At 57.8% G+C, this 230686-nt stretch carries 220 protein-coding genes, 1 tRNA gene and 4 pseudogenes (1 of these 225 only partly in view); 96 read left to right on the forward strand and 129 right to left on the reverse strand.

Annotation, left to right across the window (positions count from 1 at the left end; all coding sequences use genetic code 11):
* Positions 1–25: 25 nt before the first annotated feature.
* The 12 genes from CLH62_RS15105 to CLH62_RS15160 form a co-directional block, all read right to left on the reverse strand.
* Positions 26–1009, reverse strand: a complete 984-nt coding sequence (locus CLH62_RS15105) for a TAXI family TRAP transporter solute-binding subunit (protein WP_099619025.1) — start codon at positions 1007–1009, stop codon at positions 26–28.
* Between the two features lie 185 nt (positions 1010–1194).
* Entirely contained in the window at positions 1195–3579 is a 2385-nt protein-coding gene (locus CLH62_RS15110; protein WP_099619026.1) for an efflux RND transporter permease subunit, read from the reverse strand.
* Between the two features lie 46 nt (positions 3580–3625).
* Positions 3626–4774 carry a WD40/YVTN/BNR-like repeat-containing protein gene (locus CLH62_RS15115; RefSeq protein WP_228152869.1) on the reverse strand — a complete coding sequence of 383 codons (1149 nt, stop codon included), beginning with the start codon at positions 4772–4774 and terminating at the stop codon, positions 3626–3628.
* A 147-nt stretch (positions 4775–4921) separates the two neighbouring features.
* Positions 4922–6310 carry a DUF1329 domain-containing protein gene (locus CLH62_RS15120; RefSeq protein WP_099619028.1) on the reverse strand — a complete coding sequence of 463 codons (1389 nt, stop codon included), beginning with the start codon at positions 6308–6310 and terminating at the stop codon, positions 4922–4924.
* Between the two features lie 182 nt (positions 6311–6492).
* Positions 6493–9135 carry an aminopeptidase N gene (gene pepN, locus CLH62_RS15125; RefSeq protein ID WP_099619029.1) on the reverse strand — a complete coding sequence of 881 codons (2643 nt, stop codon included), beginning with the start codon at positions 9133–9135 and terminating at the stop codon, positions 6493–6495.
* Between the two features lie 82 nt (positions 9136–9217).
* On the reverse strand, positions 9218–10057 hold the full coding sequence (locus tag CLH62_RS15130) for a DUF2797 domain-containing protein (protein ID WP_099619030.1): 840 nt from the start codon (positions 10055–10057) through the stop codon (positions 9218–9220).
* Positions 10054–10344 (reverse strand): YeaC family protein, encoded by a 291-nt coding sequence (locus tag CLH62_RS15135; RefSeq protein WP_099619031.1) that lies wholly within the window; start codon positions 10342–10344, stop codon positions 10054–10056. Before CLH62_RS15135 ends, CLH62_RS15130 begins: the two co-directional genes overlap by 4 nt.
* A 164-nt stretch (positions 10345–10508) precedes the next feature.
* Positions 10509–11372 carry a rhomboid family intramembrane serine protease gene (locus tag CLH62_RS15140; protein WP_099619032.1) on the reverse strand — a complete coding sequence of 288 codons (864 nt, stop codon included), beginning with the start codon at positions 11370–11372 and terminating at the stop codon, positions 10509–10511.
* Between the two features lie 43 nt (positions 11373–11415).
* Positions 11416–12429 carry a metallophosphoesterase gene (locus tag CLH62_RS15145; protein ID WP_099619033.1) on the reverse strand — a complete coding sequence of 338 codons (1014 nt, stop codon included), beginning with the start codon at positions 12427–12429 and terminating at the stop codon, positions 11416–11418.
* A 2-nt stretch (positions 12430–12431) separates the two neighbouring features.
* A complete protein-coding gene (locus CLH62_RS15150) occupies positions 12432–13316 on the reverse strand; it encodes an NAD(+) kinase (protein WP_099619034.1) in 885 nt (294 codons plus the stop codon).
* A gap of 113 nt (positions 13317–13429) precedes the next feature.
* Positions 13430–14677 carry a DNA repair protein gene (locus CLH62_RS15155; protein WP_099619035.1) on the reverse strand — a complete coding sequence of 416 codons (1248 nt, stop codon included), beginning with the start codon at positions 14675–14677 and terminating at the stop codon, positions 13430–13432.
* Positions 14678–14785: 108 nt separating this feature from the next.
* Positions 14786–16855: an NADPH-dependent 2,4-dienoyl-CoA reductase gene (locus CLH62_RS15160; protein ID WP_099619036.1), complete on the reverse strand. Its 2070-nt coding sequence runs from the start codon at positions 16853–16855 to the stop codon at positions 14786–14788.
* 144 nt (positions 16856–16999) lie between these two features.
* Between CLH62_RS15160 and CLH62_RS15165 the strand changes: the two genes are divergently transcribed.
* Positions 17000–18049 carry an AraC family transcriptional regulator gene (locus tag CLH62_RS15165; RefSeq protein ID WP_099619037.1) on the forward strand — a complete coding sequence of 350 codons (1050 nt, stop codon included), beginning with the start codon at positions 17000–17002 and terminating at the stop codon, positions 18047–18049.
* A 183-nt stretch (positions 18050–18232) separates the two neighbouring features.
* On the opposite strand, the gene CLH62_RS15170 is transcribed toward CLH62_RS15165, so the two are convergent.
* Positions 18233–18309 (reverse strand) — tRNA-Asp (locus CLH62_RS15170).
* A 138-nt stretch (positions 18310–18447) separates the two neighbouring features.
* A complete protein-coding gene (locus CLH62_RS15175) occupies positions 18448–19479 on the reverse strand; it encodes an AraC family transcriptional regulator (protein WP_099619038.1) in 1032 nt (343 codons plus the stop codon).
* 275 nt (positions 19480–19754) lie between these two features.
* Between CLH62_RS15175 and CLH62_RS15180 the strand changes: the two genes are divergently transcribed.
* Positions 19755–20630: a MaoC/PaaZ C-terminal domain-containing protein gene (locus CLH62_RS15180; RefSeq protein ID WP_099619039.1), complete on the forward strand. Its 876-nt coding sequence runs from the start codon at positions 19755–19757 to the stop codon at positions 20628–20630.
* Between the two features lie 15 nt (positions 20631–20645).
* On the opposite strand, the gene CLH62_RS15185 is transcribed toward CLH62_RS15180, so the two are convergent.
* Genes CLH62_RS15185 through CLH62_RS15195 form a run of 3 tightly spaced genes read right to left on the reverse strand, consistent with a single transcriptional unit; the run spans position 20646 to position 25349 of the window.
* Entirely contained in the window at positions 20646–22229 is a 1584-nt protein-coding gene (locus tag CLH62_RS15185; protein ID WP_099619040.1) for an ATP-binding response regulator, read from the reverse strand.
* 45 nt (positions 22230–22274) lie between these two features.
* On the reverse strand, positions 22275–22901 hold the full coding sequence (fixJ, locus tag CLH62_RS15190) for a response regulator FixJ (RefSeq protein ID WP_099619041.1): 627 nt from the start codon (positions 22899–22901) through the stop codon (positions 22275–22277).
* 39 nt (positions 22902–22940) lie between these two features.
* A complete protein-coding gene (locus CLH62_RS15195) occupies positions 22941–25349 on the reverse strand; it encodes a Lon protease family protein (protein ID WP_099619042.1) in 2409 nt (802 codons plus the stop codon).
* A gap of 217 nt (positions 25350–25566) precedes the next feature.
* Here CLH62_RS15195 and CLH62_RS15200 point away from each other — a divergent pair, with 217 nt between their 5' ends.
* Complete coding sequence (locus CLH62_RS15200; RefSeq protein ID WP_099619043.1) at positions 25567–25944, forward strand: PilZ domain-containing protein; 378 nt, start codon at positions 25567–25569, stop codon at positions 25942–25944.
* Between the two features lie 15 nt (positions 25945–25959).
* Here the strand turns inward: CLH62_RS15200 and CLH62_RS15205 are convergent, their stop codons facing one another.
* Positions 25960–26430 carry a flavodoxin family protein gene (locus tag CLH62_RS15205; protein WP_099619044.1) on the reverse strand — a complete coding sequence of 157 codons (471 nt, stop codon included), beginning with the start codon at positions 26428–26430 and terminating at the stop codon, positions 25960–25962.
* Positions 26431–26711: 281 nt separating this feature from the next.
* Between CLH62_RS15205 and CLH62_RS15210 the strand changes: the two genes are divergently transcribed.
* Entirely contained in the window at positions 26712–26978 is a 267-nt protein-coding gene (locus tag CLH62_RS15210) for a hypothetical protein (RefSeq protein WP_099619045.1), read from the forward strand.
* Here the strand turns inward: CLH62_RS15210 and recA are convergent.
* Together recA and pncC are read right to left on the reverse strand one after the other, a co-directional pair.
* Positions 26975–28021 carry a recombinase RecA gene (gene recA / locus CLH62_RS15215; RefSeq protein WP_099619046.1) on the reverse strand — a complete coding sequence of 349 codons (1047 nt, stop codon included), beginning with the start codon at positions 28019–28021 and terminating at the stop codon, positions 26975–26977. The two genes, CLH62_RS15210 and recA, sit on opposite strands and share 4 nt — an antisense overlap.
* A gap of 166 nt (positions 28022–28187) precedes the next feature.
* Entirely contained in the window at positions 28188–28688 is a 501-nt protein-coding gene (pncC, locus tag CLH62_RS15220; RefSeq protein ID WP_099619047.1) for a nicotinamide-nucleotide amidase, read from the reverse strand.
* A gap of 82 nt (positions 28689–28770) precedes the next feature.
* Between pncC and mutS the strand changes: the two genes are divergently transcribed.
* Positions 28771–31401: a DNA mismatch repair protein MutS gene (mutS, locus tag CLH62_RS15225; protein WP_099619048.1), complete on the forward strand. Its 2631-nt coding sequence runs from the start codon at positions 28771–28773 to the stop codon at positions 31399–31401.
* A gap of 151 nt (positions 31402–31552) precedes the next feature.
* Entirely contained in the window at positions 31553–31876 is a 324-nt protein-coding gene (fdxA, locus tag CLH62_RS15230) for a ferredoxin FdxA (RefSeq protein WP_088828887.1), read from the forward strand.
* A gap of 64 nt (positions 31877–31940) precedes the next feature.
* Here fdxA and CLH62_RS15235 read toward each other — a convergent pair whose 3' ends face one another.
* The 5 genes from CLH62_RS15235 to CLH62_RS15255 all read right to left on the reverse strand — a co-directional run bounded on the left by CLH62_RS15235 (position 31941) and on the right by CLH62_RS15255 (position 37617).
* A complete protein-coding gene (locus CLH62_RS15235) occupies positions 31941–32579 on the reverse strand; it encodes a LysE family translocator (RefSeq protein WP_099619049.1) in 639 nt (212 codons plus the stop codon).
* A 33-nt stretch (positions 32580–32612) separates the two neighbouring features.
* On the reverse strand, positions 32613–33647 hold the full coding sequence (locus CLH62_RS15240; RefSeq protein WP_099619050.1) for a hypothetical protein: 1035 nt from the start codon (positions 33645–33647) through the stop codon (positions 32613–32615).
* Between the two features lie 140 nt (positions 33648–33787).
* Positions 33788–34738: a DegV family protein gene (locus CLH62_RS15245; protein ID WP_099619051.1), complete on the reverse strand. Its 951-nt coding sequence runs from the start codon at positions 34736–34738 to the stop codon at positions 33788–33790.
* A 109-nt stretch (positions 34739–34847) separates the two neighbouring features.
* Positions 34848–35681: a metal-dependent hydrolase gene (locus tag CLH62_RS15250; RefSeq protein WP_099619052.1), complete on the reverse strand. Its 834-nt coding sequence runs from the start codon at positions 35679–35681 to the stop codon at positions 34848–34850.
* A gap of 307 nt (positions 35682–35988) precedes the next feature.
* Positions 35989–37617, reverse strand: coding sequence for an acyl-CoA synthetase (locus CLH62_RS15255; RefSeq protein ID WP_099619053.1), 1629 nt, complete (start codon positions 37615–37617; stop codon positions 35989–35991).
* A 153-nt stretch (positions 37618–37770) separates the two neighbouring features.
* Here CLH62_RS15255 and CLH62_RS15260 point away from each other — a divergent pair, with 153 nt between their 5' ends.
* Positions 37771–39273, forward strand: coding sequence for a sensor histidine kinase (locus tag CLH62_RS15260; RefSeq protein WP_099619054.1), 1503 nt, complete (start codon positions 37771–37773; stop codon positions 39271–39273).
* Positions 39266–39922 (forward strand): response regulator transcription factor, encoded by a 657-nt coding sequence (locus CLH62_RS15265; protein WP_099619055.1) that lies wholly within the window; start codon positions 39266–39268, stop codon positions 39920–39922. Before CLH62_RS15260 ends, CLH62_RS15265 begins: the two co-directional genes overlap by 8 nt.
* A gap of 3 nt (positions 39923–39925) precedes the next feature.
* Here CLH62_RS15265 and CLH62_RS15270 read toward each other — a convergent pair whose 3' ends face one another.
* Positions 39926–41377 carry an aminotransferase-like domain-containing protein gene (locus tag CLH62_RS15270; RefSeq protein WP_228152871.1) on the reverse strand — a complete coding sequence of 484 codons (1452 nt, stop codon included), beginning with the start codon at positions 41375–41377 and terminating at the stop codon, positions 39926–39928.
* A 178-nt stretch (positions 41378–41555) separates the two neighbouring features.
* Between CLH62_RS15270 and CLH62_RS15275 the strand changes: the two genes are divergently transcribed.
* The 3 genes from CLH62_RS15275 to CLH62_RS15285 are packed head-to-tail and all read left to right on the forward strand — an operon-like array spanning position 41556 to position 43880.
* Positions 41556–41840 carry a hypothetical protein gene (locus tag CLH62_RS15275; protein WP_099619057.1) on the forward strand — a complete coding sequence of 95 codons (285 nt, stop codon included), beginning with the start codon at positions 41556–41558 and terminating at the stop codon, positions 41838–41840.
* The gene (locus tag CLH62_RS15280) at positions 41837–42643 is read left to right on the forward strand and encodes a PhzF family phenazine biosynthesis protein (protein ID WP_099619058.1); all 807 of its coding nucleotides are present in this window, start codon (positions 41837–41839) and stop codon (positions 42641–42643) included. The genes CLH62_RS15275 and CLH62_RS15280 overlap by 4 nt, the downstream gene beginning before the upstream one ends.
* 43 nt (positions 42644–42686) lie before the next feature.
* Complete coding sequence (locus CLH62_RS15285) at positions 42687–43880, forward strand: BaiN/RdsA family NAD(P)/FAD-dependent oxidoreductase (protein WP_099619059.1); 1194 nt, start codon at positions 42687–42689, stop codon at positions 43878–43880.
* 60 nt (positions 43881–43940) lie between these two features.
* On the opposite strand, the gene CLH62_RS15290 is transcribed toward CLH62_RS15285, so the two are convergent.
* From CLH62_RS15290 to dctP, 6 genes are all read right to left on the reverse strand, one after another.
* Positions 43941–44696, reverse strand: a complete 756-nt coding sequence (locus CLH62_RS15290) for a maleate cis-trans isomerase family protein (protein WP_099619060.1) — start codon at positions 44694–44696, stop codon at positions 43941–43943.
* Positions 44697–44722: 26 nt separating this feature from the next.
* Entirely contained in the window at positions 44723–46252 is a 1530-nt protein-coding gene (locus tag CLH62_RS15295; RefSeq protein WP_099619061.1) for a malonate--CoA ligase, read from the reverse strand.
* Complete coding sequence (locus CLH62_RS15300) at positions 46249–47610, reverse strand: malonyl-CoA decarboxylase (RefSeq protein WP_099619062.1); 1362 nt, start codon at positions 47608–47610, stop codon at positions 46249–46251. The genes CLH62_RS15295 and CLH62_RS15300 overlap by 4 nt, the downstream gene beginning before the upstream one ends.
* Before the next feature lie 22 nt (positions 47611–47632).
* Positions 47633–48970, reverse strand: a complete 1338-nt coding sequence (locus tag CLH62_RS15305) for a TRAP transporter large permease (RefSeq protein ID WP_099619063.1) — start codon at positions 48968–48970, stop codon at positions 47633–47635.
* Positions 48971–48972: 2 nt separating this feature from the next.
* On the reverse strand, positions 48973–49494 hold the full coding sequence (locus CLH62_RS15310) for a TRAP transporter small permease subunit (protein WP_170005818.1): 522 nt from the start codon (positions 49492–49494) through the stop codon (positions 48973–48975).
* 88 nt (positions 49495–49582) lie between these two features.
* Positions 49583–50581, reverse strand: a complete 999-nt coding sequence (gene dctP, locus CLH62_RS15315; protein ID WP_211285790.1) for a TRAP transporter substrate-binding protein DctP — start codon at positions 50579–50581, stop codon at positions 49583–49585.
* A gap of 141 nt (positions 50582–50722) precedes the next feature.
* On the opposite strand from dctP, the gene CLH62_RS15320 reads away from it, so the two are divergent.
* Entirely contained in the window at positions 50723–51397 is a 675-nt protein-coding gene (locus CLH62_RS15320; protein WP_099619489.1) for a GntR family transcriptional regulator, read from the forward strand.
* Positions 51398–51416: 19 nt separating this feature from the next.
* Here CLH62_RS15320 and CLH62_RS15325 read toward each other — a convergent pair whose 3' ends face one another.
* Together CLH62_RS15325 and CLH62_RS15330 are read right to left on the reverse strand one after the other, a co-directional pair.
* The gene (locus CLH62_RS15325; RefSeq protein WP_099619065.1) at positions 51417–52343 is read right to left on the reverse strand and encodes a universal stress protein; all 927 of its coding nucleotides are present in this window, start codon (positions 52341–52343) and stop codon (positions 51417–51419) included.
* A 1-nt stretch (position 52344) separates the two neighbouring features.
* Entirely contained in the window at positions 52345–53832 is a 1488-nt protein-coding gene (locus CLH62_RS15330; protein ID WP_099619066.1) for a SulP family inorganic anion transporter, read from the reverse strand.
* 334 nt (positions 53833–54166) lie between these two features.
* Between CLH62_RS15330 and CLH62_RS15335 the strand changes: the two genes are divergently transcribed.
* A complete protein-coding gene (locus tag CLH62_RS15335) occupies positions 54167–55447 on the forward strand; it encodes an MgtC/SapB family protein (RefSeq protein WP_099619067.1) in 1281 nt (426 codons plus the stop codon).
* A 4-nt stretch (positions 55448–55451) separates the two neighbouring features.
* Here CLH62_RS15335 and alkB read toward each other — a convergent pair whose 3' ends face one another.
* Entirely contained in the window at positions 55452–56102 is a 651-nt protein-coding gene (gene alkB / locus CLH62_RS15340) for a DNA oxidative demethylase AlkB (RefSeq protein ID WP_099619068.1), read from the reverse strand.
* Between the two features lie 121 nt (positions 56103–56223).
* On the opposite strand from alkB, the gene CLH62_RS15345 reads away from it, so the two are divergent.
* Entirely contained in the window at positions 56224–59049 is a 2826-nt protein-coding gene (locus tag CLH62_RS15345; protein ID WP_099619069.1) for an HD domain-containing phosphohydrolase, read from the forward strand.
* Between the two features lie 49 nt (positions 59050–59098).
* Positions 59099–59878, forward strand: a complete 780-nt coding sequence (djlA, locus tag CLH62_RS15350; RefSeq protein ID WP_099619070.1) for a co-chaperone DjlA — start codon at positions 59099–59101, stop codon at positions 59876–59878.
* A 27-nt stretch (positions 59879–59905) separates the two neighbouring features.
* Here djlA and CLH62_RS15355 read toward each other — a convergent pair whose 3' ends face one another.
* Positions 59906–60514: a methyltransferase family protein gene (locus tag CLH62_RS15355; protein WP_099619490.1), complete on the reverse strand. Its 609-nt coding sequence runs from the start codon at positions 60512–60514 to the stop codon at positions 59906–59908.
* 172 nt (positions 60515–60686) lie between these two features.
* Between CLH62_RS15355 and CLH62_RS15360 the strand changes: the two genes are divergently transcribed.
* Positions 60687–62192: an amidase gene (locus tag CLH62_RS15360; protein ID WP_099619071.1), complete on the forward strand. Its 1506-nt coding sequence runs from the start codon at positions 60687–60689 to the stop codon at positions 62190–62192.
* A 115-nt stretch (positions 62193–62307) separates the two neighbouring features.
* Positions 62308–64176, forward strand: a complete 1869-nt coding sequence (locus CLH62_RS15365) for a putative bifunctional diguanylate cyclase/phosphodiesterase (RefSeq protein WP_228152872.1) — start codon at positions 62308–62310, stop codon at positions 64174–64176.
* Here the strand turns inward: CLH62_RS15365 and CLH62_RS15370 are convergent.
* The 3 genes from CLH62_RS15370 to CLH62_RS15380 are packed head-to-tail and all read right to left on the reverse strand — an operon-like array spanning position 64164 to position 69081.
* The gene (locus CLH62_RS15370) at positions 64164–64910 is read right to left on the reverse strand and encodes a pseudouridine synthase (protein WP_228152873.1); all 747 of its coding nucleotides are present in this window, start codon (positions 64908–64910) and stop codon (positions 64164–64166) included. The two genes, CLH62_RS15365 and CLH62_RS15370, sit on opposite strands and share 13 nt — an antisense overlap.
* On the reverse strand, positions 64910–67993 hold the full coding sequence (locus CLH62_RS15375; protein WP_099619073.1) for an efflux RND transporter permease subunit: 3084 nt from the start codon (positions 67991–67993) through the stop codon (positions 64910–64912). Before CLH62_RS15375 ends, CLH62_RS15370 begins: the two co-directional genes overlap by 1 nt.
* A 5-nt stretch (positions 67994–67998) precedes the next feature.
* Positions 67999–69081, reverse strand: a complete 1083-nt coding sequence (locus CLH62_RS15380; protein WP_099619074.1) for an efflux RND transporter periplasmic adaptor subunit — start codon at positions 69079–69081, stop codon at positions 67999–68001.
* Between the two features lie 308 nt (positions 69082–69389).
* On the opposite strand from CLH62_RS15380, the gene ilvG reads away from it, so the two are divergent.
* Positions 69390–71090 (forward strand): acetolactate synthase 2 catalytic subunit, encoded by a 1701-nt coding sequence (gene ilvG, locus CLH62_RS15385; RefSeq protein ID WP_099619075.1) that lies wholly within the window; start codon positions 69390–69392, stop codon positions 71088–71090.
* On the forward strand, positions 71087–71365 hold the full coding sequence (locus CLH62_RS15390; RefSeq protein WP_099619076.1) for an ACT domain-containing protein: 279 nt from the start codon (positions 71087–71089) through the stop codon (positions 71363–71365). Before ilvG ends, CLH62_RS15390 begins: the two co-directional genes overlap by 4 nt.
* 160 nt (positions 71366–71525) lie before the next feature.
* Here the strand turns inward: CLH62_RS15390 and cynS are convergent, their stop codons facing one another.
* The 4 genes from cynS to CLH62_RS15410 are packed head-to-tail and all read right to left on the reverse strand — an operon-like array spanning position 71526 to position 75221.
* Entirely contained in the window at positions 71526–71969 is a 444-nt protein-coding gene (gene cynS / locus CLH62_RS15395) for a cyanase (RefSeq protein WP_099619077.1), read from the reverse strand.
* Positions 71970–71996: 27 nt separating this feature from the next.
* Positions 71997–72911, reverse strand: coding sequence for an ABC transporter ATP-binding protein (locus CLH62_RS15400; RefSeq protein ID WP_099619078.1), 915 nt, complete (start codon positions 72909–72911; stop codon positions 71997–71999).
* A 55-nt stretch (positions 72912–72966) separates the two neighbouring features.
* Entirely contained in the window at positions 72967–73794 is an 828-nt protein-coding gene (gene ntrB / locus CLH62_RS15405; protein WP_099619079.1) for a nitrate ABC transporter permease, read from the reverse strand.
* A gap of 2 nt (positions 73795–73796) precedes the next feature.
* Positions 73797–75221, reverse strand: a complete 1425-nt coding sequence (locus CLH62_RS15410; protein ID WP_099619080.1) for an ABC transporter substrate-binding protein — start codon at positions 75219–75221, stop codon at positions 73797–73799.
* A 302-nt stretch (positions 75222–75523) separates the two neighbouring features.
* On the opposite strand from CLH62_RS15410, the gene CLH62_RS15415 reads away from it, so the two are divergent.
* Complete coding sequence (locus CLH62_RS15415; protein WP_099619081.1) at positions 75524–77440, forward strand: sigma 54-interacting transcriptional regulator; 1917 nt, start codon at positions 75524–75526, stop codon at positions 77438–77440.
* Positions 77441–77487: 47 nt separating this feature from the next.
* Here the strand turns inward: CLH62_RS15415 and CLH62_RS15420 are convergent, their stop codons facing one another.
* The 3 genes from CLH62_RS15420 to CLH62_RS15430 are packed head-to-tail and all read right to left on the reverse strand — an operon-like array spanning position 77488 to position 80624.
* A complete protein-coding gene (locus CLH62_RS15420; protein WP_099619082.1) occupies positions 77488–78669 on the reverse strand; it encodes a thiolase family protein in 1182 nt (393 codons plus the stop codon).
* A gap of 16 nt (positions 78670–78685) precedes the next feature.
* Entirely contained in the window at positions 78686–79837 is a 1152-nt protein-coding gene (locus CLH62_RS15425) for an acyl-CoA dehydrogenase family protein (RefSeq protein ID WP_099619083.1), read from the reverse strand.
* A 25-nt stretch (positions 79838–79862) separates the two neighbouring features.
* The gene (locus tag CLH62_RS15430) at positions 79863–80624 is read right to left on the reverse strand and encodes an SDR family NAD(P)-dependent oxidoreductase (RefSeq protein ID WP_099619084.1); all 762 of its coding nucleotides are present in this window, start codon (positions 80622–80624) and stop codon (positions 79863–79865) included.
* Positions 80625–80728: 104 nt separating this feature from the next.
* Between CLH62_RS15430 and CLH62_RS15435 the strand changes: the two genes are divergently transcribed.
* The 8 genes from CLH62_RS15435 (at position 80729) to CLH62_RS15470 (ending at position 90285) form a co-directional block, all read left to right on the forward strand.
* Positions 80729–81175: a MerR family transcriptional regulator gene (locus CLH62_RS15435; RefSeq protein WP_099619085.1), complete on the forward strand. Its 447-nt coding sequence runs from the start codon at positions 80729–80731 to the stop codon at positions 81173–81175.
* A gap of 23 nt (positions 81176–81198) precedes the next feature.
* Positions 81199–82368, forward strand: coding sequence for an isovaleryl-CoA dehydrogenase (locus CLH62_RS15440; RefSeq protein WP_099619086.1), 1170 nt, complete (start codon positions 81199–81201; stop codon positions 82366–82368).
* Between the two features lie 205 nt (positions 82369–82573).
* On the forward strand, positions 82574–84181 hold the full coding sequence (locus tag CLH62_RS15445) for a carboxyl transferase domain-containing protein (RefSeq protein ID WP_099619492.1): 1608 nt from the start codon (positions 82574–82576) through the stop codon (positions 84179–84181).
* 14 nt (positions 84182–84195) lie between these two features.
* Complete coding sequence (locus tag CLH62_RS15450; protein ID WP_099619087.1) at positions 84196–85002, forward strand: enoyl-CoA hydratase-related protein; 807 nt, start codon at positions 84196–84198, stop codon at positions 85000–85002.
* Entirely contained in the window at positions 85002–87011 is a 2010-nt protein-coding gene (locus CLH62_RS15455; RefSeq protein WP_099619088.1) for an acetyl/propionyl/methylcrotonyl-CoA carboxylase subunit alpha, read from the forward strand. Before CLH62_RS15450 ends, CLH62_RS15455 begins: the two co-directional genes overlap by 1 nt.
* Positions 87011–87919, forward strand: coding sequence for a hydroxymethylglutaryl-CoA lyase (locus tag CLH62_RS15460; RefSeq protein WP_099619089.1), 909 nt, complete (start codon positions 87011–87013; stop codon positions 87917–87919). The genes CLH62_RS15455 and CLH62_RS15460 overlap by 1 nt, the downstream gene beginning before the upstream one ends.
* Before the next feature lie 49 nt (positions 87920–87968).
* Positions 87969–88544 carry a peroxidase-related enzyme gene (locus CLH62_RS15465; RefSeq protein ID WP_099619090.1) on the forward strand — a complete coding sequence of 192 codons (576 nt, stop codon included), beginning with the start codon at positions 87969–87971 and terminating at the stop codon, positions 88542–88544.
* A 52-nt stretch (positions 88545–88596) separates the two neighbouring features.
* Positions 88597–90285 (forward strand): AMP-binding protein, encoded by a 1689-nt coding sequence (locus CLH62_RS15470; RefSeq protein ID WP_099619091.1) that lies wholly within the window; start codon positions 88597–88599, stop codon positions 90283–90285.
* 55 nt (positions 90286–90340) lie between these two features.
* On the opposite strand, the gene CLH62_RS15475 is transcribed toward CLH62_RS15470, so the two are convergent.
* Entirely contained in the window at positions 90341–91555 is a 1215-nt protein-coding gene (locus tag CLH62_RS15475; RefSeq protein WP_099619092.1) for a serine hydrolase domain-containing protein, read from the reverse strand.
* 299 nt (positions 91556–91854) lie between these two features.
* Here CLH62_RS15475 and CLH62_RS15480 point away from each other — a divergent pair, with 299 nt between their 5' ends.
* Positions 91855–92277, forward strand: coding sequence for a cupredoxin domain-containing protein (locus CLH62_RS15480; protein ID WP_099619093.1), 423 nt, complete (start codon positions 91855–91857; stop codon positions 92275–92277).
* Positions 92274–93188, forward strand: a complete 915-nt coding sequence (locus CLH62_RS15485; RefSeq protein WP_099619094.1) for an ankyrin repeat domain-containing protein — start codon at positions 92274–92276, stop codon at positions 93186–93188. The genes CLH62_RS15480 and CLH62_RS15485 overlap by 4 nt, the downstream gene beginning before the upstream one ends.
* Positions 93189–93229: 41 nt before the next feature.
* Here the strand turns inward: CLH62_RS15485 and CLH62_RS15490 are convergent, their stop codons facing one another.
* Together CLH62_RS15490 and CLH62_RS15495 are read right to left on the reverse strand one after the other, a co-directional pair.
* On the reverse strand, positions 93230–93793 hold the full coding sequence (locus CLH62_RS15490) for a c-type cytochrome (RefSeq protein WP_099619095.1): 564 nt from the start codon (positions 93791–93793) through the stop codon (positions 93230–93232).
* Positions 93794–93860: 67 nt separating this feature from the next.
* Entirely contained in the window at positions 93861–95567 is a 1707-nt protein-coding gene (locus CLH62_RS15495) for a pyrroloquinoline quinone-dependent dehydrogenase (protein ID WP_211285792.1), read from the reverse strand.
* Positions 95568–95756: 189 nt separating this feature from the next.
* On the opposite strand from CLH62_RS15495, the gene CLH62_RS15500 reads away from it, so the two are divergent.
* Together CLH62_RS15500 and CLH62_RS15505 are read left to right on the forward strand one after the other, a co-directional pair.
* A complete protein-coding gene (locus tag CLH62_RS15500) occupies positions 95757–96728 on the forward strand; it encodes a PQQ-dependent catabolism-associated beta-propeller protein (RefSeq protein WP_099619096.1) in 972 nt (323 codons plus the stop codon).
* Complete coding sequence (locus CLH62_RS15505; protein ID WP_099619097.1) at positions 96718–97881, forward strand: type 1 periplasmic-binding domain-containing protein; 1164 nt, start codon at positions 96718–96720, stop codon at positions 97879–97881. Before CLH62_RS15500 ends, CLH62_RS15505 begins: the two co-directional genes overlap by 11 nt.
* Before the next feature lie 140 nt (positions 97882–98021).
* Here the strand turns inward: CLH62_RS15505 and CLH62_RS15515 are convergent, their stop codons facing one another.
* The 4 genes from CLH62_RS15515 to CLH62_RS15530 form a co-directional block, all read right to left on the reverse strand.
* A complete protein-coding gene (locus CLH62_RS15515; protein ID WP_099619098.1) occupies positions 98022–98399 on the reverse strand; it encodes a nuclear transport factor 2-like protein in 378 nt (125 codons plus the stop codon).
* Positions 98400–98431: 32 nt separating this feature from the next.
* Positions 98432–99418 (reverse strand): chemotaxis protein CheB, encoded by a 987-nt coding sequence (locus CLH62_RS15520; protein WP_211285794.1) that lies wholly within the window; start codon positions 99416–99418, stop codon positions 98432–98434.
* A 26-nt stretch (positions 99419–99444) separates the two neighbouring features.
* Positions 99445–99621 carry a hypothetical protein gene (locus CLH62_RS15525; RefSeq protein WP_211285796.1) on the reverse strand — a complete coding sequence of 59 codons (177 nt, stop codon included), beginning with the start codon at positions 99619–99621 and terminating at the stop codon, positions 99445–99447.
* 206 nt (positions 99622–99827) lie between these two features.
* Positions 99828–100094 (reverse strand): DksA/TraR family C4-type zinc finger protein, encoded by a 267-nt coding sequence (locus tag CLH62_RS15530; protein WP_099619100.1) that lies wholly within the window; start codon positions 100092–100094, stop codon positions 99828–99830.
* A 594-nt stretch (positions 100095–100688) separates the two neighbouring features.
* Here CLH62_RS15530 and CLH62_RS15535 point away from each other — a divergent pair.
* The 5 genes from CLH62_RS15535 (at position 100689) to CLH62_RS15555 (ending at position 105904) form a co-directional block, all read left to right on the forward strand.
* Positions 100689–100952 carry a hypothetical protein gene (locus tag CLH62_RS15535; RefSeq protein ID WP_099619101.1) on the forward strand — a complete coding sequence of 88 codons (264 nt, stop codon included), beginning with the start codon at positions 100689–100691 and terminating at the stop codon, positions 100950–100952.
* 98 nt (positions 100953–101050) lie between these two features.
* Entirely contained in the window at positions 101051–102088 is a 1038-nt protein-coding gene (locus tag CLH62_RS15540) for a fatty acid desaturase family protein (RefSeq protein WP_099619102.1), read from the forward strand.
* Between the two features lie 76 nt (positions 102089–102164).
* Entirely contained in the window at positions 102165–102851 is a 687-nt protein-coding gene (locus CLH62_RS15545; protein ID WP_099619103.1) for a DUF2959 domain-containing protein, read from the forward strand.
* Positions 102852–102914: 63 nt separating this feature from the next.
* Complete coding sequence (locus CLH62_RS15550) at positions 102915–103865, forward strand: ribose-phosphate diphosphokinase (RefSeq protein ID WP_099619104.1); 951 nt, start codon at positions 102915–102917, stop codon at positions 103863–103865.
* 53 nt (positions 103866–103918) lie between these two features.
* Positions 103919–105904, forward strand: a complete 1986-nt coding sequence (locus CLH62_RS15555; RefSeq protein WP_099619105.1) for a hypothetical protein — start codon at positions 103919–103921, stop codon at positions 105902–105904.
* An 8-nt stretch (positions 105905–105912) separates the two neighbouring features.
* On the opposite strand, the gene CLH62_RS15560 is transcribed toward CLH62_RS15555, so the two are convergent.
* Positions 105913–107184, reverse strand: coding sequence for an MFS transporter (locus tag CLH62_RS15560; protein WP_099619106.1), 1272 nt, complete (start codon positions 107182–107184; stop codon positions 105913–105915).
* A gap of 143 nt (positions 107185–107327) precedes the next feature.
* On the opposite strand from CLH62_RS15560, the gene CLH62_RS15565 reads away from it, so the two are divergent.
* Positions 107328–108404 carry a TauD/TfdA dioxygenase family protein gene (locus tag CLH62_RS15565; protein WP_099619107.1) on the forward strand — a complete coding sequence of 359 codons (1077 nt, stop codon included), beginning with the start codon at positions 107328–107330 and terminating at the stop codon, positions 108402–108404.
* A gap of 26 nt (positions 108405–108430) precedes the next feature.
* Here CLH62_RS15565 and CLH62_RS15570 read toward each other — a convergent pair whose 3' ends face one another.
* Positions 108431–108721 (reverse strand): hypothetical protein, encoded by a 291-nt coding sequence (locus CLH62_RS15570; RefSeq protein WP_228152874.1) that lies wholly within the window; start codon positions 108719–108721, stop codon positions 108431–108433.
* 166 nt (positions 108722–108887) lie between these two features.
* On the opposite strand from CLH62_RS15570, the gene CLH62_RS15575 reads away from it, so the two are divergent.
* From CLH62_RS15575 to CLH62_RS15595, 5 genes are all read left to right on the forward strand, one after another.
* Positions 108888–109103 (forward strand): hypothetical protein, encoded by a 216-nt coding sequence (locus tag CLH62_RS15575; RefSeq protein ID WP_099619108.1) that lies wholly within the window; start codon positions 108888–108890, stop codon positions 109101–109103.
* A 184-nt stretch (positions 109104–109287) separates the two neighbouring features.
* Positions 109288–109905: a LemA family protein gene (locus tag CLH62_RS15580; RefSeq protein ID WP_099619109.1), complete on the forward strand. Its 618-nt coding sequence runs from the start codon at positions 109288–109290 to the stop codon at positions 109903–109905.
* Entirely contained in the window at positions 109905–110660 is a 756-nt protein-coding gene (locus CLH62_RS15585) for a TPM domain-containing protein (protein ID WP_099619110.1), read from the forward strand. The genes CLH62_RS15580 and CLH62_RS15585 overlap by 1 nt, the downstream gene beginning before the upstream one ends.
* Positions 110661–110720: 60 nt before the next feature.
* Entirely contained in the window at positions 110721–111338 is a 618-nt protein-coding gene (locus CLH62_RS15590; RefSeq protein ID WP_099619111.1) for a TPM domain-containing protein, read from the forward strand.
* A gap of 7 nt (positions 111339–111345) precedes the next feature.
* Positions 111346–112242, forward strand: a complete 897-nt coding sequence (locus CLH62_RS15595; protein ID WP_228152875.1) for a substrate-binding periplasmic protein — start codon at positions 111346–111348, stop codon at positions 112240–112242.
* Here the strand turns inward: CLH62_RS15595 and CLH62_RS15600 are convergent.
* The gene (locus CLH62_RS15600) at positions 112234–113169 is read right to left on the reverse strand and encodes a M14 family metallopeptidase (RefSeq protein ID WP_099619113.1); all 936 of its coding nucleotides are present in this window, start codon (positions 113167–113169) and stop codon (positions 112234–112236) included. The genes CLH62_RS15595 and CLH62_RS15600 overlap by 9 nt on opposite strands.
* 106 nt (positions 113170–113275) lie before the next feature.
* On the reverse strand, positions 113276–114040 hold the full coding sequence (locus CLH62_RS15605) for an SAM-dependent methyltransferase (protein ID WP_099619114.1): 765 nt from the start codon (positions 114038–114040) through the stop codon (positions 113276–113278).
* Positions 114041–114211: 171 nt separating this feature from the next.
* Between CLH62_RS15605 and CLH62_RS15610 the strand changes: the two genes are divergently transcribed.
* The gene (locus CLH62_RS15610; protein ID WP_099619115.1) at positions 114212–114457 is read left to right on the forward strand and encodes a type II toxin-antitoxin system CcdA family antitoxin; all 246 of its coding nucleotides are present in this window, start codon (positions 114212–114214) and stop codon (positions 114455–114457) included.
* On the forward strand, positions 114457–114774 hold the full coding sequence (locus tag CLH62_RS15615; protein WP_099619116.1) for a CcdB family protein: 318 nt from the start codon (positions 114457–114459) through the stop codon (positions 114772–114774). Before CLH62_RS15610 ends, CLH62_RS15615 begins: the two co-directional genes overlap by 1 nt.
* Before the next feature lie 6 nt (positions 114775–114780).
* Here CLH62_RS15615 and CLH62_RS21450 read toward each other — a convergent pair.
* Positions 114781–114945, reverse strand: a pseudogene (locus CLH62_RS21450) (IS1182 family transposase); the annotation flags it as partial.
* 2 nt (positions 114946–114947) lie between these two features.
* Here CLH62_RS21450 and CLH62_RS15625 point away from each other — a divergent pair.
* Complete coding sequence (locus tag CLH62_RS15625) at positions 114948–115130, forward strand: addiction module protein (protein WP_099619117.1); 183 nt, start codon at positions 114948–114950, stop codon at positions 115128–115130.
* Between the two features lie 182 nt (positions 115131–115312).
* Here CLH62_RS15625 and CLH62_RS15630 read toward each other — a convergent pair whose 3' ends face one another.
* Both CLH62_RS15630 and CLH62_RS21590 read right to left on the reverse strand, forming a co-directional pair.
* Positions 115313–115714 (reverse strand): GFA family protein, encoded by a 402-nt coding sequence (locus CLH62_RS15630; protein WP_099619118.1) that lies wholly within the window; start codon positions 115712–115714, stop codon positions 115313–115315.
* A gap of 226 nt (positions 115715–115940) precedes the next feature.
* A pseudogene (locus CLH62_RS21590) lies at positions 115941–116708 on the reverse strand (transposase).
* 245 nt (positions 116709–116953) lie between these two features.
* Between CLH62_RS21590 and CLH62_RS15640 the strand changes: the two are divergent.
* Positions 116954–117910, forward strand: coding sequence for a 1-phosphofructokinase family hexose kinase (locus tag CLH62_RS15640; RefSeq protein ID WP_099619119.1), 957 nt, complete (start codon positions 116954–116956; stop codon positions 117908–117910).
* 72 nt (positions 117911–117982) lie between these two features.
* Here CLH62_RS15640 and CLH62_RS15645 read toward each other — a convergent pair whose 3' ends face one another.
* The 9 genes from CLH62_RS15645 to CLH62_RS15685 all read right to left on the reverse strand — a co-directional run bounded on the left by CLH62_RS15645 (position 117983) and on the right by CLH62_RS15685 (position 125298).
* Positions 117983–118336 (reverse strand): RidA family protein, encoded by a 354-nt coding sequence (locus CLH62_RS15645; protein ID WP_048495639.1) that lies wholly within the window; start codon positions 118334–118336, stop codon positions 117983–117985.
* A gap of 44 nt (positions 118337–118380) precedes the next feature.
* Complete coding sequence (locus tag CLH62_RS15650; protein WP_099619120.1) at positions 118381–119418, reverse strand: histone deacetylase family protein; 1038 nt, start codon at positions 119416–119418, stop codon at positions 118381–118383.
* 10 nt (positions 119419–119428) lie between these two features.
* Positions 119429–120214 carry an amino acid ABC transporter ATP-binding protein gene (locus CLH62_RS15655; RefSeq protein WP_322868620.1) on the reverse strand — a complete coding sequence of 262 codons (786 nt, stop codon included), beginning with the start codon at positions 120212–120214 and terminating at the stop codon, positions 119429–119431.
* A 37-nt stretch (positions 120215–120251) separates the two neighbouring features.
* Positions 120252–120905, reverse strand: a complete 654-nt coding sequence (locus tag CLH62_RS15660; RefSeq protein WP_099619121.1) for an amino acid ABC transporter permease — start codon at positions 120903–120905, stop codon at positions 120252–120254.
* Between the two features lie 12 nt (positions 120906–120917).
* Positions 120918–121574 carry an amino acid ABC transporter permease gene (locus CLH62_RS15665; RefSeq protein ID WP_099619122.1) on the reverse strand — a complete coding sequence of 219 codons (657 nt, stop codon included), beginning with the start codon at positions 121572–121574 and terminating at the stop codon, positions 120918–120920.
* 103 nt (positions 121575–121677) lie between these two features.
* The gene (locus tag CLH62_RS15670) at positions 121678–122481 is read right to left on the reverse strand and encodes a transporter substrate-binding domain-containing protein (protein ID WP_099619123.1); all 804 of its coding nucleotides are present in this window, start codon (positions 122479–122481) and stop codon (positions 121678–121680) included.
* Between the two features lie 165 nt (positions 122482–122646).
* A complete protein-coding gene (locus tag CLH62_RS15675; RefSeq protein ID WP_099619124.1) occupies positions 122647–123279 on the reverse strand; it encodes a 3-oxoacid CoA-transferase subunit B in 633 nt (210 codons plus the stop codon).
* Positions 123266–123961, reverse strand: coding sequence for a CoA transferase subunit A (locus CLH62_RS15680; RefSeq protein WP_099619125.1), 696 nt, complete (start codon positions 123959–123961; stop codon positions 123266–123268). The genes CLH62_RS15675 and CLH62_RS15680 overlap by 14 nt, the downstream gene beginning before the upstream one ends.
* The gene (locus CLH62_RS15685) at positions 123958–125298 is read right to left on the reverse strand and encodes an aminotransferase family protein (protein WP_099619126.1); all 1341 of its coding nucleotides are present in this window, start codon (positions 125296–125298) and stop codon (positions 123958–123960) included. The genes CLH62_RS15680 and CLH62_RS15685 overlap by 4 nt, the downstream gene beginning before the upstream one ends.
* A 152-nt stretch (positions 125299–125450) precedes the next feature.
* Between CLH62_RS15685 and CLH62_RS15690 the strand changes: the two genes are divergently transcribed.
* Complete coding sequence (locus tag CLH62_RS15690) at positions 125451–126401, forward strand: LysR family transcriptional regulator (RefSeq protein ID WP_099619127.1); 951 nt, start codon at positions 125451–125453, stop codon at positions 126399–126401.
* Positions 126402–126611: 210 nt separating this feature from the next.
* On the opposite strand, the gene CLH62_RS15695 is transcribed toward CLH62_RS15690, so the two are convergent.
* From CLH62_RS15695 to CLH62_RS15715, 5 genes and pseudogenes are all read right to left on the reverse strand, one after another.
* Positions 126612–127460, reverse strand: a complete 849-nt coding sequence (locus CLH62_RS15695) for a sulfurtransferase (RefSeq protein ID WP_099619128.1) — start codon at positions 127458–127460, stop codon at positions 126612–126614.
* Between the two features lie 589 nt (positions 127461–128049).
* Positions 128050–129317 (reverse strand): annotated as a pseudogene (locus CLH62_RS15700) (DUF2254 domain-containing protein).
* Positions 129318–129461: 144 nt separating this feature from the next.
* Entirely contained in the window at positions 129462–131807 is a 2346-nt protein-coding gene (locus CLH62_RS15705) for a DUF748 domain-containing protein (RefSeq protein ID WP_099619129.1), read from the reverse strand.
* Between the two features lie 233 nt (positions 131808–132040).
* Entirely contained in the window at positions 132041–132544 is a 504-nt protein-coding gene (locus CLH62_RS15710; RefSeq protein WP_228152877.1) for a M14 family metallopeptidase, read from the reverse strand.
* A 199-nt stretch (positions 132545–132743) separates the two neighbouring features.
* Positions 132744–133487, reverse strand: a complete 744-nt coding sequence (locus tag CLH62_RS15715; protein ID WP_099619130.1) for a glutathione S-transferase — start codon at positions 133485–133487, stop codon at positions 132744–132746.
* Positions 133488–133642: 155 nt separating this feature from the next.
* Here CLH62_RS15715 and rlmF point away from each other — a divergent pair, with 155 nt between their 5' ends.
* A complete protein-coding gene (gene rlmF / locus CLH62_RS15720; protein ID WP_099619131.1) occupies positions 133643–134587 on the forward strand; it encodes a 23S rRNA (adenine(1618)-N(6))-methyltransferase RlmF in 945 nt (314 codons plus the stop codon).
* Positions 134588–134632: 45 nt separating this feature from the next.
* Here the strand turns inward: rlmF and CLH62_RS15725 are convergent, their stop codons facing one another.
* The 3 genes from CLH62_RS15725 to CLH62_RS15735 form a co-directional block, all read right to left on the reverse strand.
* Positions 134633–135682, reverse strand: coding sequence for an NAD(P)H-dependent flavin oxidoreductase (locus CLH62_RS15725; protein WP_099619132.1), 1050 nt, complete (start codon positions 135680–135682; stop codon positions 134633–134635).
* Between the two features lie 65 nt (positions 135683–135747).
* Entirely contained in the window at positions 135748–136245 is a 498-nt protein-coding gene (locus tag CLH62_RS15730) for a DUF3291 domain-containing protein (protein ID WP_099619133.1), read from the reverse strand.
* 18 nt (positions 136246–136263) lie between these two features.
* Positions 136264–136770, reverse strand: coding sequence for a GNAT family N-acetyltransferase (locus tag CLH62_RS15735; RefSeq protein ID WP_099619134.1), 507 nt, complete (start codon positions 136768–136770; stop codon positions 136264–136266).
* A 258-nt stretch (positions 136771–137028) separates the two neighbouring features.
* On the opposite strand from CLH62_RS15735, the gene CLH62_RS15740 reads away from it, so the two are divergent.
* The 5 genes from CLH62_RS15740 to CLH62_RS15760 all read left to right on the forward strand — a co-directional run bounded on the left by CLH62_RS15740 (position 137029) and on the right by CLH62_RS15760 (position 140593).
* Positions 137029–137382 (forward strand): DMT family transporter, encoded by a 354-nt coding sequence (locus tag CLH62_RS15740; protein ID WP_456085524.1) that lies wholly within the window; start codon positions 137029–137031, stop codon positions 137380–137382.
* Positions 137383–137410: 28 nt separating this feature from the next.
* The gene (locus CLH62_RS15745; protein ID WP_099619136.1) at positions 137411–138145 is read left to right on the forward strand and encodes an SGNH/GDSL hydrolase family protein; all 735 of its coding nucleotides are present in this window, start codon (positions 137411–137413) and stop codon (positions 138143–138145) included.
* 241 nt (positions 138146–138386) lie between these two features.
* Positions 138387–139169, forward strand: a complete 783-nt coding sequence (locus tag CLH62_RS15750; protein ID WP_099619137.1) for a DUF5602 domain-containing protein — start codon at positions 138387–138389, stop codon at positions 139167–139169.
* A 96-nt stretch (positions 139170–139265) separates the two neighbouring features.
* Positions 139266–140087: a YciI family protein gene (locus CLH62_RS15755; protein WP_099619138.1), complete on the forward strand. Its 822-nt coding sequence runs from the start codon at positions 139266–139268 to the stop codon at positions 140085–140087.
* 23 nt (positions 140088–140110) lie between these two features.
* Positions 140111–140593, forward strand: a complete 483-nt coding sequence (locus tag CLH62_RS15760) for a VOC family protein (protein ID WP_099619139.1) — start codon at positions 140111–140113, stop codon at positions 140591–140593.
* A 24-nt stretch (positions 140594–140617) separates the two neighbouring features.
* Here CLH62_RS15760 and CLH62_RS15765 read toward each other — a convergent pair whose 3' ends face one another.
* Together CLH62_RS15765 and CLH62_RS15770 are read right to left on the reverse strand one after the other, a co-directional pair.
* Positions 140618–142276, reverse strand: a complete 1659-nt coding sequence (locus tag CLH62_RS15765; RefSeq protein WP_099619140.1) for an acetolactate synthase large subunit — start codon at positions 142274–142276, stop codon at positions 140618–140620.
* A 72-nt stretch (positions 142277–142348) separates the two neighbouring features.
* Positions 142349–143962: an FAD-dependent oxidoreductase gene (locus CLH62_RS15770; RefSeq protein WP_099619141.1), complete on the reverse strand. Its 1614-nt coding sequence runs from the start codon at positions 143960–143962 to the stop codon at positions 142349–142351.
* Between the two features lie 88 nt (positions 143963–144050).
* Here CLH62_RS15770 and CLH62_RS15775 point away from each other — a divergent pair, with 88 nt between their 5' ends.
* Positions 144051–145058 carry an AraC family transcriptional regulator gene (locus CLH62_RS15775; protein ID WP_099619142.1) on the forward strand — a complete coding sequence of 336 codons (1008 nt, stop codon included), beginning with the start codon at positions 144051–144053 and terminating at the stop codon, positions 145056–145058.
* Positions 145059–145118: 60 nt separating this feature from the next.
* Here CLH62_RS15775 and CLH62_RS15780 read toward each other — a convergent pair whose 3' ends face one another.
* Positions 145119–145790, reverse strand: a complete 672-nt coding sequence (locus CLH62_RS15780) for an SDR family oxidoreductase (protein ID WP_099619143.1) — start codon at positions 145788–145790, stop codon at positions 145119–145121.
* Between the two features lie 89 nt (positions 145791–145879).
* Between CLH62_RS15780 and CLH62_RS15785 the strand changes: the two genes are divergently transcribed.
* The 4 genes from CLH62_RS15785 to CLH62_RS15800 all read left to right on the forward strand — a co-directional run bounded on the left by CLH62_RS15785 (position 145880) and on the right by CLH62_RS15800 (position 148511).
* Positions 145880–147112, forward strand: coding sequence for an RNA polymerase sigma factor (locus tag CLH62_RS15785; protein WP_099619144.1), 1233 nt, complete (start codon positions 145880–145882; stop codon positions 147110–147112).
* A 79-nt stretch (positions 147113–147191) separates the two neighbouring features.
* On the forward strand, positions 147192–147551 hold the full coding sequence (locus tag CLH62_RS15790) for a YciI family protein (protein WP_099619145.1): 360 nt from the start codon (positions 147192–147194) through the stop codon (positions 147549–147551).
* Between the two features lie 14 nt (positions 147552–147565).
* Complete coding sequence (locus tag CLH62_RS15795; protein WP_099619146.1) at positions 147566–147919, forward strand: DUF1428 domain-containing protein; 354 nt, start codon at positions 147566–147568, stop codon at positions 147917–147919.
* Between the two features lie 85 nt (positions 147920–148004).
* The gene (locus CLH62_RS15800) at positions 148005–148511 is read left to right on the forward strand and encodes a gamma-glutamylcyclotransferase family protein (RefSeq protein ID WP_099619147.1); all 507 of its coding nucleotides are present in this window, start codon (positions 148005–148007) and stop codon (positions 148509–148511) included.
* Position 148512: 1 nt separating this feature from the next.
* On the opposite strand, the gene CLH62_RS15805 is transcribed toward CLH62_RS15800, so the two are convergent.
* The gene (locus CLH62_RS15805; protein WP_099619148.1) at positions 148513–149796 is read right to left on the reverse strand and encodes an NAD(P)/FAD-dependent oxidoreductase; all 1284 of its coding nucleotides are present in this window, start codon (positions 149794–149796) and stop codon (positions 148513–148515) included.
* A 214-nt stretch (positions 149797–150010) separates the two neighbouring features.
* On the opposite strand from CLH62_RS15805, the gene CLH62_RS15810 reads away from it, so the two are divergent.
* Positions 150011–151528 (forward strand): aldehyde dehydrogenase, encoded by a 1518-nt coding sequence (locus CLH62_RS15810; RefSeq protein WP_099619149.1) that lies wholly within the window; start codon positions 150011–150013, stop codon positions 151526–151528.
* A 55-nt stretch (positions 151529–151583) separates the two neighbouring features.
* Here CLH62_RS15810 and CLH62_RS15815 read toward each other — a convergent pair whose 3' ends face one another.
* Complete coding sequence (locus CLH62_RS15815) at positions 151584–152948, reverse strand: glutamine synthetase family protein (RefSeq protein ID WP_099619150.1); 1365 nt, start codon at positions 152946–152948, stop codon at positions 151584–151586.
* Positions 152949–153199: 251 nt separating this feature from the next.
* Between CLH62_RS15815 and CLH62_RS15820 the strand changes: the two genes are divergently transcribed.
* A complete protein-coding gene (locus CLH62_RS15820) occupies positions 153200–153529 on the forward strand; it encodes a hypothetical protein (protein ID WP_099619151.1) in 330 nt (109 codons plus the stop codon).
* Positions 153530–153536: 7 nt separating this feature from the next.
* Here CLH62_RS15820 and CLH62_RS15825 read toward each other — a convergent pair whose 3' ends face one another.
* From CLH62_RS15825 to CLH62_RS15835, 3 genes are all read right to left on the reverse strand, one after another.
* Positions 153537–154868 (reverse strand): sensor domain-containing protein, encoded by a 1332-nt coding sequence (locus CLH62_RS15825; protein WP_099619152.1) that lies wholly within the window; start codon positions 154866–154868, stop codon positions 153537–153539.
* Positions 154865–155101 carry a hypothetical protein gene (locus CLH62_RS15830; protein WP_099619496.1) on the reverse strand — a complete coding sequence of 79 codons (237 nt, stop codon included), beginning with the start codon at positions 155099–155101 and terminating at the stop codon, positions 154865–154867. The genes CLH62_RS15825 and CLH62_RS15830 overlap by 4 nt, the downstream gene beginning before the upstream one ends.
* An 88-nt stretch (positions 155102–155189) precedes the next feature.
* The gene (locus CLH62_RS15835) at positions 155190–156560 is read right to left on the reverse strand and encodes a fibronectin type III domain-containing protein (protein ID WP_099619153.1); all 1371 of its coding nucleotides are present in this window, start codon (positions 156558–156560) and stop codon (positions 155190–155192) included.
* Between the two features lie 540 nt (positions 156561–157100).
* Here CLH62_RS15835 and CLH62_RS15840 point away from each other — a divergent pair.
* The 4 genes from CLH62_RS15840 to CLH62_RS15855 are packed head-to-tail and all read left to right on the forward strand — an operon-like array spanning position 157101 to position 161068.
* The gene (locus CLH62_RS15840; protein WP_099619154.1) at positions 157101–158207 is read left to right on the forward strand and encodes a polyamine ABC transporter substrate-binding protein; all 1107 of its coding nucleotides are present in this window, start codon (positions 157101–157103) and stop codon (positions 158205–158207) included.
* Positions 158208–158210: 3 nt separating this feature from the next.
* Positions 158211–159329 carry a polyamine ABC transporter ATP-binding protein gene (gene potA, locus CLH62_RS15845; RefSeq protein WP_099619155.1) on the forward strand — a complete coding sequence of 373 codons (1119 nt, stop codon included), beginning with the start codon at positions 158211–158213 and terminating at the stop codon, positions 159327–159329.
* 4 nt (positions 159330–159333) lie between these two features.
* On the forward strand, positions 159334–160263 hold the full coding sequence (locus tag CLH62_RS15850) for an ABC transporter permease subunit (protein ID WP_099619156.1): 930 nt from the start codon (positions 159334–159336) through the stop codon (positions 160261–160263).
* The gene (locus CLH62_RS15855) at positions 160256–161068 is read left to right on the forward strand and encodes an ABC transporter permease subunit (protein WP_099619157.1); all 813 of its coding nucleotides are present in this window, start codon (positions 160256–160258) and stop codon (positions 161066–161068) included. Before CLH62_RS15850 ends, CLH62_RS15855 begins: the two co-directional genes overlap by 8 nt.
* 31 nt (positions 161069–161099) lie before the next feature.
* Here CLH62_RS15855 and CLH62_RS15860 read toward each other — a convergent pair whose 3' ends face one another.
* Complete coding sequence (locus CLH62_RS15860) at positions 161100–161609, reverse strand: cupin domain-containing protein (RefSeq protein WP_211285805.1); 510 nt, start codon at positions 161607–161609, stop codon at positions 161100–161102.
* Positions 161610–161772: 163 nt separating this feature from the next.
* On the opposite strand from CLH62_RS15860, the gene CLH62_RS15865 reads away from it, so the two are divergent.
* From CLH62_RS15865 to CLH62_RS15875, 3 genes are read left to right on the forward strand one after another with little or no spacing between them, the layout of a single operon-like run.
* A complete protein-coding gene (locus CLH62_RS15865; protein WP_099619158.1) occupies positions 161773–162426 on the forward strand; it encodes an RNA polymerase sigma factor in 654 nt (217 codons plus the stop codon).
* Positions 162423–162653, forward strand: coding sequence for a zf-HC2 domain-containing protein (locus tag CLH62_RS15870; protein ID WP_099619159.1), 231 nt, complete (start codon positions 162423–162425; stop codon positions 162651–162653). Before CLH62_RS15865 ends, CLH62_RS15870 begins: the two co-directional genes overlap by 4 nt.
* Positions 162654–162684: 31 nt before the next feature.
* Positions 162685–163893 (forward strand): MerC family mercury resistance protein, encoded by a 1209-nt coding sequence (locus CLH62_RS15875; RefSeq protein ID WP_099619160.1) that lies wholly within the window; start codon positions 162685–162687, stop codon positions 163891–163893.
* A gap of 24 nt (positions 163894–163917) precedes the next feature.
* On the opposite strand, the gene CLH62_RS15880 is transcribed toward CLH62_RS15875, so the two are convergent.
* Positions 163918–164808 carry a LysR family transcriptional regulator gene (locus CLH62_RS15880; RefSeq protein WP_099619161.1) on the reverse strand — a complete coding sequence of 297 codons (891 nt, stop codon included), beginning with the start codon at positions 164806–164808 and terminating at the stop codon, positions 163918–163920.
* 104 nt (positions 164809–164912) lie between these two features.
* On the opposite strand from CLH62_RS15880, the gene CLH62_RS15885 reads away from it, so the two are divergent.
* Both CLH62_RS15885 and CLH62_RS15890 read left to right on the forward strand, forming a co-directional pair.
* Entirely contained in the window at positions 164913–165353 is a 441-nt protein-coding gene (locus tag CLH62_RS15885; RefSeq protein WP_099619162.1) for a DoxX family protein, read from the forward strand.
* Positions 165354–165378: 25 nt separating this feature from the next.
* Positions 165379–166152, forward strand: a complete 774-nt coding sequence (locus tag CLH62_RS15890) for a DODA-type extradiol aromatic ring-opening family dioxygenase (RefSeq protein WP_099619163.1) — start codon at positions 165379–165381, stop codon at positions 166150–166152.
* 44 nt (positions 166153–166196) lie between these two features.
* Here CLH62_RS15890 and CLH62_RS15895 read toward each other — a convergent pair whose 3' ends face one another.
* The 18 genes from CLH62_RS15895 to CLH62_RS15980 all read right to left on the reverse strand — a co-directional run bounded on the left by CLH62_RS15895 (position 166197) and on the right by CLH62_RS15980 (position 185082).
* Entirely contained in the window at positions 166197–167501 is a 1305-nt protein-coding gene (locus CLH62_RS15895) for a TRAP transporter large permease (RefSeq protein ID WP_099619164.1), read from the reverse strand.
* On the reverse strand, positions 167491–167985 hold the full coding sequence (locus CLH62_RS15900) for a TRAP transporter small permease (RefSeq protein ID WP_099619165.1): 495 nt from the start codon (positions 167983–167985) through the stop codon (positions 167491–167493). The genes CLH62_RS15895 and CLH62_RS15900 overlap by 11 nt, the downstream gene beginning before the upstream one ends.
* 61 nt (positions 167986–168046) lie before the next feature.
* Entirely contained in the window at positions 168047–169057 is a 1011-nt protein-coding gene (locus CLH62_RS15905) for a DctP family TRAP transporter solute-binding subunit (RefSeq protein WP_099619166.1), read from the reverse strand.
* A 28-nt stretch (positions 169058–169085) separates the two neighbouring features.
* Positions 169086–170081 carry a branched-chain amino acid ABC transporter permease gene (locus tag CLH62_RS15910; protein WP_099619167.1) on the reverse strand — a complete coding sequence of 332 codons (996 nt, stop codon included), beginning with the start codon at positions 170079–170081 and terminating at the stop codon, positions 169086–169088.
* A gap of 2 nt (positions 170082–170083) precedes the next feature.
* A complete protein-coding gene (locus CLH62_RS15915) occupies positions 170084–170971 on the reverse strand; it encodes a branched-chain amino acid ABC transporter permease (protein ID WP_099619168.1) in 888 nt (295 codons plus the stop codon).
* Positions 170972–171079: 108 nt separating this feature from the next.
* Positions 171080–172294: an ABC transporter substrate-binding protein gene (locus CLH62_RS15920; protein WP_099619169.1), complete on the reverse strand. Its 1215-nt coding sequence runs from the start codon at positions 172292–172294 to the stop codon at positions 171080–171082.
* A gap of 81 nt (positions 172295–172375) precedes the next feature.
* Positions 172376–173098, reverse strand: a complete 723-nt coding sequence (locus CLH62_RS15925; protein ID WP_099619170.1) for an ABC transporter ATP-binding protein — start codon at positions 173096–173098, stop codon at positions 172376–172378.
* Positions 173095–173880 carry an ABC transporter ATP-binding protein gene (locus CLH62_RS15930; RefSeq protein ID WP_099619171.1) on the reverse strand — a complete coding sequence of 262 codons (786 nt, stop codon included), beginning with the start codon at positions 173878–173880 and terminating at the stop codon, positions 173095–173097. Before CLH62_RS15930 ends, CLH62_RS15925 begins: the two co-directional genes overlap by 4 nt.
* Positions 173881–173958: 78 nt before the next feature.
* A complete protein-coding gene (locus tag CLH62_RS15935; protein ID WP_099619172.1) occupies positions 173959–174762 on the reverse strand; it encodes an alpha/beta fold hydrolase in 804 nt (267 codons plus the stop codon).
* A 4-nt stretch (positions 174763–174766) separates the two neighbouring features.
* Positions 174767–175183: a PaaI family thioesterase gene (locus CLH62_RS15940; RefSeq protein WP_099619173.1), complete on the reverse strand. Its 417-nt coding sequence runs from the start codon at positions 175181–175183 to the stop codon at positions 174767–174769.
* A complete protein-coding gene (locus CLH62_RS15945; protein WP_099619174.1) occupies positions 175180–176829 on the reverse strand; it encodes an AMP-binding protein in 1650 nt (549 codons plus the stop codon). Before CLH62_RS15945 ends, CLH62_RS15940 begins: the two co-directional genes overlap by 4 nt.
* 159 nt (positions 176830–176988) lie before the next feature.
* Positions 176989–178050: a proline racemase family protein gene (locus tag CLH62_RS15950; protein WP_099619175.1), complete on the reverse strand. Its 1062-nt coding sequence runs from the start codon at positions 178048–178050 to the stop codon at positions 176989–176991.
* Entirely contained in the window at positions 178050–179192 is a 1143-nt protein-coding gene (locus CLH62_RS15955; protein ID WP_099619176.1) for an alcohol dehydrogenase catalytic domain-containing protein, read from the reverse strand. Before CLH62_RS15955 ends, CLH62_RS15950 begins: the two co-directional genes overlap by 1 nt.
* A gap of 153 nt (positions 179193–179345) precedes the next feature.
* On the reverse strand, positions 179346–180233 hold the full coding sequence (gene mmsB, locus CLH62_RS15960) for a 3-hydroxyisobutyrate dehydrogenase (RefSeq protein ID WP_099619177.1): 888 nt from the start codon (positions 180231–180233) through the stop codon (positions 179346–179348).
* A 123-nt stretch (positions 180234–180356) separates the two neighbouring features.
* Positions 180357–181436, reverse strand: coding sequence for an enoyl-CoA hydratase/isomerase family protein (locus tag CLH62_RS15965; RefSeq protein WP_099619178.1), 1080 nt, complete (start codon positions 181434–181436; stop codon positions 180357–180359).
* Between the two features lie 34 nt (positions 181437–181470).
* On the reverse strand, positions 181471–182250 hold the full coding sequence (locus CLH62_RS15970; protein ID WP_099619498.1) for an enoyl-CoA hydratase: 780 nt from the start codon (positions 182248–182250) through the stop codon (positions 181471–181473).
* 75 nt (positions 182251–182325) lie between these two features.
* Complete coding sequence (locus tag CLH62_RS15975) at positions 182326–183492, reverse strand: acyl-CoA dehydrogenase family protein (RefSeq protein WP_099619179.1); 1167 nt, start codon at positions 183490–183492, stop codon at positions 182326–182328.
* Positions 183493–183588: 96 nt separating this feature from the next.
* Positions 183589–185082, reverse strand: a complete 1494-nt coding sequence (locus CLH62_RS15980) for a CoA-acylating methylmalonate-semialdehyde dehydrogenase (RefSeq protein WP_099619499.1) — start codon at positions 185080–185082, stop codon at positions 183589–183591.
* Positions 185083–185244: 162 nt separating this feature from the next.
* Here CLH62_RS15980 and CLH62_RS15985 point away from each other — a divergent pair, with 162 nt between their 5' ends.
* The 5 genes from CLH62_RS15985 to CLH62_RS16005 all read left to right on the forward strand — a co-directional run bounded on the left by CLH62_RS15985 (position 185245) and on the right by CLH62_RS16005 (position 189276).
* Entirely contained in the window at positions 185245–186120 is an 876-nt protein-coding gene (locus tag CLH62_RS15985) for an AraC family transcriptional regulator (protein ID WP_099619180.1), read from the forward strand.
* 103 nt (positions 186121–186223) lie between these two features.
* Positions 186224–186652 carry an SRPBCC family protein gene (locus CLH62_RS15990; RefSeq protein WP_099619181.1) on the forward strand — a complete coding sequence of 143 codons (429 nt, stop codon included), beginning with the start codon at positions 186224–186226 and terminating at the stop codon, positions 186650–186652.
* Between the two features lie 147 nt (positions 186653–186799).
* Positions 186800–187600, forward strand: a complete 801-nt coding sequence (locus tag CLH62_RS15995; protein WP_099619182.1) for an oxygen-binding di-iron domain-containing protein — start codon at positions 186800–186802, stop codon at positions 187598–187600.
* A 169-nt stretch (positions 187601–187769) separates the two neighbouring features.
* Positions 187770–188495 carry a YebC/PmpR family DNA-binding transcriptional regulator gene (locus CLH62_RS16000; protein ID WP_099619183.1) on the forward strand — a complete coding sequence of 242 codons (726 nt, stop codon included), beginning with the start codon at positions 187770–187772 and terminating at the stop codon, positions 188493–188495.
* A 16-nt stretch (positions 188496–188511) separates the two neighbouring features.
* The gene (locus CLH62_RS16005) at positions 188512–189276 is read left to right on the forward strand and encodes a glutamine amidotransferase (protein ID WP_099619184.1); all 765 of its coding nucleotides are present in this window, start codon (positions 188512–188514) and stop codon (positions 189274–189276) included.
* Positions 189277–189297: 21 nt separating this feature from the next.
* Here the strand turns inward: CLH62_RS16005 and CLH62_RS16010 are convergent, their stop codons facing one another.
* From CLH62_RS16010 to CLH62_RS16020, 3 genes are read right to left on the reverse strand one after another with little or no spacing between them, the layout of a single operon-like run.
* Entirely contained in the window at positions 189298–189648 is a 351-nt protein-coding gene (locus CLH62_RS16010) for an FHA domain-containing protein (protein WP_099619185.1), read from the reverse strand.
* 10 nt (positions 189649–189658) lie between these two features.
* On the reverse strand, positions 189659–190414 hold the full coding sequence (locus CLH62_RS16015) for a protein phosphatase 2C domain-containing protein (RefSeq protein ID WP_099619186.1): 756 nt from the start codon (positions 190412–190414) through the stop codon (positions 189659–189661).
* Positions 190414–192051, reverse strand: coding sequence for a serine/threonine-protein kinase (locus CLH62_RS16020; RefSeq protein WP_228152879.1), 1638 nt, complete (start codon positions 192049–192051; stop codon positions 190414–190416). Before CLH62_RS16020 ends, CLH62_RS16015 begins: the two co-directional genes overlap by 1 nt.
* 171 nt (positions 192052–192222) lie before the next feature.
* Here CLH62_RS16020 and CLH62_RS16025 point away from each other — a divergent pair, with 171 nt between their 5' ends.
* The 4 genes from CLH62_RS16025 (at position 192223) to CLH62_RS16040 (ending at position 196280) form a co-directional block, all read left to right on the forward strand.
* Positions 192223–193668, forward strand: a complete 1446-nt coding sequence (locus tag CLH62_RS16025; protein WP_099619188.1) for a phospholipase D family protein — start codon at positions 192223–192225, stop codon at positions 193666–193668.
* Positions 193669–193687: 19 nt separating this feature from the next.
* Positions 193688–194752 carry a carboxysome shell carbonic anhydrase domain-containg protein gene (locus CLH62_RS16030; RefSeq protein ID WP_099619189.1) on the forward strand — a complete coding sequence of 355 codons (1065 nt, stop codon included), beginning with the start codon at positions 193688–193690 and terminating at the stop codon, positions 194750–194752.
* A 108-nt stretch (positions 194753–194860) separates the two neighbouring features.
* Positions 194861–195262, forward strand: a complete 402-nt coding sequence (locus CLH62_RS16035) for a PA2779 family protein (RefSeq protein ID WP_099619190.1) — start codon at positions 194861–194863, stop codon at positions 195260–195262.
* A gap of 10 nt (positions 195263–195272) precedes the next feature.
* Positions 195273–196280, forward strand: coding sequence for a PA2778 family cysteine peptidase (locus CLH62_RS16040; RefSeq protein WP_099619191.1), 1008 nt, complete (start codon positions 195273–195275; stop codon positions 196278–196280).
* On the opposite strand, the gene CLH62_RS16045 is transcribed toward CLH62_RS16040, so the two are convergent.
* The 3 genes and pseudogenes from CLH62_RS16045 to CLH62_RS16055 form a co-directional block, all read right to left on the reverse strand.
* Entirely contained in the window at positions 196277–196816 is a 540-nt protein-coding gene (locus CLH62_RS16045) for a class I SAM-dependent methyltransferase (RefSeq protein ID WP_228152880.1), read from the reverse strand. The two genes, CLH62_RS16040 and CLH62_RS16045, sit on opposite strands and share 4 nt — an antisense overlap.
* A gap of 104 nt (positions 196817–196920) precedes the next feature.
* A pseudogene (locus tag CLH62_RS16050) lies at positions 196921–197097 on the reverse strand (GTP-binding protein); the annotation flags it as partial.
* Positions 197094–197480: a hypothetical protein gene (locus CLH62_RS16055; protein WP_099619193.1), complete on the reverse strand. Its 387-nt coding sequence runs from the start codon at positions 197478–197480 to the stop codon at positions 197094–197096. The pseudogene CLH62_RS16050 and the gene CLH62_RS16055, both read right to left, overlap by 4 nt.
* Positions 197481–197617: 137 nt before the next feature.
* Here CLH62_RS16055 and rluF point away from each other — a divergent pair, with 137 nt between their 5' ends.
* Positions 197618–198538, forward strand: coding sequence for a 23S rRNA pseudouridine(2604) synthase RluF (gene rluF / locus CLH62_RS16060; RefSeq protein WP_099619194.1), 921 nt, complete (start codon positions 197618–197620; stop codon positions 198536–198538).
* A 27-nt stretch (positions 198539–198565) separates the two neighbouring features.
* Here the strand turns inward: rluF and CLH62_RS16065 are convergent, their stop codons facing one another.
* From CLH62_RS16065 to CLH62_RS16100, 8 genes are all read right to left on the reverse strand, one after another.
* The gene (locus CLH62_RS16065) at positions 198566–198910 is read right to left on the reverse strand and encodes a YdbL family probable chaperone protein (protein WP_099619195.1); all 345 of its coding nucleotides are present in this window, start codon (positions 198908–198910) and stop codon (positions 198566–198568) included.
* 29 nt (positions 198911–198939) lie between these two features.
* Positions 198940–199155, reverse strand: a complete 216-nt coding sequence (locus CLH62_RS16070; protein ID WP_099619196.1) for a YnbE family lipoprotein — start codon at positions 199153–199155, stop codon at positions 198940–198942.
* Positions 199152–200669: an intermembrane phospholipid transport YdbH family protein gene (locus CLH62_RS16075; protein ID WP_228152881.1), complete on the reverse strand. Its 1518-nt coding sequence runs from the start codon at positions 200667–200669 to the stop codon at positions 199152–199154. The genes CLH62_RS16070 and CLH62_RS16075 overlap by 4 nt, the downstream gene beginning before the upstream one ends.
* A 23-nt stretch (positions 200670–200692) precedes the next feature.
* Positions 200693–202294, reverse strand: a complete 1602-nt coding sequence (locus CLH62_RS16080; protein WP_228152882.1) for a bifunctional GNAT family N-acetyltransferase/carbon-nitrogen hydrolase family protein — start codon at positions 202292–202294, stop codon at positions 200693–200695.
* Between the two features lie 57 nt (positions 202295–202351).
* Entirely contained in the window at positions 202352–202894 is a 543-nt protein-coding gene (gene thpR / locus CLH62_RS16085; protein ID WP_099619198.1) for an RNA 2',3'-cyclic phosphodiesterase, read from the reverse strand.
* Positions 202895–202898: 4 nt separating this feature from the next.
* Positions 202899–203657 carry an SDR family oxidoreductase gene (locus CLH62_RS16090; protein ID WP_099619199.1) on the reverse strand — a complete coding sequence of 253 codons (759 nt, stop codon included), beginning with the start codon at positions 203655–203657 and terminating at the stop codon, positions 202899–202901.
* A 30-nt stretch (positions 203658–203687) separates the two neighbouring features.
* Positions 203688–204380: an SDR family oxidoreductase gene (locus tag CLH62_RS16095; RefSeq protein WP_099619200.1), complete on the reverse strand. Its 693-nt coding sequence runs from the start codon at positions 204378–204380 to the stop codon at positions 203688–203690.
* A 67-nt stretch (positions 204381–204447) separates the two neighbouring features.
* Complete coding sequence (locus CLH62_RS16100; RefSeq protein WP_228152883.1) at positions 204448–204774, reverse strand: putative signal transducing protein; 327 nt, start codon at positions 204772–204774, stop codon at positions 204448–204450.
* 117 nt (positions 204775–204891) lie between these two features.
* Here CLH62_RS16100 and CLH62_RS16105 point away from each other — a divergent pair, with 117 nt between their 5' ends.
* Positions 204892–205968, forward strand: coding sequence for an alpha/beta hydrolase (locus tag CLH62_RS16105; protein ID WP_099619202.1), 1077 nt, complete (start codon positions 204892–204894; stop codon positions 205966–205968).
* Here the strand turns inward: CLH62_RS16105 and arfB are convergent.
* The gene (gene arfB, locus CLH62_RS16110; RefSeq protein WP_099619203.1) at positions 205959–206372 is read right to left on the reverse strand and encodes an alternative ribosome rescue aminoacyl-tRNA hydrolase ArfB; all 414 of its coding nucleotides are present in this window, start codon (positions 206370–206372) and stop codon (positions 205959–205961) included. The genes CLH62_RS16105 and arfB overlap by 10 nt on opposite strands.
* 58 nt (positions 206373–206430) lie before the next feature.
* On the opposite strand from arfB, the gene CLH62_RS16115 reads away from it, so the two are divergent.
* The 3 genes from CLH62_RS16115 (at position 206431) to CLH62_RS16125 (ending at position 208185) form a co-directional block, all read left to right on the forward strand.
* Complete coding sequence (locus CLH62_RS16115; protein WP_099619204.1) at positions 206431–207099, forward strand: SOS response-associated peptidase; 669 nt, start codon at positions 206431–206433, stop codon at positions 207097–207099.
* Between the two features lie 86 nt (positions 207100–207185).
* Positions 207186–207755 (forward strand): DJ-1/PfpI family protein, encoded by a 570-nt coding sequence (locus tag CLH62_RS16120; RefSeq protein WP_099619205.1) that lies wholly within the window; start codon positions 207186–207188, stop codon positions 207753–207755.
* A gap of 49 nt (positions 207756–207804) precedes the next feature.
* Positions 207805–208185: a ribbon-helix-helix domain-containing protein gene (locus CLH62_RS16125; protein WP_099619206.1), complete on the forward strand. Its 381-nt coding sequence runs from the start codon at positions 207805–207807 to the stop codon at positions 208183–208185.
* A gap of 25 nt (positions 208186–208210) precedes the next feature.
* On the opposite strand, the gene CLH62_RS16130 is transcribed toward CLH62_RS16125, so the two are convergent.
* A complete protein-coding gene (locus tag CLH62_RS16130; protein WP_099619207.1) occupies positions 208211–209239 on the reverse strand; it encodes an Acg family FMN-binding oxidoreductase in 1029 nt (342 codons plus the stop codon).
* A 174-nt stretch (positions 209240–209413) separates the two neighbouring features.
* Between CLH62_RS16130 and CLH62_RS16135 the strand changes: the two genes are divergently transcribed.
* Positions 209414–209917: a C40 family peptidase gene (locus tag CLH62_RS16135; protein WP_099619208.1), complete on the forward strand. Its 504-nt coding sequence runs from the start codon at positions 209414–209416 to the stop codon at positions 209915–209917.
* Between the two features lie 44 nt (positions 209918–209961).
* On the opposite strand, the gene CLH62_RS16140 is transcribed toward CLH62_RS16135, so the two are convergent.
* Positions 209962–210570 carry a LysE/ArgO family amino acid transporter gene (locus CLH62_RS16140; RefSeq protein ID WP_099619209.1) on the reverse strand — a complete coding sequence of 203 codons (609 nt, stop codon included), beginning with the start codon at positions 210568–210570 and terminating at the stop codon, positions 209962–209964.
* 88 nt (positions 210571–210658) lie between these two features.
* Here CLH62_RS16140 and CLH62_RS16145 point away from each other — a divergent pair, with 88 nt between their 5' ends.
* Together CLH62_RS16145 and CLH62_RS16150 are read left to right on the forward strand one after the other, a co-directional pair.
* Entirely contained in the window at positions 210659–211537 is an 879-nt protein-coding gene (locus CLH62_RS16145; protein WP_099619210.1) for a LysR family transcriptional regulator ArgP, read from the forward strand.
* Between the two features lie 60 nt (positions 211538–211597).
* Positions 211598–212017 carry a DUF2721 domain-containing protein gene (locus CLH62_RS16150; RefSeq protein WP_099619211.1) on the forward strand — a complete coding sequence of 140 codons (420 nt, stop codon included), beginning with the start codon at positions 211598–211600 and terminating at the stop codon, positions 212015–212017.
* Here CLH62_RS16150 and CLH62_RS16155 read toward each other — a convergent pair.
* Together CLH62_RS16155 and CLH62_RS16160 are read right to left on the reverse strand one after the other, a co-directional pair.
* The gene (locus tag CLH62_RS16155; RefSeq protein ID WP_211285807.1) at positions 212008–212628 is read right to left on the reverse strand and encodes a CPBP family intramembrane glutamic endopeptidase; all 621 of its coding nucleotides are present in this window, start codon (positions 212626–212628) and stop codon (positions 212008–212010) included. The two genes, CLH62_RS16150 and CLH62_RS16155, sit on opposite strands and share 10 nt — an antisense overlap.
* Positions 212629–213474 carry a crotonase/enoyl-CoA hydratase family protein gene (locus CLH62_RS16160; RefSeq protein WP_228152892.1) on the reverse strand — a complete coding sequence of 282 codons (846 nt, stop codon included), beginning with the start codon at positions 213472–213474 and terminating at the stop codon, positions 212629–212631. It abuts the gene before it with no gap.
* Positions 213475–213616: 142 nt separating this feature from the next.
* On the opposite strand from CLH62_RS16160, the gene CLH62_RS16165 reads away from it, so the two are divergent.
* From CLH62_RS16165 to CLH62_RS16175, 3 genes are all read left to right on the forward strand, one after another.
* Positions 213617–214582 carry a ribonuclease Z gene (locus CLH62_RS16165; protein WP_099619213.1) on the forward strand — a complete coding sequence of 322 codons (966 nt, stop codon included), beginning with the start codon at positions 213617–213619 and terminating at the stop codon, positions 214580–214582.
* 151 nt (positions 214583–214733) lie between these two features.
* Positions 214734–218495: a DUF1631 family protein gene (locus CLH62_RS16170; RefSeq protein WP_099619214.1), complete on the forward strand. Its 3762-nt coding sequence runs from the start codon at positions 214734–214736 to the stop codon at positions 218493–218495.
* Between the two features lie 203 nt (positions 218496–218698).
* Complete coding sequence (locus tag CLH62_RS16175; protein ID WP_099619215.1) at positions 218699–218905, forward strand: cold-shock protein; 207 nt, start codon at positions 218699–218701, stop codon at positions 218903–218905.
* A 71-nt stretch (positions 218906–218976) separates the two neighbouring features.
* On the opposite strand, the gene CLH62_RS16180 is transcribed toward CLH62_RS16175, so the two are convergent.
* Complete coding sequence (locus tag CLH62_RS16180) at positions 218977–219456, reverse strand: Lrp/AsnC family transcriptional regulator (protein WP_099619216.1); 480 nt, start codon at positions 219454–219456, stop codon at positions 218977–218979.
* Between the two features lie 424 nt (positions 219457–219880).
* On the opposite strand from CLH62_RS16180, the gene CLH62_RS16185 reads away from it, so the two are divergent.
* From CLH62_RS16185 to CLH62_RS16200, 4 genes are all read left to right on the forward strand, one after another.
* The gene (locus CLH62_RS16185) at positions 219881–223399 is read left to right on the forward strand and encodes an indolepyruvate ferredoxin oxidoreductase family protein (RefSeq protein WP_099619217.1); all 3519 of its coding nucleotides are present in this window, start codon (positions 219881–219883) and stop codon (positions 223397–223399) included.
* The gene (locus tag CLH62_RS16190; protein WP_099619218.1) at positions 223392–224576 is read left to right on the forward strand and encodes an amino acid aminotransferase; all 1185 of its coding nucleotides are present in this window, start codon (positions 223392–223394) and stop codon (positions 224574–224576) included. The genes CLH62_RS16185 and CLH62_RS16190 overlap by 8 nt, the downstream gene beginning before the upstream one ends.
* A 69-nt stretch (positions 224577–224645) precedes the next feature.
* On the forward strand, positions 224646–226028 hold the full coding sequence (locus CLH62_RS16195) for a sodium-dependent transporter (RefSeq protein ID WP_099619219.1): 1383 nt from the start codon (positions 224646–224648) through the stop codon (positions 226026–226028).
* A gap of 145 nt (positions 226029–226173) precedes the next feature.
* Positions 226174–226593: a universal stress protein gene (locus tag CLH62_RS16200; protein ID WP_099619220.1), complete on the forward strand. Its 420-nt coding sequence runs from the start codon at positions 226174–226176 to the stop codon at positions 226591–226593.
* A gap of 8 nt (positions 226594–226601) precedes the next feature.
* On the opposite strand, the gene CLH62_RS16205 is transcribed toward CLH62_RS16200, so the two are convergent.
* Positions 226602–227570 (reverse strand): M23 family metallopeptidase, encoded by a 969-nt coding sequence (locus tag CLH62_RS16205; RefSeq protein WP_099619221.1) that lies wholly within the window; start codon positions 227568–227570, stop codon positions 226602–226604.
* A gap of 3 nt (positions 227571–227573) precedes the next feature.
* Positions 227574–228431 carry a DUF6544 family protein gene (locus CLH62_RS16210; RefSeq protein WP_099619222.1) on the reverse strand — a complete coding sequence of 286 codons (858 nt, stop codon included), beginning with the start codon at positions 228429–228431 and terminating at the stop codon, positions 227574–227576.
* A gap of 106 nt (positions 228432–228537) precedes the next feature.
* Here CLH62_RS16210 and CLH62_RS16215 point away from each other — a divergent pair, with 106 nt between their 5' ends.
* Positions 228538–229392 carry a PA4780 family RIO1-like protein kinase gene (locus tag CLH62_RS16215; RefSeq protein ID WP_099619223.1) on the forward strand — a complete coding sequence of 285 codons (855 nt, stop codon included), beginning with the start codon at positions 228538–228540 and terminating at the stop codon, positions 229390–229392.
* A 10-nt stretch (positions 229393–229402) separates the two neighbouring features.
* On the opposite strand, the gene CLH62_RS16220 is transcribed toward CLH62_RS16215, so the two are convergent.
* Positions 229403–229873: a MaoC family dehydratase gene (locus CLH62_RS16220; RefSeq protein WP_099619224.1), complete on the reverse strand. Its 471-nt coding sequence runs from the start codon at positions 229871–229873 to the stop codon at positions 229403–229405.
* Between the two features lie 27 nt (positions 229874–229900).
* A complete protein-coding gene (locus CLH62_RS16225) occupies positions 229901–230356 on the reverse strand; it encodes a CopD family protein (RefSeq protein WP_099619225.1) in 456 nt (151 codons plus the stop codon).
* Between the two features lie 72 nt (positions 230357–230428).
* Here CLH62_RS16225 and CLH62_RS16230 point away from each other — a divergent pair, with 72 nt between their 5' ends.
* On the forward strand, positions 230429–230686 hold the 5' portion of the coding sequence (locus CLH62_RS16230) for an MgtC/SapB family protein (RefSeq protein WP_099619226.1). It continues 198 nt past the right edge of the window; 258 of the gene's 456 nt are visible here — the first part of the coding sequence; its start codon is at positions 230429–230431; its stop codon lies off the right edge, out of view.

Consider the following 230686-nt stretch of genomic DNA (forward strand, 5'->3'; position numbering starts at 1 on the left):
CCACACCCGATTACCCGGTCAGTCGTTATTTGATCAGACCCGCTTCCTTGTAGTACTTCAGGGCGCCCGGATGCAGAGGCGCACTCAGGGCATCCGATACCATTTCTTCCTTCTCCAGGTTCGCAAACGCCGGGTGCAGACGCTTGAAGCTGTCAAAGTTTTCGAACACTGCCTTGACCACTTCGTAAACCACCTTTTCGGACACATCGGTAGAGGACACGAAGGTCGCCGCTACACCGAAGGTGGCCACATCCTCGTCGCTTCCGCGGTACATACCACCGGGAATAATGGCTTTACGATAGTACGGGTTCTCGTCGATCAGTTTTTTGGTGGCGGCATTATCCACTTCTACGATGACGCTGTCGCAGGAAGTGGTCGCTTCCTTGATAGAGCCGGAGGGATGCCCAACCGTGTAGAAGAAGGCATCGATGTTGCCATCACACAGCGCCTGGGACTGTTCCGCCGCTTTCAGCTCAGCAGCCAGTGAGAACTTGTCCAGGGTCCAGCCCATTTCGTCCATCAGCACTTCAGCCGTGGCACGCTGGCCAGAACCCGGGTTACCGACAGAAACGCGCTTGCCTTCCAGATCTTCAAAGGTTTTGATGCCGGAGCCCTTACTGGCAACGACTGTGAACGGTTCCGGATGCAAGGAGAACACCGCACGCAGCTCCTTGTTGGCGCCGTCGTCTTTAAACTGGCTGGTGCCATTGTAGCCATGGTACTGCCAATCGGACTGGGCAACCGCCAGATCCAGCTCGCCCTGGCGAATGGCATTCAGGTTGTAGACAGAACCGCCGGTGCTTTCGACGGAGCACCGAATGCCATGCTCCTTGCGATCCATGTTCACCAGGCGACAGATGGCGCCGCCGGCCGGGTAATAAACCCCGGTTACACCGCCGGTACCGATGGTCACGAACTGTTGCTCCTGGGCGCTCACTGGTGCCGAGGCCACACCCAGGCCTACGGCGGCAGCAACGGCAAATGCAGAGGCTTTGAGTTTCAGTGTCATGTGAGTTCTTCCTTTTTCTGGTCGTTATAATCAATTGCCCGCTATATGATGCGGACAGACAACACGGTCGTCTTAGAACATAGACCACTTGAGAGCATAAATAAAGTATGGATTAGCTCGCTAACCGGTTGAGCGAACAACAAAAAAAGCCCGCATTGCGGGCTTTTTACGCACTGCTGCGAATGTTATTTCGCAGCACGGGCCTTGGCAAGCATCTGGTCCGGCCTTAACAGGAACCGGGCCAGAGCGGGAAGCAGCCAGATAGCGCCAACCATATTCCACAGGAACATGAAGAACAGCAGGAAGCCCATGTCTGCCTGGAACTTGATCGGCGAGAAGATCCAGGTCACAACACCGAGACCCAGGGTTACGCCGGTAAACATGACAGCCTTACCGGTTGAACGCAGAGTCTCAAAATAGGCCTCCTGCAGGGTCTTGCCCTCCAGCAGATACTTCTCCAGCTTGCTGTAGATATAGATACCGTAGTCAACACCAATACCGACCCCCAGGGCAATAACTGGCAGGGTCGCCACCTTGATACCAATACCGGACACAGCCATGATCGCTTCACAAAGAATCGACGTCAGGCCCAGCGGTACCACAATACACAGTACGGCCCGCACGGAGCGGAAGGTGATCAGGCACAACAAACTCACCACGCCATAGACCATCAACAGCATCATGTCCTTGGCGCTGGAGATCACCTCATTGGTAGCTGCCTCAACCCCTGCGTTACCAGCTGCCAGCAGAAAGGTGTGATCCTCAGAGTTATTGTTGACCGCAAACGCCTCAACACGGTCGACAACAGTCTGCAGAGTTTCCGCCTTATGGTCTTCCAGGAACACCAGCACCGGCGTCAGACTACAATCGGTATTGATCAGTCCCGAGGGCGCGCTCCGTATGGAGGCATTGATAATGGTCTGGTTCCGGGAGATCTCATACCACTTCCAGTTGCCTTCGTTCAGCGCCTTGGTGACGATCTTCGAGACATCTGCCAGAGACGCGGAAGACTGAACGCCCGGTGTATTCTCAAGTTCCCATTGCAGCGCATCCATGGCGCGCAGCACCTCATATTGCGTGCACTGCTCAACCGGAGTTTCAACCATCACTACCAGAACATCGGCACTGGTTGAATAATTGTCAATTATGAAGGCGTTATCGGTGTTGTACCTTGAGTCAGCACGCAACTCCGGCGCGCCGCGATCAAGGTCACCCACTTTCAGGTTCTGTTTGTAATAAAGACCCAAGCCAAGGCCAATTACCGCAATCAGAAGAGAAATCGGCGCAACTCCGGGATGGGCGAAGTACGACATAACCCGCCACTTCCGGTCCTGCTTTTCACCATGGTTTTGAACATGGCGAATACCGCCCTTCGAGATTCCGATGTAAGACATGATCAGGACATGGAGCACCAGGTTGGTGATGATCACAAAGGCGACACCAATACCTGCCGCGACTGCCAGATCCCGGATCACGTCAATTTCGATGAAGATCAGCGTCAGGAAGCCGAAGGCATCTGATATCAGCGCCAGCATGCCCGGAATGTAGAGCGCCCGGAACGCCAGGCGAGCAGCGGTAACCGCATCAAAGCCCTTGGCGGCCTCGACGGCAATGGCGTTAACAATCTGGACACCATGGCTGATACCAATGGCAAACACCAGAAACGGCACCAGAACGGAATAGGGGTCCAGACCATAGCCCAGCAACCTCAAAGTACCCAGTTGCAGGAAAACTGCGATGATCGAGGTAAAGACAGGTACCAGAGTTCCGGTAATGGAACGGGAATACCAGAACAACAACAAGGTAGTCAGAATGATGGTGATGCCAGCAAACCAGGCGATTGAACCAATCCCCTCAATCAGATCACCGACCTTTTTGGCGAAGCCGACAATGTGAATCTCGACGTTCGGATTCTCGGCCTCGTATTTCTCGCGGATCTTCTCTTCCAACTGGCGGGAAAACTCGCCGTAATCAAGGGGCTCGCCCGTTTCCGGATTCTTTTCGTAGAGGGGTGCATAAACAATCGTGGACTTGAAATTGTCCGCCACCAGACGACCGACCTCATTCGATCGCAGAACGTTCTGCCGGAGCTGTTCGAGGCTGGCATCCGAGCCATCGTATGTGTCCGGTATTACCGTGCCGCCCTGGAAGCCCTGCTCTGTCACCTCCACCCACCGCACGTTCGATGTCCAGAGGGTTTGCAGGCCAGACCGATCCACACCATTCAGATAGAAAACCTCATCGGTAATCTGCTTGAGGGTTTCCATGTATTCCTTGGTGAAGATATCCCCCTCTTCAACCTCGACTGCGATTCGCACAAAGTTGCCGAGGTTCTGGAGATCATCCCGGTTCTCCAGCATGTTCACGATATACGGATGCTGAAGCGGGATCATCCGCTCAAAACTGGCATCAGGCTGAATCTTGGTGGCGTTGTAGCCAAGAAACAGAGTCAGCAGAAAAAAGGCGACCAGAATGATGGCGCGGTTGTTAAAAATCATCCGCTCCAGGAAAGGTTCCGCCTTGGGCGTCGTCAGGTAGTGCTCGCCCTTGTCATGCTTCGGATTGGACATTCAAAAGCCCCTCTATTTTCCGTTCGGTTGTTGCCACATCAGGGCGTTATTGAAGGTTCTTTCCGCGGGCGTCTGTTATCGTCGCACCGCCTTCACCTACGATCAGAAGCCCGGTACCCGAGACCGGAACCACGCTCATGACACCTTCCCGGTCGCTGCGGAAGTATTCACGAAATGACTCGGCGCCATTGCTGCTCGTCAACACAACACCACCATTACCAACAAGGATGATGCGGCCATCGTCAACTACGGTCCCGTCGTTGAGGGTGGCATCCGCGGTGCTTGGAACAACGCGCCAGGTCTTGCCAAGATCGCTTGAAAACAACATGTTGCCACGAAGACCGAAGGCCAGGATCTCGTTCACCTGGCCGGTGCCAATGACACCGAACAAAGAACCTTCGTAAGGGCTTTCACGACGCTCCCAGGTCTGTCCACCATCCACTGAAACATGAATCTGGCCTGACTCACCGACCACAACCAAAGCCCCACCAGTAATCTGAGTCACGCCGTTGAGGTGAAAGTTGGTGGCATTGTCGATGCGTGGAGCCCAGTCCTGCCAGCTTTCTCCGCCGTCGGTGGTGCGCAGTATCATGCCGTAGGCACCCACCACAAAACCATGGTTGTCGTTCTCGAACCAGACATCAAGCAACGGATTCACCGGCCCGATGTCGAGGTCTGACTGCATGTTCTCCATGGTAAAAAGAATGTCATCCAGCGCCCACTCAAGGTCGCCTTTCTCGGCCTCGGGGGCGGCTTCAATACGCTCCTCCATAGCAGCGGCCTGGTCTTCCTTGGTCTGGATAGCAATCTCAAGGGCTTGAACACCGGTTAACTGAAGTTTCCAGGTTTCACCGGCATCCTCAGAGTGCAGAATTACGCCACTGTGGCCCACGGCCCAACCTTGTGTGTCTGATCCAAAGTCCACACCGGTGAGGGTCACGGACACCGGCACGTCGCTCTGGGTCCAGCTCTGCCCCTCATCATCGGAGTAGATGATATGGCCCCGCTCCCCTACTGCCACGATGCGGTCACCGGCTTTTGTGACATCATTGAGCAGTCTCTCGGGAGCCAGATCAGTGGGCCGGGCCGGGGTTTCGATGACATCTGCAAGCGCAAACGCCGCCGGCGCTGACCACACCATGGAAAGCCCTAGGCAAACCGCCCCCAACGTCTTGCACATCAACCTTTTAGCCATTCAGTTGCCTATTCATGTTGTTTTGAACTTTGTGTCTCTGGCCGGTCTTGCCGGCAATAACGATGAACATACCGGCAGCCTTCCAGTTGCCGGTATGTTGAGTCACCACTTCCTGTGGGCGGGGACGCATCCCTTGGCCACTAACCCCTAGCGAACACTCCTGCGGCGCAGAGACGCCGGTGAGAAATAGCGTGTGTTCGGAACCTCATTGGAAAATACCCGGGTATTGGGTTCTTCGGTGTCCAGGCCAAGCACATGATAACGACGTGCCTGAAGGTCATGATAGACGTCCAGCACGGTCCACACACCCGGAAGCTCATAATAATTTTTCGGGAGGCCCATGGTTACGCGCCAGAGCTCGCCCCGACCGTCATACTGATCCAGCAAAACCGTGTTCCAGCTGTCTTCGTCGATATAGAAGCGGCGCTTACCGTAGATATGACGCTCGCCCTCTTTCAGCCTGGCTTCAACGACGTGGACCCGATGCAGTTCCCAGCGAGTGAGGTCCGGGTTCAGGTGTGAAATCCCCAGAATTTCAGAGTAAGGCGTGCCCTTCTCTCCAATCCGGTAGTTGTTATAGGGAATGTAGATTTCCCGCATCCCTTCGTAGTTCCAATTATATCGGTCCAGGGCACCGTTAAAGATATCTGTGTCATCCGCGGTACGTAGGTTGTCCGAGGCTGCAATTGGCGAATCGTAGCCCAGGTTTGGCGCCCTGCGTACACGACGCTGGCCCGCGTTGTAGCCCCAGCCATTGCGCGGATTGATGATCTGGTTCAGGGTCTCATGAATGAGAATGGCACCGCCGGCAAGCCGGGGGGGGGACTGGGTAAACGACAGGTAATAGAAGATGACGTTGTCCAGCTCTTCTTCACTACCTTCCGGATTGTAGAAATTGAAGAATGCCTCCTGCTGGGAGGTTACGAGTGAATAATCGCCATCAGTCTGGACAGCAACCTCACTGGATCGGCGGGTAACCGAAACGCCGCGCCAGCGGGTCAGATGGTTCCAGATTGCCTGCCAGGCTTTTTCCTCATTGTTGCCATGAAGGATGGGGAACGGGTAGCCCCCGAACGCGCCATCAAGGCCTTCACCCTTGCCCACGATTTCAGCGTTCACCGCGTTCTCGCGGGTGTTCTCGGCCACCCAGTCAGGAACGGCATGGGTCCGACGTGACTGGTATACCGGTACACGGAAGGTAGTCGGATAGGTTTCCAGCATGGCCTTCACACCGTCCGTCAGGTACTCCTCATACTGATCCATGTTGGCAGGCGTGATGGTAAACAGGACTTCATCGTCCGGAAACGGGTTGATGTGATGCTGACCGCTGCCTTCATAACCGGCAGGAGGCTCTGTCAGACCGCCGGTCCAGGGTGGAACGGTACCGGCGCTGTTACCAGCCTTGGGTGAGCCAAAGGGGGTCAGGTCCTGGCCAAGACGGGCCGCTTCACTGGGGGATACAGCTGCCAATGCAGTTGATGATGCCACGGAGAGAGCCAGCAGACCGCCGAGAATCGCATTTTTATTGTGTGTCATTGTGAAACCTTAAGTGCGTCTGGAAGCCTCTGTAGAGGCTTTTTATTGTCGTCTGCGGGGAATACAGACCTTCAACCAGATTAACGGATCACGCCTTGAAGTCTATCGACCGAAAGTGCGATTTTGTATCCTGCTGTGACATAGCTCCCGGTCACAGCAGGATACCTCAACCACCTCCAGATTCAGCCGGCAAGGCTCTTGTGCACCACCTCATAGACATCCCGGGACAAGCCTTCCTTGTCGCGGATGCGTTCCAGCGCGGATTTCATCTGACCGCTGTAAGCCGGCGCAAATTTCTGCCATCGGGTCAGCGGCGTCACCAGGCGCGCAGCGATCTGCGGATTGCTGTCATCCAGCCGGCAAACCTGATCCGCGAGGAAGTCATAGCCGGAACCATCCGGATTGTGGAAAGCCGCCAGGTTCTGCCCGGCAAATGCACCTACCACTGAGCGAATCTTGTTCGGATTCTTCCAGTCAAAGGCCGGATGCTCCAGCAACTTCCTGATATCCGGCAGCTGCCCCGCCCGGTCGCTGGCCGCCTGAACGGAGAACCATTGCTCAACAACCTGCGGATCGTCCCGAAAGCTGTTGTAGAACTCGTCCAGAGCCTGACGCCGATCATCCTCGTAATCGGAATTGACCAGCGCCCGCAGGGCACCCATACGGTCTGTCATATTGTCGGCGTCGTTCATCTGGCTCACCGCCATAGTGCGGCCTTTCTCATCATTGATCATGAGTAACCAGGCGAGTGCGGTATTACGCAGGCTGCGCCGGGCAATGGCCTCCGGAGTCACCTCATAGGCACCGGTTTCGAGATTACGCTGGTAACACGCCAGTAGCTCGTCCCTCAGGGCGTGGGCCAGGCATTTGAGCACTGCTTCACGGGCCTGGTGAATCGCGGGAACATCAGCATTTTCCGCCAACTCGATCAGGTACGCCTCTGACGGCAGCTGAAGCATTTTTGCCACCAATGCCTGATCAAGGTCCGTATCGGAAACCAGGCTCCGGTAAGCCTCTATCAGCCTTGGCTCCACTTCCGCGTCATCCGCGGCACCCACCAGGGACTGAATCACATCCACAGCCAGTCTCTGGCCGGCATCCCAACGGTTGAATCCATCGGGATCGTGACTCATCAGGAACAGCAGCTGCTCGCGTGTCCACGGATAGCGAACCCGGACCGGTGCCGAGAAGTGCCGCAGCAGGGAGGGGACCGGCTTTGCATCAAGACCATGAAACTCAAATGTGTGAGAAGCATCGGTAAGCTCAAGCACGCGCTCAATGGGCGATTCAGATGCATCCGCCTCCAGCTGCAACGCCAGTGGTTGGCCATCCTGCCCCAGAAGTCCCAAAGCAAAAGGAATGTGCTGGGGCTTTTTATTGGTCTGGCCCGGTGTATCCGGAATGCTCTGCTCAATCGTCAGTCGGTAAACGCCCTGGCCAGCGTCGAATTCATCGGAAACAGTCAGTACCGGCGTCCCCGCCTGCTCGTACCACAGCCGGAACTGGCTCAGATCACGACCCGAAGCATCCTCCATGGCTCTCACGAAATCGTCGGTCGTGACCGCCTGGCCGTCATGGCGCTCAAAGTACAGATCACTGCCCTTTCGGAACATATCCGGCCCCAGCAGGGTGTGGATCATGCGCACCACCTCTTCCCCCTTCTCGTAAATAGTCAGGGTATAGAAGTTGGTAATTTCCATATAGGAAGCTGGCCGAACCGGGTGCGCCATCGGGCCGCTGTCTTCAGCAAACTGGGCCGTACGGAGCAGCGTGACATCTTCAATCCGCTTGACGGTGGGCGAGCCCATATCCGCTGAGAACTGGGCATCCCGGAAGACGGTAAAGCCTTCTTTCAGGCTCAGCTGGAACCAGTCACGGCAGGTAACCCGGTTGCCGGACCAGTTGTGGAAGTATTCGTGGGCGACGATGGCTTCAATGCGCTGAAATGCCAGATCCGTTGCCGTTTCCTGGCTGGCCAGCACGCAGGAGGAGTTGAAGATGTTGAGGCCCTTGTTTTCCATGGCGCCCATGTTGAAGTCGTCCACCGCCACGATCATGAAAATATCCAGATCGTATTCCCGGCCGTAGACCTCTTCATCCCAGCGCATGGACCGCTTCAGGGAGTCCATGGCGTGGTCACATTTCTCGGCGTTCCGGGGCTCCACATACATGCGCAGATCAATGTCACGACCGGAGCAGGTGGTAAAGCTGTCGCGCTTTTCCACAAGATCCCCGGCTACCAGGGCAAAGAGATAGCAGGGTTTGGGGAACGGATCTTCCCAGGTCACGAAGTGGCGGCCGTTTTCCAGCTCGCCCTTCTCGACGTCGTTACCATTGGACAACAGGATCGGATACGCCTCCTTGTTGGCCTCAATGCGGGTACGGAAACGTGCCATAACGTCGGGACGATCCGGGAAGAAGGTAATACAGCGGAACCCCTCGGCTTCACACTGAGTACAGAACATGCCCGAGGATTTGTAGAGACCTTCAAGCCGGGTGTTATTCTGGGGTTCGATCCAGGTCACGACGGTCAGACGGAACTGGTCCGGCACCGAGCGAATGACCAGCTGATCACCCCGGTCCTCATAATCGCTCGCCGCCAGTTTGGCGCCATCCAGGGCAACGGACTCCAGCTTCAGGCTGTCACCGTCAAGCTCCAGGGGGGCGGATACATCGGCGGATTCGGGATTCCGACGAAGTTCAAGTGTGCTGTGTACCCTGGCACCATCCTCAAAAAGCTCGAAGGTCAGTTCCACGGTATCGACCAGATACGCCGGCACCTTGTAATCGCTCAGGTAAATGGTTTGTGGCTGGCTGGTACGCATTGGTTTTCTCCAGAATTCGCTGCCTGCATTGGCCGAAAATCAGGGGCCATTGGCATGAACAAAATGGCCGGGGGGGAGTTATTCAGCTCTCCACGACCCGGAAACGGACTTCATAACCGGTGAACTTCCTGATGTTGATTACACCGGTATCAAGAATAAGGTACTGACCCTTGATGCCTTCAAGAACGCCTTCAACTTCCGGCGTTTTGTCGAGGTTATGGGCTTTGATCTTCTCTGGCCAGACCTCAACGGGGTAGCTGAGGGCGAGCCCCTGCTCATCCACCTCACGGATAGACTCCTGGCCGTGGGCTTCTCTCAGTACTTCAAGATCGCCGGCAATCAGCCCCAGAATTCTCCGGCGCTCGTCCCCCAGGGACAGCGTCGGTACGTCGCCTTTGAGCATCGCTCGCCAGTTGGTTCGGTCAGCAACGTGGGCCTTGCAGGCAACTTCCACCAACCCCGCGATGTATCGGGTCGCAACCCTCACCATGGGAATCGCATCTACCGCGCCCTGATCAATCCAGCGGGTGGGCACCTGGGAGGCCCGGGTGATGCCCACCTTGAGGCCAGACGAGTTCGCGAGGTAAACCACGTGCTCCACCATACAGTGGGTCTCGCCCCACTCCGGCTCACGACAGGTGCCCAGATGATAATGGCACTTTTCCGGACTCATGATGCAACTGTCGCAGGCGGCAAGCTTGCGAAAACAGGGATAGCAGAACCCCTGGCTAAAACTCTTTTTGGTGGTACGGTCGCAGTGGATACAACGGATGATGCCGTTGAAATCAAACCGCAAAGGTTTGCCAATCAGCTCGTTCAGGGGAATACGGGTATCGCCGACGGCAATGGTGTAGGCCACCGGCTCTCCCGCCTCTGCCGGCATCTTACGAAGCCGGCCGGTTACATCTATGGGTTCGCTCAAGACTTGACCTCAACAAACTGATCCGGGTCTACGTCGCCATTACCCTGATTACGCTGTACGGAAGGATCACAGGCGGTTCCCGCCTTACTGCCTCTGTCGAGGTAACCGACACGCTCCTTTTCGGGAATATTGTGCAGGTTTTCGTAATAGATGACTGCCTCCAGGCTGATTTCCCGCTGCTCAGGAGTCAGCTTGCGGCCGTCAGGCCATTTACCGAGCTCAATGGACTGCCGGAGACTCCGGTATACACTAGGATCCAGCCGGTCAATCAATTCTTCGTATGTCATCCCGCTCTCCTGAAAAAACGTTCGTAAAAAAGTGGCGGAATCGTTTGACAGAACCAAACGATAATGATTATCATTACTTCACCAAATGACGACGGTCGTATCATTTGGTCTCTCTCATCAGGAGCTTACAGCTCTTTTCATGCCCCGCCTCTGGCGGGGCTTTTTTATGCTCCGCGCCTCATCCTTACGGGCAAAATCACCGCAAGGGCCAATCCCGCGACAAATCCCCCCAGATGGGCTTCATTTGCCATACGACCGAGTCCGAGCATTTCAGGAAGCGCGGTAAAACCGATTACCATCCACACCACGGCGAAGGTTACCAATGCCGGCGGAAACTGGAACCGTGGCGCAGACCGCTGGCTCAGCCAGCAGTAACCCAGAATCCCGTAGACAACACCAGACAGCCCGCCAAAAAGAGGCCCGGAAACAAAGTACTGCAACCCGTTGGAGACCACGCTGGTTACCAGGAACAGGGTAATCAGCCGCCCCCGCCCGTCAAACCATTCAATCTGACTGCCAAGAAACCAGAGCATCACCGAGTTGAAAATTATATGGGTCCAACTGAAGTGCAGAAAATCCGGAGTCAGCAGACGCCACACCTGGCCGCTGGCGAGAGTCGCTGACAAGGCTTCAATACGACCGGCCATGGTGCTCCAGTCATAATCACGCGGATCAATCATCATCAGCGTGGCGGCCAGTTCATTCTGACCCATGGCCGTGAACCAGACCATAATCACTGCAAAGCCGATGATGCCCAGAACCAATGGCGCATGGCGAGGCGAAGGTTGCCACCGCCCACCAACAAAAACCGGCGACCGGCTCTGGCGATCTACCGCATCTCTGAGTTGCGGTTCCGCCATGAAGCGATCAAGAGCTGCAAGCACCGGCTCAGCGTGGGCCGGATCTTCCAGCCAGATCACCTGAAAACCACCCTCCTCGGTAATCCGATGAGCAACACCCTGCCCGTTCAGCCAGCGGCTGAAGCCGGCCAGATTCACTGTGGTATCCACCTGTTTGACTCGGTACACCGTTTACTCCGCCTCCGGGATTAGTTGGGCCCTGCTATACGGGCTAGCGTGCGACACTGTCTTCACTGGTGGGATAATCCGGCTGCTCAGGCCGTTCCACCTCTACCCAGACAAACTTGTCCCGGGAAAGTGCCCGCTCTCCGTCCATCCGGTAGGCCACCAACCGGCCGTACTTCACGGCGCTGAAATCAATACAGGCCACATTGGACTTGAGCGGCGCCGGCTCACCCTCCATCCAGTAATGCCCGACGAAGACCGGCGGTGCATCCAGGGGATAGCTGATCAACTGCTTTCGCTCGTTCTCTGTTAACACACGGCGCGCCACTTCCGGCGGCAGTGGGTCCGGTTGGAACACCACATCTGCATAAGTGTGGGGATCATCCGCCCAGAACTTGGTGCGGAAAAACTCGCGGACATAGCCGTCCTTTCCGGTAATTGACATGCCCTCGGGCAACCGGAGATCGGTGCCACGGAGAAGGGTATCCATCACCTGCCCGGCGAAAGATTCAATGGCCGCAGAGGCGTGCAGAAAATCCTCATCAATACAGGCACCACCCTGCACCCGCTTGAATTTTTCGATCAGGTCGCCGTCCCAACAGGCGTGAACCGCCCGAAAACTCTCATCCTCAATGAACAGGGGAATGGTGTAAAACCATTCAAGAAACTCGTTCCACTCGTGCGGGTAAGCTTCAAACTGATCAAGAGTCTCCTTGATCAGGCGGTCATGACGGGCGTTATGTTCCCGCAACCACTTCCTGTTACTGCCCGGCCGGGCACGGGTGCAGTAGCCCAGAGCATTGTACTCGTGGTTGCCCATGACAATCCGGGCCGAGCCGTGTTCTACCATGTCTCTGACAAGGTGCAGCGCTTCCCGGATACGGGGCCCCCGATCAATGATATCGCCAATAAAAATGGCCTGCCGGCGCGGGTGCTGGTAAACGCCGTTGACCTTGCGATAGCCCATCTGGTCCAGAAGCCTGGCGAGCGTGTTCGCACAGCCGTGAATATCGCCAATGATGTCATAACCGCGATTTGCGGTTTGTCTGTTTCCAGCCATGTTCAACTCGCTGATATTTCGCTAGCCCAGCCAAGCTTGTCACGGCAGGTGGCGTAGAAATTGTGATCGGTGGGATGGATCAGCCGGATCTTGAACGGCTTTTTGGTGATGCGGATGATGTCGCCCGGCGCACAGGCAATGTTCATCTGCCCATCAAAACTGATTTGCGGGTAGGTTTCGTTGGTCTCTCCGATCACCAGTTTGATCTCACTCTTGCCGTCGACCACAATCGGCCGGCTGCTCAGAGTGTGGGGGAACATCGGCACCAGAACAATGGCATCCAGTTTCGGATGCATGATCGGCCCGCCCGCCGACAGCGAGTAGGCGGTCGATCCCGTGGGCGTGGAGACAATCAGGCCGTCCGAGCGCTGGCTGTAGACAAAGTGGCCATCAATAAACAGATCAAAGCCGATCATCCGGGTGGATTTTCCCGGGTGAAGAACGACATCATTCAGCGCAGTACCAAAGCCGAGGGGTTGACCGTTTCGCTCGACATTGCCATCCAGAAGAAAACGGGTTTCCTCCATGTATTCGCCCTGCAGCACTTTGCCCAGGCGCTCTTCCAGATCAGCCGGTGAAATATCGGTCAGAAAACCCAGCCGGCCACGATTTACCCCAAGCAGTGGAATCTTGGACTTAGCCAGTTCCCGTGCGGCACCCAGCAGGCTGCCGTCACCGCCCACCACGATCACCAGATCACAGATTTCGCCCAGCAGTTTTTTGCTCGCCACCTGCAAGCCGTGACCGGGCAGCATACTGGCCGTGTCTTCCTCGAGAATAACGTGGTAGTGATTGGCGATCAGATACTGTTTGAGCTGGCGCAGTGATTCAACCACTTTAACGCTGCCCATCCGGCCAATCACACCAATGTTCCTGAACTGATCCATGAAGTTTCCTGTGGTCTCGGGATGCGGCGGGGCCGAACGAATCCGTTACCCCCGTGACAATCTGGCGTACAGTTTAACGAAAGTCACCCCGATACTGAAAAAACTTCCCGTACTCAGGCCTGGTGTTTCTCGCAGCGGTCATCAGTCCCCGGGCGGAACTCCGCCGGCTGGCTTACCCGAAGGATGGGCTCTTCACAGAGTTTGCCACCTTTTCCCTTGTGTTTGCAGACCGGGTTTTCGTAATGCTCCAGCCATTCCCGGTAGGCCGGCTCATTCATGCCACAGCGGTCAGTCGCGTAGGCGGTGGGATTGTTGAAGTAGGTTTCGATGTCGCCGTAGGGCAGCGTTACATGCCCTACGCCGGGATGATAGGCCACCAGAAACACGGACTGGCGTTTGAGGTGGTCGAGGATGGAGTTTTCAGCCGGCTCACGATGTCGAAGCTCGTGATTCTCCTGTTCAAGAGCAACGATCTTTTCGTCCCGCAGCTCCAGCTCCCGCTGCCGGCGCTCAAGCTGCTCCCGCAGCAGCACCAACTCTGCATCTGCATTGGCATCGTCCCGCTGCTTGTCCTCACCGCCCGAGGCCATCTGCTCCTGCATGGTCAGGTATTGCTCATTACGTTCCGACAGACGCTTCTTGAGCTGCTCATTGCTAAGGCGCTGGCGCTCATATTTCTGCTCAAGAGTTGCCATTTCACTGCGCAGGCCCTGCATTTCCAGCCGATGCTCCCGCTGAATATCTGACAGGGAATCCCGGTGGACGCTTTGCAGTGTCTTGATCCGCAGGCGCTGCTCCCGAATGAGTTGCGCCAGGCGGGAGCGATTCACTGCAGAGGATGCCTCTTCCGTATCGCCAGAATCCTCAGACTCCGCATTCAGAACCGGAATATTCTCCTCCTGAACCGGTTCAATCTTGCGGAGTTTGAGGTTATTGGCCTCGACCGCCTTACGGATCGCCTGGAAGTGGTTGTTCCCCGGCGTCATGTCCGGGTCCCACAGATCTTCCTTGTATTGGGGATCGGGGCATTGGCTGCGGCAAACAAGGCGGATAGCGCCACCACCCATGTCCGGCCCCTTGGCACCACGCCCCGCCAACTCCTCAATGGGCACGTTCCAGTGGCTGTCTGCCCGGCCTTCTTCATCAAACCAGATGCGGAAGAAAACCAGAGCCTGCACGAGAAGATCACCGGTCAGCTCGACCAGAACGGCCCTGACTTCGGTTTCGGCGAGATCGGACAGGCCCACATAGCCGTCCAGAAAGGCGCCGAATTCGCTGGCACGCATCTCCCGCGCCACCTGGCCCCCCTCCATGAAAAATACCGCCGAATATCCGTCGGTTGCCTGGTCGGCAGACACCATTGCTGACTCCCACGATTCAAAGATTCGACTGACTCAAACCCAATAGTCTAGCCAGACAATCCTTGCTGCACAGGGAAAAACTGCAACATTTTGTGATCGTGCCCGGGCTTATAGCTCCGCAGCCAGACGACTTCCCTGATCAATGGCCCGCTTGGCATCCAGCTCTGCCGCGACATCCGAGCCACCAATCAGATGAACCGGCAGGCCGGCCGCCTCCAGGTCCGCCTGCAGTTCGCGCAACGGCTCCTGCCCTGCACACACGATAATGGTATCCACGGGCAACACCCTGTCCTCACCCTGCTCGGCCCCCTTCGGAGTAACCGTGATATGAAGCCCTTCGTCATCAATCTTGCGGTAGGTTACCCCGGGGACCATCTGGACCTCACGATTCTTCAAAGAGGTACGGTGAATCCAGCCCGTAGTCTTGCCGAGATTTTTACCTACCTTGGAGGCCTTACGCTGGAGCAGGTAAACCTTCCTGGCAGGTTCGGGAACCTCTGGTGTAACACCCTGGATGCCGCCGCGATGCTCAACGCTCAGATCGACTCCCCATTCACGCATGAAATGCTCGGTGTCCAGCGCCGCAGAGGTCCCCTTGTGAACGATAAACTCGGAGACATCGAAGCCGATTCCGCCGGCGCCGATAACCGCCACCTTCTGGCCAACCGGTTTGCGCTCAAGAAGAGCATCCAGATAGCCAATCACCTTCGGGTGATCAATTCCTTCGATATCCGGAGTCCGCGGCTTGACGCCAGTAGCCAGAATCACCTCGTCAAAGCCGCCCGCCTTGAGATCGTCGGCACTGACCCGGGTGTTCAACCGCACCTCCACCCGATGCTTGTCCAGCATGACCCGGAAGTAGCGAAGGGTTTCAAAAAACTCTTCCTTGCCCGGAATCAGCTTGGCAACGTTAAACTGGCCTCCGATTTCACTGCCGGAATCAAACAGGGTTACCTTGTGGCCACGTTCCGCAGCCACAGTGGCAAAGGCCAGGCCAGCAGGCCCGGCACCAACCACTGCAATGGATTTTGGCGCAGCTGTTTTAACGTATGTCAGTTCGGTCTCGTGGCAGGCCCGGGGATTGACCAGGCACGAGGTCAGCTTGCCGCTGAAAGTGTGGTCAAGACAGGCCTGGTTGCAGCCAATACAGGTGTTGATCTCATCGGCGCGATCTTCCGCAGCTTTCAGGACCAAATCCGCATCGGCAAGGAACGGGCGAGCCATGGACACCATATCGGCGTCGCCTTCAGCCAGAATCTTCTCGGCCACGTCCGGCATGTTGATCCGGTTTGTGGTTACCAGCGGAATGCTCACTTCGCCTTTCAGGCGCGCCGTCACCTTGGTAAAGGCACCTCGGGGAACCGACGTAGCAATCGTGGGCACCCGGGCCTCGTGCCAGCCGATACCGGTATTGATGATGGTGGCGCCAGCCTTCTCGATTTCCTTGGCCAGTTGAACAACCTCTTCCCAGGTGCTGCCGTCTTCAATCAGATCCAGCATGGAGAGGCGGTAAATCAGGATAAAGTTCTCGCCCACCCGCTCGCGCACCCGGCGCACGATTTCGATGGGCAGGCGGATACGATTCTCGTAGCTGCCACCCCAACGATCGGTCCGGTGGTTGGTATGGGAGACGATGAACTGGTTAATGAAATAACCTTCCGAACCCATGACCTCAACGCCGTCGTATCCGGCTCTCTGGGCCAGGGCGGCACAGTCGGCATAGGCCTGAATCTGCTTTTCAATGCCTGCCTCATCCAACTCCTTCGGCTTGAACGGGTTAATCGGTGCCTGAATGGCGGAAGGCGCGACCAGTTCCGGGGAATAGGCGTAGCGGCCGGCATGAAGAATCTGCATACAGATCTTGCCGTCGGCACCATGCACCGCATCGGTAATGATCCTGTGCTTGTCGGATTCCTCCTCGGTGGTCATCTTGGCCGCATGCTGGAATACCCCGCCTTCAACATTGGGCGCGATACCGCCGGTGACAATCAGGCCGGCACCACCACGGGCGCGCTCCCCATAGAAAGCCGCCAGGCGTTCGAATCCGTTTCTGGCCTCCTCAAGCCCTGTATGCATGGAACCCATCAGCGTACGGTTACGCAGCTTGGTAAACCCAAGGTCCAGCGGCTCAAGCAGGTTGGGGTATTTGGCAACGCCCGGAGTCGTGCTTGTGGTCATATTCTGTCTCCTCATCGTGATCATCGGCGGGCTTGCAGAGCCCTGCTCATTATTGAGACCTAAATTACCGGTGTGCCTTGCTATCAACAATATCCCGGAATAACATTTTGTTATCTTTGGATAACATGTCCGACAAAGGCTTTAATGAACTCAAAATCGACAGACGCCCGGCAAACCCGTAATGCCCTCGGAGACATCAGTGTTCTCTACGTTTCCGTACTGATGCGGGCTGCCGCAGCGGAGGGGGCAGATACCACGGAACTGGCATCCCGCTTCCAGCTTGACCGGCAGACACTGACCTCATCCGCCGCACGCATCAGCATCCCTCGCTTCATGCGCCTTGGGCACGCAGCAATCAGTGAAACCGGCAATCCGGCTCTGGGGTTACGTATGGGTGCGCTGTCACGACCTGTCGATGCTGGCATCGCCGGGCTTGCCGGGGAAACTGCCTGCACCGCTGGCGCCGCCATCAGCACGCTGATCCGTTACGCCCTGCTGACCAGCAGGAACAGCCGCGGAAGTCCGACCATCAAACCGGACACTCGACAGGTGCAGTTTTACTCGATTCGCCCCTACAACGGCTTCAACTATTTTGTGGTGGATTCGGTGCTGGCAGCCTGGACTCAGTTCCTCCGCAACGTAACCGGCCGGTATGAGGTTCTGGAAAAGGTCACCATCGAATACCCGGCCATCGGCCTGGATGAGTTGTTCGAAAGCTGGTTTCGCTGCCCGGTACACTTCGGAGCACCAACAAACAGCCTCACTGTCCGCCGGGATGTCTGGGAAAGCCCGAGCCTGCAAGCGCAGCCGGCAATGCACGAAAAACTGTCTGGAATTTGCGAGCGGGAGATGCAGCAGATCCGGCGTGGCTGGACAACCGGAGACCGGGTAAAGAACCTTCTTACCCCTCTGTTCCGGGGAGAAACGCCCAACCTGGGGACCATTGCCATGAAACTTGGCATTGCGCCGTGGACACTGCAAAGGCAACTTGCCGCAGAGGGAACGGGATTCAGGGAGCTGGTGGATGAGACACGAAAACAGCTAGCCCGGGACTACATCCGGGAGACCGGCACATCAATGTCAGAGATTGCCTGGCTTTTGGGATTCGCCAACCCGGCGGCATTTCACAAGGCCTATCGGCGTTGGTTCGGCCTGAGCCCCGGGGAGCACCGAAAACAGATCAGCAGCTACTAGAGTTCAGTGGCATCGTCCCAGCCGGCATCGTCTTCATATTCCTCGAACTGGCTTTCAATCAATTCTTCTTCATAATCCCGCATGGTTATTATCCTGTGTTCTGAATCAGAAAACAGACTAGAGCGGATGTATGACAGGAAAATGACACGCTAGCAGGTTAAACGAAAAACAGGAGGGGAAAAATGGCGGAGCGGACGGGACTCGAACCCGCGACCCCCGGCGTGACAGGCCGGTATTCTAACCAGCTGAACTACCGCTCCGCGTTAGTCATCACGTCTTGCCTGTTCAAGGCAGTGCAATCAAGGGTGTGACTGCTCGGTGACAACGAGGGCGCATTATAAAGAGGCGCCCCGTTATGTCAACGCTTTTTCTGAAAAAAGTTCAGAAGCCGCGCGCCGTTACATGGCATCAATCATGGCATCCTTGCCCTGTGCGGTTTTGCGATACTCGATGGGGGTCATACTCGACCAGCGCTTGAAAGCCCGATAGAAAGTGCTCGGCTCCGAGAAGCCGGTGAGATACACGATTTCATCGATGGATTCGTCAGTGGTTGCCAGCAGTTGACGCGCCAGCCGGTAACGGAAATCAGCCAACACCTGGTTAAAACTGGTTTCGGCTTCTGTCAGGCGGGTACGAAGGGTTCGCGGCTTGATGCCTAAACGCTCGGCCACCGCATCCAGAGTTACCACGCCGCTGTCCAGAAGCTCAGCCACAATCCGTTCCACCTGCCCGACAATATCTTTCTTTTCAAGCCGGGCCACCTGCTCGCTGGCAAATCGCTCATGGAGGTCCAGAAGCTCAGGTTCGGCATGAGGCGACGCATGGGACAACAAGGTAGCAGGAAAGTACAGGCGATTCTCTTCAGCACCGAAGGAGACGTCACAGCCGAGTACTTCCCTCACATGATCCTGGCCTTCGGCCCGTTCGTGCTCAAACTCGATTCGTGAGGGATGGAAACTATCATCGGTGATGGAGCGGAAAAAGGTGATCAGACCCTGCACGAAGCATTCGTTGAAATGCCGTAGCCGGCGGACATCACCAGACGCAGCGTCCAGAACCATGCAGGCGTCGTCACCTTCAATGAAGAAATCCGTATTGGCGGCATCGCTCAGCAACCGCTGATAATTCTGCGCTCGCCGCAATCCTTCCCCAAAGGTCGGGCTGCTCAGAAAAAGATATTCCAGTACCTGGCCTTTGTAGGCGGGCAACAGTTGCCCAAGGTGCAACCCGACATCCGGATCGCCGGAGACGTCTTCAACGGCCTGCCAGAAGTACATCTGGGCACTATGGGGGGTTCGAAGCTGTTCGGTATAAACGTAATTCTCATCCACACCCAGACGGCTGAAGATGGCATTGGTGTTGATTCCCTTCTTTTTCATCGCCTCAAAGATGAGGCGTAACATCACTCCCGCGTCACGAAGTTCCTGCATAAGATCCCGCTTTTTTATTGGATTACTACTACTTTGACCGGCCGGACAATTGCCGGAGCACGCCAGGTCAATGCCTGATCTGGCCGGGTTTGCCAGACTTATGGGGCCTGAAAACAGCACCCTGTTAGACAATCGTCTTATATTAGAGCATATCAGGCCACAAACACACAGTTGTACCAGTTTGTAAAAATCGGCATGACCTGCGCGACAAAACTTTCCATCACGGTAATGCCATACTGACCGTGATCGACACAGGATGTGAAGGAGAACGACCAATGCCAGAGACTCTCGTTTACCACAAATCACCACCGTCATTGCTGCCGCTTTACGGCAAGGCACTGCTGGCGAAGCAGACACAGAGTGGTGGTGACATTACTATCCCGGAATTGTCTGCCAGCCTGCTGGGCGTGAGCACCGGCGGCGATAACCTGAAACGCTACCAAAAGGTTTGCGGGTTCACTCCGCACACCCACTTACCGCTCACCTGGCCCCATGTACTGGCCTTCCCCCTGCACCTCAAACTACTGACCGAGAAGCACTTTCCCTTGCCGCTACTCGGCCTGGTGCACCTGAGAAACACCATTACCCAGCACCGGCCAATCGGCGCCGGCGAAAACCTGGATATCAGCGTACGTCTGGGAAATTCGGTAAAGAGTAGCCGTGGGGTGGAGTTCGATCTCATCACCGAGGCCCGCTCGGCAGGCAAACTGGTCTGGGAGGAAGCGAGCACGACCCTGTTCCGGCAACCACAAGATGATGAGAAATCGCCTGGCCGAAAAGCCCCGCCTGAACTGGAACGCTATCCCAACACACTGAGCCTGAAGGCGGAAGAATCCATTGGCCGGCAGTATGCCCGTGTGTCCGGAGACAGCAACCCGATTCACATGCATGCCCTGAGCGCCAAGGTCTTCGGTTTTCCCCAGGCAATCGCCCACGGCATGTGGACCAAGGCCCACGCACTGGCATTATTGGAACAACAGGAAGGTTGGCGCCCGGGCGCCCTAAGGGTCAGCTGCCAGTTCAAGAAACCACTGTTCCTGCCGGGCACAGCCCAATTGAACTGGCAAGCGGGGGGCAACGGATGGGACTACCAGGTACTGAATGCGAAAGGCGATGCGCCACATCTGAGCGGTCGCATCGACTGGCTCTGACCCCGGGGGCTTCCTCTAACTCCGAGAAGCCTCGTCTTCCGCTGCGCAGGGTGAACCCTGGGCACCGGCTACCGGAAGGGTGAAGTAAAAACAGGCGCCGCCATCTTCGGGGCGTAAGAAACCGATGTCTCCGCCCTGGGCCTGAATCAGGGAGCGGCAGGTTGAGAGGCCAATGCCCATGCCATCATCCTTGGTGGTGAAAAACGGCAGGAACAGTTTTTCCTCGGCGCCATCTGGCAAGCCAACTCCTTGGTCCCGCACCTGGATTCGCACACAGGTATCACCCTGAAGGCTGGCTGATACCTCGACCGGAGCCGTTGAATCCACGCTACTGGTCGCTTCGAGGGCATTCCGGATCAGATTCAGAGCAACCTGTTGTACCTGAACGGGGTCAGCCAGAACATCTGGCATATCCTCTGGCACCAAAACTACTATGGCACCCTTGTTATTGCGCATATCCACTTCGGCAAACTGCCGGGTGTCCTCCAGCAGCGCGGATACCGAAAGCACTTCCTTGCCAGTTGCCGGCTTCTTCATGAACCGCCGTATTCGCCGAATGATCTCGCTGGCGCGGTGGGACTGGGCTTCGATCTTGTCCAGGGTCTCCTGTAGCAGCCCCATATCCGCCGACTCTTTCGCCATCATCCGCTTGGCAACCCGGGCATAGTTGGTGATTGCCGTCAGCGGCTGATTGACCTCATGGGCAACGCCCGCAGCCATTTCACCCATGGTGGTCAGGCGCGAGGTATGGGCCAGCTGGTCGCGCTGTTCCTGAACCAGTTGCCGCGCCTCTTCCAGAGCCTTTTCATTATCCAGCTCGGCAGTGATGTCCCGAAACACCACAACGGCCCCGTGAAGCTCGTCTCCATCCAGCTTGGGGGTCGAGCGATACTCCGCCGGAAAGCCGGTTCCGTCCGCCCGAAGCATACGGATATTCCGCTGATTTTCGGCAACACCCTGCTGGCAGGTTGCTTTTACTGGCAGGCCTTCCGGGTTGTCCGCCGCGGTGGCGAAATGGGATTCGAAGAAGTTTCGGCCGATCAGCTCTTCCACCGGGCAGCCGACAATCAGCGCCGCAGCTGGGTTGGCAAACTCGATAACGCCTTGCTCATCAAGGCCGTAAATGCCCTCGCTGATGGAATTCAGAATGCGGGCCTGATCACTCTGGAGCTCCCGGTTACGGGCTTGGAGCTCTCTTTCAAGGCGGATAACCGAGGCATGGGTTTTCACCCGGGCAATCACTTCCTGGGACTGGAACGGCTTGGAAATGTAGTCAGCTCCACCGAGGGAGAAGCCTTTAACCTTGGCCTGCAGATCATCGAGAGCGGAAAGGAACACCACGGCACAATCCGTCGTTTCCGGATCGGCTTTGAGTCGTTCACAAACCTCATAGCCGTCCATCTCCGGCATCATGATGTCCAGAAGAATCACTTCAGGCTGGTGGCGGTGGGCAAGGTCGAGGGCCTTTTCGCCTTCATTGGCAATCAGCAGCCGGTAACCTTTGTCTTTCAGGGTCTCATAGAGGACTTTGAGGTTCTGTGGATTGTCATCCACAAGCAGAACCGTCACCTCCGAGTTCTCGCTGACAGATTCAGTCATATATTCAAGGCCGGTTAAAAACGTAACCGTATGATGCCGACGAGATCACCGTGCGTCGATAAGGTCCTTTACGGACAGGACCATACGAACCAGATGTGCCAGGGAATGGGTGCCCATCTTGTGCATAACACGGGAACGGTGAATCTCTACTGTGCGCTGGCTGATTTCCAACTCAATGGCAATCACCTTGTTGGCCTGGCCGGCAATCATCCGGTCCATGATCTCGTGCTCCCTGGGGGTCAGACTCTTGATACGGCGGATAATCTCCTGCTTCTCATCCAGGGATTTGCGCTGTTCCAGGTCCTGCTTCAGCGCCGCTTCGATTTTTTCCAGCAGCGCCTCTTCCCGGTAGGGTTTCTGGATAAAGTCCACAGCCCCTTCTTTCATGGCGTCAACCGCCATGGGCACATCGCCGTGCCCGGTTACGAAAATAATCGGCAGGATGGAGTGCTTTTCGTTCAGCTTCTTCTGCAGCTCCATGCCGTCCATACCGGGCATGCGGATATCCAGCACAATACAGCCCGCCATCTTGTCGGAATAATCCTTCAGGAAAGCCGTCGCACTCTCATAGGGCTTGACCGGCTTGCCGTCGGATTTCAGCAGCAGTTCCAGGGAGTCGCGGACTGCTTCATCGTCCTCTACGACGTATACGGTTTGCTGGATATCAGTCATGGGTGTGTTCTCTCCTGTCCGTTTTCTTATGATTGCCGGTCAGTGAATTGACGGGTCTTTGTGATCATCACGTGCATGTTCCTGTCGCTCGTGTTCCCGCATTTTTTCAAGTCGTTGTTGGATAATGCCAAAAACACTCTGCTTCGGGTACCTGCCTTTGTCATCAGCCTTGCCAGCGGGCCTACCCAGCAGCAGAGTAATAGCCTCTTCAACACGGCCAACCGAATACACCGCAAACCGGCCTTCGCGCACAGCCTGCACCAATTCGCTGTCGAGCATCAGATTCTGCACGTTCGTGGCTGGCACGATCACGCCCTGGGTACCTGAGAGCCCGCCTTTGAGCTGGCAGGTTGTAAAAAAGCCTTCCACTTTCTCGTTCACGCCGCCAATGGGCTGAACCTCACCAAACTGGTTTACGGATCCGGTGATCGCCAGATCCTGACGGACCGGAATGCCGGACAGGGAAGATACCAGCGCGCATAGCTCGGCAAGAGAGGCACTGTCGCCATCCACCTCGCCGTAGTTTTGCTCGAAGGTCAGACTGGCCGACAGATGCATCGGGTCGTTAACCGCAAAATGGGACGCCAGCCAGGAACTCAGGATCATCACGCCCTTGGAGTGAAGGTTGCCTCCGAGCTTCACATCGCGCTCAATATCCATCACCGCGCCATCTCCATAATAGCAGGTCGCAGTCACGCGGTTGGAAAGTCCGAATTCAAACCCGCCTGTGGACAACACTGACAACGCGTTCACCTGGCCAACGCAGGTTCCACCCGTAGTTACGAGTGTGGTGCCATCACGAATGGAATCATAGAACTGGTCGCGGATCCGGCTATCCCGATATTTGGCGCTTTCCAGGGCCCGTTCAACATGAATATCCTGGATCAGCCGTGCCCCTGCCTGCCGGGCCCAGAAATCTGATTCCCTCAAAAGATTGGCGATATCCGCCGCATGCAGAGACAAACGGTCCTGATGCTCCGCCATACGAGCACTGTGCTCAATTACCCGGGCGACCGCCTTGTTTGAGCAGTGCAGCAGTTTTTTCTCGCTCACCAGGCTGGCAATGAACTTGGCGTACAGCAACTGGCTGTCATCAGAGCGGTACATCTCGTTCTCGAAATCCGCCGTTACCCGGAACAGCTCGGCAAATTCTGAGTCGTACTCCTGCAGCAGCATCCAGGTCTCGCGATCACCAAACAGGACAATTTTAACGTCCAGCGGGACCGATTCCGGTTCAATGGAAATCGTGCCGGAAAGAGTCAACTCACGTTCCAGGGAATTAATCTGTATCGATTTCGAGCGCAGGGCTCGCTTCAGTCCATCCCACACGAATGGCTGCTCCAACACCTTGATGGCATCCATCAACAGGTAACCACCGTTGGCCCGATGCAGACTGCCCGGCCGGATCAGGGAGAAGTCCGTAAACACCGTGCCCTTGTAGGTCACGTTTTCCACATACCCGAACAGGTTATGGTAGGTGGGATTGTCCTCAACCACCATGGGAACCTCGTTGGTTTTCTGGTGCACCAGCACGTTCACCAGGTACCGGCGGGGCATCTTCTTATCGAGGGACGCGTAGGCAATCGCCGCCTGCTCCTCGTTATCGTCCAGGAAAATCTCGAGGTTCTCCACCAGATCTGCCCGGACCGCCTCAAAAAAGGCAACAACGTCGGGAAGATCCTTGTACTTCTCGATCAGTTCATCAATCTGGTGGCCGGAAATGCTCTCCAGGGTCTCCTGGTTCAGCGCCTGCTGCTTATCAGCGTATTCCTGTTCCCAGTCCGCGAGCTTACGCAGAGCCTGCCGAAGCTTTTTCTCCAGCTTGTTGATGGTGTCTTCAAACTTGTCACGCTGCTCATCGGTCAGCGCCTGGAAGGATTCCGCGGTATGAGGCTCATCTCCGTTCATGGCAACCAGCCGGTAACCGCCGGGGGTGGTCACGGTCAGGCTGACTTTTTTGCGCTTGGCCTGGGCGGCCACTTTTTCCAGCTCATCTTCCTGTTTCTTGACGTATTCATTCTTCAGCTGTTCCGAGCGCTCAAGGAAACTGTCGCTGTCGAAGGTCTGGGGAATCACCTTGACCAGGCGACTCATCAGTTTTTCCATATCCTGCTTGAGCTGGGTACCCTTGCCCGCCGGAAGCTGCAACAGCTTCGGAATACGGGGTTCCTCGAAGTTGGCTACGTAGCACCAGTCATGGCTCTGCTGATCGGTATCCAAATGATGCTCCAGGTACCGCAGCATCATGGTGCGCTTACCCAGGCCATTTCGGCCCACGGCGTACACGTTGTAACCGCCATGGGGCATGGCCAGCGCAAAACGCACAGCTTCCTGGGCACGGTTCTGGCCCACGATTTCGGCCAGAGGCTCCAGTTGCTTGGTAGTTTTGAATGGCAGATCTTTCAGAACACAGGCTTTGTAAAGCTGATGCAGGGACAGTGACTTCAAGGTTCGGTCCTGTAACGGTTGACTCATTGGCCGGTCATTGTAGATTCTGCGGTCGGCCCTGTCGCGTTCAGCGAGCAGATTTCTGGAGTTGCGCAAAATGCGCAGAAATTTGTTAGTCAGTTCACAGTTTTGCCGGCGTTCATTTTTCAGGCAGTTGTTCCGAAACTACACTTCATCTCCCGGAAACAAAAACAATGCACGCAATGGATGCCAGCGTATGACCACTGATTCCGCAGACCGCAGAATCAAGGATCGTTATCCCGCTTCCTGCCTGAAGGTTCAACTTCGGAAGCACGGCTTTTTTGGGCGTGGCAAGCCCGCCACACCCGTCACCTGCCTGGATCTAAACCGCTACGGCATGGCAATACTGTGCCCCAGACCAGTGGATCCGGGCGCCCGGCTCTTTATGGATTTTGACGGCAAATACATCAGCGAATCGCGGGTTTGCGCCCGGGTGGTGGATTGCCAGCCCTACCAGACCGGCTACCGCGTGAGCGTCCAGTTCAGCTATTGTCTGGACAAGAAGGGGTATTCACGAACTGTCGACAACGCCCTGTCCCGGATTGAGGGCTTTTACAACCGGTTTGCCAGCTGAGCCGAGCTCTCGCCCTTACACCAGCCCGGCATCCAGGCTGGCCGCCACGTACATTCCCAGCTCCCTGCACTGATCTTCGAACTCATCCCGATACTCACCCCGGCAGATCAGGGGCTCCTGGATCTGCTTCCAGCGCAGCCCCGTGGTAATGCTTTCAATGGCCCGATTGGTCCCTGTACCGTCATGTCCTGCCCGGATGTAGTAGGCAAAGGGCAGGCCCTGAGTTTTCTCCAGGCAGGGATAGTAGCTGCGATCAAAGAAGTCCTTCAGCGCACCGCTCATATACCCCAGGTTTTCGGTGGTCCCCAAAATGATGGCGTCGCAGGCAAGAACGTCCTCGGGGCCGGCATCCAATGGCGCCAGAACCTTTACCTCAACGTTTTCGATGTCTTCGTGGTGGGCACCCTGCTCTGCCGCTTCCCGCAGCTTGAGGGTATTCGGGGAAGGCGCATGAGCAACAATCAGCAATTTCTTTTTTGCGTCCATACTGCATCCCACCTGTAACTTCGGAGCAATCAACCCTGGCATTCATCAGGTAAAAATTCATTCTGCCACCAGCCTCCTCCCAAGTTCCAGCCCGACAGACTCAATACTGTACTCAAAGCCAGCTTTAACCAGACGCAACAGGCGAGCACAGTCGCTTGTTATTTAGAGCAGCACAGAAGCGACAAATGGCGATCTGTAACGGGAGTTTTTAAACGATCTGGACCGATACCTTGCAAAGGGCTCTGGTTAGTATGTCTAGACAGCGTAAGGAGGGAAAGTCGATGAGTTATCGCAATCTTGAAAAACTACATGAGTTTTACAGCCGAATGAAATATCGGAGCTGGATCAGAAGCCAGCTCCAGCAGGCTGGTGGCGAGGAATATCTCAAGCGCCTGGAGATCGACATTGGCGCTGAGCCGGGTTACTTCCGGAACGAGCTGGATAAAAAGCTGATACCTGGAAAGAAGCGCGCGAACGAGGAAAGCAATGGTACGGCAGGCTGGAATTCACCCCTGCCGTCCATTCACCTTCCCCCCGGGAAGGTTTAAAGCAACTCGCCGTTGGCTTCCGCCGGCGCCTCAGCAGCCTCTTTTTTAGAGACTGGTTTCGGCATCAGCTTGTCCCGCACTGCAGCTTCAATTTCCTTGGCAATGTCCAGATTTTCTTCCAGGAACTTGCAGGCGTTCGCCTTGCCCTGGCCAATCTTGTCGCCCTTGTAGGCGTACCAGGCGCCGGACTTGTCGACAAAGCCTTCTTTCACACCCATATCGAGCACTTCGGCCATGTGGTAGATGCCCTTGCCATACATGATCTGGAACTCGGCCTGCTTGAACGGCGGGGAGACCTTGTTCTTGACCACTTTTACCCGGGTCTCGTTACCGACTACCTCATCGCCGTCTTTCACCGAGCCAATACGGCGGATGTCCAGGCGAACAGAGGCATAGAACTTCAGGGCGTTACCGCCGGTGGTGGTTTCGGGAGAGCCGAACATGACACCGATTTTCATACGGATCTGGTTGATGAAGATCAACAGGCAGTTGGCGTGCTTGACGTTACCTGTCAGCTTACGCAACGCTTGGGACATCAGTCGTGCCTGAAGGCCCACGTGGCTATCGCCCATTTCGCCTTCGATTTCCGCTTTTGGCGTCAGGGCGGCAACGGAGTCGACGATGATCACGTCTACCGCATTGGAACGAACCAGCATATCGCAGATTTCCAGTGCCTGTTCACCGGTATCCGGCTGGGACACCAGCAGTTCGTCTACGTTGACGCCCAGCTTTTCGGCGTAGATCGGGTCCAGAGCATGCTCAGCATCCACGAAGGCGCAGGTTTTACCGGCCTTCTGGGCCTCGGCAATCACCTGCAGGGTCAATGTGGTTTTACCGGAGCTTTCTGGACCGTAGATCTCACAGATACGACCGTAAGGCAGGCCGCCAATACCCAGGGCGACATCCAGCCCGAGGGAGCCGGTGGAGACTGCAGGAATGGCTTCACGGGGCTGGTCGCCCATTTTCATCACGGCGCCTTTACCGAATTGGCGCTCGATTTGGCCCAGTGCTGCGCTCAATGCTTTCTTGCGGTTGTCTTCCATCAGTGCAAAACCCTCTGTCGCCTTGGCCACCGAAGCCGTTAAACACCCCGATAGCGGAATTGTGAACCGGGAATCTGTACAGCGTTACCAGTCAATTCCCTGTATATTTGAACAGTATTAAAACATAACCGGCAAGGGAGACCAACCCCTCTTGATGTGAAAGCCGTCAGAGTTCATCGACAAACCCGTTAACCCCCTGAAGAGCAAAGAGAACAGCCTGTCGCCTGACCTGGTCCCTATCGCCGTCAAAGCGCTTGATCACGGCTACGGTACTGGCCGGACTGCTGCCCCAGGCGAACCAGACAGTGCCAACGGGCTTTTCCTCACTACCCCCGCCGGGGCCCGCCACGCCGCTGATGGCAACGGCAATATTGGCGCCAGTGGCCGCAAGGGCGCCAGCAACCATTTCCCGCACGACCGGCTCGCTGACCGCGCCATGTTCATCCAGCGACTTCCGGGTCACTCCCAACAGGTCCTGCTTGGCTTTGTTGCTGTAAGTTACCAGGCCACCCAGCACATAACCGGACGAGCCGGCCCGGTCGGTCAGAACCTTGGCCACCCAGCCTCCGGTACAGCTTTCGGCGGTAGCAACGGTACGCCCCAATTGCAGCAGCCGTTCACCGAGGCGGTTACCCGCCTCTTCCAATTCGTGATCGCTGGCCAGCATAATGACCTCCTTCGTTTCATCAGAGCCGTTATTTTCTTACAATTCACGCCTTCACCCAAAGCAAGGCAATCCGGACCCGTCCATGTCAGCAGCTCAGACCGATCTTTCCAAGCACACACCAATGATGCAGCAATACCTGAAGATCAAGGGCCAGCACCCCAGTGAACTGGTGTTCTACCGTATGGGGGATTTCTACGAGCTCTTCTACGAAGACGCCAAGAAAGCAGCCGAGCTGATGGACATTACCCTGACCGCCCGCGGCCAGTCAGGGGGCAATCCGATCCCCATGGCGGGCATCCCCTATCACTCGTCTGAAGGCTACATTGCCCGGCTGGTCCGGGCAGGTCAATCCATCGCCATCTGTGAGCAGATCGGCGACCCGGCTACCAGCAAGGGGCCGGTTGATCGCCAGGTGGTGCGGATAGTCACACCGGGCACACTGAGTGATGATGCCTACCTGGAAGACCGCCGAGACAACCTGCTGGTGGCCATCTATAACCACCGGGAACAGTTCGGCTTTGCCTCGCTGGATATTTCCAGCGGTCGTTTTACCGTCTCGGAACTGGAAAACCTGGAAGCGCTGCAGGGCGAGCTCCAACGGCTGCGACCAGCAGAGATCCTGATCAGCGAGGATTTTCCCTATCAGGAAGTGCTGGAAGGCTTCACCGGAATCCGTCGCCAGGGCCCCTGGCTGTTTGAACCCGATACCGCCCGCCGGGTGATTACCCAGCAACTTCAGGTCCGGGACCTGACCGGCTTTGGATGCGAGGATCTCGATCTCGCCGTATGTGCCGCTGGTTGTTTGCTGCAGTACGCCAGGGAAACCCAGCGCACCGCCCTGCCCCACATTCGCAAGCTTACCCGCGAACGGCGGGATGAAGCCGTCATAATGGATGCCGCCAGTCGCCGTAACCTTGAGATCGACACCAACCTGATGGGCGGCCATCAGTACACCCTGGCCTGGGTGATGGACCGCACGGCAACCTCCATGGGTGGGCGGGAACTCCGGCGCTGGCTGAACCGGCCGCTGCGGGAGGTAGACACCGTCCGCCAGCGCCAGCAGGCAGTCTCGGCACTGCTCGATGGGTTTCATTACGAGCCGGTGCACGATTTACTGAAAAAAGTGGGCGATATCGAACGGGTACTGGCCCGGGTTGCGCTGCGCTCCGCCCGCCCGCGGGACCTGGCCCGCCTGCGAGATGCCTTTCAGGCCCTGCCGGATCTGCAGGAAACCCTGAAACCGGTGAACTCGCACCACATCGTCAAACTCGCTACCACCATCGGCGAATACCCGGAACTGGCGGATCTACTGGAACGGGCCATCATTGAAAACCCACCCGTGGTTATTCGGGAAGGCGGCGTCATCCGGGAAGGGTTCGACGAGGAACTGGACGAACTGCGCAACATCAGCGAGAACGCCGGCCAATACCTGCTGGATGTCGAAACCCGTGAACGCGAACGTACCGGAATCAGCACTCTGAAAGTGGGTTACAACCGGGTTCACGGCTATTACATTGAAATCAGCCGGGCCCAGTCCGGTCAGGCCCCGGTAGATTACATCCGCCGACAGACCCTGAAAAACGCCGAGCGTTTTATCACCCCGGAACTCAAAGAATTCGAAGATAAGGCCCTGAGCGCCAAAAGCCGTGCCCTGGCACGAGAGAAAGGGCTTTATGACAATGTTCTCGAAACAGTAGCCGGGGAGCTGGCGCCGCTGCAGGATGCCGCCCAGGCACTGGCAGAACTGGATGTACTGAGCAACTTCGCGGAGCGGGCCACTTCGTTGCGCTTCTCGGCCCCGGAATTCAGTGAATCCACCGGCTTCGATATCGAGGAAGGCCGGCATCCGGTGGTGGAGCAGTTGCTGGACGAACCCTTCGTGCCCAACGATCTGCTGATGGATGCCCAGCGGCGCATGCTGGTAATTACCGGCCCGAACATGGGCGGTAAGTCCACCTACATGCGCCAGGCCGCGCTGATTGCCCTGCTCGCCTATACCGGCAGTTTTGTACCCGCCAATCGTGCGGTGCTAGGCCCGGTGGACAGGATTTTCACCCGTATGGGGGCCTCGGACGATATCGCCGGTGGCCGATCCACCTTCATGGTGGAGATGACCGAAACCGCCAACATTCTTCACAATGCCACCGAACACAGCCTGGTGTTGATGGATGAAGTGGGTCGCGGTACCAGCACCTTCGATGGCCTGTCACTGGCCTGGGCCACTGCCGAGCACCTGGCCCGGGAAATCCGTTGCTACACCCTGTTTGCCACTCACTATTTCGAGCTCACGCAACTGGCGGATGAGCTGCAACACGCGGTGAACGTGCACCTGACAGCCACCGAGCACGACGACAGCATCGTGTTCCTGCACAACGTTCACGATGGCCCGGCCAGCCAGAGTTACGGGCTCCAGGTGGCCAAGCTTGCCGGTGTGCCCCAGGATGTAATCCGCAACGCCAAGGCCCAGCTTTCTCATCTGGAAGGCAGCGCAACACCTGTGTCACCGGCAGGCGCCTCCAGCGATAAGCAGAGTGAATCGCCCCGTGGCAAGGTTACAAAGCAGGTCAGCGACCCCGTGTACCAGGGGGATATGTTTGCGAGCATCGAGCCAAGCGCAGTGGAAGAAGCCCTCATGGCGCTGGACCTGGATGGACTGAGTCCCCGCGACGCCATCAATCAGTTGTACGAGTTGAAGGAACTGATGAGGAAATAGCGGAAAATTGATCTGTGTAATAAGGTTATAGCAGCCGAACGCTTGCGGCTGTGCGGGTCGCTCCCTACAATATCGCGCACTAAAATATAACGGTGGCGCCATACCGGCGCTCCTGATGAGACTGACCGACCACTGGACCAGGGATCTGACTATGGCGTTTATCGTTACTGATAACTGCATCAAGTGTAAATACACGGACTGCGTGGAAGTCTGCCCGGTAGACTGCTTCTACGAAGGCCCGAACTTTCTGGTAATCGACCCGGACGAATGTATCGACTGCGCCCTGTGCGAGCCTGAGTGCCCGGCCGAAGCCATCTTCTCGGAAGACGAGCTGCCTGCCGATCAGGTCCAGTTTGTGGAGCTGAATGCCGAGCTGGCCGCCAAATGGCCGAACATCACCGAGAAGAAAGACCCGCTGCCAGACGCCGAAGAGTGGGATGGCAAGCCGAACAAGCTCCAGTATCTGGAGAAGTGATTTACCGGAACTGAATGCGAAAAAGGGAAGCCTCGGCTTCCCTTTTTCTTTACATGCCCAGTGTTCAGGTACTTGCCAGTTTGGCCCCCATGGCCACAAAAAATCCGCCAGTAAGGCCATTCAGCACTCGCTTTAGCCGCGTATTCACGCCCAGGTTCCGGAAACTCACCACCATCCAGGCCAGGCCGCACTGCCAGAGCATCGCCAGCATGAAATGCACCCCTGCCAGCATCAGGGATTGCTGAAAGGCGTTACCGGCGGGGTTAACAAACTGTGGCAACAACGCCATGTAGAACAGCGCGGTTTTCGGATTCAGCACGTTGGATAACAAACCTTCCCGGAAGGAAGCCAGCATGGGGACATTCCGGCGGGCAACCGCCACGGTCCGGGCCGAAGGCTCCTCGCCCCGATTCAGAGCCTGACGCAGCGAGCCGAGACCCAACCACACCAGATAGCAGGCACCGGCCCACTTCAGCGCTGAAAATGCCCAGGCGGTTTCTACCAGCAGGAGGGAAATACCCAGGGCCGAGAGAGTCGCATGGATGAACAGGCCACTGCATATGCCAACGCTGGTCACGCAGCCATCTCTCAAGCCGCCGCGGCCGGTATTACGCATTACCAGAAGCGTATCAACACCCGGCGTAATGGTAAGCAGTGTGATGGCAATCAGATAGGCCCAGAATAGATCCGAGATCAAAACCATACCTCCCAAAACGGTCCAGGGAGGCTGGAATAATCAGGCCTCCTGCTGGAGAATCTTGTGCGCAGCGGCAGACTTGTAGAAAGGCGTGAGCCGCCGGCGAATCAGGGCTTCAACATAGCCCTCTTCCCGTAAAACGTCTATAACCGGAATTGCGTAGGCATCAACTTCCGCCATCACCACTTCCCGGGTTACGCCCATGTCCCCGAGCAGGTCGGTGATCGGGCGCTCGCCGTACTTCACGAACAAGTGGGAAACCACGGCCCTGGCACAGCCTTCAAAATACCCGGTCTTTCGGAACTGCAGCCAGAACTCATACCCGAGCACCACGAATTCCTGCAGTTCAACATCCCCCAGGCCTTCATGCAGCTCCGCAATCGTGCGATCCTCCAGCGAAACCCAGGCGGCCATCACGCTGTCCCGCAACTCATCATCAGACAGCGCCCGGTGCAGGAACTGCTCACTTCGGCTGATCAGGCCCGGCAGGCTATCGGATAGCCAGACTTTGAGCCGCCGCTCGAAGGTTTCATCCAGGCCCGGCACGGCCCTGTTGGCCATACGCTTGCCAAACTTCATCATCGAGCCAACACCCGGCACGGATTTCGTGATCAGGTTGTCCTCATACAGATAATTCACCAACCCGTGGTACACCAGATTGGATACCAATTCCTGATACACCGGATGAGCCATGATCTCACTGATCACCTGCTCCCGCTGACGCTTCAGTTCAAGCGCCTCTTCCAGGAAGCCCGTGGCCTGTTCACGGGTAATAATCTGGCCCAGGGTTGTCTTCGACTGCACCTCGGCATTGAGCACCTCAGTCGCCATTTCAGCCGCAAGCTCAGGGATCCCCGCGTCCAGCTCCATGTCCATCACAATGCGCTGGATAACCCCCATCACCTGTCCCTCCGAGGTAATTCGGCTCAGGGTTATCTCGCCGGCATAACTCCAGAGCTCATTCAGTTCCTGCTCCAGGAATTTGCGCAGCCTGGCACCCTTCAACGATGCCAGTTCATGCTTCACATGCTGTTCCAGCAGCTGATTGGCGAGATCCGCTTTGCCTTTGGTCATGGCGTCAGTTGTCCTGTGGTTGAGATGAAACACAATGACAAGAGGCTAACATGAAGTCCGGGCCGACCGGTTCGCCAAAACTACAGGGAAAGGGCTGCGGCCGGGCCAGTCATGACCAGGTGCAGATGATAAACAAGTAATTACTGGAAATCGTTGAAGCTGTGCGGTTCGGCGGCCAGGGCGAGACAAAGGCTGCCGGGTCCAACATAGATACTGCTGGTTATCCCCATCTGGGACAGCAGCAATTCCACGCCATTGCTTTCACAGGCATCCCGCAGGCGATTGAGCCCGGGAAGGTCTTCGATTTCGGTCCAGGCCAGGCCACAAGAGAGGCTTACATAGGGCGTCAAGAGGCCGGCTTCGACCCTTGCCGCGGCGTAGTTCATCACTTTTTCGACCGCCATATCGAAGCTGCGGGTCTTGGCTGCCGGCTGTCCCTCGGCGCCCTGCCCGAAAATCACCGGGGTAATGTTGAGCGCCTTGCCCAGGAAGGCCACCAGTGCCGATACGCTCTTGTCACCACGCCGCCTGGCCCGTTCACGAATGTAGTGAAGGTCCCGGGGAATCACGCAGGTATAAATCTTGTCTGTGAAGGTTTCCACCTCGTGGCGAAGAGCGTTCTTGGACATATTCTGGTTGATCAGCTTCAACGTATGCGCAGCCAATAACCCCTGGCCGGCAAAAATCTGCTTGCTGTCAATCACCCGCATGTAGAACCTGCCATCCCGCCCCGCTGCTTCGCGGGCACGTTCGTAATGGGCCAGAACGCTATTCATGGCTTCGGTGGCATTCTGAAAAATCAGGCTGCGGCTTTTGGTCACCGTCTCACAGATAGCCACATCGAACTGAGTGACGATTTTCTCGATGAACAGGTCGTGGATCTGTTCGGCCGTAAATGCCCGGGTTTCCGCCTGGTGGCCCTTCTGCAGGAGACCGCTCTGGTAGAACTCCTGGGTCCGGACCGGGTCGTGTTCGTCAATGTAGGTCTGGCCGTCGATAACGGCAGTAACAGGAAGGATGAACAAATCGTGCTTGCGGCTAAATTCGTAGGGTAGATCACACGCAGAGTCGACAATCAAACCAACACGCATGGGGGCCTCCAGCTCCGGGCCACTCCTCGGCCGGAAGCGCCCTTCATTGTCGTTGTTTTTTATGCCGCCCAGTCTTACACAACCTGACCGGAATTTCAGCAATCCCGGCTTATCCGGCAGGAGATGCCAATTCCAGTTCCTTCAGGTTGCGCTCAAGTAGTTCCCGGTTGTCCTGCTGCCAGGGATGAAAACCCTCGCGGAAGTAGGCCAGGAATTCCGGCAGGCACTTTCGCAAAACCCCCGGCTTGCCCCAAAGGAAGTTGAAACCGCCTATCCAGGTGCGCAAGCTCCAGAGTTTGCCATCAGTCTTCAGCAGACTACAGGTGTTCAGAAAGGTGTACTTGAAGAAGTTCCAGGTAACGAACAAGAAGACAACTCGTCGCAGGCGCTCGTTACCGACGCACGCCTGGTAAACATCAAAAGCGACGGATTTATGCTCGGTTTCCTCGATGGCATGCCAGCGCCACAGTTTCGCCATGGCCGGGGTCGCACCTTCCATCCATTCCGGATGGCTCAGGATGGCGTTCGCCAAAACGGCAGTGTAATGCTCCGCGCCACAGGTGCCTGCCAGTTGCCGGCTCGGCGGAAGTTTACCCACCCACGCCATATGTTTCTCAAAACGCCGGTCAATGGCATCGATATCGTAGCCCCGCGCCCTCAATGCCTCGTTGTAGTGCTTGTGCTCACGGCTGTGGAGCGCCTCCTGCCCGATAAAGCCACGAATCTCGGCCTTCAGCTTGGGATCGTCGATTTTGTCCCGGTACAGCCGCACCGCGTTGATGAACTGCTGCTCGCCATCGGGAAACTGGAGTGACAGGGCATTGAAGAAGGCCGTCCGGAAGGCATCGTTTCCGTGCCAGAGCGTTTTCAGATCTTCGCCGATATCAAAGCGAAGGTGCCTCGGCTCGACGGACACGCCCTCGGGAGTGGAGCTGATGGTCATGACTGCCTCCTTTTTTTAGTGTTGTTGTCAGTAATGAACAGCGAACAAAAAATCATCAGTCCAGGCAGTTTAAACCTGAAAACAAGAACGAAGGAAGAGAGCCGAGAGAAAAATCGGACAAATTGTCACGAAATGACATCTTGTCAAAACCGAGCGAGGGACCGGCGCCGGACACCGGGAATAAAAAAAGGAAGGCACGAGGCCTCCCAAGGACACACAAGGGGTCCGAGCCTTCCGATGCAAAGCCGGAAGGCTCGGGTTTAGTGCTCTTCTGCGGCTTGTACGCCCGGCGCAGCCGGTCAGAGAGTCAGTCCAGTTCTTTGGCCTGGTCCCTCAGCACGAACTTCTGGATCTTGCCCGTGGAAGTCTTGGGCAGCTCAGAGAAGACAATGGTTTTGGGCACCTTGAAGCGGGCCAGGTGCTCGCGGCAGAAGCTGATGATGTCTTCCTCGGTCACCTGTCCGGCTTCCGGCTTGAGGGTTACGAAAGCGCAGGGTGTTTCGCCCCACTTCTCGTCTGGCCGGGCGACCACGGCAGCTTCCAGAACGGCCGGGTGGCGGTACAGGGTATCCTCCACCTCGATGGTGGAAATGTTCTCGCCACCGGAGATGATGATGTCCTTGAGCCGGTCCTTGATCTCCATGTAGCCGTCTTCGTGCCACACCGCCAGATCACCGGTGTGGAACCAGCCACCACGGAACGCCTCTTCGGTCGCCTTCGGGTTCTTCAGGTAACCTTTCATCACGGTGTTGCCGCGCAGGAAGATTTCACCGATGGTCTTGCCGTCTTTGGGTACCGGCTCCATGCTGTTCGGGTCGCCAACCATGGTACCGGCCAGAGTATGGTAACGGACGCCCTGGCGAGCCTTTTTCCGGGCACGGTCGTGCAGGGGCAGCTTGTCCCACTCGGTTTTCCAGGCGCAGACAGTCACCGGGCCGTAGACCTCGGTCAGACCGTAAACGTGGGTCACCTGAATGCCCATCTCCTCGATGGCCCCGATCACCTGGGCGGGGGGCGCCGCGCCGGCAGTCATGGACTTCACTTCATGGTCGATGCCGGCCTTTGCGGATTCCGGCACGTTCAGCAGCGCATTAAGTACGATCGGTGCCCCACACATGTGGGTGACCTGATGATCACGAATGAGCTGCAGGATCTTCTCCGGATCAACGCGGCGGAGACACACGTGGATACCGGCCATGGCCGTGATGGTCCAGGGGAAACACCAGCCGTTGCAGTGGAACATCGGCAGGGTCCACAGATACACCGGGTGCATGTCCATCGACCAGACGGCCTGGTTGCCAATGGCGTTCAGGTAGGCGCCGCGATGGTGATAGACCACACCTTTCGGGTTGCCGGTAGTACCGGAGGTGTAGTTCAGGGAAATCGCATCCCACTCGTTCTCCGGGAAGCTCCACTGGAACGCCGGATCTCCTTCCTGCAAAAAGGCTTCGTAGTCGAGATCGCTGACCTGGACACCTTCCCCGTACTCGGGATCGTCGACATCGATCACCAGCGGCTTGGTATCCAGCCGGCTGACGGCATCCCTGATTACTTCCCCGAATTCCCGGTCCGCAATTATTACCTTGGCTTCACCGTGTTCCAGCATGAAGGCAATGGCCTCCGCGTCCAGGCGGACATTCAGGGTATTGAGCACCGCGCCGATCATGGGTACCCCGAAGTGGGATTCCACCATGGCCGGAATATTTGGCAGCATCACGGCAACGGTATCGCCGGGGCCAATACCACGGCCTTTCAGGGCAGAAGCCAGACGCCGGCAGCGATCATAGGTCTGCGCCCAGTTGTAGCGGATCGCCCCGTGAATGACCGAAGGATACTCCGGGTAAACAGTGGCGGTGCGTTCGATAAAATCGATCGGGGATTGAACGGCGTAGTTGGCATCGATGGGCGCAAGGCCCTGATCAAAAATCGAGGTCATTGTGTGGTCCTCTTAAGCGCTGTTGTTCTTATGACGTATTCAGGAATATCGCTAAACTAGCTATACTTCGGGCTGGCCAAAATAGTATTTGATAGTAGAATTACTAGAAATTACACCAACGTCTTATAGTGGTAATACTATATTCTTTAAGCCATGAACGATTCTTCCCCTCCAAGTGTATTTAGTTTGCACGACGCCGACCCGCAACCCGGATTGATCCTGAATGCAACGGGCGCCGTCCTCAGGGGGAACCGGGCGACCCGGGACCTGTGCCGGGTTGCCGGCCTGGATTCGCCCTCCCGGCTCCTGCCGATCAACGTCCATGCATTGGTGAATTCTTCCCTTAAGCAGGGCCGGGCCATTGAAAACGTGGAAGCCCGGATTCCCGGCACCATCCTGATGTGGACCTTCATACCCGACGCCGGAACAGCCCGGGTTCTGGCACGGGCAAGGGACGCCACGGAAGATGTCCTGACCCAGGAAGAGGCAACCCGTTCCAACCGCCTGTACCGGCTGATCACTGAAAACACCACCGACCTGATTTCACGCCACGCCCCGGACGGGTGCTTTATCGATGCCACCCCCGCGTCCTGGCGCCTGCTGGGTTACTGGCCCGAAGAACTGCGAGGCAAACCTCTCGAAGAGGTTTTCGTCGGCAACGATGTGGTCCAGAAACTGGCGGAAACCCGCAACCTGCTGCGGGACGACGGCTACGCCACCATGACCCTCGAAATCATCCACCGGGACGGCTCCCGACGCTGGTTCGAAATTGCCAGCCGGGCCATTCGGGAGACCTACACAGGCGCCGTGATTGAGGTGATCAGCGTATCCCGGGATATCACCGCCCGGGTGGAATCCGAAGAGAACAACCGCCGGCTCGCCGATGAACTGGCACACACCGCAAGGCTGGCAACCCTGGGGGAACTGGCCTCCAGCATTGCCCACGAGATGAACCAACCGCTGGCCACCATCGTGAACTTCGCCAGCGCCAGCCAGCGTTACCTGAATAATGCCCGAACCAACCCGGAATGCCTGGACCGCGTGGATGATGGCCTCCAGAAAATTGTCCACCACGCCAACCGCGCGTCGGAAGTCATCAAGCGGCTTCGGGCTTTCCTGCGCAAGGGCCAGAAACGCACGGCCCCCCTGGCCCTGAATGATGTCGTCACCAACGTTGCCCGCCTGTGCCAATGGGAAGCCGAGAAGAACTGCGTGCGGATCTACGAGAAACTGGCCCGCTGTGCCCCGGTGATTACCGCCGATCCGGTTTTGCTGGAACAGGTATTGATCAACCTGATCCGCAACGGTATCGAGGCCAATGTAGAAGCTCGTGGTGAGGAAAACCCGGGCGCCCCCTCGGCGATCGTGATCAGTACCTATGTGAACGAGCACAGGGAAACCCTGATTGAAGTGACTGACGAGGGGCCCGGCCTTGACGAACAGGGCATCCGTCAGATGTTCCAGCCGTTCTACACCAGCAAGCCCCAGGGGCTGGGCCTGGGGCTCTCCATGAGCCGCTCGATTATTGAAGGCTTCGGTGGTTTCCTGGATGCCCGGCCGGCGGCCACTGACGGTCTTTCCCTGATTTGTCGTTTCCCCGCCAGCCTGAGCCACAGGAACAGAACTGAAACCACGGAGAACCAGCCTGATGAGTGACCATTCTGCCCCGGAAGCCACCACCGTCTATGTGGTTGACGACGACGCCGGCATGCTGGAATCCACCCAATGGCTGCTGGAATCCGTTGGCCTGAAAGTCGAGGCTTACAGCGACGGCCGGAAATTCCTGGACGCTGTTGGCAACAAGAAAGCCGGTTGCGTGGTTCTGGATGTGCGTATGCCCGGCCTCGGGGGCCTGAATGTTCAGGAAGAACTGCAGAAACGGGGCCTTGAATTGCCCATCATCTTCGTTTCCGGCCATGCCGACGTGCCCATTGTGGTCAGGGCATTCAAATCCGGGGCGTTTGATTTTATCGAGAAACCTTTCAACGAACAGCTGCTGCTGGACAGTGTGCAACAGGCCTTGCAGGAGCGCCGGCAGTCCGGCAACCAGCTGCAGGGTGATGAAGAAACCGAAGCCCTGCTCGGCACCCTTACCCGCCGGGAGCGGGACGTTTTTCTTCCGCTGGCCAAGGGCTACACCAGCCGGGAAATCGCGGACCAGTTGGGTGTGAGCGTAAAGACCATTGACCTCTATCGGGCGCGGGTAATGAAACGCCTGGGTGCGGAACGATTACCGGACGTTACCGGCACCGCCATTGCCGCCGGTCTGGCGGACCCGCTGGACCTACGCGGCGACAGAATCTGAGCTCTACTGCCCAGCGGCCTGAATCTCGTGGGCCAGCGTCCCAAGCCTGGCCACCGCCTGTTCAATCCGTTCACTCCAGGGGTTGGCGCCGTTCAGTCTCAGGCAGTTCTCATATTTGTTGGCGGTTGAGAACATCAGCCCCGGCGCCACGTTGATGTTTTCAGCCCGGGCCCGTTGGTAAACCTCGGTCCCGGAAATGCCGTCCGGTAACTGAACCCACAGCACGAACCCGCCCTGGGGCCGGCTCACCGCTGTACCCTCCGGAAAAGACCGGGCTACCGCCGTGCGCATGCGCTCGGTTCCCTCCCGATAATGCTGACGCGCCGTACGCAGGTAGCGATCATAGCCACCCTGCTCCAGAAAGTGCGCCACCGCCATCTGCGGAATGGAAGACGTGGCAAGGTTGACGAAATACTTGTGCTGCCTGGCACTGGCCATATACCGCCCGGGAACCATCCAGCCAAGCCGCAGGCCCGGTGAGATGGTTTTCGAGAAAGAGCTGCAGTAAATCACGTTATCGGTACGGTCAAACGCCTTGGCCGGGCGCGGCCTGTCCCCGGAGTGGTGCAAGTCGCCATAAATATCGTCTTCGATCAGCGGTACTGCGGCGGCGGCCAGCATGGAAACCAGCTGCTTCTTGCGCTCGTCCGACATTCTCGCGCCCATGGGGTTACTGTGATTGGTTACCACAACGCACGCTTTCAGGGGCCACTGCTCCAGTGCCAGCTGTAACCCTTCCAGGCTCAGCCCCTCGGAGGGATGGGTGGGTATCTCGATAACTTTCAGCCCGACGACCTCAAGGGCCTGGAGAATACCGGGAAAGGATGGCGATTCAACCGCCACTATATCGCCGGGCTGGGTAACCGCCCGGAGCGCCAGAATGATGGCTTCCTGGGCGCCATTGGTGGCCAGTACATCATCCGGTGTTACCGGGACCCCCAGCGTCGCCATGCGTTGGGCGATCTGCCGACGAAAGGATTCTTTCCCGGGGAAGGCGTAATCCAGGGTTTCCAATCCCCTTCGGGCGGCCCACAGGGTACTCTGCTGAATCTGCCGGAGAGGCAGATAATCCGGATGGGGAATGGCGGTAGCCAGAGGCACCATGCGCTTCTGTTCATCGGCACACAGGTCGAGTGTCATTTCCCGGGCGCTTACCGGCACCGGCCTGCTTCGGTGGCGGTGCATCACCGGCTCCGGCGCATCGACGGCAGGCAGACGCACGAAGTAACCACTGCGCTCCCGGGCCTGGAGAAAGCCACGGGCTTCAAGGGTCTGGTGCGCCTGCAAAATGGTCGAAATACTCACGCCGAGCTGCCGGCTGAGTACCCGCACCCCGGGCAGCCGGTCGCCGTCCCGGTAAACACCTTCGTGAATCAGCGCCTGGAGCTGATCCGCCACCTGATTGTAGAGAATGCCCATCACACGTCCCTCGTCTATGGGGCCTTCGGGAGTCACGAATCTATTGCACCAGACCCGCAGCTCATCCGTGCAGTACAGATACCCCCGAATCGGACCGGCACAGATACCGCCATTGCTTCGCTGTACCGGTTCAAAAACAGATTATCTGAATCTGTTATGGCTGTCAGCACAGGTGGACAATTACAGCATCGGAAACAGAAGAAGGAGTTTCACCATGGGGATCGCCACCACACATCTGTACTCACCGGCAGCAACGTCCAAAGACCTGTTCGGACTGCAGGCCTGCGCCGCGCCTCTCTTGAAGGGAATTGACGTAACCCGGCAATGGCTTGATGACCTGGGGTTTTCGATCGATCAACGGCGTCCGGAGCATTGGGTGCTCACGCATTTGGCGCCGCTGCCGGAACTGCATTTTTACAGCGCCCTGGAACTGGAACTGTTTGCCAGGCACCGAGCTCACCACTACGCTAGACGATCGTTCAAGGAGAACAGACCATGAAACAACCCATCTACCAGGTTGACGCCTTTACCAGCAGGATCTTCGGTGGCAATCCGGCGGCGGTTATGCCGCTGGAGAGCTGGCTTCCGGATGAGACCATGCTCTCGCTTGCCCTGGAGAACAATCTTTCAGAAACCGCCTTTTTCGTGCCCCTGCCAGAAGAGGACGAGGCCGACTTCCACATTCGCTGGTTTACGCCAGGCATCGAAGTGCCATTGTGTGGCCATGCCACCCTGGCCAGCGCCTGGGTGATGTTCAACAAGCTCGGTTGGGACCAGGAGCAGATCCGTTTCCGCTCCAAAAGCGGCCCTCTCGCAGTCAAGCAAACCGACGATGGCTGGCTGGTATTGGATTTTCCGAATTTTGCTTGCGAGGAGCAGCCAACGCCGGCATTGATTCGGGAAGCGCTGAAAGGTGCACCCGAAACCGCGTTTTTTGTCCAGAATGACACCAATTACATGGTGGTTCTCGAAGACGAAGCTGCTGTGCGGGCTGCCCAGCCGGATATCCGGAAACTGAAACAGCTGGGTAATCTGGGACTGATTGTGACCGCACCGGGCGCCGAGTGTGATTTTGTCAGTCGCTACTTTGCCCCGGGGGGAGGCATTGATGAGGACCCGGTTACCGGTTCCATCCACAGCGTACTGGTGCCCTTCTGGGCCGAGAGGCTCGGAAAGAACCGGCTTGAGGCCCGGCAGATTTCAGCCCGGGGCGGTGTACTGCGCTGCGAACTGAAGGGCGACCGGGTGGACATCGCCGGCCAGGCCGCCTTCTACATGGAAGGCTCCGTCTACCTGCCCTGAGACTGGTATACTGCCCGCCGTTTTCCTTCGATTGGCGGGCAGTATGGCGGCAGGTTCAGCATCACAGTACGACGTAATCATCATCGGCGCCGGCGCAGCAGGCCTGATGTGCGCGGCAACCGCCGGATACCGGGGCCGCCGGGTGCTGGTGCTGGACCACGCCAACAAACCGGGCAAGAAAATCCTGATGTCCGGCGGCGGGCGCTGTAACTTCACCAACCTGAACAGCACACCCGCTAACTTCCTCTCGGACAATCCTCACTACTGTATTTCCGCACTGAAGCGCTACACCCCCCAGGATTTTCTGGAGCTGGTGGAACGACATGGCATCGAACACGAGGAGAAGGCGCCCGGCCAGCTGTTCTGCAAGGACAGCGCAAAGGACATCCTCAACATGCTGCTTACCGAGTGCGAATGGGCGGGCGCAGAAGTTCGCATGAAGACAACCGTCGAACGCATCAGCGAAACCGAGTCTGGTTACCGTCTGCGTAGCGGTTCAGGTGATCTAGCCTGTGAATCTCTGGTGATCGCCACCGGCGGGCTGTCGATTCCCACCATGGGTGCCACCGGCTTCGGATACGAGGTGGCAAAGCAGTTCGGACTGGAGATACTGCCCACCCGGGCGGGACTGGTTCCGTTCACCCTGCACCCGGAACTGAAGGCGCAGCTCGCGCCCCTGTCGGGTGTCAGTTGCCCGGTGGATGTGCAATGCCATGATCAGCATTTCCGGGACCCCATGCTGGTGACACACCGTGGACTCAGTGGGCCGGCCATGCTGCAGATTTCCAGTTTCTGGGAACCCGGAGACAGCCTGACCATTAACCTGCTGCCGGCCTGTAAAATCACGGAAGACCTGCTCAACCTGCGCAATACCCGCCCGCAATCGACGATTGGTCAGTATCTGGCTCAATACCTGCCTAAACGGTTTGCCCAGGCCTTTAACGAAATGCAGGGCTGGACCGGACCTTTGCAGAGCTACAAGAACAGCGATATCGAACAGGTGGCAGAAATCCTGGGCCAGTGGTCAATCAAACCTGCTGGGACCGAAGGCTATCGAACCGCTGAGGTCACCCTCGGTGGTGTAGACACCCGCCAGCTCTCCTCCAAAACCATGGCGGTTCTGGAGCGGCCCAGCCTGTATTTCATCGGCGAGGTGGTGGATGTCACCGGGCACCTCGGCGGCCACAATTTCCAGTGGGCCTGGGCGTCCGGTGTTGCAGCGGGGAACAGTGCCTGAATTTGGCCATGAAATGAATTCCGACCGAGAAAACTGCTCCAGCTCACCGCAACGCTCTGGTTAGATATAGCGACCACCAAGAAGCCTGCCAGCATTGGGCACCAGAGGTTTGAGTTTGAGCTCCTTCAGGATCTGATAGGCAGTGCAGGTTGCTGCGGACACCACCGGTAATCCCAATGAATCCTCAACCTGCTGAATCGATGCCAGCGACGGCATCTGCACACAAGCCGAAAGAACAACTGCATCGGCCTCGCTGATATCCAGGCGCTTCACAATCTCAGTCAAAGCCAACGGGTCCCGTCGGCCTACCTCCAAATTATCGGGGATTTCCAGGGCAATGCTGTCCACCACCTGAATGCCCTCCGCCTCGATGTAGTCAATGACCATTTGGGTGAGAGGTTTCATGTAGGGTGTGATGATGGCCACACGCTTGGCCCCCAGGATACCAAGGCCCTCCGTAAGGGCGCCGGCACTGCTGACGATTGGAGTTGGGTGTCCGTTTTCCACGGTGACACCGTGCAACCGGGACCGGGATTCACGGTGGTAACCCGCTCCCCGGCTCATGATGGCCACTAGGCAAGCGTAACCCATCACGTCTACGGCGGCATCGGACAGCTCAAGCGCGCAGCGATCCGACTCATCATCCATGGCCGCCAGCTCTTCCCTGGTGACCTTTTTCATTCGCATCCTGCTGGAATGAAAGGTGAAACGCTCAGGTTCCACCGCCTCACGGGCACGCAGCATGGCGGGAATTTCCGTCTCCATGGTGGTGTTGGAACTCGGTACGATCTGGCCGATACGAAAACTTCTGGTCATGATTACCTCTCCAGCGCCGGGACCGATCAAGTGTCCTGGTAGATGTCTTTGTACTGATCCCGTAGCTGCTTCTTCTGGACCTTACCCATGGTGTTGCGGGGCAAGGCTTCGACAAAGAAGACCCGCTTGGGCTGCTTGAATTTGGCCAGATGACCCGCCAACGCCTTGATGACATCGGTCTCTTCCAGCTTCTGTCCAGGCAGGAGCACCACAACCGCCGTTACGCCCTCGCCAAAATCCGGGTGCGGCACACCGATTACTGCCGATTCCATCACTTCCGGCATGGCATCGATCACCTGTTCCACTTCTTTCGGGTAAACGTTGAAACCGCCGGATATCACCAGATCCTTGTCGCGGCCGACAATCTGGACATAGCCACGTTCGTCGATCACGGCCAGGTCACCAGTCACAAAGAACCCGTCATCGAGTAACTCCGCCCTGGTCTTCTCCGGCATGCGCCAGTAACCCTTGAAAACGTTCGGGCCACGCACTTCCAGCATACCGATCTCACCCTGCGGCAGTGGTTGATGATCGCCGGTTTCCGGGTTGGTAATGCGAATTTCCACGCCTGGAAGGGGCATACCCACGGTACCGGCGATACGGTCGCCGTCATAAGGGTTGGAGGTGTTCATGTTGGTTTCGGTCATGCCATAGCGTTCAAGAATGGCATGCCCTGTCCGCTGCTCGAACTGCTGATGGGTTTCCGCTGTCAATGGTGCCGAGCCGGAGGTGAATAATCGCATATTTGCCGTCAACTCCGGCGTCAGGCGGTCATCCTGAAGAAGTCTGGTGTAGAAGGTTGGCACACCCATAAGCGCTGTACCTTCTGGCATGGCGGCAATGATCGTATCCACGTCAAATTTCGACATGAAGTACAGGCTGCCACCGGAAATCAACATCACGTTGCAGGCCACGAATAGGCCGTGAGTGTGAAAGATCGGCAGGGCGTGAATCAGTCGGTCATTTTCGGTGAAGCGCCAGGCCTCGACTAGGCTCCTGCCGTTCGAACCCAGGTTTTTGTGGGTAAGCATGGCGCCCTTGGAACGGCCGGTGGTGCCTGACGTGTAGAGAATGGCTGCCAGATCATCATCGCTACGCTGCTCAATGCCAGTGAACGCTTCCGCACTGGCCACAACGTCCATCAATGAGCCGTCCGCACTGGTGCCGAGCGTCTCGACACGGGGACACCCGGTTTCGGCAGCAATGGCCTTTGCGGCATCCAAAGCCTCCGGCTGGCATACAAACAGCGCGGGCTCGGCATCACCCAGGAAGTAGCCAATTTCATCAGCCGTATAACCGGTGTTGAGAGGCAGGTAAACGCCACCCACCCGCAGGGTCGCGAGATACAGCAGAATGGCCTCAGGGCTCTTGTCGACCTGAACTGCAACCCTGTCGCCGGGTTTGACACCAAGCTGCTTCAAGGCACCGGCAATCCGCTCGGTTATAGCCAGCGCTTCTGCGTAGGAATATCCCTTGCCTTCCGGGGTAGTGATGAAGTTCGCGGTACCACGGGCCTCCATCCTGGTGGCAAGGGTATCAAATAGGTTCTGGTTCATTTCTCAAGTTCTCCCTGGAACAGTTTCCGACCAAGCTTGCTTAGTTCACGTACGCTGGAGGAGCAGACAATCTCACCCCTGGTGGAGTATTTTTCGTTATTCCGTTCAATATTTTCCAGCACATACAGGTAGTTAACCAGCAGGCCTGCAGACTGTTTCATACCGCTTTCCGAGACATCGCCAAGCCAGTTGATCCGGTGCAGTTCGGCGCCATTTCCCAGGTGAAACCGCGCCACCGGGTTGAGTGGCAGGTTTGATCCGTTTTTTTCCTTCAACAGGTAACGGGCCGCCAGAGGACTCACCACCTCTTCCAGTCGCTCTGCCAGCTCCGGTTGGTTGTTCCACTCCGGGTCATCCAGATGGCTCAGCACCTCCTGGGCCTCTGGTGTCAGCAAGCCGGAATCCGGGTGATAGGTTTTCTCCAGCCAGTCGCGGAACATTGGCAATGGTGACAGGGTCACAAAGTTCTTCAGGTTTGGCAGTTCCTGCTTGAGTTCCTGCACCACCTGTTTGATCAGGAAATTACCGAAGGAAATACCCCGCAATCCAACCTGACAGTTGCTTATGCCATAGAAGGCTGCGGAATCTGCCAGCTCGGGGGCATCGATCTCGTAACGGTCGTGGGCGAGAATGGGCTGGATCTTGTCAGGAAGTCCCTTGGTCAGGGCCACCTCAACAAAAACCAGCGGTTCATCACCGATGGCGGGATGGAAAAAGCCAAAGCAGCGACGGTCGCGGTTATCCAGCCGGCGCCGCAAGTCGTCCCATCCCTGAATCTTATGCACTGCCTCATACCGGATGATTTTCTCCAGAATCGAGGCCGGCGTAGTCCAGTCGATTCGTCGTAGCACCAGAAAACCACGGTTGAACCAGGAGCCGAAGAGATGGATGAAGTCCGCGTTGATCGGTTCAAAATCCTTGTCGCCCTGCATCAGCGTCAGGAAGTCCTGGCGCATTTTCACCAGCTCATAGGTCGCACCCTTTGCCAGATTAAGCCGCCGGAGCAACTCCTGCCGGAGCGGCTCACTGACTTCAAACAGTTTTGCAAGGTGTTTGTTGCTACGGTCGCTCTTGTAAATTCTGTAGGCGTCGTCGATTTTTTCCGGGTCGGCGGTAAAGTTCCGGGCCAGCGTTCCGAAGAACGCCCGCTTATCATCATCGCCAAGAGACTCATAAATATCCAGCGCGCGGCTGGCCATAACAATACTGGCTGCCTCGCCATCGCTATTCAGCAGCTCCTGACAGGCTTCCTCCAGATCCGTGTGGTCGTATGGCGTCTTCCTTGAGCCGAATTTGCGCTGCAGCGCGTCGCGCTGGGTGATGCTACTGAAAAACTCTTGCAGAAAACTCATTTTCATAATGATATCCCTGGTTCTGGCATCAGGTGCCTTCGCCCATAATCAGATCCGGCAGCCACAAGGCAATTTCCGGGAAGAAACACAGCAGCAAGATGCCAAGCACCATGCAAAGTGCATAAGGCAAGCTGCCCAGGAGGATGTCCTTAAGTGCTATATCGGGGGCAATGCCCTTGATAATAAAAAGGTTCAGGCCAACGGGCGGCGTAATCAGGCCGATCTCCAGGTTGATGGTCAGAATGACCGCAAACCAGTAGGGATCAAAATTCGCCGCAAGAATGATCGGCAACAGGATCGGCGCCGCCATTACGATGACCGCAACCGGCGGAAGGAAGAAGCCGGCAACCAGCAGGAAGATGTTGATCACACCCATCAGTACCCAGCGATTCACCTCGAGGTTGGCGATAGCTTCTGCCACCGTCTGCGTGATGAACAGGGACGACAGGGCAAAGGCGAAGATTTCGGCGGTAGCAATGATCAACATGATCATCACGCTCTCGCGAAGAGCGTCGCGCATGATCTTGCCTACCGGTTTGACCTGCCACATGCGATAGACAATGACGGCAAGCCCCAGGCACAGGAAGGCGCCGACGCCAGCCGCCTCAGAAGGGGTTGCCACCCCGCCATAGAGCGCAAACAGGATACCCAAGACCACCAACAGGAACGGAACTACCCGCACCAGGGCCTTGAGGTTGCCTTCAACGTTTTCCTTGATCTGAGCCGCGGCCTCGGCCACCGGGTTCGGGCTGTTGTAGCCACCGGCAAGCTTGCAGGCAATCAGGGTCCAGACCATGAACAACCCCGCCAGCATCAGTCCCGGGACGGCACCAGCTATAAATAGGCGGCCGATGGACGTCTCGGTCGAGATGCCATAGACAATCATCGTCACCGAAGGGGGAATAAGAATGCCCAGGGTACCGCCGGCAGCGATACAGCCGGCTGCCACACCATCGGGATATCCGCGCTTGCGCATCTCGGGAATACCGAGCTTGCCGATGGCGGCACTGGTTGCCGGCGAGGAGCCGGAGAGCGCCGCAAAAATCGAACAGGCTGCAATATTGGAGATCGCAAGGCCACCCGGCAGTTTGCCCATCCAGAGGTCCAGGGAACGATACAGGTCACGTCCCGTCGGCGAGGAAGCCACCGCAGCGCCCATCAGGATGAACATGGGAATGGCAACGAAGCCGAAAGAGGCCACACTGCCGAAAAAGGTTTCGCCAAAATAGATCAGTTCACCGACGCCACGGTCCAGGATCAGAGCACCCAGTGACACGGCCCCGAGCGCAAACGCAATCGGCGTTCCGATGGCCATCAATACCAGCAAAACCACAACAACGAGAATACCGCTAGTGATCGGATCCATGATTACAGCTCCGCTCGCAGAATTTCAGCCAGGTATTGCAGAGACAGCAGAGACGCACCCAGGGCCACCGGCAGGACTGCCGGCCACAGCGGTGGATTCCAGACAGTGCCGGTGGTCCAGTCGAGCGTGTAGGCCTCATAGAAGTAATACCAGGACCCATATGCCAGAGCCAGGCAGAAGACCAGGCCCACCAGGGAGGCCGACAGACGCATCAGGCGCTTGGGCAATCCTCTCAGCGCGTCGGGTAAAACCGTCACCGCAACATGACCACCGGTTTTGAGCACATAGGGCGCACCCAACAGCATGGACGCAGTAATTGCGAAGGTCGTGAACTCAGTTTGCCAGACAGTACTCTCACCCATCGCGTAACGGACAAACACCATGTGGACAACAGAGAGAACGCCGAGGGCAAGCAAGGCTCCCGCTACAATCGCAGCGGCAACCGAGATGGCGTCCATGCAGCGGATATACCCGCCGGGTATACCTCGCTCTGAGGCTCGCCGATAACTGGAAGGTTGGGACATAGGAAAAACCCAGGGAAAGTTGTTCCAACCCTGCCCGGCGACAAGCCGGGACAGGGCGTGATGAACATAAGGTTCAATAATGGATGTGTTATTCGACCGCCAATGCGGCATCAATCAGGGCTTGCCCGTTGGGAACATTTTCCGCGAACGTTTTATAGGAACTCTTTTTGGCGATGTCGAGCCATGCCTGATAGTTTTCCGGCGTCATGTTGACAACTTCAACGCCGTTCTCAGAAAAGACGTCGATCATCTTCTGGTCGAGCCCGGCGGCCTCTTCGGCAAAATACTCTTCTGCTTTCTGGCCAGCCGCGGCCAGCGCAGCTTGTTGCTCCTCATTGAGATTGTTCCAGCTGCGCTCGGAAATCAGGACAGGCTCATACATGAACCAGAGTGCGTTCTCTCCCGGCGCCGTCAGGCAGGTGACCTGCTCATAAATGCGGTAGGATACGAAAGAACCTGAGGAGGTATTGGCACCATCAAGCACGCCTGTCTGCATCGCGGTGTAAATTTCCGACGAGGGCATGGACGCAATGGAAGCACCTGCGGTTGCCAGCATTTCGTCAAACGCTGGCCCGGCAGCGCGGAGGGTTTGCCCTTCTACTGTATCGGGTGAAGTAATACACTGTTTGTTCGAGGCAAAGCCACCCGCAAGCCACGCATCCGCCAGCACCCTGGCACCTGCGTCATCAATGACTTTCTTGATCATACCCATGAACTCGGAATCATTCAGGCGCTGGGCGCGCTCGTGGCTACGAACCAGCCCGGGCATCAACGTTGCAGAGAACTCGGGGTGGCGACCACTGGCGTAGTCCAATGGCAGAGAAATCATGTCGACTCGGCCACGAACCAGGGCACCCCACTGCTCTTTTGCCTTGAACAGGGATTGGCCCGGATAGATCTGAAGCTCCAGACCAACATCTGCGGCGGCGACTTCACGGGCCATCAGCTGAACCATTTCGTCCCTGACATCCCCTTTACCGCCCGGGAACTGGTGCGAAACTCGCAAAACGGTATCAGCCGCGGCAATACCGGAAAAAAACACAGAAAGAGAGGCCGCTATGGCCAGCTTAGCGAAGGGCATTTTCATCGTTTTGTCTCCGTAATTGTTTTTGTAATATCAATCAGAATGATCTGATGTATACATCATTAGACTTGATGTATACTCTTGTCAACAGGTATTGACTAAAGTATGACCAAATCGGTTTTCACCGCGAGCAGAGAAGAACCAATGAAACGCTCGAATACCCAGAAGCTGAAAGACGCTCTTGAAGAAGACATCATCAACGGCCGCCTGTTACCGGGTGAGAAGCTGGACCACGATGCGCTTGCCAGGCAATACGGCGTGTCCAGAACCCCTATTCGCGAGGCCGTCCAGCAGTTGGTGGTCAGCGGACTTGTGAACGTAAAGCCCAAAAAAGGCACGTTTGTCGCCAAAATGAGCCTGGATCAGCTGATTGAGATGTTTGAAGTCATGGCGGAGCTGGAGGGCATGTGCGGCCGGCTGGCAGCCAGAAGGATTCAAACCGGGGAGCTGGAGGCCCTTCGGTCAGCCCTACTTCGCTGCGAAGACCCCGAGGTAATGGCCGACCCAGACGACTATTACTACGAAAATGAAGAATTCCACAACTGCATTTACACGGCCAGCCACAACGAGTTTCTCGCAGCAGAGGCGCGGCAGCTCAAACAGCGCTTGAAACCTTATCGCCGCCTGCAACTGCAGGCTCGCAACCGGGTTGCCAACTCAAGCGAAGAGCATCGGAAAATTTTCAAGGCCATCGAGAGCGGCAGGGAACGGGACGCCGAGCAATACCTGAAGGAGCATGTACTCATCCAGGGCACCCGGTTCAGCGACTTCGTATCGCAGGTCAAAAAATTTGGCAATTCTTCCCAGGCAACCTCCTGAGAAGAGTTGCCACGACTGATTAGCGAAGAACCACCAGCGGTTTCCTGGCGGTTTTCAGCATGGTAGTGGTTGTGCTGCCCACCAGGAACTGCCGGATGCGGGAATGGCCGTAGGCACCCATTACCAGGATGTCGATATCGTGTTCGTCCTGGTAGGCATGCAACGCAGGCTCCACCTCTCCGGCCCGGATGGCCAGGGTGATCTCGGATTCCAGTCCCGCCAGCATTTTCTCGGCTTTCCTGAGCTGCTCCCAGCGGTCATTGGTGTCCGCGCCGATCATCACCAGGTGCAGAGGCATGCCCTTCAGAACCGGGCTGCCGGCCAGCAGCTCTGCCCCTTTGAACGCCGTCGCGCTGCCGTCGAAGGCGAACATGGCACTGCGGGGCTGGGTGAACTCGTCCGGTACCAGCAGAATCGGGCGGTGCATGCTGCGAATCACCGTTTCCAGCTGGCTGCCGATGTGGGTATCGCGCTCAGAGCTGCTCTCGCCATGCAGACCCATCACCAGCAGGCGGGTCTGGTTTTCCAAGGCCAGCAGGGATTCGGTCAGGTCGCCGTGGCGCTGGCGCTGTACCACCTCGGTAATGCCGGCTTCCTTGACCCGCTTTTCCGCCTCATCCAGCATGTGGTGACCGTGCTCCAGGGCCAGCTTGGCACGTTTTCGGTCAAGCTCTGCCAGATCTTCCAGCAACTGCTCACGGCTGCCAAGGCCGATGTTTCCGGCCAGGTCCGGCTCCGCCGGGTACCGCTCTTCGTCCAGCACGTGCAGCAGCATCATGGGCGTTTCCATGTGCTTGCTGGCCCAGGCGGCATAATCGCACACCGCTGGGGCCGCCTCGGAGCCATCGATACAAGCAACTACTCGTAACATCTCAACCTCGCCTTCATGATCTTTGTGATTGTTATTCTGACTGCGATCGTTGTTGGATTCCTTGGTCTGAGTCATGTCAGTGCCCCATCAGCTGGTCAACGGCGTCCGGCTTGTCGTGTACACCGAAGCGGTCAACGATTGTGGCACTGGCTTCATTCAGCCCGATAACCTCAACTTCCGACCCTTCACGGCGGAATTTGATCACCGCCTTGTCCAGAGCACCTACGGCTGTTATGTCCCAGAAGTGCGCTCGGCTCAGATCAATCACCACATTATCGACTGCTTCCTTGAAATCAAAGGATTCGGTGAATTTTTCCGAGGAACTGAAGAATACCTGCCCAACAACCCGGTAGGTGCGGGTATCCGTTGCCTCATCCAGCTCCGAGGTGACGAGCATGTAGTGTCCCACTTTGTTGGCGAAGAACAGGGCCGCCAGCAACACGCCCGCCAGCACACCGAACGCCAGGTTGTGAGTGGCCACCACCACGATAACGGTAACAACCATCACAATGTTGGTGGAGAGCGGGTGCTCCCGCAGATTCTTGATAGAGCCCCAACTGAAGGTTCCAATCGAAACCATAATCATGACCGCAACCAGGGCCGCCATGGGAATCTGAACCAGCCACTTGTCCAACACCAATACCATAACCAGCAGAAACACGCCGGCAGTCAGTGTTGACAGGCGGGTACGGCCGCCGGACTTCACGTTAATGATGGACTGCCCGATCATCGCGCAACCGGCCATTCCACCAAGCAGGCCCGAGCCGATGTTGGCAATACCCTGGCCCTTGCACTCTCGGTTACGATCGCTGGTAGTGTCAGTCAGGTCATCGACGATGGTTGCGGTCATCATCGACTCCAGCAGACCAACAAGCGCCAGCCCCACGGAGTACGGCAAAATAATCATCAGGGTTTCAAAATTCAGTGGCACATCCGGCCACAGAAAAATCGGCAGTGTATCGGGCAACTCACCCATATCGCCGACCGTACGGATGTCGAGGTTCAGGTACATGGCAACGCCGGTGAGCACAACGATGCATACCAGTGGCGAAGGCAGGATTTTGCCAATTCCGGGCAGCAGCGGGAACAGGTAGATAATGCCGAGACCCGCCGCCGTCATGGCGTACACGTGCCAGGTGACATTGGTCAGCTCCGGCAGCTGAGCCATGAAGATAAGGATCGCCAGCGCGTTCACGAACCCCGTAACAACCGAACGGGAAACAAAGCGCATCAGGCTGCCAAGCTTGAGGTAGCCGAAAACAATCTGGATCACACCCGTCAGCAACGTTGCCGCCAGGAGGTATTCAAGGCCATGATCCTTCACCAGAGTGACCATCAACAAGGCCATGGCGCCGGTAGCTGCTGAAATCATACCGGGGCGGCCGCCCACAAAGGCAATGATCACTGCAATACAGAAGGACGCGTAAAGGCCCACCTTGGGGTCGACACCGGCGATGATGGAAAAGGCGATGGCCTCCGGAATCAGGGCCAGGGCCACTACAATGCCGGCAAGTACATCGCCACGAATGTTTGAAAGCCAGTTGGCCCTTAAGGAATTCACCATAATTTGGGGTTTCCAGTTTGCTGCGAGGAAAGAAAAAGCTGAGACAAAACCGTCGATTGCACCCAACATAACAGGCGTTGGCTACAGGCATATTGCTCAGGATATTAACCAGAGGAAGAGGAATCTGAACGCTAGGGCGGAAGGATCGTCACGATTTTGGTTTGCTGCACGGTTGATGAAAATCAGGTAACTGCGAATTTTGGGTCGCGAAGCTTACCAGACCACTTGCAGGAAAGTAAGTTGGCTAGGGGTATATTCTTAGAGCCGTAACGACCGGCTGCCTCTGCTGCTATCATTAAGATATTTAATCATTAACAGGAGTCTGTACCCGCCCATGGATGATGTTGCTTCCCAGTTTCTGGCCGGAAACCAGACCACTCTGAATCTTGCCGTCGCTCTTCTGCTCGGTGCCATTATTGGCCTGGAGCGGGGATGGGATGCCCGGGAACAAAAATCCGGAGAACGGATTGCCGGCATCCGGACCTTTGCACTTGTTGGGCTGCTGGGGGGCATTTCTGCGGTACTGGCGCGGGAGATCACCGAGTGGGCGTTTCCGGTGTTGCTGGTTAGCGTGGTGGCCATGGCGATTGTGGCCTATAGCGAGCGTCTTGAGCACATCCGCAATTTCAGTATCACCGGCATGGTCGGCATGGTTCTGACCTTCTGCTTCGGTGCGGTGGCAGTTGCCGTGGACCCCGTGATGGCGACGGCTGCGGCCGTCATTACCGCCATCATTCTGGATAACAAGGAAGATATTCACGGTTGGGTCAACAAACTGAAAGAGCACGAACTGGATGCGGCGCTCAAGCTACTGCTGATTTCCGTGGTGATGCTGCCCCTGCTGCCCAATGAGAAAATGGGCCCTGGTGGCGTGCTCAATCCCAGGGAAATCTGGTGGATGGTGGTGATGATCGCCTCCATTTCCTTTGTGGGGTACTTCGCAATTCGGGTGGCTGGTACTCGCAAGGGTATCCTGTTTACCAGCCTGTTTGCCGGGCTAAGCTCATCCACCGCCCTCACCCTGCACTTTGCTCGCCAGGCCTCGAAAAATCCGCTGCTCAACGCCCAGTTTGCAACCGGCATTCTGATTGCCTGCGGCACCATGTTTCCCCGCATCCTGGTTTACTGCTTTGTCATCAACAGGGAATTGCTGCCTAGCCTGATCGGGCCAGTTGTTGTTATGACGCTTCTGCTCTACTTACCGGCTCTGTTTATCTGGCGCAGAAACAACCGGGAACTCGAGGTCAGCCAACCGACCCTGAGCCAGAACCCGCTGGATCTCACCTCAGCGCTGGTATTCGGAGTGTTGCTCACCGCCATCCTGTTGCTGGGCGAGTTCCTGGGGAACTGGCTCGGCAATGCTGGCATCTATGTCCTCGCAGCGACATCGGGAGTGGCCGATGTGGATGCCATTACCCTCTCTCTGACCCGCATGTCCAACAACAGCCTGGCCATGAATACGGCAGTGATTGGCATCGTGATCGCGGCAGCCACCAACAATCTGGTCAAATCCGCCATGGCCGGGTTCATTGGCAACCGCCAGACGGGACTGTTGGTGGGCATGCCAATGGTGCTATCACTGGCGGCGGGCCTGCTGGTTGCCTGGCTGCAATAACCGGTTAACAGGCTCTGCGAAACGTCAGGTTGTAGCGATAGGGTCCGGTCAGCGGATGCCCGCCCGCCTTCAGGGTTAACACCCCATGGTACCGAAGGCGCGCGGCTCCACCCCAGACCACAACGTCGCCATGGGTAAGCGGAACCCTGACGGGACGGTCATTGCGCTTCAGCCCGCCAAACTGGAATGCCACCGGCAACCCGATGGATACAGACACAATCGGTTGACTGAAATCCCGCTCGTCCTTGTCCTGATGCAGGCCCATTTTTGCGCCGGGTTGGTACCGGTTGATCAGGCAGGCGTCTGGCTCAAACCCTGCAAAACCCGCGGCAGTTGCGGCGTCCCTGGCAAGCTTGCAAAACGATTCAGGCATGGCCGGCCAGGGTCTGCCCGAGACCGGGTCTTCGGACTGATAGCGATAACCCCTGCTGTCCGTCACCCAGCCCAGCACGCCGCAGCAGCTCATGGCTACCGACATGGTGTGGCCGCCAGGGGTTTTCATCTGCCGGAACGGCGCCTGCACCGTTACTTGCTGAATGTCATTCAGGAGCTGCCCTGCGTCGGCCAGGGCAAACTGGCGCAACACCATCGCCCCCTCCATCAGGTTTTCCCGGGTCAGCTCCGCTGGCAATTCACCAAACAGGTCTTGTGTCATAACTTGCGACTTTTTATGGAAAAAACGGAAAAAATGGCCCTGAGGGTCTACTCTTTTACTATTGAACCCCCTTGGCGATGTCCTGTCGTCTTACGCCAATGTACACCCGCAAGGATCAACCATGCATCGAAACCGCCAGTCGGCCCAGGTTTCACTGGCCCTTCTGATTGCATCGGCCATCACCCTGGGCATGCTCGTACTGACGATCGTACTGATTGGCCAAAGCTTCAGGGGCATGGAAACCGCCAAGGTGTCCGCCGCCAGCGCAACAGCAAAACAACTGGCCATCAGCGTTGATGACCGGATTCATTCCATCACGGCGCCGCCATCAACCGCCCTGGCCGTACTCAGCCATGACTCTCTCGCAGGCGCCCAAACCCTGGCCGGTCGCCTTGAGCGACTTCCAGTGTTTGCAGACATTCTGCAAAGCAGCAACATTGTCAGCGCTGTCTACGCCGGTTACGCCAATGGCGACTTTATTCTCCTGCGCAAGGTTCGCAGTTCCGGAACCCTGCAGTTTCCGGATGCGCCCGAAGCAACCCGGTTTGTGTTGCAGACCATTACCCACGGTCCCGATGGCCCCCCGGGGGAATGGCGTTTCTACCGCGCCGATATGCAGCTGATCAAGCGCATGCCGGTGCCGGCTTACACCTACGATCCACGCACCCGACCCTGGTTCGAAACTGCGGCAAAGTCAGAAATGACGGAACTGTCTGCGCCCTACGCATTTTTCACAACAGGGGAAACAGGTATCACTCTTTCGCGCAAAGCCTCTCCGGAGACTGGCGGCGCCGGTACCATCTTTGGCATCGATGTCACCATCACCGATCTGAGCAGCCAGCTGGCGGGACTGCGCCAGACACCTCACACCCGAATTGCGATAGTTAACCGGGATCGTCAGGTACTGGCAGATTCCGGAAACCGCAACAACCCCGGACCCGCCATTGCGGGAGCACTGGATCAGGCCGGCGAAGACATTGAGGGCAGCCCCGTCAACCAGTTCACTGCCGAGGGAAGGGACTGGTATGGCATGACCGAACCCCTCGGCGCCCTGCAGGAAGAAGAACTGACTATAGCGGTAGCGATTCCGGCCGACGAACTGCTCGCCGAGGTCTGGCAGGCCCTCGCCCGACAGACCGTCATTGCCGGCCTGATTGCCCTGCTGTTACTGGTGCTCGGCTGGTTCCTGGGCCGCCAGGTCGGCCGTCCGCTGGAGCACCTGACCGATCAGGTCAGCCGGCTGTCGCGGTTCCGGTTTGATACCCCAGTCAGATCCGATTCCCATATCCGAGAAGCTCGCCAGCTAGGCGTAGCGCTGGATGATATGGCCAAAACCATCCGCAGCTTCCAGAACATTGCCACCGTGCTGAACCGGGGCCAGGACCTGAACAACCTGCTGCGGGACATTCTGGAACAGATTGTTCACATTCTTGGCCAGGAGCGGGGCGGCATCTACCTGTTCAGCCGCCAGCAGGAGCAACTTAACCTGGCGGTGGATCAGTGCCTGGAGCTACCGGAAATCATCAGCGGACTTCCGGCAGACAGCAACGATAACGAGATCATCCGGCTGCTGCAGAACCACATCTCCGGCCACCCGGTGTTTGCCATTCTCCGCAACCGAAACAAACAGCTGATTGGCGTTCTGGCGATTGAAATGGAACGGGGCGACAACACCCACCTGAGCGACGATCTGATTGTCTTTGTGGATGAAATCGCAGGTTCAGCGGCCGTTGCCATCGAAACCCGGGAACTGATTGAAAGCCAGCAGGCCCTGCTCGACGGCATCATCCGGCTGGTGGCCAACGCCATCGACGCAAAATCCCCCTACACCGGTGGCCACTGCGAGCGGGTGCCAAAGCTTGCCCAGATGCTGGTTAATGAAGCCATCGCCAGTGACGACCCGTTTTTTGGTCCCTTCAGCATGAGCGAAGAGCAGCTCCAAGAATTCCATCTGGCAGCCTGGCTGCACGATTGCGGCAAAATCACCAGCCCGGAGTATGTGGTCGACAAGTCGGTAAAGCTGGAAACCATTCACAACCGGATTCATGAAATTCGTACCCGGTTTGAAGTGCTGCACCGGGATGCCGAGATTCGCTACCTGAATCGGGTGCTGCAGGGTGAGGACGAAGCAGTCGCAGACCGGGAGCGCCAGCAAACCCGGTCTCGCCTGGAGGAAGAATTCAAGTTTATCGCTCATGCCAATCAGGGAAGCGAATTCATGCATGAGGAGGATATCGAGCGGATTCGCACCATAGGCCAGCAAACCTGGTTACGCCATTTCAGCGACCGCCTCGGCCTGTCTCCCGACGAAAAACAGGCACTCCAGGATGTTCCGGAGCCGGCACTGCCGGCAACCGAACAACTGCTGGCAGACAAACCCGAGCAATTGCGATTCTGGGGCGAACACGTTCCCCCGGTCCGCAAAGACGACCCACGCAACCGCTGGGGCTTCGACATGGAACTGCCGGAATACCTCTACAATCGGGGCGAACTTCACAATCTCACCGTCGCCAAAGGCACTCTGACCGAGGAAGAACGCTTCAAGATCAACGAACACATCGTGCAGACCATCTGCATGCTCGACGCCCTGCCCCTGCCGGACAGGCTGGCCAATGTGCCAAGACTGGCAGGTTCGCATCACGAACGGATGGACGGCACAGGCTACCCCGGTGGCCTGACCGCCGCCGACCTTGGCATTCCCGAGCGGATCATGGCGGTTGCTGATGTGTTCGAGGCACTGACGGCCGTGGACCGGCCCTACAAGGCGGGCAAAACCCTCACCGAATCCCTTGAAATCATGGACAGGATGGCCGATGAGGGCCACATCGACCGGGCGGTATTTGAGCTGTTTGTCCGCTCAGGCACTTACCAACGCTATGCCGAAGCCCACTTGCATCCCGGGCAGATCGATTACGTCGATGAAAGCCTGTTCATGAAGCCGGACTAAAAAACACGTATATTCTATAGGCTGATTCATCCCTGGTAAGGACAATTTAATGCTGTTTGCAATCATCGTTGGCGGTCTGATCGGTTACGCCTTTGGCAAATTCCCGGGTTTCCTGGTCGGCGCGGCAATCGGCGCCTTTCTTTTCAATCGGCTCAAGCGCCGTCTGCTGGGCAAGCTCCAGAACATACAGATGGGCTTTGTTGAGTCCGTTTTTGCTGTCATGGGCGCGCTCTGCAAGGCTGACGGCGTTATATCCCGGGATGAAATCCAGATGGCGGAAACCATGTTTGTGCGCTTCCGCCTGAATGAAGAGCAGAGAGCCAGGGCCAAATCCGCCTTCAACCGCGGCAAGGAACCGGATTTTGACCTGGACGCAGAGCTGAACCGTTTCCTCCAGGCCAGTGGCCGGCAGCCTGCATTTCTGCAGATGTTTCTTCAGGTGCAGGTCTCAGCCGTGGCGGCGGATGGAGTTGTTCACCCGGCCGAACATGAAATGCTGGTAAAAATCGCCCGCGGTCTGGGTCTGCCCGAGAGCCAGGTGGATCAGTTGGAAGCCATGCTACGGGGCGCCCATACCAATCGGGCCGGGGCTGGCCAGCCATCTTCTGCCGATCAGATCAGTGATGCCTACAAGGTTCTGGGGGTTTCATCTTCAGCCAGCGATGCGGAGCTCAAGAAGGCCTATCGCAAGCTGATGAGCGAAAACCACCCGGATAAACTGGCGGGGCGGGGCTTGCCCGAAAGCATGCGGGAAATGGCGGAAGAGCGCACCCGGGAGATCAGTCACGCCTACGATGTGATCAAGGAAGCCCGGAAAACGTCGGCGTAATGCCCTGGGCTTTTCACCGGACGCGGCTCAGAACCAGCGCGGGACCCGAACCCGGTAACGCTCGTAGTCCTCTCCAAATTTGACCGCCAGCGCCTTTTCTTCCTCACGGGCCTGGCGGGTGATTACCAGCACACCGGCCACCAGGCAGACCAGCGAGAACACGCTGGGCAGAGCCAGGACAAATCCCAGCTGGCCCGCCATCACTGTCAGGAACAACGGGTTCCGTGAGCGGGCAAAGGGCCCGTCTGTCAGCAGCTTTCGCTGGTCCTTCCGTGGGTCAATACCGGAGCGCCAGTCCTCGTGCATGTATGCCTGCAGGTAGTTCACCACAGTGAACGATGCCAATAGCAATAGCATTCCGGCCAACAGCACCGGCCAATGGTAGAGCCAGCCAAAAACGCCGAGCCAGCCGTCGATATCCGCGAAAATCCGCGCTACGCAAACACCCAGAATCAGTGCCCGGAACACATTAAAAATATGCCGGTGCCACCAGGGCGCACTTCCCCGCTCTCCATAATTAATGTGGGAAAAGCGCATACGCCGGAACAGGCCCAGGCCCCGGCTGGCAAACTGCAAGCCGATCATCAGGAAGAAGATGCCGAGAAAGTGACGTACGAGAGGTTCTGTAAATTCCATCAGGATCGCAAACAACGGGTTGAGCCTGTCAGCTTATTACCTGATAACGTTTATGAAAAGCACTCTGGCCACGGCTTTGCACGATTACAGTCCTAAAGCTACCCAAAATGACATATCGTCACGTTTTTGAATGCAGTAGAGTAAAAGGCCCATTTCCCAGGAGAGCCCAGCCATGCCCGCTTCTGAGACAATCAGGTCTTGCCATGTTTTCAGCAACGACGCCATGGGCGAGGAGGATGCCACAGCGCTGGCCAACCGGATTCGCTCCCGAGACATCTCGATCACGGAACTGACCAGGGCTGCGATTGCCCGCGCCCGTGCGGCGGAACCGCTGATTAATGGCGTCGTCTCGGAAAACTATGAAGCAGCCATAAAGGCAGCCTCACGCTTGGATGCATCAGAAGAATCGATCACCCTACCCCTGTTCCGGGGCGTTCCCACCTTTTTCAAGGACAACACCGACGTGGCTGGCCTGGCCACCCGGCATGGCTCTCTTGCCGTTCCCGAAAACAGAGCGGGGAAAACCAGCCAGTTTGCCCGGCAGATGCTGGCCCAGGGGTTTCTTTGTCTGGGCAAAAGCACGCTCCCGGAATTCGGTTTTAACGCCAGCACCGAGCCTGCCCACGACGTGCCCACCCGCAACCCATGGAATCTGGCCTACTCATCCGGCGCCTCTTCCGGCGGCTCAGCGGCCCTTGTGGCGGCCGGCGTAGTACCCATCGCCCACGCTAATGATGGCGGCGGATCAACCCGGATTCCGGCGGCCTGTTGCGGGCTTGTGGGGCTGAAACCAACCCGGGGCCGCCTGGTGGATAACGAGGCCGCTGCATCACTGCCGGTAAACATCATCACCGATGGCGTAGTCAGCCGCTCCGTGCGGGACACGGCCAATTTCCTGGATCAGGCCGAGGCCTTCTACCGAAACCCGAAACTGCCAGCGGTCGGCAGGATTGAGGGGCCCTCGGGCAGACCACTGAAGATTGGTCTGGTACTGGATTCCATCAACGGCCACAAAACTGACGACATAACCAGACAGACAGTTGAGGAGACAGCGCGGAAACTGGAAAAGCTGGGACACCAGATTGAGCCGGTCCCCGTTCCAGTGCATAGCTTATTCCCGGACGACTTCGCCCTGTACTGGGCGCTGCTGGCCTTCGGCGTGAGAGCCAAGGGCAAAAAACTGATTCATCCGGCGTTCGATAAACAAAAAACCGACGCCCTGACCAACGGCCTCGACAAGATGGCCCGGCGGCAGTTCTGGCGTCTACCCACCGCACTCTGGCGACTGAAACGCTCCTGGCATGACTACGCACATGCCATGGCTGGCTTCGATGCCGTGCTCACTCCGGTGCTGGGCCACACAACGCCGCCACTCGGCCACCTCAGCCCCGAGGTACCTTTTGACATCCTGTTCGACCGCCTGCGAAAGTATGTCAGTTTCACGCCTCTGGCCAATGCCACGGGTGCCCCGGCGATCTCGATACCCATGGCGCGCACGCCGGATCGACTGCCGGTATCTGTCCAGTTCATGGGCCGCCACGGTGGCGAGCGCACCCTCCTGGACATTGCCTTTACGCTGGAGGCTGAGAATCCCTGGCCGCTGCTCAGTGATCTGATTTGTCAGGATCAAGACAGTGGCTCAGCGCTGCGTGCCGATTCGCTGACCGGGATTGGCTGAATTGGACACACGTATCGACAGCTGCCCTATTTTATAGCAAGCTCAGATATTATCTGTTCTCTGCAACGAACCAAGACCCAACGCCGTTCGTACTGCAAAAGAAAAGGACATCATATTGAGCCCGGCCATGCGTGACAGCGAAGTCCTCGTGACCCACCACAAGGCCTTGATGGAGCTGACTCACAACAACGGTTTCATCGAAATGCCCCGGCCCCGGAAACTGGCGGCCCTTGCTGAACTGTGCACCCAGCGGCTCGGCATCAAGCGGGCTAGTGTCTGGCTGTTTCCACCGGAGCGTGACCGCATCAGTTGCGAGTGGCTGCACGATGAGGAGCAACCCGGCCGCAACAGCTGCGTACCGCAACAGGATTCCGGCTACAACCTCTTCCGGTCCGACCACCCCGAATACTTCCAGGCCATTACAGCGGCACGAGTTATTGCGGTGGACGATGCCCAGAACGATCCCCGAACCCGATCTTTCGACCGCGACTATCTGTCGGTCCAGAATATTCACGCCATGCTCGATGCCCCCATCTTCGATGGTGAGCAGCTCAGCGGAGTGGTCTGCCTGGAATCCCATGAACGCCGGGAGTGGTCCGTCCCGGATATCTCCCTGGCTGTAGCCATTGCTGACACCATCAGCCTGATGAACACCCACGAAGCCTGGCTGAGATCCAAACGGGCGCTGGACTACGTCAAGCGTTACGATTCCCTGACCGGCCTCGCCAATATCGATTCCCTCCGCGACCGACTCGGCCATCTGGTGCGCAAGATCAAACGCCGGGGGGCAGGTAGCCTTGCACTGCTCTGGATCGATGTAGACCGGCTAAAAGTCATCAACGATGGGCTGGGACCACAGGCGGGGGACCAGGTTATTGCCGATATAGGGCAGCGACTGAATGAGATTCAGCTGGCCGGCAAGGACTTTATCGCCCGGATCGGGGGAGATGAATTTGCAATGGTCATCCGGAATTACACGCTGCCCGAATTTCTGGAAGAAGTAACCGAGGAGATCCAGAGCCGCATTCGCAAGCCTATCCGGGTGTCAGACCAGGATCTGAACGTCAGTGCCAGCATGGGCATCTGCCACTTCCCCGGCGACTGCCAGGAGCCAGAAGAGCTACTTCGAGGCGCAGAAGCCGCCATGTATCACGCCAAACGACAAGGCCGGGATCGCTCCACTCTGTTCGATTCCGAAATACAGATGACCGCACGCTCGCGCTTCGCCCTTGAGAGCGAATTGCGGGAAACCCTGCAAACAAGTTCCCTGGACGTGTTTTACCAGCCGATCATGGATCGCATGGGCAAAAAGGTCGAAAGCCTGGAGGCGCTGGTTCGTTGGCACCACCCGACACGGGGCTGGCTTTCACCCATTGAGTTTCTGGATGTGGCGCGCAGCGCCGGGCTTATGTACAAACTCGGAGCCTGCGTGCTTCGCCGGGTTTGTGAGCAGTGGCGCGAAGCGACAGACAGGGGTATTCACGTGCCGACCGTCTCGGTCAACCTCTCTGCGGAGCAGGTGCTGGTTCCTGAGTTGCCGAAGCTGGTGAAGCAGATCTGCAATGAGCAACAAATGCCAGTCAGCGCCCTTCAATTTGAAGTAACCGAGGACTCTATCCAGGGGGATTCAGGGGTCATAGGGAAGGTTCTGGAACAGCTGGTTGATGCCGGCGCTGAACTGGCCATCGACGATTTCGGTACCGGCTACTCATCGTTATCCCGGTTGAAAAGCCTGCCGTTTTCGCGGATCAAGATCGATCGCTCGTTCATCAATAACCTGCCGGACGACGAAGACGATTGCGCCATTACCCTATCCATCATCGGTCTGGCCCGGGGGCTGGGACTTTCCGTGGTGGCGGAGGGCGTCGAGAACAAAGCCCATGAAGCCTGGTTGTTCGAGAAAGGCTGCGACTATCTCCAAGGCTACCTGTATAGCAAACCGCTGCCGTTTTCCGAAATCATTGGCCGCTATTACTCCGACTGACCAGAAACCGGAAACTCCGGAAAGACTGACAACACCTCAAGAAAGCTGTCCTCCGGCGTGGCGGTAACCACCATCTGCTCCCCGGAGGCGGGGTGCGTGAATTCCATCCGGGTCGCCGCCAGCATCAGCCGCCCCTGACCGAAACGCTCCGCAAAATAACGATTATGCCGGCCCCGGCCGTGATTGGCATCGCCAACAATCGGGTGGTTGATATGTTTCATGTGCCTCCGCAGCTGATGCTTTCTGCCGGTTCTCGGGCAAAGCTCAACCACCGCGTACCGGCTGGTCGGATATTTCTCGATAGCCACCGGTATCTCGGTAGTGGACAGGGTCCTGTAACGTGTGAACGCTTCCCGCACTGGTTGCTCGATACCCTTCAGGCGACGATCTTCAGGCTCTTCTTTAAGCGGGTAATCAATTTCACCACACTCCTCCGGCCAGCCCCGAACCATCGCCAGATAGGTCTTGTTAACCTCCCCCGACATCATCGCAAGGCCCATAGTGCGCGCTGTGACACTGTCCCTGGCAAACACCAGAATACCGGATGTGGGCCTGTCCAGACGGTGCACCGGGAAGACATGCCGACCACCGTTGAGCGCCCGCGCGTATTGCAGGGCAAACTCGGTTTCGTGCCTGTCGATGGGACTGCGATGCACCAGCAGCCCCGCCGGCTTGTGGACAACAAGCAGGTGATCGTCGCGAAATAGAACGGTCAGTGGATTGCGCATCAACATCAGTGACTGTTTACCCGGGCGGTCAGCCTGCCCAGTGCCTCGCCGGCCCGGCTGCCCAGCACCAGCAGGGCGGGCGTCAGCAACAGCGTCAGCACCGTGGCGAAGGCCAACCCGCCGGCGATGGCACTGGATAGCTGGGTCCACCACTGGGTAGATGGCGCCCCGAGGCCCAGGGAAGGCGTCAGCAAGTCCACGTTCACCCCCAGCACCATGGGCATCAGGCCCAACACGGTGGTGATGGCAGTGAGCAACACCGGCCGCAAACGAAGACAACCGGTTTCCAGGGCCGCCTCGTAGGCGGCGAGCCCTTCCTTGCGCATCTGGTTGTAGGTATCGATCAGGATAATGTTGTTGTTCACCACAATGCCCGCCAGGGCAATGGTTCCCATACCCACCATAACAATGCCGAACGACTGGCCGTTGACCAGCAGGCCAAGAAGCACCCCGGCAGTTGAAAGCACAATGGCCGAGAGGATCAGGAAGGTCTGGTAGAGTGAATTGAATTGGGTCACCAGAATCAGCAGCATCAGCCCGATAGCCACCAGAAACGCAGTGACCAGGAAGTTGGAGGCCTGCTGCTGATCTTCGTTTTCGCCGGCAAACTTTACCGAAATGCCTTCCGGTGGCTCAGGCATTTCCGCCTGAAGCGAGCGAAGAAGCTCATCCACACGCCGGCCCGGGGCCAGATCGGATTTGATGGTCACGGTGCGCTGGCCGTCAACCCGGACGATACTGCCGGTCTTGTCTCCCGGCTGAAGATCGACGAACTGCGAGAGTGGTACCTGGCCCCGGGAGGTGTGGAGAGTCTGCCGCTGCAGATGGTCAAGCTCGCGCCAGTTGTTCGGCACCCGCACCACGATATCGACTTCGTCCCGAACATCCTCAGGGCGATAGGTTGCCAGTACCAGGCCATTGGTAACAAGCCGCACCGCACTGCCAATACCGAGCACATCAGTGCCGAACCGGGCGGCGGCTTCCCGGTCAACCTGCAGCCGCCATTCAATTCCCGGCAGGCTCCGGTCATCCTCGATATCCACAAAACCACCCAGCTCCCGCATGTGGTCTTTGATCCTGTCCACATAACCGTTGAGGCTATTGGCCGCGCGGCTGCTCACCTGCAGCTCAATGGGCTTGCCCTCGTTCGGTCCACCCTCCTGTTTGCGGAATTCCAGCTCAACGCCCGGAATATCGTCGGTCAGCTCCCGGAAATCATCCAGAATGGCACTTGCGGGCCGCCGGGTGTACCAGTCGGTAAACTGGAACTGCAGAACACCAATCACATCCGGCGCCATCTGCGAACCGGCGCTGACCATTGAACGCGCGTAAAGGGCCTTTACCTCCGGCATTCCTTCCAGGCGCTGTTCCACGTCACGCACGATCGCATCCCGCTCCCACACCGACAGATCGCCTCTGGCCCGCACCTGCACCTGGGCCGAATCCGGCTCGACACTCGGGAAAAACTCCACGCCGTAATTGAAGCGTGCGTAGGCGGCGTAGATCACCGCGATGACACACAGCACACCAATCAGCGTCAGCCCCGGTGACTTCAGCAGTACCGACAGCAACCCGCGGTAGCGTTGCATCAGCCGGCCTGTTGTTTCACTCTGCCGGCCCCTCCGGCCGCCACTGACGCTGCCCAGCACCGGCAGAAACACCAGCGCCATCGCCAGCGATGCCACCAGACAGATAATGACCGTCAAAGGCAGGAACTTCATGAACTCCCCCACCACGCCGGGCCAGAACAGCAGGGGCACAAATACCGCCAGGGTCGTGGCCGTGGAAGCAATGATCGGCCACGCCATTCGGCTTGCGGCCTCGGCCCAGGCATTTTTCACCGTCTGGCCATCCGACAGGTTCCGGTCCGCCAGCTCGGACACGACGATGGCACCATCCACCAGCATGCCGGCCACCAGAATCAGGCTGAACAACACCACAATATTGAGGGTGAGACCCATGGTCCAGATCACCAGAATACCGGTGAGAAAAGCGCCCGGTATGGTCAACCCAACCATGAATGCGGAACGTGGTCCCATGGCCGCAATCACCACGATGATGACCAGCACGATGGCCGTGAGTACGTTGTTCAGCAGGTCGCTGAGAATGTCCCGCACTTCCTCCGACTGATCCATTATGTAGCGGATTTCCAGGCTTTCCGGCAGCTGGGGCCTGGCCTGGTCGATCAGGTCACGGACCTGGCCAATGGTTTCGATGATGTTGGCCCCGGAGCGCTTGGAGACTTCCAGCACCAGCGCCGGCTCGCCGTTGATACGGGCAAACCCGGTGGGGTCCTTGAAGGTCCGCTGGAGCATGGCGACATCACCGAAGGTGACCACCGTATCGCCATCCACTTTGATCGGCATGGACATCACGTCCTCGATGGTTTCGATCACCCCGGGCACTTTCAGAGCCATGCGACCGTTTCCGGTATCCAGCGAGCCGGCCGCTACCAGTTGATTGTTGCGGGTTACCAGTGAGGCAAGCTGATCGAATTCGATGCCGTAGCTTTCCAGAACCTGGGGATCCACCACGATTTCCAGCAGGTCTTCCCGGTCACCGCCGATCTCAACTTCCAGAACCTCCGGTATGGATTCAATGGCATCCTGGAACTGCCGGGCAATGGTAATCAGCTCCCGCTCCGACAAGGGGCCGGACAGCCCGACCGACAAAACCGGGAACAGGGATACATTGATTTCGTTTACCCTCGGCTCGTCTGCCTCCCCGGGCAGCTTGCTGCGGGCGGTGTCGACTTTCTCCCGCACGTCCTGCAAAGCTTTGTCCGGATCAAAACCGGCATCGAATTCCAGCATCACCGAGGCATGCCCCTCGGACGCGGTACCCCGCATTTCCTTGATGCCCTCGAGCGATCGCAACTCCTGCTCCATGGGTCGCACCAGCAGCCGTTCGGCGTCCTCAGGACTGATCCCGTCCAGGGTCATGGACACGTAGATCACCGGGATGGTGACGTCGGGGTTGGCTTCCTTGGGAATGGTCTGAAACGCGGCGATACCGCCGAGAATCAGGAACAGCAGAGTCAGCAGCGTGGTACGGCTGCGATCAATGGCCGCAAATATCAGTGTACGCATCTCGCCTAGCCCCTGTCTTCAGAGGCGTCGACCGGCATCACTTTCTCTCCGGTACTTACGAAACCGCCACCCCGGGTGATGAGACGGATTTCATCCGGCAACCCGGATACCCAGGCCCCATCGGTGGAAACGCTCAGCAATGTCACTTCGCCGAACACCACCCGGTTCTGGTCATCCACGTACTTCACCCCCGGGCGGCCATCATCCCCCAGCGAAAGGTAAGCCGGAGAGATAAACATTGCCTTCACCTCAGGCAGCGCTACTCGCAGGCTGGCGCTGCCACCGGCCACGCGCCGGCGGTCCGGATTCTCCACGGCAATTTCTACTGCAAAGCTGCGGGTTTCCGGGGAGGCCGCACTTGCGACAAAGGTAACAACGCCGGAGAGCCGGCTGCCGTCCAGCAGATCCACACGAACGGCCTGACCGGGTGCCACATTGGTCACCGACTGCTGCGGAATCTGCGCGGTCGCCTTAAGACGGTCTACGCTCACCAACTGGAACATCGGTGCGCCCACCTGCACCAGATCCCCGGTCTCCACGGATTTGCTGTTGATGACCCCGTCGAAAGGCGCCTCTGGGGTGAGATGACTGACCGCCTGCCGGGCACTGGTCAGTTCCGCATTGGCGGCGGCAAGCTCACTTTCAAGGGCCAGCACTTCAGACTGAGCGGCAAGATTGTCGGCCCTCAGCCGGCGCGCAGCAGCCAGGTCGGCTTCCAGTTTGCGCACCCTGGACTGCCAGCGAAGAACCGCGGAACTGCGACCTTCATCGGAAATCGTGAGAAGCTTCTGCCCTTCCTTGACCTGCTCGCCTAGACCCACAGCCAGGGATTCCACCCGGCCGGAAACCTGGGCACTCAGCATCACTGAATTCCACGGTTCCAGCTGACCCTGAAGCATCAGGCCCGGTTCATGCTGCCTGGCAGACAGGATTTCCACCTGCACGCTTGTCAGCTGGCCATCGCCGGAATCCTGGCGTTCCGGAGCCTCATCACTGGCCACCTTCACCTCGCCGGTAACCATCCAGATTACCAGTGCGATCACAATCAGAAGTGACAGACCGAGGGAACCCCATTTAGCTTTCGTCATGGAATGTGTGAATCCTTTCGTAAGGCTGAGAGAAAAAACCGACGATTAACCGTTGCATCCGGCTAAAAACATGGGGTAGATTCTACACAGAATCTTTTAATGAATTCAGAGCAGACTGTCGATTTTATGAATCTCAACGCAGTGATTGTCCTTGTGAAGCTTGTCCTGGTGGTCGTGGTACCGTCCGGGGGCTTCTGTGTGGACAAGCGGGTGAGATAGCGACAAACCTGACAAGACACCAGAAACCCCCGGCACCGAAAGGTCCCGGGGGTTTCTTTTTTGCGGCAAAGAAAAAAGGAAAAACGACCATGAACGGCGCACAGCACATTCTTGAAGCGTTCCACCGCCACAACATCAGCACGGTTTTCGGGTATCCGGGCGGCTGCATCATGCCGCTCTACGACGCGCTGGTGGACGATGTGGGCGTGGAGCACGTGCTGTGCCGCCATGAACAGGGCTGCGCCCTGGCCGCCGACGGCTATGCCCGGGCCAGCGGCAAGCTGGGGGTGTGCATTGCCACCTCCGGCCCCGGCGCCACCAACCTGATCACCGGCGTGGCCAATGCCCACCGGGATTCCATCCCCATGCTGGTCATCACCGGCCAGGTGCCCTCCGGGCTGATCGGCACCGATGCGTTCCAGGAAACCGACGTGCTGGGCATGACCCTCGGTATCGTCAAACACAGTTACCTGATTGGCGATGCGGACAGCCTGCCGGCCATCATGGAAGAGGCTATCGAACTGGCCCAGAGCGGTCGACCGGGACCGGTGTGGATAGACATACCCAAAGACCTGCTGCTGACCGACGTTGCAGATACGCCTTTCCCGAAGCCTGAACCACAGCACACCGGCTGTCCGGACCTGGCTGAAGCGCTGGCCATGCTTCGCGCCGCCCGAAAGCCTCTGCTTTACAGTGGCGGCGGCATCAGCTTGGGCCACGCCGAGGACAGCTTTCGGACGTTTGCCGAAACCTCCGCCCTGCCTGCAGTTGTCACCCTTAAAGGCATCGGGAACCCGGGCAAACACAGTCCATACAACCTCGGCATGCTGGGCATGCACGGCTCCCGGGCCGCCAACAAGGCCGTGGACGAATGCGACCTGCTACTGGTCATCGGTGCCCGCCTGGACGACCGCGCCACTGGCAATCTGGCCGGGTTCGCCCCGAACGCGAAGATGATTCACATCGACGCCGACGCTGCCGAAATCAACAAACTGCGCCCGGCCGACCTGGCCATCCGCGGGGATCTGAATGAAACCCTTGAGGCTTTGACCGGAGCATTAAAGGACAAGCCACTGGCCATCAGCGACTGGCAGAAACAGTGCCGAACCTGGCACACCACAGGCGGCTTCCAAGCAGCTGATAACGACGATCCGATGGCCCCGATCACCGGCCCCGCCTTCATCCGCCAGCTCTCACGGATCGCCCCGGACGACACCGTGATCGCCTGCGACGTCGGCCAGCACCAGATGTGGGTGGCCCAGCACTACGAGTTCGACCACCCACGTCACCACCTCACCAGTGGCGGCCTCGGCACCATGGGCTTCGGCCTGCCTGCTGCCATTGGCGCCCAGTTCGCAGACCGCAACGGCACCGTTATCAACGTCACCGGCGACGGGTCATTCATGATGAACGCCCAGGAACTGGCCACCATCCGCCGCTACAACCTGCCGGTAAAACTCATCGTAATGGACAACCAGTGCCTGGGCATGGTCCGCCAGCAGCAGGAACTGTTCTACAACAACCGGGAAAGCCAGATAAACCTGGACGACAATCCGGACTTTGTCGCCATGGCCCGGGCCTTCGATATCCCGGCCCTGCACATCGAACGCACCGACCAGATCCGCCGGGGCATCGAAACCATCCTGGCGTTCAATGGCCCAATGCTGCTGCACGTAGCCATCAGCCGTGAAGAAAATGTCTGGCCCATCGTCAAACCCGGAGCCAGCAACCGCGAAATGATCGACGAAACCCGACGCACCAGCCCTGCAAACAAGGAGCACGTAGCATGAACCCGAAAGCGGATATCTCAACGCCCAGTTATACCCTCAACTGCCGAATGTCACAGGAAGCCGCCGCCCTGGAGCGCCTTTGTCAGGTAGTTCGCATTCGCGGGTTCAGGATTGCAAGAATGGCCGTCGAAAGCGCCGGGGAACATCTCGATATCGCTCTGACTCTGGAGGGCACACGGCCGATCGCCATGTTGCAGTCGCAGCTGGAGAAACTCCACACGGTTGCGGAAGTTGCTTTGGAAGGTTCAGCGGCTATTCGTTCACGGATTGCCTGACCTCTGTAAACCCGCCACTGTGTGACGGTCACGGGGTGGAGTACCTTTTCTGTCGGGAAAAAATGTCTGAGCGCAGCGAGTTGTTTTTCCCAGAAGAAAAGGTACTCCACCCCGGGACCAGCCCCCAAATCCCCAGGGCAGTGGACCCAGACTCGAAAAGTTACCAGGCCTTATAAGGCAGGAACTTGCCGTTCATGGTAATCACAACACGGTCGCCCTTCGAATTCTCTTCCTTCTCGATGTCCATGGTGAAATCGATGGCACTCATGATGCCGTCACCGAACTTTTCATGGATCAGTTCCTTCATGGTATCGCCGTACACACCCACCACTTCGTACAAACGGTAAATCAGCGGATCCTGGGGAACGGCGCCGTCCCATGCTTTCTTGGGGCAGACCTGAAGGGCTTCCGCTACGGGCTTGTCGAGGTCGAGGACTTCGCAAAGGGCAAAGGCCTTGTCTTCGGTGAGGCTGTTCATGCCCAGGGCCGCTGAAGTGGTGAACACCGGGGACATACCGATGGTTTCGGCGATGGCTTCCCAGGTCATGCCCTTGGACACTTTGGCTTCCAGGATTTTGGCGGTCATCAGTTCTTTGTTCATCATGGCTGTTTCCTCTCTTGGGTTTTAACGTCAGGCATTCACCGCACGGGCGGCGGTGTCGGATTCGGATTCGGTTTCAGAATCGAAAGACGCTGGCGTGGACTGGGCAACGCCCTTCGCGGGCTCGACGATCTTCGGGGTGCCGTCTTTTTCCGGCAGCGCCGAGCCGCTTCGATTCACCAGGAAGTCCACCAGATAGTCCCGGGTCTTGTGGTAAGCCGGGTTCTGGAAAATGGTGGCCCGGGCCCGTGGATGCGGGATGTCCACTTTCACGCTTTCAGCGATGCGGGCGTTGGGGCCATTGGACATCAGGAAGATGCGGTCGGAGAGCAGAATGGCTTCGTCCACATCATGGGTGATCATGAACACGGTCTGGCGGGTTTCTTCCCAGATCTTGACCAGCTCGTCCTGAATCACACCCCGAGTCAGGGCATCCAGCGCACCAAAGGGTTCGTCCAGCAGCAGGAGTTCCGGCTGGGTGGCAAAGGCCCGGGCGATACTCACCCGCTGGCGCATGCCGCCAGATAGCTGGGACGGCTTACGGTTGAGGGCATGGTCCAGACCCACCATCTTCAGGTAGCGTTCACTGTGCTCCTTCACCTTTTCCTTGGACCACTCGGGCCAACGGGCGCGCACGGCGAAGACGATGTTGTTCAGCGTGGTTTTCCAGGGCAGCAGGCTGTAGTTCTGGAACACTACCCCGCGCTCAAGGCCGGGGCCTTTTATTTCCTTGCCATTCATCACCACGTTGCCGGCGCTGGCTTCGTCCAGACCGGCCAGCACGTTCAGGATGGTGGATTTACCGCAACCGGAGTGGCCGATGATGCAGACGAACTCGCCCTTCTCCAGGGCAAATCGGATATCCTCGAAGACGGTCAGCTCGCCGCCCTGGCCATCCGGGTAGATTTTGAACAAGCCATCTACTTCCAGGAATGATTTACTCATAACAGGTCTCCATTCGGAGGGTTGAGGCCGGCACCGCTTACCGGTGCCGGACCGCTCACTCTTTGTACTCCACCAGCTTCTGGGCCTTGCCCAGCGCCAGGTCCAACAGCATACCCACCACCCCGATCATCAGGATGGAGAAGATCACACTGGCCAGATCCAGATTGTTCCACTCGTTCCACACGTAGTAGCCGATGCCGGTACCGCCCACGAGCATCTCCGCAGCCACGATGACCAGCCAGGCGATGCCGATCGAAATGCGCATGCCGGTCAGGATGGTGGGTGCGGCGGCTGGCAGGATCACCGTAATGGCGGTGCGCAGCGGGCCGAGTTCGTGGGTACGGGCCACGTTGACCCAGTCCTGCCTCACATTGGCCACACCAAAGGCGGTGTTGAGCAACATGGGCCATATCGAGCAGATAAAGATCACGAAGATCGCCGAGGCATCCGAGTCCTGGATAATGAACAGGGCCAGTGGCATCCAGGCCAGGGGCGAGATGGGCCTCAACACCTGGATGTAGGGGTTCAGGGCCTTGTACATCAGCGGCGACATGCCGATCAGGAAGCCGACGGGCAAGGCGATGGCCATGGCCGCAAGGTAGCCGGTCAGCACCCGGTAAACCGAATACCCCAACTGGATGCCAATGCCCTTGTCGTTGGCGCCGGCGTCATAGAACGGGTTGGACAATTCGGCCCAGGCCAGCTTTAGCACCGCAGAGGGCGGCGGTACCCGGGATTCCTGATCGGCACCGCCCATCAACATTTCGTATTCGGTCATTCCGGTCTGGGCTTCCGGGGGCTGGGTCGCCATTTCCCAGAGCCCCAGGGCCAGAATCAGGAACGACACCGACAGCAGCGCTGCCCGAACGTTCAGGGAAGCCATGGTTACACCCTCCCGATGGCGAAGCTGCGGGTGTACTCTTCCGCACGATCCGAATCAAAGGTCTTGCCCATGATGGTGTGGGGCTTGTAGGTCTTGTCTGGCGCCGTGTAGCCCAGCTCTTCCATGATCTTGCCGGTCTCACCCGCCAGATAGACCTGCTCCGCAATTCCCTTGTAATCCACATCGCCTTCGATATAGCCCCAGCGCTTCATCTGGGTCAGAATCCAGACACCCATGGAGTGCCAGGGGAACGGATCGAAATCGATGCGGTCCGGCACGTTCTGCACCTCGCCAAGGCCGTCGGCGTAGTAGCCGGTCAGCACCTGCTGGATCACCGGTACCGGCTGGTTCAGGTAGTTCTTGGGTGCAATGGCTTCGGAGATTTCCTTACGGTTATCAGGATTGTTCGAGTACTGGGTCGCGTCGATGATGGCGCGTAACAGAGCGCCATAGGTATTCGGGTTCTCGGTGGCGAACTTCTGGCTGCAGGCAAAGGCGCAGCACGGATGGCCTTCCCAGATGTCCTTGGTGAGTAGGTGGATGAAGCCCACCTTTTCCCACACCGCACGCTGATTGAACGGATCCGGCGACAGGTAGCCGTCCAGGTTGCCAGCGCGCAGGTTGGCGACCATCTCGGGTGGCGGTACCACACGGATCTGCACGTCCTTGTCCGGGTCGATGCCATTCTCGGCCAGGTAGTAGCGCAGTAGAAAGTTATGCATGGAATACTCGAACGGAACCCCGAACTTGAAGCCCTTCCACTGCTTCGGATCCCGCTTGTCCTTGTGATCAACGTGCAGAACGATGGCCTGGCCGTTGATATTCTCAACCGCCGGCATAATGTAGGGTTCCGGCGTTGAGCCAGCGCCCATGCTCATGGCCAGGGGCATGGGGGTGAGCATGTGGGAAGCGTCGTATTCACCGGCCAGGGATTTGTCACGGGCCACGGCCCAACCGGCGGTTTTGGTGACCGTCACATCCAGACCGTAGCGCTCATAGAAACCCATGGGATGCGCCATAATGATCGGTGTGGCGCAGGTAATGGGCACAAACCCCACGTTCAGTTTGGTTTTCTCCAGCTTGCCAAGAGATTCCTTCACCGCCGCCTTGGCCTTGTCCATGGGGAAGACACTGCCCAACATGGCGGCCGCAGTACCTGCCCCCATCATCTTCATGAAGCTCCGGCGGCTGTGATCGTTGTGGCCGAACACCGACCGGACCACGGCACTCTCGATCGCCCGGTCCATCATGGCCTCGGAATCCATCCCGCCATCAGATACCGAGACGTCGTGGCTCAGCGATTGCTGCAAGTTGAGAGACACAGACGGCATTTCCTGTCCGGGTTTACACTCCGGACAACCGCAGGTTTTTGCGTGAATCAGAGACTGGTCACCGTCAAACGGATTACCAAGGCTTTTCGTGGTCATGGGTCACTCTCCCTACTCTCGGACTGTTTTTGCACTCTTGCGGTGCGGCAAAGGTACGGCCGGGGCCTGGCAGCTGAAAAGTGGCCGGGCCGGTTACGTGTTCTGAGAGAGCTATCGCAGGGTTTGTGCCAACTGCTGAAATTTTTTTAATTCACTGTTTTTAATACCTTTTAAATAACAAGGCGGGGCTGACAGCAACTACGGGATTTCGTAGTTAACGATTTTTCGTAGTGGGCACCACGATTATTCGTAGTTGGCACAGGGTTTGTTATGTTTTTTACCGGATAACACAGGACAGACCCATGAGCCCCGAGACCATCCTCGCCCCCACAGCCACCACCAATTGGATTGACCATTTACCCGAAGCCGCTCTTCTGGTGGATGCCGGCCAGGATCTGATCGTCGCCGCCAACAGCGCCATGGGCCGCATGATCGGCACAGACCGAAAATCCCTGGCAGGCACCCCCTGCACCCACCTGTTCACCGACCAACGCCCGCAACTGATCGCCTTCACCGAAGAAACCCTGTTCAGGAGCCACGGCTGGAGTCGGGATTTCATATTCAAACACCGGGCCGGTCATACTGTGGAACTGGAAATTTCCTCCTCCCGGGTCGGCGAGGAAGAATCCCAGAAGGTGTTGCTGCTGCTTCGGGATCGGCGCCAGTTGCGAACCCTTCGGGAACGGCACGATGCCAACCACTACCACCGGGGCGGATTGCTGGAGTGGCGGCGGGTCGAGGAACTGTTCAAGGATATGGAGCGGGAAAACCAGTTGATCCTCCACGCCGTCGGGGAAGGCATTTATGGCGTGGATGCCGAGGGCCGCACCACCTTCGCCAACCCGGCGGCGGAGCGCATGCTGGGCTGGCGAATCGATGAGCTAATGGGCCGGGTGATTCACCGGGTAGTGCACCATTCCCACGAGGATGGCAGCCTCTACCCCCTGAAAGAGTGCCCCATTTACGCCGCCTTTCGGGATGCCAGCGTCAAACGGGTGGGCGAAGACTGGTTCTGGCGCAAGGACGGCACCGGATTCCCGGTGGAATACACCAGCACTCCCATCCTGGACAATGGCCATCCGGTCGGTGCTGTGGTGGTGTTCCGGGATATTTCACCGCGGCTGCAGGCCCAGAAGGAACTGCAAAAGGCACTGGAAGAAGTGGAAAGCCTCAAACACCGCCTGGAAATGGAAAACGCCTACCTGCAGGAAGAGCTCAGCGCCGAGTACCACTTCCACGAAATCTTCGGCCAGAGCGAAGCCATAAAAGCCATTGTGCGCCGGATCGGCATGGTCGCACCCACCGACGCCAACGTGCTGGTCACCGGGGAATCCGGCACCGGCAAGGAACTGATCGCCCGAGCCATCCACCAGTCCAGCACCCGCCGCGACCGGCCGCTGATCCGGGTGAACTGCGCAGCGATCCCGAAGGACCTGTTCGAGAGCGAGTTCTTCGGCCACATCAAGGGCGCTTTTACCGGCGCCGTCAGCGACCGCGTCGGCCGGTTTGAACTGGCCGATGGTGGCACGCTTTTCCTGGACGAAGTGGGCGAAATCCCCCTGGAACTGCAGGGCAAACTGTTAAGGGTTTTACAGGACCAGCAGTTTGAACGGGTCGGCGAAAACCGCACAAGAGCGGTCGATGTCCGCGTCATCGCCGCCACCAACCGGGACCTGAAAGCGGAGATCCAGGAAAAAACCTTCCGGGAAGACCTCTACTTCCGCCTCAATGTCTTCCCCATCGAATCCGTTCCCCTGAGCCGGCGTCTTGAGGACATCCCCATCCTCGCCCAGGAGTTCCTCATCCGCGCCTGCCAGAAGTTCAACCGCCCTCTCCTGGCTTTGAGAGAACGCGACGTTGAAACCCTCAAGGCCTACCACTGGCCCGGCAACGTACGGGAACTGGAAAACGTGATCGAGCGCCAGGTTATTACCGCCGACGGCAGGCTGGACCTGGATTTGCCCGGACCCGATTCCGGTGCCAGACCGACGGCAATACAAACGCCGCCAATCCGGCACTTTGACGGCGAACTGATGACAGAAATGGAGCTCAGGGAGCTGGAAAAACAGAACCTGACAAGGGCTCTGGAAATGAGCGGGGGACGGGTCTTCGGGGATGATGGGGCGGCGGCGCTGCTGGGCATCAAACCCACCACCCTCACCTCACGACTGAAGAAACTGAAGATTGAACCCAGGAACTTCCAGCCGAGGCAGGCATAAAGAATTCGGGGAGGCAGCCCGAACCGGGGACTGCCTCCCGGGCCAGATTAGATCAACTCAATGGCCACCGCAGTACCTTCACCACCGCCAATGCAGAGCGACGCAACCCCACGCTTGAGCCCACGCTGTTTCAGCGCATTCATCAGGGTAACGATGATCCGCGAGCCGGAAGAGCCGATCGGATGCCCGAGGGCACAGGCGCCACCGTGGACGTTGACCTTCTCGGCCGGAAGCTTGAGCTCATTGATCGCCGCCAGGGTAACCACCGCGAAGGCTTCGTTGATCTCGAACAGATCCACATCGTCCACGCTCCAGCCGGCTTTCTTCAGAACCTTCTCAATGGCACCGATAGGTGCAAGGGTGAACTCTGAAGGCAAGCGGGCGTGGGTGGCGTGGGCCACGATACGGGCCTGGGGTGTCAGGCCGCGGGCGTCGGCTTCGGCGGCAGAGGCCAGAACCAGGGCGGAAGCACCGTCGCTGATGGAGCTGGAGTTCGCAGCAGTTACCGAGCCGTCTTTGGCGAAGGCCGGTTTCAGATGCGGGATTTTCTCCGGTTTGGCGTTGCCCGGCTGCTCGTCGGTGTCGACTTCGGTGTCGCCGCCACGGCCAGATACGGTTACCGGAACAATCTCGTCACGGAACCAGCCGTTTTCGATGGCCGCCAGGGATTTCTGCAGGGAGCCGATAGCAAACTCATCCATCGCCTGGCGGCTGATGTCGTATTTATCAGCGGTGCGCTGGGCGAAGACGCCCATCAGGCCGCCTTCGTAGGCGTCTTCAAGCCCGTCCAGGAACATGCTGTCCATCACCTGGCCATGGCCCATGCGCATGCCGGCGCGGGCTTTGGGCAGCAGGTACGGCGCCTGGCTCATGTTTTCCATGCCGCCGGCAATCATGATGTTGTTGGTGCCGGCCTTGATCTGGTCGTGGGCCATGATCACGGCCTGCATGCCGGAGCCGCACATCTTGTTGATGGTGGTGCAGCCGGAGCTGTCCGGAATGCCCGAGGCGCGGGATGCTTGGCGCGCCGGGGCCTGGCCGAGGCCGGCGGGCAATACGCAGCCCATGATCACTTCCTGGACATCCGCCGGCTGCAGGCCGGAGCGTTCGATGGCGGCCTTGATGGCGGCGGCACCCAAGTCCGGGGAGCGAACGGAGCTCAGGGAGCCCATCATGCCGCCCATTGGGGTACGGGCCGAACCCGCAATTACAACGCTGTTGTCACTCATAACATTCCTCACTCAATCAGGCTTTGCCCAGCACAGACCGGGCAATAATTTCTTTCATCACTTCCGAAGTGCCGCCGTAAATCCGCTGCACCCGGGCATCAATAAAGTTCCGGGAAATCGGGTACTCGGTGGTGTAACCGTAGCCACCAAACAGCTGCAGACAACCATCGGCGACGCGACACTGCATTTCGGTGGCGCTGTACTTGGCCATGGAGGCGGTCGGGGCATCCAGTTCGCCGCGGTCGTACTGTTCGATACACTGGTCCACGAAGGCCTTGTTCACCCGGTAGTCGGTTTCCATGCGGGCAATTTCAAAACGGGTGTTCTGCAGTTGGGCCAGCTTCTGGCCAAACAGTTCCCGCTCCTGGGCATAGGCAATGGTCAGGTCCAGTGAACCACGGGCAGCCGCGACGCCGAGGGCACCGATCACCAGCCGCTCGCGGGGCAGTTCACGCATCAGATACATGAAGCCCTGCCCTTCCTCGCCCAGCAGGGCAGAGGCCGGGATGCGCATATCCGAGAAGAACATCTCGGAGGTGTCACCGGAATGCTGGCCGATCTTGTCGAGGTTCCGGCCCTTGCTGTAACCCGGCAGTGACGTGTCTACCAGGAACAGGCTGATGCCCCGGGCACCAGCTTTCGGGTCAGTCTTGGCGGCGACGATCACCATGTCCGCGTGCTGGCCGTTGGTGATAAAGGTCTTGGAACCGTTCAGAATATAGCCGTCGCCATCCTTCACTGCACTGCTGCGGATCGCCTGCAGGTCACTGCCGGCGCCCGGCTCAGTCATGGCGATGGCGCCAACCGCCTCACCGGAGACCAGCTTTGGCAGCCACTGCTGCTTCTGCTCTTCGCTGGCAAGGTGGCTGAGGTACGGCGCAACGATGTCCGAGTGCACCATCACGTTGGTGGACAGCGCGCCGAACCCCATCCGGGCCAGCTCCTCACCCACCACCACGGAAAACTGGAAGGGCGCACCGATCCCGCCGCACTCTTCGGGCACGTCGACACACAGCATGCCGGCGTTGCCGAGCGTGTTCCAGAGCTCCCGGGGCACGATACCGGTCTTTTCCCAGGCTTCGTAATGAGGCTTCACCTCGATTTCCAGAGCCTTGATCACCGACTCACGGAACATCGCCAGTTCTTCTTTATCAACAGACACGGTCATGAATGTCTCCTGCAATTGAATGCTGTCACTTGGGCGCCATACGCAGCGCGCAGTCGAGGCGAATAACTTCGCCATTGAGAACCGGGTTACGCACCATCTGATCGACCATCATGCCAAACTCTTCGGGCTTGCCGAGACGTTTCGGGAAAGGCAGCGTGGCGGCCAGGCTTTCCTGAACCTCCTCGGGCATACCCGCCATCATGGGGGTCATAAACAGGCCCGGTGCAATCGTATTTACACGGATGCCCTCGCGAGCCAGCTCACGGGCCGACTGCAGAGTCAGGGACACCACGCCACCCTTGGAAGCACTATACGCCGCCTGGCCGATCTGGCCCTCATAAGCCGCCACCGACGCGGTGTTGATGATCACGCCACGCTCACCATCGGTGTTCGGCTCACGCCGGGCCATATCCGCCGCCGCCAGACGCATGATGTTAAAGGTGCCAATAAGGTTGACCTGGATAACCTTGCTGAAGTTCTCCAGGGGCATGACACCGTCGCGGCCCAGAATCTTGGATGCGGTGGCAATACCGGCACAGTTCACGGCAATACCGCAGAGGCCATGAGCTTCCCGCGCTGCATTGATAGCCGCCTCGGCGCTGTCCGGGGAACTCACATCGCATTCCAGGAAGATCCCGCCGATGTCCGCAGCAACCTTTTCACCCTGTTCCTTCTGAAGATCCAGGATAGCCACCTTGCACCCCGCAGCCGCCAGCGCACGGGCAGCGCCCTCGCCCAGCCCCGAAGCCCCGCCTGTTACAATGGCTGCCACATTTTTGAATTCCATCGTTCATTCCCCTTTTCAGGATTCTGTTTGTTAAAAATCGGACCCTAAAACTACTTTACGTTTACGTAAACTTTATCTAACCTAAGTCTAAAAAGGAAATCGTCATGATCGAAAAAAGAAACTTCAGCATCAGCGAGCTCTCACAGGAGTTTGATGTAACAACTCGAAGCATACGTTTCTACGAAGATCAGGGCCTGCTCAAACCCAGGCGGCGCGGGCAAACCCGCATCTTCAGCACCAAAGACCGGGTTCGCCTGAAGCTGATTCTCCGCGGCAAACGCATGGGGTTCACCCTTGCAGAAACCAAGGAACTTTTCGACCTGTGGGACGAGACCCTGACAGGTAATGAAAAGCAGCTGCTAAAAATGCTGGAAATCCTGGAAGGGCGGAGAGCCATGCTGGAACAGCAGAAGAACGACATCGCACAAGCGGAAATGGAAATAGACACAGCCGAAACCCGGTGCCGTGAAGCCCTGGAAGAGCTGCAGAAGAAAAAGAAACAGCAGGCCCCGGCCAACGACGAAGCCAGGCAGACCGCTGAACACAAATGACAGAAAACCAAAGGTAGCCAACGATGAAATCACAGTACTCAGAGCTCAACTTCGGTCTTGGTGAGACCCTCGACATGCTGCGCGAACAGATCAACGGCTTCGCCGCTGCCGAAATCGCACCCCGCGCCGAGGAAATCGACCGCAACAACGAGTTCCCCATGGACCTGTGGCGGAAAATGGGCGACATGGGCCTGCTGGGTATCACCGTGAGTGAAGAATACGGCGGCTCAGAAATGGGCTACCTGGCGCACGTGATCGCCATGGAAGAAATCAGCCGCGCCTCCGCCTCCGTTGGCCTCTCCTACGGCGCCCATTCCAACCTGTGCGTGAATCAGATTCACCGTAACGGCACCGAAGAACAGAAACAGAAATACCTGCCAAAACTGGTAAGCGGCGAACACATCGGCGCACTGGCCATGTCTGAGCCCAACGCCGGTTCCGACGTCATCTCCATGAAGCTCTCCGCCCGTGACGAAGGCGACCATTACGTCCTGAACGGCAACAAGATGTGGATCACCAATGGCCCGGACGCACACACCTACGTGATCTACGCCAAAACCGACACCCAGGCCGGCTCACGTGGCGTCACCGCCTTCATCGTAGAGCGCGACGCACCGGGCTTCAGCCGCCACCAGAAACTCGACAAACTCGGCATGCGCGGCTCCAACACCTGTGAACTGGTGTTCCAGGACTGCAAGGTACCCAAGGAAAACGTCCTCGGCGGCGTTGGCAACGGCGCCAAAGTCCTGATGAGCGGCCTCGACTACGAACGCCTCGTTCTCTCCGGCGGCCCGCTGGGCATCATGCAGGCAGCCATGGATGTGGTCGTACCCTACATCCGCGAGCGCAAACAGTTCGGCCAGGCCATCGGCGAATTCGAACTGGTACAGGGCAAAGTCGCCGACATGTACACCTGGATGAACACCGCCAAATCCTACGTCTACATGGTCGCCATGTCCGCCGACCGCGGCGCGGAAACCACCCGTAAAGACGCCGCGGGCGCCATCCTCTACTCCGCCGAAATGGCCACCAAAATTGCCCTGGATGCCATCCAGCTGCTCGGCGGTAACGGCTACATCAACGAGTACCCGACAGGCCGCCTGCTGCGGGACGCCAAACTCTACGAAATCGGTGCCGGCACGTCGGAAATCCGCCGAATGCTGATCGGCCGAGAGCTGTACCTGAACAAATAAAGCAGCTTCAAGCCAGAGGCCTCCAAAACTTTAAAGTTTTACAGAGGCCACCACCCAAAGTACGACGAGGGACTGGCGGGGTGTCGCTCCGGGAATGTTGGAGGCCAAGGATGGCCGGAAACAAGCGCACATGGACGTGCTCGTAGCGGTTCCCGGAGCGACACCCCGCCAGTCCCGCCGCCCCGAAACTCGAGGCCCGGAAAACATGACGATACTGCAAAGCAAAATAAACCCGAGGTCTGACGAATTCCAGGCCAACCAGGACTCCATGGCAACCGCCGTTGCAGACCTGCGGGAAAAAGTCTCCACCATCCAGCAAGGCGGCGGCCCCTCCTACCAGGAGCGCCACATCGCCCGGGGCAAACTCCTGCCACGGGAGCGTATCAACCGCCTCCTGGACGACGGCTCCCCCTTCCTGGAAATCGGCCAGTTCGCCGCCTACAACGTCTACGATGAAGAAGTCCCCGCAGCGGGCGTCATCACCGGCGTTGGCCGCGTCTCCGGCACCGAATGCATGATCATCGCCAACGACGCCACCGTAAAAGGCGGCAGCTACTACCCGCTGACGGTGAAAAAACACCTGCGCGCCCAGGAAATCGCCCTGCAGAACCGCCTGCCCTGCATCTACCTCGTAGACTCCGGCGGTGCCAACCTGCCACGGCAGGACGAAGTCTTCCCGGATCGTGACCACTTCGGCCGCATCTTCTACAACCAGGCCCGCATGTCCGCCGACGACATCCCCCAGATCGCCGTTGTCATGGGCCTGTGCACCGCCGGCGGCGCCTACGTACCCGCCATGGCCGACGAATCCATCATCGTCCGCAACCAGGGCACCATCTTCCTGGCCGGCCCGCCGCTGGTAAAAGCCGCCACCGGAGAAGTGGTCAGCGCCGAAGATCTTGGCGGCGCAGACGTACACTGCAAAATCTCCGGTGTTGCCGACCATTACGCCGAAAACGACGCCCACGCCCTGGAAATCGCCCGGCGCTGCGTCTCCAACCTCAACCGCCGCAAACCGACCGACGTCGAGATCCGCAAACCGAAAGCACCGCTGTACGACGCCGAAGAAATCTACGGCATCGTCGGCACCGACTTGCGCAAACAGTTCGACGTGCGTGATGTGATCGCCCGAGTCGTCGACGGCTCCGAGTTTGACGAATTCAAACGCTACTACGGCCAGACCCTCGTCACCGGCTTTGCCCACATTCACGGTTACCCCGTGGGCATCATCGCCAACAACGGCATCCTGTTCGGTGAGTCCGCCCAGAAAGGCGCCCACTTTGTGGAGCTCTGCTGCCAGCGCAACATCCCGCTGCTGTTCCTGCAGAATATCACCGGCTTCATGGTTGGCCAGAAATACGAGGCCGAAGGCATCGCCAAGCACGGCGCCAAGATGGTGATGGCCGTGGCCTGCGCCAACGTGCCCAAGATCACCGTACTGATTGGCGGCAGCTTCGGCGCCGGCAACTACGGCATGTGCGGCCGCGCCTACAGCCCGGACTTCCTGTGGATGTGGCCCAACGCCCGCATCTCCGTGATGGGCGGGGAACAGGCCGCCGGCGTCATGGCCACCGTTAAGCGTGAAGGCATGGAGCGCAAAGGCCAGGACTGGAGTGCCGAGGAAGAGGTCCAGTTCAAGCAGCCGATCATCGACACCTACGAGCACCAGGGCCACCCCTACTACGCCAGCGCCCGGCTGTGGGACGATGGCGTCATCGACCCGGCCCAGACCCGCGAAGTGGTTGCCCTGAGCCTGTCTGCGACACTTAACCGCCCGGCCAAACCGACACGCTTCGGCGTGTTCCGGATGTAATCGGGGAGAATGACATGACAGACAAAGAAGCCGCAGTTCTGCTCAAACACCGTGACGGAGGCATTGCCGAGGTGGTCCTCAACCGCCCCGACAAACGCAACGCCTTTGACGATGTGATCATCCAGCAACTGATCAACACCCTCACCGAGGTGAGCTCCAACAGCAAAACCAGGGTGGTGATCCTGCGCTCCGAAGGCAAGCATTTCTCCGCCGGGGCCGACCTTGGCTGGATGCGCCGAATGGCCGACAACGGCCACAAGGAAAACCTGGACGATGCCCGTCAGCTGGCACGGCTGATGGAAGTACTCAATGGCCTGCGCAAGCCGGTGATCGGCCTGGTGCAGGGAGCCGCCTATGGCGGAGCCGTGGGCCTGGCCGCCTGCTGCGACATCGTCATCGCCACCGAACAATCCAGCTTCTGCCTGAGCGAAGTGAAACTCGGCCTGATCCCGGCAGTTATCAGCCCGTACGTGGTGCGCGCCATCGGTGAGCGCCAGGCCCGCCGTTACTTTATCTCTGCCGAAGTGTTCAACGCCCGGCAGGCACAGGAGTACGGCCTGGTGCACATCGTCTGCGACGATGCCAGGGCCATGGAAACCCGCTGCAACGAGATGGTACAGCAACTGGCCACGAACGGCCCGGAAGCCATGCGGGCCGCCAAGGACCTGGTATTTGCCGTCAGCCAAAAGCCCATTAATAAAGAAGTGATTGAAGACACCGCGCACCGCATTGCGGATATCCGGGTGGGTGAAGAAGGGCAGGAAGGGCTCAGCGCCTTCCTGAACAAGCGAAAGGCCAACTGGGTTCCGGAGAAAGAATAATGTTCAGCAAAATTCTCATTGCCAACCGGGGCGAAATCGCCTGCCGGATCATACAAACCGCCCACCGCATGGGCATTCGCTGCGTGGCCGTTTATTCCGAGGCAGACGCCAACGCCCGGCACGTGGCCATGGCCGACGAAGCCTTCCACATTGGCCCTGCACCCAGCTCCGAGAGCTACCTTCGGGCTGACAAGATTATCGAGATTGCCAAACAGAGCGGTGCCCAGGCCATTCACCCGGGCTACGGCTTCCTCTCGGAAAACACTGGCTTTGCCGAAGCCTGTGAAGCCAACGATCTGGTGTTCATCGGCCCACCCTCCTCGGCCATTGCCGCCATGGGCTCCAAGTCCGCCGCCAAGGCCATCATGGAAAAAGCCGGCGTGCCACTGGTGCCTGGCTACCACGGTGATGACCAGTCCCCGGACACCCTGCGCAAGGAAGCCGAAAAATGCGGCTTCCCGCTGCTGCTGAAAGCTGTCGCGGGCGGTGGTGGTAAAGGCATGCGCGTCGTCGAGCGCATGGAAGACTTTGACGACGCCCTGGCCGCCGCCAAACGGGAATCGAAGAACGCCTTCGGCAATCCGGACATGCTGATCGAACGCTACCTGACCCAACCACGGCACGTGGAAATCCAGGTCTTCTGCGACCAGGACGGCAACGGCGTGTACCTGGCCGAGCGTGACTGCTCTGTGCAGCGCCGCCACCAGAAGGTATTGGAAGAAGCGCCGGCCCCTGGCCTGAGTGAAGAAACCCGCAAAGCCATGGGTGAAGCGGCGGTTAAAGCCGCCCAGGCCATCAATTACGTAGGCGCCGGCACCGTCGAGTTCCTGTACGACGTGGACGGTTCCTTCTTCTTCATGGAAATGAACACCCGCCTGCAGGTCGAGCACCCGGTTACCGAAATGGTCACTGGCCAGGATCTGGTGGAGTGGCAATTGAAAGTCGCCTGGGGCGAGCCCCTGCCGCTGGAACAGTCCCAGGTAAAAACCCGGGGCCACGCCCTGGAAGCACGCATCTACGCCGAAGACCCGGACCAGGACTTCCTGCCCGCCACCGGCAACCTGCGCTACCTGAGCACCCCTGATGAAAGCGCCCATGTAAGGGTAGACACCGGCGTGACCGAAGGCGACGACATCAGCATCCATTACGACCCCATGATCGCCAAACTGATCGTGTGGGACGAAACCCGGGACCAGGCCATCAACCGCATGGTTCAGGCCCTGGAGCACTACCGCATTGCTGGCGTGAAGACCAACATCCGGTTCCTGCACGCCCTGGCCGACGCCCAGCCGTTCCGGGAAGCAGACCTGACCACCGGGTTTATCGAGGATCACCGGGAACTGCTGTTCCCGAAATCCCGGCTTGATACCCACAAGGCCCTGGTACTGGCCGCCGGCTTCGTGCTGGAGCAGCGCAAGTCCCGGGAAGTGGTCAGCACCGACCCCTGGTCGCCCTTTGGCCGCCAGAACAGCTGGCGCATGAACTCCGAATACGCCCAGCCCCTGCAGCTTCAGGTAGGCGAGGAAATTCACGACCTGAAGATCCTGGAACGGGACGACCGCTACCAGGTGTTCGTGGGCGACAGCGTTTACAACCTCACTGCCCGCCTGGATGACGATTACATGCAGGCCGTCATCAACGGCCACCGCATCAGCATCCACGGCAACCTGCACAACGACCAGCTGGTGCTGTTCTACGAGGGCGACACCTTCAACTGCACCGTGTACAAGGAAAGCTACGGCTTCGAGGAAATGGCCGGCGAAGGCAGCCTCGCGGCACCCATGAACGGCGCTATCGTGGCCGTACAGGCCAAGGTGGGCGACCAGGTAACCGCGGGCCAGACCCTGGTGATCATGGAAGCCATGAAGATGGAACACGCCATCAAGGCCCCGGCCGACGGCGTGGTGACCGAAATCTTCTTCCTCGAAGGCGACCAGGTCTCCGAAGGTGCCGAGCTGATTGCCATTGAGGTAGAAGACACTGAAGCGAACCAAGAGGAGGCAGGCTGATGGTCTTTCCCAAACAGGTTCGCCTGGTTGAGATGAGCCCCCGGGACGGACTCCAGAACGAGCCCGGCCCAGTGATTGCCACCGCCATCAAAACCGGGCTGATCGACCGCCTGGCCGACAGCGGCCTGAGCCACATCGAGGCCGCCAGCTTTGTGTCCCCGAAATGGGTGCCACAGATGGGCGACGCTGCCGAAGTCATGGCCGGCATCACCCGCAAAGCCGGCGTACGCTACTCCGCCCTCACCCCGAACCTGAGAGGGTTCGAAGGGGCACTGGCAGCGAAGGCCGACGAAGTGGCCGTGTTCGGCGCCGCCTCCGAATCCTTCACCAAGAAGAACATCAACTGCACCATCGCCGAAAGCCTCGAACGCTTCGCCCCGGTGGTGGAAGAAGCCCGCAAGCACGGCATCCCCGTGCGCGGCTACGTCTCCACCGTCATGGGTTGCCCGTACGAAGGCGACATCGCCCCGGAACAGGTCGCTTACGTTGCCAAAGCCCTGTACGACATGGGTTGCCACGAAATCTCCCTGGGCGACACCATCGGCACAGGCACCCCGATCAAAGCCAAACGCATGCTCGAAGCAGTCGCCGCCCATGTCCCCATGGCAAAACTGGCCGCCCACTTCCACGACACCTACGGCCAGGCCCTGGCCAACCTGTATGCGGTGCTGGAAGAAGGCGTGTCGGTTATCGATGCCTCCGTCGCCGGCCTTGGCGGCTGCCCTTACGCCAAGGGCGCCTCCGGCAACGTCGCCACTGAAGACGTGCTATATCTGCTTAACGGTTTGGGCATAGAAACCGGTGTTGATCTGGAAAAACTGGTCGCTACCGGCGACTGGATATGTGGCCAGCTAAACCGCCACAACGGCTCAAAAGTCGGCCAGGCAATGGGCGGTAACTGCCAATGATTGACCTGGCGGGCGGGTACAGCATCAAACAAAAAGACTAGGAGCAAAAATGAGCAACAAAAATGTAGTCGCACTGGACCTGCCGATCCCCGAGATCAGCGACATGCCCGAAGACACCCAAAAGTACTTCCAGATCTGCCAGGAAAAACTCGGCATGGTCCCCAATGTACTCACCGCCTACAGCCAGAATCTCAAACAGCTCGAAGGCTTCACCCGTCTGTATAACGAACTGATGATGGGCGAAAGCGAGCTGAGCAAACTCGAGCGGGAAATGGTCGCCGTGGTGGTGTCCTCAGAAAACAAATGCTTCTACTGCCTGGTAGCCCACGGCGCCGCAGTGCGGGTACTGAGTGGCGATCCCCAACTGGGCGAACACATGGTGATGAACTACCGCAGCGCCAAACTCGACAAGCGCCAGCGGGCAATGCTGGACTTTGCATCACACCTCACCCGCTCACCGGCCACCGTGACCGAAGACGACATTCAGGCCCTTCGGGATGCAGGCCTCAGCGACCGGGGCATCTGGGACCTGAGCAACCTGATCGGTTTTTACAACATGTCCAATCGCGTGGCGATTGCCAGCGATATGCAACCTAACCCCGAGTACCACAGTCAGAGTCGCTAGCAGGGCCGCAACCCTGCTCGCCCTCGAATACAAAAACAACGGAGGCAGAGATATGAGCAAGACTCTACCAAGCTATACCAGCGGAACCGCCGAAGTGCCCCTGCTGGGCATGACCATCGGTGAAATGCTCGACCGCACCGCCGAACAGTATCCAGACAACGAAGCCCTGGTGTGCCTGCACCAGGACATTCGCTGGACCTATAAAGAGTTTGTCGAAAAAGTCGACGAAGCCGCTCGGGCCTTCATGGCCATCGGCATGAAGCGCGGCGACCGCGTGGGCATCTGGTCCCCCAACCGTTACGAGTGGACCGTTACCCAGTTCGCCACCGCGAAAGTCGGCGCCATCCTGGTGAACATCAACCCGGCCTATGGCGTGCACGAGCTGCAATACGCCCTGAACCTGGCCGGCATCACCACCCTGGTAACGGCGGACGCCTTCAAAGGCTCCAACTACCGGGAAATGATCTACGAGCTGGCGCCGGAACTGAAACGCAGCGCCCCGGGCAAACTCAAGGCCGACCACGTACCGGACCTTCGCGCCGTGATCAACGTGCACGAAGAAAAGCATGACGGCATGTGGACCTGGAAAGAGTTCCTGGGCTTCGCCGGCGACGTCTCCGAAGACGATCTGACCAAGCGCCAGAGCGAGCTGCAGTTCGATGACCCCATCAACATCCAGTTCACCTCCGGCACCACCGGCAACCCCAAAGGCGCCACCCTCACCCACCACAACATCCTCAACAACGGATACTTTGTGGCGGAAAGCCAGTTGTTCACCGAAAAAGACCGCCTGGTCATCCCTGTGCCCCTGTACCACTGCTTCGGCATGGTGATGGGCAACCTGGGCTGCATTACCCACGGCGCCACCATGATCTACCCGGGTGAAGGCTTCGAGCCCAAGTCCGTTCTGCAGGCCGTGCATCAGGAAAAAGCCACAGCCCTGTATGGCGTGCCCACCATGTTCATCGCTGAACTGGCCGAGCCTGAGTTTGAAACCTACGACCTCTCCAGCCTGCGCACCGGCATCATGGCCGGCTCCATCTGCCCGGCCGAAGTAATGAAGAAGGTCAACGGCAAGATGAACATGAAAGAAGTTCAGATTGCCTACGGCATGACCGAAACCAGCCCGGTATCCACCCAGACCAGCTCCCTCGACCCGTTCGAGAAGCAGGTAACCACCGTGGGCCGCACCCAGCCGCACCTGGAAACCAAGATCGTGGACCCGGCCAACGGCAACGTCGTCCCCCGGGGAGAGATCGGCGAGCTGTGCACCCGTGGCTACAGTGTGATGCTGAAGTACTGGAACAACGAAGAGAAAACCCGCGAAGCCATCGACAATGCCGGCTGGATGCACACCGGCGACCTGGCCACCATGGACGAAGAGGGCTACATCCAGATTGTCGGCCGCATCAAGGATATGGTGATCCGCGGCGGTGAAAACATCTACCCGAAAGAAATCGAAGAGTTCCTCTACACCCACCCCGCCATCGAGGAAGTGCAGGTAACCGGCATCCCCGATGACAAATACGGTGAAGAGCTCATCGCCTGGGTGAAACTGGCCCCCGAGGCGGCTCCAGTCACCGCAGAAGACCTGCAGGCCTTCTGCAAAGGCAAGATCGCCCACTTCAAGATCCCGAAGAACTACAAGTTCGTGGATGAATTCCCGATGACCGTCACCGGGAAAATCCAGAAGTTCAAGATGCGGGAGATTTCTATTGAGGAGATGGGGCTGAAGAAGTAATCGCTGCCCCTGCTTCGTGAAAACCTTCAGACCCCGGTTTTTAGGGGTCTGTGGATCACACTAACGCTCCATTAACGATGGCCCGCAACTCCTGACGGATCGGGTAAGTCGACGAGGGGATCAGTTGTGTCATGAAGATCACCACCAGTTCCTCGACGGGATCGATAAAAAAGTTGGTGCTCGCCAGGCCGCCCCAGCCGTACTCGCCAACCGACCCGTTGATCTGGGATTTGGCGACGTCAGTTTTTACCGAAAAGCCCAGTCCAAAACCACTCCCGGCATAGGGTGTCTCGCTGAAGGCGCCAACGGATAGGCCAGGCAGATCCTGATTGTCAGGCAGGTGGTTGCGACGCATGAATTCCAGAGTTTTTCGACCAATAATCCGCCGCCCCCGAAACTCTCCACCCTGACAGAGGGCCTGGGCAAAGTGGAAATAATCGTCAATGGTGGAAACCAGCCCACCGCCGCCAGACACAAACTGAGGTTTGTGCCGGAAAGGCGACGTCTGTGGATCGTCCTGCAGCTTGAACTGATCGCCGGGCTGGTACTGGTAGCAGGCCGCAAAGCGGTCAAGCTGATCGTCGCGGACCTGAAAGCCAGTGTCAGACATGGCCAAAGGTTCGAAAATATGCTCTCGCAGATACTCATCAAACGGCTTATCAGCCAGCAATTGCACCAGATACCCCAGAACATCCGTGCTGATCGAATAGTTCCAGGCCGTACCTGGTGAGAACTCCAGCGGCAGTTCCGCCAGCTGATTGACCAGTGTTTCCAGCGTCATACTCCGGCTGCCATCCAGCTTCAGGTCCCGGTAAGCAGCGTCAACGTTGGTGCGGTTCATAAATCCGTAGGTCAGCCCTGACATATGCGTGAGCAGGTCGCGAATGGTCATGGTGCGGGTTGCAGGCGTGGTCAGGAAACTGGGATAGACACCGCTTTTATAAATCCGCTGGTTTTTCCAGGCTGGAATGTACTTGTGTACGGGATCATCCAGCAAAAAGCGCCCCTGCTCATACAGCTGCATCATGGCGATAGACGTGATCGGCTTGGTCATGGAATAAATGCGGAAAACAGTATCCCGGCGGACCGGCTTGTTGCGTTCCACATCCATCAGTCCTTGCGCGTTCACATAGGCAATTTCTCCTCGCCGGGCCACCAATGTCAGCGCGCCGGGCAACCTTCCAGGCTGGATATAACGACGGTCAAGGTGGCCTTGAATATTGGCAAGACGGTCCAGTGCAAGGCCGGCAACCTGTTTGGGTTCCATCATAGAGGGGGCACCTTCTTATGTGATTTTGGTGTCAGTGCCGGGCTACTGAACAAGTGATCCTGGAGCTCGCGGCTAATCGTGATTTAAGAGTATGCCGTTCCGGGGAGCCATAGAAAACAAATCTGATCTGGCTCCGGTTTTCACATACAACACCCTGACCCTTGCTGAATGGGCGGACACTGCACTCTGGCCAGGGTGGCTGCGGACGAGCAAGAGTTCCCTGATCCCAGAGGACAAGGCTAGCCTTATGGTCTATGTTCATTCGAGGGCTGTTTCCAATCCATTCTTAAAGAAGCACAATGATGACACTCAGATACTCATTCTGCGCCTCCCTCCTGGTCTGTTTGCTGGCTTCACAATCGGTTGCCGCAGATGATATTACCCGCCGCGCCACGCGCCTGGAGCCTCTTGTGCTAAACGCAGCCGACGGGTTTTCCATCAAGCGATACGAGCTTGAGGCGGGGGTCTATTACCGCTGGCGTATCCAGAGCGACGGCCTTGAGGAATACAAATTATTGGCACCGGATTTTTTCCGGGAAAGCTGGGTTGATCAAGTGGTTGTTGAGGGCCTCGAAGTGAAGCCCATGGGGCTGCATGCGATTGAGTTTGATCGATCCGGAGAAATGGATGTCTGGTTCGTCACCATCCGCCCCGGCACGTATCCGTTTTACATTGAAGGCCTGGAGCGCCAGGGATTCAGTGGAGAGTTTGTGGTCAAATGAATAAACAGAAGCTGTGGTTATTGCTGGTCTCAGCTCTGATCGTTCCCGTTCCGGCGTTGGGCCAACCCGCCAGCCTTGTCTGCGACGCCCTGGTTCAGAGACTGGAGCAGTCCGCCGCTGCCCTTGAGGGGCGTCATTTGAATGAAGCCCTGTTCCAGGGGGCCGAGGTTAAATGCGAGGGGGTTGTCGCCGACCTGCTCGCCAGGGGCGCGTCGGTGGAGGCACGCAACCGAAGAGGAGAGTCAGCCCTTTCGGTCGCCGCGAAACGAGGGGCCATCGACGTGGCATCCTTGCTGATATCGGCAGGGGCCGACATCCATCATCGGGATCTTTCCGACTCGACACCGCTTTTATTGGCCGCCGAGGCCCGCCGAACCCGGATGGTGAAGTTTCTGCTTGAGGCCGGCGCAGACGTGAACATCCAGAACAAGAAGGGTGTGACAGCGCTGGCTGCCGCTGCTTTTAACGGTGACTCGCGAACAGTCAGTCTGTTGCTTGATGCGGGCGCGAAACCGGACAGACCGGACGAAAGCGGTAAGGTTGCGCTGATCTATGCCGCGGGCAAAGCGGATACCCGGATTGTATCGCAGCTGCTGGCGGCAGGCGCAGATGCAGACGGCATCTGGGGCAACGATCTGACGCCTTTAATGTGGGCTGCAGGCCACGCCAATGATGCACCGCGACTGGCCGCAATCGAAACCGCTGAACTGCTGCTGGAGGCGGGAGCGGACCTTTCGCGCGTGGACAACCGGGGCCGGGACGCCCTGATGATTGCAGCGAGCCGGGGACACGATCAGATGGTCCGCTTTCTTATCGGCAAAGGGGCAACAACGGACCGCAAAGACAAATCAGGCAAAAGCGCCTATGACCTTGCCACCAATGATGAACTACGCACTCTCCTGGCCCGGTGACTCCCCCCTCCCCCGAATGCCCACTCTTGCGGGTGCCTGTTTTAAAGGTCTCCAAGATAACGGGCAAGCGCTTCGATCTCGTCGTCCTCAACCTTTTTCATGACGCTTATCTTGGCAGCCGCGTTCAGCCGGACTTCGTTCTTGAAATCCTTCATCGTTTTCTCCAGATAGCCAGGTTGCTGTCCGGCTGCACGTGGAATCCGACTATCGCCCTGCCATTCGCCGTGACAGGCACTGCATTGGCCGCGTGACATCGCTCGCTGTGCCAGTTGAGCATCCCCCTCTTGCGTCTTGGTCTGAATCGCCGGCCATGATTTGTCCGAGAAATACTGGGCGAGCGCCTTCATCTGGCTTCGATCAAACTGCGCCGCCATGGGGCTCATAATGTCGTTTGCGCGTCGCTCTGCGGCGTAATCCTTAAGCTGGGTGTACAGGTAGAAAAACTCCTGGCCGTGAATGATCGGGATTGCCGGATCTGACGGCAACCCTTCAGCACCGTGACAGGCCGCACACTGGCCCGCGGCCGCCTCGACATCAAATTCCGCTTCTGCATGGGCAGCCCCTGTTGCCAGGAGCGCCGCAAGTAAACCGAAAGCAATTTTCATAGAGGCTTTTCCTGTCAGAAAAAAGAGTGGGCGCATGGCCCACTCCCGGTTTTACATGACGGCTGGATCAGTCGGCCAAGGTAAAGGCAATGATGTTGTTGCCGCGCTTGTAGTTCAGCTGAGCATTACCGCCAGCGCCCACAACAATGTATTGCTTGCCTTCCACCGTGTAGCTGGAAGGAGGTGCATTCACGCCGGCGCCCGCCTGGAAGCGCCACAGTTCAGAGCCATTCTTTGAGTCATAGGCCTTGAAAAGACCATTGCCTTCACCTGTGAACAACAGTCCACCGGCTGTGGCCAGAACGCCGCCGATCATCGGCTGGGCGGTACGAACCTGCCAGGAGATCTTGCCGGTGTCGTAATCTACCGCAGTTACGTTACCCCACTGCTGCTCCTCAGGGATAACATCAAAGGAGCCGCCAAGCCACAGCTTGCCCTCAGGATAAGGGGTTGAGCGCACGGTGTAGGTCATGGGCTGATGCAGGTTGATCGCATAGCTCAGGCGTTCGGTGGGGTCGATCGCCATGGGTGACCATTCGACGCCGCCATTGGCACCGGGCAGCATACGCGCACCGTCAGCGGTCGGCAGTGTCCACATATCCTCTTGCGGAACCATGGCCTCCGAGAACCGGATCATCGAGCAGTCACTCGCCTTATTGACGTACACGTGACCGGTTTTTCCGCCGTGCAGGATGCCTTTGACATCCTCGCCATTGCCGTCTTTCACCGTTGTGATGATTGGCGGAGATACCGAGTCCAGATCCCAGACATCGTGCGGAATGTACTGGAAGTGACAGACATATTCGCCGGTGTCCAGATTCACCGCTACCAGGCTGTCAGTGTACAGGTTGTCGCCAGGGCGCAAGGAACCGTCCAGATCCGGGGAGGGGTTGCCGACCACGAAGTAGACCCTGTTGGTTTCAAGGTCTACCGCGGGGTTCTGCCATACGCCGCCACCCAGCGTCTCATAGGGGTCCCCTGCTTCTTGAAGAGCCGCTTTTTCCGCTTCAATGTCGCGATGCATGTCGCGGCCAGTGGCGTCGTGTGTTGCCCATACACCGACCGAGTTTTCTGCGGTCGTGTTGAATGTCCAGAGCAGCTCGCCGGTTTCGGTGTCAAAGGCTTTAACGAAGCCACGGATGCCGTATTCGCCGCCGTTGGTGCCGATCAGCACTTTACCGTTCGCGACTGAGGGAGCCATGGTTTCGGAATAACCAAACTCCGGATCGGCAATCTGGGTCGACCAGATCTGTTTGCCGGTTCTGGCATCAAGTGCGACAAGCTGGGCATCCAGCGTGCCCATGAACACCTTATTGCCATGGACAGCGACGCCGCGGTTGTTAGGGCCGCAGCAATACGTGGTGATCGGCCCCATGTCGTGCTTGTAGTGCCAGATTTCCTCACCGGTCCGTGCGTTAAGCGCGTAGACGTGGTTAAAAGCGGTGGTGACGTACATGATGCCATTGACCACGATGGGTGAGGTTTCCATCGAGTCAACGACTTCGGTCTGGAATATCCAGGCCGGGCGCAGCTTGCCAACGTTTTCGGTGTTGATCTGGCTCGCCGGGTAGTACCGGGTCTGCTCGTAATTGCCATTGGTGTGAAGGAAATTGTTGCCGTCGCCGGCGGCGCGGGTAAGCATGCGTTGGTCGACGTTTCGAAGGTCGCCGTAGTATGAACTGTCGGAGGTTTCGTCCTGCGCCTGCGCAGTTGCCTGAAACAGGCCTGCAAGCACCAGCATTACGAAAGTTGCAGTGACTCTGTTAACGATCATCTTTTGACTCCTTTCGTGAAAGAGCGTTGGCCAGTTTTATTTTTTGTTCTAGCATGATTGATATTAGTTTAACTACAGACTGCAGCCAGCGATGGTTATATCGAAAGAGCGCAAGGACGACGTTTTTAGGCCTGGGCCGACGCTTGAACTATTAGCGTCGCGCGTTTGCGGCGCATCAAAGGAGGTCCAATGAAGTGCCTGGCAGGAACACTCTTGGTCGCAACCATCTTGTTGAGCCCTCTACTCGCGGCCAAAACAGGGGACGTGATCGTTGCCAATGAGCGCGGTAATAGCCTTACGATTCTGTCGCCTGATACTGAAGTAATAGAAGAAATTCCTGTGTGTGCCCGCCCGAGAGGTATGCATTTCAGCGCTGACCGGTCGGAGTTTTTCGTGGCCTGCGCCGACGACGACATGATCGCAATCTACAGTACGGAATCCCGCAGGCTTTTGCGCCGTATTCGCGGTGTCTCCGCTCCGGAGACCTTTGATCTTCACCCCGACGGCCGACGCCTGATCGTCTCCAACGAAGAAGATGCCCTGGCGACCGTCTATGACATTCAGACGGGCGAACTTCTGGCAGAATATGAAACGGGTGAAGAGCCGGAAGGTGTTCAGGTCACCCCCGACGGCCGCCTCGTTTTCGTCGCCTCGGAAGCAGCGAATCTTGTGCATGTCATCGACCTGGAAGCCGACGAAGTCATTGCTGACATACTGGTGGATACCCGGCCGCGGCGTTTTGCGCTTACGCCCGATGGCAAGGAGCTATGGGTGTCCGCCGAACTGGCAGGGATGGTGAACATTATCGATGTGGATACGCTCAAGCTGGTTGCAGACATCCTCTTCCTCCCCACCGGATTTCGGCCCGACCAGGTCACACCCGTGGATTTGCGAATGACCGCGGATGGAAGCCGTGCCTATGCTGCGCTTGGACGCGCCAATCATGTAGCGGTCATTGATGTGCCCAATCGCGAGGTGATTGAGTACGTGCTGGTGGGAAACCGGGCCTGGGGCCTTGGCCTGACGGCCGACGAAAAAACCCTGTATGTGGCTAACGGCCTATCGGACGACGTTACGGTCATCGATACTGACACTCTCAAGCCTCTGAAAACGGTGCCGGTCGGGCGCGTTCCCTACGGGGTTCTGATCGATGATCAGTAGACTGCTTCTGGCTGTCGTGCTTCTGAACATACCCTTCGCGTTTGCCAGCGAGCCGGCCCGAATTGTTTATATCGGCAGTGCGAACGATGACTTTTATGAACCGCAAACCGTCTATACCGGTTTGTCCCTGCGTGACCGCAAAAGACCCGTAGACGCAGCCCAGGTGGCGCTTCGAGGTACCCGGATTCTTGAACGCGCACTGGGTTTGTCTTTTGCACTGGACGTCGTATTAATGACCCCGGACCAGTCCCCGGTAACGGCCGTGCGGGAAGCACGTGAAAGCGGAGCCCTGGCGGTACTGCTGGACCTTCCGGCAGAGGCAATGGCGGCGGTCGCAGGGCCTGAAGGTACTGAAGGCCTGTTGTTCAATATACGCCATCGCGAAGCGCTGTGGCGGGCCGAAGATTGTGCACCGGCGCTTTTGCACACCCTGCCCTCCCACGCCATGCTCAGTGATGCCCTGGCCCAGCATCTGAAATTCCACGGCTGGCAGAAAATTTTACTGCTCACGGGCAGCGGCGACGAAAATCGTTTGAAGGCAGAGGCTGCCCGTCAGTCAGCCGCCAAGTTCGGCCTCAACATTGTCGTTCAGCGCGAATTCAAACTCACAAACGATCCACGCCAACGGAACATGAGCAACATTGCGCTGCTGACTGGCGGCGTGACCCATGATGTTGTCTGGCTCATCGATAGCGAAGGTGAGTTCGGCCGGTACGTGCCTTATGCAACCCAGTCACCGCGCCCGATCGTCGGTTCGGAAGGTCTGTCGGCCCACGCATGGCACTGGACGCTTGAACGCTACGGCGCGCCTCAGCTCAATCAGCGCTTCCGGCGCGACCACGGGCGGGATATGACCTCCGAAGATTTTGCCGCCTGGGCCGCGGTGCGTGCGGTCGTCACTGCTGTCACCGAACTGCGTGCCGCCGACCCAAAAGCCGTCGCAGACCATATTCGTTCGGAAGCGTTTGCCATGGACCTCTACAAAGGCGTTCGCGGCAGTTTTCGAACGTGGAATGGCCAACTCCGTCAGCCCGTCCTGCTCGCGACGCACAATGCGGTTATTTCCATCGCGCCCCTGACAGGCTTTGAACACAGCATTAACACCCTGGATACGCTCGGCGTCGACAAGCCCCAAAGCCTTTGCAGGCGTTGAGGTGAGAAGTGCAGAACAAGCTAGTCCGATAACCCGCGTATGTAGCCAAGACAGCACCAGGAGGCCCAGCGGCTTGGCCATCAGCAATGGTATTCCGGTTTTTGGGTTCGGATAGCGAAGGTCGAGCGTGAATACGGCCTTTAATCGGCTGACGGCAGGTTGCCTCCCAGCATGTTTTCGACCACCGCCGCATTATAGAAGGCTTCAACCGTCTGGATTTTGTCGTCCCGCACACGAAACCAGACGGCAAGCCGCACATCCCCGATCGGTTCAAAGTTGGTCCGGTAGTCAAGAATCGCGAACACGTGTTCCCCGTCGGCACTGAGCTGACGTACGATCAGATCTTTCTGTATGGCAGCCATACCGAATTGATAGGACAGCATGTCATCCGGACGAAGGAAGCGCATATTCGGCCCCACATACTCAAACCCTTCAGCAACCAGCAGGCTCTTTGCCTCCTCAAAACGCTGGGCATGGATATCAGCAATGAATTGCGCCACGATGTCTTTTGGCTGCATGACTAGACTCCATTTGTAAGAGGGGCATGCTCTTACCCCGCCCCTTCACCGTGAAAATCTTTATCAGTAGCTTTCAGCATGGCACGAATGCGGTCAATGTGAATTTGAGAATCCCTGGCCCGCTGGGAGATCGATGAGGGAGGTTTTTTGCTTTCGTTTTTACTCATGGTTTCGAGCAGGTTCTGGCGCTCCTCAAACATCCTCAGCGCAACCCAGAGCGTTTCTTCAATCTTTTCGGTTTGTTGAGCAAGCAGCACCGAGGAGGTAAACGCATGGCCGGTATGACAGCGATATCTGAGAAGGTCCCCGTCTGCCACCTTCCATAACACCCCGCCACAGTCCGGACAGTTGTATGGCACCTGCTCGCCGAGCGCCTCGACAGAAGGCAAATCGCTCAAAACCCGCTGTGCAATCTTTGCCTCGATCACCAGGTCCTCCGGAGCCGGCTTGTACTCCGGTAGTTTTCTCCTTACAAGCTCGGACAACACCGCCCCCATCTCGGATATCGGCACACAATAATCGGCTCCAACATTTGTTATTACCGACTGCGGCATGTCCGGATAAGCGGCATCCTCAGGGTCCTGTGCAATGCAGACGCCTCCGCATCGTTTGATCGCCATCATGCCACTGGTGCCATCATCCAGGTACCCGGTAAGGATGATTCCGACCACCCGGTTGCCATAAGCCACGGCTGCGGAACGGAACAGGGGATCAATCGCGGGTCGTGACCGGTTTTCCCTGGCACCTTTGGTGATGAGGATCTTTCCTTTCACGATCAGCATGTGTTGATCCGATGGCGCCAGGTAGATATTGCCTCTTTTGAATGCCTGGTTATTGTGCGCATGCACACATGTCAGACTGCTGCTCCCGTCTAAAACTCTGACCAGCGCTTCTCCGGTGGTATCGGCACTCATGTGGTTGACTATGAAGATGGGCGCCGGAAAATCCTGTGGAAATTGTGCGACCAGCTGCTTTAACGCGGCCATGCCACCGGCGGACGCGCCAATAACGATGAGCATTGAACTCCTCCGTTGACGCCGCTCACTCATTGCACCACCTGCTCGATCTTGCGCTCCATTTCTGGGGTTATCTCGGTGGAACGCGGAGGAAGCTCAGCCTCGCCCCTTTCTCCGTTTTGTGCAATGTCATTCAGGAGCAGCTTCATTTCGGCTATTTCGCGGATCTGCGCCGGAAGGGTCGAGATTTTCATTCTGAGCGCCATCAGCCATGTTGACCTCCTGGATTTCCCTATTTGAGTGCACTCGTCTGCTCAGCTTTGTCCACCAGAGGATCTTGATGAGGCTCTGAAAAAACACTAGCGTTTGGTGAGAGCGGAGTATGTGCGGTTGCCCACCTTGGGTATTCGCGGGTTGGTGGAGGGAGGAGGCCGTCGAACTGGATTACTCAGTGGCTGCCTATCGACGTGGGTTACCTGAGTTGACTGTCCTTGCTGCCACGGCGATTAATGCCGCCTGTATAGGTATCCTGCTTTTCTAGCGCGGATTGGCACGCAATGCAAAGCCGGACTCCGGGAATCGCTTTGCGGCGCTCCTCTGAAATAGCACAATCGCACTCATCGCAATGGACGGCGCTCTCACCGATAGTCAATTGGCTCCGTGCGCGTTGAACTGCATCTTCAACGCTCGCGTCAATTTGATCCTGAACGGCGCCATCCCGTGACCAACCACCAGCCATAGCGTTCTCCAATCTCTGAATGATTGATGTTGCAAAAGGTCAGCCTGCCACCAAGTTCAAGCGTAACCAAGCCCCACGGCGGATGCTGGTTGTCAGCAGGTTAAAGCCACATAAAAAAACGGCCTGCGCTGGGCGCGAGGCCGATCAAATGAGGCTCTGGGGGTCCATAGCCATACTGCCAAAGAGAGGCCGCGTTAACGGCCCCAACTCACCGAAAGCCGAAAAAGGAAAGAATCACCAAAATGATAACCACGGCACCGACGATATAGACAATCCTGTTCATATGTAGATCCTTTTTTTCTATATCCCGAATTCTAGTTGCGCCTCATCCTTGCGGCGCATGATGTAACATCCTGTATAGGCAGGTCCATCGCCTCATCTGAGTCCAGAATGGGCTTTTCAGTTTATTCGGTCTGTTCGCTGTCGCACGGAGTACGAAAAAAATTCACTGAGTGCGAAAAACTTAAGAGCGTACAGAGGCAGGCTGTCTGTTACCGCACATACGGCTCTTCGGCTTAAGTTTATTCTCATTTCACCTGACGACCCTTTCTATTGTCGCCAGTGTCAGTACAGCTCAAGCTTTAGGCTGGGCTTTTGGTTGCGCTCCACAGTGGAGTAGTCGCTGCCACCCATTATCTCGCGGGTTCAGGCGCGGGCAATTATCATCGCCAGATCCGTCACGATATTGCCAGCCAGATCTGGCGAGCCGGCCTCCTCTATCGCGCCAGCCGCTGGGCGCCCGGCCAGCGGTTGTTCATGGGCTGGGCTGGTTTGACGCCTCGCAGTCTGAGTCTCGCCGCCAGCCTGACCCGTGTACCTCCTTCTGCCGTGACACGGGCCATGGGGCTCATGTCCTAAGGAAAACCGGGCATTACCATATCTCGCCATCGCCGCCATTCAATCATTGGAAATTACCTGCCAAAAGATCTAATTTTACAGGCAGGGAGGGACGGACCATGCGTCAGGATAATGTCCAGGTATCGGACGACAACTTGCCGGAACACAGCGAGGGCATCCGGGTAGGCCGGGAGCTGCTGGAGGCCACGAGACCTTACGTTGAACAATCTGCCGCAACAAGCTGGTGGCACGTCGGCTCCACCTTTGTGTTGATGATTGCCGCACTGACCGCCGCCGGAATGATCCCGTGGTGGCCCCTCCGACTGGTGTTTTCGGTACTGGGCGCCCTGGTGATGGTGCGCGCCTTCATCACCTTTCACGATTACCTGCACGGTGCGATTCTCAAAGGCTCCCGGGTTGCCTACTGGCTCTTCCATGCCTTCGGCGCCCTGATGCTGACACCAACACGCTCCTGGAGTGCCAGCCACAATTATCACCACGGCCATGTGGGCCAGATTTCGGAGGCCAGCGTCGGTGCTTTTCCACTTATAACCGCACGTATGTGGCGGGACTCAACGCGGTGGCAGCGCTTTACCTATCGCGCCCAGCGGAATCCCCTGGTGGTGCTTTTGAGCTACCCGGTTGTTTTCGGTTTGAACATTACGCTCATGCCCTTGCTGAAGAACCCCCGCAAACACATCGACTCCCTGACAGCACTGGTCAGTCATTTCGCGTTGATCGCCGTGGTATGGGTACTGGGCGGGTTCAGCCTGGTCTTCTTTGTCATCCTGCTGCCCATGACTCTTGCCTCTGCGATGGGGTGCTACCTGTTCTTTGCGCAGCACAGTTTCCGGCGCATGCAGATTGCGTCGCCCGAAGCATGGACCTATTACCGGGGGGCCCTGGAGTCTTCAAGCTACATGCGAATGAACCGGGTTATGCAGTGGTTTACCGGGAATATTGGCTACCACCATATTCACCATCTTAACGTTCGAATTCCCTTTTACCGCCTTCCCGAAGTGATGGCGGCCATTCCTGAACTGCAATCACCGCTCACAACGACCCTTGCACCCGGTGACATTGCAGACTGCTTCCGGTACGCGCTTTGGGATGAAGAGAAACAGCGTATGGTGTCCTATCGGGAGGCCAGCGCCTGAATCAGCGCTTGTCAGCACCCCGTCACCATGCTTCACTTTCGGGACCCGCACCCACATCCCAACCGGAGACTACCCTATGTCCAACGCCGCCACTGTCAGTTCAATAACGCTACCCGGTGCCCGGCGGCTGTGGCTGTTGCTGCTCAGTGCCGCACTTCTGGGTGGGTGTTCTTCGATGTACTACAAAACCATGGAAAAATTCGGGTATGAAAAGCGCGACATCCTGGTGGATCGGGTGGAAGACGCGAGGGACAGCCAGAATGACGCCCAGGAAACCTTCCGCTCGTCTCTGGAGCGCTTCCAGAGCGTAGTGGATACGCCGGATACCGAGCTCAAGGATCAGTACGCCGAGATCAGCGATGCCTACGAAGACAGCAAGTCCAGCGCGGAAAAGGTCCGCGAGCGTATCCACGAGGTGGAAGATGTCGCGGACGATCTGTTCGATGAATGGGAGGATGAACTTGATCAGTATGAGAGCACCTCTCTTCGGCGCAGCAGCAAACAGCAACTTGATGAGACCCGCGTGCAATACAGCCAACTGATCAGCCGTATGCACGAAGCCGAAGATCGCATGGACCCGGTCTTGCAGGCATTTCAGGATCAGGTGCTGTATCTCAAACACAACCTCAACGCCCAGGCGATAGGTTCCCTGGAGAACGAGCTGGTGGGTATCCGCCAGGACGTGGATAAGCTGATTCGCAATATGGAACAGTCGATTGCGGAATCCGAAGCCTTTATCCGACGCTTCCGCGAGGGCAGTTAACGCCTGGCGCGATTGTGCGTTGGCCGCAAACGGGCATCGAACAAGTGCCATCAAGGAGTTGGTATGGACAGTGAGCCGGTTCTGTTTGCCCTGGAAGGGAGCCAGGAGTTTGGGCAAGCCGTTGCCTCACAGCTCGGCGTTAGCCTGGCCACCCATGAGGATCGAGCCTTTGAAGATGGCGAACACAAGTCACGGCCACTGCAGAATTTGCGGGGCCGGGACGTTTACGTGCTGCACACCCTGTTTGGCGAGGAAGCTTTAAGCGTTAACGACAAGTTGCTGCGCCTCCTGTTTTTCATCGCGACCGTTAAAGATGCCGGTGCAAAACGCGTCAGCGCGCTGCTGCCGTACCTGGCCTATGCCCGCAAGGATCGTCGCGCCAAGAGCCAGGATCCAGTCACCACACGCTATGTGGCGCAACTGTTTGAAGCCATGGGAGTGGATTGCATAGTGGCACTGGAAGTTCACAACCAGGGCGCTTTCGACAATGCTTTTCGCTGTCGGACAGTGCATCTGGAAGCCCACAGCCTGTTCGTCAACGCACTCATAGACCGTATTGGTAACGAGCCGGTCGTGATTGTTTCCCCGGACGCCGGCGGCACCAAACGCGTGGACCGGTTCCGGGACGCCTGGGCGGGGGTCGCTGGCGAACAACCACCCACAGCTTTCCTGGAAAAACGGCGTACCGACGGCAAAATAACCGGCGATGCCGTGGTCGGGGACATGACAGGCAAGGTTGCCATCATCGTCGACGATATGGTGGCTAGCGGCACCACCCTGTTGCGCGCCGCCGAAGCTTGCAAGAACAAGGGAGCCACAAGGGTTTTCGGGGTTATCACCCACGCCCTGTTCGGTCCGGGTTCGGAGCAGCTTTACCGCGCGGGCGCAATGGATCAGCTTTTCATCACCGACAGCGTGACACCGCAGCAGGAACCGGGGGCACAAGGCCGGGTCGCCACCATCGCGGTTGCCGGGCTGTTTGCACAGGCCGTTCGGGAGTTGCATACGGACTGAATCGTTGTTGGGGAGACAACATCTACCCAGAAGAAATCGAGGGAGCCAAAGCTATGGGGCGTCAGAACTCAGACCCTGCGCTCGGGCCGGCATTGATGCAGTTTGACGTAGCGCTGGGAGATTTCGCCCGAGCCCGTCGCACCGACCCCAGGGCATCCAGCCTTGGACTGCTTGAGCGCTCCCGAATGCTGATGACGCTGCCGGGCGGCTTTGATGCCCTGTACCGGCGGGTCCGCTCGCTGGAATCTGCCGGCATCTTCGGCACCAGCGACTGGGCTCAGCCGGCCATCCTGCAGCCGGCACTGGCCAAGCACTCCCTGCGCGAGGCTGGTGCTGTTACGACCATCGTGGAGGCCATCAGCGAGCTTCGGATGCTTGCCGTCACCCGAGGTGATTACTTCCACCCCGGCATTTCTGCAGAACAGGCACGCTATTTCCTGACCCAGGTTATGGCTTTGAACCTGGATCTGCTCTCTGGCCAACTCACTGAAGCCGACCGGGAACGCCCGAAACAGCTCGGCATGATTGTCCAGGAACTATACCAGTATCTGATTTCCCACCTCGGTTATGAGAGCCTGCTGGACAGCCTGGTGGCGGAGGTCTGGCGCCTCCTGGAACAAGGGCCGGTGCAGGTCGACAGCATCTGCGAGATGATTGGCCAGATCGCCAAGTGCCTTTACGATCCGAAGATAAAAACCACCAGTAACGCAAACGCCACCCGCCTGGTCAACGCCCTGTTTGCGCCCACACCGGGCAGCGCCGAAGACCCGGGCCTAGAGGTCTATGAGCAGCGACTGGCGGAGATGGACGACGTCACTCTGGCTTCCGAAGCCACCTACTTTGCCCGCAGCATGCACGACAGCGGCCTGGCCTCGCCCTATCACGCGGTTATGCTGAGGTTCCTGCGCAACAATGATCAGGACGATCTGATACCCAGCATACTGGGGCTCACCATGACCGGCATGGACGACCTCTACTGCTACACCGAGTTGGTCCACGCCCTGATTGACGAAGCTATCTACCCGGAAACCTGCCAGGCCGTTTATGGCTTAACCATGATGCTGGAGCGGGGTTCCCTGTTTACACCATCCGTAGCCCAGGCCCTGTGGCGGCAGATCAAACTACCCCTGTCAGCGGAGACCGCAAACACCCTTCAGGAAGCCTTTGGCGATGCCCAACCACCCCGAGTATTTCTGCTGGCTGGTGTCCTCAACCTTTTGGGACAGCCGCTGGGGGTGGGCCAGGGCAACAACCCCACTTGCCAGTCTGCTATTGGTCTGTCGGTATGGGCATCCAACGAGGCTGATTATCTGCTTCAGGTACTGACCTGGGCGGCCCGGGACAACGAAGTTCTGTGCCGCTTCGAAGGTGAGAACGTCTCTTCCAGAGATCTGGAGCCCGGGCTGGTCAAGGAAACACCGGTCGATGTGGACCCGGTATCGCTGATCCTCATACCCCATCTGGATCGCATCTACGGCGAAATGTGGCGCCGTTGTGAAAACCGGGACGACGATGCCCATCGCTGGATCAACCCGGAATTCTACGGCTGGTGGGTCAGCCATGGGTTCCGTGTGGTGGCCGATGTCCACACCGGGGAAGTGAACGACTACGAGGGCTTCATCCGGCACTTCTACGCCAGCTACCACCCTTTTTACAACGGCAACATGCCAGTGATCCACGCGCAGCCGGCCGGCATTGCCGTTACCGACAGCGCGGCACGTTTTGTAGGCCGCCACGCCATCAATATTCTCAGGGTCGGGCTCAGCCCCCGTAACGAGATGCGGGTTTACTTTTTCAACCCCAACAACGACAGCGGCCAGGACTGGGGTCAGGGAATTACCTGCTCCACCCGGGGCCACGGCGAATTTCGCGGCGAGGCCTCCCTGCCCATTGCCGAATTCACCTCCAGGCTGTATGCATTCCATTACGACCCGCTGGAACTTGGCGACCTCTCGGCAATACCGGATGAGGAAGTTGCCCGGGTGAAGGAGCTTGGCTACACCAGTTGGGCGGCATCCTCCGACCCATCGCCGGAGTGAAGGCCCAGCTAGTAACTTTCCGTGTTACCGGTTGGCGGCGTTAACGGCTCGCCTTCCTCATTCTGCAGCTGGTAATCGTAGGCTGCCTGCAGGCCGGTCTCTTCTTCAACCTCTTCCTCGGGCTCATAGTCAAGGTAGCGCGGATACAGTGGCGAAAGCATCGCAACGAGAATGCCGATGGCGCAGAACATGGCAAACGCATCGGCATAACCGACTTCGTTGACCAGCACACCGACGATCGGCGAGCCGGCAGCCTGGCCAAGCGAGACCGCCATAAATGGCAGTACCGGCCCCATGGACAGCCGACCCGGCAACAGACGGATGCCTGTCATCAGGTAGAGCCCCGTCAGACTCATGTAAGCCAGGCCAAAGACCAGCGCGGAAAACGTCGCAATCAGCAGGTTGTCGGGGCTGGCAGCAAGCAAGGCCAGGCTCGCAGCCAGCATCATCAGCATCAGCGCCTGGGTGATCGGCGGGTTGTTGCGATCGGCCAGATCAGCCACCACCGCGCCGCCAAGGCCGGCGATACCAACCGCCAGCCACAGCCAACCGGTGGCATCGGGCGGCATCGCGCCCAGGTTGACCACCAGATCCGGTGCGAAGATCCAGTATGCGGCGGAAACGAAGCCCATCATGAAGGCAAACAGTGAGAGTCTTAACAGGCGCCACCACTGCTGCGCACTGATAGGAGACGCAGGTGCGGCATTCGACGGCGTGACACGGGACACGGAAGGAATGAAAAACCACGTGGCAAGCACCCCGAGGAGCGCCAGAACTGCAAAGGACGCATAGGCATAGCGCCAGGCCCCGGCCAGGAACAGAATCGTCGGCACGGCAACCACCACGCCAATACTGGTGCCAGCATTCATCACCGAGCTGACCCGCCCGTGCAGGGAACGTTTCACCAGGGCCTGCATCGCCGCCGTGAGCGCCGGCATCATCAGACCCGTGCAGATGCCGCAAGCAACCACTCCCACACCGAGGGACACCGCGCCAGAAGCCTGACTGATCAGTGCCAGACCGACAACACCAAAAATTCCAGACACCATTGCCGTGTTACGGGCGCCGAGACGATCAGCAGATAGTGGTGCAACCATCGTGGCGAGGACAAAACTGATCAGCGGCAGCGCGCCAATGATACCGATCACTTCCGGCGTCAGACCCAACTCGGCCCGGATCGGGGGCACAAACAAACCAAATGCAAAGCGTGCGAGCCCGTAACTGATCGCAATCAGTGCGGCCCCTAAAAGCGCAAACGCTGTACTCGAGGGAAACTTCATTCCACCTCCGCCAGACACCCGTGCCATGTATATCCACTGCAAGTTTCAGCGTAGCCGGAAAGGAAACCTCCAGCCAAGTTTGTGTTCAAAAAACGCGCCGGGTTAGGCTGTCTGTAAAACGAACAGCATGGTGAGTAACGGCTATGGGACAGATTTCGGAAAAACCCGGCACACTGGCATCGGCTATCCTTCCGGTCGACCCAAAGCGCGCTGCATTGATCGAAAAGGAAGGTTTAAAAGTCAGACAGCTGGAACCACTGGGCGTTGAGATCTACGGCGCAGATGTTCGTACCAGACTTCCCGAGCCTGTCATCGAGGCTCTGGAAGTTGAAATGGCGAATCGCGGATTTATCGTCTTCAAGCACCAAACAGACCTCTCACCCGATGAACTGGTGGAAGCGAGCAAATGGTGGGGCGCCCGGGAAATCCACTCCACCCATGGGGTCCACCCCGCCACACCGGGACGAAACAGGCACATTTTTCGTTGTTCCAACGACAGCCGCCACGGAATCCTTGGGGTCGGCCCTCAGTGGCATAACGATGGCAGCTTTGAAGCCGCAACATTTTCCCACAGCGCCTATTACATGGCCCGGGCGCCGGAACGCGGGGGCGGCACCCATTTCGCCCACCAGGGTGCGGCCTTCGATGTTCTGCCAAAGGAGAAACAGGAATTCTGGGAACGCCTCGTTTCTGTCAATTCCGCGTCAAGCGTGACCCATCCCGTCGTCCATACCCATCCGATTTCCGGGCGCAAAAGCGTATGGCTTCATCTTGGGATGACCGGCGCTGTTATCGAAAGGCTGCCGGACGATGAACTCACCCTGGATCAGCTAAAGACCATGTCGGCATCCGCCGACAAGTTTCGTTTGCTGAACGAAGACGCGATGAAGGCGCTGTTCAATGACTACAACGATCTGTTGAACGAGTCCTTCGATGGCGGCTACGGCATCAGGTACCACTACGACACTGGCGATTTGCTGTTCATTGGTAACTGGGCAGTCGCTCACAGGGCATCCCCCGAGGCTCATCTGCCGGCGGAACAGCAGGGGCTGAGGATCATGGACCGTGTCACCATCAAGGCAAGACAGAACCTGGCACCCCATTTCGGTTTGCCCCAATACATCAATATGGCCGGGCCTCACCCCTTCAACAAGGATGGCGTCTGGCAAGCCGGTGGGGTGGGATTCCGCTGGAAGGACGATATCCGTATGCAAAACTAATCCATTCGTTTTGCATACGGATGGCCTCATTGCACTGGCTGACACCCTCGAACCGCGAGGGCCACGTTGGTGGTCGCCTTGATCTGATCGTAATATCTGGCGGCCGTTTGAACGCCCATATCAGCATAGTTGCCAGCGGTGGGGCTGATCAGTTGGCCCAGCTGAGCCCATGCCCCTGCAGATTGGCGGTCCTGTTGGTAGGCTGAAAAAGCCTGGTAGATTTCGCCGCAGGTAACGCCATCGCCATCAGTGGCAGCGGAGGATACGTAGGATGAGGTCTGGCAGCCAGCCAAGGCCGCCACTGCCATAAGAAGCATAGAACTTTTCAATTTCACTGATGGGATCTCCCGGGATCAAATGAGATGTGTTGCGGCAGCATACCGGGAAAAGGAAGCGTTTCCTAAATTTGATATTCGGTCATACTAAGCCCCGGTTTTTCAGCGATTCCTGTTACTGTTAGCGTTGGCTCACGAGGACCCTTATATGCGAGAAGTACAACAGAAACAATCCGGAACCAGCGGCTACTCATGGAAACTGTCCGCAGCGGCTGCAGTGGCGTCAGTCATCGGGGCAGTGGTTACCTATGGCGAAGTTTCACCGATCATCACCGGATTGATTCTCCTTACCGCCGTAGGCTGGGGTTTTACGGCCAGGGATAATAAGCGGGAAAGGGAGCAGGCGCAGAAACAGGGTCAATGATTTAATGTCTGATGCTCATGACAAGCCCTGATCTGTTCAATTTTTGCCCACCACACTGGGCTTAGTCCACGCTGGCCACCTTGAAAACAGTAGCTCTGCCCCCATCTAGACGGGAGTTCGATGTCTTCGCCTGCGGGCCGGGCATCTTCCCTTCTTAAGACAACCATCACCGGGACAGAGCACTATGGGAATCCTTCAAAAACCGTTTCAACAGCGGTCTGCCTGGCAGCTGACATCTCTGATGGCGCTGGTTTTGTTACTCAGTGGCTGCGGAATCAATAACATCCCCACCTACGATGAGAGAGTGACGGCCGCCTGGGCCCAGGTGGAGAACCAGTACCAGCGCCGTGCAGACCTGATTCCCAACCTGGTGGAAACCGTCAAGGGCTTCGCGGCCCAGGAGCAGGAAACCCTGACCGCGGTGATTGAGGCGCGCTCCAAGGCCACCTCGATTCAGGTGGACGAGAGCATTCTCAACAATCCCGAGAAGCTGCAGCAGTTCCAGCAGGCCCAAGGTGAACTGAGCAGTGCCCTGAGCCGCCTGATGGCGGTGTCCGAACGTTATCCGGACCTGAAGTCGAACCAGAACTTCCTGGCCTTGCAGTCCCAGCTTGAAGGCACAGAGAATCGTATTGCCGTCGCGCGCCGGGATTTCATCCAGGCGGTGGAACGCTACAACACCGAGCTGCGCACCTTCCCGGGGAAAATCTGGCACAGCATCCTGTATAGTGATCTCGAGCCCCGCGCCAACTTTGAAGCCACCGCGGACAATGCGGAAGACGCACCAGCGGTGACATTCTGATGGTTGCACTGCCCCGGAAAAGCCTGCTGTTAACGTTATTGCTGTTGCTCCCGGCTACCGTCTGGGCCCAGTCATCGCCAGAATTTCCCGAACTGACTGGCCGGGTGGTAGACCAGGCAGACATGCTCTCCCCGCAAGTGGAAACGCGCCTGACTCAGATGCTTCAGGCCCACGAACAGGCCAGCACCGAACAGGTTGTGGTGATTACCCTGCCCAACCTGCAGGGTTATCCCATTGAGGATTTCGGCTATCAGTTGGGCCGGCACTGGGGTATTGGTCAGGAGGGCGAGGATAACGGCGCCCTGCTGATCGTGGCAGAGGAAGAGCGTGCTATCCGCATCGAAGTGGGCTATGGCCTTGAAGGCCGGCTCACCGACGCGCAATCCTCCGTCATCATCAGTCAGGCGATAAGCCCGGCTTTCCGCCAGGGCGATTTTGAGGCCGGTATCGTCAACGGCACCGCCGCCATGATCCAGGTTCTCGGCGGAGAGCCCATGGCGGTTCCCCAGGAGCAGACCCGCCCACTCCAGGAGAAGCCAAAGGCCGGCATGGTCGCGCTGTTCTTCATCATCATGATGGCGGTGGTGTTCTTCATCGGCAGTCGCGGTGGCCGTGGTGGCCGCGGGGGTGCTGCCCTGTTAGGCGCGGCTCTGTTGGGTGGCGCCATGGGCGGCCGTGGCGGCGGCTTCGGTGGTGGCGGTTTTGGCGGTGGCGGAGGCGGCTTCGGCGGCGGCGGTGCCTCCGGTGGCTGGTAGCTCCGTATTGGTATCCGTACGCGCGGAACCCCCTCACCTGACAATGAGAATCACAGAATCATGACATTATTAAGCAAAAGCGATCAGGAAGCCGTTACCGCTGCCATCAACGAGGTGGAACGGGAAACCGACGCCGAACTGGTCACCGTACTGACGGCCCAATCGGATAACTACAACTATATTCCACTGGTCTGGGCCGGCATCCTGGCGTTACTTGCGCCAGGTATCGGCAACTATTTCGGGAACTGGTTCGGAGCCGACATGCTCATGCTGGTGCAGTGGGGTACTTTCGTCGTGCTCAGCCTGCTGTTCCGGATGCCCGGCATAAACACCCGCCTGATTCCCCGACAGGTGCGCTACTGGCGGGCGTCCAACCTCGCACGGCGACAATTCCTTGAGCAGAACCTGCACCACACCGAAGGCGGCACCGGCATGCTGATCTTCGTCTCGGAAGCAGAGCGCTATGTTGAGATTCTGGTGGATCAGGGCATTGCCGACGTGCTGGATAACTCGGCATGGGAAGACATCGTGGCGGACTTCACCGCGAAGGTGCACCAGGGCCAGACCCGGCAGGGATTTCTTGACTGCATTGCTGCCTGCGGCAAGCTCCTGAAAGAGCACGTGCCCGCCACTCACGAGCGCAATGAACTGCCCAATCATTTGGTGATTCTGCCCTGACGACAAGATGACATTGTTACTGCAATCTGTCTGCTGGACTCTGACATTGAAGGCCTGTGTGCAGTCTTATCTCGCTTTGTTCCCGATCTGCCTGCTCCTGGCTGCGGCCCAGCCTGCGGTTGCCGAAACTGTCCTGCATGTCGCCTATGAGGATAAAACCCAGTTCCCCTACTACATGGGTGAGACCCAGCGGGTACTGGAAAAGCCTGGTGCGGCGGTGGAGCTGGTCAAACTGCTGGAGGAGCGGATACCGGGATTGCAGATCAAATTCAGCCGCTACCCCTGGAAACGCTGCCTTGCCATGCTCGAAACGGGCCAGGTGGATGGGATCTTTAATGCCTCCTACAATGAAGAGCGCACCCGCATTGGGGCGTACCCCCGGAAGGATGGGCAGGTGGACCCCTCACGCCGCCTGACCACCATAAGTTACCATCTATATTCCCTGCCCAATGCTGACCTCGGCTGGAACGGCAAGACCTTCGCGAACCCTGACCTGGAAATTGGCGCCCCACTGGGTTACTCCATAGTGAATGACCTGGAGGACCTGGAAGTCTCGGTGATGAAGGTTCGCAGCTCCATGCAAAGCCTCCAACTGCTGATCGCAAGGCGGGTGGATGCCGTTGCCCTCCAGTCGGTCACGGCGGATTTCCTGTTAACCAGGAACGCCGACCAACTCTCGGGGATTGTCCGGATCGACCCGCCCCTGAGAACCAAACCCTACTATCTGATGCTGTCCCGGCAGTTCAAAGCTGAGAACCCGGAGCTCTCAGAGCAGATCTGGAATGCGGTTGGGCAGTTGAGACAGGAGAAGCTGGAGGCGTTGTCGCAGTCTTACCTCTCAGAATCAACAACACCCCCAGAAACCATGGTGAATCCCGGCGAACCCACGACCACCTCAATGTGAGGTGTGCCGTGCAGCCAGCCCGTAGTCGATCGCCGCACACACCGCGACAGCCTGCGCGGCATTGCATTGCTCGGGGGTTACACGGGGACTGTCGGGATAGACCTCGGTGGTGGTCCGGTAGTGAGCGTTAGTAATACCGGCGCACAGGCCCCACTGCTGGAGCGGATACTCGATGACGCCCCGGGCGACTACCGGTGAGCCAAAGATCTCGCCGCTGTCATCGGCCGGCGCGATATGCGTAACCTGCTCGACCGCCCTGATCAACGCCTGCTGGAATTCAGGCTGCGGGTTCTCGCTGTCATCGACTACGTAGAAGCCATCGGGAACCCCGGCCGGCTCGAACGGCGTGCCATCGCGCGCGGCAAGCGCCGGGCGAAACTCGGTTTCGTCGGTATCGGTGGTCTCGTGAAGGTCGATATGAATCAGTGCACGATCACGAACAGGCGCCACCAATCGCATGAGTGCGGCCGACTCCCCAGCCGGACTGCCCTCGTGGAATGAGCGGTTCGGATCAATCGCGTTCGGGTTCCAGCGATGAATGCGCTCGTAAGCCCAGGGACTGACGCACGGCGCAACCAGCAGGTTCACGCGGCCGGCATAGTCCGCAGCATACTGATTGAGGAACTGCAGCGCGCCGTGCACACCGCTGGTTTCGTACCCGTGAACCCCGCCTGTTACCAGCACCACCGGCAGATCGTCATTCCAATCCCGGCTGCGAATCGCCATCAGCGGATAATAATCCGGGCCGTAATCCAGAGCACCGTACTCTTCAACATCAAAGCGCGAGCGCAGACGCTCGATCACACTCAACACCTCCGACTCGTAACTGCGCTGACGGGTCTGCCGTGACAACCACTCGGCGCGTTCCGCCTCGCCCCAGTGGGTGCCGGGTGTGCCGATTGGATAGGGTGTTGGAGCCGTGTTCATATCGCTTGTTTTCTCCGGTGATCGTCAATGTGACGGTTATAGACTGCGATAAACATTCACTTTCTTCCTGAGTGCTAACGTCTCTGGCGTCGGCCTGAATGGATTATCAGGCCTGTTTGAGGAAGATCCGCGGCATCAGCGCGAACACGCCCCAGCCCAGATATTCACGTGTGTACGCAGCATGGCGCTGTGGTTCCGAGGTCAGCCTGGATTGCACCTCTGGGGCCAATTCATCACCGGGATTGGCTTCAAGCCACCGGCGAATAGTGAGCCATTTGGCCGCCTCGTATCTGTCCCAATCGTCTTGATTAGCCAGAACCATTTCAACCACGTCGTAACCCAGGCGACCGAAAGATGCGACCAGTTCTGGCAGCACAAGGAAGTCAGAGATTGCGGTCGCCAGACACCCCTTGGCAATATCTTCCGTTGGTGGCAACTGCCGCCAGTAAGGCTCGCCGATAAGGATGATTCCACCAGTGCGTAGGCTCCGCGCCAGAAGCTCAATCGTCCCGGCGACACCCCCAGCGATCCAGGAAGCACCCAGGCAGGCCGCCACATCGACTTTTTCGTCCGAGACATAGCCTGCCGCATCGTCATGGATGAACCGGACTTGATGGTCCACGCACAGTTCTTCGGCACGTAATATAGCCTGCTCTGTGAACAATTGGCTCATGTCGACACCGGTGCCAATGACACCGTAATCACGTGCCCATGTACACAGCATCTCTCCAGAACCACTGCCAAGATCAAGAACCCGGGTACCCGATTCCAGATGCAGGGCTGCACCAAGAGTGGCAAGCTTTTCGGGTGTGAACGGGTTATGGATGCGGTGACCACTTTCCATAATGTTGAAGATGCGTGGGATGTCCATTGCGAAGATTTCCTTACAGGTGCCAATGGGTTCGGTAAAAGCAGTCAAGCTTTGGCTTTACGGCGCACCAGCGTAAGCGCGTCCGACAACAGTCATTGGTTAAATGCTTGAATGCGCATGCCCGTGCGCATAAACTAAGGTTATGCATCAAACAGCCACCTGGAGGCTCCAATGGCCGAACTCTACAACGAAGGCGCCCCCAAAAAAGCGGCGAACCTCTCCATCAATAGCGATCTGCTTCGTAAGACCCGTGAACTGAACATTAACTTGTCTGCTACCCTGGAGCGAGCCCTGAGAGAAGAGCTCGCCAAACGCGAGGCAGAACAATGGGTTGAAGAAAATCGAGCTGCGATAAAAAGTTACAACAATTTTGTCGAACAACATGGATGCTTCGGCGACGAATTCAGGGAGTTTTGATGGCACAGTTCGATGTCTACCCCAACCCAAGCAAAACCAGCAAAGCCCACTACCCTTACCTTGTCGATATTCAGAGCAGCCTGCTGAACGAACTGGCAACTCGCATCGTTATCCCTTTGGGGAAACGCTCCGCGTTTGGTGGCGAAGCCATGCAAGGACTCATGCCGGAAATCAGCTTTGCAGACCAGGAGCTACTACTGTTTACCCCACAAATTTCCTCTGTTTCTGAAAAGCATCTCAAAAACCCGGTTGGTTCTCTATCGCATTTCGGAAACCAGATTGTTGGAGCCCTGGACCTGGCTATTACCGGCATTTAACGAGGCCGTATCCGGCAGGTTCTGATGACGCTTGCCATACTTGTCTTTCTGGTTCTGGAACTTCGGGTCGCGACTGCGGAATTTGTTGTCCGGCACGTAGCCGTTGATCTGCCGTTCGTGCGGGTACTTCATGTTGGCTTCGTTGGCGAAGCCGGTATCGGCGGTGATCACAAATGACTACGCTCGAACTCGAAACCCTCAGAAACGCTGCCATGACGCTCCCCGAACAGGAGCGCGCCGCTCTAGCCAAAGACCTAGTGGCAAGCCTGGATGGCCCTACAGATGAAGGTGTTGCAGAAGCGTGGGACCGTGAGATTCGCCGCAGAATCCGGGGCAAAACAACTCATCCTTCATAGATTCCCGTTCACGCTTGCAATTATCGAAAGAAACCAAGCTATCATAGTCGTTGCTTTTGCTCACCACTCAAGAAAACCAGGCTACTGGCGGAGACGGCTTTCTCCATAGCCTTGGTTTTGCGGCGTGCCGGAGCGCCAGCGAAGGTGCGTCCGCCAACAGCCGCTGGTTATGTAATCTTAGCTTACTCTGGCAGGCCCTCGAACTCTGGCACGTCACCAATCGCCCCGTCCCAAACCGCTCTACTCGATGTGAAGATGTGCGCAGTTGGCAACACAGAGACTTCAGTGTCCAAACACCCTGCGGGAACGACGAGCTGGTCAGTAAGTTGAGTGCTTGGTAATGCTGAACCACACGATCTACAAAAGCTTTTGTTGTGGCGAGTACCTGGAAGCGTAAAGGAAGTCACAGCATCTGCACCCGCCAGCCAGGTCAGTTTAGCTGACTGCGAAAATAAATTTGCCGCATGAGCAGATCCCGTATCTTTTTGGCAATACTCACAATGACACAGGTAAAAGCTGTCGAAGTCCCCATGGACCTCAAATCTCACTGTGCCACACAGGCAAGAACCAACATGTTTAGTCATAGGATTCCCTTCTATGGTCTGCAGGTGACGGACACATAACGAGGCTTTAGAAAAACCCGATTGCGAGCCATGCCTACCGCCTGATTCCTGTAATTTTTATTGCGGCCATCAACTGACCGATAATCCCGAATTCAGGCCCCAACCATGAACTTCGGCTTTTCGACGTGCTAAGCGCCAGTATTGCTGGCTTCCAGCAAGCTCTTCCTCAGCGTCTCCACTCTCGGTATCACGCTGCCAACTGCCCGTAATTCGTAAGCTTCTCAATATTGTGCACCAGGCAGTATAGCTGCCACTGGCCCTGTCCCTTTTTCCGGCCGCGCAAACTGAAGCGATTGAGTCCTTTGTTCGTGCCAATGTTGCCGAACACCGGTTCCACAACCGACATTCGGTGACTGTAGATCTCTTTGCCCTGCTGGCTGTCGACGCGTTGCTTCATCCAGTCGGTGTGGGTGGGCCCGCGCTTCAGCTCCAGGGTATAGGAGACTTGCCGCCCTTTGCCTTTGCGGTGATTGGCAGACTCCGGGTTCTGCATACATTGATGCTTCTTAAGGCAGTGTCGGCGGTGACCACGGCCCATCCTTGGGCGGCTCGTCTTTAGGAAGCGGTCCACTTTCTTCAGGGACTCATCCAGGGAGAGAGCCGTCTTCGCCCGGCGGATGTCCCGGTCCAGCTCGGCCTCGGTTTCTGCCTCGTCCCGTTCGTGGTGCTCTTTCAGGTGGTGGCGGATCAGCCGTCGATGGCAAACAGCTCGTTACCCAACAGGCCTTGTTCGTGGCACACCAGCAAGATTTTCTCGAACAGCTCTTCGATCTCATCGGCATGGCGACTGACGAACTTGGCCAGCGTGGTGAAGTGCGGGACGGTATCGCAAGACAGTGCCTTGAAGATAATGTTGGTCTCGCAGCACCACTGGATCTCCCGGCTGGAGTTGTTCCTGGTAGTTGATCACGACCATAGCGTCCTGATCGTAGTTGTAGTGCTTGAAGCGGGGCATTCCGACGGCTCCTTGTCTGTTTGCCTGATCCTACCAAACCGAGATGGGATTTTCGGGATTTTTCTACAGCCTCAACGCCGCCAGCACATGCGCGCCTATGGAATGGAGACGAAGCCACAATGCAGTAGACATCGCCGTGGCTGTGTTGGATAGGAACTGCTGGTGAAGGAACGTCACCGGTTTTATGATGTCCTCACCCTCCCGCTGATTGGCGTTGGCAAACCGCCGCCACCCAGGAGCACCTGATGGTCGACGCATTCACACAACTGCCCGTAGCCGTTTTAAGCCTGAATCCGGCTGTTGATATCACCTATCAAATCCCCCAGCTGATTGCTGACCAGAAAGTCCACGCCGTGAGTTCCAGGTACGATCCCGGCGGTAACGGGATAAATGTCGGTCGCGGTCTCAAACGACTTGAGGTCCAAGCTTGCACCTTCTGTGTTGTCGCTGGCGAAATCGGTCGTTTCCTGCGCCATCAGCTTGATGCGCAGCTGGATCAGGTCAGTTACCAGGAGGTAGACGGCGAAACCCGGATCAATGGCACCATTCTCGAAAGCCTGACTGGTGCCCAGTTTGAGGTCAGTGGCGTCGGCCCCGTGGTGTCGACGGCACAGTGGGAACATTTGCTCGACCAATTCGTGACCCATTGCAACGAGGGGTTGGGGGTTATCACCGGATCGTTACAGCGGGACTTGCCGAAGGACCTTTACGCCGAAGCGGTCCGACGGGTGCAAGCGGCCGGGGGGCGTGCACTCGTCGACTCTCATGATGAACTTCTGCAGCATGCGATCGAAGCCCAACCTTTCATGATCAAGCCCAACCGTTTCGAACTGGAAGCCCTGGTCGGGCAGCCTCTTACGAATCAACAGGATATCGTTCGGGAAGCCCGCCAACTGCAAGAGCGGGGCGTGACCTGGGTCTGCGTCTCCATGGGCGCTGAGGGTGCGTTGCTGGTGACTTCGTCCAGTGTCCTGAAGGGGGAAGCACCCTCGGTCCCCCTGCTCTCCACGGTCGGGGCCGGTGATTCGATGGTGGCCGGTATTGCGGGGCTACTGGCGCAGGGCGCATCGGAACGGGATGCATTACGTGAAGGCATTGCCTGCAGCGCGGCAACGGTGATGCAGCCAGGAACCGAGTTGTTCAATAAGGAAACGGTCGACCGGCTCCGCGGTGAAGTTCGGGTTACACAGCTTTCGCTATGAACGGGTAAAACCGAAAGGCCCCGTATCTGCGATACACCAGAGGGGTAACCCGAACCGATAAAACCCGCTTCCTCAAGCGGGAATGGCGGCAATGACCATAATTTCCACTTTCCATTCCGGTTTGGCCAGATTGCCTGTGACACAGGCACGAGCTGGGGTACGTCCTGGTGTAACCCAGGCATCCCAGGCCGTGTTCATTTCCTGGAACTCGGCCATGTCAGTTACCCAGATGGTCGCAGACAGGATGTGGGATTTATCAGTACCGGCCTTGGCCAGCAGCTGATCGATGCCTTCCAGAATCTGTTCGGTTTGTCCGCGCATGCCGGCACTGGCGTCATGAGCTACCTGGCCTGCCAGATAGGCCGTGTTGCCATGCACGACGACCTGACTCATACGTTGGTTGCTGTCGATGTAACGATCACTCATAAAATACACTCTTTCTAGTTGAATAAAGCGGGAAGCCCGCGCCATTAACCACAACGGAAGCCCTGCAAGAAGGCGGCAAGATTATCACCAAGGCTGTCAGTTGGATATCCGCCCTCCTGAACGATCACTTTCGGGCCTTTGACCTGCGCCAGGCGCTGGCCAATGCGGTAAAAATCCTCGGTTTCCAGCGTCATCCCAGCCAGGGGGTCATCCTTATGGGCATCAAGCCCGAGTGCGATGACGATGGCCTGAGGCTGAAATTCGGCAAGCGCTGACAACAGGCGCGACAGGGCCTGTAAAAAATCAATGCCATTGGCACCCAGTGCCAGAGGTACATTTCGGTTATACCCCTCGCCATTACCTTCCCCCACTTCATCCGCCGCACCCCAGTAAAAGGGGTAGAAATCCGCAGGGTCGACGTGGACCGATCCAGTCCAGACGTCGTTTCGTTGCCAAAAAATGTCCTGAGTTCCGTTGCCGTGATGGACATCGACATCGATGATGGCTACGCGCTCATAGCGCTCACGCAACACGGTGGCTGCCAGAGCCGAGTTGTTCAGGAAGCAGAAGCCGCCTGCCCGTTCCGGCCCGGCATGGTGGCCCGGCGGTCGACACAGAGCATAGCTGGCAACCTCGCCTTGCAGCACGGCATCCGCCGCTGCCTGGGCTGTTGTTGCACTGGCGAGAATGCCGGTATAACTGCCTTCATCCATCGGGCACGCCATATCATTCATGTGCCACCCTGCCTGGCCGATTATGTGGCGAGGGTAAAAACGGGCATAGCCACAAGGATGTACATTGGGAGCAACCACATCGGAAGCACCGGGCATGGCCCGCCAACGCTCCACCACACTCTCAAGGAAGCTAAGATAGCGAGAGGTGTGAATACGCTTCAGCCGGTCCAGAAGTAGCGTATCCCTGGTAAGCGGTGGCAACAGAATCAGACTGGCACTCGTCGCTTCAATCGCCGCTTTCAGGCACTCAGAGCGAACCGGTTGCTCTGGTGAGGGCGCGGGTTGGCCACGGAGCAAAAAGTGCTTGGGGGCGTGAGATTTTTGCGCCTCATGGTAAAAACATTTCACGGTTCACCGCCTAGTGATGATCACCGAGGTGTTTGCTCAGGAAGTTGCGCGTTCGCTCCTGATCCGGATCACTAAACAGCTTATCCGGGGTGCCTTCTTCAACGACGACTCCCCCATCCATAAACATGGCCCAGTCCGAAACATCACGCGCAAATCCCATCTCGTGTGTCACGATCAACATGGTCATATGTTCTTCTGCCAGGCCGCGCATGACCCGGTTAACTTCTTCGACAAGCTCCGGATCCAGTGCTGAAGTCGCCTCGTCAAAGAGCATCACTTTGGGCTGCATCGCCAGCGCCCGGGCGATCGCCACCCTTTGCTTCTGGCCACCCGACAACCAGTTTGGAAACACCTCAGCTTTCTCGGCAAGACCAACCCGGTCAAGCAATTCCATGCCCAACTCCCGGGCCACGTTTTTATCCATACCTTTCAGTTTGCGTGGTGCCAGGGTGACGTTGTCGATCGTGGACAGGTGAGGAAAGAGATTGAAGTGTTGAAAGACCATGCCCATGTTCTGACGGATATGGTTGATATGGCGTTCAAATGCCAGGCCTTTTTTATCGGGGCGGTTCACCTGGATGCCGTCGAGAAGAATCTCACCCTGGTCAATCACCTCCAGTTGGTTCACCGAGCGTAACAGCGTGCTCTTGCCGGAACCGGAAGGACCAATAATGGATATGATCTTTCCGCGATTTACCGTCAGGTTGATGCCCTTCAAAACTTCCAGATCGCCAAACCGCTTGTGCACGTTGCGGATTTCGACCATCGGAGTTTCGGTTTGATGTTCAGTGCTCATGGATTCTCCCGCCTGTCATGCTGCAATAGATTAGGGTTTAGCGACGATAGGCCGTCTGCCGCTCCAGCCAGGCCTGGCCTAGCTCCATAAAAATGTTGATCAGGTAGTACAGCGTGGCGATAACGATGAAAAACTCGAATGGCCGGAACGTTACGCTGATCGCATACTGAGAGGCATACACCAGCTCAGCCACACCAATGGCGGATAAGACGGACGTATCTTTCACCATTAAAATCATATTGTTGCCCAGCTGCGGGATCGCGCGAATAAAGGCCTGCGGCACAATAATGTAGAAAATGGTGGCACCATGCCCAAAGCCGAGGGACCGTGAAGCTTCATACTGACCGTCGGACACTGATTTGATGGTGGCAATGAAAATGTCGGCGTTGTAGGCCATGTAGTGAAAACCCAGCCCAAGAATGCCAACCAGGATGGCGGGAATCAGAATCCACTCGCCGAGGCCAAAATACAAAAAGTAGAGTTGTAGCAGCAGTGGCGTGGTCATGAACAGCCAGATAAAAAAGCGCAATGGCCAGCTCACAACCTTATTGATATAAATGGAAATCACCGCCACCAACAGCCCACCCACAATAGACATGAATGCAACGACAAGGGCCACCAGGAAACCCACACCAAGGCCTTTCAACAAGGTAGGGAAATAGGTTATTACCGGACCGAAATCAAATTCCATCTCTGCGCCCTTCTATTGGGTTGTGTAGCGCGTCGCGCGACGATAGGCCAGTTCGATGATGCCCATCACCGCGTAGACAATAACGATGTACATCAATGCACTGAGGGTGAAAATCTCCAGCGGCTTGTAGGTCGAACCAATCAGGCGCTGAGCCTGATACGTCAACTCAACCACCGAGATGATGGAAACCAGGGAGGAGTTTTTCACCAGTACAATGGCCAACACCCCGACAGAACGAATCATCAGTGCGGCAGCTTGCGGCAACACGACAGACACCATCGTGTGTACCTTGCCAAACCCCAGTGACCTGGCGGCTTCCGCCTGACCTTTATCCACCGATTCAATGGAGCCGCGAATCGCTTCACTCATATAGGCGCCAATATTGAAAGCACCCACGACGACACCACACGTGAAGGGGTCAAGCTTTAAGCCAATACTGGGGCCACCATAAAACACCAGCAACAATTGGACGAAATAGGGAGTCCCGCGAACCACGCTGATATAGCCACGGGCAAACCAGCGGATGGGTGCAAAGCGAAAAGACTGCAAGAAGACCAGCCCACAGGCCACGAAAAATCCAAAGAGCAGGCCACGGGCCGAGATGTCGATCGTGACCCAGGCCGCCTTGATCAACAAGGGCGTGACCTCGACCATCAGGTTGAAATCCATGGTCTTACCTTTTCACTGTTATTGGTAATACGACGCTCGAAGTGTTGACCCAGGGGAGAGCCTTAAAGCGCAGGCTGCAACAGGCTCTCCCCTTGCCCAGCCTTTACTCGATGTTGGCGCCTTCGCCAATCCACTTATCGACAATGGCCTGGTAAGTACCATCAGCCTTGATTTCTTTCAGGGCTGAGTTCAGAGCCTTAAGCAGCTCAGGGTGATTCTTTTGAATAGAAATGGCGGCAGGCCAGCGTGGCAATTCACCAACGTCTACCATCTTGATGTCGGGTGCATTTTCCTGCATGGCAACCAGCACGGGCACGTCATCAGCGATCATGGCATCGATGCGGCCTGTGGTCAGGCCATTCATCATGTCAGGTAAGCCCTGGAAGGTCTGGTTACGCCATTTGCCGTCAGCGTTTTCCACCGCCCACTGGTTACCGGTTTCACCCAGAGTGGAACCAATACGCTTGCCTGCAAAGTCATCGATGCTATTGATATCGTCGGTACTTCCTTGCACCCAGACTGAGAGACCCGCGCTGTAGTAGGGATCGGTAAAGTCAACCGCCTGCCGACGTTCTTCAGTGTTGCTCATGCTGCAAATGCAGGCATCAAAACGGCCACCGACCAGGGCGGCGATGATGCCGTTCCAGGGGGAGGACTGTACGTTAACCTCAACACCCATCTTTTCAGCCAGAGCCTCAGCAATATCAACGTCAAAGCCAACCAGGTTGCCCTGGGTATCGACAAAACTGAAGGGAGGGTACGCGCCGGAATTTACCACCTGGAATACGTCGTCACGAATTTCAGCCAGATCACGCGCCTGGGCCGGCATGGCGACCATGACCGCTGCGCTTGTGACGATTGCTGCGACAGCCAGAGATTGAGAGAACTTTTTAGTAAGAGCCTTCATATTCTTCTTCCTGTTCAGACTTATTTATAACGCAACGCACATCAATGCATCGCACCTCTTCACACTGGTTAATGACCGTACCCGTTGAGCCAGGATCGATCGTTTTCATCCGTCCAGATCAATTATAGGTTTGTCTACCTTGTATGCTGCGATGGTCACCTCCTCTCACGCGGCAAACGTCAGCTCCGCTTCGGTCCGGGCCTGCAAATCGGCGTCACTGATCTCGACCAGTTTTTCGCGCACCACCAGACCTTGCGGGGTAACGTCCATTACAGCGAGGTCGGATACTATGCGGCTGACGCAGGCTTTGGCAGTTAACGGCAGGCGGCAAGACTTCAGGATCTTGGGTCGCCCGTGTTTGTCGGTATGGGTTGTCAGCACGACGATGCGCGGCGTCTTTTGTGCCAGCTCCATGGCACCACCAATCCCCGGCGAAAATTTGCCCGGAATTTTCCAGTTGGCAAGGTTGCCCTGCTCGTCGACTTCGAAGGCGCCAATCATGGTCAAATCCAGGCGAGCGCGACGAATCAGGGCGAAAGAGACAGCGCTGTCGAACAGACTGGCGCCTTCGCGAAGGGAAACATAGGCACCGGCGGCATCAATGAGGAAGGGGTCCATTGCCTCTGGTGGACTCTGCTTCCAGGCACCCAGAATGCCGTTCTCTGAATGGATCTGTACATCGAAGTCGTCCGGTAGGTAACGGATAACCTGCGTGGGCAAACCAATGCCCAGATTGACAATGCTGCCCGGGGTGATTTCATTCACCGCCCGGCTCAAAATGCGTTCAGCGGCGGACATGATGTTCCAGGACCCCGTATTCAGAGGTGAGTGATTCCAGCGGTACAATGCTGTCGACAAAGGCACCCGGCGTATGCACGTGTTCCGGCTTGAAACGGCCCGGCGCACCGAGATCCGGCGTCTCGACAATAACGTGGTTCGCAGCCATGGCCATCAGAGGGCTGAAATTGATAGCCGAGCCCTGATACACCAGATTGCCGATCCAGTCCGCCTGTGCGGCATGAATAAGTGCGTAGGCAGCCGGCAACGCCATCTCGACCTTGTAGGTCTGGCCTTGCCATTCGAGCAGATCTTCTGGCTGGGTAATCTCGGAATCAATACCGATGTCAGTGAGGAAACCAAAGCTGCCGGCACCGGCAGTGCGAATCTTTTCGGCCAGCATGCCCTGGGGATGAAACGCGACCTCGAGGTCGCCCTGATTCATCAGCTCAATCACGCCTTTGTTCAGGCCAATGTGCGTGGTGATCAACTTGCGCACCTGGCCATTCTCGATCAGCCGGCTCAAGCCATGACCGGGTTCATTGGCATCGTTCTTGATGATCGTCAGACCGGTCTGCCCCTGACGCACCAATTCGTTGATCAGGCTAAAGGGCGTACCCGGGTTGCCAAAACCACCGACCATGACCACAGCCCCGGAGGGAATGGCGGCGATGGCATTTTCCAGGGTCTGGTTCTTTTTCATGAACAGACCTCCAGCTCCAGCGACGCCTGTTCGAAGGCCGCGAGGCTGTCATCCAGCAGGGCGATTATGTCGTCAATGTCTGAAGCGGTGACCGTCAGTGGCGGCGTAATCAACACATGATCCCCCTCCAGGCCATTCAGGGAACGCCTCGGGTAAATCAGCAAGCCACGGGCCTTGGCCAGGGCCGTGAGCTTGTCGAAAGCATTGAACGAGGCCGGGAACGGCTGTTTTCTGGCCTTGTCCTGCACCAGTTCCACCCCCTGCAACAAGCCAACCCCGCGTACATTGCCAATGCAATCGTACTTTTGAGCCAGTTGGTCAAGTTGCTGGCGAAGATAGGTACCTTGCTCTGCGGCATTGCTAACCAGCCGCTCCGAGTCCATCACATCAATAACAGCAAGGCCCGTGGCACAGGCCAGGGGGTTACCGGCGTAGGTATGACCGTGCATGAAACCACCACTGCGGCTCACCTCATCTACCAGCTCCTGACGCGCCATCATTGCGGCTATGGGGTAATAGCCGGAACCGAGCCCTTTGGCCAGCGCGATAATGTCGGGCACCACACCAAAATGCTGGTAAGCAAACCAGGCGCCGGTGCGCCCCATGCCGCTAAGCACTTCGTCCATGACCAACAGGCAACCGTAACGGTCACACAAAGCCCGCACCCCTTCCATATAGGCCCTGGTGACCATGCGCCCTCCAGTGCTGGCACCGCCCACCGGCTCAAGCGCCACGGCGGCAATGGTTTCCGGGCCCGCCGCCAGAATGGCGCTTTCGGTCTGTTCCAGCACCGATGCAATGTGTTCTTCAGCGCTGGCTTCCTGGTAACGGTACAAGTCCGGAGAGGGCACTTTGACCGAGCCAAGAGTGATTGAGCGATAAGGTGCCTCCAGGGGTTCGTATCCGGTTAGCCCCAGTGCTCCGATGGTACTGCCATGATAGGAAGGGCGCAGCGACACAAACTTGCACCGCTCCGGCTGCCCTTTGGCGACGAAATACTGGACCGCCAGTTTGATTGCACTCTCGACCGCTTCCGAACCACTGCCGACAAAAAAGACTTTGTCGATCTCACCGTCGGTGAGATCGACCAATCGAGCCGCCAGGTCAAGCGCGACCTGGCTTTCGAACTGGGTGCGATAGCTGAAAGCAACCTTATCGAGCTGCTCAACCATGGCGCGTTTTACGGTGGGGTGATTGTGGCCAACATTACAGGTGATGGCGCCTGAGCAGGCATCGATGTAACGACGACCTGTGGTATCCCATATATAAATGCCATCGGCATGGCTGACCAGCGGCATGTCATTACTGGTCAGGTAGAACAAAGCGTTGCTGGACATTGCATCAACGGCCCTTGAAAAATCGTTGTTTTTTTAATCTATTTTCATTAAAGAACAGCTATAACTTAATTTCAATGCATAATGTTTATTCATTATTTGATGATTTATACTCATGTTTTGGGCCAAAAAAACACCCCTCGGGACCAGCCACTATGAGCGACATAAATCTTAACTCTCTGAAATCTTTGCTCATTTTTAAAATGCTTTATGAGACCGGCACCGCCACACGGACCGCCAAGGATTTAGGCATTACCCAGTCTGGCGTCAGTCGATCTCTGGCGCAGTTGGAAGAAAATATTGGAATTCCGCTGTTCATGCGGCACAAGAAGCGGCTAGTCGCTCTGCCTGAGGCCGATGAGCTCTATGGTGAGATTCTTGGTTTGCTGAGCAACCTGGAGAACATGAAGCACAGCATTGTGTCACTGCGAGAATTTGGTGCTTCGCGCATCCGCATCGCCTCGGCACCGGCTCTGGGTTTTGCCTATGTCCCCAAAACCATCGCCCGCATCCTGAGTGACAACCCTAAATACAGCATCTATCTGGACATCATGCCCAGCCCGGAAGTGGTGCGGGCGGTTGAAGCGGGTTATTTCGATGTCGGATTTGTCACCCTTCCGGTTACCAGTCAGGTGTTGGCGGTTGATGAGTTGATCTCAACCGAGGCCGTGTGCCTGATGCCCAAAAACCACAGCCTGGCCAAAGCCGAAGTGATCACAACAGAGGACCTGAAAGGCCAGCATCTGGTCATACCCAACCAGCCCAACCTGGCAGCCGACCAGCTCCTGCTGCACCTGTCGGAGAAGAACATTCGCATTGCCGGTAAAACCGAAGCCAACATCGCTGCCATTTGCTCACTGGTCGCAAACGGTGTCGGCATCACCCTGATCAACCCCATTACAGCTTACGACCACCAGGCGGCCCGCAATGACCTTCTGATAAAGCCGTTCAAGCCGGCCTTTCACTATCGTTTTGGACTGGTGTACAAGCAGAAATGGGCGAACAATCGGTTGGTCGGTTTACTCAAGGAAATGATACCGGAGTTACCGGACCACCTCGTGGCGAAACAGATGCACTCCGGAGGCATGGAAACTCCGACCACCTGAACCATTTAGCTTCAGCTCTCAGCCAAAGAAAGTAACTCGGAACCAGTTAACTGATAGCCAGCCCATTCACTTTTGGGTTTAGCACCAAGCAATTCATGAAACTCAATAGCAGTTTCGGAAAATACGCCATAACAACAGGACCTGAGGCCAAGTCAGCGACTACCACTAACGGAAGGCCGGGATGTTGATCCTGGCGAGATGTGATGTGCGCTACGCCACCGGCAACGACTCATTACTGCCCCAGTCGGCCCAGGAGCCATCGTACAGCGACAGCTGAGTATACCCGGCCAGCTCGGCCGCCAGCAGGATGATGCAGGCGGTGATACCGGAACCACAGGAAAACACCAGTTGGTGCCCGTTGCCGGGCTGAAGGGAGGGCGCGAGGAGGGCAAACGTTGACGCCAGCCGGCTGGCAGGCTTGAACCGATAACCCTCCAGCACCTCCGTAAACGGCAGGTTGAGGGAATGGGGGATGTGGCCACCGCGCACACCAGGCCTTGGCTCTGGCGCCTGCGCCAGGAAACGTGCCTGTGATCGCGCATCGATGACCGTTACTCGCTCGTCCTCCAGATGTTGGAAAACGTAGGCTGAATCCCGAACCAGGGTACGGTCGAGCTTGCCCACCACGCCGCCATGCACGGCCGCATCTGCAACCGGAGCAGAAACGATGTCCCGCCCTTCGGCCAACCACTGCGGCAGGCCGCCATCCAGAACAAACACCTGTTTGAGACCCATAGCCCGCAGAATCCACCAGGCCCGGGGTGCCGAGTAGATGCCCTGGTTGTCGTACAGCACCACCAGGCTTTCGGGCGTAATGCCCAGTCTGCGGACCTCCGCCGTGAACTGCTCTTCCGTCGGGAAGGCGTGAACCTGGAAAGCTCCGGTATCGCAAAGCGTTCCTTCCAGGTCGATCCGGTAACTACCCGGGATCAACATCGGACGGTCATAAACGATCGGCTCCTTGCCAATGACATTGGCCATACTCGCGTCGATCAGTACCAAATGTTCGTTATCCAGGTTGTCCTGCAGCCAGTCGGTGGTCACGAGGGGGGAAGTCATGGTGTTCTCCGGTCTAGGTCGATAATCAGAATAGTCTCCTGAGCAGGCTGGCAACTCGAATAAAGCCCCGCTGGCTCCCTATCACATTTCAGGAACCAGATTGTTGGAGCCCTGGACCTCTCAATCAAGGACATTTAACGCCAGAGCGCACCGGCGCACGTCAATGCGTCCGTGTGGCGCAAATTGTTAGGCCCAGAGACTCTGGATGGTCGTTCTGGATTGAAAGCACCCGGTATTCATGGAAAGCTCGTTCAGTAATTCAATCTGATCGTCAGATCAAGGTTTTGCCCATCGTACGAAAAGCTGGCGTCCTCGAACGAAGGCGCACTCATCGAAGCTGTTGCAACGCGCCTGCGTATCTCGAATTTTTATCATCGTTATATTGGTTGCGGAGTGCAAAAATTCAGTAGGGAAACCCGCTGACGATTCGAAAAGCGCACAAGATACAACCCCAGTGCTGTTTTTAATGTTCGGAATTTTCACTTGAATTCCGGAACACGATGATTGGGCAAAGACGATGCTGGGAAGATTCGCAAACACAAGCACTGCCCACAAGGCTACACACCGCCCAGCCTCAGCGGCGGCGAGACTAATCCGGTTCGCTGCACAACTTCCTCACCGTTTGGTAGCGCTCTTCCACCGACCGGCGGTCCTCGTCTTCGGGCAGCCCCTCGTTAGCCCCTCGCGCGATCATTTCAGCGTGCCGCAAGAGCGCGGCTCGGTCCTCGGCACGGTGTGCGAATCCCGCGACCACGATGATCGTTTCCAGCAGGCGGATGGTTACCGCGGCGCTGGAGCGGCCATATTGCCGGATCTGGTTGAACGCCGCATCCATGATCTTCGGGAATGTATCGGCAGGCGCAATCACCCGAAGCTGATTCTGGCCGTCATGGCGATAAGGCGACGGCATATCTCGTGAAGCCAAAGACACAACCCGGACCCCAAGTGGTCGAGACACGTGATCGCCGTGAACGGGTCGTTCATCCCTGGGGAGAGAGCCCGGACCGCAATTTCCACCAACTGACTCACCGCGAACTCGAGGTCCTGGCCGGAAGTCCGCTGATGACCCAGTATGAAGAGGGGATGGACTTTGTCCGCAAGCCCGTCGGTCACTTTGCTTCCTGGCCAGATCTGCGCAAGCGGACAACCGGCGACGACATAGTTTCCTGGCCTTTCCTCCAGTCGAACGATCAGGTCCTCCTCCACCGCCAGCGCAAGTAAGGCCTCCGCATCGATGAACTGGAGATAGCCGTCACCGTTCGCGCGGACCGGCCAAGCCTCCTGATCGAACACCTCGGGAAAGCCAGCGCCGAGTGACTCTACCGGGATCCGTGACGCTCCCTGTCCAATCTGTTCCGGGAACAGGCAGTCGATCCCCTCTATCAATTCCTCGCCGATCCGCGCGGCTATCTCATTGGCCTGGATGGATACGGACACGTGATGGATGAAGTAGATGAACACCCCCACGCTCACCACTGCAAGTAGAACACCCAGGGTGACCGACAGGTGCGGGACGAAAGTGACCTCCTCCACACGGCGGATCGTGCGGAGAACGACCAGGCAGTAGAGGAACGTGGCGATGAACGTGCCGAGGGCCACCTGTGTGGTGGAATCGCTCATGAAACTGCGCAGCAAACGGGGTCCAAGCTGGGACGAGGCTAACGAAAGGGCGACCAATGTCATCGAGAAAACCACGCCGGCGATGGCGATCATCGAACCGGCGACAATCCCCATCACGGCGCTAGCTCCTTCCGCTCCACCGGCGAACGTCCACCCCAGTTTGAGCGATAGCCACTCTGTCACCGGCTCGTCTATCGTGACGCCCACGAGGGCCAACCCCACGGCCACACCGGCCATGACCGCCGGAATGAACCAGAAACTGGATCGAACGCGATCCCAGAACTTGAAGAACTGCACCCTCACGATAACGGCACCTCAGTCACTCGCATGTCATACACAGCCGAACGCCCAGTATAGGCGCGGCGGCGCGTTAGCGCCGCCTCAGTCTAAGGATAGACCGACCTCCATCACGACCTGCTCGTCGTTCTCGGACTCGACTTCCCTGGGCTCCGCCAGGAGGACCCGCTCGGGCTCGACCGCGGTGCCTTTTTCCGGGCCGTCGGACGCATCCGCCAGCAGGCGATCCCGCACGGCGGCGGCCCGTGCCTGGCCGAGTGCCACGAGATCGGCATCGGTGACGGGTTGCGCCGCGATCACCTCCTCGGCGAGATGAGCTCGGTAGGCGACAGCGTCGAACGCCGAGCGGCCCTCCGGGTTCTCGTCCGGCTCGCGCGTAAACCGCTCACGGACCTCGTCCAGGCTGGTTTCCGGGTAGGCGCTTGAGAAAATCGCCTCCATCGCGTCTTGCGTAGGTTCCGCGGTCAGGTCCGGGGACGAAACCTCGCGTCCCTGCTCGCGCAACCACTCGGCGAGTTGCTCGACGGCGTGTTGGCGCTTCAGTGCCGGGCCGTCCACATCCGGGTCGAAGGGACCGGCAAGCTCCAGCGCCAGTTCCGGACGCTTCACGAGAGCCTTGCGGAGCAGCCCGACGCGCTGGCGCTGCGGCGGTGTCAGGTCGCTGCGGCCCGCCGGGTATGCGATCCGTTGCAGGTCCTCTTCGCCAGCCCCGAGCAGCCCCGCCAGGAAGCGGAACGGCGCGCTGACGATGGTGCCGATCGCGTCACCGATGGCGCTGCGAACCGCGCCGCCCAGCTCGAAGTTCGGATCGCCGAGATCTCCTGTGACCGGGATATCCATCCGGATCACGCCCTCGCTGTCCTTGAGCAGCGCGACGGCGAGGCTGAGCGGCAGGTCCATCGCGCCCGGGATCTCGACCTTCTCGCCCAGTTCCAGATCGTGCAGCACTATCGCATTACTGCCCTCGAGTTTGCCGTCCGCGAGGCGATAGCCGAGATCGAGGTCCATGCGGCCTTCCGCGATCCGGCGACCGGCGAAGGCGACTGTGTACGGCGAGTAGTCCGGCACCATCAGGTTACGGAAGGTCAGCGTGACGTTCGTGTCCCGTGTCGGCTGCCAGGCGTGAATCGTGCCCTCGATGCGCGCCATGCCATACTCACCCACCTGACCTTCGAGCTGAACGTCGGCCGGAGTCTGTGTGTCCGAAGCCAGTGTGGAGACCTCGCCGTTCAGCTTTTGGATGCGCGTCGAGAAGGGCAGCGGCAGCGACTGGTCCGCGAACTGGAGACGACTGTCGGCCATGACGATGCCGGCGATGCTGACGCGTAATGGGGCGGCGTCTTCGCCGTCATCCCCTTCGAGAGCGGGGTCATCTCCCTCGGCGCGCGCCACGAGCAGGCGATTGAAATTCGTGGTCCTATCCTCGTGGATGATGACCCGGCCGGAGCCGCCCTCGATGGACACGCTAGAGGCCTCGATGCTGCGCTGTGCCAGGCTCAGGTCGAGCTGCTCGATCTCCATGGCTTGCCAGCCCACCACCGGCTCGGTGTCGCCGGGGTCCAGGGGCGCGAGGCTGAGCCCGTCCACGCCGGCACTGCCGCGATAGGCCAGGTGCTCATCGTCGCTGACGGACAGTCGTCCGTCGAGGCGCAGATTCCCACCCTTGATCGCCAGCCGTGCGAGTTGTTGCAGGTAAGGCTCGGCCGGGCTCAGGGCCAGCGCCTCCAAGCGCAGGCCGCCGTTGATCTCGAATGCCGGCGACACCCGCATTTCGCCATCGAACGAGAAGGCACCGCCCGCCTTGAGTTGCCCAGCGAATTGGACCGGGAACCCGGTGTTCTCGTGCAGGGCGGCATCATCCAGCGACAAGGCAAATTCCTGCACCGCGATGGTGGCGGTCGTGCCTGACGGGTCGGACGCGGTGGTCAGGTGATTCGCGAAGCGGATCGTTCCTCCCACAACATCCAGATGACGGATCACCATCGCCGGCATCCCGCCTTCGCCCGTCGCTTCCGGCTCGCCCGAGGCGTCATCCTTCAGCCGGGCGAAGCGCGTCTCGCCCGAGGCGAAGCGTTCCTCCTGAATCGCCGGGCCTTCGAGGCGTATCTGCTGGAAGGTCCAGGCCTGGTCGATGAGGCTGACCAGCGTGAAATTGACGAACAGCCGGTCGAAAGCGACGAGCTCGTGGCCGTCGGGATCCGCGAGGGCGAAATCGGTCACTTGCAGGGTGAACGTGTAGGGATTGAAATCGATATCGCCGATGCGAAGCTCGCGACCAAGGTCCTCTCGCACCTTGTCTTCCGCGATCCAACCGGCGAGCCACGGCACCAGGAAAAAACCCGCGAGCGTGTACAACGCGACGGCCACCAGCACCCAGAGGTGAACGTGGCGCAGGCACCCCCACAGGCGCGACAGGAATCGTCTACTCATGGCGAGGTAACATTAGAACATTAGGGTCGCACCAAGCTAACATATTGTTCTCTCGCATTTATGTTGAAATACAACCTGTTTTCAGGGTTTAGAGCGTCCTTTTCAGGGTCAGAATGGGCTGTGTAAGCTGAACACCCGAATTATAGAAAGCTTAGTAAAAAAAGCCTTTGATACGAGTATTTCGTCGATGGATATTTTATTCGCCTAACGAATGATATGGACTCCCCCTGCCCCTAATTGCCCTTCCCTACCGGTGAGCCGAAGAGCTCGCCCTTGTCATCGGCCGGCGCGATATGGGTAATCTGCTCCACCGCCTCGATCAGCGCCTGCTGGAATGCAGGCTGCGGGTTCTCGCTGTCATCGACCAGATAAAAGCCATCGGGAATCCCGCCCGGCTCGAACGGCTTGCCGTCGCGGGCAGCCAGCGCTGGGCGAAACTCGGTTTCGTCGGTATCGGTGGTCTCGTGCAGATCGATATGCAGCAATGCGTGATCGCGAACGGGCGCCACCAGCAGGTTGACGCGGCCCACGTAATCCGCTGCATGCTGATCGACGAACTGCAGCGCACCATGTACGCCGCTGGTTTCATAGCCGTGTACCCCACCCGTTACCAGCACGACCGGCAGATCATCACGCCAGTCGCGGCTCCGGATCGCCATCAGCGAATAACTGTCGGGGCCATAGTCCAGACGGCCATACTCTTCCGCGTCGAAGCGCGGGCGCAGGCGCTCGATCACACTCACTACCTCGGAACTCGTAGCTGCGTTGACGGGGCTGTCGTGACAGCCACTCGGCGCGTTCAACCTCGCCCCAGGGAGCGCCGGGCGTACCAATTGGATAGGCTGCGGGAGCCGTCTTTTTCTCCAGTGATGATTGATGCAAGCGGGCATAGGTGTTTGGTTTTGGGAGCTTCGCAGACAGATTGTCGATCGTACTTTAAGGGTGCGCAGTCTTCACGCGACCGGCTTTGAAGACACTATGGCTGTCGCTTGGAAATACCACCATGTCATCACCTTCCTGCCAGGGCTGGAATTTGATCATGACCTGCTGGAACACTGGGTGTTCCAGCCAATCCCTCAGCCATTGCTGTAGATTCGGATAGGGCAGACTATAAAACACCTCCCGATCTACATGGGCGAACTGGCGTACAAAAGGCATGATGCCAATATCAGCGATGCTGATGTTGCTCCCCAGGAGATACCTATTCTTGGCTAATAAGCTTTCTAACTCCTGCAAAAACACCTCACCCTGTTGCTGGTAATCTAGCTGGGTTAGTTCTGGATGGCGATCAGCGTATTTATAGCGATCTAGCCAGTGTTTAAATTCGTAATCGTTACGGTCGATCAGGGCATTAGCGCTTACTAAATCGATGTTCAACAAACCTTGCGGATCACTCTGCTGCAGCGCCCATTCCAGTATTTCCCTGCTTTCCTCGATTACGAGTCTCTTGGAGCTATCACCCCCAGCCAGCTCCAGAACAGGAACCGTGCCTTTAGGACTGATAGCCAGCATCTGCGCCGGTTTGTTTTTCAGCACTATCTCCCGCAGCTCCACCCTCAGCTCGGCAAACAAGATACCGAGTCGAGCGCGCATAGCGTAAGGGCAACGACGGAAGGAGTAAAAACGATGCAGTGAGACGGTGATGGCGTGTTTCCTGGCTGAATTGACTAAGCCACTCATTATAGCGAAATTTCTATAGATCCAGGGGCTCTTGGTGCCCTGATGGTATTATGCAGCAGCAAAAGTGATGACTACGCTTATACAAAGGGCGGCGCGCCTCACGGACCAAGCCAGACCCACTCTTCCTTTGAACTCCAAGCCTCGGGCCGATTACTGTGAGCACCCTCCATCGACGTGAAAAAAGCCAAGCCAAGCCTGTTCGCAAAGGTCTGCACCCGAGGAATCTCCACAACGAAGGCTATGACTTCCCAGCTCTTGTAGAAAGCCACCCGGCACTCGCCCCTCATGTGAAACCAAACGCTCACGGCGACCTTTCCATCGAATTCGCAGACCCACTCGCAGTCAAAACTCTCAACGCCGCGTTATTGAGCCGATACTACAACATTGCCGATTGGGATATTCCAGAGGGCGCGCTTTGCCCTCCCATCCCGGGCAGAGCCGACTATATCGATTACATGGCCGACCTGCTTGGACTTGGGACCGGGCTTGAACAGCCCAGCATCAAACTGCTCGATATAGGAACGGGAGCCAATGGAATCTACCCGCTACTGGCCTGCCAAATTTACGGCTGGCAGTGTGTCGGTAGTGACATTAACACTCAGTCGCTTGAGAACGTCGCCACGATTATCGCCAACAATCCCACACTCAAAGACCACTTCACGCTGTGCACGCAGCACGATAAAAACCACATTTTTGAAGGGATCATTGAAGCTGGGGAGTTCTTTGACGTCAGCGTATGCAACCCACCCTTCCATGCCTCGCCCGATGAAGCACTTAAACGTAGCCGGCTTAAACTCAATAACCTTGCTCGTAGTCGCGGTGAACAAAAGGCGAAAACCGACTCCCCCACTCTGACCTTTGGCGGGCTGGGAGCGGAGCTTTGGTGTAAGGGGGGTGAACAGCTGTGCCTGAAAAAGCTGATAAAAGAAAGCCAGGTATATTCAACTCAATGCCGCTGGTTCACCAGCCTGGTTTCAAAAACCGACAATGTTAAGCCTGCAAAGAAGTTGATTCGTAAGCTCGGTGCCGTTGATATACGGGAAATAGAGATGAAGCAGGGAAATAAGATTACGAGGGTATTGGCCTGGACATTCATTTGAGCCACGGCTGAAAACCGTCCGCCTTACGCGGCTTGTTAACACTGGTTAGTGCGCCTCGTTAGCGCCCTTGGCCAACTCAAGGGTTAGATCCGCTGCCGAAATTTCCTTGCAGCCGCTTACATTTTGCCCCGCCCACAACGGCGAGAAATCCCCCGTTCCCAGGCGCTCGGCTTCGGCACGCAGCGGAGCCAAAGCGGCTGCGGCCAATGGAAAAGCCGGGGCCACGGGGCTGATAGGCCCGAGCCCCTTCATCAGACGGTTCATAATGCCTCGAGCCGGTCGGCCAGAAAACACATTGGTAAGGGCGGTAAATATCGCCGCGTCGCTCTTGATGGCAACTCGGTGCACTGCACTCGTAGTGGCTTCCGGGCACAGCATATAAGCCGTGCCTACTTGCACCCCTGCAGCACCTAGCGACATAGCAGCAGCAACGCCGTTTGCGTCAGCGATGCCTCCTGCAGCGATAACCGGAATATTTACTGCCTGAACGATTTGCGGGAGCAAAGCGAAGGTTCCAACCTGGGTGTTCAGATCTTCCGATAGGAAAATCCCGCGGTGGCCCCCAGCCTCTATACCTTGCGCGATTATGGCGTCGACTCCGTGCGCCTCCAACCAGCGGGCTTCATCCACAGTTGTCGCCGTAGAGAGTATTTTCGCACCCCACTTCCGCACTTGGTCCAACAAATCTTGCTCGGGCAAGCCGTAATGGAAACTTACAACGGCAGGCTCAAATTCCGCCAGAACGTCGGCGGCTTCAGCGCTAAAAGGCAAACGCCCGGAGCCACCAGCGATAGTGCTTAGGTCGATCCCATACTCTTCATAATAAGGTGACAGTGCCACCCTCCAAGCCGCTTCATGCTCGCTATTCGGCTCGGGCTGCGTATGGCAAAAGAAATTAACGTTGAAGGGCCGTTTGGTCTGCGCCTTTATAGCCGCCATCTCCTTGCGCATAGCTTCAACACTGAGCATGCCGAAAGGGAGCGACCCGAGCGCACCAGCACCGGATACTGCGATTGCGAGGGCACTGCCCTGCACACCCGCCATCGGCGCTTGAATGATTGGAAGCTCTATACCCAGAAGATCCTGAATTCTCATTGGCCGTCACTCTTGGCTAGACACGGTGCATGGCGGATAACGCCGGAACGAACTGAATTGATTTGTTAAGTGGCTGGACATTCACCACCGCAATTATCGGTTGGCACATCGGTGGGTTCATCAGGAGCCGGGAAAGCTTTCTTGAATGTGAAAGCCTCCGCGCTTGGGCCGCTCTCTCGCAGGATGCTCAGTTTTTGCGCCGCCTCTTCGATTGACGGAGTGTGACCGGCAGGTACCCACCAAAGCACCATGTATGCCTCACCCATTTTATGAAACCACTCTTTTTTGCGGCGCATGATCTCAACGTGGGCAGACCGATAAACATAACTATGCAAAGCCTCGATCGAGTCCCAGAGGGAAAGATTCACAATCTTATCGGCGCCAAAATAATCGATGCCGGTAGCATCACCTTCTTCAGTTTGGAGCCTCCAAACAAAACCCGGGGAGTCCTCTGCCAACGCGTTGATCCTATCGAGGTTAGCGACAAAATCCGATAGCTGCGGCGAATCAATCGGCGCCATAAGCGTGGCAATGTTGAGTTGCGCAATTTGATACCTAATCACAGTTTCCTCCCTGACGCCCTAATCAGCCGACGCGTTAGCGGTCGGCTGCATTTGATTGTCAGGGCTTAGATACCTTTCCATTGAGAAATTCACTAACGAAACCCCGTTTCTTTGCACTTCATTTTTCTTGACCACAGAGAAGCCGCGGTGCTCGAAGAACGGCTTAACAATGAGTGAAGCCTCAACGTATAAGCGTTTGAGATTTCTGGCCCTTGCCTCCGTAAGTAAATGCTCATACAAGGCAGATGCAACACCTCTTCCCTGAAAATTCGGATGGGTATAAGTACAGTCGATATGACCATCAGCATCCAATTCGATAAAACCAGCTACACAATTTTCAATTAAAGCTATGAACGGTTGTTTCACCTTCAGTCGCTCAGACCAGCTCGCGTAATCGACAGGGGTAGGAGCCCAAGCTTCTTTTTGCTCTGAGGTATACAACGAAGGATCAATTGCATGAACAGATTGATGAAACAGTTCAGCAACTTCCCTAGCCTTGTCTGCAGAATAAGTTTGTATATTCATAGTAGCCTGGACGGAGCGCAGCGGAGTAACGGTCGGTTTCACCCACTGGTTAAACGAGTGAGTGGCCCCGTGTTCGGCGGCTCAGTATCCGGATCAACCCTATCAGATAGTTACCTTCATTTCTCACTCGGAATTCCGGAGTTTTGCGAACGCGTTTGTCTATCCCCGGAATACAATCAAAACCCAGTGTAGTTCGCCTTTTCGATAGCCACCCTGTCAGGTGGCGCAGAGGGCTGGTATCGTCTGCTTCCCAATTTCTTGCGGTACTGGAGATTCTCTGTGAAAAGTTGGTTATTTCTGGGCATTGCCATTGTTGCGGAAGTGGTGGCAACCAGCGGGCTGAAGGCCAGTGAAGGGTTTACCAGACTCGGGCCCAGCCTTTTGGTGATTGCGGGCTATGCCGTTGCGTTCTACTTCCTTTCGATCACACTTAAGGAGATCCCGGTGGGCCTGGCCTATGCCATCTGGGCGGGGCTGGGTATTGTGTTGGTGGCGTTTATCGGCTGGCTGATTTACGGGCAAACGCTGGATGCCGCCAGTGTGATTGGTATGGTGCTGATCATCACCGGCGTTGCGGTGATCAATCTGTTTTCCAAATCAGTCGCTCACTGATCTGTCGGCAAAAACGGAGCCCTTTCAGATGCACCTCCCTTTCTGGCTGACCACCGCCCTTCTGTTTCCGGTACTGCTGTACCAGGGCAAACAGGCGCGCCGCACAACGCCCAGGCTGCCGGAAGCCGGGGGCTCGCCGTGCGGTCAATACGGTGAAGGCACTCCTGCCAGGCGAGTGCTGGTGATCGGCGAATCCACCGCGGCCGGTGTCGGTGTTGAAACCCACGATCAGGGCCTGGCCAGCCAGTTGGCGCGTCAGATTCATGAGCGCACCGGCCAGACCATTGCCTGGCACACCTTCGGGATCAACGGCATTCGGCTTGGGGCCTTGGTTCGCGAGCTGGAAACCGCCGAACTACCAGAGGCGGATGTGGTGCTGTTGAGTATGGGGGTGAACGACACCACGGGGTTCACTCCCCGCTATCGCTTCCGCCGGCAGTTGCGGGAATTGCGCCGATTGCTCACATCACGGTATTCGGGGCCCATGCTGCTTCTCAGCGTGCCGCCGATGCATCTGTTCACGGCACTGCCCTCGCCGCTTCGGTACGTGGTGGGTTGGCGGGCACGGCAGCTGGATAATCTCTATATTCGCGTCGCACGGCGGTTTCCTGAAGACTTCAGCTACGTGAACTACCCGGTGGTCACCGACCCTGAACTTCTGGCCAGTGATGGTTATCACCCCGGCAAGAAAGGCTACCGGTATATTGCCGAGGCACTGGCAGACAAAGCCATCCCTGAACAACTTTTCAGTGGAGAAAACTAGACCAACTGATATATTAATTCCATCCAGCCAAATCCCGTTCTGGTGGTAGTAGGGAGAAGCGTGCAGACAGGAAGCGCGTTTTACTGCTGTCAGCCCAGCCTGCCAAATCCGATCTCCTCTGAGTCAGTCCGAAGGGCGATGGCTTAACGACCTTGTGGGTCACTAACCAGGCTAACTGGCTAACTGGCTAACTGGCTAACTGGATAGTGCCGCAGGGTCTCTGTCATTGAGGAGTGATGAGATGAAACCTGCTCTTTGTCTGTTCCGATCCAACCTTTCCGTAATTACGCTGGCCTGCCTTGGTTTTGCCCATGTCGCCATCGCCGCCGATCTGCAGGTTTTTACAGGAGCCCCGGTCGCCGTCGGTAATGGCACCGCGCGAGTGGAGGTAACCACCAACGGGACGGACGAACCCGAGTCCGTGTCGGTGGTTATGAGCAAGAATGCGATTCAGGGACTTCCTGCGGTTCAGGCCGACCAAATGGTCTGGGAGTTTTCATTACCCATGCCGGAAGCCGGCCCGCAAACAGGCTACGATCACGTAGTCCTGGACTGGAACCCGGCCGGGCATATTCCGGAGGGGGTCTACAACGTTCCGCATTTTGACGTGCATTTCTACCTGATCAGCGGGGGTGAACGTGAAGCCATAACCTTCCATGGCGAGGGCCGTGAACTGGCCATGGCGGCACCAGACCCGCAACTCGTACCTGCGGGATACGTTATCCCCCCGGATGCGGCCGTGGACCGGATGGGAATGCACGGCCTGGACCCTGCGGGGCATGAATTCCATGGCCAACCGTTCAGCCATAACTTCATCTACGGCTATTACAAGGGCGAGCTGATGTTCGTTGAGCCGATGGTGTCTTTGAGTTTTCTTGAGTCACTTCCGGACATGACGTCACCGATCAAAAAGCCGCAGAGGTACAGCTATCCCGCCTGGTACCCAGCGGCCTACCGGATCGGATTTGATGCCGGGAAAGATGAATACACCATTGCGCTCCAGGATCTGGAGAGGTCCGACTGAGACTCCATCAGGAATCTTTTTTCTCGGTGTCGATGTCCGGTTGCGTTGCGCGACTAACCAGTGAAGACAATCTATTTTTCACTGGAGACCAACACGATGAAATACATGTTGATGCGCAAGGCCGATGCCGATACCGAGAAGGGCGTAATGCCCTCGGAAGAGTTGCTGCAGTGGATGGCGGACTACAATGAGCGAATGACACAGGCCGGAGTTTTTACCGACGGTCATGGGTTGAGGCCTACGAGCGATGGCTGCCGCATTCAGTTCCGGGGTGGTGAGCCAAGCGTTATTTCCGGCCCATTCGAGCCAGCCGGTGAGTTGCTGGCCGGTTACAGCGTTCTCGAAGTGGACTCGTTGGAAGACGCCATTGCCTGGGCCAAACAATGGCCCCGGGAGGATGCTGGCGAGAATGTGACCCTTGAGCTTCGGCGTTTTTTCGAGCTCGAGGATTTCGAACCCAGCCAGGCGCTTGAGCAACATCGTGCCCTGGGACGGCTCCCACGGGAGATGAACGTTCATGTGGCTTTTGCCGGCAACTGTAAAGAAGCCATGGAGTTCTATTCGGAGGTAACCGCAGGCAAACTGGAAGCCATGATCTCCTATGGGGAAACACCGGCGGCGGGGGATGTGCCGCCAGAAATGCATGACAGAATCGTGCATTCGTCCCTGAATCTCCGCGGGCGCCGGTTGATGGGCGCTGATATGGCGGGCGACTGCTACCAGCCACCCCAGGGTGCCCAGATCCACCTTGAATACGACGATCCAAAACAGGCCGAATGGGTTTTCAATGCCCTGTCCGATGGGGGTTCAATCATCATGCCGTTTGCAGAAACCTTCTGGGCACATCGTTTCGGAATGACCACGGACCGTTTCGGTGTCCAGTGGATGATCAGCAATCAGATTGAACACTGTCAGTAACGCCAACCCGGAGGATCAGCTCAATGCCCCATCCAAAAAATACCATTTGTCTCTGGTATGAGAGCGAAGCGGAAGAAGCCGCCCGATTTTACGCAAAGACCTTCCCGGATTCCTCGGTGGGCAGGGTACTTCGTGCGCCTGCGGACTATCCCGCAGGCTCGGAGGGCGATGTACTGACGGTGGAGTTCACCGCGTTGGGCGTTCCCTGCCTTGGCCTCAATGGCGGCCCGGCCTTCCAGCACAACGAGGCCTTTTCGTTTCAGGTGGCTACCTCGGACCAGGAGGAAACGGATCGTTACTGGAACGCGATTGTTGGCAATGGCGGCGAAGAGAGTGCTTGCGGCTGGTGCAAAGACACATGGGGCATCTCGTGGCAGATCACCCCGGTCGCTCTCACCGATGCCATAAACGATCCTGACCCCGCCGCTGCCAAGCGGGCCTTCGAGGCCATGATGACCATGGGCAAGATCGACATCGCCGCCATTGAGGCGGCGCGTCGGGGCTGATGGCGTTTATTGCACCTTTCACCTTCAGGGTGCCAGTTTGCGCTTCAACGCTTTGGAAACTGACAGCGGCAGGCTGGGCAATGAGCGCAGCATCCAGGGCAGTATCCGGCGCTTGACCCCGCTCAGGGATTCCGGGATCACGGCTTCAATCAGGTGTGGCCCTGGCATTCTCTGGGCGTATTCCAGGGCTTTTGCCATTTCCTCGGCAGTGTGTACCCGCACGGCGTGAACGCCCATACCGTTGGCCATTTCAGCGAAGTTGATCACCGGACCGCGCAGGTCCAGCTGGGATTTGGCCTTCTCTCCGGCCTCTTCGGCGCCTACCCGCTCCAGTTCGATGTTGAGCACGGAGTAGGAGGCGTTGTTGAAGATGATGGAGGTGACGTTCAGCTGCTCCCGGGCCATGGTCCACAGGGCCTGGATGGTGTACATGGCGGTGCCATCACCGATCAGGGCTATTACCGGCCGGTCCGGGCAGGCTACGGCAGCACCTACGGCATTGGGAAGGCCCTGGCCAATGGCGCCGCCGGTGAGGGTGATCATGTCGTGACGGGGTGCGCCGGCGGTCATGACCGAGAGCATCAGGCTGGAGGTAATGCCCTCGTCCACGATGATGGCGTTCTCCGGCATCAGTTCACCCACCGCTTTGCAGACTTTCTCGGCGGTCAGCTTGCCCCTTGGCCGGCCCGGCCGTTTCTCGGGCTGTAGCCTGGGTTCGGCCTGGCTGGCGCCGACGGCGTCGTTGAGTTTGTTCAGGCTTGCCAGGATGTCCTGGTCGGGAGCTACCAGGGTATGTACCTCGCAGGTATCCGGCACCAGGTAGCTCTTCTTGCCGGGATAGGCGAAGAAGGAAACCGGCGCCTTGGCGTCCACCAGAACCAGGTGTTCCACGTCCGTCAGTTGCACCGTGGCCAGCTCGGCCAGGTAGGCCAGGCGTTCGATGTAAGGCAGGCCGGCGCCCCGCTCCATACGGGTCGGGAAGGTTTCCGCCAACAGGGTCACGCCGCTGTGGGCGGCCAGCTTGGCGGCCGCCAGCATGCTGGGTTCGCGCAGGGAATGGCCGCCCATCAGCAGAGCGGTTTTCTTGCCGGAACGGATGGCCGAGGCAATGGCCTCCACCGTGGCATCGTCTGCCAGCTCCGGCGTCGGCGGCGCCATAGGCGCGCTGGGCACGCCGCCCTCCCCCCAGGATACATCGGCCGGCAGTATCAGCGTGGCAACCTGCCCGGGCGCCGTACGGGCTGCGGCAATGGCTTCGGCGGCATCCTGGCACAGGGTTTCTGTGCTCTTGGCCGTGCGTACAAACCCCGGCGAAACGTTGCGGGCAACGGTCTCGATATCAGACTGCAGCTGGGCATCGTATTTCACGTGGTAGGTGGCGTGGTCGCCAACAATGTTCAGCACAGGCACCTTGCCCTTGCGGGCGTTGTGCAGGTTGGCCAGGCCGTTGCCCAGCCCGCAGCCCAGGTGCAACAGGGTAGCGGCGGGTTTGTCGGCCATGCGGGCATAGCCGTCGGCGGCGCCGGTGGCGACTCCCTCAAACAGGGCGAGAACAGCCCGCATTTTGGGCTCGTCATCCAGGGCGGCCACAAAATGCATCTCACTGGTGCCGGGGTTGCTGAAGCAGACCTCAACACCGGCGTCCACCAGGGTTTTCATCAGGGCTTGTGCGCCGTTTGTCATTGTTGTTCTCCAACCGTTTGGAATTCAGTTATCAGGGAGTTAGCCAGCAGCGCCATGATCAGGTTCACGCTGTCAGTCTCCCGAAGCAATAGAACGAACCGCTGCCCTTGCCGTCATGATGCACCCAGGCAGGAATGTGCCTTCCAGGGAGCGTCTTCCGTTCACACCGCCACCACCAAAGCCTGCAGCTTCCCCCACACAGTACAGGCCTTCAACAGGCGTTCCCCGGGTGTTGAGGATGCGGCTTTGGAGATCGGTTTGCAGCCCTCCCAGGCTTTTGCGGGTGATCAGCTGCATGCGGATGGCGATGTACGGGCCGGCGCCCGGTTTCTGCAGTGGGGCCGGTTTGCAGGTGCGAAGGCGGTCCGGCTTCCATTCCCGGGCGTGCTGGATCATCCGGATCTGCGCATCGTTATGAAGACTGGTGCCCTTGGTGAAATTGGCATCGAAGGCATCGGCGGTGGCCTGGAGCGTGCCCGGGTTGATGTCGTGGGAACAGGTCAGCGCGTTCATCTTGCCGGCCAGGTCGGCGAGGTTATCCGCCACCAGGAAATCCCGGCTTTCATGCTGCATTTGCCGCACCAGGGCATGGTTGCCCAGCAACAGCTCTTTCACGAACAGGGGGAACTGTTTGTCCCGGATCCGGGCATTGTGCTCAGCGCCGGAGATGGCAAATTCCTTGGCGGCAATGCGCCAGTTCAGCAGGTGCCAGGTCCAGGGTTTTTCCTGTTCTGCCACCCGCTGGCATAGCCAGTGAGTATCGAAGCCGGTGACCAGGGGCTCCGGGCCAATCCGCTCGCCCCGATGGTTCAGCCACAGGGCCGATTTGCAGGGGATGGTGGAAAGGCCATGGCCGGTAAAGTGCGGGTACGGATGCGGGAAGCCGGCCGCGTAGTTCCACATCTCGCCGGCATGGGTAATCTGGCCCCCGAGGGTGTCGGCCACCCAGTGATGCATGTGGCCGTCCGCATAGGGATGAGCACCGTTCAACATGCGGGTGGGTTGCGGGCGATCCACCGGCCAGTTGGCGCGGCATTCCTTGTGGCTGCCGTTGATGCCGCCGGTGGCCAGAATCACGGCCGGAGCCGCGAAGCGGACTTCCTCCCCGGTGGCCTCATTGATGGCCAGGGCGCCGCTCACTTTGTCCGCTTCGTGGTCCAGTTCGGTGATGCGGTGCTGGTGCAGCAGGGTGAGTTTGCCGCTGGTATTCTCCCGGTGCAGCGCCGTCATCAGGCGACGAACCAGCTCCCGGGCGGTGCCCCAGACCACATGGTAGCGGGGCAGACGGTTGCCATCGCCGAAGCGGCCACGCTCAACCCAGTTCACCGCCGGCAGGAATTTTATGCCTTCGTTGCTAAGCCAGTCGTAAACCTCGGAGCGTGAATGCTCCACGTAGTAACGGGCCCATTGCAGGGGCAATTCATCGTCGGGCGCCAGCTCGCCAAAGCTGAGCCAGTCGTCCAGGGCAATCTCCGGTGTGTCGGCAATCTTCATGCGTTTCTGCAGTGGCGTGCCCACCAGCATCATGCCGCCAAAGGCCCACAGCGCAAGGCCGCCCATCCGTTCTTCCGTGTCCCGGTCTGCCAGGGTCACGGACTTGCCGGCGCGCAAGCCTTCAAGCGCCGCGACAATGCCAGCCAGCCCGCCGCCAACCACCAGAATATCTGAGGAAATCACCTTGGCCATAGTGCATCCGACCTGATTGCAATGAGTTGTCAGCTTTAAAGATATACCGGTACCATGGCTTTAAAATTGACTTCAGAGGCCAGCAAAATTGACTTTAGAGGCCACGGTTTCCATCGGCTGGGTAAATACTGTTATCGCGGCGGCGCAAAGGCTGTCTGTGGATGAGGGTACTTTGCTGACAACCGCCGGTATTCCGGAGGCCGCCAGTACCCGGGAACGCTGGCCCATTGATGACATCACCCGGCTCTGGCACGCGGCAGAGCGTTGCACCGGCGATCCCGGTTTTGGTTTGAAAGTGGGGGCTGAGTTCACCCCGATGAGCATCAGCGGTGTGGGCTTTGCGCTGCAGTCTGCCGCTACCCTGCGTGAAGCCATTGTGATGGGCCAGAGGTTCCAGCGGCTGATCTCCGACGGCGGTCGCTTCCAGATCCTCCCAGGCCATTCTGCAACCTGGCTGGTTTACCATCCCCGGCAGGGGAAACTGGCTTTCAGCCCGCATCAGATCGAGGCAGTTCTGGCCGCGGTGGTCGGGTTTGCCAGTTGGGTAACCGGTACCCGCATGCAGCCTTCACGGGTGCAGTTCAGCCAGCCGCGGCTCGGGCCCCTGGCGGGATACCAGGCCGTGTTCAACTGCCCGGTGGAATTCGAGCAGGCGTTCAGCGGTGTGCTGGTAGACAATGCCGTTCTGGACCAGGCCCTGCCCCAGGCGGATCCGGAACTCGCGCAGGTGCACGAACGCTACACCACCGCCCGGCTTGCCGCGTTGTCCATTAACAGCGCTTCCGTGCCGGAGATACGGAGGTGGCTGATGGCCCGCCTGGGCCCGGCACTTCCCCGTCGAGCCGAGGCGGCCGGGGCGTTGGGTATCAGCGAACGGACTCTGGCGCGGCGGCTTCGGGAACAGGGGCAGACCTTTGATGCCCTGCTGGACGACGTGCGCCGTGAAAAAGCCCTTCAAGCGGTTGCCGATACCACTACTACCCTGCCCGAAATAGCAGAAGCACTTGGCTTTGCTGAAGTGAGCACGTTCTACCGCGCCTTCAAGCGCTGGACGGGGTCGCCCCCGGTTCGATGGCGCAAAGCCATGCTTCCGTGACATCCGCACGTTAGCAAATATTGGCGGCAATTGAGGCGGCTCGCAGCGGCTAAAGCCCAGTTACCAGGGCAGCTCTTCACCATTGCTGTGCCAGAAGGAGCCGGTGTTTTCCAGGCTCAGGCCGTCAATCCTGGCCGCCAGGCCTTTGGCTGATTCCTCGGGCGTAATCAGCCCGCCGAAATTCACCATGCGGGTTTGCACATACCCGGGGTGCAGCTGGGCCACAGCAATCCCCCTGGGCTTCAGATCCATGGCGAGGGATTTGCCAAAGGCGTTCAATGCCGCTTTTGAAGCCCGGTAACCATAACGACCACCGGAATCGTTATCCGCGATGGAGCCCATCCGGCTGGTGATGTTGGCAATCTTGCCACCGGAGGGAATCTGCGAGACCAGAGCCTCGGCAACCCGCAACGGCGCGTAGGCGTTGATCTCCATCTGCGTGCGGATGGAATCGAAATCAATGCTGCCCAGCTTCTCATCCTGTAGCAGGCCGGCGTTGTTGATCAGCAGGTCGATGGTTTGCCCGGCCAGCTCTTCGGTGAGCTTCCGGATGCCTGTGTCGGTTGTCACATCTACGCCATCGATCACCCTGGCTGCAACTTCGTCAAGCTCGCCGGCGGATTGCCGGCAAACACCGATCACCGCCCAGCCTTCGGAGGCATAATGGCGGGCGAGCTCCAGGCCGATGCCGCGGTTGGCCCCGGTAATAATTACAGTTTTGTTGTCTGGCATGGAAACCTCCTTTGCTTTGGTAAAGACTTACCGGTACGAAAAAACAGGGTGAAGTTCAACACCTGAAGCCACAGGGGCAGACCAACACGATGATTACCGATGACCGATGGATTGGGCAAATATACCAGCAACAGTCACGCAGGGTGCTCTCTACCCTGATCCGGTTGCTCGGTGACTTTTCACTGGCCGAGGAGTCGATGCAGGAGGCCTTCGCCGCCGCCGTGCGCCAGTGGCCCGTTGAAGGCGTACCGGATAATCCGACTGCCTGGCTCATTCGCACCGGTCAACGCCGGGGTATTGACCAGATTCGACGGGCCCGGACCGCACACAGCTATTCCCACCTCGTCAGTGAACCGTCTGCGGTCATCACGGAACCCAACGAACAGACCATCCATGACGATCAGCTCCGGCTGCTGTTTACCTGCTGCCACCCGGCCCTGTCCCTGGACGCGCGAATCGCCCTCACACTGCGTGAGATGTGCGGACTGACCACCGAACAGGTCGCCAGTGGCCTCCTGCAGAAACCGGCAACCCTGGCTCAGCGGATCGTGCGCGCCAAGCGCAAGATTCGTGACGCTGGCATCCCCTATGAAGTGCCCGAGGCGCGAGAGTTGCCCGAGAGGCTGCCCGGCGTTCTTCGGGTTATCTATCTGGTATTCAATGAAGGCTATTCCCGAAGCGATGGCGACCACCTGTTCGATGTTCACCTGTCGGCGGACGCCATTCGCCTGGCTGAAGTGCTGGCGAGACTGCTTCCTGAAGGGGAGGTGTTCGGTTTGCTCGCGCTGATGCTGCTGCAGAATTCAAGACAGAAAGCACGCCAGGATGAGGATGGGAATCTGATCACTCTGGAAAATCAGGATCGCTCACTGTGGGACCGGGCCAGTATAGACTCGGGTTTTCGGTGGCTGGAGGCCGCCCTGGCTCGCACACCCACTGGGCCCTACACCTTGCAGGCTTCGATCGCCGCCGTCCATGCCGACGCTGAAGAAGCGTGCAAAACAGACTGGGCCCGAATAGTGCGCCTTTACGATGCGCTCTACCAACAGCAACCATCGCCGGTGATTGCGCTTAACCGCGCGGTGGCCATTGCCATGCGAGACACGCCGGCGGATGGCCTGCGACTCCTTGAAGAGCTTATGAGCCAGAAGGCCATGGCTGGTTACCACCTGTTCCACGCTGCGCGCGCAGACCTGCAGCGCCGGAACGGCCATATTGAGGAGGCACGGCAGTCTTACGACCGCGCCCTCGCGCTCGTGTCCCAGGGGCCCGAGCGTCGGTTTCTGGAGCGCAGACTGGCAGAGCTCACTGAATCTTCCTGAATTTTCCCGGTCCTGTCGATTTCCCTCTGCGCCATACGACTACCTTTCAGGAACACGGCACAAAAACGGAGGAGCGCCCATGAAATACATAGCCCTGGTTTACTACCAGGAAAGCATTATCAACGCCATGACAGAACAGGAATGGCACGATCTCAACCAGGAATGTGTGGCTGGGGTGGAGCGGCTGACCCAACAGGGCAATTTCATAACCGGCCAGCCGCTGCAGCCGGTGGACACCGCAACAACGGTAAGGGTCCGCGACGAGGAAGTATTGGTTTCCGACGGCCCGTTCGCCGAAACCAAGGAACAGCTGGCAGGCTTCTACCTGCTGGACGCCCATGACCTGAACGAAGCCGTGCAACTCGCCAGCCGGATCCCACCGGCCCGCTTTGGCAGCATTGAAGTGCGGCCGGCGCGGGAACTGCCCCCTGAAGATTGAAAAGGAGAAACGCCATGAGCTATGTCGACGGGTTTGTTGCAGCTGTACCAACGGCCAACAAGGAGAAATACATCAAGCACGCCAGCGATGCCGCTGTGGTTTTCAAGGAGCACGGTGTCCTGCAGATGGTCGAATGCTGGGGCGATGATGTCCCGGAAGGTGAAGTGACGTCCTTTCCCATGGCTGTCCAGTGCAAGCCTGACGAAACGGTTGTGTTCGCATGGCTGCTGTGGCCGTCCCGGGAAGTCCGTGATCAGGCCATGCCACGAATCATGGAAGACCCTCGCCTGAGCCCCGATGTAAACCCCATGCCGTTTGATGGCAAGAGACTAATTTATGGGGGTTTTTCTGTCATTGTTGACGAATGACCACCGGTAACCCGGAACAAGCCCATACCATCGGGCGGCAAAGAAGACGGCCCGAATCACCAGGATGGCAAATTAAGGAGGCTCAATGCTCTGCTTCAGCTACGGCTCCAACATGTCACAACGACGAGTGCAGGCTCGGGTTCCATCAGCCCGGTTTGTGGCTGTGGCAGAGTTACCCGCCCATCGGCTTTGCTTCCATAAATCTGCTGGAGATGGCTCCGCCAAATGCGATGCGGAAGAAACCGGCAACCCGGACGATCGCGTGATTGGTGTGGTTTACGAGATTGCCGATGCAGAAAAGCCTGACCTTGATCGACATGAGGCTTTGGGGTTTGGCTACGATGAAAAGCAGGTAACGCTGAGAACCGGGAAGGGCAAACTTCAGGCCGGGATGTATTACGCCACGCGCATCAATAAGGCGTTAAAACCCTTCCACTGGTACAAAGACCACGTCCTGATCGGCGCCAGGGAAAATGGCCTGCCGGCTGAGTACATCGCGCAGATCGAAGCCGTGGAGGCCATTGACGATCCCAGACCTGAGCGACATGGGCGCGAACTATCCGTTTACAGTGATTCTCAAGCTACCCGGTGATTCAAACTCCCAACCTGTCGCGCAACGCGTAATACCAGGCCCCCATTGCCGTCAACGGTACCCGGAAGGTCCGTCCGCCGGGAAATGGGTAATGCGGCAGGCTGGCGAATGCGTCAAAGCGTTCGGCCTGACCCTGAATCGCAAGCGCGAGGGCTTTTCCTGCCACGTGAGTGAAAGTAACGCCATGGCCGGAACAGCCCTGGGAATAGAATATGTTGTCCTGCAGGCGACCCAATTGCGGGAGGCGTGAGAGCGTAAGGAGGAAGTTGCCGGTCCACGCGTAATCGATTTTGACTCCTGCCAGTTCTGGAAAGGTTTTCAGCATGTGGGGGCGAATCAGACGTTCGATATTGGCCGGGTCGCGGGCACCATAGGTCACACCGCCGCCATAGATCAGGCGTTTGTCGCCGGAGAGGCGGAAGTAGTCCAGCAGGTAGTTGCAGTCTTCCACGCAGTTATCTTCTGGCAGCAGTCGTTTTGCCGTGGCTTCGTCCAGTGGCGCAGTGGCAATGATCTGTGAACCGCAGGGCATGGATTTGGCGCCCAGCTCGGGCACCAGACCGCCCAGGTAGGCGTTGCCTGCCAGCACTACAAATGGAGCCCTCACCTCACCTTCGTTGGTTTTCACCGTTGCCGGCTGGCCAGGAAGAATCTGCGTGACCTCGGAATGTTCGTGGATCACCCCACCCCGGGATTCCAGCGCTGCCGCTTCGCCCAGCGCCAGGTTCAGGGGATGGATATGTCCACCGGTGTGGTCGATCGCCCCACCCACATAGCGATCGGTGCCGACACGAGTGCGGATGGCTTCCTCATCCAGCAGTTCCAGCTTGTCATAGCCGAACCGGCGCCACAGCCCCTGCTGGGCTTCCAGATGTTTGAGCTGGCGCGCGTTCACAGCGGCGAAAATGCCACCCTCTTTCAGGTCGCACTTTATACCGTAACTCCGTACCCGTTGCCGGATAATCTGGCTGCCTTCAAAGGCCATATCCGCCAGCAGGCGCGCATGGTCTGGCGTGGTCTGGCGCTCAATAGCGTCCAGGTCCCGGCTGAAGCTGTTAACGATCTGACCACCGTTACGGCCGGAGGCACCCCAGCCCACGGTCGCCGCTTCCAGCACGACCACCCGGAAACCCGCCTCGGCCAGAAACAGAGCCGTGGACAGACCGGTATAACCCGCACCCACCACGCACACATCCGCCGCACACTGGCCCTTCAGCGCAGGGCGTCTCGGTGCCGGATTGGCAGAGGCCACGTAATAGGAAGGAACCTTGGGATACTGGGTCATAGGGTGGCGCCACGCAGGGTGTCGGACTGATCGGGTAACGATCAGACAGGCAGTGGTAAGAGTTCAGGAGACGGCACAAAACATCGGCCGCCGAAGCAAGTCTATGCCAGCGGTCGACATCCGTGAAGACACGTTCTTCTACCTATATCTGAGGCCGCGATTGGTTGCAGAAGTGCTGCTATGATTGGCCAATTCCCCTGCCTGCGAGACGGCCATGAATCAATCCACGTATTCCACCACACCCACAGACCAGGCCGGATGGCAGGCGCTGGCAGATCAGCTCACTCTGGAGGGCCGGGCGTACGTAGATGGCGCTTATCAGTGGGCCAGTAACAACGAGACCTTTGCCTGCATCAGCCCGGTGGACGGCCGCGAGCTGGCACAGATCGCCAGTTGCGACCAGGCCGATGCCGAGCTTGCCGTTGCTGCCGCCAGAAAGGCTTTTGAAAGCGGCGCCTGGAGCCACCTTGCACCCACCAAACGTAAAGCCGTATTGCTTCGTTTCGCGGACCTGATCGACGCCCATGGAGACGAACTGGCCCTGCTGGAAACCCTGGACATGGGCAAGCCCATCGGCCACGCCCGGGCAGTCGATGTGCCGGCAACCGTACGCGCGATCCGCTGGACCGCCGAGGCCATCGACAAGGTGTATGGCGAACTGGCCGCCACGCCCCACGACCAGATCGGCATGATTTCCCGGGAACCTATCGGCGTCGTTGCGGCCATCGTGCCCTGGAACTTCCCGATGATCATGGCCTCCTGGAAAATTGCACCGGCCCTGGCCGCCGGAAATTCGGTCATTCTCAAGCCCTCCGAGAAATCTCCGCTCACCGCCATTCGCCTGGCGGCTCTGGCGGAGGAAGCGGGTATTCCCAATGGCGTGTTCAACGTGCTGCCAGGCTATGGCCACACCGTGGGCAAGGCCCTGGCCCTGCACATGGACGTTGATTGTCTGGTATTCACCGGCTCCACCAACGTGGCCAAGCAGCTGATGATCTATGCAGGCCAGTCCAACATGAAACGGGTGTGGCTGGAGGCCGGCGGCAAGAGCCCCAACATCGTCTTTGCGGATGCCCCGGACCTGAAAAAAGCCGCTGCAGAAGCCGCCAGTGCCATTGCCTTCAACCAGGGTGAAGTGTGCACCGCCGGCAGCCGCCTGTTGGTAGAGGAAAGCATCCGCACAGAGTTCCTTGGCCTGATTCGTGAGGCCCTGACAACGTGGCGCCCCGGCCACCCCCTGGACCCGGCAACGACTTGTGGTGCGATTGTCGATCAGGCCCAACTGGACCGCATCATCGAGTATATCGGTATCGGCAAGTCCGAAGGGGCGACCCTGGTGGAGGGCGGTAAGCGAGTGATGGAAGAGACCGGCGGGCTGTTTGTTCAGCCTACGGTATTTGACGGGGTGAATAACCGCATGCGCATTGCCTCAGAGGAAATCTTCGGGCCGGTGCTGTCGGTGATCGGGTTTAATACTGCCGAGGAAGCCATAACCATTGCCAACGATTCCATTTATGGCCTGGCGGCGGCGGTGTGGACGTCCAACATCAACACCGCCCATAAGGTCGCCAAGGCGCTCAAAGCTGGCAGCGTCTGGATCAACCATTACGACGGCGGCGACATGACCGCGCCCTTTGGCGGGTTCAAACAGTCCGGCAATGGCCGTGACAAGTCCCTGCACGCCTTCGACAAGTACACCGAAATCAAGGCCACCTGGCTGGTGATTGAATAGCCCCCAGTGAACAACGGCGCCTTGCGGGCGCCGTTGTTCACTGCGAGTTGACCGTTTATACGGTGTGCAGGTACCACAGGTATTCCAGGTCCGAGATGGTCATCTCGAACTCGTTCAACTCGTGCTCCTTACAGGCCACGAACACATCCAGGAACTGGCTGCCGAGATAGTCCGCCATCACTGTGGACTGGCCCAGCTCCCGCAAGGCATCCCGCAGGTTGTTCACCAGCGTTGCTTCGTGCTGCTCATGGGCGTTTCCGACCGTCACCGGCGGCGGCTCAATCCTGTTGGAGATGCCGTAATGGATGCCTGCCAGCACGGCTGCCATCAAAAGGTAGGAGTTTGCATCGGCGCCGGCTACTCGGTGCTCAATGCGCAGTGCTTCGGGATCCCCACCCGGCAATCGCAGTGACGCGGTGCGGTTGTCCACGCCCCAGGTGGCCGCGCTGGGAACGTAATACTCCGGGCTGAACCGGCGGTAGGAGTTGATGTTGGGGCAGAACAGCGCCATGGCATCGTTCATGGTGGCCACCAGCCCGCCAATCGCCCAACGCAGCATGTCGTTGGGTTGCTCGGCATCGCCGGCGAATACGTTGCGCCCTTCCCCGTCCACCAGGCTCACATGCAGGTGCATGCCGCTTCCCGCCTGATTGTGATAGGGCTTGGCCATGAAGGTGGTGTCCATCTCGTGATCGTAGGCCATGTTCTTGATCAGGCGCTTGAGCAGAGTGGCATGGTCACAGGCGCGCACGGCGTCGTCCACATAATGCAGGTTTACCTCAAACTGGCCAGGGGCGGATTCCGCCACCAGGGCATCCGCCGGCAATTCCTGCTCATGGGCCGCATCCAGTACGTCCGCCAGGAATTCCGCGTACTCATCGAGATCATCAATGGAATAGGCCTGGGTACCCGCCGGGCGCTTGCCCGAAATGGGCGACTTGGGTGGCTGAGGCCTGCCTGCAAGGTTCTCCTGATCAATCAGGTAGAACTCCAGCTCAAAGGCGGCAACCGGTGTCAGCCCCAGTTCCTCGAAGCGTTTGACGATGTTCTGCAGCACCACGCGCGGGTCCGCAAAAAACGGCGTTTCGCGATCCAGTTCAAACATGGTCAGCAAAAGCTGGGCGGTAGGCCGCTTCTGCCAGGGCTCCATGGTGAGGGTGCCGTCAATGGGCAGGCAGATCCGGTCCGCTTCGCCGATATCCAGGCCCAAGCCGGTTTCTTCCACGGTGGTGCCCTGGATGTTCAGGGCAAAAATGGACGCCGGCATTGCAACGCCCCGCTCGAACACTTTCGCCAAGGTCGACGGGTCCACCCGCTTACCACGAACAATGCCATTCATATCCGGAATCAGCAGATCAACGAACTGCAGTTCCGGGTGCGCCTGCAGGAACGCCTCAGCGCTCTCAAAACCAGAACCCATAGGGAAAGCCTTCCACAAACACTGACAGGCCTGTGGCGAGGGGCCGGCACAGGGGGTCTTAACGCTCCTTTATCCGGTTTTTCGGAGTGTTTTGCAAGATAGGCATATACCGTATCAACCGGTGGTGTCCGAATTGGCCAGCGGAGGCTGTGATGTGCTGGGCACAAAAATCTAGAGGATAACTTCCATAGGATGTAAGGTTCATTGCTGCGATTGAGCTCACATTTACTGTCGTTCCAGGGAGTACCCCCATGAAAACAGCCGTCGGCCTATCAGTATTTCTGATGGCGTTCAGCCTCATTAGCGGGGCTCAGGAGATCGATTACAAAAAGCGCAACACTCATATTTTCTGCTCGTCCCACCTGGCAGTGATCAGTGAATCGCTCGACGAAAAAGGAGATGAGTACCAGGCTCTGGCCTTCCTGTCCAAGATGCATCGTGATGAGGGCAGGAAATTGGGTGCCACGCAAAAACACTTTGAAGACGTCGCCGGCTACCTGAAAAAGGTTCGAAGTAACAACAAGCAGAAATGGGACAGACTGTCCTCCCGGAGCAAAAAGGTCTGCCTGCCCAACTCCTGATGCCGCACTAGGTTGTATGCCTTTTGCTCAAATACATGTTGGCGTCGGCCTTGCTCAGTAACTCCCGGGCCGTTAACCCGTCTTCCGGGTACAGCGCGGTGCCGATGCTGCATGAAACGTGAAAGGCCTTGCCTTCAAGATTCATCGGCAATGACATGAGTTCACTGATCTTGGCAACCGCTGTCTCGACGGAGTGGTGGCCATGAACATCGGTCAAAAGCACCGTGAATTCGTCGCCACCCATACGCGCGACAGTATCCGTATCCCGTGTACAGTCCTCCAGCCTGCGGGCCATCTCGATGAGCAATTGATCTCCTGCCTCATGTCCTTCGGTGTCGTTGATCTTTTTGAAATCATTGAGATCAAGGTACAACAATGCCAGACGGCCTTCGTTCCTGCCGGCCGAACGCAGGGCCATTTCCAGGCGGTCGTAGAATAATGAACGGTTGGTCAAACCAGTCAGTCCGTCGTGGTGCGCCATGAACCGAAGACGTTCTTCTGCCCGTTTGCGCTCAAACACTGTCGCAAGCTGGGTGGCCACAAACTGCAGCAACGCCTGATCCGCTTTGCGGTAGCGCGTGCCCGGCGACGGATTTTCAATAACCAGTGCACCAAGTGCAGCGTCCCGGGACATCAGGGGGACACCCAACCAATTGGCACCGTCAGGTTGTGTAAGGTCATTTAGCCCCACTCCGTGACGGACAGGATCACGGGACGCCACCAAAGCCTGCCCTGCGCTGATAACATCGGCAATGGCTGTGCCGGTTTCCATCGGCTTATCGATCCAGCCACTGGACGGTCCAGCGGACCAGTCCGGAACACTGAGCATCCCCCTGCCAGCGTCGTAAAACGCAAGGCACAGGTCAGATTCCGGGAACAGCTCGCGGATCACCTCGCGGACACCATCGCACAGCGTTCGGATAGTGTCTGCTGCATGGGCCGCTTCGGAAATCCGATACAACGCGTTCCGGGTCTGATCTTCCCGTCGAAGGGCGGTAACATTCCGCGCCACGGCAATCCTCAGGCGATCCTGATCGGACCAGCGTGCGGACCAAAGGATATGAACAATGCTGCCATCTTTGTGCAGGTAACGATTCTCGAAATCCGAGTGGGACTGGCCACTCATCACGTTTCTGGCAGCGGCAAGCGTGCGATCCAGGTCATCAGGGTGGATGTAATCCAGAATCCGGGTGTCGGTCATCTCGCTGGCGGAATAACCAAGCAGCTGCTCGCAGGCATCACTGATAAACACAATTTGGCCGAATTCATCGACCACGAACACCGTATCGAGTAACAGATTGATCAGCTTGGGATACAGGGCTTTGAAATCGATAGTCACAAACCGTCCCCCTTTACTCCCAGCCGGTCAAGATAGACGTGAAGCTCCGCTTCACTCATATCCACATACTCCAGCACCCGTCCATAAAGCATGGCGGTCGGCACGTTGCGGCCCTTCAGTTCCCGCTGGGTTTCATGCAGCACATACAGAATGATGCGCTCGGTGCGGGTGAGGCCGTCGCGGGCATCCGGGATGACTTCCAGGAGGGTTTGCAGGGGGTCTGGGTCAGGCATTATGTACTCGGCATGAAGATTGGACCGGTACATAGTAGCAGTCTGGCAGCGGCAGCCCCAGAGGGCGACCGCTGTCTTTCATGCCAACTCAGATTTGCTTGTAAACAACCTCCGACAGCCGGCTGCGGTTGCCATCGGTGTCCAGGGTGCGGATAGCGAAGTACCAGGTACCTTCGGTGAGCTCATCGACCAGCAGTTCGTCGACGGAGGCATCGCCAATGGCGATGCTCTGGTCCAGGGCTTCTGCGCTGGTACCGTAGACCACTTCGAAGCCGGCGATTTCACCCATGGCCAGGCTGGCACCATTCTCGCGGGTCAACGGCGCGGTCCAGCTCAACAGTGCAGTATTCGCCGGAACGGTTTCTTCCGGAACTATTTCATTGGCCGGCGGTTGAATGGTTCCGGTATCGGCTACCGTTTCACCAGTGCTGTTGTCGCCAGTTCCAACCGTTTCTTCGGTGGTACCGGTATTATCGTTCGTGGAGTCCCCGGTTGGATTATTCGTTGTTTCCTCGGTGTCAGCAACACTGGTGTCGCTGCCGGCGTTAACGTCGGCAATGGTCTTGAAGCGCTGTACGTTGCGGTTCTGAACCACCGCCAGTTTCTGGCTGATTATGCTTGAGTCTGTGGTTGCCTGGAGCTCGGAGGCCTGCAGTGCTGCGGCAGAGACAAGGTCCGCGAGTGCTACGTTGGTGCCATCGCCCATCACACTGATCTGGCCCGTGGCACTGACCTGAGAGGTGAGGTCGTTCAGTACATCAGAAATCGAGTTCCACCGGGCGCTGTCGTTTACCAGAGCCAGGAAGGCGGCGTTAGCGATAGCGACCTGAATCGCGTCAGCGGAAACACTGGTCAAGTTGTCAAGCTGGGTCACATCCGGCGGCGTGAGACGGAGCGCCCCGGCCGGGAGCCCAAACCAGTTTTCCACCGTTGTGTAGGCACTTGAGAGCGCATTCGGCGAAAGTCCGTTGGCACCGCGTTCTGCCAAGGTAACGGCCAGGTGTGTCAACGGAGTCAGGTTGACGGTTTCCATACTCAGATCGCCGGCGCCGCGAAGGCTGAAGTTGGTGTCCAGCGCCATTGGCTGACCAAAGGCAACGGGCGCCGAACCGGCTTGATCACACTGGGGAACAACGTCGCAGATCATGCGGGTGCTGCCATCGGCCTGGAGCTCTACCAGGGCCCAGCCTTCCGCCTTGCCCCGAAGCTGCCATTCGTAACTGCCGTCTTTAGCCGTACGCACGGGCTTTGCGGCCTGACGTTGCGGGGCGTAATTGCCGTCTTTATCCGCAATCAGGCGGTTGGCGACGACAAGACCCTGCTGGATAACGCCCTTCATGGCGGCACCGGCAATCTGCACTGTCGGTTCGGTTGCACCCCGGGATTGCGTCGTTGCAGTGCTGTCGTCGGTAGGAATGCCCAGACCGCAGCCAGAAAGCAGAACCACCGCAGGTAACATCAGCAGTCCTTGCCTCGATAACTTTTTGCCGCAATATGACATTTTTCGCACCAATTTATTGACGAGTTCGGACGAATCATACAGCGGCGGTTTTTGGCTATGTGCGGCCTGGTTCCGGATTTATCCGGATGAACTCGTCAGAAATTTGGCGCTTACGGAGTGATACACGTTGTGATTGAACGTAACATCGTAAGGACCTGAATATCCGCAGTTAACGCTCTGTTTTGGCGTGCGTTTATTCAGGCCTGAGGGGCCATTCAACGAAGCGGCCTGCGAGATGCCAGTGGAAGGTGATTACAAATTAAAACAGGGACGACCTGGCCCGGATAAGCACAACCACCCATCCCCGGCACCGAAATTTTTGTAGCGCACCGGAGATTCTCGTGCTAAATATCGCGCGAGTACGGCCGGTTCCCCACCGCCGTTTCCAGGACAAGCCTCAAAGGAGCCGCCCTGCGGCCACCCTCAGCAGACCTGCACAACACTGCGTGCGTCCTGCACGTTTTGTATTAATCCCTTTTGAGTGAGGGACATCATCCAATGTTGAAGTTGTGTAAGCCACAGGCGCTGGCCGCCTCTGTTGCGTTGTCTCTGTGTGCCTCTTCCGCTTTTGCCGCTGAGGAAGTACGTGTCTACAACTGGTCCGATTACATTGCTGAGGACACCCTGGCGAAGTTCACGGAAGAAACCGGCATCAAGGTCATCTACGACGTTTACGACAGTAACGAGATCCTCGAAGCCGCCCTGCTTTCCGGTCGTTCCGGCTACGATCTTGTTGTGCCTTCCAACCACTACGTGGCCAAGCAGATCTCTGCCAAGGCGTTCGTGCCTTTGGATCACAGCAAACTGCCCAACATGGCCAACCTGAACCCGGATCTGATGGACGACCTGGAAAAGGTTGACCCGGGCAGCCAGTTCTCTCTGCCTTACCTGTGGGGCACGAATGGTTATGGCTACAATGAAGGCCGCATCCAGGAAATCCTGGGCGACGACGCCCCCACCGACTCCTGGGCACTTGTGTTTGACCCAGAAGTGACCGGAAAACTGGCTTCGGGTGGTTGTGGTATTGCTATGCTCGATTCCGGCGAGGAGATGGTGCGTGCCGCCATGGCCTACATCGGCCTGGACCCGAACAGCAACAAAGCCGACGACATCAAGCAAGGCGGTGAGGTGATCAAGGCCATTCGTCCGAACATCACCTACTTCCACTCGTCCCGTTACATTGGTGACCTGGCCAACGGTGACCTGTGCGTGGCTGCGGGCTACTCCGGCGACATCCTTCAGGCCGCTGCCCGCGCGGAGGAAGCCGAGAACGGCAACGTCATCCGCTACACCATTCCCAAAGAGGGTGCGGTGCTGTGGTTCGACATGATGACCATCCCGGCCGGCGCACCGAACGTGGAGAACGCCCACAAACTGATGAACTTCCTGATGCGTCCGGAAATCATCGCGGACGTGACAAACTACGTGTGGTACGCCAACCCGAACAAGCCGGCCAACGAGTTTGTTGATCCGGAAATTCTGGGCGATACCAGCATTTACCCCACGGATGAGGTGATGAAAAAGCTGTACATCATGGAAGGCCGGCCTCAGGACGCCCAGCGTCTGATGACCCGCACCTGGACCAACGTGAAGTCTGGTCGTTAAGGGGTGGAAAACGGCAACAGCACCTCCGCGCAAGCGGAGGTGCTACTCAGCATTCGGGGCATCTCCAAGAGCTTTGAAGGCACGCTGGCGGTGGACAATGTGAACCTGAACATCCACAAGGGCGAGATTTTCGCCCTGCTGGGTGGTTCCGGTTCCGGCAAGTCCACCTTGCTGCGTATGCTGGCAGGTTTCGAGACGCCCAACGCCGGAAAAGTCGTACTGGATGGCCAGGACATTACCGCCCTGCCTCCTTACCTGCGCCCGACCAATATGATGTTCCAGTCTTACGCCCTGTTCCCTCATATGACGGTGGAGCAGAACATTGCCATGGGTCTGAAACAGGACAAGCTGCCCAAGACCGAGATCCGCGACCGGGTCGCGGCCATGCTGAAGCTGGTCAAGATGGAACCCTATGCCCGGCGCAAGCCCCAGCAACTTTCTGGTGGTCAGCAGCAACGCGTTGCCCTGGCCCGCTCACTGGCCAAACGTCCCAAACTGCTGTTACTGGACGAGCCCATGGGTGCTCTGGACAAGAAACTGCGCACGGAAATGCAGCTGGAACTGGTGGAGATTCTGGAAAACGTGGGCGCCACCTGTCTGATGGTCACTCACGACCAGGAAGAGGCCATGACCATGGCCAGTCGAATCGCCATCATGGCACAGGGCCGAATTGCCCAGATCGGCTCCCCGATCGATATCTACGAAAGCCCGAACAGCCGCATGACAGCGGAATTCATTGGCTCGGTGAATATCTTCGAGGCTCACATTCGGGAAGACGAGACGGACAGCGTTACGCTTACCAGCGATCTGCTGGACGCGCCGGTGTTCATCGACCGCGGGGTAACAACCCCGGCCGAATCCACCGAAACCCTGATCGCCCTGCGTCCGGAGAAGATCTACCTCACCGCCGACAAGCCTGAGGGCGAGCACAACTGGAGCTGCGGTACGGTGGACAATATTGCCTACCTGGGTGACATCACGTCCTACTACGTGAAACTAGCCAGCGGCAAACGCGTGCAGGCGACCATGGCGAACGTGGAACGCCGTGGTGAGCGGCCAACCTGGGGAGACAGGGTATTCGTATCCTGGGAAGCCTCCAGCCCCATCCTGCTCTGGAACTGAAGCCATGAAACGGAGACTGTTTCCTGCCCCTCTGACCGAGCGGGTGCGCGCGCTGCTGTTCCATCGCCGGGTGGTGCTTGGTATCCCGTTCCTGTGGCTTCTGCTGTTCTTCCTCCTGCCCTTTGCGCTGGTGCTGAAGATCAGCCTGACCTCAGCGGTGATGGCCATTCCCCCGTACGAGCCGGTATTCCGCTGGGTGGACAATACGCTGTCGGTGGTAGTGAATGTCGGGAACTACCTGTTCCTGCTGTCAGACAGTCTGTATATCGCTGCCTACTGGGGCTCGGTAAAAACCGCTTTCATGGCGACCGTGGTATGTCTGCTGATCGGATATCCGATGGCCTATGCCATGGCAAGGGCGCCCAGGCACTGGCAACTGGTATTGCTTCTGATGGTCATGCTGCCCTCCTGGACCTCGTTCCTGATCCGTGTCTATGCCTGGATGGGCATCCTCGGAAACCAGGGGCTGTTGAATACCTTCCTGATGTGGCTGGGCTTGATTGATGCCCCTCTGAAGATGCTGAACACCAACTTTGCGGTAGTGCTGGGCATTGTCTACGCCTACCTGCCGTTCATGGTGCTGCCCATCTACACCAATCTTGTGAAGCTGGATGAGCGCCTGCTGGAAGCTGCATCCGACCTCGGTTGCCGCAGCATCACCACCTTCTGGGCGATCACCCTGCCGCTGTCAAAAGCTGGCATTCTGGCAGGTTCCATGCTGGTCTTTATTCCGGCAGTGGGCGAGTTCGTGATTCCGGAGCTGCTGGGCGGTCCGGATACCCTGATGATCGGCAAGGTGTTGTGGGAGGAGTTCTTCAACAACCGCGACTGGCCGGTGGCCTCAGCGCTGGCCATTGTCATGCTTGCACTGCTGCTGGTACCCATCGTGCTTTTCCATAGGTTCCAGGCCCGGGAGATGGAAAAGCATGGTTAGGTTAAAAACCCCCGGTTTCTCGAAAACCATGCTGGTGCTGGGCATGCTGTTCCTGTATTTGCCGATGGTGGTACTGATCGTTTACTCGTTCAACGCTTCGCGACTGGTGTCGGTGTGGGCTGGCTTCTCAACCAAGTGGTACGGGGCACTGTTCGCCAATGAACAGATTCTGTCTGCCGTGTGGATGAGCCTGCGTATCGCCTTTTACTCCGCCAGCATGGCGGTGTGTCTGGGCACCCTGTGCGCGTTTGTCATCACCCGGTTCAAGAAGATGCGGGGCCGCACTTTGTTGTCCAGCATGATCACGGCACCACTTGTGATGCCGGAGGTGATCACCGGGCTGTCGCTGTTGCTGCTCTTTGTGCAGATGGCACAGACCATCGGCTGGCCAACGGACCGTGGTATGGCGACGATCTGGATTGCCCACACCACCTTCTGCAGTGCCTATGTGGCGGTAGTCGTATCGGCTCGGCTACAGGAGGTGGACCGTTCCATCGAGGAGGCCGCCATGGACCTTGGCTGCACGCCTCTGAAAACGTTCTTCGTAATCACCCTTCCGGTGATTGCCCCTGCCCTGGTTTCCGGCTGGTTGCTGGCCTTTACCCTGTCCCTCGATGACCTAGTGATTGCCAGCTTCGTATCTGGTCCGGGCGCCACCACCCTGCCCATGGTGGTGTTCTCATCCGTACGAATGGGGGTATCGCCAGAGATCAATGCGCTGGCTACGCTGATCATTCTCTCCGTCTCGCTGATTGCGTTTATTGCCTGGTATCTGATGCGTCGGGCGGAGCGGAAAAGGCAGTAGCCCGACTGAAAATCAGGCCACCGCCAATTGCTCAGTTGCGGGGATCGTCTTCCGGATTAAGGTACTCAATCCCCCAGGGTCCGTTGCCATGCAGCTGAATAACCGCGCCCTCATCCCCTGTATAGCCAAACATCGGCTCGCCGGGCGCCATGATCGCCAGGCTGCCGGTGGGCAGAGCCCTGGCCTCATCGCGCTGGAACTCCTTGCCATGGGCGAAATGAAAGGTGCCTGAGAGAACGGTTACCCGCTCGTAGGCCGGGTGAATATGCGGAGCCACTTCATAATCCGCTGGCAGACGAAGGCGGATGGTGAACGGGTCGCCACTGCTGAGATCCCCCTCCAGAATCGAAATCTCGGCACCCTCCGCCATTGAGCCCACGGGTTTCCAGGAAAGCTCCGAAGGCTCCACCATGACTTGTCCGTCGCCCTCGTAGGGGGTCTTTGCCAGGGCGTCTGAAGCACCCCCTGCCAGCCCTGCTGCCAGAAGAACCGCGGTCACAAAACTGCTCTGGATACACTGTGTTTCTGAGAACTTGTCCATTGCCTTTTCCCCTCTTATCGATGGCCAGGATGTACCACCAAGCCGGGCCTCTGACCGGCTTGGTCGCAAGGACGCAGCGACCCGCAGATTTGTTCCCGGCAATGTTTCGGGAACATTATTGTGCTTTGGCGCGTCCCTGTATCAATGCCATGGAGGTGACACCATGACGCCTGTGGAATCGAAACAACCCGGCCAGGCATCAGCGGCGAATGAGTCCCAGCGTGTATTCAGGGAACATGTGGAGCTTCTTATGGACCGCCTCTACGGTACCGCTTTGCGTCTGACCCGGAACCCGGATGAGGCGGAAGACGTTGTCGGGGAGGCTGTTGCCAGCGCCTGGCAACGACTGGACCAACTCAACGATCTGTCCCACCTGGATGGCTGGCTGTTCAGGATTCTGCATAACACGTTCATAAGCCTCCGGCGCCGTCGCTATTGCCGGGAAGACAAAGAGGTGTCCTTTGACCAGGAAATGGAAGATGACGACACACGGTTTTCGTTGTTCGAGCACCTTCATCAGCCGTTTCTGCTCTGGGTGGGCCGACCTGAAAAAGAATTTATCAACCGTCTTCTTGAAGCAGACCTGAGAAAAGCCGTTGATCACCTGCCCGACCCGTTTCGGATTGTCGTGGTGATGGTTGAAATTCAGGGTTACACCTACGAAGAGGTTGCAGCCATTCTTGATCTTCCGCTGGGCACGGTCAGATCACGACTTAATCGGGCCCGCAGCCTTCTGCAAAAGTCTCTCTGGCAGCAGGGGCGCGACGCAGGCCTGATCGGAACGAATACCGGGTTTAGGGTCGGAGATAGACGATGAACACACCGGAGTTGTCCTGCGAAGAAGTCATTGAACGGCTGTTCGAGTTCCTGGACAGGGAACTGGACGACGTCAGCCAGGAGGAGATCGATCGGCATTTGAAGCGGTGCTACGATTGTTTCAGCAGGGCGGAGTTTGAACGTCGATTAAGGGAGCGGATTGCGGCAACTGGTAGCCAGAAGGCACCGGAGCGCCTGAAGAAGCGGATCAGGGAACTGACCGAATAATGCCGCCACTCCGATCCGCAGGAATCTGATTATGGTTGCGATTCTCGGCTATTCAAAAGAACAGATCCGGGAAGCGGTGCAGGAGATGTATACCAGTGTCGCGAGGGCACCGGAATCTCCTTTCCACTTTCCGGTTGGTGCAGGAGCATGCCTTAAACTTGGTTATCCCGGGGACCAGATTAAGGAACTTCCTGAGGATACCCTCGCCTCATTCGCAGGAGTCGGCTGGCCGTTCCGGGGCCAGGCCCTCCGGCCGGGCGACATCACATTGGATCTGGGCGCCGGCGCCGGCAACGACAGCCTCATTGCGAGCCGAATTGTAGGGCCCAACGGGCACGTCATCGCGCTGGACGTTACCGCCGCCATGAGCCAGAAGCTGCAACACGTCGTTTCCAACGCCCCAGGCATCAGCGTGATCCAGGCCACGGCCGAGTCGATACCCATAGCCAGCAAGACCCTGGACAGTATTACCAGCAATGGGGCGATCAATCTCGTTCCTTCAAAGCGTCAGGCAATCGGCGAAATGTTTCGGGTACTCAGGCCCGGAGGCAGACTACAGCTGGCAGATGTAGTTATTCGCCGTCCGGTCAGCGTAGATTGCGAGAGCGACCCGCGACTATGGGTAGAATGCGTGGTGGGCGCCACCGTTGAAGAGGACCTCCTGGCCATGCTCGGTGATGCGGGCTTTGACGATGTTCGGGTTCTGAAACGCCATGACTATTTTTCACTGAGCCCCAGTTCGCAGACCCGTGAAATTGCCAGAAGCTTTGGCGCTCACTCGGTTGAGGTTTCCGCCCGACGTGGCCCAAGGAACCCGGGAAAAGTCCAAAAATTTCTCCGACGCAGCAACCCGATGCGTTGGATCCGCCACCTCCACCGCCGTGGTTTTTCGGGTGTGGCCGCACTCGGTCTGGCAATCATTAGTTGCTATGGCGTGCTTGCCATCACCGGTCTGCTGGCCCTTGCCGGTGTGCGGCTGACACTTTCACCGGATCTCTGGGCTCTGGCAATTGCCGTCACCACGTTGCTGGCCGGAGGTATGGTTGCTGCGGGCTTTCTTCAGCACCGATATCCGGTGCCGGTGCTCCTTGCTGCCGTGGGCGTGGCAACCGTGCAGTACGCGCTGTTCATTGAATACCACATACTAACTGAGATGCTCGGCTTTGCGCTTCTCGGCGCCGGCGCTGTACTTGATCTGCTCCGACGACGCACGAGCGAAGCGCGCACACTCGGGCTTTGAAAAAAGCTATAGAAACCCGCCCCATCACAAGGATTCGGGAAAGGCCGACACCAGAAAATCCACCATTGCCCGAACTTTGGGTGTAACGAACTTCCGTGAAGGGTACAACGCATATACGCCCAGCTCGGTGGAGCGATACCCCGGCATCACTTCCACCAGCCGGCCAGCTTCCAACTCTTTGTTTACCAGAAAGCCGGGCTGCAGTACCACGCCCTGGCCGGCCACCGCAGCCCCACAGCAGGTTTCGCCATTATTGGCGTACATCCAGGGCCGCACACGGACACTGGCCGGGCCATCTGGTCCTTCGAAAGGCCAGTCATTGCCCGTGGTGAAATTGCTGTAGCCAATGATTCTGTGACTGGCCAGATCCACCGGGCAGGCCGGAGCACCGTGAATCGCCAGGTAATCAGGTGAGGCGCAGGCCATCAGCCGGGTTGAGGTTATCCGTCGGCTGACCAGCGTTGAGCTTTGCAGGGTGGCAATGCGGATGGCCAGATCAAAGCCTTCCTCGACGATATCCACCAGTCGGTCTGAAAGGTCGATAGACAGCTCCACATCCGGATAGCGGGCGTGAAACTCCCCCCACAAAGGCGCCAGGTGGCTGATCCCGAAACTGACTGGCGCATTTACCCTCAACGTGCCCCGGGCCACGTCATTGCGGGACGTAATTTCCGCTTCGGCCTCCTCAACGCCCGCGAGTAACTCCCGGCATCGAACATAGAACACCTCCCCTTCCCCCGTGAGAGACAGGCGGCGGGTTGTTCGTTGCAGAAGCCGAACCGCCAGACGGGTTTCCAGTTCGCTGACATAGCGCGAGACGGCAGCCTTGGACATACCCAGACTCTCTGAAGCGCCCACGAAGCTCCCCGCCTCAACCACGGTGCAGAACGTCTGCATCTCCAGCAATCGATCCATTATTTCATTTTCCGGAATAATTAATTCATAAACACAAGGTTTATCCCGTTTATTGATATTTGTAAAGTGCCCACACGCTCAAAACACATCCACGGAGATTCATCATGAACAACGCATTCCTGAACAAACTGACCGCCACTGACACGGGCTGGGGCGCACTGGCCCTTCGTATTCCCGTTGGAATCATTTTCGCCGCCCACGGCGCACAGAAACTGTTTGGCTGGTTCGGAGGCTACGGACTGGAAGGTACCGGGCAATGGATGGATTCCATCGGCCTGAGCCCCGGCTACCTGATGGCGCTTTTGGCCGGCAGTGCGGAATTCTTTGGTGGCCTGGCCCTGATCATCGGCCTGCTGGTTCGCCCGGCCAGCGCGGTACTGGCGTTTGCCATGCTGATCGCCATATTCAGCGTTCATATCGGCAACGGCCTGTTCATGAGTAACAATGGTTACGAGTTTGGCCTGGCCTTGCTGGGCGTATCCGTCTCCCTGGTATTCAGCGGAGCAGGTCGGGCGTCCATTGACCGCGCCATTGCAGCCCGATAACAACAGCTATCCGGAGGTATCGATCATGAGTCTGTTTGTCTCCCACGGCGCTCCCACCTTCGCACTGGAGCCGGGGCTCGCTGGCCCGGCCCTGACCGAGCTGGGCAAACGCCTGACCAGGCCCGAAGCCGTGCTGGTGGTTTCACCCCACTGGATGACCAGCGAGATCCGGGTGGGTGTCTCCGAAGCCCCGGAGACCATTCATGATTTCCGGGGTTTTCCGCCCGAACTTTATGACCTCGACTACCCGGTCTCCGGTCATCCACGACTGGCGCGAACCGCCCTGGCATTGCTGGAGGAGTCGGGCTGGAACGCCAGAGCTGACGAAAGCCGGGGGCTGGATCACGGGGCCTGGGTTCCCCTGATGCATCTGTTCCCCGATCAATCGGTTCCGGTATTCCAGGTTTCGATGCCAACGGATCTTGATCCTGAGTCAGCCTGGCGACTGGGTCAGATACTGCAGCCGCTCGAATATGAGGGTGTGCTCATCGTCGGATCTGGCAGCCTGACCCATAACCTGTACGAAGTTCGTTGGGGCGACCAGAACGCATCAGTGTACGCGCGGGAATTTACTGACTGGGTCCGTACAAAGGTACATGCCGGCGACCACCAGCATCTGATAGCAACGTTGGAGCAAGCCCCACATGCCCAAAGGGCGCATCCCACCTCCGAGCATTTCCTGCCTCTGTTAGTGGCTGCCGGTGCTGCCGGAGATCAGCGACCCGGCGTCCTGATTGATGGCGGCATCGAACACGGTGTTCTGGCCATGGACGCCTTTGTTTTTCATTACCCGGCCTAAACCGGCAAGGAACTACACTGCAGGCAAAGGCCGTTGCGTAGCCCTTACCACTCCCCGACAACAAATCCCATTTGCTCTGGCAACCACAGGGCAATAGCGGGAAACAGCATTACCAGGAGCAGACTCACGGCCATGGCGGCAATAAATATTGCGGCCCAGCCGAGCGTATGCTCCAGCCTTATATTGGCTATACGGGTCGTCACCATAAGGTTGACCGCCACCGGCGGCGTAAACTGGCCGATGGCGATGTTCATGGCCAGCAGGATACCAAACCAGACCGGGTTCCAGCCGAAGTGGTCCATCAATGGGATGATAATGGGTGTCAGAATCAGGTAGATCGATATCGCATCCAGTAACATGCCGGCGATCAGTACCAGCACCATGACCAGGCCCAGCAAAACCCAGCTGTTCTCAGACAGAGAGAGCAAGGCATTGGCCAGGTGCTGGAAGGTGCCCAGAGTGGTACCGGCCCAGGCAAAGATTCCCGCCAGGGCAATGATAAACATCACTACGCCGGAGGTGACTGCCGCGTCTGTTACCAGGGTGTACAAGTCTTTCAGGCTGAGATTGCGATAGACCAGGCAACCGACAATGACACCGTAGGCAACCGCGACCACCGCAGCCTCCGTAGGCGTGAACAGTCCGGAGCGCAGGCCGCCAAGGATGATCACCGGTGCAAACAGGGCCGGAAGCGCGGCCCTGAAACTTGGCCAGAACTCGGGCCGCTCGACGTCTGTCGGATCCTCCCAGCTATATTTGCGGGCCAGGTACAGTGCCGGTACCAGCAGCGAAAGCCCGGCAAGGATGCCGGGAAAAACTCCCGCCGCAAACAGCGCCCGCAGATCAACACCCGGCACCACGATGGAATACAGAATCAGGGCAATCGATGGAGGAATCAGGATCGCAGTGGATGAAGACGCGGCAATCAGGCTTGCCGAGAATGGCGGCGGGTAGCCCGCCTTGCGCATACTTGGCAGCATCACCATGGCCACTGCCGCCGCATCTGCCGGCCCGGAGCCGCTCATGCCACCCATGATCAGGCACACCAGCACAGCCACGACCGTAAGACCCCCGTGTCGCGGGCCGATGATAGACTGGGCAAAACGTACCAGGCTGGCGGCCACACCGGCCCGCTCGAAAATCAGTCCGGTAAGAATGAACAGAGGAATGGCAATCAGTGGGTATTTGGCTACGCTGTTGTAGGTGTTGGTTCCCAGAGTAGCCAGCATCACCGTTGGCAGGCCCGCAACGATCCCGACCACACCACCCAACCCGAGTGCGATAGCCACCGGCACACCTAGCAGCAGCGCGATAAAAAAGCTGCCGACCATCAGCAGGTCAGGACTCATGGATGACCTCCGGATCTTCCCTGCCCCTGAGCCTGTCCACCAGATTCTGTGTCATCCGGATCAGAATCGCGGCCGACAAGACCGGCAGCCAGACCACATATATCCAGTTAGGCAACCCCAACCCGGGGGAGAGCGATTGCCACTGGTACTCCTCAAGTGCGAACTTGCCGCCATACCAGGTGGTCAGTCCGAGCACCACAACACCCGCGAGCCACTGCAGTACGAACACTGCCTTCTTAAGCCGGGGCGGAAGATAGTGTTCAACCAGTTCGATCCGGATCTGCTGATTATGACGTGCCGCCACAGAGGCCCCTGCAAAGGTCAGGATAACCAGCAGGAACACGGAGAATTCCTCGGTAAACGCAAACGAGGCATCGGTCGCGTAGCGCACAATAACGTTGCCCAGGCTGATAATACAGATGATGATCAGCGCCAGCGACGCCAGCAAGGCATCCAGTCGGAACTTGGGGGGGCGGGCGGACATGGTGACTCCGTATCAAACAACGACGCCCGCCAGTATAGGCGGGCGCAGGGCCACGACGGAATCAGCGGGAACGGTTGGCAACGGCGTCTTGCGCCATTTTCACCAGATCTTCGCCAATTTTGGGTGTCCAGGTATCGTAGACGGATTTTGTTGCTTCCACGAAGGCGTCATGCTGTGCGTCGGTCAGTTCGGTAACCTGCACACCACGCTCCTTGATGGTCGCCAGGGTCTCATCCAGCTCAGCACGGGATTTCTCGATCTCCCATTGCCCTGCGTCAATCGCAGCCTGCTTCAGTAGGGCCTGATCCTCGGGACTGAACTGGCTCCAGATGCGGTTGCTCACCGCAAAGACCAGCGGGTCGGCCATGTAATGCCAAAGCGTGAGGTAGTTCTGACCGACCTGATCAATGCGGGCCACATCAAACACCGACAGCGGGTTTTCCTGGCCATCAACGGCGCCAGTGGTCAGTGCCGGTTTCGCGTCAGCCCAGCTCATTTGCGTGGGGTTGGCACCCAACGCGTTAAAGGTGTCCTGGAACAGTGGCGAGCCCACTACCCGGATCTTAAGACCATCCAGATCCGCAGGCTCGTCAATCACACGTTGGGAATTGGAAAGCTCGCGGAAGCCGTTTTCACCCCAGGCCAGCGGCGTGACACCACGCTCTTTAATGGCCGCAAAAATCACATCTCCAGCCTCACCCTGGGTGATGGCATCAATGGCATCATAATCCGGCATCAGGAACGGCAGGGAAAACAGGTTGAGCTGAGGCACCTGGGGCGACCAGTTGATGGTCGACCCAACCGCCATATCAATCAGGCCGGAACGCATGGCCGAGAACTCCTTGGTCTGGTCACCGGAGACCAGTTGGGAGTTGCTGTAAATTTTCATGTTGATCCGGCCATCCGAGCGTTCCCTGACCAGCTCAACCCACTTATCAGCTGCCTGGCCCCAGGGAAATGCGGACGGCAAAACCGTGGATACTGTGTATTCGTCCTTGTATTGGGCAGCCACAACAGAGCTGAACAGTATTGACGCGGCAGCGACAGCAAGAAGCGTTTTGGACTTCAGCATCAGAACTTCCTTATTTGTTGTCGGGGCTCTACCCCAGGTTCTTCTTTACGAACTTCTGGATTTCACCAACGATACCGCTGCGGAATGCCAGAACCGTGATCACAAAGATACCACCAAGAATCGGGTCTACCCAGTCCCGGAGCGGGCCCTGGGACAGCTGATACTCAATGTTAACTACGAAGGTAGCGCCCACCACCGGTCCAAGCAAGGTGCCCATGCCACCGACCAGGGTCATCAGGATGACTTCACCGGACATATGCCAGTGCGCATCATTCAGAGAAGCCAGCTGGAACACCACCGATTTCAGGGAACCGGCAAGCCCTGCCAGTGCTGCCGAGATGACAAATGCCAGCACCTTATATCGATTAACATTGTAGCCAAGTGATATGGCCCGGGGCTCGTTCTGTTTTATCGCCTTTAACACCTGGCCGTAGGGGCTGCTTACAATCCGCTGGACCAGGAGATAGCAACCGAGGAACACCGCCAGCACGAAATAATACAGGTTGTAGTTGTCCGAGAGATCAACGAGACCAAACAGATGGCCCCTGGGAATACCGTGCATCCCGTCTTCCCCGCCGGTGAATTCCGACTGGACCAGGAAAAAGAACACTAGTTGGGACAGCGCAAGGGTAACCATCGCAAAATAGATACCCTGCCGGCGAATCGATAACAGTGCAAACCCCAGGCCCAGAACGGTGGCCGCCACGGTACCGGCAATAATTCCCAATTCAGTCGTCAGACCGGAAAAGTTACTCAGCAGATAACCGGTGGTATAGCCACCTGCGGCAAGGAACGCCGCGTGGCCGAAGGACAGCAGGCCGGTAAAACCGAACAGAAGGTTAAAGGCCACTGCAAACAGCGCAAAACACAGAATCTTCATCAGGAACACTGGATACATGGCAAACGGTGCTGCGAGCAGAAGCAGCAGCAGAACACCGTTCAGTATCATTTTTTTCCGGTTGTCCGCGCTCTGCTGTTCCAGAATGGCTTTTTGGATCTCGGTCTGATTGACAGGCTGAGTCATGGTTACGCCTCCTTACCAAACAAGCCACTGGGGCGGAACATCAGAACGACCACCATGACCAGGAAGATCACCGCGGATGAAGCAGGTGGATAAAAGGTTTTGGTAAGGCCTTCAATCACACCCATAAGAATGCCGGTGATGATTGCGCCACCAATGGAACCCATGCCCCCGATAACCACCACCGCAAAGACGGTGATCAGGATGTGAGACCCCATCACCGGCGTTACCGAATAGATGGGCGCAGCCAGAACACCCGCAAACGCCGCCAGCATAACGCCAAACCCGTAGGTAAGGCTGATCAGCAATGGCACGTTGATGCCGAACCCCTGCATCAGCTGTGAGTCTTCGGTTCCGGCCCGCAGATAGGCCCCAAGTTTGGTTTTTTCGATCATGAACCATGTGCCGAAACAGACCAGCAATGCCATCACGATAACCCAGAGCCGGTAATAGGGCAGGAACATGAATCCAAGTTTCATTCCACCCTGGAACACGTCAGGCATCGCATAACGGAGCCCGGATACCCCGTAGATATTCGTAAGCACACCTCCTAAAAGCAGAGCCACACCAAAGGTGAGCAAGAGGCTGTAGATGTGATCCTGGCCTGCGATCCTCCGCAGCAGAAAGTATTCGATCACCACGCCAACCGCGCCAACCAGAAGTGGCGCGAGGAAAAGAGCGACCCAGTAATTGACACCAAGCGAGTCGAAAAGGATGACAGTGGACATGGCGCCCAGCATGTACATCGCGCCATGGGCGAAGTTAATTATCTTGAGCAGGCCAAAGATAACCGCCAACCCAAGGCTCAAGAGCGCATAAAAGGCGCCATTAATGACCCCGATCAGAAGCTGACCAGCCAGCACAGCAAGGGGGACACCGAAAATCATGGACATGTTGCTCACTCCAAAAGCAGCGCAAACGTGATACCGGGAATCATCGTTGCGAGTTCCCGGGGCTGCCCCACCGGAGGGAGGGGAGCCCCGAAGATTACGCTTTTCTCTTTACTTGCTGGTGACCAGCGGGCACTTGCTCTCGGAGAGCGGGCGATAAGCTTCGTCAGCCGGGATAGTGCGAAGAATCTTGTAAAGATCCCACTCACCTTTGGACTCGGCCGGTGTCTTGACTTCCGCCAGGTACATGTCGTGCACCATACGACCATCAGCTCGGATCTTGCCGTTCTTGGCGAACATGTCGTTGATCGGCGTATCCATCATTTGCTTGCGTACAGTCTGTGCGTCGTCGGAACCGGTGGCTTCAACCGCTTTCAGATATTGCATGGTGCTCGAATAGATACCGGCGTGAACCATGGTCGGGCGTACTCCGGTTTCCTCCTCGAAACGATCGGACCAGGCGCGGGTCTCATCGTTCATATCCCAGTACCAGCCTGTTGTCAGTTGAATGCCCTGAGCGGCATCTACACCCAGTGCGTGCACATCTGTCAGGAACAGCAGCAGAGCTGCAAGGGTCTGTCCGGACTGGGTTACGCCGAACTCACTGGCGGTGTTGATGGCGTTGGTGGTATCCGCGCCGGCATTCGCCAGTGCTACTACATCAGCACCGGAAGCCTGGGCCTGAAGGATGAAAGAGGAGAAATCAGGCGTGGGGAACGGGTGCCGCAGGGTGCCAATGATCTCGCCACCGTTGGCTTCAACAACGCGGGTTACGTCACCTTCAAGTGCGTGACCAAACGCATAATCCGCAGTCAGGATATACCAGGTTTTACCGCCTTCTTTTACCACCGCACTGGCGGTACCGTTGGCCAGCGGATAGGTGTCATACACATAGTGGATGTGGTTTGGCGTGCAGTGCTCGTTGGTGATGCTGGAAGCCGCAGAGCCCGAAACGATACCCAGCTTGTCATTCTCTTCAAGAATGTCGCTCACGGCGATGGAAACAGAGGACGCAACGAGGCCGGCGACCAGGTCGACATTCTCGTTTTCGACCCAACGGCGGACTGTGCTGGAGGCGACATCCGGGCTGTTACGGTCATCCGCGCTTACAACTTCGATTTTGGCGCCGTTCACTTTTCCGCCGAAATCAGCAATGGCCATTTCCAGGGCCTTCATGCCATTGGGACCGGCCAGATCACGGTAGGTACCGGACATATCGGCCAGATAGCCAATCTTAACGGTGTCATTTGAAACGGCCGCCTGGGCGCCACCCACCATCATGGCTGTTGCAACGGCTGATGTCAGAAGCTTTTTCATCATTGTCATTGTTGTATCTCCGCTACTGTCTTGCGTTGGTTGTTCGGGTTGTTGTTGCTTTTTTTGGTTGTTGCTCTCTTCTATCCGGTGTTACACACCCAAATAGTCGTTCAGCAGCGACTGCTTGGCTTCAAGCTCGTCGGCGCTTATCTCTTCCACGATCTGACCGTGCTCCACAACGTAGTGGCGATCGGCCAGAGGCGCGGCGAAATGGAAATTCTGCTCCACCAGCACAATGGTCAGGCCTTTGTTCTTGAGTTTGATCAGCACTTCGGCAAGCTTTTCCACGATGACTGGTGCCAGCCCCTCGGTGATTTCGTCGAGAAGCAGCATATTGGCGCCAGTCCGGAGGATGCGGGCCATGGCCAGCATCTGTTGCTCACCACCGGACAGCTTCGTGCCCTGGCTGAAGCGGCGCTCATAGAGGTTAGGGAACATGCTGTAAATTTCTTCCAGGCTCATGCCGCCGCTGCGCACTACCGGCGGCAGGGTCAGGTTCTCCTGGACGTTGAGTGCGGAAAAAATGCCCCGATGTTCGGGGCAATACCCGACACCCAACCTGGCAATATGGTGCGGCGCACAAGACATGGTCTCTTCGCCGTTAATCATGATGGAGCCGGTGCGGCGGCCCACCATGTTCATGATGGCCTTGAGCGTGGTACTGCGGCCGGCGCCGTTGCGCCCGAGCAGGGTGACCAGCTCGCCGCGGTTAACCACCAGATCGATCCCGTGCAGGATATGAGATTCACCGTAAAACGCGTGCAGGCCGGAAACTCGCAGCTGTTCGTATTCTTTGTCCGGGCGGTGGCTCATTCTGCTGTCTCCCGGTCCGCAGTAGCTTTATCGTTCGCGGTGCCCATGTAGACTTCGCGCACTCGGGGATCTGCAGACACCTCGCTATACTCTCCCTCTGTCAGAACGGCCCCCTGGGCCAGCACCGTAATGCGGTCGCACAGTTTGCTGACTACCCCGAGGTTGTGTTCCACCATCAGGACCGTGCGACCCTTGGCTGCCTTTCGAACAAGTTCAACCACGCTGTCGACGTCTTCGCCGCCCATGCCCTGAGTAGGTTCGTCAAGAAGCAGCAATTCGGGCTCCATGGCCAGAGTGGTGGCCAGCTCCAACGCCCGCTTGCGGCCATAGGCCAGCTCCACGGTTGTGGTGTTAGCGAACTCTGCAAGCCCCACTGAATCGAGCAGTTCCATGCAACGCTGGTTCAGTTTGTTCAGCGAAGCACCGGACTTCCAGAAGCTGTAGGAGTTGTTTTCTGAGGTTTGCAGGGCCACGCGGATATTTTCCAGTGCCGTCATGTGAGGAAACACCGCGGAAATCTGGAATGAGCGAACAATGCCCCTGCGCGCAATGGCAGCGGATTTCAGAGGTGTGATGTCCTGACCCTTGAACAGGATCTGGCCCCGAGTCGGGATGAGAAACTTGGTGAGCAGATTGAAGACCGTAGTCTTGCCGGCACCGTTGGGGCCAATCAGGGCGTGTATGTGGCCTTTACGAATCTTCAGGTTCACGTCGTCGACCGCAACGAAGCCCTTGAATTCCTTAACAAGGTTACGAGTCTCCAGAACGTACTGTTCACTCATGAGCCAATCTACCTTTGTTATTGTTGTGCATGTTATCTATATCACAGATTAGATTGACGTATACGTAAACGTCAACAGTTAATTCTGTTTTTTCAGTTCAATCTCGCCACACAAAAAGTCGCAGATCAAAGCCACCACCTGGTCCGTTTTTTCCAGATGCGGCGAGTGGCCAGTGTCCTCGAGAAAGACCTCGCGGGCATTGGCGCCTATGCCGGCTACAATGTCGGTTACCTGCTCCGGTACTCCATATTCGTCGTTTTCCCCCTGAATGATCATAGCCGGACATTCGATCGCCGCCAGCCAGCGGCTGAAATCCATTGCTGCATGGAATCCTTCATCACGCCATACGTTTTGCCAGGCGTTGAACAGATCGTCGGTGCGATGACCGTGATACCGCTCCAGGCGCTCACGAATATCGGTTTCCCGGTAGCGGATAGCCATTTCCTCGAGGCCTGCCAGGGTAAGATGATCGGCGTAAATATGGGCAGCCATGGTGACGAGCGCCTGCACGCGGCTGCCCATGGCGCCCGCTGATATCAAAGCAATGGATCCGCCATCGCTGTGGCCGATCAGCACCACCCTCTCAATACCGAGCTCGTCCAGGAGGCGGGGCAACCAGACGGAGCCTTCCTTTTCCTGAAAGTCGTAGGGGCGCGGCAGGGTTTCGTCGCTGGAATGACCGTAACCCCGCCGGTTGTAGATCAGGGCATCGCAGCCAGTCGCCCGGGCCAGTTTTTCCGGGAACTTGCGCCACAAGGCAATGCTGCCAAGGGATTCGTGCAGGAAAACCAGAACCGGCCCTTTCGGGTCGTGATGCTGCATTCGCCTGACTTCCAGCTCAACGCCCTCGCCCACCGGCACCATCATGTCTCTTATCTGCATGACGCTACCGGTTCGGGGGGATCGAATAGGTCATAGTGGAGTGAGCCACGGGCTCTTCCGCACCTTTGGAGTAAACGAACACTTCGCCTACACCCATGGTGCGGCCGACCTTCAACATCGTTGCTCGGGCCCAGATTGGCTGGTGCGCCACTGGCTTGCGCAGGAAATTGATGTTGAGGTTGGTGGTTACCGCCAAAGGCACCAGGCCAATCTTGCTCAGCAGCGCGGCATACAGGGTGACGTCCGCCAGCCCCATCATGGCCGGCCCGGAGACGGTTCCCCCGGGCCTGAGATGCGCCTCATCCACGTCCAGCTTCATTTCCGCCCAGCCATCCCCGAGCTTCTGCAGGGTGCCGTAGGCTTCCCCCTGCGGAAACTGCTCGTCAAGGAAGGCCTGCAGCTCTTCAAACGTAATGATCATGTGCCGATTTCTTCCTTGGCCTGATTACGCAGAACAAACCGCTGGATTTTTCCACTGGGTGTCTTGGGCAACTCATCAACAAACTCGATTTCCCGGGGGAAGGCGTGGGTAGAGAGCCTGCGACGCACCAGTTCCTGAAGTTCGTCTTTCAGAGCCTGCTCGTCTCCAAGAGCGTAATCGCCCTTGATCACCACATAAGCTTTGATGATGGAACCGCGCTTTTCATCCGGCTTGCCGACAACGCCGGACTCCGCCACAGCGGCGTGCTCCAGCAGCGTGCTTTCGACGTCCGCCGGGCCTACACGGTAACCGGCAGTGGTGATGATGTCGTCATCCCGACCGCTGAAGGAGAAACAGCCGTCGCCATGATTGATCACCATGTCGCCGGTGAGGTAATAGCCGTTCACGAACGGATCCTTTTCACCCCAGGTGTAGCCATCAAAGTGGAACAGCGGCGAGGCTTTTACATCGACTGCCAACTGGCCGACTTCACCCTCGCCCACTTCTTCGTTTTTCTCGTTCAGTGCGACAACCTTGTGGCCCGGGGAGGCATAGCCCATGGAACCTTCACGGACCGGATGCGCAAGGCCGTGGAAGTTGCAGCAGGTCATCCCGGTCTCGGTCTGGCCGTAGTGATCTTTTACCGGGCAGAAGTGGCGATTACGGATCCAGTTCACCACCTCCGGATTAAGGGGCTCGCCGGCACTGCTGGCGACCCGCAGACCCAGATTTTCACCTTCTGGCAGCACGTGATCGTTGGCTTTGAGCAGGCGATAGGCTGTAGGCGCCGCCGCCAGGTTGGTGATCTTGTATTTCCGGATCATGTCGTAGGTGGATTCTGGGGTAAAACCGCCCGGGTTGAAATGGGTCGCATGCCCCATCAGCAGAGGCCCTACCACGGCGTAATAGAGGCCGTAGGCCCAGCCGGGATCGGCCACGTTCCAGAATTTGTCTCCATCCTGCAGATCGATGGCGTATTTCATGTAGACATAGAACGCCAACAGCGCCTTGGCGGGAACAGCAACACCCTTGGATTTGCCCACGGTGCCGGAAGTGAACATCTGGAGGAACGGATCGTCGCCCTTGATCATGACAGGCTCGAACTCGCTCGACTGAGCCGCCAGGGTTTCCTGGAAGTCGGGGATGTCTGCGTCAATCTCTCTGGCGTTGACACCCACCACTGGCGGGCAGACTTTGACGTCGTTCAGCTTGGGATAGTTCTCCGGGTTGGTCACCACCAGCTTGGTGCTGGCCCGCTCAAAACGGTATTCTATTGCACCGGAACCAAAAGCAGTGAACAGCGGCTGGTACACGGCACCGGCACGGAGGGTTCCGGCGATAACGATCAGCAGCTCCGGGGTGCGCGGCAGGAGTGCAGCCACCCGGTCGCCCTTCCCGATGCCCTGGGATTTCAGGTAATTGGCGAACCGTGCAGAGGCGGCCTTCAGCTCGGCGAAGGTCAGAGTGCCGTCACCACCATCTTCTTTTTCGTAGTAGAGAGCGACACGGCTGGGGTCATCCGCCCATTTATCGCAGATTTCGTGGCATACGTTGAGCCCGCTATCCAGACGTCCATCCAGGATGTCCGCTTCCAGAGCAGCAGGATCGAAGTTGTTGTAAACGTCGGTATATTCCGGAAGGCTCATTCTCAACTCCTGTTGTTTTTATCATTTAAAGCACGGGTCAAGGTTTAGCACAGGCTTCACTTTACGTAAAGGTAAACTTTAGACCAAATAGGAAGAAACTCCACTCGTCTTATGAGGTGGAAAACGGGCGCCGCCGGCAGGCGGCGCCCGGTGAGGAGATCAAGATTTCGGGGTGATATTTCCGGAGTGGCGGCTGGCAAGAATATGGTGCAACGAACCGCATTCCACCATAGGGTCGTCGCAGTTCACGACAATATCCGAGCGGGCGATGACGAAACCTTTGCCGGTAATGCTGTTCTTGATGACCTGGTACTCGCCCGCTTCTTCAGCTGAGGTAAATTCGCCGATAAAGCCGGTCTCCCTCAGAGATATGGTTTCCAGCTTATCGCCCTGTTTAATACTGCCTTCGTAGTTCATCAGCGCCAGTCGCGCCGAAGTGCCGGTGCCCGTAGTGCTGCGGCAGATCACCCCGGGGTGAACATAGGTCGCGGAACGGGAGCGATAATAACCCTCGCCTACGTGCTCCACCGGCCCCATGAAGTGAAGGAAGGGCAGCGGGCCAACATCGCCCAGGGTGTAATGAGAAAAGCCACTCTCGGCCTGAATGGCCTCGACGATGGCGTGGGCGGCTTCCGCCAGCTTGCGCTCTTCGTCAAGTGTCAGACCAAAGCCCATGCTGGCCGCATCGACCAACGCATAGAAGCCGCCGCTATAGGCCACGCTGTAGGTGATCTCACCGAGCGAAGGCACATCAATAGTGGCCTTGTAGGTATGAATGTAACTCGGCAGGCCCTCACAGGTGATAGCTTCCACCACGCCGCCATGAACGGTAGCCTCGATTTGCACCAGTCCTGCCGGAGATTCCAGCATGAAACTCTGCTTGCCTTCCTGCTTGGGCACGATGCCCAATTCCAGAACAGCCGTGGCGGTGCAAATGGTGTTGGAGCCAGAGTAAATCGGATAGCCCATCACCTCCATGATGATGTAACCGGCCGCTGCCCTTGGATCCGTTGGCGGCACCAGGAGGTCCACAGACATTTCCGGCAGGCCATAAGGCTCTTCCAGCAGAAGACGACGCAGACCATCGGCATCATCCCGCAGGTATTCCATCTGAGCCCGCACTGTGCCTCCGGGCAGCGGCTCAATCCCCCCTGTCACGATGCGGCTGACATCTCCGCCTGCGTGGGTATCCATCAGCTGAATGGTCAGTTCCGGTTTCATCAGGCGCTCTCCAGTGACCAGGGTTGGCCGTGCTCTTCCCATTGTGAGTCAGGAACAATCACGATCTTGCCGAGATAATTGCTACCTCGGCTCACAAAGTACTCTTCTGCCCGGTGCAGGTCAGAGAGTCTGAAGGCACCGTGCAGGACAGGCTTCAACTGCCCGCCCCGAATCCAGGCCATTAGCTGGTCCGCCTCTTCGCGGGTGCCATGGGATACTCCGAAAATCTGCACCTGATAGAGATAGATGCGGGTCCACAGGATTTCGCTGATGTTGCCACCGCTGGCCCCGGCAATACTCAGGCGCGGGTACGTGCTGCGGGCGTTCATATCGAAGATCATGGTGTCGATGAACACGTCCGTCATTTCACCACCCACCAGATCCATGACGGCATCAATGGGTTTCCCACCGGTTTCTGCTTTTACACGCTCCACAAATGTGGCCATATCGGACCGATCCAACACTGCTTCGGCTCCCAGTTTCAGAAGCGGTCCGGTCTTGTCCTGTTTGCTCAGTGCATAGGGAATCGCTCCCATTATCCGGCACAGCTGGATCAGCGCTGTGCCCACACCGCCGCTTGCGCCAGTTACCAGCACCCGTTCACCGGCCTTGATGTTGGCCGCGGTGACCATGTGCATGGCGGTCTGATAGGAACACATACCCATTGATGCCACTTCGGCATCCGCCAGCTCGGGGTTGGGAATGTGGTGAAACTGGTCCGCTGGCAGAGTAACGTATTCCGCGTATCCGCCATCGGCGCCGTGGCCATAGTAGTCCGGAGTGAGATTGATATCCCGACGGTCATTGGCGTAGATGTTGAAATCCAGCAGGCCCCGCTCGCCAATTCTGCCTTCTTCGACCCCTTCACCAACAGCAACCACACGACCGGCAATATCCGCCCCCTGAATCCGGGGGAAAACCAGCGTGGGCTTGCCGCCCATCTGGAAGGATGTCATCTCACCCTTTTTGGTGGGGTAGAGCCCTTCCCGTGCTTTCCGATCGGTATTGTTCTTCGCGGTTGCAGTAACCTGAACAAGAACCTCGTCAGGCCCCGGTTTGGGCGTGGGTACATCCTGAAATTCGAGTTTGTCGATATCACCGTGACCAGTGAGAACCATGGCCTTCATGGTATTCGGGATCATGGGCGGATGATCCTCCCTGTCTGCTGAATTTTGGGTATCCAGACAGAATAGGTGAGATTCCCGGGTGTGTCAGCGCGTGTTGCGGGTATCCATTACTCCCGCAAGCGCCTAATCACCATCATCGAGAGTTCATCCAGACTCACGGGTTTCACATTACTCGGGCTTGTAAAGCCTCTGAATGCTGGAGAAGTCCAGCGTGCCATTACCTTGCCCGGCATGGAGCTCAAACAGGTTGCGGGCCAGTGAACCCATGGGAATGGCGGCGTGATTCTTCACCGCGTTGTCGAAGGCCAGCCCGAGATCCTTGTTCATCAGGTTCACCAGGAAGCCGCCCTCGTAGCCACGGGATGCTGGAACGCCGTCCATCACGCCCGGCCAGGGGTTGTAAACATTCAGCGCCCAGTTGCCACCGGAGCTCTGCTTCATGATTTCCGAAAGCACAGCGGGATCAAGGCCGTTCTTCACGCCCAACGCCAGGGCTTCACTGGTGCCCGCCATCAGGATAGCTAGCAGCATGTTGTTGCAGATCTTGGCAACCTGGCCGGAGCCGTGCTCGCCCGCGTGGAAGATATTCTTTCCCATAGCGTCAAGGATCGGCTTTGCCTTGTTAAAGTCTTCTTCCGCACCACCACAGATGAAGGTCAGTGTCCCAGCTTTTGCGCCACCCACACCACCGGAAACCGGTGCGTCCAGGAACGGAATTTTTTTGGCTTTTGCGGCCTCGGCCACACCACGGGCCGTCTCCGGTGCGATGGTGGATGAGTCGATTACCAGGGTGCCGGCAGGTAACTTGGCCAGGAGACCATCGTCACCCAGATACACGGCTTCAACGTGCTGGCCGGCGGGCAGCATGGTGATTACACACTCAGCGCCTTTGGCGGCTGCATGGGCAGTGTCCGCGGTTTTCGCGCCTTCGGACACCAGTGCAGCGACTGCGTCTTTTGAAAGATCGAACACGGTGACATCGTGGCCGGCTTTAACCAGGTTGCTGGCCATGGGGCCACCCATATTGCCCAGTCCGATGAAGGTAATTGTTGCCATGTCTTTTCTCCTTTCTTGTTGTATGCGGTTTAGCAGGCCGGCCTTGTCGGACGGTCCTGAAGGTCACGAACCAGAGCTTGTCGGATTAGCGTAGCGTAATCCGACAAAAGGCCACCAGGCATTCTACCGGGCGAAAAAATCGTCGATCCAGGCACTCTCCATCTCGGCCAGGGACGCGTACCGCCAACGCGGCTGCTGGTCCTTGTCGATCAGAAGTGCACGAACACCCTCTGCGAATTCCCCTTTTATCAGGCATTTTTTAGACAACGCCAACTCTTTATCGAGCACCTCTTTCAGGCTGTCGTGTTTGCAGCCATGCAAATGGTGCCAGACCAGAGCCAGGGACGTCGGCGAGGCACCGGCCAGGGAACGGGTCGCCTTTGCCACCCAACCCTCGCCCCCGGCAAGCTCGCCGAGCTGGCTTACGGTCGCTTCGAGGGAGTCGGCATCGGTTACGCGGTTAATCTCGTCAAAATGGGTGCGTACCGGTGATTCTGGAATGGCATCGGTACTCTGACGTTCAAACTGTCTGAGCACGCTACCCACCACGGCGTGACCATCGTCGTCCTGCCAGTTGCGTTTGCAAAGCTCTGCGACCACATCGGCTTTCAGGTCGTGCCGGATGAACCGGTCTGCGAGGCCGGTAAACAAGGCGTCCGGGCCGTTAAGGCGAGCGCCGGTCAGGCCCAGGAACAACCCCGTACGGCCAGGGGTGCGGTTCAGGAACCAGCCAGCCGCCACATCCGGATAAAGGCCGATGGTGATTTCCGGCATGGCCAGTTTCGAGCCCTCAGTCACTACCCGGTGGGAAGCGCCTTGCATGATACCCATGCCGCCGCCCATCACAATGCCATGCCCCCAGCACACAACGGGCTTCGGGAAGGTGTGGATCAGGTAATCCAGCTCGTATTCTTCGGTGAAAAATGCCTCACCCTCACTGGCGTTACCACCCTGGGGCTCGGTCATGCTCCGATACAGGGCCACGATGTCGCCACCCGCACAGAACGCCTTATCGCCTTCGGCTTCAAGCCAGACTGCCTGAGTCGCCGGATCTTCCGCCCAGCGTTTCAGCTGCGGTGTCAGCAGGCGAATCATCTCCAGAGACAGCGAGTTAAGCGTCTTGGGCATGTTCAGCCGGGCCACAGCAATTAGCGCACCGTCGCCCGTTTTCCACTCTTCAAAGATAATGGGGTGATCACTCATATCAGGTCCTTGAGCCAGCTTTCAGGCGCCGGCCTCAGCGGTTTTTCCATTCCGGCTTGCGCTTGTCGAGAAACGCATTCACGCCTTCTTTCTGGTCTTCGGTGGAGAACAGCTCAACAAAGAGTTCTCTCTCCATGCGCCAGCCATCGTCGTGGCTACGGCCATCCCGGGCGCTCATGACCAGGGTCTTGCAACGGGCCGTGGAAGATGGGCTCTGCTTGCAAGCCATTTCTGCCAGCTCCAGGGCCTTTTCGAGCCCTTTGCCTGAGGGCACCACTTCCTCGACCAGACCGATTCTCAAGGCGGTATCTGCATTTACGCGCTCGCCACACAGAATCATACGTTTGGCCCAACCTTCACCCACCAGCCAGGGTAGATTCTGGGTGCCACCGGCACAGGGCAACAGGCCGACGGACGCTTCCGGCAAGGCCATCTGCGCATGCTCTTCGGCAATTCGGATGTCGCAGGCCATGGCGCACTCCAGGCCGCCGCCCATGGCGTAGCCATTCACCGCTGCGATCGACACACCCCGGAACCGGCTCAGGGTCGCAAAGGCTTCACCAAACAGCTGGCCCATTTCATTAGCCCGGGCCTTGTCACCGTCAGCGAAGGTTTTAAGGTCGGCGCCGGCGGAGAAAAATTTCTCGCCCTGCCCGGTCATTACCAGGGCAAAGATGTTCCGGTCTTCGTTGAGTTCACGAACCGTGTCCATCAGGGCAACCAGTGAATCCCGGGTCCAGGTATTGGCCGGGGGATTGTTAATGGTCAAGACCGCAATGTGGCCGCGTTTTTCGAGCTGAATCAGGTCGCTCATTTCATGTTCCTCTTCTGAAAATGGGGTCATAAAGAGGGGGTCAGATGAAATTTTCATCTGACCCCCTCTTTATGCTTACTGAATGGCCTCAGCCACGCCGTCATCGAGCAGGCGGCGGGCAATAATCAGGCGCATGATTTCGTTGGTGCCTTCCAGAATCTGGTGCACTCGCAGATCTCGCAGATAGCGCTCCAGCGGGTACTCTCGAATATAGCCATAACCGCCGTGCAGCTGCAGCGCATCGTTGACCACCTCAAAGCAGGCGTCGGTAGCGAAGCGCTTCGCCATGGCACAATGCAGCGTCGCTTCCGGATCGGCGTTATCCAGCTTGAAGGCACCAAGCCGAACCATCTGCCGGGCAGCCACCAGGTTGGTGGCCATATCGGCCAGTTTGAACTGCAAAGCCTGAAAGGCAGCCAGCGGTTTGCCGAACTGTTCACGCTCATGCATGTAGTTGCGGGCTCGCAGCAGGGCCGCCTGAGCACCGCCGAGGGAACAAGTGGCGATGTTCAGGCGCCCGCCATCAAGGCCTTTCATGGCAATGGCAAAACCGTCGCCTTCCTCGCCCACACGGTTGCTGGCAGGAATGCGGACGTTTTCGAGGCTGATCATCCGGGTCGGCTGGCTGTGCCATCCCATCTTCTCTTCGTTCTTGCCATAGGAAACCCCATCGGCATCCGCGGGTATCACGAAGGTGGAAATCCCTTTGTAGCCGGAATCCGGCGCTCCGGTGCGGGCCATCAGCACCAGAATGTCGGTCGCACCGGCGCCGGAAATAAATACTTTACTGCCGTTAATCACATAGCTGTCGCCGTCCCGTGCTGCCTTGGTGCGCAGGCTGGCTGCATCAGAGCCGGCACCTGGTTCAGTCAGGCAGTAGGACGCCAGCCATTCGCCGCAGGCCAGCTTCGGCACAATTTCCTGTTTGAGGTCATCCGAGGCGAAGCTGGCAACCATCCAGGTCGCCATATTGTGGATGGTGATAAACGCGGCGGTTGAGGGGCAGGCAGCGGCGAGCTCTTCCACGATGACGGAGGTGTCCAGCCGTGACAGGCCCATGCCTCCCAGAGCTTCCGGGGTGTATATGCCCATGAAGCCCATCTCGCCGGCTTCTTTGAGTACGTCTTTCGGAAAGATATGTTCGTCATCCCACTTTGCCGCGTAAGGCGCCATGGATTTCTCTGCAAACGCCCGGGCCGCTTCGCGAAACGCCTGCTGGTCTTCAGTGAGGTTAAAGTCCATCGTTACGCTCCAAGTAATAGAGGCTTTACATTGAAAGGGGCAATAAACAAGGGGCCGGAAACGAATTCCGGCCCAAATACCCCACCTTCAACGCAATTAACGCAACTGGATAGAGAAGTTGGCTTCCGAGCTTGTCGCCTCACTGGAGAACCAGCGGGAGGTAACGGTTTTGGTTTCGGTGTAGAAGCGAACCGCCTGCTTGCCGTAAGCGTGCTGGTCACCGTAGAAGGAGCCTTTCCAACCGGTGAACGAGAAGAACGGCAGGGGCACCGGAATGGGGATGTTCACACCCACCTGGCCTACATCGATCTCGTGCTGGAAGCGACGTGCAGCGCCACCGGAACTGGTGAAGATGGAAACACCGTTTCCGTATGGGCTGTTATTGATCAGCTTGATCGCCTCTCCCAGGCTATCCAGCTCAACACAGGACAAAACCGGACCGAAGACTTCCTCATTGTAGATGTCCATCTCGGTGGTCACACCGGAGAACAGTGTCGGGCCAACCCAGTTGCCGTCAGGCAGACCATCCACCGTGCAACCCCGGCCATCCAGAAGCAGTTTGGCGCCCTGCGCCTCGCCCGTGGCGATGAGAGATTCGATACGGTCTTTCGCTTTGGAGGAAATCACCGGACCGTAGCTGGCTCCGGCGTCGTTCCAGGCACCGGGACGGACTTTGGCCATGGCTTCTTTCAATTCCGGAATCCACTGCTGGGCTTCGCCTACGAAAACGGCAACGGAGATCGCCATGCAGCGTTGGCCGGCTGCGCCAACAGAAGCGCCCACCAGGGCATTGAGCACCTGCTGTTTGTCCGCATCCGGCATGATGACCATGTGGTTCTTGGCACCGGCGAAGCTCTGAACGCGCTTCATGTTACGGGTACCGGTTTCATAGATGTAACGGCCGACAGGAACAGAACCCACGAAAGAAACGGCCCTGATCGCCGGATCGGTCAGCAGCACGTCTACCTGCTCCTTACCTCCGTGAACCACCTGCAGAACACCCTTGGGTGCACCGGCCTCTTCAAACAGCTCGGCAAGGCGCATTGGAGTCAGCGGGTCCTGTTCGGACGGCTTCAGGATAAAGGTGTTACCACAGGCGATCGCCATCGGGAACATCCACAGCGGGATCATGGCCGGGAAGTTGAACGGGGTGATACCGGCGCAGACGCCCAGCGGCTGTATCCAGGAGTGGGTGTCCACTTCACGGGCCACGTTTTCAACGGTCTCGCCCATCATCATGGATGCGACATTAGCGGCGTGTTCAACCACTTCAATACCACGCCATACATCGCCCTTGGCGTCATCAAAAGTCTTGCCGGTTTCCTGGGACAGGATTTCTGCAATCTCGTCGTGATGGGCTTTCAGCAGGGCCTGGTAACGCAACATCACGCGGGCACGGTCAGAGACCGGAACTTCCTTCCAGGTCTTGAACGCTTCGCCGGCGCTTTCGATGGCCTTGCGCATTTCGCCATTTGTGGTGCACGGAGCCTTGGCAATCACTTCGTTGGTGGCGGGGTTGGTGACATCAATCCATTCACGGGTATTGCTGTCGACAAACTCACCTGCGAGAAAAAGAGGTACTTTTTTCATGTTCATATCCCTGTTTGTTGTTATCCGGGAAGCAAGCGGAAACCCCTCGGGTTCCAGCCACGTTTAACAAAAGACTAGCACGGGTGAGGCAACAGTGTGATTGACTAAATTTCGCCCGTGATGGACTATCTTTCGACACCGGAAATCGAAGCGACAAGAAAAATGACTCAAACCTCACAATGGCCGGTACCCAAGGACAGCATTCGCTACGTGGTACCTGAGCCAATTATCCGGCTTCTGGCCAGCCACCCACTAACCCGGGACCTGTACCCACTCGCCTTTGGCCATTATCGCCGGGCCGTGGGCCATCACATGCACCGGGAATATCACCACGACAATCTTTTGATTTACTGCACCGAAGGCAAGGCGTTCCTGAATGTCCGGGGCGAGCCATACACCGTGGAAGCCGGAGACCTGCTTCTTCTGCCGGCCGGAGCCAACCACCGCTACACTGCAGATCCGGAGAATCCCTGGACCATTCACTGGGTTCATTACACTGGACCACTGGCCGAGGATTTCCGGAACTACATGGGGTTTGACGGCCAAACCCGCATTCGCCACCTGGGACGACAGCCGCGGCTGCTGGTGGATTTCAACGGCCTGTTATCGGTACGCCAGACCGGTTTCCGGGCTCGCGGGCTTATCCACGCCGCCAACCGGCTCCGGCAACTAATGGCAGCCGTTCCAATCAACGCCGATGAAACCGGGCACGAACGGCAGGCTGAACTCGAAACCATCCACAACTATATGCGTGAACACCTGGATGAGCGCATCAGCCTGGAGCAGCTTGCGGACCTTGCCGGCCTGTCTCCGGCCCATTTTGCCACCCGTTACCGGGAGCAGACCGGCACCTCTCCGATACAGCACTTCCTGCACCTGAAGGTAGAACGGGCCTGTCAGATGCTGGACACCAGTAGCCTGAGTTTTGCCGACATCAGCCGGCGCCTCGGGTACGACGATGCCTATTATTTTTCTCGGCTTTTCAAAAAGGTTATGGGCCAGTCACCCCGGGATTACCGGCATACCGCCCGCCACTGACACCGCGCTCCAGGCCAGATTGAAACCTGCCGCCTGCTACGACTTTTGTTGTAGAAGCCAACGAGTTAGTCTTGGTCGACAAATGGATAGAAAGAGTGAGCCCATGGCCATGTACAGGATTGAAATTGACGAAACCCTAGATGTGCCCCGAAAAAAGGTGTTTGCCCTGTTTGCCGATCACCATCGTTTTGGCAAACTTCTGGGTGCGCCGGTCAAACGCATCAAGGACAGCCACCAGGCCGACCCGAATGGCATCGGTTCCGTCCGCAAGATTGGTATCGGGCCGGTAGGCCTGGAAGAGACGGTCACCAATTTCGAACCGGATTCGCTGATTGAATATACCATCACCAGCATGAGCCCGATCCGGAATCATCTGGGGCGAATCCGGTTCGAAGACACTCCGGAAGGCAAGACCCGGGTGAATTACACCATCTCTTTTGAAGACATTGTGCCGTTTACCGGAAAAGTGGTGAGTACAGCCCTTGAACAGGGAATTCGCCGCGGGATCAAACGGGTGCCGCAACTCGCCTGAATTGCGGCGTAAACAAATCGTTACTTGATGAATATCAGATAATTGACCTGTGGCAAGAGTTGGCTTTTATCAATTTTGTAATCTCCGCGCAGTTTGCAATATCCGGCCATTCCGGCCGGGTTCCTATGTTTTCAGCGGGAGACCGAAATGGCAGCCGAACCGATTGTCCTGTTCGATGACGGACACCACAAATGCCTGATGTTCGATTCCCTGGTAACCGGCGAGGGCGTTCAGTCCAACCAGTTCCTTATTGTCGATGGCAAACACGAAGCACTGATCGATCCGGGCGGTGACCTGACTTACACGCCGCTGTCGGTTGCCGCTTCCCGTTACATGAACATCCGGGATATGGACTACGTGTTTGCATCCCACCAGGATCCGGACATCATCGGTGCTATCGACCGCTGGATTGTGCATACCCGCGCCAAAATCGTGACCTCGAGACTGTGGGCCCGGTTCCTTCCGCATCTGGTTTCCAGCTACGTCACCAACCAGCTGAGCGGCAGTGTGTACGACCGTATCGTCAGCATCCCCGATGCCGGCGCCAACGTTAAGTTCGGCGACTCGTTCCTGCAGTGCCTGCCCGCGCACTTCATGCATTCAGTCGGCAACCTTCAGTTTTATGATCCGGTCTCGAAAATTCTGTTCTCCGGGGATCTTGGTGCGTCGCTTGGAGGTGAGGACGATCACCTTCCGGTGAAGGATTTCGACAAACATATCCCGAGCATGATCGGCTTCCACCGCCGGTATATCGCTTCCCAAAAAGTGTGTCGGCTGTGGGCGAACATGGTTCGCGAAATGGACGTGGCGATGATTGTTCCCCAGCACGGAAAGCGCTTTGAAGGACCGGTTATGGTTGATCGCTTCCTGAACTGGGTGAGTGATATGGAGTGCGGGATCGACCTTATGACTCAGGACAACTATCGTCGTCCGGTCGATTACGTCTAGCCGAGGGAAGACCCGCCAGAAATTGCTGCGCCGTTGGCACCTTGGCACGACACCTTGATAAAGACCCTTTCAGGAAAGGCACCGCGGAATCGGTGCCAAATAGGTCTGTCGCAAACCGGCAATGTTGAGTAAAATCCGGCCTTTTCCAGAAAACCAAGAGGCAGTGCAAATGGGCAGAGCCTACCAGAACCGCAAAGAGTCCATGGCCAAGACGGCCGCGGCAAAAACCAAGGTCTATAGCAAGTACGGGCGCGAGATTTACATGAGCGCCAAATCCGGCGGAACAGACCCGGATGGCAACCTGTCGCTTCGTGGCCTGATTGACCGAGCAAAGAAAGACCAGGTGCCCTCCCACGTTATCGAGAAGGCGATTGACAAGGCCCGGGGCGGCGCCGGTGAGGACTATTCCCCTGCCCGCTATGAAGGCTATGGACCGGGCAACTGCATGGTGATTGTGGACTGTCTGACGGACAACCCGAATCGCACCTTTGGCGACGTACGCCTGGCCTTTACCAAAACCAAGTCCAAGATCGGCACCCCGGGCACCGTTGCCCACATGTTTGATCACAGTGCCATTTTTGCGTTCAAGAGCGATGATGAGGAAGCTGTTCTGGAAGCACTGATGGAGGCGGACGTAGACGTAACCGATATTGAAAACGAAGATGGCCTGATTACTGTTTTCACACCGAACACGGAATATGCCAAGGCCCGTCAGGCACTGGTGGACGCCATCGAAGGCATCGATTTTGAGGTCGACGAAATCCAGTTCCTCCCCAAGACCACTACAGTGGTGGAAGGTGATGACATCCCCATGTTCGAGAAATTCCTGGATATGCTGAACGAACTGGACGACGTGCAGAACGTATTCCACAACGCCGAGCTGCCGGACCAGTAAGCCCGAGGCTCATGCCATGCAGGAAGACAACACCGTGCAACAGAACCCTTCTCTGAACCGAAAGGCTCGGGTGGTGGTGCTGAAAACAGGCAGCACCTACCCCCGCCTGCTGGCTCAGTTCGGCGATTTCGACGACTGGTTCCTGCGCGGACTGTCAACGGAACTGGATATTACCGTCATAAATGTGGAAGCCGGCGAGCTACCCGGAAACCCGGAAGACTGGGACGGCATTGTGGTAACAGGCTCTCCTGCTATGGTCAGCGACCGGGCCGAATGGAGCGAGAACGCGGGGCGTTGGCTGGCAACAGCGGTTAGAAGCGAAATCCCGGTACTCGGTGTCTGCTATGGGCATCAGTTACTGGCCCATGCGCTGGGCGGGGAAGCAGGTTACCACCCGGACGGCCGGGAAACCGGTACCCATGAGATTGAACTGCTTCCCGAGGCGGACTCGGACGCCCTGTTCCGGGAGCTACCTAAAACATTCCCGGCCCAGCTGACGCACCGGCAATCCGTGCTGCGCCTGCCCGAAGGTGCCGTGCTGCTGGGACGCAACGGTTTCGAGCCTAACCAGGCGTTCAGAATCGGCCCCTGCGCCTGGGGCGTGCAGTTCCATCCGGAGTTCACAGATACTGTGATGAGGGCCTACCTGGAAGTACAGGCGCCGGACCTGACCCGGGAAGGGCTTGATGCGGAAGCCCTGATTGCCGGTGTGAAGCCCGCCCCGGATGCGTCCTCGCTTCTCCCTCGTTTTTCAAGGCTGGTTATGGAACGAGCCCGGTAATACCCGGGCCGGCATTTTCCTTCAGTCTAGGATATAGGCGGTCTTTTCCATCGCCTGCTCTTCTTCATCAATGAAGCGAAACTCATTCCAGCCGATACGCACCATGTCGTTACTGTTCAGCCGCTGCCGGCCCTCAACCCTCAATTCGTTCACAAAGGTACCATTGGTGCTGTTGCTGTCGATGATGTAGTAGTCCACGGTACCTTCGAGATAGGCATTGGGTACTGCTTCAATCAGGGCATGCTGGCCACTCACCGAGATCTCATCGATCCGGATATCATTATCCGGGCGGCGGCCAAGGCGGGTTTCCGGCTGTCCGAGTTCAAAGGTGTTGACCACCACGTGGTCCACCAGTTGCGAAAGCGAAGCCATGTCAGTTTCCTCAATACTCCAACGTCAGTAATACCACAGACACGTTATCGCCAGCCTCGTTTGCCAGGCCGGCGTTGATCAATGCCTGAACCGTGCTCTCCATGCCGTCACTTTCCTTCATAATCTCAAGCCACTGGGTTTCCGGGACAGAATTCGTCAGCCCGTCGGAACACAGCAACAGCACATCACCGTTTTGCAAAGCCTCAACCCGGTAACTGGGCTGCACCAGCTCAACGGCGCCCACCGCACTGGTAAGTACATTTTTAAAGGGCACATTGGGTACGTCCTCCTCGGTAATACTGCCATCTTCAAGCATGTTCTGAACGACGGTATCGTCCCGGGTCAGGCAGATCGCCTGGTCGCCACGCAGGCAGTAACACCGGGAATCGCCGATATGGGCAATGTGCGCCCTGTTTCCAGTTAGCCAGGCCACGACCAGGGTTGTACCCATTTTGCCAAGCTTTGCATCCTCTGTGCGCTTGCTCAGTATTCGCTCATTGGCCAGGGCAAAAGCCCGCTCCAGGCCATCCCTGATGGAAGCGTCTGTCGTTACCGACAGTGATCCGGATAGCTCTGCCTCAAACAACTCCACAACCGCCTCAACCGCCAGACTGCTGGCGATCTCGCCGCCCTGGTAACCGCCCATGCCATCGGCAACCACCACCAGCGCCTGATCACCGGAATCGTTAACCCGCCAGTCCACCACATCCTGGTTCGATTCCCTGACTGCACCCCGGTGACTCTGGCCTGCAATGCGATATCTCATCAGGACACCTCCTGGCCCGCTTCCCGCACCGCCAGGCGACGAACTGCTTCGGCCATGGTGGCGGCGCTGGCAAAGCGTTTATCCGGCTCACGCCGGATCGCCTTGTTGATCAACCGAACCACCCCATTGGGCAACTCAGCATTGAATTCCCGGACACTGCGCGGGCGTTTGTTGAGAATCTGGTATGTCAGATTTGCCAGGGTATCGCCCTGATACGGTGTTTCACCGCTAACCAGTTTGTACAGGGTGACCCCCAGACTGTAGATATCGGAAGCGCCCGTTACCTTCTGGCCCTTGAGCTGCTCCGGGGACATGTAGAGGGGGCTGCCCATAACAGCGCCGGTGCGGGTCCGCGAGTCGTCGGAGATTTTGGCAATGCCAAAGTCGGTGATTTTTATGTCGCCGGTGTCGGGATTGAAAATAATGTTCCCCGGCTTGATATCACGATGGACAATTTTCTGGCTGTGGGCGTAGGCCAGTGCCTCGGCAACCCGCGCGACAATATCCAGCACCCTGGGCAACGGCAGCAGCCGCCCCGGTTTACCAAACTCACTCAGCGGCCGACCCTTGGCGTAATCCATGGCGATGTAGGCAAGGTCCGCCTCTTCTCCGACGTCATACACCGTTACGATAGCCGGGTGATTCAGACGACCAGCCGCTTCGGCCTCCCGGAAGAAACGTTCCTTCAGATCCTGAAGCAGGCCGTCATCAAACGCCTGGTAGCTCAGGGTCTTGATGGCAACGGTGCGGGCAATTTTCGGATCCTTGCCGAGATAAACCACTCCCATGGCGCCCCGGCCGATCTCCCGCTCGATCTCATAGCGCCCCAGGGTTGGCCGACTCACCGAGGGCTCCGGCATTAACAGGGTGCGGGTATTGTCGAAGCTGCCGGCTTGCACCATTGAACCGTCCGGAGCCAGTTTCTGCAGTGCCCCCAGGCGGGCGGCGGTATCCCGGAAATTCTTCTGGCGCTCCTGGATGCTGCGATACGTGTTCACAGCCTTCTCATACTGGCGTTTGCGTTCCTGCTGGATGGCGATGTCGTAACGCAATTCCAGCGCCCCCTCGCAGTCCGGGCAGTGATTGAGTGCCTCGAGGGCATCGTCGGTGTGCCCCTGTTGTAAAATCAGTTTCGCCAACCTCAGACGTGCCTCACGGACATTGTCCGTCAGGGCACGAATACGATTGTGGGGCTGAAGCCAGAACAACATCACCACAAAACCTACCACCAGCAGGGTCAGCACTTCCCCCAGGGGCACCCAGGCATTGCGATAGAACATCAGGGCCGCCTGCAGAACCACCAGGGAACCACCAAGCAGCAGAGTAACGGGCAGGGCAACGGCTGCGCCCATCGCCGGGACAGCAAACGTCAGGTAGAGCGCCGTAACGGCCAGCCCGGCAGTCACCGCAATATCCGCCCACAGAGGTTCCACCAGCCCCCGATCAGCCAGTGCTTCACGAAGAGCATCCTGTGACAGGATGATGGCGGGGCTGGCGCCCTCTGGCACTCCAAGAATACTGAACAGCACCCGGTCGGCCCAGCCAACAACCGCCAGCTGTTCTCCTGCCAGGGCAAACACCACGGCAGCCAAAAAAACAACCGTCCGAAGGCTGAACAGACGCGGTATGAATGACATAGTGGCGTTCACAGGCAACTTTGTTATAAATGATTGATCTGCCTAGTTTAGAAAGCGTTGGTGTCGGGTGATACAGCGACAGGGGTGTTTTTTGTAAGTGTTTGTTCACCTGAGAGGAAGGTCACGTATGTTAATTTCACCGTTTCACTCAAGGATGATGGAATTACCGGTATGACACTGAAGTTACTTTTACCCCTGTTTCTGCTCGCGCTGGCTGGAATCGGGCTTTACCACACCCACAAACCCTTGCCTCAGGGCATCAGTTATCGCGGTGAAGTCTTACCGCTGGAAGATCCTGTCCTGCTGACCGATGTCACCCGTCACTACACGGATGGTCACGAAGAGAAAGACCACGAAATCTTCAACGAGGTGTTCCGGCTGATCGGGCAGGCCGAAGAGTTCATTCTTGTCGACATGTTCCTGTTCAACAGCACCAAACCGGAAAGTGTGGTTCATCGCCCCCTGGCACAGCAATTGACTGAAGCCCTGCTGACCCGGAAGTCGGCAAAACCGAGGCTGTCTGTGATCGTGATTTCCGATCCGCTGAACACCATGTATGGCGGGACAACGTCATCCTGGTTTGAAGCCTTGCACAAGGCCGGCATTCCCGTATACGAAACGGCGCTTCGTCCCCTCAGGGACAGCAACCCCACCTGGTCTTCAATCTGGCGGTTTTGCTGCCAATGGTTCGGTAATAACCCGGGCGGCGGTTGGCTCGACAATGCCCTGGGCAAAACCCCGGTTACCATTCGAAGCTACCTGGCCCTGCTGAACTTCAAGGCCAATCACCGCAAACTTGTGGTGGTGGATGAAGCCGGCTCCCTGAGAGCCCTTGTGACCTCAGCCAACCCGCATGATGGCAGTAGCCGCCACGGCAACCTCGGGCTGAGCTTCAAGGGCCCCGCCGTGGCCGATGTGTTGCGAAGTGAACGAGCGGTTCTGGCCATGTCCGGTGTGGGTACAGAAACCCTTGATGACTGGATCAGCCGCGTTGAACAAGCACCGGAATCCGGAGAGAGAGACAACGGCAAAGTGGCTGTACTGACCGAATCGGCCATACTCGACCAGGCTCTGGAAATGATTCGCGCGGCGACAGAAGGCGACCAGCTCGATCTTGCGATGTTCTATCTGTCACACCGGCAGATTGTCGAGGCGCTGGCCAGGGCCTCAGAACGTGGCGCACAGCTTCGGATTCTGCTTGATGCCAACAGCGAGGCCTTTGGTCTTCAGAAAAGCGGCATCCCCAACCGGCAGGTCGCCATGGAGCTTGTCCGGGCGGGTATTCCTGTACGTTGGTGTAATACCCGGGGTGAGCAATGCCACAGTAAGCTGCTGATACTGGCAAAACAAAACAACAAAACCCAGATGCTCCTGGGCTCTGCCAATTTCACCCGCCGCAATCTGGATGACCTGAACCTGGAAACAGACGTTTGGATCTCGGTTGAGGACCGCTCTGCAGTCGCCATGAAAGCAAGAGCATTCTTCGACGAGCAATGGCACAAAGGCCCTGGTAACGAACCGGTCCTGAGCCTGCCCTATGAACGCTGGGCCGACGAATCAAGGCTGCGCTACTGGCGTTACCGGATTATGGAGGCGACCGGCCTGTCGACCTTCTGAACACAACAGGATAAGACCAATGACAACACCTGTGCATGCCCGCCCCATCAGGGAACGCATTGACTGGTTGATGGAACTGAGCCGCGCCCATTCCGCCAGCTTCTGCAGTCCTGAAAACCACCTGGCAAGGCAGCGATACCTGGCGGAGCACAACACCCAGATCATCGCGATGAAATGTATGGATGGTCGCATTCACCTGCCTTACGTCACCCAGACACCGCTGGGTGTTATTCACCCGTTCCGCAATCTGGGCGGGATTTTTGAGCTGGGCTGGCCTTACCTGGGCGACATGCTGGCCGATACCGTACAGGAAGCCGTTAGCCAGGGGCGGCGGGTACTGGTGATCATCACCTACCACTACTCGAAGGGAGCCCGGGAGCGAGGCTGCGCCGGTTTCGATTGTGACCGCCAGGCAGCCATGAACCACGCGTTCCAGATTAAAAGCCAGATGGAAAAGCTTTTTGGCACCGGGCACCAGACGGTTTACCCGCTGGTGTGTGGCTTTGAGACCGATGAGGACGCACTGGTGTTGCACGGTAGCCCGGAGCAGATCCTTGACCTTTCTTCCGTCCCGATATCACGGCTAGAGGACATGCCCGCTGAGATCGCAGCCCTTTGCCCGGACATGCCAGGCCCGGTGCGACGTGATCTGTTGCCCCTGGTCCGGGGTAACATCCGGCATGTTGCCGAGATCCGCCACAGTGACCGGGAGCTGAACATTGAACACAGGGAATGGGTGATCTGCCTGGGCCGAGGTTTCGATTTCCTGCATGCGCCCAATGTGGCCCTGATTATCGGCCCCTACAGCCCCGACCTTTCACATCCTATCCGTCAGGCCGCGGGCATCATCAAAAGCAATATGGACAACGGCCGGATTCCCGAGGACGGCTTTCTGCTGTTGTCCTCCGCCCCTTACCAGGAGCCCGGTACCCAGAAAGCCCGGGCAGCCCTGAAGTCGGATTTCCTCTCGGATTTTGCCGCGGGCGTGATTCGCGACGATTATCCGGAACTGGCAAGACGCATGATCATCCGCTCAGCTATACTCCACTGGCCTGAACGAAAGTTGGAAGTGCGCGGAGTCTGAACGTTTTGTATGTTTAGGGAACGCACTGGGATATTCTATCGTCCGGTTAGTACAGCGTAACTGACCCCAATCAGTTGCACAGGAAGTAGCCAACAACAGGAGTTAACCATGTCAGGAATTCGCAAACACCTGCGGTATGTTTCTTTTTTTATGGCCATGATGATGGCGCTTGGCTCTGTCTGGTCGGTCACCGCAACCGCGGGGATGGTGGGAACCGGCGAGATGATTAGCGAACAACAGGTTCAGCTGGACAGACAACAGCTCGTCGATATGCTTGAGAAACAGGAAGTTCAGGACAAACTGGCAGACCTTGGTGTGAGCCAGGACCAGGTCAAGGAACGCATCCAGAATCTCACGCCTGCGGAATTGGCGGATTTCGAGCGTCAGCTGGCCGAAGCCCCTGCTGGCCAGGATGTGGTTGGCATCATTGTGCTGTTCCTGCTGGTGTTCATTATCACCGATATGCTGTGTGCCACTAACGTATTCCCGTTTGTGAACTGCCTCCGATAGCAACGGGGCTATGGCCATCAACTTCTCCGCTGAGAACGCAACGTCCGGCAGGCTGATCCTGTTTTTTCTAGTCACCCTGCTGGCCGGTTGCGCGAGCGCTCCCCAATGGCCTGCCCCGGACTCCGGGGCCTCCCGCCACACCCTGCCAGAACAGACAGTGCTTGAAGATGTTCCCTTTTTTCCCCAGGAAAGGTACCAATGCGGGCCAGCGTCTCTGGCCATGATGCTCAACAGCCAGGGTCTTGATAGCGATCCCGAAGTTCTTAAAGAACTGGTTTTCATCCCTGGCCGGGAAGGTTCCCTGCAGGTTGAGATGGTCGCCGGTGCCCGGTCCCACGGAATGCTGGTCTATCCGCTGAACGGTGAGCTTGGGAGCATGCTGGCAGAAGTGGCGGCCGGCAACCCGGTGCTGGTGATGCAGAATCTGAGGTTTGGCTGGTGGCCCCAGTGGCACTTCGCGGTTGTTATCGGTTACGACGCTGAGAAAAGGGACCTGATTCTTCATACCGATACCCGCGAACGCCAGCCCGTGGCTCTTGAAGTGTTTGCCAACACCTGGGGGCGGGCCGACAACTGGTCCGTGGTGATTCTGCCCCCCGATCAGGTACCGGCAACCGCAAAACCGCTTAGATTTCTCCAGTCTGCCCACGATCTGGAGACAACCGGGCGAACCACCGCTGCGGCGATAGCATACAAGACTGCGGAAACCGCCTGGCCGGAGCAACCAGCCGCCATCATGGCCAGAGGCAATCTGGCCTGGCAGCTGGGCAAGCATACCGAGGCGACAGGGCACTTCCTCCGCACAGTTCACCGTTTCCCGGAATTCGCCGAAGGCTGGAACAACCTGGCCTTCGCCCTGGAAGAGACAAGTTGCCCGGTAAATGCCACTGAGGCCGCCCGCTGCGCAGCTTCCCTGGCACCTGAACGCTTTGGCGGCTCAACATTACTCAACGAAAAGCCCGGCACTTCCCCGAAAGACTGCCCGGCATTACCGGAATGCCCCAGGGAAGCGCACTAGCCGCGCTTCCTGAAAAGCGCCACGTCCTTTCTCGGGATTTCCAAACGCCAGCCAAATTTTTCAGCCAGAAATGCCAGGGTGGACTCACGGTAGAACACAACATGAGTGGGGTCGCGACGGTAATGCCAGGTGTCGAACCGGTCGTCATCGGTCTGGAAGCAAGTCATCACCCCCAGCCAGCCGCCCGGTTTGAGCAATTGATCCAGTTGCCGGAACACCTCGGCCGGCTCGTGCAGATGCTCCACCACCTCGGTACAGGTTATGAAATCATAGGTACGGGACAAGGCTGTTTCAGAGGGGTAAAAATACGGATCATAAAGGCTGACAACCATGCCTTCAGCCTCCAGCATCTTGGCCAGGGCCGGCCCTGGCCCACAGCCGAAGTCCAGCCCGGTCGCGCCCGGTGGCAGGCGCTCAAGCAGAGGGTCTGCCAGTTTTGAAAGAAATTTTCGATAGCCCGGATCAGACAGGTTGTTATCGTGCAGCTGGTAGATATCCCGCTCCTGATCAGAAGAAAGCCGGCACGATTCATCCATTACCGTTGCCTCGCATACCGGGCAACGGAGATAACGCTGGGCCTTAACCACCCGGAATTCCACATGGCTTCCCTGATCACAAACCGGACAAAGGCTCATGGCACTACGAAAGCCCCGTCGGTTTGCAGGAGGGCGCCGTCGATGCCGACCTCGCCAAACTCGCTGACCAGCACAGCCCAGACCTCGTCTTCAGGTTTGCTTGTCAACAGTTCGAGAATGGCGGTGGTTTTACCAACACCCAGAAAACCAAGAATAAGGCTGGTTGGAATGGCTTGTTTCATTGACCCTTCTTCAGAAAAACGCTGACCGCTTTATCCGACAGCAGCACGTGTGCAAGGGCCGGGTACGGCAGATAGTGAACAAACAGAGTGGCGAGCGTGACAGCATCCATCCCCGCATCAAGGAACATCCAGGCGCCGAAAGCGACAAACAGCGCGCCGAGAAAGCCACCGTAAATCCAGAGCGCCCGGGAGCGCTCCTCCGCCATCGGCAGCCGCTCCAGCGTTCGAGCTACGGAAAAGCTCATGTAGACCGCAATCAGGGCGGCGATCACCAGGGAGGCAAGCAACCCCGTAAATCCGATCAGGTACCGGAACAGGTAGTTGGCGAGGAAGAACAGGGCAATGCAGGTTACAGCTACGATGGTTATGCGTGTCTTTTCCATGGCGGCTCTGAATTTGTTGGATTTATGGGTAGCGCCGCAAAGAATGGCAGAGACGCAATGAAAGAGCCACCCCCTGCTGCGACCCGTGTTCCAGCCTGATATGATGCCCCACATTCCAACCGGCAACCGGAAAACCGATGACCACTGGCAATTCGACCCGTCTCAATAAATACATTAGCGAAAGCGGCATGTGTTCCCGCAGGGAGGCCGATCGATATATTGAACAGGGCAACGTCTACATTAACGGCAAACGTGCCATTGTTGGCGATCAGGTACTGCCCGGGGATACGGTCAAGGTCAACGGCCAGGTGATTGAGCCCCGCTCCGAAGAGGACCTGGTCTTTATTGCCCTGAACAAGCCGGTTGGCATTGTCAGCACCACCGACAGTGCCGAGAAGCACAACATCCAGCGGTTTGTCGGCCATAGTGAACGAATTTTCCCGATCGGGCGGCTGGACAAGGATTCCCAGGGCCTGATCTTCATGACCAGCAACGGCGACCTTGTCAACAAGATCCTGCGGGCCGGAAACAATCATGAAAAGGAATACCTGGTCACCGTCGACAAACCGGTTACCCGGGAGTTCGTTGAGGGTATGGCCAATGGGGTGCCGATCCTGGGGACGGTCACGAAGAAGTGTAAAGTGGCCCCGGAATCCCGGTTCGTATTCCGCATTACCCTGGTTCAGGGCCTCAACCGGCAAATTCGCCGCATGTGTGAATACTTCGGTTATGAAGTGACCAAACTGGAGCGCATCCGGATCATGAACGTCAGCCTGAAGGGTCTGGCTGTGGGCCAGTGGCGCGATCTGACGGAAAAAGAACTGGCCGGACTGTTTGATGCTATCCGGGGCTCCTCCTCAGAGGCGCCGCCCCAGCCCGGAAAACCTGCTAAAAGGACGCCTGCAGCAAAGCCAAAGCAACGCCCCAAAGCCAAACGGGGCGCCCCCGGCGGTTCTCAGGGGCCCGGACCGAAAGGTAAGCCTGCCGCCGGCAAGAAGCCTGCATCGGGCAAACGCCCAAAGACCGGGAAACCCCGGCAGAAGAGCGTTAAGCGGTAGCTCTGGCCTGGCTCTCAGAGCGCCAGGCTACTTTTTCACCCACCTGTCATTAACCTGAATGTATTGGCCATCGGGCGTTTTTTCGATGGCCTTCTTCCCGGCAACGGTTTCGACCTGGGTGACCGGAATGTCGTGCTTCTCGGCAATGCGCTTGTATTCATCCCGGCGGGCACTGTTGATCGCCTCAACCACTTCCCTGGCCTGGCCTTCGGCACGAACCACCTCCAGGTACCCCGTCGGCGTTTCTCCCACCAGCCCTTGGTGCTTGACGGCATCCAGTTTCTGCTTGGCCTCATCCAGCCCCATCGCGAACACCGACAGACTGACACCGAACGCCAGAATCAAGGCACTCATCGGTATGAATCGTTTCATTTTCAACCCCTTAAGCTATCCGGATTCGGTCAGAACAACCCTTTTTCGCTGAAAAGGTCTTCCACGTCCTTATCGACTTTGACGTAGATTTCGTGCTGAATTTTCACGTTCAGATTCACTGTAATCGGCTCTTTGGGTGCCGCCATCTGCACCGTTGGCGTGCAGGCAACCATGGCCAGCGGCAGCGTCAATATCATCAGTGCTCTTGCCAAAAGCAACCCTGTTGGCCGCAACGGTTTTTTCATGGTACTGCCTCCTTGCCGGACTCTTGCAACAGCTTCCGGACCCGTTCTGTAACGGCTTCGTTTACCCTGCCACTTAACTGCAGGCTGGTCAGCAGCGCGGGAATGTCTTCCTCAAGGTTCACGTTAAGCACAACCGGCTGCCCGCCCCTGAGTTCCGGGTTCTTTCCCTCAATGCGAAGATCCAGCGTTAACTTCCCCTTTTCATCGTAGTCTATCGTGCTCGCCAGCACCGAATAGTGAAAGTTTTGCAAGGCTTGAACCACCACATCCATGGCCTGGTTGCCACCAAGCATGGCCTGCAGTTTCTCGGCTGGCAGACGTAACCGACCGCCCGGCGCCTCCGCTGAAATGCGACCTTGCGCCACCTGAACACCATCACTACTGAAGCCAATGGGAATACGACCACTGAGCAGACCACTGCCCTCAAGCCCCTCCGCAGGATAGACTTCCATCAGTCTGTCCAGAGAGATATCCTGCACCTCCACGGGTATCCCGCCAGAACTGCCTTCCAGATCATAGACGCCCGGCGGTATTCTCAGTGCCCCCTCAAGGAATTGGGCCCTCGCCTGCTGCACCTCCAGCTGGCCTTCCAGCATATTGGCAATTGGCCCAGTGTAGTCGCCGGTAAAGCGAATGGAGTTCACCGGAATACCAGGATTCACCTGCTCAACGGTCAGATCCCGGAACCCGGCGATCAACCGGTCATCTTCCAGAGAGACAAGAACCCGCCCGCTCAGTCCGGAGAAAGCGGTTCGATTGAACACGCCAGTAACATTCTCGAGGTTGGAGCTGCCGCTTGCTTCCAGCTCACCATCCGGGCCCAGGCGAACCTCTGCCGACACCCCTGCACTGCCTGAATCCACGGTCAGCAGCTCGGGCCATCCAGTAAAGGTTTCGGCCAGGGTGCGAATGCCTGCTTGCCCCTCAATCGTGGAGTTGACCGAAACCGCGACCGCGCCATCCGGGTTCAGCTGAACATCAAGGCCGGCCTCGAGCCCGGCGGCGGAGACCAGCGAACCCCGAACTCGGAGATCAGCCAGGCGGCCCTGCACCCTGCCCTGGAACACCCACGCCTGCGGCACCAGGCGTGGGTGTTCAATCCGGGATGCCTCGATCTGCACCTCGCCTTCCATCGCGATCCGCTCGGCCCAGGTACCTGATGCGCCATAATCGAGTGTAAGCGTTACATTACTGAGATTGGTGCGGAGATTCTGTAGCAGCAGAGGCTGTTCCGAATCGGTGTACGCCAGTCGTTCGGTAAATACCGTGGAGGTGGGATTGAACCGGATGACCGCCGACTCACCACTGGCGGTGACCGAAGACATGACATCGGCCTTGCTCCCCGTCACTTCCCAGCCACCAGTGTTGATATCCGGCAACGCCATGCCGATCTTTCCCTGCTCGACCACCAGCGACCAGCCTGTGGCAACGGCTGGCCAGGCCAATACAATCGAGCCAACCAGAAGGACCCGCCGGATCGTGCGGCTTGGCTTTCCATATCCTTCAAGGTGCAAAACGAGGCTCCTGTCGACTCGGGCTACTCACCACGCCAGGTCACGCTGTAAAGGTCGTGACGACGATCCTGAAGGTTTTTCACGGTGCCACTGTTACGGGCCGTGATCAGCACCTCCGGCCGGAGGTCGGCAAAGGCGACGGTTTCAACATTGGGTTCGGTGTCTGCGGCAATACCATCCCGGGCAAACGGAAAATCACAAGGCGTGAGTATGCAGCTCTGGCCATACTGGATTTCCATGTTCGGCACCTTGGGCAGGTTGCCCACATTACCGGACATCACCACGTAAACCTGGTTTTCCACCGCCCTGGCCTGACAGCAGTAACGCACCCTCAGATAGCTCTGGCGTTCGTCGGTACAGAAGGGCACGAAGATAATATGAACCCCCTGGTCCACCAGATGACGGGTCAGTTCCGGGAACTCCGCGTCATAACAGATAAGCACCCCGATGGTGCCGCAGTCGGTTTCAATGGCGCTAACCCGATTACCGCCCTGCACGTTCCACCAGAAAGCTTCGTTCGGGGTCGGGTGAATCTTGGGCTGGGTGAAAACCTGGCCATCCCTGAGGAACACATGGGCCATGTTCCGAATGGTGCCATCCTCTTCACGCACCGGAGTGGAGCCGGCCACAATGTTGATGTTGTATCGAAGGGCCAGATCCCGCATCAGTTCCCGGTAGCGCTCGGCGTAATGGGTGACCGCCGCGAAGGTTTCCGCCGGGCTGCCTTTGCGGGCCTCAATTGATAACAACTGGAGAGTAAACAGTTCCGGAAACACCACAAAATCACCCTTGTAGGTGGACACAACATCCACAAAATAACGGACAATTTCGCTGAATTCATCAAAGGATCCCACCGGTCGCTGCTGATACTGAACCGTGCCAATACGCACAGTATCCCGCATTCGGTGGCCATAACGTTTGCGGCGCTCGCTGTTTTCGATCTGAGGGACTTTCGGGTTGCGCCAGACCAGGTGAATGCCGTAACCCATGGAATCATGATCGGCGTCGAGATAATGGGGAATGATGCCGTGCACCTCGAAACCCTGATGAAGCTGGAAGGACAGCACCGGATCCTTCTGTTCCTTGCCCTTGATGGCCTCAACGTAGGCTTCAACACTGCCAAACTTTTTCAGGCGCTGGCGCAGGCTTGGCAGGCGCCCGGCAAATACCACCCCCTGCAGATTCAGGGCCTGGCACAGTTGCTTGCGCTCGTTGTACAGCCGCTCTCCGATGCGATAACCACGGCATTCCGGGTCAACACAGACTTCCATGCCGTACAGCCAGTCACCCTCCGGATCATGCCGTGAGGCGTAACCATTGCCGGTGATGGAGGTCCAGTCGTGGGCAGCCAGAGCCACTTCTTCAGCAATACGGAAGGTCGCGCAGTATCCCACCACGGTATCGCCCAGCATGGCGACAAACTGGCCGTCCGGGAAGGTATTGATCTGACCGGTCAGCGGCCCCTTGGTATAACCATACATGCCGGTGCCTTCGTAGACACGGCGACTAAGCTGGATGATGCCGGGAATATCCGCCAGAGTGGCATTGCGGACATACAGGCGCTGATCCGGGTCGGAAAACGGCGGACACATAGACACCTCGAAAAGGCGTTGATTTGCCTTCATCTTTGGTGGCCAAGCGGGTTTTCGTCAAGGGAAATCAGTTAATCACTGAGCGACAGATTAATCACTGAGTGACAGACGGTAGCGTTCAATCACCGTGTACACAGAATTGCCGGTGTCCTGTTTGCTTTCAAACAGCACAAACTCATTCACTGGAAACCGCCCAAACGTTGTTTCGCCATGCCCGGCCAGTAAGCTCTCGACCGAACCGGACTGGCGCCTGAACCTGGCCAGCGTAATGTGGGGACGAAATGCCCGACTTTCCGTTGCCAGTCCAAGGCTCTCCATTCGGTCTTTGAGCGCGTCGTTGAGACCGGCAACGGGCGCCGCTGGCTGGACGCCCACCCAGAGGTTACGGGGACTGCGAGGCTGACCGAAACAGCCCAGACCGACGACATCCAGCTCAAAAGCCTCCATCGGAATCTCCCGTGCAGCGTTGCACACCGCCGCTTGCCGCTCTTCTTCCACGCGCCCAAGAAACAACAGGGTGATGTGCATCTGCTCAGCGCTTTGCCATTTGGCACCTGAGACTTCCGTCCTCACTTTCAGCAAGCGGTCTTTGATCTCAGCCGGAATCTCCAGCCCGAAGAAAAGCCGGGGCATGCCTTTATTCCTCGTAGATCATCTTGCGCACCATGCCTCCGTCTGCCACAAAATTCTGACCGGTGATAAACGAGGCTTCGGGTGAAATCAGGTAGGCCGCCAGCGACGCGATATCTCCAGGCTGCCCCACCCGGCCTGCAGGATGCTGCTGATGGTCCCGGTCGGACAGTGGTGCGACCTCTTCTGAGCCGCCCTGCCAGGCCCGGGTATCTATCCAGCCGGGGCTGATGCAGTTGACACGGATATCCGGCCCAAGACTCACAGCCAGCGCGTGGGTCAAGGCCACAATGCCACCCTTGGTGGCGGCATAGGCTTCGGTGTCAGGCTCCGACTGAAGTGCACGGGTGGAGGCCATATTGACAATGGCGCCCTTCGTTTTCCGGAGATGTGGCACTGCGTGCTTGGTCACCAGAAATGGCCCGGTCAGATTGACGTCGAGGCGCCGCTGCCACTGCTGCAGGCTCAGTTCCTCAACCGGACCCGTCTCGGGATTGGCGATAGCTGCATTGTTGATCACCGCATCCAGGCGCCCTGCCCACGCTGCAGTGTCTCGGACAATTCGTTCAACATCGGCTTCGGACGCCACATCGCCGGGCAGGAAACGAAGTTCGTGCCCGCCACTGGAAGCCAGTTGCTGTCCGATCTCTTCGTCGGTGTCACAGAACGCCACTTTCCAGCCTGCGGCGGCCAGGTTAAGCACAATGCCCCGCCCGATGCCTCTGGCACCGCCGGTAACCAGGGCAACCCGTTCCGATTGATTCAAAATGACCTCCGTTTTACCCAATGACTGAATTTACTCAACCAGGGGGGTTGGCCGCACCAGAATTTCATTCACATCAACATGGGCCGGTTGCGCCACGGCGTACATCACCGCGTTGGCAATGTCCTCCGGCTTGAGGGCGTGAGCCGGTGGCTCGTCAAAGAATGGTGTATCCACCATGCCGGGCTCTATGAGCGTGACCCGGATGCCAGAGCCACGAAGTTCCTCACGAACACCGTAACCGATGGCGGAAACCGCCCATTTGGTGGCACTGTACATGGAACCGGGAATCGTGACACGGCCGGCTGCCGAGCCGGTCAGCAGCAGGTGGCCCTTGCTTTTCCGCAGCGCGGGCAGGCAGTGTTGAAGTGTCAGGCCAACACCGTAAATGTTGGTCAGGATCATGTCCTTCCACACGTCCGGGTCGGCTTCACTGAATCCACCGGGCTCGCCGCCGCGGCCAGCGTTAGCAAATACGGCGTCAATGCGGCCAAAGGTCTTCAGGGCCTGATCGACCATGTTTTTCTGATCATCGCCGCGCTGGACGTCACACTGAACCGTCAGCACTTGCGCCTCGCCACCCAGTTCCTGCTGCAGGCCTTTCAGTTTGTCTTCGGAGCGGGCCGCCAACACCAGACGGTATCCCTGTTTCGCCGCCGCACGGGCCGTTTCTGCACCAATGCCCGATGAGGCGCCGGTGATCAGCATTACAGGTTGATCTGCCATAGCTTTGTTCTCCTGTGGTTTCGATAGTTCGGGGAGGGCCTACGCCGGCAGGCGCCAGCCCGATCATTCAGTAGATTTGAAACAACAGCAGGCCGACAATGGCCAGGGCCAGCAGAAACCAGCGGGCGTAGTGATCAGGGCGGTCGTCATCCTCATCCGTCACGCGGCTGGAACTGCCGTCAGCGCTGGCCTCATACTCGATTACCAGCTGGCGCGCCTGGTACAGATCGTCGTCGTCAACGTGAACATTGCTGAAACCGGCAGCGCCGATCTCGCCCATGGCGCCCTGCAGGTAATGCCCGCCCACAAAGGCCTCAATGCCGTTGGCTTCCAGCAAGCCAGCGACAATGTGTGCCTCGGTAATGTCTCGCGCCCGATAGGCAATTTGCAACACGCGACTCCTTCTGTGACTGTTCCGGGCAGAACCGGAACAAATCTGCGAGTATTATTCAGAGGCTCTCTAAAGCATAGTTCGCCCCGCCTGGTGGGGCCAATAACATATGGACGGCTCATGCTCTGGATTATTCTTGCCATCATTGTGCTTATTATTGCCGCAACACTGCTGCTGTTCCGCCTTGAGGATCTGTCCCATCTTGACCAGGACGAATATCCCGTCCGGGAGGGCAAACCCAGCGATGCGAACCGGGAGGTTCTGGGGCGCATTCGCGAGCTGGGGCAATCATCAAAAGGTCTGCGCGGCAAGGCGCGGCTGATGGCCCTGCGAAAACACATGGACGGACTCAGTGAGGGGATCGAGCTGGCGTCCGAATTCCGCCACTGCGAATCGCCCCGCGGTGAATGGGTCCTTGCCCCGGACTGCGATACCCGTCGCCGCGTTCTGTACATCCATGGCGGAGCCTGGGCCGCGGGCAGTCCCCGAAGCCACCGGGCAATTACCGACCGGTTGTCACAGGTAACCAGGGCTGCGGTGTTTGCCGTGGACTACCGGCTAATGCCCGAAAACCGGTTTATGGACGGTGTCCGGGACTGCCGGGATGCCTACACCTGGCTTCTGAAACACGGTCCCGAGGGCACCGAACCTGCCGATTTCATGGTAGTCGCCGGAGACTCCGCCGGCGGCAGCCATACTCTCAGTTTGATTGCCTGGATACGGGATACGGGGCTACGCCAGGCGGATGCTGCGATCGCGTTCTCGCCTTCAACAGACCTGACTCTGACTGCCCCGAGTAATCGCGCCAATATTGGTACCGACCCTCTTCTCGGACCAGCGTTTGGCGGATTATCGAAAATCCCCCTGCCGGTAATCTGGTGGGCGACCCTGGCGGCTTTCCGGGTCTCTCCCACCAGCCCTGTGGCGTCACCCCTGAGGGGCGACCTGCGGAATCTGCCGCCAACCCTCATTCAGGCCAGCGATACAGAAATGCTACTGGATAACGCCCGGCGGTACGCCTCCCGGGCAAAGGCTGCGGGCTCCCCGGTAACCTTTCGCACCTGGCCCGGGATGGTGCACGTATGGCAGATCTTTGTACCTCTGCTTCCGGAGGCGGAAGAGGCCTTCGAGGATATAAGACTGTTTCTGGAGCAGGTTGAATCAGAGGGCAAGACGCAGCAGGCAGCTCAAACCTGAACCTTGCCGCGAAGCGCCTTGGTTTTGCCCTTCTTGGTTTTCTTGTCGACACGTTTGCGCTGGGAGGAGCGAGTCGGTTTGGTGGGCCGCCGGGCTTTTCGGGGTTTCACCGCTTCCTGGATCAGTTCTTTCAGGCGCTCAAGGGCGTCCTCCTTGTTCAGTTCCAGGGTCCGAAAGGATTGCGCCTTGATGATCAGCACTCCCTCCTTGCTGATTCGCTGGTCATTGAGCGACATCAGCCGTTCCTTGTAGAACGGTGGCAAGGTGGAGTGAGGAATATCAAAGCGCAGGTGCACGGCGGAAGCCACTTTATTGACATTCTGGCCACCGGCGCCCTGGGCACGGATCTGGGTAATTTCGATTTCCCAGTCAGCAAGTTCAACAGCGTTGGATAGTTTCAGCATCTGCTAAGGTTAACAAATCCCGGACAACCGGGCTTCGAAAACGGGGTAATCAACCATCATGTGCGGACGATTCACTTTCTACACGCCACCCGACACCCTGATCCTCGAGTTCTTTCCGGAAGGCATGGAAGTGGATGGCCAGTTTGACCCCAGCTACAACATTCCCCCGGGCATCGGCATTCCCATGATCCGGATGAGCATGAACGGCACCCTGATCATGGCCCACTCCCACTGGGGGTTCCGCCCGGTCTGGGCCGGCGACAAGGCGCCTGCTCCAATTAATGCCAGGGCGGAAAGTGTGGCTACCTCAAAATACTTCCGGGAGGCGTTCGCCCACCACCGGTGCCTGATTCCGGCCAATGGCTGGTACGAGTGGACGCAAACAGAGCATGGCAAAGAGCCTCACTACGTGACGCCGGCCGATTCTCAAAAGTACCCCGCGATTTTCTTTGCCGGCCTGTGGACACCCAGAGAGGGAGATGAAACCACCGCCTGCGCCATCATCACAGAGCCTGCCAGCGAACACCTGAAGCACATCCATGACCGCCAGCCGGTGGTTCTTGACCCGACCTGCCTCAGGGACTGGCTAAACCCGGAAATCACCGATCGGAAGCAGGTGCGGACAGTTACCCGTCGCCTGACTGCCGACCAACTGAAAGCGGTGACCGTCTCTGCCGAAGTCAATAACCCGAAGCACAACACCCCGGACCTGATACGCGAGTTGTGAAACCTGTAGTAGTCCGTTAATACCTGCTACGCCATCGCCGCTGCTACTGTTTTCTTACCTGGCATGACAATCACAAGGAGACAGCCATGAGCGGAAAGAAGATTCTGATGATTACCGGTGATTTCACCGAAGACTACGAAACCATGGTGCCGTTCCAGGCACTTCAGGCCGTTGGCCATACGGTTCATGCGATCTGCCCGGACAAGAAAGCGGGTGACACTGTCGCCACCGCCATCCATGACTTTGAAGGTGACCAGACCTACACCGAAAAACCCGGACACCGGTTTGCCCTGAATGCGGATTTCGAGGGCCTGGACCCAGCGGATTATGATGCCCTGGTGATTCCCGGTGGCCGTGCTCCGGAATACCTGCGCCTGAACAAGGACGTGCTGAACCTCGTTCGCCACTTCTTCGAAACCGACAAGCCGGTCGCGGCAATCTGCCATGGTGCCCAGTTGCTGGCGGCGGCGGGAGTGCTTGAGGGCCGCAAATGCTCTGCCTATCCGGCCTGTCAGCCGGAAGTGGAACTGGCGGGGGGCACCTTTGCCGGAATCGAGGTTGATCAGGCCGTAACCGATGCTAATCTGGTAACTGCACCTGCCTGGCCCGCCCACCCGGACTGGCTGGCGCAATTCTTCAAGTTGCTGGATAAATAATGACGCGGGGCCGGCATGCCAGCCCCTCGTTAACCACAGGGAGACCGCCATGTGCAAGCTCTTTATCAATGCCGATCCGGAGCTATGGGTCAGCAAGACTCACTCCCTGCGTATTGACGGCATGGTCACCAGCGTGCGCATGGAAAACGCCTTCTGGCATGTACTGGCGGAGCTGGCGGAAAGGGACGGCATGAACCTGCCCCAGATGATCACCCGGCTTTATCACGAGTCCATTGATGCGGGCCACGACCTCGGAAACTTCACTTCGTTCCTGCGGGTATGCGCCCTTCGCTATCTGGAGCTCCAGTTAAGTGGCGACGTTCCGAGGGATACCCGGGTGCCCATCGCTTCCCTCGATGCAGACCGCATTCTTAGCGGCAGGCGAAACGAACCCGTTCCGCCGAAAGTGGTGAATAAATCCACACACTGATCGGCAACGACTTCTCCCATGACTGCTAATTCCGGCCATAGTGCTTTGCTGTGATCTCTCCCGAATCCTGGGTTTCAACAACTTCCTGCAGATTGCGTCTCGGCGCAGCTGGCAGGTCTGTAGCCGGGTAACCGAGCCTGAGCAGGATCTGCGGAAAACCTGATCTACCCAGAAGATGCTGAAGTTTCGGGCGAAGTACCGCCACCTGGATTGGCTGGTTCAGGTAGGAGGCCTGCAGCCCCTGGCCCAGGGAGGTGAGTAGCACCCGCTCCAGTGCCTGCCCCGCTTTCAGCCAGTCTTCGTCGCCGTCTCCGGAAGTTCCCAGCGCTGCAATAACCGGGGATTCATCCGCCAGTTGCCGGTCCTTGGCACCGACACCGTTACCCATATCGAAGGTGCGCACGACCAACTGTGCCACCGGGGCAACCAAGCCCGGTACTGTCAGGCCATCGCCTTTGCGGCGTGGATGCATCCAGGCTGCCAGCTCCCGCCGCCAGCTGGGATTGGACCACTGGGCAGCATCGCCTTCGGCCACCAGTTCAGCCACCTGGTGGCGGACCTGCTCAGATTCCAGAACATGGAACCAGGCCCCTTCGGCCAGTGCCGCTTTGGCCAGTGTGTCCAGCACACCGGTTGGCACCTGTTTTGGCTCGAAACGCTTGCGGTAGGTGCGTCGTCTGGTGATTGCCCGGAACAGCGCAGTTTCCCGATGTTCTATTCCAACTGTCTGAGAAAAGGGTTCAAACGAAACCGTGGCGAGCAGATCCTCATCTTCCGGATCCGGCAGCAGGGCGCAATTTGCGGTAAACCCCACGTGGGCGGCAGCAATCCGGAGATTGAGCAGGGCACAACCGCAACTGATGGTGAGCTCCCTGTCGTCCGGATCGTTCACCGGCAACGCCCGTAACCGGTCCGCGAACAGTGAAACGCCACTCCTGCTGATTTCAAAGCGCCAGGGCTGGGTGTTGTGGCTGGAAGGGGCCAGAACGGCACTTTCCAGAATGGCTGCAAGGGTATCTGGTGATATTGAATTCGGGCGGTATCCTTCGCTCATAAGCGACTCTCCTCGTTGGTCTGAACCCAGACTATTCCCGCCTGTCGGAAAAAGATAGCCAACGACTGCCGGGACTCCAAGGCCTCCGCCAACAAAATCGCACGAACCGTAACCTGACATAGTCGGGTTCGGATAATACAGTGGCAACAGGGGACACTCGCTCAGGGCGGCAACATGGTTAATTCATTCCGACATGTCATTTTTCTGGCCTGCATCACGGTAGCACTCGGTGGCTGTGCCAGCAGCGGGAGTATGCAACCGGATCAGTCGGCTCAACCACGGCAATTGCCACCCGCAGCCATAGAGGAATCAGGCAAAGCACAGAAGCTCTGGCAGGTATTCGAGCGTTACCGGGGCGCGCCCTATGAGTATGGCGGCACCTCTTCTGACGGCTTTGATTGCTCCGGATTCATTCTCACGGCCTATCAGGAAGGCCTCGGCAAACAACTGCCCCGAACCACCTCGCAGATGTTGGCCAGTGGTGACGTAGTTCATCCCGGCGAAATCCAACCCGGTGATGTGGTGTTTTTCCGCATCGGCGGCAAGGAACAGCACGCCGGCATCTACATGGGTGGAGACCGGTTCATCCACGCCTCCACCTCAACCGGGGTTTCCCAATCCTCGATCAGCGGTTATTACTGGAAGGGCCGCCTCACTCAGGCCCGACGTTTTGACTAATCCAGACTGACCTGAACGGGGCTCGCTTTCGGAAAATCCCAATCCTATAGCGCACCACCGACGGCAAGATGCAGCGCGATACCAGCCATCATCAGGCCTATCACGCCATCAATGATCCGCCAGGCTACGGGGCGCGAAAGCACTGGTGCCAGCGCCGACCCACTCCAGGCAAGCAGCCCGAACCAGAGGATGGAGGCACTGCTGGCGCCGGCAACAAAAGTGGTTGCATCCTGCTGCTGGGCACCCACCGCCGGAATCAACAGCAAGGTGTCGAGATAGACCTGAGGATTCAGCAACGTGACCGCCAGGGTGGTAAATACTACCGCTTTCAGGCTGCGCTTGGTTACCTCCCCGGTTTCAAGCGCCACCCTGCCCCGGCCGGCACGGACAAATGCCTGGACGGCCAGCCAGCCAAGGAACGCCACGCCCAACCAGCGCAGGATCTCCAACGCCTCAGGCATCGCCATCAGCGCCGCACTGATACCGAACATGCCCAGAGTAAACAGCGTGACATCCGCCACCATGCACAGCCCGGCCGACCACCAATGGTGTTCCCGGCGGATTGCCTGGCTCAACACATAGGCATTCTGGGCCCCGATGGCAACGATGATGCCGCCGCACACAATCAATCCTGTCAGGTAACTTTCCAGCACGTTCGACTCTCCTCACTCAATAGCGCAAGGTTACCGGTTTACCTTTATACTGGAAATTCATACTCATAATGCTGCATCAGTTTTTCTTATGATTGATTATAAGCTTCTGGAGGCCCTGGCCACCGTCATTGAAAGTGGTGGCTTTGAACGCGCTGGCCTGGCTCTGGGGCTCAGCCAGTCTGCGGTTTCGCAACGGATCCGTACTCTGGAGATTCGCCTTGGGCAACCAGTGCTGGTGCGCAGTCCGGTCCTTAAAGCCACCCCGGCCGGGCAGCGGCTACTCAACCATGTTCAGCAGGTACAACTCCTGGAAAGGGATCTTTCGAAATCCATCCCGGCGCTGTCCGAGCCTGCCGCGCGGCTGCGTATTGCCCTGAATGCGGACAGCCTGGCAACTTGGTGGTCAGCCGCCGTGGGCAATTTCTGCGCCGATGAAGCCCTGCTGCTTGATCTGGTGATCGAGGATCAGGACATTGGCTTGCGTCGAATGCGCGAAGGGGACGTTGCCGCCTGCCTTTGCAGCAGTCCCCAGCCTGTGGCAGGTGCCCGCTGTGTCCCGGTCGGCACCATGACCTACCTGCCTCTGGCAACTCCGGATTATGTCCGAAGGTATTTTGGCGGAGGTTTCAGCGAACACACTCTGCAGCACGCTCCAGCAATAGTCTTCGGGCCTAACGACCAGTTGCAGCACCGGTTTCTGGCCCAATGCGGTTACCATGGCACCTTCCCCCATCACCTATGCCCTTCCTCGGAAGGTTTTGTGAAACTGGCACTGGCCGGTATGGGTTACGGCATGATTCCGGAGATGCAGGCCCGCCCGGAAATTGCGGCCGGCCGCCTGATCAGCATCGCTCCGGGGCAGACGCTGGAAGTGCGGCTATACTGGCACTTCTGGCGCCACGGTGGCGGGGTTATGGACCGTTTGACACAGGCTCTGCAAACGGCTGAAACTTTCGACTCCCGCTGACCCGCCACAGATTCAGACGACTCGAACTACTTTGCCGCGCTCTATGAAAGGAACAGAAGATTGGATCTGACAACCCCCGCTTTGCTTTTCCCTGCCATTTCGCTGCTGTTGCTCGCCTACACCAACCGTTTTCTGGTCCTGGCGCAGCTGATCCGCCAACTCAAGCAAATGGACACCGAAGAAGACCACGGATTAATCGCTCGGCAGATAAGCATGCTGAGAAAGCGAATTGTGCTGACCAAGCGAATGCAGGCCTATGGCGTGCTCAGCTTTTTACTGTGCACGGTCTCCATGTTCCTGCTTTTCCTGGGCACCAATTTGCCCGGCGTGGTGGCGTTTGGTGCCAGCCTGGTGCTGCTGTCGCTCTCTTTGCTGTATTCGCTGTACGAGATCCAGATTTCCACCAATGCCATCAACGTCGAACTGGCCAGCTTCGAGGCCAGGAAAAGTGCGGGCAAGGAAGACGTCGACTATTCCTGAGGCTCTGAATGGTCAGGATGCCGCACCCTGACGCCAAACCACCGGGGAAAACGAAGCAGGCAGAACAGCGCGATCATGTCGTAGACAGCGTGCCAGACCATGACCAGCAGGATGCTCTCTGACTGGACATAAGCCCCACCCAGAATCAGCCCCAGGCCGGTTGCAACCAGAAAATAGGTAAACGACACATAGTGCACCAGCCCGAATAACACCGATGCCGCCAGCACCGCCGTTGATGGGTTGGTGTACTCCATCAGCCAGCCCTGCACCGCGCCACGGAAAAGCAGTTCTTCTCCGACACCGGCCAGCAAGGACAACAGAATCAGCACAGTTGGGGAATAACCTGATGCAAAGTTATACAACCCCTGCATCTGACGCTCGAGGTTGTCCGGGAACAACCCCGGAATCCGTGTGAACAGGAACAGCAAGCCGTAGGTCCCTGTGGCGCCCAGCATCCCGTAAAAAACACTCTGCCAGAGGCCCGGGCCACTGTGCAGCACCGGAATGCCGAAAACCACAATGGCGATCAGCCCCAGCACACCAATGCCACCCTGGAACATCAGGGCGGCATTGGAAGAAATGCCGGATTTGCGCCGGGTTCGGAGTGCCATTTATTGCTCGAACAATGGCTTTACCGGGAACAGGGCATCGTACTGGGGAGCCTGCTTCTGAGCCTTGGCCTGGAAAGATTTCATCATATCCGTGGGGCGAAACATCCCCGCCTGCCAGGTAGCCATGTATTTCAGGCTGTCCTCCACGCTGTGATCGCGGCTGTAGTTCAGCATTTCCTTGCAACCGGTCACTGCCAGCGGAGAGTTGGCCGCGATCTGCCCGGCTATTTTCATGACCGCCGCCAGCAGGGTTTCCTGATCCGGATAGACCGAATTGACGAACCCCAGACTCCGAGCCTCTTCCGAAGAGAACTTGCGCCCGGTGTAAGCCAGTTCGCGCACAACACCTTCCGGCATCAGTTTCGGCAGACGCTGGAGGGTACCCACGTCCGCCGTCATGCCCAGCTCGGTTTCCTTGATGGTGAAATAAGCATCTTCCGTGCAGTACCGGCTATCGGCGGCACAGACCATATCAAGGGCGCCGCCAATGCAGCCACCATGAATGGCCGCCAGCACAGGCAGCCGGATCTTCTCCAGGGATGTCAGCGTATCCTGCAGCTGCAACACCACGCGGCGCAGGTTTTCCGCCATTCGGCCGGGGTCGCCATTCATCGGCACCGCTTTGGGGTCGCTGAACACCCCCAGATCCATGCCCGCGGAGAAGTGTTTGCCGGTGGAGGAAATAACAATCACACGGGCGTCAGTGTTGGCTTCAACATCCTGCATGCAGCGAGGCAACTCGAGCCAGAATGCCTTGTTCATGGTGTTCAGCGCCTCCGGGCGACTGAACTGAACGTGGGCAATGTGGTCGTTTACTTCGATTGAAAAACTCTCGTAACTGGACAGGTCAGACAAGACGGCACTCCTTATGTAATGTTCAACGTTCTGTTCATTAGCGGCATCCCGGACTGGCATTTCCGGACAAAGGTATCCTCAATTCTTCTACCTTCGTATTATGGGATCACAAGTTAACCCGAAAAGGTACAGCATGGAATTCACCTTCCTCGGAACCTCCGCCGGAACACCGACGAAATCACGGAACGTGACCGGCCTCGCACTGAGCCACGGCGGCCCGAAGCGCTGGTATCTGATCGACTGCGGGGAAGGCACCCAGCACCAGCTGCTGAGGACGCGGCACTCGGTGATGCAGTTGCAGGCGATCTTTATTACCCATATCCACGGCGATCATACCTTCGGCCTTCCGGGACTGCTGACCAGTGCCTCGATGCTCGGGCGCACCGAGCCACTGGTCCTTGTTGCACCGAGACCGGTAAAAACCTTCGTGGAAGCTGCCATCGGCAACAGTGATTCCAATCTCAACTTCGAACTGAGGTTTGTGGATTCCGAAGCAGACAACTTCCACTGGGAGGATGAGGCCCTGACTGTAACCGCCACCCCCCTTTCTCACCGTGTGTCCTGCCGGGCCTTCGCATTGACCGAAAAGAAACTTGAACGCCAGTTGCTCCGTGACAAACTCGAAGCCGATGGCATTGAGGCAGGTCCAGCCTGGGGCCGCATTCAGCAGGGCCATGATGCGATACTGGACGACGGGCGACTGGTGCGTTGCGAGGACTACACCCGAATTGCCAGAAAACCACGGAAAGTGATCGTGGCTGGCGATAACGACCGTCCCGAACTGCTACGGGAAGCCTGTTCCGATATCGACGTTCTGGTCCATGAGGCCACTTACACTCAGGAGGTTTCCGACCGCGTAGGCCCGTGGCCACAGCACAGCTCGGCCGCCCAGGTGGCCCGTTTCGCGGATTCCGCTGGTGTTCCGAACCTCGTACTCACCCACTTCAGTTCCCGCTACCAGTTCAGTCCGAATGCCTACCCGCACATCGGAGAGATCGAGTCTGAAGCGAGAGGGATTTACCGCGGCAACCTGTTTCTGGCCCGGGATTTTGCGAGCTATGCGCTTGGCAAGGATCTGATTCTGAGAATCAGCGAGTAAAGTTCACGCTGATAGGTACTTGCAAGGCTTCGCCTGGCCTTATATATGTCGCTTTAATATATTCACTTTGCGTTCGGCGAATATCAAATTACACTAACGCCAGGAATAAACTGAAATTCGATTCAATTCTCACTGCTCAGGAAGGCGGTCAATGACCCGGGCCAGCGTCACCAGCTCCAGACTCAACACGGATGCGATTGTCGTTACCCAGGGCTTTATCCCCTGCGGCTGTGCCATCGACAGTGTGACTCGCAATAACAACGAGCTTCGCCTTGGCCTGAAGCACTTTTCTTCTCCCGGGGTATTCACGCAGCTGTCCTCCCAGGCAGCGGCACAGGCCGATCTGCACGTCTTCCTCGACAATAATCAGGAGAAGCCGCACATCCACCTCAAGGGCTTCGCCCGGCCCGGCCCCGGGGATAGTGTTTCGTTTGAAATTGCCAACCTGACGGCGGCCACGACCAACGATATCGAGCAAGTGTTCAAAGGCAACGGTAGGTCACGGCTCGCTGAATCGGAATCAGATCCTTCACTGAAAAGACTCTATCACCAGCACTGCCGTCGCCTTCTGGAGCAGTTACTGCCTGAATTCATGGATGGCACCTTCGAGGGCATTGAGGCCGATCTGGCGCAGGCGGCGGAGCTCCGCGAGATCACGCGCCTCAAGGACATGCGGTTCATTTTCCAAAGCCGGCAGCAACGAATGCTCCAGGATTTCCAGGCCCGGTTTCAGGCCAATCAAGCCATCCTGGAGCCAACTTCAGATTCAAAGCCCCGGACAACAGAGCTCCACCTGTTGCAACAGCATGAGTTCGAGGACTGGCTCGATTTGCAAGCGATCGCGGCCAGGACAAGCAAGGCGAATACCGGCACGACCTTCGTGCTCAATCAGCTGTTAAACCAGATGTTCCGGCAAGACATCAATGATGACAACAACCCCCTGACACCAAGAGCCCTGTGCGTGTGCCTGCAACATATGGTGGATCATCTGGGCATTGCGCGGGAACACCGCCTCACGATCTACAAAGCCTGGGAGAATGCCCTTGGCAGAATCTGGCCCGTAGCGGTTCAATCCCTGATCAATGACTGCCGCCGGGCCGGACTGGAGGCCCTCGACATCAGCGAATTGCCGGCGAACTGGTCTCGCAGGGAAAGCGCACCCGAAAGCAGCAGCTCTTCGGGAGAAAACGACGAAAAGACACCCGGCTCCGGCGACAATCCGGCAGCGGAAACGCTTGGCGACGCTCCAACGGATACGGCATCAGCCGGACGAGCCCTGTTCCAGCTTATGGCTCTGGAGGGCAACCCGACATCCGAGGCCGGAGACTGGGAAGAACCCAACCCGCAGCTCTCGGAAAACATCCGATCCCGACGCAGTGAACTTCTGGATCGCTTACGCGACGACGAGCCCGAAATGGCAGGGTTGCTTCGGGAGCTGGCCGATTCAGATTCCGATCTGGCCAAGGTGCTTGACCGGACGGCGGTCGAAAAAGCCGGCCTTGTCGACCGTCTGTTTGCGCCTCTTCAGGCCCACGACGAGCTTTCCGGATCGCTTCGCCATCAATTGCAACAGCTCCGGTTACCGGTTTTTGAAGCCCTCATCGAAACGCCGGACTTCCTGAATGCTGAAAACCACCCGGCCCGGGAAATCATTAACAACCTGATGCGCCTGTGTCTTGCGGAAAGGGCTTCCAGCAAAAAACTTGAAGCCACGGTTGCCGACATTGTTGATGAGCTCACCGGAATCGAGTCATCCCAGCCGGATATGCTGGAAAGCCTCAGCCAGAAGCTAAGACAACTGGTGGAACGGCAGGATCAGTCGTTTATCAGAAACTCCGAGCGACTGGCAAAAACCCTGGAGGGCAAGGAGCGCCTACGCAAGACACGAAAAGACGCACAGAACCGTCTCGACGCCCTTCTGAGGCAGAGAGAGGTTCCGAAAATCCTGATCCGGCTTCTTCAGGCCGGGTGGGAGCAGATAATCATACTTACCATGCTTAGGGAAGGCGCCGACAGCCAACACTGTGAGGAGCTGTTCGATGTAGTAGCACAACTTCAGGCCTGGCTGTCCCCCGCCGGAACCACGGGCGAGCTTGCCTTCGAACGGGAGCTCGAGAGCAGTGTGATGCTTCAGTTCGTCGAGCGCGAGCTCAAGACAGCCGGTGAGATATCGCGAATTATCCCGGTCATGGAGGAGCTGGCCAGACAGCTTCAGGGCCAGACAGCGGCGGACACGCTCTGGGTCGAAAAATACGGAGAGGCGGATGAGCCTGCGCCGGCGGTACCGTTGGAACTTGAACAGAGTCGTTGGGTCTCGAGGGCGAAGGAGATTTCGGTTGGGGACTGGGTTGAAGTCCGACTGGACGAAGGCGAACCGCGCCGCATGCGACTGGTCTGGGGTGGGGAGGATTCCCTCAGATTTGTTTTCCTCTCGCCCAAAGGCATGAGTGAAGTCAGTTACGGTTTTCCGGAATTTGTCGAGAAACTGGCAAACGGTAGCGCATGGCGGGTAGAGGATGGAGAAATACCGTTTCTCGATCAGAGCCTTTTCACTATTGTTGAGGATGTTTACCGGAAGCTGAATTTCCAGGCCACCCACGATGCCCTTACCGGCTGCATGCATCGTCACGACTTCGAAAAGCAGATCTCCCGCTTGATAAGCGCCTCACCATCATCGTCGGAACCCGGGAACGGCGCGTTAATTGTTCTCGACATTGATGAGTTCAGCGTTATCAATGCCTCTTATGGCGCGGAAGCCGGCGATGCCTTGCTGAAACAGGTCGCCGAAACCATTCGCACAGACGGCCACGCCAGATTTCCGGCAGCACACGTTGGCCGGATCAGCGGCAATGAGTTTGCCATACTCATCGACGACATCACCGTCGAAGACAGCCTTGACCTGGCGGAATCCATTCGTCGCAACTTCGAGCAACAGGTCGTTCAGCACGGGCAGGCAGAGTACCGGGCGACGGTAAGCATCAGCATCCGGCCGGTTACCAGCGCCGCACATTCCGCCGGAGACCTTCTGAACCAGGCGAGCCTGTCGCTCAAGGCTGCCAAAAAGCAGGGCGGCAACCGGATTGAACTGGCCAGAGAAAGCCGCGACTCCTCGCAGATTGGCACTCCGCAATGGGTGACCGAAATTGATCGTACCATCCGAGATGGCAGTCTTTACCTTCGGGCCCAGCCCATTGTCACCCTGGGCCCGGAAACCGGCGAAGGCAAAATGTATGAGCTTTTGCTGGGGCTCCGGGACAGCTCCGGCAAGGAGATTTCACCTCAGGGTTATATCGAGGCAGCGGAACAGTTCCACCGCAGTACCCGGGTCGATCTGTGGGTCATTTCAGAGGCCATGGCCTGGATGCGTAGCAATCCCGAGACCCTGGCCAATATCGCTACCCTGAACGTAAACCTGTCAGGCTCGTCGTTGAGTGATGACGGTTTCATGCTCGGCCTGGAGTCAAATCTGAGGGCAAGCCCTGAACTTGCCCACAAACTCTGCTTCGAGGTGACCGAAACCTCAGCCGTTGCCAACCTGCACTTTGCCTCCGACTTCATGCGCGAGATGAAGCGCCTCAATTGCCGGTTTGCCCTTGATGACTTCGGCACCGGGCTGTCTTCCTACGCCTACCTTCAGAAACTTCCTGTGGATTTCGTGAAGATCGATGGCATATTCGTCCGGGACATGGCCACAAACCTGACAAATTACGCCATGGTGCGCTCCATCAATGAACTGTGCCATTTCCTGGACCTTCAGACGATTGCCGAATACGTCGAGGATATGGAAATCATGGATACCCTGAAGGAGATCCAGGTGGACTACGCACAGGGCTTCGCCATTGCCAAACCGCGCAAGCTGGATAGTCTCGGTACCGGAAAAGCCGATACCCCGGTTTATGCCTACAAGAAATAGCTTTGCATTTCCCGGCAGTAAGAGTACAGTGGGCCTCGTTGGAAAGATTTAGCAAAGCATTTCATCAATAAGACCGCTCAGTTGTAACAAGTAGCATGTCCTGTTTTTGATCACGCAAGTTTTTTGTTTCCGCATACCGCTGATCAGGCATCATGAAGATGATCTGACAGCACATTAAAAGATTGAATTCAGGAAAGTATATTATGTCTACAGTTACCGGCAACGTTAAGTTTTTCAACGAAGCAAAAGGTTTTGGCTTTATCACTCGCGAAAGCGGCCCGGACGTTTTTGTTCACTACAGCGCTATTCAGGGCGGCGGTTTCAAGACTCTGGCTGAAGGCCAGCAGGTCGAGTTCACCGTTACCCAGGGCCAGAAAGGTCCTCAGGCGGAAAACGTAGTTGCTGTTTAAATAACAGACAACACGTAATAAAAAAGGCAGCTTCGGCTGCCTTTTTTCGTTTCTGACTTTCTTCTCTGGCTTTACTCTGCCCCCTCCACCGGGATCGTCTCGGTATTTTTTATCTCCCGCAACGCAAAGTTTGAATTCACTTGGGCAATGCCCTGCAATGTGAAGATCTTTTCGTTCAGAAAGCGGTCGTAGCTGGCCATATCCGGCACGATAACCCTCAGTACGAAATCGGCATTCCCGGTAACCGCAAAACACTGGAGTACCTCGGGGTAACTGCTGACCTGCTGCTCAATCTCCGCGGTGCTATCAATATTGTGTCGCTGTAATGACAGGTTGACCAGCACGCACAAGCCCTGACCGATGCGCTCCGGATCCAGTCGTGCGCTGTATCCCTGGATGACACCGCTTTCCTCCAGGGTCCTTACCCGCCTCCAGCACGCCGCCGGCGACAACCCCACCTGTTCCGCCAGTAACTGGTTACTGATGCGCCCGTCCTCTTGAAGCACGGACAGGATCCGCCGATCCAGTTTATCGAGATTGACCTGTTTCATTTGGTAACACCTGATTTTTATCAAAGGTTCTTGCTTACTATTGTCTTTTATCAAACATCCTTTCGCAAACCCCGAAAACCCTCACCCAATAAGCAAGCACCTTTTGCGAACTTCCCTCTAGAATTCTGGGTTCAGGAGCCTCTGATTGACTCCTGAGTCGCCTCTGGCATTCAGAGCGATTCACAATCTAGGCGCGACTTTGCAGGAATGTCTGGACCTTTCAAGAAGTCGCAACGCGGAGTGTGGATCGCTCTGAATGCCCCGAAGGGCACGCTCTGAAGGCTGCATCTGCAGCGTTGCGGTTCTTACCAAGGGCTACGGCCATTGGCTGCGAACCCCGCCTTGCACCTACAGCCTTCAGAACGCGCAGAGGTGACTCAGGAGTCAATCAGAGGCTCCTCAAAATCGACAAAAGGAGGGCACCATGTCCGCCGATACCCCACAGCTCGACAATTACAAACTGGAAGACCGCTACCTGCGGGAATCAGGCCGGGTTTTCCTGACCGGAACACAGGCTCTGGTCCGTATCCCTTTGATGCAGGCCGCCCTGGATCGCAAACAGGGGCTGAATACCGCCGGCATGGTCAGTGGCTACCGGGGTTCTCCCCTGGGGGCTTACGACCAGGCGCTCTGGCAGGCCCAGAACCTGCTCGATGAAAACCGTATCGATTTCGTGCCAGCGATTAACGAAGACCTGGCTGCCACCATCATGCTGGGCACCCAGCAGGTGGAGACCGATGATGACCGGCAGGTGGATGGTGTATTCGGCCTCTGGTATGGCAAAGGCCCCGGGGTTGACCGCGCCGGCGATGCCCTCAAGCACGGCACCACCTATGGTTCATCCCCCCACGGCGGTGTTCTGGTGGTTGCCGGTGATGATCATGGCTGCGTGTCTTCCTCCATGCCCCACCAGTCCGATGTGGCGTTCATGAGCTTCTTCATGCCCACCATCAACCCGGCCAGCCTCGCCGAGTATCTGGAATTCGGCCTATGGGGCTATGCCCTGTCCCGTTACAGTGGCTGCTGGGTGGGTTTCAAGGCGATCTCGGAGACGGTTGAAAGCGCGGCATCCGTGGAGCTGCCCCCTCTGCCGGAGTTCGTAACCCCCGATGACTTCACCGCACCCGAAAGCGGCCTCCACTACCGCTGGCCGGACCTGCCCGGGCCCCAACTGGAAACCCGAATCGAACACAAGCTGGCCGCCGTGCAGGCCTTCGCCAGGGCCAACCCCATTGACCGCTGCCTGTACAACAACCCGGAAGCCCGCTTTGGCATTGTGACCACCGGCAAGGGTCACCTGGACCTGCTCGAAGCCCTCGACCTGCTGGGCATTGATGAAGACAAGGCCCGGGACATGGGGCTGGATATTTACAAGATCGGTATGGTCTGGCCCCTGGAGCGCCGCGGCATTCTCAACTTCGTTCATGGCAAGGAAGAAGTCCTGGTCATTGAAGAAAAGCGGGGCATCATCGAGAGCCAGATCAAGGAAACCATGTCCGAGCCGGATCGCCCCGGCGAAGTGCTGATTACCGGCAAACAGGATGAGCTGGGCCGCCCGCTGATTCCCTACGTGGGTGAGCTGAGCCCGAAACTGGTGGCCGGCTTCCTGGCTGCCCGGCTTGGCCGGTTCTTCTCGCTGGACTTCAGCGAGCGCATGGCCGAGATCAGTGCCATGTCCAATGCCCAGGACCCGGGTGGCGTCAAACGGATGCCCTATTTCTGCTCCGGCTGCCCCCACAACACGTCCACCAAGGTCCCGGAAGGCAGCAAGGCTCTGGCTGGCATTGGCTGCCACTTCATGGCCTCCTGGATGGGCCGTAACACGGAATCCCTGATCCAGATGGGTGGCGAAGGGGTCAACTGGATCGGCAAGAGCCGTTATATCGGCAACCCCCACGTGTTTCAGAACCTGGGTGAAGGCACCTATTTCCACTCCGGCTCCATGGCCATCCGCCAGGCTGTGGCGGCAGGCATCAACATCACCTACAAGATACTGTTCAACGATGCCGTGGCCATGACTGGCGGCCAGCCGGTGGATGGCCAGATCACCGTGCCCATGATTGCCCAGCAGATGGCAGCCGAGGGTGTTCGCCGGGTCGTGGTGCTCAGTGATGAACCCGAAAAGTACGATGGCCATAAAGACCAGTTCCCGAAGGACGTTACCTTCCATGACCGCTCCGAACTGGATACGGTTCAGCGCGAATTGCGGGACATTCCGGGCTGCACCGTGCTGATCTACGACCAGACCTGTGCCGCTGAAAAGCGCCGGCGTCGCAAGCGCAATCAGTTCCCGGATCCGGCAAAACGGGCATTTATCAACCATCACGTCTGCGAGGGTTGTGGCGATTGCTCGGTGCAGTCCAACTGCCTCTCCGTTGTGCCCCGCAAAACCGAGCTGGGCCGTAAGCGCAAGATCGACCAGTCGTCCTGCAACAAGGACTTTTCCTGCGTCAACGGCTTCTGCCCCAGCTTTGTCACCATTGAAGGCGGGCAGTTGCGCAAATCCCGGGGTATGGACACCGGCTCGGTACTGACCGGCAAACTGGCCAACATTCCAGCTCCGGAACTGCCGGAGATGACCGGCTCCTATGACCTGCTCGTTGGCGGCGTCGGTGGCACAGGCGTGGTCACCGTGGGACAGTTGATCACCATGGCCGCGCACCTGGAATCCCGGGGTGCTTCGGTACTGGATTTCATGGGCTTCGCCCAGAAGGGTGGTACCGTTCTGAGCTATGTGCGCATGGCGCCGTCTCCGGATAAGCTGCACCAGGTTCGAATCAGCAATGGCCAGGCCGATGCGGTTATCGCCTGTGATCTGGTGGTGGCTTCCTCCCAGAAAGCCCTGAGTGTACTGAGGCCGAATCACACCCGGATTGTTGCCAACGAAGCGGAACTGCCTACCGCCGACTATGTGCTCTTCCGCGATGCCGACATGAAGGCCGACAAGCGCCTGGGCCTGCTCCGGGATGCGGTAGTGCAGGACCATTTCAGTCAACTCGACGCCAATGGGATCGCCGAGAAGCTGATGGGCGATACCGTGTTCTCAAACGTGATGATGCTGGGTTTTGCCTGGCAGAAAGGACTGTTGCCCCTGTCTGAAGCAGCCTTGATGAAGGCCATCGAACTCAACGGCGTGGCGATTGATCGCAACAAGGAAGCCTTCGGCTGGGGCCGCGTGGCCGCTGTTGATCTGAGCGCGGTAACGGACCTGCTGGACACCGGAAGCGCAAAGGTTGTGAACGCCCAGTCCGAGCCGACCCTTGATGAGCTGATCGAGACCCGTCACGGCCATCTGGTCAACTACCAGAACCGGCGCTGGGCCGATCAGTACCGGGCCAGTGTTGCCGAAGTCCGGAAGGCCGAGGAAGCCCTGGGACAGACAAACCTGCTCCTGACCCGGGCCGTGGCGCAGCAGCTGTATCGCGTCATGGCCTACAAGGACGAGTACGAAGTGGCCCGGCTGTTCGCGGAAACCGACTTCATGAAGGAAGTGAAGGAAACCTTTGAAGGTGACTTCAAGGTCCACTTTCACCTGGCCCCGCCATTGCTCAGCAAGGAAACCGATGCCCAGGGACGCCCGAAGAAGCGCCGATTTGGTCCCTGGATGTTCCGGGCCTTCAGGTTACTGGCAAAATTCCGCAGCCTGCGCGGAACCGCGGTGGATCCGTTCAGTTACTCAGCAGACCGGAAGCTGGATCGCGCCATGTTGAAGGACTATCAAAACCTGGTGGCTCGCATTGGCCGGGAACTGGACGCCAGCAACTACGAAACCTTCCTGCAACTGGCAGAATTGCCAGCCGAGGTCCGGGGCTACGGGCCGGTACGCGAACAGGCGGCAGAAGGCATCCGGGAAAAACAGACCCAACTGATCAAGGCGCTGGACACTGGCCGCCCTACCCTCATCCGCACCCAACTGGCCGATAAGGAGGCGAACCATGTTTGAAGCCCTCAAGCCCCTGCCACAGGACCCGATCCTGCAACTGATGCAGACATTCCGGGAAGATACCCGGCCGGATAAGGTGGATCTGGGCATCGGTGTATACAAGGATGACGCCGGCAATACACCGATCATGGCCGCTGTGCATGAAGCCGAACGGCGTCTGCTTGAGGGCGAAACCACCAAGAGCTATGTGGGGCCCGCAGGCGCTGCCGGATTCAACAATGCAATGGCGGAGCTGATCCTGGGAAGCAACAGCCGTCTCATCCGGGACGGCCGGACATCCGTTGTCCAGACGCCGGGCGGCTGCGGCGCGCTTCGCATGGCAGCTGAATTCCTGCGCCTGTGCAAACCGGACACCACGGTGTGGGTGAGCACTCCGACCTGGGCCAATCATCTCCCCCTGCTTGGAGGAGCAGGCCTTGCCATCCGGGAATATCCGTACCTCAATCCAGAAACGCTGGAGGTAGACTTCGCCGCCATGCTGGGCATCCTCGAAGGGGCTAAAGCAGGTGATGTGGTATTACTCCATGGCTGCTGTCATAACCCGTCAGGCGCCGACCTGAGCCAGTCGCAATGGCAGGAAATCACCAGCCTGATTCAGCGCAAGGGCCTACTGCCGTTCGTGGATATGGCCTACCAGGGTCTTGGTGAGGGTCTGGAAGCCGATGCAGCAGGCTTGAGACACCTGGCCGGTTCGGTGCCGGAAATGCTGATTGCGGCGTCCTGCTCCAAGAACTTTGGCCTGTACCGTGAGCGCACCGGGGCCCTGGCCCTGATCTCCGCCACGGCAACCGTCAGCTCGGCGGCCACCAGCCAGCTGCTGAGCGTCATCCGCTCCCACTACTCCATGCCTCCGGCCCATGGCGCCGCCATCGTGGAGACCATTCTGGGGGATGACGGGTTGCGGGCCCAATGGCAGGAGGAGCTGAGCGGAATGTGCGAGCGCATCCTGCACCTGCGCCATGGCTTTGCCGCCGCACTGGCGCCAGTTGGTGATTTCAGTTTTATCGCCCGTCAGCGGGGCATGTTCTCGTTCCTCGGCATCAGCCCGGAGCAGGTTAACCAGTTACGGACCGAGCATGGCATCTACATGCTGGAGAGCAGCCGGGTGAATGTTGCAGGGCTCAACGACCAGGTCATGCCACGGGTAGCAGACGCAATACGCGACGTCCTCAAGTAGGCAGACAGCTCAGACAATAAATCAGACCAGAAACGTCAATCCGACAAAAACAACTAGCCGGAGACCCCAATGAGTCAGAATACCCAACCACACCAGCAGGCCAACAACCTCTGGTCTTCACGGATGGCTTTCATCCTCGCCGCTGCCGGCTCGGCAGTCGGCCTCGGAAACATCTGGAAGTTTCCCTACATTACCGGTGAGAACGGCGGGGGCGCTTTCGTCCTTGTCTACCTTGCCTGTATTTTTCTTATTGGCGTGCCGGTATTGATCGCTGAAACCATGATTGGCCGCCGCGGCGGCCAGAGCCCGGTAGCCACCATGCGAACCCTGACCCAAACCGAGGGCACCGCGAGGGGCTGGAGAATCATCGGCTGGAACGGCGTTATCGCTTCTTTTCTGGTGCTGTCTTTCTATGCCGTGATCGGCGGCTGGGCCCTGGTTTACATTGGCAAGGCGGCTTCTGGCCTGTTTACTGGGGCCGATGCCGAAACCATTGGCGGTCAGTTCGGCGGATTTCTTGCAAACCCCTGGGAACTGTTGCTGTGGCACTCGGTGTTCATGGCCATTGTTGTGTTTATCGTTGGCCGCGGCATTCGCTCAGGGCTTGAGAAAGCCGTGAACATGCTGATGCCACTGTTGTTCGTGCTGCTGATTGCCATGGTGATCTACGCCATGAACAATGGCAGCTTTGGCCGTGCCGTGAGCTTCATGTTCTCCCCGGATTTCAGCAAGCTGACCACGGCCGGCGTGCTGACCGCCCTGGGGCATGCCGCCTTCACCCTGAGCATTGGTATTGGTGTGCTCATGGCTTATGGCTCCTACCTGCCGAAGGACGTCAATATTGCCAGAACCGCAATGACCATCGCCGTTCTGGACACCAGTGTTGCGCTGCTGGCCGGACTCGCCATTTTTCCTCTGGTTTTTGCCAACGGCCTTGAGCCGGGCGCCGGCCCTGGCCTGATCTTTGTGACCCTGCCGCTGGCTTTTGGCCAGATGAGTGGTGGCGCCCTGTTCGGTACCATTTTCTTCGCCCTGCTACTGGTGGCTGCCATTACCTCCGCCATTTCCATGCTGGAGCCGGTGGTGGAATGGCTGGAAGAACATAAAGGTGTCAGCCGGGCCAAAAGCGCGTTTGGTGGCGGACTGGCGATCTGGTTCATCGGCATCGGCACAGTACTATCGTTCAACGTCTGGGAAGACCTGCATCCACTGGGCTTCATCGCCTTCTTTGAAGGCAAGACCGTATTCGACCTCCTCGACTTCCTGGTGTCCAACCTGATGATGCCCCTGGGCGGTCTTGCCATTGCCCTGTTCGCGGGCTGGGCCATGAAGCGGGAAGGTCTGCCGGCGGATATAGGCCTGCAAGGTGGTGCTTTCAGGGCCTTTATGTTTGTGCTCCGCTATCTGACACCCGCGGGTATCGGGGTAGTGTTCCTTTACAACCTGATTTGACCGCACTTTCAACAGTACCGAGTTGTTCGACTGCAAAAGGCCCGGCGTAATCCACCGGGCCTTTTGACAATCAACAGATAGTGCTGCCAATGTGGGGCCAGGGAATTTCCGGCTTCAATGCCTTAACGGAAGTAAGGAGTACGCCATGTACAAAAAAATCCTCGTTCCGGTAGACCTCGCCCATACCGACAAAATGGTAAAGGCACTCGACACCGCCATCGATATTGCCAAACACTACAAAGCCACTCTCTGTTACGTGACGGTGACCAACAGCACGCCCTCGGCCGCCGCCCATAGCCCGGAGGAATTGGCAGAGAAACTCAGCGTGTTCGCAGAGGAGCAGGGGCAATCACACGGCATTGATACCGACAGCATCGTCATGGAATCCGCCGATACCGCTGTTGAGCTGGATGACAAGTTGCTAGAAGCCATTAAAACCACCGGTGCCGACCTGGTCGTAATGGCCTCACATGCACCCGGCATCGGAGACAGGCTCCACATTCTCCATTCCAATGGGGCCAACATCGTCAGGCACAGTGATATTTCGGTTTTCGTGGTGCGCTGAGGCCGCCCTTATTGAGGGACAGTACCCTTGACCCTGATTCTGTCATTTCTCACAGGGAACACTCCATCGATGGTCAGCGCCAAAGGCTTTCCCCCAAAAGGCGCTTCTTCAGGCAGTCCCCGCTGGGCATGGATGTGAAGGTGGGGTTCTGAGCTGTTACCAGAGTTCCCCATCTCGCCCAGAGGGTTTCCGGTTTCAACCCTGTCACCGGGTTGTACCGGGATGCTGCCCTGTCGCAGGTGAGCCACGATCACGAAGAAACGACCGCAGTCGATAGCCACGTAGTTTCCCGCCATGTTGTCCCGGTTCATGTCAGGAACCTTCATGTCTTCAATGCCATCGACCACTTTCGCAATTGCGCCGTCGCAAGGCGACAATACGGGTGTACCAAACGTTAGATAGCGGGCCGGGTCGGAAGGCAGCCACCCGTCCTTGTGCAGACCCAGTGATGAGATGCGGAAGATATCCATGGCCCGACTCTGGCCCCGCCATGGTATGAAACGCTCGATCGATCGGTTCAGGGTATGCAGGTGAATGTTCACCATGTTGGTGGAACCACCATGGGCAACGAGGTAGGTGCCCGGCCCGAACGGCGGTGCGATGTCGGCTGTCTCAACCGCCGGCACAGTCTTCCCCTGATACGCCATATACGCCATATACCCGCCAACGCAGCCAAAGCCGAGCGCCACCAGGACCAGCGTTGTCGGGCCCGCGCTCGCACGCCAGAAGCCTTCGCCGGAAAAACGGCTCCGGAACAGATGCCAGGCCACGATCACCGCAAAAACTCCGTAATACAGGTACGGCACCCAGTATGGCGGCATCGTCCACAAGGCCGCCAGCCCGATCCCGGACAACACAGCGCCGACGGACAGAGCTTGCAGCCCAAGCGAAAACAGACCTGCGGCGGGAAACAGCGCCAGCCAGATCAGCAGGAGGACCGGCAGAGCGATTTGGGTAAAGATAACCATCCAGGGCATTAATCAGGGCTCCTTGCGGACATCGGATCCTGGGAATTCAACGCTGCTGACCTTAGCAACAAAAAATGGGAAATACGCCTCCGTGCCAAAGAAATTTCCCGCTTCCACGCGGGTTGGCAGCCTGAAACCACCAAACTCACGGAACTCCGAGAGGTATCCTCCGAACGGCTGCCAGCGGTGAACCTTTTCCGGGTTGGCATTGCTCCAGCGATCGAAACTCACCTGCACTGGCCGGCCGTCGTCGGCTACAACGACATCAACTGCCTGTTCCATGCCATTGTGGCGAACGATGACTCTGGCCGTATTCACATCAACCAACTTCCATACGATACCCGGGCGAGGCAACAAGGCGGCAGGCGTCCAGAACACGGCTTCTGCCACATAGCGGCCAAAGGCAGAGCGGGTATGGTCCAGGTTCCCGCCCATCCGCGCCACCGGCACAATTCCCATCAGCCAGAACCGGGTCCACTGCTCCGTATCCGATCCTGATAACCGCAACTGTCCCCGCCGGGCGCTCATCTTCCAGATAAACCCTTTCGGCATGGCGAGCGTCTGACTCGCCAACATCTCCACATAGTCCGGAGCCTCCCGGTTACCCATGCCGAATTTTCCCGCCATGGCGATCTGCGCCACGGTATAAAGCGGCGTGCCCTTATGAATGGTGAAAAGGAAATACCGCCGCGCTGGCTCCGGCAGGTTTTGAACAATGGCAGGATCAAACCGTTCCGGTGTGGCCGGCTGAATGGCCACCAACCGCGCCACTGCAGAACGGTCAGCGTTGTGGTCAGCCTGGCGCCAGAGCCACAACCCCGCAACAACGGCGGCTACCAAAATCAACAGGATTAACAGAAAGATTTTCATGTAAGCTATGCTCCGTAGTGGCTATTTTCCCTGCCCTGCTCATACCCGGCCTTGCCCCAGATCAACGAACACGGTCGGCACGCTCACTGTTAGTCTGAAAGGTTTTATGAAAGTACCGAAAAGATTACAACCCCTTGTTGACGATGGCATGGTGGACGAAGTGCTTTACCAGCTCATGAGCGGCAAGGAAGCTCAGGTGTACGTGGTGCGTTGCGGCGACCAGATACGCTGCGCCAAGGTATTCAAGGAAGCCTCAAAACGAAGCTTCAAGCAGGCAGTGGAATACCAGGAAGGCCGAAAGGTTCGGAACAGCCGGCGGGCCCGGGCCATGAGCAAGAAAACGAAATATGGCCAGAAAGAGCAGGAAGATGCCTGGCTGAATGCCGAGGTCGACGCCCTCTACCGACTGGCTGCGGCCGGCGTCCGGGTTCCTGAGCCTCTGGGGTTTGTAGATGGTGTGCTGCTGATGGAACTGGTGGCAGATGAGGACGGCAAGGCCGCACCGCGGCTGGGCGACGTTACCCTGTCAGCCGAGCAGGCCCGGGACTTTCACGGACAGGTCATCCGGGAAGTGGTCCGCATGCTGAGCGCCGGGCTTATCCATGGTGATTTGTCTGAGTTCAACGTTCTGGTTGATCCCGACGGACCGGTCATCATTGATTTGCCCCAGGCAGTCAATGCCTCCGGCAACAACAATGCGGAACGGATGCTGGAGCGCGACGTCGACAATATGCGCCGGTATTTCGGGCGTTTCGCGCCGGAGCTCCTGACCACCGATTACGGCAAGGAGATCTGGGCTCTCTATGAATCTGGCGATCTGCACCCGGACAGCAAGCTCACCGGATGCTTCCAGCACGACGATACGGCCGCCGACGTCGACGAACTGATGGAAATTATCGACGCCGCCAAGGAAGAGGAATGGGAACGCCAGGAACGCATGAAAGATGATGAGGAAGACTGAGAGAGCGGGGCTATCCGCGGGACATGGCCTCTTTCTCACTGAGCATCGCCGACATGACTTCCTGCTCCTCAGGTCCTGGTAACACCCCCGTCAACCAGGCATCGATCACCGTTTCGCCATGCTGGTTCGACAGCACCGCCTCGGCCCGGGCACGATTCCGCTCATCCACTTCAGTAAGGGTGAATACGCAGGTGATGGTGTCACCGAAATAGACGGGCCGGCGGAAACGGAAATTCATGCCGGACGCCAGCCACCCGATCTGCCCACCTACTTCCGTAATCATGCCACCCACTAGCAGGCCATGGCAGATCTTGCCTTCAAGGTTTTTCGCGCGGGCAAAGTCATCGCTGTAATGGACCGGATTCTGATCGCGACTGATTTCACCAAAGGACAGGGTTTCCTCTTCGGTAAAGGTTCGTGTCAGGGTGAACGAATCCCCCGCTTTCAGGCCTGCGATGGTTTTCTTTCGGATCTCAGACATGCAATCAATTCTCGAACGGCCAAAAGCCTAAAGGTAACGACCACCAGCCCCGATAGCCACCACAATCAGCCCGAGAATCAGATTGATACCCACCAGCCTTCGAATGCGGCCTACCTGAAGGCCACCCTCTTGTGGATTCTTATCTACAACCGCCTGCTTGAGCCGGCGGAAAGGCGCAAAGTAAACGTGAAAGTACAGCAGCATCATAACCAGGCCGAGCATTTGCATGGCATGAATGTGCCAGCCTGCACCAGCCATGCCACCAAAGACACTGAAGATCATCCAGTAGCCGGTGACCAGGAGCATCAGGACAGCCAGCCACACCCACTGGAAAAAACGAGAGAGTGTCTTACACCAGAGAACGCCTCGCTGTGAGGCTTCAACAACTTCAACCACAGCCGGGCGCATCGCCATATAGGCAAAGAACATGCCCCCAACCCAGATAACCGCCGACAGAACGTGTAACGCAATTGCTAAACCCATCAGAACACTCCCTCCAGAATCAGATAACTGCTAACTTAACATGGCAACAGCTCGTCTGAGAGGAGCCATAGGATGTTCGAGAGTGAAATCCCCATACTGGACATGTTTATCCGGCTTTTAGCCGCCGCCGGATTGGGTCTGGCATTGGGGCTTGAAAGGGAACTCCGGGGCAAGGCCGCAGGCTTGCGCTCCCACATGCTGGTTTCACTGGGGGCTTCGGCCTTCATCATGATGGGCCTGGATATTATGTTCTCCACCGCCGCTGGCGACCCCTCTGCCCGAATCGACCCCACCCGCATTGTCCAGGGCGTGATTGGTGGTATCGGGTTT

Source organism: Marinobacter guineae, from assembly GCF_002744735.1.
In the GTDB taxonomy this organism is placed as follows: domain Bacteria; phylum Pseudomonadota; class Gammaproteobacteria; order Pseudomonadales; family Oleiphilaceae; genus Marinobacter; species Marinobacter guineae.

Coding starts and splice junctions, on each gene's coding strand:
- CLH62_RS15105 (WP_099619025.1), bottom strand. CDS start 1,009: ATGACACTGAAACTCAAAGCCTCTGCATTTGCCGTTGCTGCCGCCGTA.
- CLH62_RS15110 (WP_099619026.1), bottom strand. CDS start 3,579: ATGTCCAATCCGAAGCATGACAAGGGCGAGCACTACCTGACGACGCCC.
- CLH62_RS15115 (WP_228152869.1), bottom strand. CDS start 4,774: ATGGCTAAAAGGTTGATGTGCAAGACGTTGGGGGCGGTTTGCCTAGGG.
- CLH62_RS15120 (WP_099619028.1), bottom strand. CDS start 6,310: ATGACACACAATAAAAATGCGATTCTCGGCGGTCTGCTGGCTCTCTCC.
- pepN (WP_099619029.1), bottom strand. CDS start 9,135: ATGCGTACCAGCCAGCCACAAACCATTTACCTGAGCGATTACAAGGTG.
- CLH62_RS15135 (WP_099619031.1), bottom strand. CDS start 10,344: ATGACATACGAAGAATTGATTGACCGGCTGGATCCTAGTGTATACCGG.
- CLH62_RS15145 (WP_099619033.1), bottom strand. CDS start 12,429: ATGGCTGGAAACAGACAAACCGCAAATCGCGGTTATGACATCATTGGC.
- CLH62_RS15150 (WP_099619034.1), bottom strand. CDS start 13,316: ATGGATCAGTTCAGGAACATTGGTGTGATTGGCCGGATGGGCAGCGTT.
- CLH62_RS15155 (WP_099619035.1), bottom strand. CDS start 14,677: ATGGTGTCTGCCGACCAGGCAACCGACGGATATTCGGCGGTATTTTTC.
- CLH62_RS15160 (WP_099619036.1), bottom strand. CDS start 16,855: ATGACCACAAGCACGACTCCGGGCGTTGCCAAATACCCCAACCTGCTT.
- CLH62_RS15165 (WP_099619037.1), top strand. CDS start 17,000: ATGAACTCAAAATCGACAGACGCCCGGCAAACCCGTAATGCCCTCGGA.
- CLH62_RS15175 (WP_099619038.1), bottom strand. CDS start 19,479: ATGCAGGAACTTCGTGACGCGGGAGTGATGTTACGCCTCATCTTTGAG.
- CLH62_RS15180 (WP_099619039.1), top strand. CDS start 19,755: ATGCCAGAGACTCTCGTTTACCACAAATCACCACCGTCATTGCTGCCG.
- CLH62_RS15185 (WP_099619040.1), bottom strand. CDS start 22,229: ATGACTGAATCTGTCAGCGAGAACTCGGAGGTGACGGTTCTGCTTGTG.
- fixJ (WP_099619041.1), bottom strand. CDS start 22,901: ATGACTGATATCCAGCAAACCGTATACGTCGTAGAGGACGATGAAGCA.
- CLH62_RS15200 (WP_099619043.1), top strand. CDS start 25,567: ATGACCACTGATTCCGCAGACCGCAGAATCAAGGATCGTTATCCCGCT.
- CLH62_RS15205 (WP_099619044.1), bottom strand. CDS start 26,430: ATGGACGCAAAAAAGAAATTGCTGATTGTTGCTCATGCGCCTTCCCCG.
- CLH62_RS15210 (WP_099619045.1), top strand. CDS start 26,712: ATGAGTTATCGCAATCTTGAAAAACTACATGAGTTTTACAGCCGAATG.
- recA (WP_099619046.1), bottom strand. CDS start 28,021: ATGGAAGACAACCGCAAGAAAGCATTGAGCGCAGCACTGGGCCAAATC.
- pncC (WP_099619047.1), bottom strand. CDS start 28,688: ATGCTGGCCAGCGATCACGAATTGGAAGAGGCGGGTAACCGCCTCGGT.
- mutS (WP_099619048.1), top strand. CDS start 28,771: ATGTCAGCAGCTCAGACCGATCTTTCCAAGCACACACCAATGATGCAG.
- fdxA (WP_088828887.1), top strand. CDS start 31,553: ATGGCGTTTATCGTTACTGATAACTGCATCAAGTGTAAATACACGGAC.
- CLH62_RS15235 (WP_099619049.1), bottom strand. CDS start 32,579: ATGGTTTTGATCTCGGATCTATTCTGGGCCTATCTGATTGCCATCACA.
- CLH62_RS15240 (WP_099619050.1), bottom strand. CDS start 33,647: ATGACCAAAGGCAAAGCGGATCTCGCCAATCAGCTGCTGGAACAGCAT.
- CLH62_RS15245 (WP_099619051.1), bottom strand. CDS start 34,738: ATGCGTGTTGGTTTGATTGTCGACTCTGCGTGTGATCTACCCTACGAA.
- CLH62_RS15250 (WP_099619052.1), bottom strand. CDS start 35,681: ATGACCATCAGCTCCACTCCCGAGGGCGTGTCCGTCGAGCCGAGGCAC.
- CLH62_RS15255 (WP_099619053.1), bottom strand. CDS start 37,617: ATGACCTCGATTTTTGATCAGGGCCTTGCGCCCATCGATGCCAACTAC.
- CLH62_RS15260 (WP_099619054.1), top strand. CDS start 37,771: ATGAACGATTCTTCCCCTCCAAGTGTATTTAGTTTGCACGACGCCGAC.
- CLH62_RS15265 (WP_099619055.1), top strand. CDS start 39,266: ATGAGTGACCATTCTGCCCCGGAAGCCACCACCGTCTATGTGGTTGAC.
- CLH62_RS15275 (WP_099619057.1), top strand. CDS start 41,556: ATGGGGATCGCCACCACACATCTGTACTCACCGGCAGCAACGTCCAAA.
- CLH62_RS15280 (WP_099619058.1), top strand. CDS start 41,837: ATGAAACAACCCATCTACCAGGTTGACGCCTTTACCAGCAGGATCTTC.
- CLH62_RS15285 (WP_099619059.1), top strand. CDS start 42,687: ATGGCGGCAGGTTCAGCATCACAGTACGACGTAATCATCATCGGCGCC.
- CLH62_RS15290 (WP_099619060.1), bottom strand. CDS start 44,696: ATGACCAGAAGTTTTCGTATCGGCCAGATCGTACCGAGTTCCAACACC.
- CLH62_RS15295 (WP_099619061.1), bottom strand. CDS start 46,252: ATGAACCAGAACCTATTTGATACCCTTGCCACCAGGATGGAGGCCCGT.
- CLH62_RS15300 (WP_099619062.1), bottom strand. CDS start 47,610: ATGAAAATGAGTTTTCTGCAAGAGTTTTTCAGTAGCATCACCCAGCGC.
- CLH62_RS15305 (WP_099619063.1), bottom strand. CDS start 48,970: ATGGATCCGATCACTAGCGGTATTCTCGTTGTTGTGGTTTTGCTGGTA.
- CLH62_RS15310 (WP_170005818.1), bottom strand. CDS start 49,494: ATGTCCCAACCTTCCAGTTATCGGCGAGCCTCAGAGCGAGGTATACCC.
- dctP (WP_211285790.1), bottom strand. CDS start 50,581: ATGAAAATGCCCTTCGCTAAGCTGGCCATAGCGGCCTCTCTTTCTGTG.
- CLH62_RS15320 (WP_099619489.1), top strand. CDS start 50,723: ATGAAACGCTCGAATACCCAGAAGCTGAAAGACGCTCTTGAAGAAGAC.
- CLH62_RS15325 (WP_099619065.1), bottom strand. CDS start 52,343: ATGACTCAGACCAAGGAATCCAACAACGATCGCAGTCAGAATAACAAT.
- CLH62_RS15330 (WP_099619066.1), bottom strand. CDS start 53,832: ATGGTGAATTCCTTAAGGGCCAACTGGCTTTCAAACATTCGTGGCGAT.
- CLH62_RS15335 (WP_099619067.1), top strand. CDS start 54,167: ATGGATGATGTTGCTTCCCAGTTTCTGGCCGGAAACCAGACCACTCTG.
- alkB (WP_099619068.1), bottom strand. CDS start 56,102: ATGACACAAGACCTGTTTGGTGAATTGCCAGCGGAGCTGACCCGGGAA.
- CLH62_RS15345 (WP_099619069.1), top strand. CDS start 56,224: ATGCATCGAAACCGCCAGTCGGCCCAGGTTTCACTGGCCCTTCTGATT.
- djlA (WP_099619070.1), top strand. CDS start 59,099: ATGCTGTTTGCAATCATCGTTGGCGGTCTGATCGGTTACGCCTTTGGC.
- CLH62_RS15355 (WP_099619490.1), bottom strand. CDS start 60,514: ATGGAATTTACAGAACCTCTCGTACGTCACTTTCTCGGCATCTTCTTC.
- CLH62_RS15360 (WP_099619071.1), top strand. CDS start 60,687: ATGCCCGCTTCTGAGACAATCAGGTCTTGCCATGTTTTCAGCAACGAC.
- CLH62_RS15370 (WP_228152873.1), bottom strand. CDS start 64,910: ATGTTGATGCGCAATCCACTGACCGTTCTATTTCGCGACGATCACCTG.
- CLH62_RS15375 (WP_099619073.1), bottom strand. CDS start 67,993: ATGCGTACACTGATATTTGCGGCCATTGATCGCAGCCGTACCACGCTG.
- CLH62_RS15380 (WP_099619074.1), bottom strand. CDS start 69,081: ATGACGAAAGCTAAATGGGGTTCCCTCGGTCTGTCACTTCTGATTGTG.
- ilvG (WP_099619075.1), top strand. CDS start 69,390: ATGAACGGCGCACAGCACATTCTTGAAGCGTTCCACCGCCACAACATC.
- CLH62_RS15390 (WP_099619076.1), top strand. CDS start 71,087: ATGAACCCGAAAGCGGATATCTCAACGCCCAGTTATACCCTCAACTGC.
- cynS (WP_099619077.1), bottom strand. CDS start 71,969: ATGATGAACAAAGAACTGATGACCGCCAAAATCCTGGAAGCCAAAGTG.
- CLH62_RS15400 (WP_099619078.1), bottom strand. CDS start 72,911: ATGAGTAAATCATTCCTGGAAGTAGATGGCTTGTTCAAAATCTACCCG.
- ntrB (WP_099619079.1), bottom strand. CDS start 73,794: ATGGCTTCCCTGAACGTTCGGGCAGCGCTGCTGTCGGTGTCGTTCCTG.
- CLH62_RS15410 (WP_099619080.1), bottom strand. CDS start 75,221: ATGACCACGAAAAGCCTTGGTAATCCGTTTGACGGTGACCAGTCTCTG.
- CLH62_RS15415 (WP_099619081.1), top strand. CDS start 75,524: ATGAGCCCCGAGACCATCCTCGCCCCCACAGCCACCACCAATTGGATT.
- CLH62_RS15420 (WP_099619082.1), bottom strand. CDS start 78,669: ATGAGTGACAACAGCGTTGTAATTGCGGGTTCGGCCCGTACCCCAATG.
- CLH62_RS15425 (WP_099619083.1), bottom strand. CDS start 79,837: ATGACCGTGTCTGTTGATAAAGAAGAACTGGCGATGTTCCGTGAGTCG.
- CLH62_RS15430 (WP_099619084.1), bottom strand. CDS start 80,624: ATGGAATTCAAAAATGTGGCAGCCATTGTAACAGGCGGGGCTTCGGGG.
- CLH62_RS15435 (WP_099619085.1), top strand. CDS start 80,729: ATGATCGAAAAAAGAAACTTCAGCATCAGCGAGCTCTCACAGGAGTTT.
- CLH62_RS15440 (WP_099619086.1), top strand. CDS start 81,199: ATGAAATCACAGTACTCAGAGCTCAACTTCGGTCTTGGTGAGACCCTC.
- CLH62_RS15445 (WP_099619492.1), top strand. CDS start 82,574: ATGACGATACTGCAAAGCAAAATAAACCCGAGGTCTGACGAATTCCAG.
- CLH62_RS15450 (WP_099619087.1), top strand. CDS start 84,196: ATGACAGACAAAGAAGCCGCAGTTCTGCTCAAACACCGTGACGGAGGC.
- CLH62_RS15455 (WP_099619088.1), top strand. CDS start 85,002: ATGTTCAGCAAAATTCTCATTGCCAACCGGGGCGAAATCGCCTGCCGG.
- CLH62_RS15460 (WP_099619089.1), top strand. CDS start 87,011: ATGGTCTTTCCCAAACAGGTTCGCCTGGTTGAGATGAGCCCCCGGGAC.
- CLH62_RS15465 (WP_099619090.1), top strand. CDS start 87,969: ATGAGCAACAAAAATGTAGTCGCACTGGACCTGCCGATCCCCGAGATC.
- CLH62_RS15470 (WP_099619091.1), top strand. CDS start 88,597: ATGAGCAAGACTCTACCAAGCTATACCAGCGGAACCGCCGAAGTGCCC.
- CLH62_RS15475 (WP_099619092.1), bottom strand. CDS start 91,555: ATGATGGAACCCAAACAGGTTGCCGGCCTTGCACTGGACCGTCTTGCC.
- CLH62_RS15480 (WP_099619093.1), top strand. CDS start 91,855: ATGATGACACTCAGATACTCATTCTGCGCCTCCCTCCTGGTCTGTTTG.
- CLH62_RS15485 (WP_099619094.1), top strand. CDS start 92,274: ATGAATAAACAGAAGCTGTGGTTATTGCTGGTCTCAGCTCTGATCGTT.
- CLH62_RS15490 (WP_099619095.1), bottom strand. CDS start 93,793: ATGAAAATTGCTTTCGGTTTACTTGCGGCGCTCCTGGCAACAGGGGCT.
- CLH62_RS15495 (WP_211285792.1), bottom strand. CDS start 95,567: ATGATCGTTAACAGAGTCACTGCAACTTTCGTAATGCTGGTGCTTGCA.
- CLH62_RS15500 (WP_099619096.1), top strand. CDS start 95,757: ATGAAGTGCCTGGCAGGAACACTCTTGGTCGCAACCATCTTGTTGAGC.
- CLH62_RS15505 (WP_099619097.1), top strand. CDS start 96,718: ATGATCAGTAGACTGCTTCTGGCTGTCGTGCTTCTGAACATACCCTTC.
- CLH62_RS15515 (WP_099619098.1), bottom strand. CDS start 98,399: ATGCAGCCAAAAGACATCGTGGCGCAATTCATTGCTGATATCCATGCC.
- CLH62_RS15520 (WP_211285794.1), bottom strand. CDS start 99,418: ATGCTCATCGTTATTGGCGCGTCCGCCGGTGGCATGGCCGCGTTAAAG.
- CLH62_RS15525 (WP_211285796.1), bottom strand. CDS start 99,621: ATGGCGCTCAGAATGAAAATCTCGACCCTTCCGGCGCAGATCCGCGAA.
- CLH62_RS15530 (WP_099619100.1), bottom strand. CDS start 100,094: ATGGCTGGTGGTTGGTCACGGGATGGCGCCGTTCAGGATCAAATTGAC.
- CLH62_RS15540 (WP_099619102.1), top strand. CDS start 101,051: ATGCGTCAGGATAATGTCCAGGTATCGGACGACAACTTGCCGGAACAC.
- CLH62_RS15545 (WP_099619103.1), top strand. CDS start 102,165: ATGTCCAACGCCGCCACTGTCAGTTCAATAACGCTACCCGGTGCCCGG.
- CLH62_RS15550 (WP_099619104.1), top strand. CDS start 102,915: ATGGACAGTGAGCCGGTTCTGTTTGCCCTGGAAGGGAGCCAGGAGTTT.
- CLH62_RS15555 (WP_099619105.1), top strand. CDS start 103,919: ATGGGGCGTCAGAACTCAGACCCTGCGCTCGGGCCGGCATTGATGCAG.
- CLH62_RS15560 (WP_099619106.1), bottom strand. CDS start 107,184: ATGAAGTTTCCCTCGAGTACAGCGTTTGCGCTTTTAGGGGCCGCACTG.
- CLH62_RS15565 (WP_099619107.1), top strand. CDS start 107,328: ATGGGACAGATTTCGGAAAAACCCGGCACACTGGCATCGGCTATCCTT.
- CLH62_RS15570 (WP_228152874.1), bottom strand. CDS start 108,721: ATGCTTCTTATGGCAGTGGCGGCCTTGGCTGGCTGCCAGACCTCATCC.
- CLH62_RS15575 (WP_099619108.1), top strand. CDS start 108,888: ATGCGAGAAGTACAACAGAAACAATCCGGAACCAGCGGCTACTCATGG.
- CLH62_RS15580 (WP_099619109.1), top strand. CDS start 109,288: ATGGGAATCCTTCAAAAACCGTTTCAACAGCGGTCTGCCTGGCAGCTG.
- CLH62_RS15585 (WP_099619110.1), top strand. CDS start 109,905: ATGGTTGCACTGCCCCGGAAAAGCCTGCTGTTAACGTTATTGCTGTTG.
- CLH62_RS15590 (WP_099619111.1), top strand. CDS start 110,721: ATGACATTATTAAGCAAAAGCGATCAGGAAGCCGTTACCGCTGCCATC.
- CLH62_RS15595 (WP_228152875.1), top strand. CDS start 111,346: ATGACATTGTTACTGCAATCTGTCTGCTGGACTCTGACATTGAAGGCC.
- CLH62_RS15600 (WP_099619113.1), bottom strand. CDS start 113,169: ATGAACACGGCTCCAACACCCTATCCAATCGGCACACCCGGCACCCAC.
- CLH62_RS15605 (WP_099619114.1), bottom strand. CDS start 114,040: ATGGACATCCCACGCATCTTCAACATTATGGAAAGTGGTCACCGCATC.
- CLH62_RS15610 (WP_099619115.1), top strand. CDS start 114,212: ATGGCCGAACTCTACAACGAAGGCGCCCCCAAAAAAGCGGCGAACCTC.
- CLH62_RS15615 (WP_099619116.1), top strand. CDS start 114,457: ATGGCACAGTTCGATGTCTACCCCAACCCAAGCAAAACCAGCAAAGCC.
- CLH62_RS15625 (WP_099619117.1), top strand. CDS start 114,948: ATGACTACGCTCGAACTCGAAACCCTCAGAAACGCTGCCATGACGCTC.
- CLH62_RS15630 (WP_099619118.1), bottom strand. CDS start 115,714: ATGACTAAACATGTTGGTTCTTGCCTGTGTGGCACAGTGAGATTTGAG.
- CLH62_RS15640 (WP_099619119.1), top strand. CDS start 116,954: ATGGTCGACGCATTCACACAACTGCCCGTAGCCGTTTTAAGCCTGAAT.
- CLH62_RS15645 (WP_048495639.1), bottom strand. CDS start 118,336: ATGAGTGATCGTTACATCGACAGCAACCAACGTATGAGTCAGGTCGTC.
- CLH62_RS15655 (WP_322868620.1), bottom strand. CDS start 120,214: ATGAGCACTGAACATCAAACCGAAACTCCGATGGTCGAAATCCGCAAC.
- CLH62_RS15660 (WP_099619121.1), bottom strand. CDS start 120,905: ATGGAATTTGATTTCGGTCCGGTAATAACCTATTTCCCTACCTTGTTG.
- CLH62_RS15665 (WP_099619122.1), bottom strand. CDS start 121,574: ATGGATTTCAACCTGATGGTCGAGGTCACGCCCTTGTTGATCAAGGCG.
- CLH62_RS15670 (WP_099619123.1), bottom strand. CDS start 122,481: ATGAAGGCTCTTACTAAAAAGTTCTCTCAATCTCTGGCTGTCGCAGCA.
- CLH62_RS15675 (WP_099619124.1), bottom strand. CDS start 123,279: ATGTCCGCCGCTGAACGCATTTTGAGCCGGGCGGTGAATGAAATCACC.
- CLH62_RS15680 (WP_099619125.1), bottom strand. CDS start 123,961: ATGAAAAAGAACCAGACCCTGGAAAATGCCATCGCCGCCATTCCCTCC.
- CLH62_RS15685 (WP_099619126.1), bottom strand. CDS start 125,298: ATGTCCAGCAACGCTTTGTTCTACCTGACCAGTAATGACATGCCGCTG.
- CLH62_RS15690 (WP_099619127.1), top strand. CDS start 125,451: ATGAGCGACATAAATCTTAACTCTCTGAAATCTTTGCTCATTTTTAAA.
- CLH62_RS15695 (WP_099619128.1), bottom strand. CDS start 127,460: ATGACTTCCCCCCTCGTGACCACCGACTGGCTGCAGGACAACCTGGAT.
- CLH62_RS15705 (WP_099619129.1), bottom strand. CDS start 131,807: ATGAGTAGACGATTCCTGTCGCGCCTGTGGGGGTGCCTGCGCCACGTT.
- CLH62_RS15715 (WP_099619130.1), bottom strand. CDS start 133,487: ATGAGTGGCTTAGTCAATTCAGCCAGGAAACACGCCATCACCGTCTCA.
- CLH62_RS15725 (WP_099619132.1), bottom strand. CDS start 135,682: ATGAGAATTCAGGATCTTCTGGGTATAGAGCTTCCAATCATTCAAGCG.
- CLH62_RS15735 (WP_099619134.1), bottom strand. CDS start 136,770: ATGAATATACAAACTTATTCTGCAGACAAGGCTAGGGAAGTTGCTGAA.
- CLH62_RS15745 (WP_099619136.1), top strand. CDS start 137,411: ATGCACCTCCCTTTCTGGCTGACCACCGCCCTTCTGTTTCCGGTACTG.
- CLH62_RS15750 (WP_099619137.1), top strand. CDS start 138,387: ATGAAACCTGCTCTTTGTCTGTTCCGATCCAACCTTTCCGTAATTACG.
- CLH62_RS15755 (WP_099619138.1), top strand. CDS start 139,266: ATGAAATACATGTTGATGCGCAAGGCCGATGCCGATACCGAGAAGGGC.
- CLH62_RS15760 (WP_099619139.1), top strand. CDS start 140,111: ATGCCCCATCCAAAAAATACCATTTGTCTCTGGTATGAGAGCGAAGCG.
- CLH62_RS15765 (WP_099619140.1), bottom strand. CDS start 142,276: ATGACAAACGGCGCACAAGCCCTGATGAAAACCCTGGTGGACGCCGGT.
- CLH62_RS15770 (WP_099619141.1), bottom strand. CDS start 143,962: ATGGCCAAGGTGATTTCCTCAGATATTCTGGTGGTTGGCGGCGGGCTG.
- CLH62_RS15780 (WP_099619143.1), bottom strand. CDS start 145,790: ATGCCAGACAACAAAACTGTAATTATTACCGGGGCCAACCGCGGCATC.
- CLH62_RS15785 (WP_099619144.1), top strand. CDS start 145,880: ATGATTACCGATGACCGATGGATTGGGCAAATATACCAGCAACAGTCA.
- CLH62_RS15790 (WP_099619145.1), top strand. CDS start 147,192: ATGAAATACATAGCCCTGGTTTACTACCAGGAAAGCATTATCAACGCC.
- CLH62_RS15795 (WP_099619146.1), top strand. CDS start 147,566: ATGAGCTATGTCGACGGGTTTGTTGCAGCTGTACCAACGGCCAACAAG.
- CLH62_RS15800 (WP_099619147.1), top strand. CDS start 148,005: ATGCTCTGCTTCAGCTACGGCTCCAACATGTCACAACGACGAGTGCAG.
- CLH62_RS15805 (WP_099619148.1), bottom strand. CDS start 149,796: ATGACCCAGTATCCCAAGGTTCCTTCCTATTACGTGGCCTCTGCCAAT.
- CLH62_RS15810 (WP_099619149.1), top strand. CDS start 150,011: ATGAATCAATCCACGTATTCCACCACACCCACAGACCAGGCCGGATGG.
- CLH62_RS15815 (WP_099619150.1), bottom strand. CDS start 152,948: ATGGGTTCTGGTTTTGAGAGCGCTGAGGCGTTCCTGCAGGCGCACCCG.
- CLH62_RS15820 (WP_099619151.1), top strand. CDS start 153,200: ATGAAAACAGCCGTCGGCCTATCAGTATTTCTGATGGCGTTCAGCCTC.
- CLH62_RS15830 (WP_099619496.1), bottom strand. CDS start 155,101: ATGCCTGACCCAGACCCCCTGCAAACCCTCCTGGAAGTCATCCCGGAT.
- CLH62_RS15835 (WP_099619153.1), bottom strand. CDS start 156,560: ATGTTACCTGCGGTGGTTCTGCTTTCTGGCTGCGGTCTGGGCATTCCT.
- CLH62_RS15840 (WP_099619154.1), top strand. CDS start 157,101: ATGTTGAAGTTGTGTAAGCCACAGGCGCTGGCCGCCTCTGTTGCGTTG.
- CLH62_RS15850 (WP_099619156.1), top strand. CDS start 159,334: ATGAAACGGAGACTGTTTCCTGCCCCTCTGACCGAGCGGGTGCGCGCG.
- CLH62_RS15855 (WP_099619157.1), top strand. CDS start 160,256: ATGGTTAGGTTAAAAACCCCCGGTTTCTCGAAAACCATGCTGGTGCTG.
- CLH62_RS15860 (WP_211285805.1), bottom strand. CDS start 161,609: ATGGACAAGTTCTCAGAAACACAGTGTATCCAGAGCAGTTTTGTGACC.
- CLH62_RS15865 (WP_099619158.1), top strand. CDS start 161,773: ATGACGCCTGTGGAATCGAAACAACCCGGCCAGGCATCAGCGGCGAAT.
- CLH62_RS15870 (WP_099619159.1), top strand. CDS start 162,423: ATGAACACACCGGAGTTGTCCTGCGAAGAAGTCATTGAACGGCTGTTC.
- CLH62_RS15875 (WP_099619160.1), top strand. CDS start 162,685: ATGGTTGCGATTCTCGGCTATTCAAAAGAACAGATCCGGGAAGCGGTG.
- CLH62_RS15880 (WP_099619161.1), bottom strand. CDS start 164,808: ATGGATCGATTGCTGGAGATGCAGACGTTCTGCACCGTGGTTGAGGCG.
- CLH62_RS15885 (WP_099619162.1), top strand. CDS start 164,913: ATGAACAACGCATTCCTGAACAAACTGACCGCCACTGACACGGGCTGG.
- CLH62_RS15890 (WP_099619163.1), top strand. CDS start 165,379: ATGAGTCTGTTTGTCTCCCACGGCGCTCCCACCTTCGCACTGGAGCCG.
- CLH62_RS15895 (WP_099619164.1), bottom strand. CDS start 167,501: ATGAGTCCTGACCTGCTGATGGTCGGCAGCTTTTTTATCGCGCTGCTG.
- CLH62_RS15900 (WP_099619165.1), bottom strand. CDS start 167,985: ATGTCCGCCCGCCCCCCCAAGTTCCGACTGGATGCCTTGCTGGCGTCG.
- CLH62_RS15905 (WP_099619166.1), bottom strand. CDS start 169,057: ATGCTGAAGTCCAAAACGCTTCTTGCTGTCGCTGCCGCGTCAATACTG.
- CLH62_RS15910 (WP_099619167.1), bottom strand. CDS start 170,081: ATGACTCAGCCTGTCAATCAGACCGAGATCCAAAAAGCCATTCTGGAA.
- CLH62_RS15915 (WP_099619168.1), bottom strand. CDS start 170,971: ATGTCCATGATTTTCGGTGTCCCCCTTGCTGTGCTGGCTGGTCAGCTT.
- CLH62_RS15920 (WP_099619169.1), bottom strand. CDS start 172,294: ATGACAATGATGAAAAAGCTTCTGACATCAGCCGTTGCAACAGCCATG.
- CLH62_RS15925 (WP_099619170.1), bottom strand. CDS start 173,098: ATGAGCCACCGCCCGGACAAAGAATACGAACAGCTGCGAGTTTCCGGC.
- CLH62_RS15930 (WP_099619171.1), bottom strand. CDS start 173,880: ATGAGTGAACAGTACGTTCTGGAGACTCGTAACCTTGTTAAGGAATTC.
- CLH62_RS15935 (WP_099619172.1), bottom strand. CDS start 174,762: ATGCAGATAAGAGACATGATGGTGCCGGTGGGCGAGGGCGTTGAGCTG.
- CLH62_RS15940 (WP_099619173.1), bottom strand. CDS start 175,183: ATGATCATTACGTTTGAAGAGCTGCAGGCCTTCCTTGACGAGCAGTTT.
- CLH62_RS15945 (WP_099619174.1), bottom strand. CDS start 176,829: ATGAGCCTTCCGGAATATACCGACGTTTACAACAACTTCGATCCTGCT.
- CLH62_RS15950 (WP_099619175.1), bottom strand. CDS start 178,050: ATGAAACCGGAACTGACCATTCAGCTGATGGATACCCACGCAGGCGGA.
- CLH62_RS15955 (WP_099619176.1), bottom strand. CDS start 179,192: ATGATCCCGAATACCATGAAGGCCATGGTTCTCACTGGTCACGGTGAT.
- mmsB (WP_099619177.1), bottom strand. CDS start 180,233: ATGGCAACAATTACCTTCATCGGACTGGGCAATATGGGTGGCCCCATG.
- CLH62_RS15965 (WP_099619178.1), bottom strand. CDS start 181,436: ATGAGTGATCACCCCATTATCTTTGAAGAGTGGAAAACGGGCGACGGT.
- CLH62_RS15970 (WP_099619498.1), bottom strand. CDS start 182,250: ATGAGCGACCTGATTCAGCTCGAAAAACGCGGCCACATTGCGGTCTTG.
- CLH62_RS15975 (WP_099619179.1), bottom strand. CDS start 183,492: ATGGACTTTAACCTCACTGAAGACCAGCAGGCGTTTCGCGAAGCGGCC.
- CLH62_RS15980 (WP_099619499.1), bottom strand. CDS start 185,082: ATGAAAAAAGTACCTCTTTTTCTCGCAGGTGAGTTTGTCGACAGCAAT.
- CLH62_RS15985 (WP_099619180.1), top strand. CDS start 185,245: ATGACTCAAACCTCACAATGGCCGGTACCCAAGGACAGCATTCGCTAC.
- CLH62_RS15990 (WP_099619181.1), top strand. CDS start 186,224: ATGGCCATGTACAGGATTGAAATTGACGAAACCCTAGATGTGCCCCGA.
- CLH62_RS15995 (WP_099619182.1), top strand. CDS start 186,800: ATGGCAGCCGAACCGATTGTCCTGTTCGATGACGGACACCACAAATGC.
- CLH62_RS16000 (WP_099619183.1), top strand. CDS start 187,770: ATGGGCAGAGCCTACCAGAACCGCAAAGAGTCCATGGCCAAGACGGCC.
- CLH62_RS16005 (WP_099619184.1), top strand. CDS start 188,512: ATGCAGGAAGACAACACCGTGCAACAGAACCCTTCTCTGAACCGAAAG.
- CLH62_RS16010 (WP_099619185.1), bottom strand. CDS start 189,648: ATGGCTTCGCTTTCGCAACTGGTGGACCACGTGGTGGTCAACACCTTT.
- CLH62_RS16015 (WP_099619186.1), bottom strand. CDS start 190,414: ATGAGATATCGCATTGCAGGCCAGAGTCACCGGGGTGCAGTCAGGGAA.
- CLH62_RS16020 (WP_228152879.1), bottom strand. CDS start 192,051: ATGTCATTCATACCGCGTCTGTTCAGCCTTCGGACGGTTGTTTTTTTG.
- CLH62_RS16025 (WP_099619188.1), top strand. CDS start 192,223: ATGACACTGAAGTTACTTTTACCCCTGTTTCTGCTCGCGCTGGCTGGA.
- CLH62_RS16030 (WP_099619189.1), top strand. CDS start 193,688: ATGACAACACCTGTGCATGCCCGCCCCATCAGGGAACGCATTGACTGG.
- CLH62_RS16035 (WP_099619190.1), top strand. CDS start 194,861: ATGTCAGGAATTCGCAAACACCTGCGGTATGTTTCTTTTTTTATGGCC.
- CLH62_RS16040 (WP_099619191.1), top strand. CDS start 195,273: ATGGCCATCAACTTCTCCGCTGAGAACGCAACGTCCGGCAGGCTGATC.
- CLH62_RS16045 (WP_228152880.1), bottom strand. CDS start 196,816: ATGGATGAATCGTGCCGGCTTTCTTCTGATCAGGAGCGGGATATCTAC.
- CLH62_RS16055 (WP_099619193.1), bottom strand. CDS start 197,480: ATGGAAAAGACACGCATAACCATCGTAGCTGTAACCTGCATTGCCCTG.
- rluF (WP_099619194.1), top strand. CDS start 197,618: ATGACCACTGGCAATTCGACCCGTCTCAATAAATACATTAGCGAAAGC.
- CLH62_RS16065 (WP_099619195.1), bottom strand. CDS start 198,910: ATGAAACGATTCATACCGATGAGTGCCTTGATTCTGGCGTTCGGTGTC.
- CLH62_RS16070 (WP_099619196.1), bottom strand. CDS start 199,155: ATGAAAAAACCGTTGCGGCCAACAGGGTTGCTTTTGGCAAGAGCACTG.
- CLH62_RS16080 (WP_228152882.1), bottom strand. CDS start 202,294: ATGAAGGCAAATCAACGCCTTTTCGAGGTGTCTATGTGTCCGCCGTTT.
- thpR (WP_099619198.1), bottom strand. CDS start 202,894: ATGCCCCGGCTTTTCTTCGGGCTGGAGATTCCGGCTGAGATCAAAGAC.
- CLH62_RS16095 (WP_099619200.1), bottom strand. CDS start 204,380: ATGGCAGATCAACCTGTAATGCTGATCACCGGCGCCTCATCGGGCATT.
- CLH62_RS16105 (WP_099619202.1), top strand. CDS start 204,892: ATGCTCTGGATTATTCTTGCCATCATTGTGCTTATTATTGCCGCAACA.
- arfB (WP_099619203.1), bottom strand. CDS start 206,372: ATGCTGAAACTATCCAACGCTGTTGAACTTGCTGACTGGGAAATCGAA.
- CLH62_RS16115 (WP_099619204.1), top strand. CDS start 206,431: ATGTGCGGACGATTCACTTTCTACACGCCACCCGACACCCTGATCCTC.
- CLH62_RS16120 (WP_099619205.1), top strand. CDS start 207,186: ATGAGCGGAAAGAAGATTCTGATGATTACCGGTGATTTCACCGAAGAC.
- CLH62_RS16125 (WP_099619206.1), top strand. CDS start 207,805: ATGTGCAAGCTCTTTATCAATGCCGATCCGGAGCTATGGGTCAGCAAG.
- CLH62_RS16130 (WP_099619207.1), bottom strand. CDS start 209,239: ATGAGCGAAGGATACCGCCCGAATTCAATATCACCAGATACCCTTGCA.
- CLH62_RS16135 (WP_099619208.1), top strand. CDS start 209,414: ATGGTTAATTCATTCCGACATGTCATTTTTCTGGCCTGCATCACGGTA.
- CLH62_RS16145 (WP_099619210.1), top strand. CDS start 210,659: ATGATTGATTATAAGCTTCTGGAGGCCCTGGCCACCGTCATTGAAAGT.
- CLH62_RS16155 (WP_211285807.1), bottom strand. CDS start 212,628: ATGGCACTCCGAACCCGGCGCAAATCCGGCATTTCTTCCAATGCCGCC.
- CLH62_RS16165 (WP_099619213.1), top strand. CDS start 213,617: ATGGAATTCACCTTCCTCGGAACCTCCGCCGGAACACCGACGAAATCA.
- CLH62_RS16170 (WP_099619214.1), top strand. CDS start 214,734: ATGACCCGGGCCAGCGTCACCAGCTCCAGACTCAACACGGATGCGATT.
- CLH62_RS16175 (WP_099619215.1), top strand. CDS start 218,699: ATGTCTACAGTTACCGGCAACGTTAAGTTTTTCAACGAAGCAAAAGGT.
- CLH62_RS16180 (WP_099619216.1), bottom strand. CDS start 219,456: ATGAAACAGGTCAATCTCGATAAACTGGATCGGCGGATCCTGTCCGTG.
- CLH62_RS16185 (WP_099619217.1), top strand. CDS start 219,881: ATGTCCGCCGATACCCCACAGCTCGACAATTACAAACTGGAAGACCGC.
- CLH62_RS16190 (WP_099619218.1), top strand. CDS start 223,392: ATGTTTGAAGCCCTCAAGCCCCTGCCACAGGACCCGATCCTGCAACTG.
- CLH62_RS16195 (WP_099619219.1), top strand. CDS start 224,646: ATGAGTCAGAATACCCAACCACACCAGCAGGCCAACAACCTCTGGTCT.
- CLH62_RS16200 (WP_099619220.1), top strand. CDS start 226,174: ATGTACAAAAAAATCCTCGTTCCGGTAGACCTCGCCCATACCGACAAA.
- CLH62_RS16205 (WP_099619221.1), bottom strand. CDS start 227,570: ATGCCCTGGATGGTTATCTTTACCCAAATCGCTCTGCCGGTCCTCCTG.
- CLH62_RS16210 (WP_099619222.1), bottom strand. CDS start 228,431: ATGAAAATCTTTCTGTTAATCCTGTTGATTTTGGTAGCCGCCGTTGTT.
- CLH62_RS16215 (WP_099619223.1), top strand. CDS start 228,538: ATGAAAGTACCGAAAAGATTACAACCCCTTGTTGACGATGGCATGGTG.
- CLH62_RS16220 (WP_099619224.1), bottom strand. CDS start 229,873: ATGTCTGAGATCCGAAAGAAAACCATCGCAGGCCTGAAAGCGGGGGAT.
- CLH62_RS16225 (WP_099619225.1), bottom strand. CDS start 230,356: ATGGGTTTAGCAATTGCGTTACACGTTCTGTCGGCGGTTATCTGGGTT.